Source organism: Mesorhizobium sp. 2RAF21 (genome assembly GCF_052115345.1).
GTDB classification, from domain to species: Bacteria; Pseudomonadota; Alphaproteobacteria; order Rhizobiales; family Rhizobiaceae; genus Mesorhizobium; species Mesorhizobium terrae.
Genome location: NZ_JBFRGM010000003.1, coordinates 230687 through 422276 on the forward strand (window position 1 = coordinate 230687; position 191590 = coordinate 422276).

216 protein-coding genes, 1 tRNA gene, 8 pseudogenes and 1 riboswitch (1 of these 226 only partly in view) are annotated in these 191590 nt (G+C 62.0%); of the genes and pseudogenes, 137 read left to right on the forward strand and 88 right to left on the reverse strand.

What is annotated here, in order from left to right:
- Window positions 1–198 carry the 5' end (the start) of an Rrf2 family transcriptional regulator gene (locus tag AB4136_RS06260; protein WP_441930607.1) on the reverse strand. It extends 231 nt beyond the left edge of the window, so the window shows 198 of its 429 coding nt (coding positions 1–198); the start codon lies at window positions 196–198; its stop codon lies beyond the left edge, outside the window.
- A 238-nt stretch (window positions 199–436) separates the two neighbouring features.
- Between AB4136_RS06260 and AB4136_RS06265 the strand changes: the two genes are divergently transcribed.
- The 5 genes from AB4136_RS06265 to AB4136_RS06285 all read left to right on the forward strand — a co-directional run bounded on the left by AB4136_RS06265 (window position 437) and on the right by AB4136_RS06285 (window position 1857).
- Entirely contained in the window at window positions 437–688 is a 252-nt protein-coding gene (locus tag AB4136_RS06265) for a DUF2249 domain-containing protein (protein WP_441930609.1), read from the forward strand.
- Between the two features lie 60 nt (window positions 689–748).
- Window positions 749–1087, forward strand: coding sequence for a metal-sulfur cluster assembly factor (locus AB4136_RS06270; RefSeq protein WP_441930611.1), 339 nt, complete (start codon window positions 749–751; stop codon window positions 1085–1087).
- Window position 1088: 1 nt separating this feature from the next.
- Complete coding sequence (locus AB4136_RS06275) at window positions 1089–1340, forward strand: hypothetical protein (protein WP_441930613.1); 252 nt, start codon at window positions 1089–1091, stop codon at window positions 1338–1340.
- A gap of 58 nt (window positions 1341–1398) precedes the next feature.
- Entirely contained in the window at window positions 1399–1521 is a 123-nt protein-coding gene (locus tag AB4136_RS06280) for a hypothetical protein (protein ID WP_441930615.1), read from the forward strand.
- 108 nt (window positions 1522–1629) lie between these two features.
- Window positions 1630–1857, forward strand: coding sequence for a DUF6522 family protein (locus tag AB4136_RS06285; RefSeq protein ID WP_441930617.1), 228 nt, complete (start codon window positions 1630–1632; stop codon window positions 1855–1857).
- Between the two features lie 226 nt (window positions 1858–2083).
- On the opposite strand, the gene AB4136_RS06290 is transcribed toward AB4136_RS06285, so the two are convergent.
- Together AB4136_RS06290 and ric are read right to left on the reverse strand one after the other, a co-directional pair.
- On the reverse strand, window positions 2084–2617 hold the full coding sequence (locus tag AB4136_RS06290; RefSeq protein WP_441930618.1) for a pyridoxamine 5'-phosphate oxidase family protein: 534 nt from the start codon (window positions 2615–2617) through the stop codon (window positions 2084–2086).
- Window positions 2618–2932: 315 nt separating this feature from the next.
- Window positions 2933–3628 carry an iron-sulfur cluster repair di-iron protein gene (gene ric / locus AB4136_RS06295; protein WP_441930620.1) on the reverse strand — a complete coding sequence of 232 codons (696 nt, stop codon included), beginning with the start codon at window positions 3626–3628 and terminating at the stop codon, window positions 2933–2935.
- A gap of 472 nt (window positions 3629–4100) precedes the next feature.
- Between ric and AB4136_RS06300 the strand changes: the two genes are divergently transcribed.
- A complete protein-coding gene (locus AB4136_RS06300) occupies window positions 4101–4700 on the forward strand; it encodes a YitT family protein (RefSeq protein ID WP_441930621.1) in 600 nt (199 codons plus the stop codon).
- A 134-nt stretch (window positions 4701–4834) separates the two neighbouring features.
- Here the strand turns inward: AB4136_RS06300 and AB4136_RS06305 are convergent, their stop codons facing one another.
- The 8 genes from AB4136_RS06305 to AB4136_RS06340 form a co-directional block, all read right to left on the reverse strand.
- Complete coding sequence (locus AB4136_RS06305; RefSeq protein WP_441930623.1) at window positions 4835–5566, reverse strand: radical SAM protein; 732 nt, start codon at window positions 5564–5566, stop codon at window positions 4835–4837.
- A 67-nt stretch (window positions 5567–5633) separates the two neighbouring features.
- Window positions 5634–6683 carry an FAD:protein FMN transferase gene (locus AB4136_RS06310; protein WP_441930625.1) on the reverse strand — a complete coding sequence of 350 codons (1050 nt, stop codon included), beginning with the start codon at window positions 6681–6683 and terminating at the stop codon, window positions 5634–5636.
- Complete coding sequence (locus AB4136_RS06315) at window positions 6680–7258, reverse strand: nitrous oxide reductase accessory protein NosL (RefSeq protein WP_441930627.1); 579 nt, start codon at window positions 7256–7258, stop codon at window positions 6680–6682. The genes AB4136_RS06310 and AB4136_RS06315 overlap by 4 nt, the downstream gene beginning before the upstream one ends.
- Entirely contained in the window at window positions 7255–8085 is an 831-nt protein-coding gene (locus tag AB4136_RS06320) for an ABC transporter permease subunit (protein WP_441930628.1), read from the reverse strand. The genes AB4136_RS06315 and AB4136_RS06320 overlap by 4 nt, the downstream gene beginning before the upstream one ends.
- The gene (locus tag AB4136_RS06325) at window positions 8082–8990 is read right to left on the reverse strand and encodes an ABC transporter ATP-binding protein (protein ID WP_441930629.1); all 909 of its coding nucleotides are present in this window, start codon (window positions 8988–8990) and stop codon (window positions 8082–8084) included. Before AB4136_RS06325 ends, AB4136_RS06320 begins: the two co-directional genes overlap by 4 nt.
- Window positions 8987–10261 carry a nitrous oxide reductase family maturation protein NosD gene (locus AB4136_RS06330; protein ID WP_441930630.1) on the reverse strand — a complete coding sequence of 425 codons (1275 nt, stop codon included), beginning with the start codon at window positions 10259–10261 and terminating at the stop codon, window positions 8987–8989. The genes AB4136_RS06325 and AB4136_RS06330 overlap by 4 nt, the downstream gene beginning before the upstream one ends.
- Window positions 10258–12180, reverse strand: a complete 1923-nt coding sequence (nosZ, locus tag AB4136_RS06335) for a TAT-dependent nitrous-oxide reductase (protein WP_441930631.1) — start codon at window positions 12178–12180, stop codon at window positions 10258–10260. Before nosZ ends, AB4136_RS06330 begins: the two co-directional genes overlap by 4 nt.
- Window positions 12177–14486, reverse strand: a complete 2310-nt coding sequence (locus tag AB4136_RS06340) for a 4Fe-4S binding protein (protein ID WP_441930632.1) — start codon at window positions 14484–14486, stop codon at window positions 12177–12179. Before AB4136_RS06340 ends, nosZ begins: the two co-directional genes overlap by 4 nt.
- Window positions 14487–14813: 327 nt before the next feature.
- Between AB4136_RS06340 and AB4136_RS06345 the strand changes: the two genes are divergently transcribed.
- Window positions 14814–14978 carry a hypothetical protein gene (locus AB4136_RS06345; protein WP_441930633.1) on the forward strand — a complete coding sequence of 55 codons (165 nt, stop codon included), beginning with the start codon at window positions 14814–14816 and terminating at the stop codon, window positions 14976–14978.
- Between the two features lie 340 nt (window positions 14979–15318).
- Here the strand turns inward: AB4136_RS06345 and AB4136_RS06350 are convergent, their stop codons facing one another.
- Window positions 15319–15753, reverse strand: a complete 435-nt coding sequence (locus tag AB4136_RS06350) for a pseudoazurin (RefSeq protein ID WP_441930635.1) — start codon at window positions 15751–15753, stop codon at window positions 15319–15321.
- Window positions 15754–16970: 1217 nt separating this feature from the next.
- On the opposite strand from AB4136_RS06350, the pseudogene AB4136_RS06355 reads away from it, so the two are divergent.
- Window positions 16971–17706: pseudogene (locus tag AB4136_RS06355) on the forward strand (AAA family ATPase); the annotation flags it as partial.
- Window positions 17698–18372 (forward strand): hypothetical protein, encoded by a 675-nt coding sequence (locus AB4136_RS06360; protein ID WP_441930955.1) that lies wholly within the window; start codon window positions 17698–17700, stop codon window positions 18370–18372. The pseudogene AB4136_RS06355 and the gene AB4136_RS06360, both read left to right, overlap by 9 nt.
- A gap of 850 nt (window positions 18373–19222) precedes the next feature.
- Here AB4136_RS06360 and AB4136_RS06365 read toward each other — a convergent pair.
- Entirely contained in the window at window positions 19223–22198 is a 2976-nt protein-coding gene (locus AB4136_RS06365) for an NAD(P)-dependent oxidoreductase (protein WP_441930636.1), read from the reverse strand.
- A 263-nt stretch (window positions 22199–22461) separates the two neighbouring features.
- Complete coding sequence (locus tag AB4136_RS06370) at window positions 22462–23538, reverse strand: substrate-binding domain-containing protein (RefSeq protein ID WP_441930638.1); 1077 nt, start codon at window positions 23536–23538, stop codon at window positions 22462–22464.
- Between the two features lie 284 nt (window positions 23539–23822).
- Between AB4136_RS06370 and AB4136_RS06375 the strand changes: the two genes are divergently transcribed.
- Complete coding sequence (locus AB4136_RS06375) at window positions 23823–25214, forward strand: aldehyde dehydrogenase family protein (protein WP_441930957.1); 1392 nt, start codon at window positions 23823–23825, stop codon at window positions 25212–25214.
- A 117-nt stretch (window positions 25215–25331) separates the two neighbouring features.
- Entirely contained in the window at window positions 25332–26297 is a 966-nt protein-coding gene (locus AB4136_RS06380; protein ID WP_441930640.1) for a methionyl-tRNA formyltransferase, read from the forward strand.
- 23 nt (window positions 26298–26320) lie between these two features.
- Here the strand turns inward: AB4136_RS06380 and AB4136_RS06385 are convergent, their stop codons facing one another.
- From AB4136_RS06385 to AB4136_RS06405, 5 genes are all read right to left on the reverse strand, one after another.
- Window positions 26321–26869 (reverse strand): DUF2478 domain-containing protein, encoded by a 549-nt coding sequence (locus AB4136_RS06385; RefSeq protein ID WP_441930642.1) that lies wholly within the window; start codon window positions 26867–26869, stop codon window positions 26321–26323.
- A gap of 150 nt (window positions 26870–27019) precedes the next feature.
- Window positions 27020–28081, reverse strand: coding sequence for a quaternary amine ABC transporter ATP-binding protein (locus tag AB4136_RS06390; protein ID WP_441930644.1), 1062 nt, complete (start codon window positions 28079–28081; stop codon window positions 27020–27022).
- A complete protein-coding gene (locus AB4136_RS06395) occupies window positions 28074–28961 on the reverse strand; it encodes an ABC transporter permease (protein ID WP_441930646.1) in 888 nt (295 codons plus the stop codon). The genes AB4136_RS06390 and AB4136_RS06395 overlap by 8 nt, the downstream gene beginning before the upstream one ends.
- A 173-nt stretch (window positions 28962–29134) precedes the next feature.
- A complete protein-coding gene (locus AB4136_RS06400; protein ID WP_441930648.1) occupies window positions 29135–30136 on the reverse strand; it encodes an ABC transporter substrate-binding protein in 1002 nt (333 codons plus the stop codon).
- A 129-nt stretch (window positions 30137–30265) separates the two neighbouring features.
- Window positions 30266–31333 carry a GlxA family transcriptional regulator gene (locus AB4136_RS06405; RefSeq protein ID WP_441930650.1) on the reverse strand — a complete coding sequence of 356 codons (1068 nt, stop codon included), beginning with the start codon at window positions 31331–31333 and terminating at the stop codon, window positions 30266–30268.
- A gap of 154 nt (window positions 31334–31487) precedes the next feature.
- On the opposite strand from AB4136_RS06405, the gene AB4136_RS06410 reads away from it, so the two are divergent.
- From AB4136_RS06410 to AB4136_RS06435, 6 genes and pseudogenes are all read left to right on the forward strand, one after another.
- Entirely contained in the window at window positions 31488–32522 is a 1035-nt protein-coding gene (locus AB4136_RS06410; RefSeq protein WP_441930652.1) for a GlxA family transcriptional regulator, read from the forward strand.
- A 758-nt stretch (window positions 32523–33280) separates the two neighbouring features.
- A complete protein-coding gene (gene cysK, locus AB4136_RS06415) occupies window positions 33281–34258 on the forward strand; it encodes a cysteine synthase A (protein ID WP_441930654.1) in 978 nt (325 codons plus the stop codon).
- A 204-nt stretch (window positions 34259–34462) separates the two neighbouring features.
- Window positions 34463–34651: pseudogene (locus tag AB4136_RS06420) on the forward strand (DUF2478 domain-containing protein); the annotation flags it as partial.
- An 85-nt stretch (window positions 34652–34736) separates the two neighbouring features.
- A pseudogene (locus AB4136_RS06425) lies at window positions 34737–35028 on the forward strand (FAD:protein FMN transferase); the annotation flags it as partial.
- 32 nt (window positions 35029–35060) lie between these two features.
- A complete protein-coding gene (locus AB4136_RS06430) occupies window positions 35061–36965 on the forward strand; it encodes a heavy metal translocating P-type ATPase (RefSeq protein ID WP_441930655.1) in 1905 nt (634 codons plus the stop codon).
- Window positions 36962–37662 (forward strand): annotated as a pseudogene (locus tag AB4136_RS06435) (VIT1/CCC1 transporter family protein). Before AB4136_RS06430 ends, AB4136_RS06435 begins: the two are co-directional and overlap by 4 nt.
- Window positions 37663–37970: 308 nt before the next feature.
- On the opposite strand, the gene AB4136_RS06440 reads toward AB4136_RS06435, so the two are convergent.
- From AB4136_RS06440 to AB4136_RS06470, 7 genes are all read right to left on the reverse strand, one after another.
- Window positions 37971–38240: a hypothetical protein gene (locus AB4136_RS06440; protein WP_441930657.1), complete on the reverse strand. Its 270-nt coding sequence runs from the start codon at window positions 38238–38240 to the stop codon at window positions 37971–37973.
- A 125-nt stretch (window positions 38241–38365) separates the two neighbouring features.
- Complete coding sequence (locus tag AB4136_RS06445; protein ID WP_441930659.1) at window positions 38366–39085, reverse strand: peptidylprolyl isomerase; 720 nt, start codon at window positions 39083–39085, stop codon at window positions 38366–38368.
- Entirely contained in the window at window positions 39082–39801 is a 720-nt protein-coding gene (gene narI / locus AB4136_RS06450; RefSeq protein WP_441930661.1) for a respiratory nitrate reductase subunit gamma, read from the reverse strand. The genes AB4136_RS06445 and narI overlap by 4 nt, the downstream gene beginning before the upstream one ends.
- 18 nt (window positions 39802–39819) lie before the next feature.
- On the reverse strand, window positions 39820–40440 hold the full coding sequence (gene narJ / locus AB4136_RS06455; RefSeq protein ID WP_441930663.1) for a nitrate reductase molybdenum cofactor assembly chaperone: 621 nt from the start codon (window positions 40438–40440) through the stop codon (window positions 39820–39822).
- Window positions 40441–40450: 10 nt separating this feature from the next.
- The gene (narH, locus tag AB4136_RS06460) at window positions 40451–41983 is read right to left on the reverse strand and encodes a nitrate reductase subunit beta (RefSeq protein ID WP_441930665.1); all 1533 of its coding nucleotides are present in this window, start codon (window positions 41981–41983) and stop codon (window positions 40451–40453) included.
- Window positions 41980–45753 (reverse strand): nitrate reductase subunit alpha, encoded by a 3774-nt coding sequence (locus tag AB4136_RS06465; RefSeq protein WP_441930667.1) that lies wholly within the window; start codon window positions 45751–45753, stop codon window positions 41980–41982. Before AB4136_RS06465 ends, narH begins: the two co-directional genes overlap by 4 nt.
- A gap of 16 nt (window positions 45754–45769) precedes the next feature.
- Window positions 45770–47023 (reverse strand): MFS transporter, encoded by a 1254-nt coding sequence (locus AB4136_RS06470; RefSeq protein WP_441930669.1) that lies wholly within the window; start codon window positions 47021–47023, stop codon window positions 45770–45772.
- A 680-nt stretch (window positions 47024–47703) separates the two neighbouring features.
- Between AB4136_RS06470 and metB the strand changes: the two genes are divergently transcribed.
- The 3 genes from metB to AB4136_RS06485 all read left to right on the forward strand — a co-directional run bounded on the left by metB (window position 47704) and on the right by AB4136_RS06485 (window position 51553).
- Complete coding sequence (gene metB / locus AB4136_RS06475) at window positions 47704–48885, forward strand: cystathionine gamma-synthase (RefSeq protein ID WP_441930671.1); 1182 nt, start codon at window positions 47704–47706, stop codon at window positions 48883–48885.
- Window positions 48886–49168: 283 nt separating this feature from the next.
- Entirely contained in the window at window positions 49169–50332 is a 1164-nt protein-coding gene (locus AB4136_RS06480) for a cytochrome P450 (RefSeq protein WP_441930674.1), read from the forward strand.
- Window positions 50333–50443: 111 nt separating this feature from the next.
- Window positions 50444–51553 carry a tellurite resistance/C4-dicarboxylate transporter family protein gene (locus AB4136_RS06485; RefSeq protein WP_441930676.1) on the forward strand — a complete coding sequence of 370 codons (1110 nt, stop codon included), beginning with the start codon at window positions 50444–50446 and terminating at the stop codon, window positions 51551–51553.
- Window positions 51554–52113: 560 nt separating this feature from the next.
- On the opposite strand, the gene AB4136_RS06490 is transcribed toward AB4136_RS06485, so the two are convergent.
- From AB4136_RS06490 to AB4136_RS06520, 7 genes and pseudogenes are all read right to left on the reverse strand, one after another.
- The gene (locus tag AB4136_RS06490) at window positions 52114–52494 is read right to left on the reverse strand and encodes a hypothetical protein (RefSeq protein WP_441930677.1); all 381 of its coding nucleotides are present in this window, start codon (window positions 52492–52494) and stop codon (window positions 52114–52116) included.
- A gap of 364 nt (window positions 52495–52858) precedes the next feature.
- Window positions 52859–54211, reverse strand: a complete 1353-nt coding sequence (gene hemN / locus AB4136_RS06495; protein WP_441930679.1) for an oxygen-independent coproporphyrinogen III oxidase — start codon at window positions 54209–54211, stop codon at window positions 52859–52861.
- 249 nt (window positions 54212–54460) lie between these two features.
- Entirely contained in the window at window positions 54461–54802 is a 342-nt protein-coding gene (gene fdxA / locus AB4136_RS06500) for a ferredoxin FdxA (RefSeq protein ID WP_441930681.1), read from the reverse strand.
- A gap of 105 nt (window positions 54803–54907) precedes the next feature.
- Window positions 54908–55144 (reverse strand): hypothetical protein, encoded by a 237-nt coding sequence (locus AB4136_RS06505; RefSeq protein ID WP_441930683.1) that lies wholly within the window; start codon window positions 55142–55144, stop codon window positions 54908–54910.
- A gap of 16 nt (window positions 55145–55160) precedes the next feature.
- Window positions 55161–55370 carry a hypothetical protein gene (locus AB4136_RS06510; protein WP_441930685.1) on the reverse strand — a complete coding sequence of 70 codons (210 nt, stop codon included), beginning with the start codon at window positions 55368–55370 and terminating at the stop codon, window positions 55161–55163.
- Window positions 55371–55475: 105 nt separating this feature from the next.
- Window positions 55476–55904: an Rrf2 family transcriptional regulator gene (locus AB4136_RS06515; RefSeq protein WP_441930687.1), complete on the reverse strand. Its 429-nt coding sequence runs from the start codon at window positions 55902–55904 to the stop codon at window positions 55476–55478.
- Window positions 55905–56017: 113 nt separating this feature from the next.
- Window positions 56018–57165 (reverse strand): annotated as a pseudogene (locus tag AB4136_RS06520) (ISAs1 family transposase).
- Between the two features lie 228 nt (window positions 57166–57393).
- On the opposite strand from AB4136_RS06520, the gene AB4136_RS06525 reads away from it, so the two are divergent.
- The 4 genes and pseudogenes from AB4136_RS06525 to AB4136_RS06540 all read left to right on the forward strand — a co-directional run bounded on the left by AB4136_RS06525 (window position 57394) and on the right by AB4136_RS06540 (window position 59378).
- Window positions 57394–57531 carry a hypothetical protein gene (locus AB4136_RS06525; protein ID WP_441930689.1) on the forward strand — a complete coding sequence of 46 codons (138 nt, stop codon included), beginning with the start codon at window positions 57394–57396 and terminating at the stop codon, window positions 57529–57531.
- An 82-nt stretch (window positions 57532–57613) separates the two neighbouring features.
- Window positions 57614–57736, forward strand: coding sequence for a hypothetical protein (locus AB4136_RS06530; RefSeq protein ID WP_441930691.1), 123 nt, complete (start codon window positions 57614–57616; stop codon window positions 57734–57736).
- 920 nt (window positions 57737–58656) lie between these two features.
- Window positions 58657–58791, forward strand: a pseudogene (locus AB4136_RS06535) (DUF6522 family protein); the annotation flags it as partial.
- Window positions 58792–58931: 140 nt separating this feature from the next.
- Window positions 58932–59378 (forward strand): CBS domain-containing protein, encoded by a 447-nt coding sequence (locus AB4136_RS06540; protein WP_441930693.1) that lies wholly within the window; start codon window positions 58932–58934, stop codon window positions 59376–59378.
- 12 nt (window positions 59379–59390) lie between these two features.
- On the opposite strand, the gene sdhD is transcribed toward AB4136_RS06540, so the two are convergent.
- From sdhD to AB4136_RS06555, 3 genes and pseudogenes are all read right to left on the reverse strand, one after another.
- Window positions 59391–59774 (reverse strand): succinate dehydrogenase, hydrophobic membrane anchor protein, encoded by a 384-nt coding sequence (gene sdhD, locus AB4136_RS06545; RefSeq protein ID WP_441930695.1) that lies wholly within the window; start codon window positions 59772–59774, stop codon window positions 59391–59393.
- Complete coding sequence (gene sdhC, locus AB4136_RS06550; RefSeq protein ID WP_441930697.1) at window positions 59771–60184, reverse strand: succinate dehydrogenase, cytochrome b556 subunit; 414 nt, start codon at window positions 60182–60184, stop codon at window positions 59771–59773. Before sdhC ends, sdhD begins: the two co-directional genes overlap by 4 nt.
- Window positions 60185–60194: 10 nt before the next feature.
- A pseudogene (locus AB4136_RS06555) lies at window positions 60195–60963 on the reverse strand (succinate dehydrogenase iron-sulfur subunit).
- On the opposite strand from AB4136_RS06555, the gene AB4136_RS06560 reads away from it, so the two are divergent.
- Entirely contained in the window at window positions 60917–61666 is a 750-nt protein-coding gene (locus tag AB4136_RS06560; RefSeq protein ID WP_441930699.1) for a dihydroxy-acid dehydratase domain-containing protein, read from the forward strand. The pseudogene AB4136_RS06555 and the gene AB4136_RS06560 sit on opposite strands and share 47 nt — an antisense overlap.
- Here the strand turns inward: AB4136_RS06560 and AB4136_RS06565 are convergent.
- Both AB4136_RS06565 and AB4136_RS06570 read right to left on the reverse strand, forming a co-directional pair.
- Entirely contained in the window at window positions 61624–61911 is a 288-nt protein-coding gene (locus AB4136_RS06565) for a DUF2249 domain-containing protein (protein WP_441930959.1), read from the reverse strand. The genes AB4136_RS06560 and AB4136_RS06565 overlap by 43 nt on opposite strands.
- A gap of 13 nt (window positions 61912–61924) precedes the next feature.
- Window positions 61925–62476, reverse strand: a complete 552-nt coding sequence (locus tag AB4136_RS06570; protein ID WP_441930701.1) for a hypothetical protein — start codon at window positions 62474–62476, stop codon at window positions 61925–61927.
- 379 nt (window positions 62477–62855) lie between these two features.
- Between AB4136_RS06570 and AB4136_RS06575 the strand changes: the two genes are divergently transcribed.
- The 14 genes from AB4136_RS06575 (at window position 62856) to AB4136_RS06640 (ending at window position 72159) form a co-directional block, all read left to right on the forward strand.
- Window positions 62856–63119: a DUF2249 domain-containing protein gene (locus AB4136_RS06575; protein WP_441930703.1), complete on the forward strand. Its 264-nt coding sequence runs from the start codon at window positions 62856–62858 to the stop codon at window positions 63117–63119.
- Between the two features lie 213 nt (window positions 63120–63332).
- On the forward strand, window positions 63333–64538 hold the full coding sequence (locus AB4136_RS06580; protein WP_441930705.1) for a hypothetical protein: 1206 nt from the start codon (window positions 63333–63335) through the stop codon (window positions 64536–64538).
- A gap of 21 nt (window positions 64539–64559) precedes the next feature.
- Window positions 64560–65096, forward strand: a complete 537-nt coding sequence (locus AB4136_RS06585; RefSeq protein ID WP_441930707.1) for a DUF2249 domain-containing protein — start codon at window positions 64560–64562, stop codon at window positions 65094–65096.
- Window positions 65097–65166: 70 nt separating this feature from the next.
- Window positions 65167–65817, forward strand: a complete 651-nt coding sequence (locus AB4136_RS06590; RefSeq protein ID WP_441930709.1) for a NifU N-terminal domain-containing protein — start codon at window positions 65167–65169, stop codon at window positions 65815–65817.
- A 253-nt stretch (window positions 65818–66070) separates the two neighbouring features.
- The gene (locus AB4136_RS06595) at window positions 66071–66496 is read left to right on the forward strand and encodes a DUF6522 family protein (protein ID WP_441930711.1); all 426 of its coding nucleotides are present in this window, start codon (window positions 66071–66073) and stop codon (window positions 66494–66496) included.
- Complete coding sequence (gene ytfE / locus AB4136_RS06600; RefSeq protein ID WP_441930713.1) at window positions 66474–67148, forward strand: iron-sulfur cluster repair protein YtfE; 675 nt, start codon at window positions 66474–66476, stop codon at window positions 67146–67148. The genes AB4136_RS06595 and ytfE overlap by 23 nt, the downstream gene beginning before the upstream one ends.
- Window positions 67149–67317: 169 nt before the next feature.
- Window positions 67318–67656, forward strand: a complete 339-nt coding sequence (locus AB4136_RS06605; RefSeq protein WP_441930715.1) for a carboxymuconolactone decarboxylase family protein — start codon at window positions 67318–67320, stop codon at window positions 67654–67656.
- A gap of 50 nt (window positions 67657–67706) precedes the next feature.
- Complete coding sequence (locus AB4136_RS06610; protein WP_441930717.1) at window positions 67707–67886, forward strand: hypothetical protein; 180 nt, start codon at window positions 67707–67709, stop codon at window positions 67884–67886.
- A 265-nt stretch (window positions 67887–68151) separates the two neighbouring features.
- Window positions 68152–68559 (forward strand): c-type cytochrome, encoded by a 408-nt coding sequence (locus AB4136_RS06615; RefSeq protein ID WP_441930719.1) that lies wholly within the window; start codon window positions 68152–68154, stop codon window positions 68557–68559.
- A 41-nt stretch (window positions 68560–68600) separates the two neighbouring features.
- Window positions 68601–68822 carry a hypothetical protein gene (locus AB4136_RS06620; protein WP_441930721.1) on the forward strand — a complete coding sequence of 74 codons (222 nt, stop codon included), beginning with the start codon at window positions 68601–68603 and terminating at the stop codon, window positions 68820–68822.
- Complete coding sequence (locus tag AB4136_RS06625) at window positions 68819–69190, forward strand: DUF488 domain-containing protein (RefSeq protein WP_441930723.1); 372 nt, start codon at window positions 68819–68821, stop codon at window positions 69188–69190. The genes AB4136_RS06620 and AB4136_RS06625 overlap by 4 nt, the downstream gene beginning before the upstream one ends.
- Before the next feature lie 139 nt (window positions 69191–69329).
- Complete coding sequence (gene fsa / locus AB4136_RS06630; RefSeq protein WP_441930961.1) at window positions 69330–69986, forward strand: fructose-6-phosphate aldolase; 657 nt, start codon at window positions 69330–69332, stop codon at window positions 69984–69986.
- 266 nt (window positions 69987–70252) lie between these two features.
- A complete protein-coding gene (locus AB4136_RS06635) occupies window positions 70253–71788 on the forward strand; it encodes an FAD-dependent oxidoreductase (RefSeq protein ID WP_441930725.1) in 1536 nt (511 codons plus the stop codon).
- A 74-nt stretch (window positions 71789–71862) separates the two neighbouring features.
- Window positions 71863–72159, forward strand: coding sequence for a hypothetical protein (locus AB4136_RS06640; protein ID WP_441930727.1), 297 nt, complete (start codon window positions 71863–71865; stop codon window positions 72157–72159).
- Between the two features lie 263 nt (window positions 72160–72422).
- Here the strand turns inward: AB4136_RS06640 and AB4136_RS06645 are convergent, their stop codons facing one another.
- From AB4136_RS06645 to AB4136_RS06655, 3 genes are all read right to left on the reverse strand, one after another.
- The gene (locus AB4136_RS06645) at window positions 72423–73040 is read right to left on the reverse strand and encodes a Tim44/TimA family putative adaptor protein (RefSeq protein ID WP_441930729.1); all 618 of its coding nucleotides are present in this window, start codon (window positions 73038–73040) and stop codon (window positions 72423–72425) included.
- A 45-nt stretch (window positions 73041–73085) separates the two neighbouring features.
- Window positions 73086–74681, reverse strand: a complete 1596-nt coding sequence (gene ctaD / locus AB4136_RS06650; protein WP_441930731.1) for a cytochrome c oxidase subunit I — start codon at window positions 74679–74681, stop codon at window positions 73086–73088.
- 102 nt (window positions 74682–74783) lie between these two features.
- Window positions 74784–75446 (reverse strand): 5-formyltetrahydrofolate cyclo-ligase, encoded by a 663-nt coding sequence (locus tag AB4136_RS06655; protein ID WP_441930733.1) that lies wholly within the window; start codon window positions 75444–75446, stop codon window positions 74784–74786.
- 118 nt (window positions 75447–75564) lie between these two features.
- On the opposite strand from AB4136_RS06655, the gene AB4136_RS06660 reads away from it, so the two are divergent.
- Both AB4136_RS06660 and AB4136_RS06665 read left to right on the forward strand, forming a co-directional pair.
- Window positions 75565–76404 (forward strand): LysR family transcriptional regulator, encoded by an 840-nt coding sequence (locus AB4136_RS06660; protein ID WP_441930735.1) that lies wholly within the window; start codon window positions 75565–75567, stop codon window positions 76402–76404.
- 61 nt (window positions 76405–76465) lie between these two features.
- Complete coding sequence (locus AB4136_RS06665) at window positions 76466–77011, forward strand: DUF488 domain-containing protein (protein WP_441930737.1); 546 nt, start codon at window positions 76466–76468, stop codon at window positions 77009–77011.
- 8 nt (window positions 77012–77019) lie between these two features.
- On the opposite strand, the gene AB4136_RS06670 is transcribed toward AB4136_RS06665, so the two are convergent.
- The 3 genes from AB4136_RS06670 to AB4136_RS06680 all read right to left on the reverse strand — a co-directional run bounded on the left by AB4136_RS06670 (window position 77020) and on the right by AB4136_RS06680 (window position 79122).
- Complete coding sequence (locus AB4136_RS06670; RefSeq protein WP_441930740.1) at window positions 77020–77583, reverse strand: nucleoside-diphosphate kinase; 564 nt, start codon at window positions 77581–77583, stop codon at window positions 77020–77022.
- 161 nt (window positions 77584–77744) lie between these two features.
- Window positions 77745–78209 (reverse strand): nucleoside diphosphate kinase regulator, encoded by a 465-nt coding sequence (gene rnk, locus AB4136_RS06675; RefSeq protein ID WP_441930742.1) that lies wholly within the window; start codon window positions 78207–78209, stop codon window positions 77745–77747.
- Window positions 78210–78819: 610 nt separating this feature from the next.
- Window positions 78820–79122, reverse strand: a complete 303-nt coding sequence (locus AB4136_RS06680; protein ID WP_441930744.1) for an XRE family transcriptional regulator — start codon at window positions 79120–79122, stop codon at window positions 78820–78822.
- Window positions 79123–79425: 303 nt separating this feature from the next.
- Between AB4136_RS06680 and AB4136_RS06685 the strand changes: the two genes are divergently transcribed.
- From AB4136_RS06685 to AB4136_RS06720, 8 genes are all read left to right on the forward strand, one after another.
- Window positions 79426–80202: a CBS domain-containing protein gene (locus tag AB4136_RS06685; protein ID WP_441930746.1), complete on the forward strand. Its 777-nt coding sequence runs from the start codon at window positions 79426–79428 to the stop codon at window positions 80200–80202.
- Window positions 80203–80225: 23 nt separating this feature from the next.
- Window positions 80226–80636, forward strand: a complete 411-nt coding sequence (locus AB4136_RS06690; RefSeq protein ID WP_441930748.1) for a group III truncated hemoglobin — start codon at window positions 80226–80228, stop codon at window positions 80634–80636.
- The gene (gene fdxA, locus AB4136_RS06695) at window positions 80633–80974 is read left to right on the forward strand and encodes a ferredoxin FdxA (RefSeq protein ID WP_441930750.1); all 342 of its coding nucleotides are present in this window, start codon (window positions 80633–80635) and stop codon (window positions 80972–80974) included. Before AB4136_RS06690 ends, fdxA (AB4136_RS06695) begins: the two co-directional genes overlap by 4 nt.
- Window positions 80971–82989: a hydantoinase/oxoprolinase N-terminal domain-containing protein gene (locus AB4136_RS06700; protein ID WP_441930752.1), complete on the forward strand. Its 2019-nt coding sequence runs from the start codon at window positions 80971–80973 to the stop codon at window positions 82987–82989. The genes fdxA (AB4136_RS06695) and AB4136_RS06700 overlap by 4 nt, the downstream gene beginning before the upstream one ends.
- A gap of 603 nt (window positions 82990–83592) precedes the next feature.
- Complete coding sequence (locus tag AB4136_RS06705; RefSeq protein ID WP_441930754.1) at window positions 83593–84336, forward strand: ATP-binding cassette domain-containing protein; 744 nt, start codon at window positions 83593–83595, stop codon at window positions 84334–84336.
- Window positions 84337–84364: 28 nt separating this feature from the next.
- Window positions 84365–85363: an ABC transporter substrate-binding protein gene (locus tag AB4136_RS06710; protein ID WP_441930756.1), complete on the forward strand. Its 999-nt coding sequence runs from the start codon at window positions 84365–84367 to the stop codon at window positions 85361–85363.
- A gap of 103 nt (window positions 85364–85466) precedes the next feature.
- Window positions 85467–86414, forward strand: coding sequence for an ABC transporter permease (locus AB4136_RS06715; protein ID WP_441930758.1), 948 nt, complete (start codon window positions 85467–85469; stop codon window positions 86412–86414).
- The gene (locus AB4136_RS06720) at window positions 86415–86744 is read left to right on the forward strand and encodes a hypothetical protein (protein ID WP_441930760.1); all 330 of its coding nucleotides are present in this window, start codon (window positions 86415–86417) and stop codon (window positions 86742–86744) included.
- Between the two features lie 163 nt (window positions 86745–86907).
- Here the strand turns inward: AB4136_RS06720 and AB4136_RS06725 are convergent, their stop codons facing one another.
- The 4 genes from AB4136_RS06725 to AB4136_RS06740 form a co-directional block, all read right to left on the reverse strand.
- Window positions 86908–87030, reverse strand: a complete 123-nt coding sequence (locus AB4136_RS06725) for a hypothetical protein (RefSeq protein WP_441930762.1) — start codon at window positions 87028–87030, stop codon at window positions 86908–86910.
- 2 nt (window positions 87031–87032) lie between these two features.
- Window positions 87033–87557 carry a nucleoside-diphosphate kinase gene (locus AB4136_RS06730; RefSeq protein ID WP_441930764.1) on the reverse strand — a complete coding sequence of 175 codons (525 nt, stop codon included), beginning with the start codon at window positions 87555–87557 and terminating at the stop codon, window positions 87033–87035.
- 148 nt (window positions 87558–87705) lie between these two features.
- Complete coding sequence (locus AB4136_RS06735; protein WP_441930766.1) at window positions 87706–88104, reverse strand: nucleoside diphosphate kinase regulator; 399 nt, start codon at window positions 88102–88104, stop codon at window positions 87706–87708.
- A 765-nt stretch (window positions 88105–88869) separates the two neighbouring features.
- Entirely contained in the window at window positions 88870–89208 is a 339-nt protein-coding gene (locus AB4136_RS06740) for a DUF1127 domain-containing protein (protein ID WP_441930768.1), read from the reverse strand.
- A 562-nt stretch (window positions 89209–89770) separates the two neighbouring features.
- Between AB4136_RS06740 and AB4136_RS06745 the strand changes: the two genes are divergently transcribed.
- From AB4136_RS06745 to AB4136_RS06755, 3 genes are all read left to right on the forward strand, one after another.
- Entirely contained in the window at window positions 89771–89896 is a 126-nt protein-coding gene (locus tag AB4136_RS06745) for a hypothetical protein (RefSeq protein ID WP_280177797.1), read from the forward strand.
- Between the two features lie 183 nt (window positions 89897–90079).
- Window positions 90080–91150: a hypothetical protein gene (locus tag AB4136_RS06750; protein WP_441930771.1), complete on the forward strand. Its 1071-nt coding sequence runs from the start codon at window positions 90080–90082 to the stop codon at window positions 91148–91150.
- 307 nt (window positions 91151–91457) lie between these two features.
- Window positions 91458–92663: a hypothetical protein gene (locus tag AB4136_RS06755; protein WP_441930773.1), complete on the forward strand. Its 1206-nt coding sequence runs from the start codon at window positions 91458–91460 to the stop codon at window positions 92661–92663.
- A gap of 263 nt (window positions 92664–92926) precedes the next feature.
- Here AB4136_RS06755 and AB4136_RS06760 read toward each other — a convergent pair whose 3' ends face one another.
- Window positions 92927–93334: a very short patch repair endonuclease gene (locus tag AB4136_RS06760; RefSeq protein WP_441930775.1), complete on the reverse strand. Its 408-nt coding sequence runs from the start codon at window positions 93332–93334 to the stop codon at window positions 92927–92929.
- A 382-nt stretch (window positions 93335–93716) separates the two neighbouring features.
- Between AB4136_RS06760 and AB4136_RS06765 the strand changes: the two genes are divergently transcribed.
- Window positions 93717–94265 (forward strand): cold-shock protein, encoded by a 549-nt coding sequence (locus AB4136_RS06765; protein WP_441930777.1) that lies wholly within the window; start codon window positions 93717–93719, stop codon window positions 94263–94265.
- Window positions 94266–94284: 19 nt separating this feature from the next.
- Here the strand turns inward: AB4136_RS06765 and AB4136_RS06770 are convergent, their stop codons facing one another.
- Window positions 94285–95511 carry a molybdopterin molybdotransferase MoeA gene (locus AB4136_RS06770; RefSeq protein WP_441930779.1) on the reverse strand — a complete coding sequence of 409 codons (1227 nt, stop codon included), beginning with the start codon at window positions 95509–95511 and terminating at the stop codon, window positions 94285–94287.
- Between the two features lie 175 nt (window positions 95512–95686).
- Here AB4136_RS06770 and AB4136_RS06775 point away from each other — a divergent pair, with 175 nt between their 5' ends.
- Complete coding sequence (locus tag AB4136_RS06775; RefSeq protein WP_441930781.1) at window positions 95687–96211, forward strand: DUF2478 domain-containing protein; 525 nt, start codon at window positions 95687–95689, stop codon at window positions 96209–96211.
- Window positions 96212–96355: 144 nt separating this feature from the next.
- Window positions 96356–96568 carry a hypothetical protein gene (locus AB4136_RS06780; RefSeq protein WP_441930970.1) on the forward strand — a complete coding sequence of 71 codons (213 nt, stop codon included), beginning with the start codon at window positions 96356–96358 and terminating at the stop codon, window positions 96566–96568.
- A 169-nt stretch (window positions 96569–96737) separates the two neighbouring features.
- On the opposite strand, the gene AB4136_RS06785 is transcribed toward AB4136_RS06780, so the two are convergent.
- The 3 genes from AB4136_RS06785 to AB4136_RS06795 all read right to left on the reverse strand — a co-directional run bounded on the left by AB4136_RS06785 (window position 96738) and on the right by AB4136_RS06795 (window position 98530).
- A complete protein-coding gene (locus tag AB4136_RS06785) occupies window positions 96738–97259 on the reverse strand; it encodes a YcnI family copper-binding membrane protein (RefSeq protein ID WP_441930783.1) in 522 nt (173 codons plus the stop codon).
- A gap of 274 nt (window positions 97260–97533) precedes the next feature.
- Window positions 97534–98079 carry a DUF2946 family protein gene (locus AB4136_RS06790; protein ID WP_441930785.1) on the reverse strand — a complete coding sequence of 182 codons (546 nt, stop codon included), beginning with the start codon at window positions 98077–98079 and terminating at the stop codon, window positions 97534–97536.
- Window positions 98080–98161: 82 nt separating this feature from the next.
- Window positions 98162–98530, reverse strand: coding sequence for a hypothetical protein (locus AB4136_RS06795; protein ID WP_441930787.1), 369 nt, complete (start codon window positions 98528–98530; stop codon window positions 98162–98164).
- 576 nt (window positions 98531–99106) lie between these two features.
- Between AB4136_RS06795 and AB4136_RS06800 the strand changes: the two genes are divergently transcribed.
- Window positions 99107–99376: a hypothetical protein gene (locus AB4136_RS06800; protein WP_441930789.1), complete on the forward strand. Its 270-nt coding sequence runs from the start codon at window positions 99107–99109 to the stop codon at window positions 99374–99376.
- Window positions 99377–99396: 20 nt separating this feature from the next.
- On the opposite strand, the gene AB4136_RS06805 is transcribed toward AB4136_RS06800, so the two are convergent.
- Window positions 99397–99684 (reverse strand): type II toxin-antitoxin system RelE/ParE family toxin, encoded by a 288-nt coding sequence (locus AB4136_RS06805; RefSeq protein ID WP_441930791.1) that lies wholly within the window; start codon window positions 99682–99684, stop codon window positions 99397–99399.
- A gap of 543 nt (window positions 99685–100227) precedes the next feature.
- Between AB4136_RS06805 and AB4136_RS06810 the strand changes: the two genes are divergently transcribed.
- The 7 genes from AB4136_RS06810 to AB4136_RS06840 all read left to right on the forward strand — a co-directional run bounded on the left by AB4136_RS06810 (window position 100228) and on the right by AB4136_RS06840 (window position 104462).
- Entirely contained in the window at window positions 100228–100671 is a 444-nt protein-coding gene (locus AB4136_RS06810) for a hypothetical protein (protein ID WP_441930793.1), read from the forward strand.
- A gap of 92 nt (window positions 100672–100763) precedes the next feature.
- Entirely contained in the window at window positions 100764–101054 is a 291-nt protein-coding gene (locus AB4136_RS06815; protein ID WP_441930795.1) for a hypothetical protein, read from the forward strand.
- A 540-nt stretch (window positions 101055–101594) separates the two neighbouring features.
- Window positions 101595–101948, forward strand: a complete 354-nt coding sequence (locus AB4136_RS06820) for an ArsR/SmtB family transcription factor (RefSeq protein WP_441930797.1) — start codon at window positions 101595–101597, stop codon at window positions 101946–101948.
- Window positions 101948–102646: an aquaporin gene (locus AB4136_RS06825; protein ID WP_441930800.1), complete on the forward strand. Its 699-nt coding sequence runs from the start codon at window positions 101948–101950 to the stop codon at window positions 102644–102646. Before AB4136_RS06820 ends, AB4136_RS06825 begins: the two co-directional genes overlap by 1 nt.
- Window positions 102643–103071: an arsenate reductase (glutaredoxin) gene (gene arsC, locus AB4136_RS06830; protein WP_441930802.1), complete on the forward strand. Its 429-nt coding sequence runs from the start codon at window positions 102643–102645 to the stop codon at window positions 103069–103071. The genes AB4136_RS06825 and arsC overlap by 4 nt, the downstream gene beginning before the upstream one ends.
- 139 nt (window positions 103072–103210) lie before the next feature.
- Window positions 103211–103429 (forward strand): DUF6074 family protein, encoded by a 219-nt coding sequence (locus AB4136_RS06835; protein ID WP_441930804.1) that lies wholly within the window; start codon window positions 103211–103213, stop codon window positions 103427–103429.
- A 541-nt stretch (window positions 103430–103970) separates the two neighbouring features.
- The gene (locus tag AB4136_RS06840; protein ID WP_441930963.1) at window positions 103971–104462 is read left to right on the forward strand and encodes a cold-shock protein; all 492 of its coding nucleotides are present in this window, start codon (window positions 103971–103973) and stop codon (window positions 104460–104462) included.
- Window positions 104463–104935: 473 nt separating this feature from the next.
- Here AB4136_RS06840 and AB4136_RS06845 read toward each other — a convergent pair whose 3' ends face one another.
- On the reverse strand, window positions 104936–105685 hold the full coding sequence (locus tag AB4136_RS06845) for a hypothetical protein (protein ID WP_441930806.1): 750 nt from the start codon (window positions 105683–105685) through the stop codon (window positions 104936–104938).
- Between the two features lie 67 nt (window positions 105686–105752).
- Between AB4136_RS06845 and AB4136_RS06850 the strand changes: the two genes are divergently transcribed.
- On the forward strand, window positions 105753–106031 hold the full coding sequence (locus tag AB4136_RS06850) for a hypothetical protein (protein WP_441930808.1): 279 nt from the start codon (window positions 105753–105755) through the stop codon (window positions 106029–106031).
- Between the two features lie 405 nt (window positions 106032–106436).
- On the opposite strand, the gene AB4136_RS06855 is transcribed toward AB4136_RS06850, so the two are convergent.
- From AB4136_RS06855 to AB4136_RS06865, 3 genes are read right to left on the reverse strand one after another with little or no spacing between them, the layout of a single operon-like run.
- Window positions 106437–106733, reverse strand: a complete 297-nt coding sequence (locus AB4136_RS06855; protein WP_441930810.1) for a hypothetical protein — start codon at window positions 106731–106733, stop codon at window positions 106437–106439.
- Between the two features lie 15 nt (window positions 106734–106748).
- Window positions 106749–106964, reverse strand: a complete 216-nt coding sequence (locus AB4136_RS06860) for a hypothetical protein (protein ID WP_441930812.1) — start codon at window positions 106962–106964, stop codon at window positions 106749–106751.
- Window positions 106961–107257, reverse strand: a complete 297-nt coding sequence (locus AB4136_RS06865; protein ID WP_441930814.1) for a hypothetical protein — start codon at window positions 107255–107257, stop codon at window positions 106961–106963. Before AB4136_RS06865 ends, AB4136_RS06860 begins: the two co-directional genes overlap by 4 nt.
- Window positions 107258–107381: 124 nt before the next feature.
- Between AB4136_RS06865 and AB4136_RS06870 the strand changes: the two genes are divergently transcribed.
- Window positions 107382–108566: a PcfJ domain-containing protein gene (locus AB4136_RS06870; RefSeq protein ID WP_441930815.1), complete on the forward strand. Its 1185-nt coding sequence runs from the start codon at window positions 107382–107384 to the stop codon at window positions 108564–108566.
- Between the two features lie 29 nt (window positions 108567–108595).
- On the forward strand, window positions 108596–109033 hold the full coding sequence (locus AB4136_RS06875) for a hypothetical protein (protein WP_441930817.1): 438 nt from the start codon (window positions 108596–108598) through the stop codon (window positions 109031–109033).
- A gap of 915 nt (window positions 109034–109948) precedes the next feature.
- Here AB4136_RS06875 and AB4136_RS06880 read toward each other — a convergent pair.
- A complete protein-coding gene (locus AB4136_RS06880; protein ID WP_441930819.1) occupies window positions 109949–110551 on the reverse strand; it encodes a helix-turn-helix domain-containing protein in 603 nt (200 codons plus the stop codon).
- A gap of 161 nt (window positions 110552–110712) precedes the next feature.
- On the opposite strand from AB4136_RS06880, the gene AB4136_RS06885 reads away from it, so the two are divergent.
- From AB4136_RS06885 to AB4136_RS06955, 15 genes are all read left to right on the forward strand, one after another.
- Window positions 110713–111003, forward strand: coding sequence for a helix-turn-helix domain-containing protein (locus tag AB4136_RS06885; protein WP_441930965.1), 291 nt, complete (start codon window positions 110713–110715; stop codon window positions 111001–111003).
- The gene (locus AB4136_RS06890) at window positions 111003–111323 is read left to right on the forward strand and encodes a hypothetical protein (protein WP_441930821.1); all 321 of its coding nucleotides are present in this window, start codon (window positions 111003–111005) and stop codon (window positions 111321–111323) included. Before AB4136_RS06885 ends, AB4136_RS06890 begins: the two co-directional genes overlap by 1 nt.
- A 4-nt stretch (window positions 111324–111327) precedes the next feature.
- Window positions 111328–111684, forward strand: coding sequence for a hypothetical protein (locus tag AB4136_RS06895; RefSeq protein WP_441930823.1), 357 nt, complete (start codon window positions 111328–111330; stop codon window positions 111682–111684).
- Window positions 111684–112529 (forward strand): ParB/RepB/Spo0J family partition protein, encoded by an 846-nt coding sequence (locus AB4136_RS06900; RefSeq protein WP_441930825.1) that lies wholly within the window; start codon window positions 111684–111686, stop codon window positions 112527–112529. The genes AB4136_RS06895 and AB4136_RS06900 overlap by 1 nt, the downstream gene beginning before the upstream one ends.
- On the forward strand, window positions 112526–112987 hold the full coding sequence (locus tag AB4136_RS06905; RefSeq protein WP_441930827.1) for a hypothetical protein: 462 nt from the start codon (window positions 112526–112528) through the stop codon (window positions 112985–112987). The genes AB4136_RS06900 and AB4136_RS06905 overlap by 4 nt, the downstream gene beginning before the upstream one ends.
- Complete coding sequence (locus AB4136_RS06910; RefSeq protein ID WP_441930829.1) at window positions 112987–114993, forward strand: transposase domain-containing protein; 2007 nt, start codon at window positions 112987–112989, stop codon at window positions 114991–114993. Before AB4136_RS06905 ends, AB4136_RS06910 begins: the two co-directional genes overlap by 1 nt.
- Window positions 114994–115047: 54 nt before the next feature.
- Entirely contained in the window at window positions 115048–116100 is a 1053-nt protein-coding gene (locus AB4136_RS06915; protein ID WP_441930831.1) for an AAA family ATPase, read from the forward strand.
- Window positions 116097–116387 carry a hypothetical protein gene (locus tag AB4136_RS06920; RefSeq protein WP_441930833.1) on the forward strand — a complete coding sequence of 97 codons (291 nt, stop codon included), beginning with the start codon at window positions 116097–116099 and terminating at the stop codon, window positions 116385–116387. Before AB4136_RS06915 ends, AB4136_RS06920 begins: the two co-directional genes overlap by 4 nt.
- Window positions 116384–116704 carry a hypothetical protein gene (locus AB4136_RS06925; protein ID WP_441930835.1) on the forward strand — a complete coding sequence of 107 codons (321 nt, stop codon included), beginning with the start codon at window positions 116384–116386 and terminating at the stop codon, window positions 116702–116704. Before AB4136_RS06920 ends, AB4136_RS06925 begins: the two co-directional genes overlap by 4 nt.
- Entirely contained in the window at window positions 116701–117009 is a 309-nt protein-coding gene (locus AB4136_RS06930) for a hypothetical protein (RefSeq protein ID WP_441930837.1), read from the forward strand. Before AB4136_RS06925 ends, AB4136_RS06930 begins: the two co-directional genes overlap by 4 nt.
- Window positions 117010–117015: 6 nt before the next feature.
- Window positions 117016–117531, forward strand: coding sequence for a host-nuclease inhibitor Gam family protein (locus tag AB4136_RS06935; protein ID WP_441930839.1), 516 nt, complete (start codon window positions 117016–117018; stop codon window positions 117529–117531).
- Window positions 117528–117887, forward strand: coding sequence for a hypothetical protein (locus AB4136_RS06940; protein ID WP_441930841.1), 360 nt, complete (start codon window positions 117528–117530; stop codon window positions 117885–117887). Before AB4136_RS06935 ends, AB4136_RS06940 begins: the two co-directional genes overlap by 4 nt.
- 3 nt (window positions 117888–117890) lie before the next feature.
- Complete coding sequence (locus AB4136_RS06945) at window positions 117891–118571, forward strand: DUF7168 domain-containing protein (RefSeq protein WP_441930843.1); 681 nt, start codon at window positions 117891–117893, stop codon at window positions 118569–118571.
- Complete coding sequence (locus AB4136_RS06950; protein ID WP_024923219.1) at window positions 118568–118777, forward strand: hypothetical protein; 210 nt, start codon at window positions 118568–118570, stop codon at window positions 118775–118777. Before AB4136_RS06945 ends, AB4136_RS06950 begins: the two co-directional genes overlap by 4 nt.
- 211 nt (window positions 118778–118988) lie before the next feature.
- A complete protein-coding gene (locus AB4136_RS06955) occupies window positions 118989–119381 on the forward strand; it encodes a hypothetical protein (RefSeq protein WP_441930845.1) in 393 nt (130 codons plus the stop codon).
- On the opposite strand, the gene AB4136_RS06960 is transcribed toward AB4136_RS06955, so the two are convergent.
- Entirely contained in the window at window positions 119378–119587 is a 210-nt protein-coding gene (locus tag AB4136_RS06960) for a hypothetical protein (protein WP_441930847.1), read from the reverse strand. The two genes, AB4136_RS06955 and AB4136_RS06960, sit on opposite strands and share 4 nt — an antisense overlap.
- Window positions 119588–119736: 149 nt before the next feature.
- On the opposite strand from AB4136_RS06960, the gene AB4136_RS06965 reads away from it, so the two are divergent.
- From AB4136_RS06965 to AB4136_RS06980, 4 genes are read left to right on the forward strand one after another with little or no spacing between them, the layout of a single operon-like run.
- On the forward strand, window positions 119737–120366 hold the full coding sequence (locus AB4136_RS06965; protein WP_441930849.1) for a regulatory protein GemA: 630 nt from the start codon (window positions 119737–119739) through the stop codon (window positions 120364–120366).
- Entirely contained in the window at window positions 120363–120536 is a 174-nt protein-coding gene (locus AB4136_RS06970) for a hypothetical protein (RefSeq protein ID WP_441930851.1), read from the forward strand. Before AB4136_RS06965 ends, AB4136_RS06970 begins: the two co-directional genes overlap by 4 nt.
- Window positions 120533–120772: a hypothetical protein gene (locus AB4136_RS06975; protein WP_441930853.1), complete on the forward strand. Its 240-nt coding sequence runs from the start codon at window positions 120533–120535 to the stop codon at window positions 120770–120772. The genes AB4136_RS06970 and AB4136_RS06975 overlap by 4 nt, the downstream gene beginning before the upstream one ends.
- A gap of 2 nt (window positions 120773–120774) precedes the next feature.
- Complete coding sequence (locus tag AB4136_RS06980; RefSeq protein ID WP_441930855.1) at window positions 120775–120993, forward strand: hypothetical protein; 219 nt, start codon at window positions 120775–120777, stop codon at window positions 120991–120993.
- 41 nt (window positions 120994–121034) lie between these two features.
- On the opposite strand, the gene AB4136_RS06985 is transcribed toward AB4136_RS06980, so the two are convergent.
- The gene (locus AB4136_RS06985) at window positions 121035–121379 is read right to left on the reverse strand and encodes a hypothetical protein (protein WP_441930857.1); all 345 of its coding nucleotides are present in this window, start codon (window positions 121377–121379) and stop codon (window positions 121035–121037) included.
- A gap of 71 nt (window positions 121380–121450) precedes the next feature.
- Here AB4136_RS06985 and AB4136_RS06990 point away from each other — a divergent pair, with 71 nt between their 5' ends.
- The 34 genes from AB4136_RS06990 to AB4136_RS07155 all read left to right on the forward strand — a co-directional run bounded on the left by AB4136_RS06990 (window position 121451) and on the right by AB4136_RS07155 (window position 146982).
- Window positions 121451–121819, forward strand: a complete 369-nt coding sequence (locus AB4136_RS06990; protein ID WP_441930859.1) for a hypothetical protein — start codon at window positions 121451–121453, stop codon at window positions 121817–121819.
- A gap of 105 nt (window positions 121820–121924) precedes the next feature.
- A complete protein-coding gene (locus AB4136_RS06995) occupies window positions 121925–122677 on the forward strand; it encodes a glycoside hydrolase family 108 protein (RefSeq protein WP_441930861.1) in 753 nt (250 codons plus the stop codon).
- Entirely contained in the window at window positions 122677–123207 is a 531-nt protein-coding gene (locus AB4136_RS07000; protein WP_441930863.1) for a hypothetical protein, read from the forward strand. The genes AB4136_RS06995 and AB4136_RS07000 overlap by 1 nt, the downstream gene beginning before the upstream one ends.
- On the forward strand, window positions 123204–123428 hold the full coding sequence (locus AB4136_RS07005; protein ID WP_441930865.1) for a TraR/DksA C4-type zinc finger protein: 225 nt from the start codon (window positions 123204–123206) through the stop codon (window positions 123426–123428). Before AB4136_RS07000 ends, AB4136_RS07005 begins: the two co-directional genes overlap by 4 nt.
- Window positions 123428–123784 (forward strand): DUF2730 family protein, encoded by a 357-nt coding sequence (locus tag AB4136_RS07010; RefSeq protein WP_441930967.1) that lies wholly within the window; start codon window positions 123428–123430, stop codon window positions 123782–123784. Before AB4136_RS07005 ends, AB4136_RS07010 begins: the two co-directional genes overlap by 1 nt.
- Window positions 123781–124080: a VpaChn25_0724 family phage protein gene (locus AB4136_RS07015; RefSeq protein WP_441930867.1), complete on the forward strand. Its 300-nt coding sequence runs from the start codon at window positions 123781–123783 to the stop codon at window positions 124078–124080. Before AB4136_RS07010 ends, AB4136_RS07015 begins: the two co-directional genes overlap by 4 nt.
- Window position 124081: 1 nt before the next feature.
- Window positions 124082–124651: a DUF3486 family protein gene (locus AB4136_RS07020; RefSeq protein ID WP_441930868.1), complete on the forward strand. Its 570-nt coding sequence runs from the start codon at window positions 124082–124084 to the stop codon at window positions 124649–124651.
- On the forward strand, window positions 124651–126072 hold the full coding sequence (locus AB4136_RS07025) for a phage terminase large subunit family protein (RefSeq protein ID WP_441930870.1): 1422 nt from the start codon (window positions 124651–124653) through the stop codon (window positions 126070–126072). The genes AB4136_RS07020 and AB4136_RS07025 overlap by 1 nt, the downstream gene beginning before the upstream one ends.
- Window positions 126069–127661 (forward strand): DUF935 domain-containing protein, encoded by a 1593-nt coding sequence (locus AB4136_RS07030; protein WP_441930872.1) that lies wholly within the window; start codon window positions 126069–126071, stop codon window positions 127659–127661. The genes AB4136_RS07025 and AB4136_RS07030 overlap by 4 nt, the downstream gene beginning before the upstream one ends.
- A 122-nt stretch (window positions 127662–127783) precedes the next feature.
- A complete protein-coding gene (locus AB4136_RS07035) occupies window positions 127784–128914 on the forward strand; it encodes a phage head morphogenesis protein (protein ID WP_441930874.1) in 1131 nt (376 codons plus the stop codon).
- A gap of 100 nt (window positions 128915–129014) precedes the next feature.
- On the forward strand, window positions 129015–129512 hold the full coding sequence (locus AB4136_RS07040) for a phage virion morphogenesis protein (protein ID WP_441930876.1): 498 nt from the start codon (window positions 129015–129017) through the stop codon (window positions 129510–129512).
- 68 nt (window positions 129513–129580) lie between these two features.
- Entirely contained in the window at window positions 129581–130636 is a 1056-nt protein-coding gene (locus AB4136_RS07045) for a phage protease (protein WP_441930878.1), read from the forward strand.
- Window positions 130636–131046 (forward strand): hypothetical protein, encoded by a 411-nt coding sequence (locus AB4136_RS07050; RefSeq protein WP_441930880.1) that lies wholly within the window; start codon window positions 130636–130638, stop codon window positions 131044–131046. Before AB4136_RS07045 ends, AB4136_RS07050 begins: the two co-directional genes overlap by 1 nt.
- A gap of 9 nt (window positions 131047–131055) precedes the next feature.
- On the forward strand, window positions 131056–131952 hold the full coding sequence (locus AB4136_RS07055) for a Mu-like prophage major head subunit gpT family protein (protein ID WP_441930882.1): 897 nt from the start codon (window positions 131056–131058) through the stop codon (window positions 131950–131952).
- A 132-nt stretch (window positions 131953–132084) separates the two neighbouring features.
- On the forward strand, window positions 132085–132606 hold the full coding sequence (locus AB4136_RS07060; protein WP_441930883.1) for a hypothetical protein: 522 nt from the start codon (window positions 132085–132087) through the stop codon (window positions 132604–132606).
- Between the two features lie 44 nt (window positions 132607–132650).
- Window positions 132651–132896: an Acb2/Tad1 domain-containing protein gene (locus AB4136_RS07065; RefSeq protein WP_441930885.1), complete on the forward strand. Its 246-nt coding sequence runs from the start codon at window positions 132651–132653 to the stop codon at window positions 132894–132896.
- Entirely contained in the window at window positions 132893–133318 is a 426-nt protein-coding gene (locus tag AB4136_RS07070) for a gp436 family protein (protein WP_441930887.1), read from the forward strand. Before AB4136_RS07065 ends, AB4136_RS07070 begins: the two co-directional genes overlap by 4 nt.
- 2 nt (window positions 133319–133320) lie before the next feature.
- Window positions 133321–133905 (forward strand): hypothetical protein, encoded by a 585-nt coding sequence (locus tag AB4136_RS07075; RefSeq protein WP_441930889.1) that lies wholly within the window; start codon window positions 133321–133323, stop codon window positions 133903–133905.
- 11 nt (window positions 133906–133916) lie between these two features.
- Window positions 133917–134159: a DUF2635 domain-containing protein gene (locus tag AB4136_RS07080; RefSeq protein WP_441930891.1), complete on the forward strand. Its 243-nt coding sequence runs from the start codon at window positions 133917–133919 to the stop codon at window positions 134157–134159.
- On the forward strand, window positions 134156–135658 hold the full coding sequence (locus AB4136_RS07085; RefSeq protein ID WP_441930893.1) for a phage tail protein: 1503 nt from the start codon (window positions 134156–134158) through the stop codon (window positions 135656–135658). Before AB4136_RS07080 ends, AB4136_RS07085 begins: the two co-directional genes overlap by 4 nt.
- 13 nt (window positions 135659–135671) lie before the next feature.
- Window positions 135672–136031, forward strand: coding sequence for a phage tail tube protein (locus AB4136_RS07090; protein WP_441930895.1), 360 nt, complete (start codon window positions 135672–135674; stop codon window positions 136029–136031).
- Entirely contained in the window at window positions 136028–136510 is a 483-nt protein-coding gene (locus AB4136_RS07095; RefSeq protein WP_441930897.1) for a hypothetical protein, read from the forward strand. The genes AB4136_RS07090 and AB4136_RS07095 overlap by 4 nt, the downstream gene beginning before the upstream one ends.
- Window positions 136507–136638, forward strand: a complete 132-nt coding sequence (locus AB4136_RS07100; protein ID WP_441930899.1) for a hypothetical protein — start codon at window positions 136507–136509, stop codon at window positions 136636–136638. The genes AB4136_RS07095 and AB4136_RS07100 overlap by 4 nt, the downstream gene beginning before the upstream one ends.
- A 3-nt stretch (window positions 136639–136641) precedes the next feature.
- Window positions 136642–139011 (forward strand): phage tail tape measure protein, encoded by a 2370-nt coding sequence (locus AB4136_RS07105; protein ID WP_441930901.1) that lies wholly within the window; start codon window positions 136642–136644, stop codon window positions 139009–139011.
- Complete coding sequence (locus tag AB4136_RS07110; RefSeq protein WP_441930903.1) at window positions 139008–140258, forward strand: DNA circularization N-terminal domain-containing protein; 1251 nt, start codon at window positions 139008–139010, stop codon at window positions 140256–140258. The genes AB4136_RS07105 and AB4136_RS07110 overlap by 4 nt, the downstream gene beginning before the upstream one ends.
- The gene (locus AB4136_RS07115; RefSeq protein WP_441930905.1) at window positions 140255–141451 is read left to right on the forward strand and encodes a phage baseplate assembly protein; all 1197 of its coding nucleotides are present in this window, start codon (window positions 140255–140257) and stop codon (window positions 141449–141451) included. The genes AB4136_RS07110 and AB4136_RS07115 overlap by 4 nt, the downstream gene beginning before the upstream one ends.
- On the forward strand, window positions 141451–141843 hold the full coding sequence (locus tag AB4136_RS07120; RefSeq protein WP_441930907.1) for a phage baseplate assembly protein domain-containing protein: 393 nt from the start codon (window positions 141451–141453) through the stop codon (window positions 141841–141843). Before AB4136_RS07115 ends, AB4136_RS07120 begins: the two co-directional genes overlap by 1 nt.
- A complete protein-coding gene (locus AB4136_RS07125) occupies window positions 141843–142106 on the forward strand; it encodes a PAAR domain-containing protein (RefSeq protein WP_441930909.1) in 264 nt (87 codons plus the stop codon). The genes AB4136_RS07120 and AB4136_RS07125 overlap by 1 nt, the downstream gene beginning before the upstream one ends.
- A gap of 68 nt (window positions 142107–142174) precedes the next feature.
- A complete protein-coding gene (locus tag AB4136_RS07130; protein ID WP_441930911.1) occupies window positions 142175–142627 on the forward strand; it encodes a phage GP46 family protein in 453 nt (150 codons plus the stop codon).
- The gene (locus AB4136_RS07135) at window positions 142627–143769 is read left to right on the forward strand and encodes a baseplate J/gp47 family protein (protein WP_441930913.1); all 1143 of its coding nucleotides are present in this window, start codon (window positions 142627–142629) and stop codon (window positions 143767–143769) included. Before AB4136_RS07130 ends, AB4136_RS07135 begins: the two co-directional genes overlap by 1 nt.
- Window positions 143766–144359 (forward strand): YmfQ family protein, encoded by a 594-nt coding sequence (locus AB4136_RS07140; RefSeq protein ID WP_441930915.1) that lies wholly within the window; start codon window positions 143766–143768, stop codon window positions 144357–144359. The genes AB4136_RS07135 and AB4136_RS07140 overlap by 4 nt, the downstream gene beginning before the upstream one ends.
- A 3-nt stretch (window positions 144360–144362) precedes the next feature.
- A complete protein-coding gene (locus tag AB4136_RS07145; RefSeq protein WP_441930917.1) occupies window positions 144363–145331 on the forward strand; it encodes a DUF2793 domain-containing protein in 969 nt (322 codons plus the stop codon).
- Window positions 145332–145343: 12 nt separating this feature from the next.
- Entirely contained in the window at window positions 145344–146015 is a 672-nt protein-coding gene (locus AB4136_RS07150; RefSeq protein ID WP_441930919.1) for a hypothetical protein, read from the forward strand.
- 139 nt (window positions 146016–146154) lie between these two features.
- Window positions 146155–146982: a DNA adenine methylase gene (locus AB4136_RS07155; protein WP_441930921.1), complete on the forward strand. Its 828-nt coding sequence runs from the start codon at window positions 146155–146157 to the stop codon at window positions 146980–146982.
- A gap of 513 nt (window positions 146983–147495) precedes the next feature.
- Here the strand turns inward: AB4136_RS07155 and AB4136_RS07160 are convergent.
- Window positions 147496–147572, reverse strand: a tRNA-Met gene (locus AB4136_RS07160).
- Window positions 147573–147886: 314 nt separating this feature from the next.
- Between AB4136_RS07160 and AB4136_RS07165 the strand changes: the two genes are divergently transcribed.
- On the forward strand, window positions 147887–148852 hold the full coding sequence (locus tag AB4136_RS07165; RefSeq protein WP_024925598.1) for a Gfo/Idh/MocA family protein: 966 nt from the start codon (window positions 147887–147889) through the stop codon (window positions 148850–148852).
- Between the two features lie 28 nt (window positions 148853–148880).
- Here the strand turns inward: AB4136_RS07165 and mnmA are convergent, their stop codons facing one another.
- Window positions 148881–150071, reverse strand: coding sequence for a tRNA 2-thiouridine(34) synthase MnmA (gene mnmA, locus AB4136_RS07170; protein ID WP_024925597.1), 1191 nt, complete (start codon window positions 150069–150071; stop codon window positions 148881–148883).
- Between the two features lie 257 nt (window positions 150072–150328).
- Here mnmA and sciP point away from each other — a divergent pair, with 257 nt between their 5' ends.
- Complete coding sequence (gene sciP, locus AB4136_RS07175) at window positions 150329–150604, forward strand: CtrA inhibitor SciP (protein ID WP_013529904.1); 276 nt, start codon at window positions 150329–150331, stop codon at window positions 150602–150604.
- Window positions 150605–150673: 69 nt separating this feature from the next.
- Here the strand turns inward: sciP and AB4136_RS07180 are convergent, their stop codons facing one another.
- Window positions 150674–151600 carry an NADP-dependent oxidoreductase gene (locus tag AB4136_RS07180; protein WP_441930925.1) on the reverse strand — a complete coding sequence of 309 codons (927 nt, stop codon included), beginning with the start codon at window positions 151598–151600 and terminating at the stop codon, window positions 150674–150676.
- Window positions 151601–151689: 89 nt separating this feature from the next.
- On the opposite strand from AB4136_RS07180, the gene AB4136_RS07185 reads away from it, so the two are divergent.
- On the forward strand, window positions 151690–152076 hold the full coding sequence (locus AB4136_RS07185; RefSeq protein ID WP_024925595.1) for a winged helix-turn-helix transcriptional regulator: 387 nt from the start codon (window positions 151690–151692) through the stop codon (window positions 152074–152076).
- 43 nt (window positions 152077–152119) lie between these two features.
- Here AB4136_RS07185 and AB4136_RS07190 read toward each other — a convergent pair whose 3' ends face one another.
- Window positions 152120–152497, reverse strand: coding sequence for a flagellar export protein FliJ (locus AB4136_RS07190; protein ID WP_024925594.1), 378 nt, complete (start codon window positions 152495–152497; stop codon window positions 152120–152122).
- Between the two features lie 448 nt (window positions 152498–152945).
- Here AB4136_RS07190 and ctrA point away from each other — a divergent pair, with 448 nt between their 5' ends.
- Window positions 152946–153641, forward strand: a complete 696-nt coding sequence (ctrA, locus tag AB4136_RS07195) for a response regulator transcription factor CtrA (protein WP_024925593.1) — start codon at window positions 152946–152948, stop codon at window positions 153639–153641.
- A 74-nt stretch (window positions 153642–153715) separates the two neighbouring features.
- Here the strand turns inward: ctrA and AB4136_RS07200 are convergent.
- A pseudogene (locus tag AB4136_RS07200) lies at window positions 153716–154072 on the reverse strand (response regulator); the annotation flags it as partial.
- Between the two features lie 194 nt (window positions 154073–154266).
- Window positions 154267–154896 carry a histidine phosphotransferase ChpT gene (gene chpT / locus AB4136_RS07205; RefSeq protein WP_024925591.1) on the reverse strand — a complete coding sequence of 210 codons (630 nt, stop codon included), beginning with the start codon at window positions 154894–154896 and terminating at the stop codon, window positions 154267–154269.
- 384 nt (window positions 154897–155280) lie between these two features.
- Here chpT and AB4136_RS07210 point away from each other — a divergent pair, with 384 nt between their 5' ends.
- Entirely contained in the window at window positions 155281–155802 is a 522-nt protein-coding gene (locus AB4136_RS07210; RefSeq protein WP_244431141.1) for a DUF1134 domain-containing protein, read from the forward strand.
- A 137-nt stretch (window positions 155803–155939) separates the two neighbouring features.
- On the forward strand, window positions 155940–157178 hold the full coding sequence (locus AB4136_RS07215) for a hypothetical protein (RefSeq protein ID WP_024925589.1): 1239 nt from the start codon (window positions 155940–155942) through the stop codon (window positions 157176–157178).
- A gap of 55 nt (window positions 157179–157233) precedes the next feature.
- Here the strand turns inward: AB4136_RS07215 and AB4136_RS07220 are convergent, their stop codons facing one another.
- The 6 genes from AB4136_RS07220 to AB4136_RS07245 all read right to left on the reverse strand — a co-directional run bounded on the left by AB4136_RS07220 (window position 157234) and on the right by AB4136_RS07245 (window position 162085).
- Window positions 157234–158037, reverse strand: coding sequence for a TrmH family RNA methyltransferase (locus tag AB4136_RS07220; protein WP_024925588.1), 804 nt, complete (start codon window positions 158035–158037; stop codon window positions 157234–157236).
- Between the two features lie 189 nt (window positions 158038–158226).
- Window positions 158227–158565, reverse strand: coding sequence for an ArsR/SmtB family transcription factor (locus AB4136_RS07225; protein ID WP_024925587.1), 339 nt, complete (start codon window positions 158563–158565; stop codon window positions 158227–158229).
- A 154-nt stretch (window positions 158566–158719) separates the two neighbouring features.
- Entirely contained in the window at window positions 158720–159493 is a 774-nt protein-coding gene (locus AB4136_RS07230) for a HugZ family pyridoxamine 5'-phosphate oxidase (RefSeq protein WP_024925586.1), read from the reverse strand.
- A gap of 36 nt (window positions 159494–159529) precedes the next feature.
- A complete protein-coding gene (locus AB4136_RS07235) occupies window positions 159530–160705 on the reverse strand; it encodes a CaiB/BaiF CoA transferase family protein (RefSeq protein WP_024925585.1) in 1176 nt (391 codons plus the stop codon).
- A gap of 8 nt (window positions 160706–160713) precedes the next feature.
- Window positions 160714–161475, reverse strand: a complete 762-nt coding sequence (locus tag AB4136_RS07240) for a 3-hydroxyacyl-CoA dehydrogenase (protein ID WP_024925584.1) — start codon at window positions 161473–161475, stop codon at window positions 160714–160716.
- A gap of 85 nt (window positions 161476–161560) precedes the next feature.
- On the reverse strand, window positions 161561–162085 hold the full coding sequence (locus tag AB4136_RS07245; RefSeq protein WP_024925583.1) for a GNAT family N-acetyltransferase: 525 nt from the start codon (window positions 162083–162085) through the stop codon (window positions 161561–161563).
- Between the two features lie 277 nt (window positions 162086–162362).
- Between AB4136_RS07245 and AB4136_RS07250 the strand changes: the two genes are divergently transcribed.
- On the forward strand, window positions 162363–163352 hold the full coding sequence (locus AB4136_RS07250) for a glutathione S-transferase family protein (protein WP_024925582.1): 990 nt from the start codon (window positions 162363–162365) through the stop codon (window positions 163350–163352).
- Between the two features lies 1 nt (window position 163353).
- On the opposite strand, the gene AB4136_RS07255 is transcribed toward AB4136_RS07250, so the two are convergent.
- Window positions 163354–163854: an NUDIX domain-containing protein gene (locus tag AB4136_RS07255; protein ID WP_024925581.1), complete on the reverse strand. Its 501-nt coding sequence runs from the start codon at window positions 163852–163854 to the stop codon at window positions 163354–163356.
- Window positions 163855–163907: 53 nt separating this feature from the next.
- Here AB4136_RS07255 and AB4136_RS07260 point away from each other — a divergent pair, with 53 nt between their 5' ends.
- Window positions 163908–164828 carry a metallophosphoesterase family protein gene (locus AB4136_RS07260; protein WP_024925580.1) on the forward strand — a complete coding sequence of 307 codons (921 nt, stop codon included), beginning with the start codon at window positions 163908–163910 and terminating at the stop codon, window positions 164826–164828.
- On the opposite strand, the gene AB4136_RS07265 is transcribed toward AB4136_RS07260, so the two are convergent.
- The 4 genes from AB4136_RS07265 to leuA all read right to left on the reverse strand — a co-directional run bounded on the left by AB4136_RS07265 (window position 164818) and on the right by leuA (window position 172302).
- Window positions 164818–165438, reverse strand: a complete 621-nt coding sequence (locus AB4136_RS07265; protein WP_024925579.1) for a hypothetical protein — start codon at window positions 165436–165438, stop codon at window positions 164818–164820. The genes AB4136_RS07260 and AB4136_RS07265 overlap by 11 nt on opposite strands.
- An 80-nt stretch (window positions 165439–165518) precedes the next feature.
- Entirely contained in the window at window positions 165519–166280 is a 762-nt protein-coding gene (locus AB4136_RS07270; RefSeq protein ID WP_024925578.1) for an alpha/beta fold hydrolase, read from the reverse strand.
- Between the two features lie 7 nt (window positions 166281–166287).
- On the reverse strand, window positions 166288–170442 hold the full coding sequence (locus AB4136_RS07275) for a hypothetical protein (RefSeq protein WP_024925577.1): 4155 nt from the start codon (window positions 170440–170442) through the stop codon (window positions 166288–166290).
- Between the two features lie 153 nt (window positions 170443–170595).
- Window positions 170596–172302, reverse strand: coding sequence for a 2-isopropylmalate synthase (gene leuA / locus AB4136_RS07280; protein WP_051504763.1), 1707 nt, complete (start codon window positions 172300–172302; stop codon window positions 170596–170598).
- A gap of 416 nt (window positions 172303–172718) precedes the next feature.
- On the opposite strand from leuA, the gene AB4136_RS07285 reads away from it, so the two are divergent.
- The 3 genes from AB4136_RS07285 to AB4136_RS07295 all read left to right on the forward strand — a co-directional run bounded on the left by AB4136_RS07285 (window position 172719) and on the right by AB4136_RS07295 (window position 175829).
- Complete coding sequence (locus AB4136_RS07285; protein ID WP_024925575.1) at window positions 172719–173885, forward strand: ATP-grasp domain-containing protein; 1167 nt, start codon at window positions 172719–172721, stop codon at window positions 173883–173885.
- Between the two features lie 3 nt (window positions 173886–173888).
- Window positions 173889–174665 carry an esterase family protein gene (locus AB4136_RS07290; RefSeq protein ID WP_024925574.1) on the forward strand — a complete coding sequence of 259 codons (777 nt, stop codon included), beginning with the start codon at window positions 173889–173891 and terminating at the stop codon, window positions 174663–174665.
- Window positions 174666–174836: 171 nt separating this feature from the next.
- Window positions 174837–175829 carry a Bug family tripartite tricarboxylate transporter substrate binding protein gene (locus AB4136_RS07295; protein WP_024925573.1) on the forward strand — a complete coding sequence of 331 codons (993 nt, stop codon included), beginning with the start codon at window positions 174837–174839 and terminating at the stop codon, window positions 175827–175829.
- Between the two features lie 50 nt (window positions 175830–175879).
- On the opposite strand, the gene AB4136_RS07300 is transcribed toward AB4136_RS07295, so the two are convergent.
- Both AB4136_RS07300 and AB4136_RS07305 read right to left on the reverse strand, forming a co-directional pair.
- Window positions 175880–176179: a putative quinol monooxygenase gene (locus AB4136_RS07300; protein ID WP_024925572.1), complete on the reverse strand. Its 300-nt coding sequence runs from the start codon at window positions 176177–176179 to the stop codon at window positions 175880–175882.
- Between the two features lie 60 nt (window positions 176180–176239).
- Window positions 176240–176677, reverse strand: a complete 438-nt coding sequence (locus AB4136_RS07305; RefSeq protein WP_137902112.1) for a DsrE family protein — start codon at window positions 176675–176677, stop codon at window positions 176240–176242.
- 91 nt (window positions 176678–176768) lie between these two features.
- Between AB4136_RS07305 and AB4136_RS07310 the strand changes: the two genes are divergently transcribed.
- The gene (locus AB4136_RS07310) at window positions 176769–177866 is read left to right on the forward strand and encodes a hypothetical protein (protein ID WP_137902111.1); all 1098 of its coding nucleotides are present in this window, start codon (window positions 176769–176771) and stop codon (window positions 177864–177866) included.
- A gap of 2 nt (window positions 177867–177868) precedes the next feature.
- Here the strand turns inward: AB4136_RS07310 and AB4136_RS07315 are convergent, their stop codons facing one another.
- Both AB4136_RS07315 and AB4136_RS07320 read right to left on the reverse strand, forming a co-directional pair.
- Complete coding sequence (locus AB4136_RS07315) at window positions 177869–178798, reverse strand: cation diffusion facilitator family transporter (RefSeq protein WP_137902110.1); 930 nt, start codon at window positions 178796–178798, stop codon at window positions 177869–177871.
- 6 nt (window positions 178799–178804) lie between these two features.
- The gene (locus AB4136_RS07320; RefSeq protein ID WP_137902109.1) at window positions 178805–180994 is read right to left on the reverse strand and encodes an anthranilate synthase; all 2190 of its coding nucleotides are present in this window, start codon (window positions 180992–180994) and stop codon (window positions 178805–178807) included.
- Between the two features lie 268 nt (window positions 180995–181262).
- Between AB4136_RS07320 and AB4136_RS07325 the strand changes: the two genes are divergently transcribed.
- Window positions 181263–182045 carry a MerR family transcriptional regulator gene (locus tag AB4136_RS07325; RefSeq protein ID WP_137902108.1) on the forward strand — a complete coding sequence of 261 codons (783 nt, stop codon included), beginning with the start codon at window positions 181263–181265 and terminating at the stop codon, window positions 182043–182045.
- A gap of 15 nt (window positions 182046–182060) precedes the next feature.
- On the opposite strand, the gene AB4136_RS07330 is transcribed toward AB4136_RS07325, so the two are convergent.
- Window positions 182061–182921, reverse strand: a complete 861-nt coding sequence (locus AB4136_RS07330; protein WP_024925566.1) for a LysR substrate-binding domain-containing protein — start codon at window positions 182919–182921, stop codon at window positions 182061–182063.
- Between the two features lie 101 nt (window positions 182922–183022).
- Here AB4136_RS07330 and AB4136_RS07335 point away from each other — a divergent pair, with 101 nt between their 5' ends.
- A complete protein-coding gene (locus AB4136_RS07335) occupies window positions 183023–183937 on the forward strand; it encodes a DMT family transporter (protein WP_024925565.1) in 915 nt (304 codons plus the stop codon).
- 75 nt (window positions 183938–184012) lie between these two features.
- Complete coding sequence (locus AB4136_RS07340; RefSeq protein WP_024925564.1) at window positions 184013–184726, forward strand: DUF1868 domain-containing protein; 714 nt, start codon at window positions 184013–184015, stop codon at window positions 184724–184726.
- Window positions 184727–184768: 42 nt separating this feature from the next.
- Here AB4136_RS07340 and AB4136_RS07345 read toward each other — a convergent pair whose 3' ends face one another.
- The 3 genes from AB4136_RS07345 to AB4136_RS07355 all read right to left on the reverse strand — a co-directional run bounded on the left by AB4136_RS07345 (window position 184769) and on the right by AB4136_RS07355 (window position 187779).
- Window positions 184769–185821 (reverse strand): succinylglutamate desuccinylase/aspartoacylase domain-containing protein, encoded by a 1053-nt coding sequence (locus AB4136_RS07345; RefSeq protein ID WP_024925563.1) that lies wholly within the window; start codon window positions 185819–185821, stop codon window positions 184769–184771.
- A gap of 117 nt (window positions 185822–185938) precedes the next feature.
- On the reverse strand, window positions 185939–187321 hold the full coding sequence (locus AB4136_RS07350) for an FAD-containing oxidoreductase (protein WP_024925562.1): 1383 nt from the start codon (window positions 187319–187321) through the stop codon (window positions 185939–185941).
- Window positions 187318–187779 (reverse strand): membrane protein, encoded by a 462-nt coding sequence (locus AB4136_RS07355; protein ID WP_024925561.1) that lies wholly within the window; start codon window positions 187777–187779, stop codon window positions 187318–187320. The genes AB4136_RS07350 and AB4136_RS07355 overlap by 4 nt, the downstream gene beginning before the upstream one ends.
- Before the next feature lie 139 nt (window positions 187780–187918).
- Between AB4136_RS07355 and AB4136_RS07360 the strand changes: the two genes are divergently transcribed.
- Window positions 187919–188464, forward strand: coding sequence for a sugar O-acetyltransferase (locus AB4136_RS07360; protein ID WP_036254427.1), 546 nt, complete (start codon window positions 187919–187921; stop codon window positions 188462–188464).
- A 56-nt stretch (window positions 188465–188520) separates the two neighbouring features.
- A riboswitch (FMN riboswitch) is annotated at window positions 188521–188667 on the forward strand.
- Between the two features lie 76 nt (window positions 188668–188743).
- Complete coding sequence (locus AB4136_RS07365) at window positions 188744–189217, forward strand: 6,7-dimethyl-8-ribityllumazine synthase (RefSeq protein ID WP_024925559.1); 474 nt, start codon at window positions 188744–188746, stop codon at window positions 189215–189217.
- Window positions 189218–189327: 110 nt separating this feature from the next.
- On the opposite strand, the gene AB4136_RS07370 is transcribed toward AB4136_RS07365, so the two are convergent.
- A complete protein-coding gene (locus AB4136_RS07370) occupies window positions 189328–189498 on the reverse strand; it encodes a hypothetical protein (RefSeq protein WP_161773324.1) in 171 nt (56 codons plus the stop codon).
- A 136-nt stretch (window positions 189499–189634) separates the two neighbouring features.
- Here AB4136_RS07370 and AB4136_RS07375 point away from each other — a divergent pair, with 136 nt between their 5' ends.
- On the forward strand, window positions 189635–191284 hold the full coding sequence (locus tag AB4136_RS07375; protein ID WP_024925558.1) for a hypothetical protein: 1650 nt from the start codon (window positions 189635–189637) through the stop codon (window positions 191282–191284).
- 117 nt (window positions 191285–191401) lie between these two features.
- Here AB4136_RS07375 and AB4136_RS07380 read toward each other — a convergent pair.
- Window positions 191402–191590: formate--tetrahydrofolate ligase (locus tag AB4136_RS07380; RefSeq protein WP_441930940.1), on the reverse strand; the 189-nt coding region annotated here is incomplete at its 5' end.

A 191590-nucleotide genomic window follows, 5' to 3' on the forward strand; every position in this document is an offset into this window, starting at 1 on the left:
GAGCGCCAGGCCGCCGGAACGGCCGCGCACCGCCCTCAGGAATCCGGCGCGGGTCAGTTGATTGGCCACCTTCATGAGGTGCGCGCGCGAAATCCCATAGACTTGGGCGGTCTCTTCGATGGTGATTAACTGACCGTCCTTGGCCGCCGCGTACATGAGAACGCGAAGCGAGTAGTCGGAGAAATCCGTCAGTCTCATCCAGTACCTCTCTGGCAGTTTTCAGGAGCGATGTCGTTTACCCGCCTATCCACGGGAAAGATGCGCGTGAGATGTATGTTTTGCAAGCCCTCGCAGGTGACGCGAAAAAACATGCATTGACAATGTATCTTTTAACGCCGACTATCGCGGACCGCAGCGAACCGCGATGGCGCAACGCCGCCGTGGGCGGCGAGCGACCAAGTTGCCCGCTCGTCAACGCAAACGAAGGATTGATCCAATGACGCATACCGTCGCCCTAAACGAGATAGATGTCCGCAGTCTGGTGCCCATGCAGAGGCACCAGAAGATCTTCCAGCTTGTCGACGAACTTGCCCCGGGCGGTAAGTTCGTTCTCGTCAACGACCATGATCCCAAGCCTCTCTACTACCAGCTTGAGGCTGAACATCCCCAGCAGTTCTCGTGGACCTACCTCGAAAGGGGGCCGGAAGTCTGGCGCGTCGAGATCGGCCGTCTTTTGAAGGCGGCGTGAGTTGAAGTGCAGGAGCCGTCCGCAGACTTGCACGGGCGGCTAAGCGAAAGAGGGCGTGGCATGGGCGCTGGAACGGGATCGCAGCTAGGCGACGAGAAGGTTATGGAGGCGCTTCGCCTCGTGATCGATCCGGAACTCGGCTACAATATCGTCGACTTAGGGCTCGTCTACGCGGTCTTGGTGAACGACGGCGGCATCGTCAACATCGTGATGTCCACGACGACGCGCGGCTGCCCTGCCACCAACTACCTGAAGGAGGGGGCCCGGGACGCGGCTTGGAATGTTCCGGGCGTGAAGTCCGTCGATGTCACGATAACCTATGAACCGCCCTGGTCGCCGCAGAAGATGAGCGCGGGTGCCAAAGCCCACCTTGGCATTGCAGACGGCGACGAGCGGTGACATGAACGGACACCAGATCGAGGCATCGGAACCCGGTGCCGCGCCTTCCAGCGGCGACAAATTAGTATCAGGCCTCGCGGATCTCCTCGTCACCAGTCTGGAGGCCCTGGCGAAAGCTGGGCAAGCCGATGCCGCCTGCCGCCAGGCTGGCAAGGCTTGTGCAGCGCTCCGCGTCTCCAGCCCGGCGCAGTGGCGAAAGTTCAACGCGTTGCTGCATCGGCTCAGCAGGCAGGCGCCCTTGGGCGACTCGTGAAGTTCAGGCGCGTTCTCTAAGGGCCTACACTGAAGACCGAAATAGGAGAGTTGTTGACATGAATGGCTCCGATCAGGACAGCAATCAGAATGCCCGGAATGAAAGCTCCTTGCTGCCGATGCTTATCGGCGGCCTTGTGCTGATCGTGGTCGGGATGCTCCTGATTACCTGGCTGGTCTGATCTCCATGCGTAGCGGAAGAGTTCGGGAGACGTGAATTGCCAGGCCGTAGCCAAATCGAGTTGAGCGGAGGCGACATACTTGTCGATGCCGCACTGCTTGGAGCGCAGTTGAACCTGAAGGTGACGGAGGTTCAATCGTTGTTGAGAGACCGGACGATTACATCGATTTGCGAACGCGGGACAGGCGCCGACGAGGGTCGCTATCAATTGACCTTCTTCCACGGGAATCGCCGTGCTCGCCTGATTATCGATGCCACGGGCCGAATCCTGCGGCGCTCGACGATCGATTTCGGGAAAATCACCTTGCCGCGGCAGCTGCATCGTGTCGGCAAGTAGCTCGCCGCGGCAGGACGGCGGGATCTCGGGCGGTGGATGGCGCTATCGCCTGGCCGGGAAGCCTGTAGAAAAGCACAACTTGCGTTCTCAAGTCTTCACGAGCAGCCCTACACTCGCGTTGCCAGGCCGGCCGCCTTCGGTCGACTAAGCTCTCCAGCGGCTCACCGAGGTCGTAGATCGACATCAATCTCAATGGTTGATACCGCGGATAGTGGTTCGCCGAATATTATTTGTCGATCCAGTTATGACGCAGGCTCTCGATGTGGAGATCGAGGTCGCGTTCAGAGAAAGTGATCAGGTCGCTGTGGCCGAATCCTTTGGCGTAATCCATCACCGAAAAAATCTCAGGTGCAATGCGCAACAATGCCACCCTCTCCGAAGGTGGCTTCGGCGCTATCCGCAGTGCCGCGTCGTTGTCTGCTGCTGTCTGCGAAATAGTTGCGTATTCGGGGTAGCGCTTCAATCTCAGCGCCGAAACGTAGTCAAACTCGCCAGCATCGCTCACCACACTCGCCCTTGCGGCGAGCGAGAGCCCCTTGATCTTGAACGGGTCCGAGACATCGCTCCCGATAGCAATTGAGACTCGCGGGTCGCGTAAGACGTTTGCATACTTCTGCGAGTTACGGGCAATGAAACAGTATAGGAAGAAACCATCATTGACGTAGCCTACCAGCGTCGTCTGCGGCCAACCGTCTGACCGTATGGTGGAGATGCTCATGACGCGATTTTCATTGAGCAAATCTAAGATGGTGTCCTTCAACCTGCGACTCACAGCGGTTCCCCACGAAATGTCGATACATTTCATTTGGAAGTGGAGGCCGCCTTGATCTAAAACAATTCCAGAAAAGTGCGGCGGTTTCAGTCTGGGCTGGCGTACGGGTGCATCTGTGGTCGCATCAATCCGGTGCATGGTCGAAGGAGACGCGGGATCGGCTACCGCAAGGCCTGATCCAAAAGCGTGCGCTTCCGGATCGGGGCGCCGTGGCAACCCTGTGAAATGCCGACCACTCGCATCGCCCGGCCTTTTCGGCTCGGCGATGCGAGTGGTTCTGCGCAGTGGCCGTCAACGTTGGCATCAGGCCCCGGTCTCCGCCACTGCGAAGCGCGGGAAAAGGACGTTGTTCTCCAAGTGGATGTGCTCGATCAGATCCTCGGCGAGATGTGCGACGCCCACGTAGAGCGCCTGCCATGACCGGCAAGCCCCTTCGGGCGTGCTGAAGTTGTCGGTGAGGCTTTCGAGCAGCCGAAGCGAAACGCCCTGGTCGTCGTGCTCGTGCCGTAGTTCCGAAATGGGCATATCATACTTGCCTCCGGTCCACTGCAGCATAGCCGGGAACAGGATGGCCTCTTCCTTGGCCATATGCGGCACCAACTCACTTTGTATTTGCCGCAGCGCGTCGGAGAGCCCGGCCGGTACCTTAGGATGCTCGCGATGCACGGCCTCAACCTTTCGTGACAGCGCAATAAGCTCAGGCAAGGCACGGCGGTGGGCTTCGTGGTAGCAGGCCTGAATGTGGTCAATCAGAACCTCGTTGCTCATTGCGGTAGGCGCCGTGTCGGTTTGATCGCGAGCGTCCAGCGCAGCCAATGCCTCCTCAAGCTCTCGAGGATCTACACCTCGTCGATGGGCAGCGCTATCGAGCGTGAGATCGCCGCCGCAGCAGAAATCGATCTTGAACTTCCGGAAGACTGCGGTGGCGCCGGCCAGCGTGGCGGCTATGTCGCCGACGGTGCGCTCCCAAAGTTCTGGACGTGGGGATTGGGTGTTCATGTAGAAGCTCCTTACACAGCCTGTATAGGACCTAAACCCAGGGCGGGTTCATACCGCGCCCACGCGTAGGAACGACCGACATAGTCGGTCGCCTTCATGGATCGCCTATATTCAAGCTCAAGTCTTTGCGTTGGAACAATGAGACCGAAACTGGAGTTCGATAGGCGGATCGCTGAACCGTGCGGGCTTTTTTGGCGCGACGCATGTCTGGATCTGAGATGACTTGGTTCGTGTCTCGGAACCGTGTTTGGGCCGGGTTCCAGACTTCTCGCGAACATGAAGGGGGCGCAAAGTTCTCGAGGCATGCCGCCAACTCTCAGCGCGACCCCCAATCGCCTCTGCGTCAGACCGCTCTGCGACGGCAAAACGTTGCGGAGAAAGCTTTCGCTGCGGCATTTGCGCTTGGACAAAGACAAGCATCGGCCAGGAAGCAAATTGCGTGAAAGCACCCACGCGATGCAGAGGTACGGGGATGGAGAAGCATGGCCTGCACGAAGATGCGCTCGCCCTTGCCCTCGGTAGCCTCATGGTGGCTTTGGGCACGACTATTTATGCCAACGCCGGGCTGGTGGTCGGCGGCACGGCCGGCGTGGCGCTCTTGCTGCAGTACATAACTGGCACCCAATTCTGGCTCGGGTTCTCGCTGATCAATCTGCCCTTTTATTTGCTCGGCTGGAAACGGCTGGGCGGCGCTTTCGTGCTGCGGACATTCATTGCGGTGAGCCTCGTGTCGCTTTTTTCGCGCTTTACCGTCGAATGGGTGGCATTCGCCCAATTGAACGCGACCTATGCCGCCATCATGGCCGGAACGTTGTGTGGCACTGGCATGCTGATGCTGTTTCGCCACCGAGCAGGCGTGGGCGGCATCAACATCCTAGCCATTTTTCTCCAGGAGCGCTTTGGGTTGCGAGCAGGCTATTTTCAACTCGCCGTCGATCTGGCAATCCTAGTCGTCGCGTTCGTCGTTTTAGCGCCCGACCGTCTGCTGCTGTCGGTCCTTAGTGCGACTATCCTCAATCTCATTCTGGCTATCAACCATCGGCCCGGCCGCTATCTTGGCGTAAGTAGATAGTGCAGATGAGGCATAGGCCGTTATTGGTTCCATCGCGAGCGTCGACCATAACCGACTCTCCGGTTATAGCTCGAGACCAGTTTTCGATCGAAACGCAGGTTTGCTCTAACTAACCGCTATTCCGGTTATGCTGGTCAGTCGGAGCGACGGAGTGTTGAAAGCTGACATTGTGGGCGTTGACCACGCACAGGACATTCGTATCCACCTGATGCCGGGCTAGCCGTTCCCACCCAGAGCGCACTCGGGACGAGCTGGCCCGGGTCGCGCCTGTCACGTCGGTAGTAGTCGTGCAGATGAGGCGGCCCATCTAGACTTAAGCCGACCAGAAACTGTTCGTCATGGACGAACCGTGCCCATTCGTCATTGAGAAGGGTGCCGTTCGTCTGCAGCGCGTTGCGGATGGTGCGGCCTGGTGGACAATGCCGACGTTGCGACGCGGTAATGTTCCGAAAGCGGTCAAGCCCTAGCAGGGTAGGCTCGCCGCCCTGCCAGACGAACTGGATTTCCCTCAGCCCGGCGCGCGACAGACTTGCGATGTACTCGCGAACGAAGGTCTCGAGCACGTCAGGCGGCATCCGGAACTTGCTTTCCGCCGGATAGAGCTCGACCTTTTTCAGATAATAGCAATAGGTGCAGTCGAGATAACATCTAGGACCTAAGGGTTTGGCCATGACCCAGAACGGCGAGACCGCAAGTCTGCCCCCGACGCTACCCCGAAAGCCGGTCATTTCTGATGCCGAATCGGCTTGAACCTTTCGGATCGGTCGCCGCCGTTCAGTCCCCGGCACGAAGTCTGAGCAAAGCTCAACCTGCATGGCACTGATGACATGTCGGTTGAATTGAGGTCCTGATGTCTCTTCGCTCAACGTGCCGCCTAAACGTGCGCAGCCCAGACGACTGTCATCAAAGTCCCAAGAACCTCGAAGCCGCACGTCAGCTGCTCCGGTCGACGATGCGCCCGTCGGGAAGCACGAAATAGGCCCGCGTCGCTCCGGCGTCGGCGAGAATTGACGAAGCCCGCTCTAGGGGCAAAACGGATAGGCCCGTCGAGAGTGCGTCGGCGCAGGCAGCAGTTGACGCGACGACCGAGACGCTGAGATAGCGATTGGCGCACGAACCTGTGGCAGGATCAAAGATGTGATTGAACCGTCCTGCTGCATCGAATTGAGTCCCGTAGCCGCCGGACGTGGAGACTGCTTGGTTGTCGAGGGCGATCGCCGCAATGAGACGGTCCTCTGCTCGCGGGTTTTTTATTCCGACCGACCACGGCCGGCCCGTCGGATGAGCATCGAGCGCGCGCGTCTCTCCCATGTCCACCAGAGTATGAGTGACACCACGGGCACGCAGAAGTTCGGCGACGCGATCGGTAATGTAGCCTTGCGCGATGCCGTTTAGGGTAAGGCCCATGCCCGACCGCTCAAATGCCACTTTACTGGTGTCGACGTTCACGCGCTGGTAGCCGCATTTGGCCACGGCGCCTCCGATGTCGGCCGATGACGGACCGTTCGGGTCAGCGTCGGCCACTCCGAAATGATTCGCGTAGAGCGTCCAGAGCGGCTGCACCGTCGGGTCGAAGGCGCCGCCGGTAGCGCGAGCATAGCGCGCGCTCTCTGCCAGTAGCTCGACGAGTTCCTGCGGTGGATCGGCGAGTTCACCATCTCTATTCAACCGGGAAAGCGCGGAGGTGTTGTCGTAGAGGCTGAACACGCGCTCCAGCCGGTGCACCTCGTCGAGCGCATCTGCGATCAGGCGCTCGGCTTCCGCAGCATCTGGGTGGTATAGCTGCAGCGAGGCGTCGGCACCAAGCGCGACACCGCGCCATTCGTGGAACAGCGGCGATGCCCGGCCCGGCAGCGCAAGACCTGCCCCAAGCGCCGCAAGGCTCACGCCTGCCACGGCTCCACTGATGCGGATGAAGCGGCGTCTGGTTATCCGGTCTGCTAACGCGTCGCCCGCGTCAATTCCGTTGCTGAGGATTGTCATTGCTTTACCGCGGGTTTGGGAAACTTGGATTCGCCGGCCGAAACATCGGCTGTGTGGCCGCTGTCATCACTTTCCAGGACATAGTTCTCCGGAATCTCGTTGAAGCGCACGACGGTTCCGCCGTGAGCAACCGTGAACGTCCAGGCAGCCTTCTCATCAGAGAAGGGCACCGGCTCCTTGCCGCCCATATCGGCGTTGTAGTCGCTGCCGATGGCGTACCAGGCATCATGCGCCTCAACCCAGGTTCCTGCCTCGGGATGCTCCCAATTCTTGGCCTTCGCCATGTCGTTGACGTAGATCGCGACGACATCCTTCGGCTCCCCCGGGAGCATCGAAAAAGCGACCGCATCGCGTACGGACGAGAACCAAAGCGGCTCGGATTTGCCAGCGCGGAAGGCCTGTGCCTTCGGGCCGCCGTGTTCGAGCAGGCCCATCGAACAGAAATAGGCGACTGACGTGGCCGTCGGCTCCTGCGGTGGCGGCTTCGGCTGGCCGGCGATGTCCTCGTTACAGCCAGCGAGCAGGATGCAGAGGACGGCGGCAAGGAGTGCGCCGCGAACGGTTGGGCGGATCATGGCTCTTTCCTTGAAAAGGCGAGGGCGGCGAGCGCGAGGGGCACAGCGACCCAGGCCGTCAGGGCTGTCAGCAACACAGCGCGGCCGAATTGCATCTGCTCGGCAAGGCCCGCCATGCCGGCGAACAAGCTGGCTTTCGACAGTCCGGCAAGATTGAGGAGCCGGAAGATATCCGCTGGATCGAGGAGGAGCAGCCAATTGAACGCGGCGGCGCTGATCGTCCTGCCCTGATCGGCAACCAGAAGGCCGAGAAGCGCCATGTCATAGAGGAGGACCAGAACCAGCCAGATGCCGATGGAAAGCCCTGCCGCGGTTGCACGCTCGCGCACGGTGGCGCTGACCAGGTATCCGAGCGCGATGAAGACCGCGCCGAGAACCACCGACGAGCCGACCATCCCCGCGAAGCTGCCGAGGCTGTCTACATCGAACTCGCCCGCCGCAACGGCGAGAGCCGCTCCGGCGGCGCCGTAGCCGAGCACCGTAGCCATCGTGAGGATCGAGAGGTGGCCGAGGAACTTGCCGACGAGAATCTGCCAGCGAGAGAGCGGGTATGAGAGGAGAAGAAGCAGTGTCCCGCGATCCCGCTCTCCGACGATCGCGTCGTGAGAAAGGAGGAGCGCGATGAGCGGGACCAAGAAGATGGTCAAGCTCGACAGGCTGACGATCGTGACCTCGAGCGGGCTTGCGCCGACCACGCCCGTCGGAGCGCTGCCGAGAAACGCAAGCGTCAGCGACAGGCCAGCCAGCAGCAGGACGGCCCCAACGGCCCAGCGGTTGCGCAGGCCGTCGCGGATCTCGCGGCCGGCAATGGTTGCTATGGCGTTCATTCGGCGGCCTCCCGTGTAAGCTCGTCGCATAGATCAACCAATGTTGGCGGCATCACTTCGATGTCCGACACGCCGTCCAGCAGCGAGATGCCGCGGATTGCCTCGATCTTGCTGTCGTCGGCGCAGGTGAGCTCGAAATACGCATCGTCGAGCCACTGGACAGAGCGTCGAGTGGCGAATTCCCGCGCTGCATCCGCATCGGAGACACGCACCCGTATCCGAAGGGGCAAGTCCGCCAGGCGACGGAGTTCCGGAAGCGCGCCGCATGCGACCATGCGGCCGGCCTTCATGATGGCGATGCGATCGGCCTGCTCGATGTCGCTGAGCGCGTGCGAGGAAAGCAGCAGCGTGGCTCCGGCGTCGCGCAACTCCGCCATCACGTCGTAAAACATCTGCCGAGACTCGATGTCGAGGCCGGTCGTCGGCTCGTCGAGGAATAGGACGCGCGGCTCGCCGAGAAGCGCCTGCGCCAATCCGAGCCGCTGGCGCATGCCCTTCGAATAGGTGCCGACTCGGCGGCGCGCAGCGGCAGCGAGTCCCACACGTTCTAGGAGCCGATCGGTGACCGCAAGCGGTACTTGCTTCAGACGCGCGTAGAAACGCAGCACCTCCCGGCCTGTCATGGCCGGTGAGAAAGCGACGTTCTCAGGAAGGAAGCCGATCCTGCGCCGGAATGCCATTGCCTGGCGCCCGGCCGGGTTCTCTCCGAGCAGCGTAATGCGCCCTGCGGTCGGCGTGAGCAGGCCGAGGGCCATCTTGACCAGCGTGCTCTTGCCGGCTCCGTTGTGCCCGACTATGGCGACGCACTCGCCGGGCGCAACCGATAGGTCCACGTCGCGCACGACGTAACTGTCCCCGTATCGCTTCGACACGCCTTCCATGAAGATTGTCGGCAAAATGGTCATGGCTTCACCTCCAGCGCGGGCGGGATGGGCGCCATCAGCGGCGCGCTGTCGATGATGCCGCCCGGATGGAGCGCGGGGAATTCCGCTTGAGCCCAGCGTATGACCTGCACGGCCGGGCTGTTGATGAGGAGTTTGGCCATCGGATAAGTCCACACGACCTTGTCGAAGATGTCGTTCGGGCGATAGGCGGTATCGGCGATGCCGTCGCCATTCAGGTCGAACGCCGGATTGTCGCTCCAGTAGTTGCCGCGTCCGTCCGCGGACCAATCGAGCGAACGCGTTCCTACGTAGACGACCTGCGAGCGGTTATGGATGAAGGCATTGCCCGTCAGCCGGTTGCGCTCGGAGCCCGCAGTGAAATGGATGCCGACGGCGCAATCCTCGAACCAGTTGCCAGCGAAAATGTTCTTGTTGGCGTTGTAGATGAAGACGCACTGGTCGCTTCGCCGCACGACATTGTCTTCGATATCCGCATCGTTGGCGTAGTTGAGCAGGAGGCCGTGATCGCCATCGCCTTCCGACAGGTTGCGGCGAATCGCGAGGCGGCTCGAATACATGATGACGTAGCCATCGTGGTTGCCGCGCGAGACGTTGTCGCTGACCTCGCTGTCGTTCGTGTACATGTAGTGAATGGCAAAGCGGACGTTCTCGATGCGGTTACCGCGGAAGATGTTGTTGCGGCTGGCATTGGTGAAGATGCCGTCTCGTCCGCCGGTAATGTAGTTGCCGATCACCTGCGCTCCCGGCGCGTTCCAGACATAGACGCCGTTGCCGCGCTCGTTGGTCCTGAGATCGGTCCGTCCGACGATGCGGTTGTTCCTCACGATCGCGTTGGCGGCGCCGTGAACATAGATGCCGACCAGGCTGTTCTCGATCCGGCTGTCCTCAACGATCGCGCCCGCGGCGCTGTCTTCGAGGAAAACCGCCGCGTCCATGGGATCGTCGATGCCCGAATTGCGTATCGTGAGGCCGCGCATGACGACATCCGGAGCAACCACTTCGATAGTTCGGCCCTTGCCTTGCCCGTCGAGCACGGCACCTGGCTCGGCCTCGATTGTAAGTGCGTGGTCGATCCGGATCGGGCCCTGGTGCGTGCCGGCGGCGAGACGCAGCGTGTCGCCGGCATGCGACATGACGATCGCATGCCGAAGACCGTCACCCCCCGCAGGGACGGCAAGGGTTTCTGCCCGTCCCGCCCCTGGGAAGAGGAAGGCGCAGGCGGCGACGAGGGCCGCCGCGACTGCGCTCCCGCTATGCCGGTTCCGGTTCATGCCGGCTGCGGCTCCACGATCATGCGCCCGGCCATTTCCATGTGCAGGGCATGGCAGAACCACTGACAATAGTACCAGTGGACGCCGGGGCGGTCCGCGATGAAGGTCACGGACGCTGTCTGCTGTGGCGAGATCTCCATCGCAATCCCGTGGCGCACTATGGTGAATCCGTGGGTCAGATCCTCGACGTCGTCCATGTTGGTCACGGTGATGGTGACCTCGTCACCCTGCTTCACCGTGAACTTGTCCAGGCTGTAGGTCGGCGCGACGGAGTGCATGTAGACGCGCACCTTGTTGCCGTCGCGGATGACGTCGGCGGCTTCCTCGAGCTTGACGCCGTCCTTCGCCGCCTGCTGGCGCGCTTCCTCCCACATCGGGTCGTCGCGCTTCCACACGATTATCGGCTTGACCTTCGAGCGATGGACCAGGCAGATGTCGTGCGGCTCCGCGAAGCTCGGCCCGTCATGGACCAGGCGCATCTCCTCGCCGGAGATATCTATCAACTGGTCGTTCTCCGGATGCAGCGGTCCCACCGGCAGGAAGCGATCCTTGGAGAACTTGTTGAGCGACATCAGCCACTTGCCGTCCGCCTCCTTGGTCTCGCCCATCGAAGTGTGGTTGTGGCCCGGCTGATAGTGGACGTCGAGCTTCTGGACGATCGGGTCGACCTTGGCGCCGCCGTAGGCCTGGATCGCCTTGTCGATGTTCCACTTGACGACCTGGCTGTCGAGGAACAGCGTGGTGTAGGCGTTGCCTTTCCCATCGAAAGCCGTGTGGAGCGGTCCGAGACCCAGCTCAGGCTCGGCGACGACGACGTCGCGCGGCTGGATCTTGTCGTCGAACAGGTCGTCGAAGCGGCGCACGTCCAGAAGCGTGACGGTCGGCGAGAGCTTTCCGGCGATCGCGACATGGATGCCGTCGGGTGCCGTGTTGCAGCCGTGAGGGTTGTTGCCGGCCGGAACATAGCGCGTGTAGCGCGAGCCGTGCCGCCCGTCGACCACGGGCACGCCGTTGATCTCCTTGTAGTCGCCTTTCTTGACCGCATCCTCGATGCGCTTGAGGTTGAAGAGCACCACCCAGTCGCGGTCCGCCGACGTCATCTCGGCGAGCGTCACGCCGCGCTCGGAGTTGTAGCAGGTCGAGAACGCGTATTTGCCCTGGTAGTCGGCGTCGGTGTTGTCGAGATTGCCGTCGACCAGCACCTGCCAGGCGATCTTCATGGTATCGCCGTCGATGGCCGTGAAGACCGACCAGTACTGCTTGGGATCGTCGAGGACCTTGCCGTCGTTCGGGATCGGGATGATGTGCTCGCTGTTGGCGAACACGTAGCCGGTCCGCGGATACTTCTGGAGACGCAGTCCGTGAATGTCCGATGCGTTCGGGATTTCGATGATCTTGTCGCATTTCATCACGTCGCAACGGATTCGCGCGACGCGACAATTGGCCTTGTCGTTGACGAACAGATAACGCCCGTCATACGTGCCGTCCGTGTACGACATATGGGGGTGGTGCAGGTCGCCGTTGTGGTAGACGCTGCCGCGCGTGGCAAGGACTGCCTGCGTGGTCGGCATCAACCCTTCCGTCAGGACCTTACGGCTCTCATTGGTGATCCCCCAGCCTGTGGCACTGCACCGGTTGAACACCGGAATGCGCATAAGTTCACGCATCGAAGGCAGACCGAAGACACGCACCTCGCCGCACTGGCCGCTCGAGTTGAAACCGTAATATTCGTCGAGATCGCCGGGGCGGATCTCGTTGGTCGCCTCCTTGGCGTGGGCGGGCCTCGTGAGCCCGGCAACGCCGACGGCTCCCCCGCCGGCCGCGCTGGCCAGGCCAGCCAGTACGGCGGCCTTGCCGCTTCCGGTCAGAAGCTTCCGGCGGCTTACTCCAGCTTCCTCCGGTCTGTCGTCATCTCTCATTGGTTCTCTCCTTCTGTCGGCGCGGCCTGGCTGGCCGCAGGCTTCCGTTCCACGGATTGTTCGCGACCGTTGACGGTCACCAGGACCCTCGGCTTGCGCTTGGGCTCTGGGATCATCGACGGTGACTGCAGCGCCAGGAACTTCTCACGCTTGATGCGCTTCTGGATCATCACCGGACAGCGCTGGTCGTCGTGGTAGAGCACCTGGCAGTTGAGGCACTGGATGCATTCGTTGGGATTGATCGCGCCTTCCGGATGGATCGCCTGGACGGGACAGTCATTGGCGCAGCGCTGGCAGGGCGAGCCGCATTCCTTGTAGCGCTTCAGCCAGTCGAACATGCGCACGCGGGCTGGGATAGCCAGCGCGCCACCGAGCGGGCACACGTAGCGGCAGTAGAAGCGTTCGATGAAGAGGCCGGGCGCGAGGCAGCCAACCGCGAACAGGACGAACCACCACTCTCGCGCGAAATGCAGGATGATCGCGGTCTTGAACGGCTCCACCTCGGCCGCCTCCTCTGCGAGGCCGAGCGAGCCGAAGGACAGGCCGAAAAGCGCGAGGAAGATCATGTATTTGAAGGGCCACAGGCGCTGGTGTAGCCAGAACGGCACGCGGACCTGCGGAATGTGCGCCCAACGCGCCAGCCGGTTTGTCCACTCCTGCAGCGCGCCGAAGGGGCAGAGCCAGCCGCAATAGGCGCCGCGACCCCAGAACAGCAGCGCGGCCGCGATCGCCGACCACAGGATGAAGATCAGCGGGTCACGAAGGAAATAGTCCCACCGGAAATCGCCGCGCAGCGAGTTGAAGAACGTGAGGATGTTAACGACCGACAGTTGCGCATGCTCGTACCAGCCCAGCCAGACGAGCGTGAACGCCAGGTAGCCGAGCCGGATGCGTTCGAAAGCGCGAGGCCACTTTACGAGGAAATCCTGGAAGAAGAAGATGGCGGTGAGCACGCCGATGGCGGCGAGCATGATAGCGATGTCCAACTTCCTCGCCTGCCACATCCGCTGCCACAGCGGCGGCTCATCGTCGGTGATCGCCGTCGGTTGCGCGGCAGGTGAAGTCGGCGCGGCCGCCGCCTGCGGCACGACCGATGTCGGCGGCGAAACAGGTGCGGCGAGGAACTGGTCGGGGGTCGAGTAGTCCAGTCCCGTCGTGACAAACGCCTTGTCAAGCGCTCCGGTGGCGCGCTGCACCAAGAGCTGAAACCGCCATGGTACGCCGGGGTCTAGATTCGAACCATCGGGCGTGACGAAGATCCCAATCTCGGGAAAGTCCGGCGCGCCTTCGGCCGCCACCGCGCCGAGCCGCCGATAGTTGCGGTCGCGAAATCGTATGCTGCTCTCGCTCTGGATCACCTCGATGCGATCGAAGATGCCGCCGCGCACATAGCCGGAGCCGCGAAAGGAGTATGGTCCGTCGCCCGCAACGAGGATCGCTTGTTGGCCGGGCTTCAGATCCCGGCGAAGGCGATCATATTCGGCATCGCCGAGCAGCGATCGGCCGACGGTCGGCACGCTGGCCAGCGCGACATAGATGTCGACGAAGGAGGCATTCGGGTCCCCTGCCTGCGGGCGGGCGATCGCCGCGGCATTGCCCGTCTGCTGAAACAGTTCGTCGAGTTCCTTGTTGGTGATCGCAAGCCTGCGGACGGATCCGTCGCCGAGCAAGGCTTGCCAGGTTTCGACGGCGCTCTTGGCCTGATCGATCGCGCGGTGGGCCGGCTGGGGGGCGACGCTCGCAGCTGCCGCTCCCAGGTAGCGCGATCGCGCGATCTTGACCGCCGACTGGGTCATGCTGTCGGCGATGACCATCATGGTGACCGTCGCGCCGCTGACGATGTCGACCGGCATTCGCTTCTCGTCGCCCGGATCAAGGACGCGTCGGCCGACGAAGCCGTTTATATAATGCTCGATCTTGGCTTGAGGGATGCCGACAAGAACGATCGGTTCGTGATGCTCGACGAGCTTTGCGCCGGTGATCTTGCCGTCGAGGTCGATGCCGACAACGATGTTGATCGGCTTGCCGGAATAGCCGGTCGCATCGACGACATCGTTCGTGAGGAAGGCGTAGCCGACGAGCTGGCCCCCCTTGAGCAGCTTCGCCGCAGGCGGGTTGCCCTCGACCCCGCCGAAGCTGTCAGCGGACGTGTCAATGTCGGATGCTTTGATCCGTCCGAGGAACTCACCTAGCCGCCCGGACGCGCTGGCCTCGGCTTGTGACGACAGAAGAACAAGCAGGAGAAAGAAAGAGGCCAGGAACCTCCGGCCCGCCGATCTCCATCCGAATTCGAAACCTGATTTCATTCTCGTGGCCGGCCATCTACATCAAAGGCCCGATCGCCTATTGATCGGACGCGCGCTACCCTTAGACGATCGCGCCGGCGGCTCTTTGATCTAAGACAAACTCAAATGGTGCCAGTCGATGTCGTATTGGGGCTCATTCTCCAGGTGGCGCGCTCATGTTGAGGCCCTCATGGAAAAGGCATCATGAGCGTGAGGTTGCCGGAAGATTCAGCGCGCTTATCGAGGAGCAGCGCGACCATGTCGAAGAAATCGTCCTGCGATCAGGGGACGCGGCGGAGATGAGCGTGCCAGCCCGCATCAGGCCTTGGCATTGTGGTGGAAAGTGAGATGCTGGCTTTCGCCTTCTATTTCTTTGTATGTCTTGTATGTCGCGGCGACGCCGGGGAAGAGCAGCATCGCGCCTACCTGCGCGAAGTCGCCACGGTCGCTCGCGACGAAAGGCCAATGGCGGATGCTTCGTCACTGCCGGAGTCTGTGTGGCAGGGCCGATGACTGGAGTCGCATGCATCGGCCCTGCAGTAACGGCAGGCTTTACGGCTTGCCGCCCTGGGGCGAGGCATCCAAAATGATCCTGGAGGTCGCCGAGCGGGATCGCGTGGGCGGGCCTTGAAGCCGCTGCCGAGACTGTCGAAGCATCGAAAGCGGTGCTTGCTTGGTTAGTCAGTACCGCTGCACCGTGCCTATCTCGATCCCGTCGACCACAGGCCTGACGAACAGGTGCTGGCCGCGGCCAAACAGGCAGCGACCAGCACCATGGAAAGACCAGTGGCAATCGCGAGCTACGCCTGGTCACTGCCTGATCGGTGCGCAGGGCGAAGGGCCTTCCCGCCCGTCATTGACCGACCTGTTTGAAGAGCTCGTCGAACACCTTCTTGGCCTTGCCCGGCTGGTTGACCGACTCGGCGGCCTTGAGGTTGCTGCTTGGGTCGCCGACCACGACAAGCGCGACCATGCCCATGCCATAGTGGGGATTGCACTTGACGCCGTATACGCCGGGCTTCGTGAATGTGACCGAGACATCCTTGTTCATCTCGCCTTTGAACGGCTGGGCACCGTCCGGCAGCATGCCGGGAATGGATTCAACGTCGTGGCCCTTGTCCTTGGCGACGAAATGGACGGTGTCACCGGGCGCTACCTTGAGAAAGGACGGTTCGAGCTGAAACATCCCATGCTTGCCCATATTCATCATGTTGATTTCAAACTCGGCGGCACAAGCGGTGCCGGCCGTTATCAGAGTGGCCGCCGCAATGGACAGCACAAGTTTCATAGAATGCATTTTCTTCTAGTCCTTATTTGTCTGGAATGAGATCGCCGAGGATCGATCCGCTTCGAATATCGGGCGCTGCTTGCAGGAGGACGTTGCGCTAGATCAAACTCGGGGCCGATTGCGGGCGGAAAGCCTGTTCAGCTTACGTGCAAGTGAGTCATCCACCGGTAGCGTTCCTATTCCCACTACCGGAGACATCCCCCGCTACTCGGTAGTAACTGTTGCTACCGAATAGGGGAGATTAGGGTAGATCAGCTCGCTCAGGAGATCTGGTGGTTTTTGCTACCTAACGCCGGAAATTCGTCAACAGGTTTGCTGATTGTCAGGATTTGGGAAGGCACCCGGATCGCCCGATCATCTCTGATGCGCGATGGCGGAGGCCACCGAGGTCTTGAAGACGAACCGGGATGCGCTGAATGCTGTCGCGGAAGTACTCGAGCGGTCAAGCTATCTGTCTGCTGCCGAAGTCTCTGACCTGGTTGGTGCCGCCAAGGGCGCCAAGCCGCAACACGGAATCGCAATAGCTCGCGACGCTCCCACGAACACTGTGCGGGAGGAATAGGTGCGTATCCGGCACGGGAACAGCCCGCCCGATCCGACCCCTTTGACGGACTTCGACAGCCGTGGGGGCCGATCTTGGGGGGCAGCTTGCCGGCTTCGAAGGAATCCGGCTGCTTACAGCCATTTCCCACGAAGGTAGGGGTCGAATGCGGAGACTTGAACAGGCCAAGCGCGTCGCGGGAACGGTGATAGGGGTGACAATCCTAGGCGGCATGGGGTTTGGATTCGCGACCCTCATGGTCGGCCCGGCCCACCTCTTGGAAACGCTGGGTATGTTGGCGCTTTCAGCTGCCGGGCTCGGGGGCCTCGGGCTAATCATCGTGCTCTTGGCTGCCGCCCTGAGCGCCTTCGACAGTTCTTCTTTTTCGAACTTGGACCGGTCTTCGGTGTGCGTCAGCAACAATGAGGCGCCGCGTGGTCCTGGTTGCCAACACGGCGAGCAATGTGCCGGACAGCTTCCGCATCGCCGCGGACGGAGTGGTAGAGGTCGGACCCGCGCTGCCTCGGCACATCGTCGCGGCGGCGAAGCTGTGCCTGAAGGTCCACGTCACCCCGAACAGGCGCAGTTCATCGCGACCGTCCCGCTCCCGATCGTCGCATCGACCCTCCGCCGCGGCCGTCCGGTTTCGACGGCAATCTCGCTGATGAAGAAGGCCATGGCGGCCGCCTCGAAGCCGAAGGAAACGGAAGTGACCGGCCCGACGCTCGACGACCTTCACGGACTCGGAGAAGCCGGCGAGTGGGGCCGCGAATTGGCGAGGGACCTCGCAGACTGGCGCGTCGGGAAGATCGGTTGGGCGGACGTCGACCGCGGCATTCTTGTTTCCGGCCCGACGGGAACCGGAAAGACCACCTTCGCTCGAGCGCTTGCGCGCACTTGCGGCATCCATCTCGTCCTCGGCTCGATCGCGCGCTTGGCAGGCCAAGGGCCATCTCGGCGACATGCTGAAGGCGATGCGCGCGGCTTTCGACGAAGCCCGGAAGAAAGCGCCGTCGATCATCTTCATCGACGAGATCGACGCCGTCGGCGACAGGGAGAGATTCAACGACCATAACTCGCAGTACTGCACGGAGGTCGTGGCGGCGCTGCTCGAATGCATCGACGGTGCCGAGGGCAGGGAAGGGGTCATCGTTGTCGGTGCCTGCAATCATCCCTGGAGGATCGATGCCGCTCTCGTTCGTGCCGGCAGGCTGGACAGGCACGTCAGGATCCCACTTCCCGATCGGAAAGGGCGCGAGGGAATCCTTCGGTGGCACCTGCAGGGTCGGCTTAACGATGCCGACCTATCAGGCGTCGCCGAACGGACGGAGGGCTGGAACGGAGCCTCGCTTGAGCAACTCGTCCGCCAAGCCGGGCGCCGCGCTCGTCGCGCCCGGCGGGAGATGGCGCTAGCCGATCTTGAGGCTGAACTCCCGCCTAAGGTGCCGATTCCCGAGCCGTTGCGGAGGAGGGCCGCGGTCCACGAGGCAGGCCACGCTATCGTCGGCCTTGTTCTTGGCGCGGGCGAGCTCCTTGCCGTATCGATCGTCGACGCGATCGACCCTTCGAAGGGGGAGGTGCAGGACGGCGGCGGGGCCTTCTTCAGGGCCGCGAAGCTGCCGGAAAGAACCCGTGCCGACTTTCTCGATCGCATTGCTGTCGCCCTTGCGGGCTTGGCAGCTGAAGAGCTGCTGCTCGGCAGCCGTGCTGCGGGAAGCGGTGGGTCACCAGGTTCGGACCTTCACAGCGCCACGCTCTCGGCGCTCATGTTCGAGGCCTCCTACGGGCTGGGCGAGAGCCTTGCCTACCTGGCTTCTGCCGAGGAGGCCGATTTGTTCTCCGCGATGCGCTTCGACCGTTACCTCCAGCAGCGCGTCGACAAGGTGCTCTCGGAACAGTTCGACCGGGCCAAGCGCATCCTGGAGCAGCAGCGTCAGGAGACCGAGCGCGTCGCAGAGGCCCTTCTCAACAGGGGCAGGCTTTCGGCCGACGAGATGAAGGAGATCGTCGCTCAGCAGCCGCGGCTCAAACTAGTAGTCGGTGACGACGAGAAGGCAGATAGGAAGACGAGGGCATGATGCGTTTCCGCTTCACGCCGAGGGCGTTTCCGAGGATCGGCGGAATGGCCGGGCGCGCTGAGATGCCCAGAAAGACGAAGCCCTCACGTGGAGGCGTTCGCTTACATGGCAGGAACGGTTCTAGCGGAAAGTCGAAAGGTGGCGGCCGATTGTGCTTGGCACAACCGCAGCAGCGTTCGGGCTTCTGCACGCCCCAAATTGAGCGCGTGCCCGGTATCGGTCGAAGCGGGGGCCTCCTCATACGTCTGGCCGTCGAGCCGTCCAGCGCTTCACGTCCAGTGAAGGCGTCCGCCTGATTCAACCGCCCAAGCAATCCAGTGACCCAGCGACGGCCGAGGACAATTCACGCGTCGCTGTTAGGAGGAACTAGGGTGACGATCATCAATGACCGCAGGACCGTTCCGGAGCTCGAGAGGGAATGCCCGGCGCGGAACCTGTTGGCTACTTCCCTGGCGCTGTCACAAGAAATGAGGCTGTAGGAATCCAGGATCTCGTAGCCGCCCAGGCGCACGATCCATCGGTCGAACATTCTCTCGTGCCGAGGCAAGTACCTCGCGTTTGGCAGATGCTGCTCTCAACCGATGGGCGGCAGGATGACAGCAGGCGCCTGAAATTGTCATTTGGTTGCCGAATGCGGGTTCGCTATGTTTCTATCGGCCGCCGCCATCGCTGACTTCCGGAGCATGCAGAGCCTCCGCCGCTCCCTGGCCCTTCGGGGCAGCAGGAGCGAGAGCCAATCCCTCGTAGCCAAAACCGCATATCCTTTATGCGGGGATCATCAAGGAAGGGCAGGGTGGAGGGTTTGAGCCCACCACCTGGGAGCTGTCAGCCACTGCTCAGAAGCCCACCGTCATGATACGGCTGGAGTGAAGAGGCCAGCTTCCTCAAGGATGCGCCGGTGCTTGAGGAGATCGAGTGCGAGGCTGCTATGATATCGGGCGATCAAGCTCGCGCGCCGCTCGGGATCCGACGTCGCATCGATCCCGCCAATTACCGCCGCAATTCTCTCGGAGAGCTGACGGAGGACCTTCAACTCCTCGGCTTGATCCGCGAGGGCGCGAAGGTTGGCTGAGGTCGATTTGCCGATGCCTACCGGGACGGTTGAGCCCAGGTCGACGTAGCCTTCAGGCAAGGCACCCTTCAAGTTTCGCACCGCCTTGAACTGGATAGCGTCGTAGATCTGGTCAATCGCCTGCTTGGCGCCGGCGACACGAGTTGGATGATCGGTGTCAGCCGCGACGTGCGGAAGAAGCTCAAGCTTGCCAGGGTACCGTTCGCTCAGCGGCAGATAGGGAACAAGAGGCCCGCGCAGTGTGCCGCTGTCCGCATCGCTGAAGATGTCCGCATCTATCGATGCATAGCTCACCTTGCCCGCCAGCAGCGCCGCATCGAGGGCATCGATATCCACGAGCTCGCCGCGATCGTAGTTGATGAGCACCGCCCCGTCGGCGAGCCCGGAGAGCACTTCATGGTTGACGAGACCGGCATTGCTGAACTTGCCTGTCGACGCATCGAGGCGGCCAAGGCCGACATGCACCGAGAGGACGTTGGCATCGATCGCTATCTTCACCGGACTGTCGGCGTATTCGAAACCTTCCGCTTCGATCCAGTCTCTGTGAGCTTCGCGAGCATATACGCAAACGCGCATGCCGAATGCTTTCGCCAGCTTGGCCACTTCCCTGCCGATGTTGCCGTATCCGAGGACGGCGAGCTTCTGCCCTTCCAATTTTGCCGTCGGGAAATCCTTCAGGTCGCGCCCGGTGTCGAAATTCCCGGCCACCGTCCTCCTGTGCAGCTCATCAACTGGAAGATTGGGAACGACCTTGATAAGGGCCTTCATGACCATCTGGGCCGTGGCGCGGCTGTTGATGCCCGGCGTGTTCATCAGCGGCGCGACGCCGCCGACACCGTCAGGACCTCCCCACGAGGCGGAACCCATGTTTCCCGTCCCGGCGCCAATCCTCACGCCGCCGAGCGGAAACACCGACTGCTTGGGAATGAAAGTGGCCGCCGTGATCAGGGCATCGTACTCTCCCTGGCTGGTGCACCCCAGAAGCTCGGCTTCGGTGCTCAGTCCCGGCTGATAGAAGAAGTGGATATTCCCTCCTTCCAGCGCGTTGCGATCTTGCAGCGGACCGAGGTGGAATTCGCCTCCCTTCTCACGGATATAGGCGGCGATCTCACTGCTATCCGGCGAGCCGTTCTTCCCCTTTCGCAGGCCGAGCAAGTCGGCGATCAGGACCGTGTAGGCGCGCTTCGGGTCGTCTTTCCTGGCCAAGCCCTCGGCGGAAGCGGCGCGCTCGAACCGCGCGCCTTGCGCCGACAGTTCCTCTTCGAGGACGGCAATCTTCGCTCTGCGGTAGGCATAGGCGAGGTTGTCGAGAAGAAGGCGGACATCCTCGGGGTCGCGGATGCCCCCGATCCAGGCCCGGTAGTCGCCGGGCATACCGGGGAACGCGTTCACGTACCGGGCAGCGTCCAGGCCTTTCTCGTGCTCGCCATTCACATGCGTGATGCCCTCGTAGCCAAGGAGCTGCTTCGAGCGCGCAATGATCCGCGCGTGCATCTGCTTGTCGGCGATATCTGAGTCGTTGACTTTCAGAAGAACGACAGCCGCTCCACGCTTTTCGGGTTCTTTGACGGTGAAGCTCAAGAGGGAGTTGTTGTCGATCCAATCGGAGATCACTCGGCGGTTTTCCACCGAGCGGCGGTTCAAGTCGCCAACCGGGCCGACGCGTCGGGCAGTCTGGAGGAGGCCGAACGTGGTCTCGGCGAACGCAAGCGCGCTGTACGTGTTGATGACCCCGCCAATCATGCGCTGCTGAGCCGCGTCGTAGAAGGGTCCGATCGCCAGCGACCTCTTTCCGCTGATCGGAAGCTTCGCGTCGACGGGCGGTGCCAGCTTGAGCTGGCGGGGGATGGCCCATGCAGGGTCGTTCTGGTTGGTCTCGACGAGCTTCAACGCCTGGGGGGTGAACGAAACGACGAAGTATCCTGAGATGCCGCCGATCGCCTTCTGGAACGGCATGAACACGCAGCACTTCGCGAGAACCTCCCGCACAAGATCTTCGCCCCAAGGCATCGCCCCCAGCATGGACGTTGCGTCGAAGACGGCGTGACGGTTCGCGGGATCGCCATCGAGCCACTTCAGAAGCTCCTCGACCTCGGATCGGCTATAGGAGTTCGCGCCCGTGGTCTCGTGCCCGACGCCGACGAAGAGGGTCGTCCCGAGAGCCTCGAGCTCGGCCGCGGTAGGGATCGACCCTTCGACGGTCGCGAGCTGAATTCTGTCGGCGCTGCCGTTCTTCGCAAACTTCTGGAGTTCGAGAAGCTGGGTCGCCCAGGACTGCCTGAAAAATCCGGCGCCGTCGGACTCGGCGGCTTCCGGCTTCGTCGTGTCGACGTATACGCGCTGATGAGCGTTGTTCGGGTTCATAAGATGCAAGACCGCGACCGTAAAGCCGCTGTGCCCTCCACCAAGTCCCACGGCCATCAAGTTCTGCTTCGGAAATTCGAAGTACTGATGGATGGAGCGCATCATGTCGGTCAGAATCTTGTCTGCGGGGTAGCCCCGATGCATGCTGCGACCGATCTCAGCCGTCGTGAACGGACCGAGGTCGTTGCCTTTGTCGTCGAGCTTGCGGTAGTTGGCTTCCAGCCAGGCATCGAATTCGGCCCGACGCAGCCTTCCGGCAACCTCGTCGATGGTCGCGTCCGTGATGGGACCCACTCCGAAGAAGGGATTCGACGGGGCCTTTGGGGGGCCTGAGCGAGTGATGTTCTTCTCGCGGTCGAGTTGTTCCTTCATTTCTGAAATCGTGGCCATTGCGGAGTTGTCCTCTCTTTAGACTGTTCCTGCGCGCGAGTGCGTAACCCGTGTGCTCGTGCGAGACTGCACGGGTCCTGAATCCGGCCCTTGGTGTGGAACTTGATCGACCGTGATCCTAGACGTTCGTATGTGCGCGGCTGCGATGCTTGCGACAGTCGCACATCGATTTGAGACATCGGGTCCGGAATCGCGCGCGGCGCAGTCGGAACCGCCTCCGGTGAGAGGAACTTGAATCTGCCAACGCCGGGTTGGGCTACCGGCTAGTCCGACTTGCGGAACACCTCGCCGATGGTCCTGATGATGCCCGGATCCTTCACCCGGTAGCCCGGCACCCGTGAGATCGCGGCATGGAATTCCTTTCCCTGCATGACCTTCAGGATTCGTTTCACGGCATCCATCTCAAGGATATCCTTGCGGCAGACAAAGAAGTAGTCCTCGGTGAGCAGCCGCACGAAATCCAGATCGAACTGCCGCGCCGCCGCTTCCACCCCGAAGGCGACGTCAGCCATGCCCGAAGCCACGTAGGCCGCCACCGCGGCATGGGTGTGTTCGACCTGCTCGTAGCCGTTGATGCGCGGCCCATCGAGACGATGCTGGGCAAGCAGGTGCTCGAACAGTTGCCGCGTACCGGAATCCGGATCGCGGTTGACGAAGCGTATCTGTGGGTCGAGCAGCCGCTCGACCGTCGCGACGCCATGCGGATTCCCGCGCGCCACGATCAGGCCGACCTCGCGCGTGACGAGGCCGATGACGCGATGGACGCTGGGGGTCAGCCAGCCCTTGCTGGCGGCGATCGCGCGCTTGCGCAACTCGCCCTGCGGCAGATGCATCCCGGCAAAGTCGCAGCCGTCGTGCGCCAGGGAGACGAGGGAATTCTGATTGGTCACGTAGCGGAAATCGACATCGATGTCCGCCTCGCGATTGAGCAGTTCGCGCAGCTTCGGCACCGCGAAGCCGTGGCTGGCGTGGACGCGCAGGACGAGCGGCCCATGCGGCAGCATCTGGTTGATCTCCGTCTCCAGCTCCTGCGACAGGTTTTGCAGGAACGGCCGCAAACGCGCCTCCAGTCTCTGGCCGGCCCAGACCAGCTTGTCGCCGAAGGGCGTCAGGCTGGTGCCGCTGCCCTGTTTGCGGACCACCAGAGGCATATCGAAAAACTCGGACCATTTCTCGATCAGGTTCCAGGCATGCCGGTAGGAAACCTCCGCTCGATCAGCGGCTGCGGTGATCTTGCCGGTCGCTCGGATCTCGGCGAGGAAGTCCAGCATGATGCGCAACGAACGTTTGTCGTCACGCTGCTTGAAGCGCCAGACTGGCTCGATCTCGACCTGGATCATGTCACGTCGTCCGTTCCGTTAATATGAACTGTCGATCATATCTTGATGGTGGCAACATAAGTTCGCATGTTCATATGTTGCGCCCGGTCTATTGGCATAAGATTTCATATTCCCAAGGTTTTACGGCGAAACTAGCTTAGCAGCCATCCCGTAACCGACCGCACCAGTCGCGATCGCGTGGCGGAGATATGAAATCTCCTTCATATAATTGGAGTTGCGCGGTGCTTGACCGGATTGCCTATGAAACAAACAAGCTGCTGATCGATGGGTGCCGCGTTGCGGCCATGTCCGGCCGCTGGTTCGAGACGCTGAACCCAGCCACAGGCGAGGTTTTGGCCAAGGTGGCGGAAGCGGGCGCGGATGACGTGGATGCCGCAGTGCGTTCGTCGCGCGCGGCCTTCGAGGGCGCCTGGAGCCACATGAAGGCATCCGAGCGCGGTGCTCTGCTCTTGAAGTTGGCCGATCTCATTCGCCGCGACGAGGACGAGTTGGTTCGGCTCGAGAGCCTCGATTCCGGCAAACCAGTCTCGGCCATCCGCCGCCAGGACCTGCCGGCCGTGCTCGACACGCTTACCTACTATGCCGGCATGGCCGACAAGATAAACGGCCAGGTCATTCCTGCCCGGGCGGATGCTCTGACCTATACGGTCCGCGAGCCGTTGGGCGTCGTCGGTGCCATCATCCCATGGAACTTCCCGCTGATGATCGGCATGTGGAAGATCGCGCCGGCGCTTGCCTGCGGTTGCACGGTGGTATTGAAGCCGGCCGAAGTCACACCGCTTACGGCGCTGAAGATCGGCGACCTGGCGCTCGAAGCTGGCTTCCCGACCGGGGTGCTGAATGTCGTGCCCGGCTTCGGCAAGGTCGCGGGGCAGGCGCTGGTCGACCATCCTGATGTCGACAAAGTAACTTTTACTGGCTCGCCCGTTGTCGGACGCCAGATCCTCCAAGGCGCGGCCGGGAATCTGAAGCGCGTGACATTGGAGCTGGGCGGCAAGTCCGCCAACATCGTCTTTCCGGACGCAGATATCGATGCCGCGGTGAAGGCCGCCGGATCCGGCATCTTCTTCAACACCGGACAGGTCTGCTCGGCCGGCTCGCGCATCCTGGCGCATGAAAGCGTCTATGACGAGGTCGTGGAACGGCTCGCGGCACGCGCAAGGTCGATCCGCATCGGCGATCCGCTCGAAACGTCGACCGCGATGGGACCAGTCGTCTCGGAAGCGCAGATGAAACGCGTGCTGAACTATATCGACATCGGCCGCGGCGAGGGTGCCTCCATCATAACGGGCGGAGCCCGGCGCGGCGACACGGGCTACTTCATCGAACCCACGGTTTTTGCCGCCGTGCGCCACGAAATGCGCATCTCGCAGGAGGAGATTTTTGGCCCGGTTGCAGCGGTCCTCCCCTTCAAGGACGACGAGGACGCCATTCGCACCGCCAACGGCACCGTCTATAGCCTGGCGGCCGGCGTGTGGACCGACGATATCGGCAGGGCTCATCGCTTCACGAAGAGGCTGAAAGCCGGAACGGTGTGGATCAACACCTACGGTCCGACCGACATCCGGCTGCCTTGGGGCGGCGCTCGTGATTCCGGCTTCGGCCGCGAGCACGGCGACGCGGCAATCGACAATTTCACCGAGCCAAAGGCCGTCTGGATCAACACGGGACGCTGACTCCGCGGCGACCCGGCCAAGCCAGGGATAGCCGCGTTTCCATCAACCATCATCGGCCGACCCGCCGCCTTCGGTGTGCGGGAGAGGGACTGTCTTTGCCAGCATTGGAGGAATAGCATGCGCATCGCAATCATCGGCCAGCAGGCCTTCGGCTGGAGCGTTCTGAGGGCATTCCTGGCTCGCGGCGACGAAGTCGCCGCCGTGTTCTGTGCGCCGGAGAAGCCCGGCTCCCGCCCCGATCCCCTACGGCTTGGGGCTGAAGAACGCGGATTGCGCCTCTTCCAACTGCCAAACCTAAAAAGTCTGGCGGCGGAAGGCGCGTTGCGGGCGCTCGATGTCGATCTGGCGGTTATGGCCTATGTACTGCAGTTCGCGCCGCAGGAGTTCGTCAACATCCCCAGGCACGGCACGATCCAATACCATCCCTCGCTGCTGCCAAAGTATCGCGGGCCGAGTTCGATCAATTGGCCGATCATCAAGGGCGAAACCGAAACCGGGCTGACCATCTTCCGGCCGACCGACGGTCTCGACGAGGGACCTGTGATCCTGCAAAAGCGCGTTGCGATCGGGCCGGACGACACGCTTGGGACCGTCTATTTCGACCGACTGTTCCCGCTCGGCGTCGAAGCCATGCTGGAAGCCGCTGACCTTGTGGTGGCGGGACGGCACGGCGAGATTGTGCAGGACGAGGATGCCGCTTCATATGAGGGCTGGTGCCGAGACGCTGACGCCAGGATCAACTGGAACATGCATCTCGATTTCCTTCACAATCTCGTCCGCGGATGCGATCCGGCACCCGGAGCCTGGACAACCGTCCTGGGCCAAAAGGTGCGTCTGTTCGAGAGTCGCAAACATCCAGCGCGCCGCTTCGGCGATGTTCAGGGAAAACCTGGCACGATCGTCGCCATCGGCGACCAGACCATGAGCGTCGCCGCGCAAGGCGGAGCCGTCGAGATTGGCAGAGTTCGTACCGAGGCCGGCCAGAAGATGACGGCTGCGGCCTTCGCCAGGTCGCACGGCCTGTCGGTCGGCGACCGACTGGAATCCGGGTCGGAAGAGAATCTGGCGGCAGCGGCGGGCTGAGCGCCCTCGGGCGACGGCTGGCCTTAGGCATGCTTGTGCTGACAGGCCTGCCGACTCGCGCCCTGCCACCATCGCTCGATCGAAGGGTCGTCCGCATCGAGCCATGCCGCCGCAGGGGCGAACCGAGTCCAGGCTTCCACATGCCTGGACGAAACCGTCGTCAGCAGCGGCCTGCCAGCGGCGACAGCGGCTGTGAATGCCACCCAAAGGCCCTGCTGCATCGCCTCCAGCTTGCCGAACTTGCTGATGACAACGACATCTGCCGAGGCAATCTGGGTAAGCAGCCCCGAGCAGGCATCATCCATTCCCGCGGCATCGAGATGGCATGTGGTGCCGGTCGGCAGCGTATCGAGACGGACCGAATAGCTCGTGCCCGAGGCGATGTCGCGCAAAAAACCAGCGCTGCACACGCCTCCGGCATCGTTGTTTTCTGCCAACACACCGACCACTCTGATGCCTGCTGTGCGCCAGTCTTCAGCCACCTTGGCAAGGAGCGCTTGGGAATCCTGGCCTTCGCGATTGGCGATGGCGGCTACTGTGCCCTCTTGTGTCATGATGCCAGCTGATAGCATGAAGCGCCCTCGGGCAGAACGGAAATCGACAGCGGTGATATGACCACGGAATCACGTGCAGGACAGAAACACGATCCTGTCAGTCTAAAGAGAGCGGCATTCAAAAAAGATGACCTGTCTGACCGGCCGCCCAATTTGAGATGTACGGCTTCATGCCTTGGTGCTTACGGGTGTGACGACCGCAGCGACGACCTTGTCCATGGTCAGTTCGCCGATCGGCCGACTCTGACCGTCGACGATGTGAGCTGTGCGTGCGCCAGCGTTTGTCATCTGCCGCAAGGCCTCCTCGAGCGTGGCGCTTTCGGCGATGGCCGGACCTTCCAGGGAACTCACTGGGCCGTTGCTTGCTGAGAACGACGTCATCACGGAAGTGGCCATAAGGACGCGACCTCGGTTCACTTCCCTGACGAACTTTGCGATGTAATCGTCGGCCGGATCGAGCACGATTTCCTGCCCCGTACCCTGCTGGATAATCTCGCCGTCGCGCAGGATCGCGATGCGGTCGCCAAGCCTGAGCGCCTCATCGAGATCATGGGTGATGAAGACGATGGTTTTGCGAATTTCCTTTTGCAGATCGAGCAACACGGTCTGCATGTCCATCCGGATCAGCGGGTCGAGGGCGGAGAAGGCTTCGTCCATGAGCAGGATCGGTGCATCGTTGGTAAGCGCGCGGGCGAGTCCCACGCGCTGCTGCATGCCGCCCGAAAGTTGGTTGGGATAGCGGTTCTCGAAGCCCTTAAGTCCAACCCGCTCGATCCAGCGCATGGCCTCCTCCACCTGCCGGGCCCGGGGAAGGCCGCGAACTTCCAACCCGTAAACGGTGTTGTCCAGTACGGTGCGATGCGGCAGCAGGGCGAATTTCTGAAACACCATCGCTGTCTTGTGGCGGCGGAATTCACGGAGGTCCCTTTCGTTCATTCGCACGACGTCGGTGCCGCCGACCAGAATCTCTCCTGCGGTGGGATCAATAAGACGGTTGATGTGGCGGATTAGGGTCGACTTGCCGGACCCCGACAGTCCCATGATGACCTGGATCGATCCGCCGGGCATCGTGAGATTGATGTCCTTGAGACCAAGCACGAGGCCGTACCTGGCGTTCAGTTCCGTCTTGCTGACTCCTTCCCGGATCAACTTAACGGCAGCATCAGCAGCCGGTTTCTGGCCAAAGATCTTGTAGAGCGAGCGGACTTCGATCACGGTGCCTTCAGCCATGGATCACCTGCAGGTGGCGTTGCAGCCGCTTTCCATATGCTTGGCTGATACGGTCGAAGATGATGGCTATGCCGACGATGGCGAGACCGTTGAATACACCGAGCGTGAAATATTGGTTGTTGATCGCCTTGAGCACCGGCTGGCCGAGCCCCTGCACGCCGATCATGGAGGCGATGACTACCATGGCCAGGGCCATCATGATGGTCTGGTTGACGCCCGCCATGATAGTGGGCAGGGCGAGCGGCATTTGCACGTTCTTGAGCTTCTGCCAATTGGAAGAGCCGTAGGCGTCCGCTGCTTCCAGAACGTCCCTGTCGACCAGCCTGATGCCGAGATTGGTCAGCCGGATCATCGGCGGGATGGCGTAGATGACCACGGCGATGAGTCCCGGTACCTTGCCGATGCCGAGCAGCATGACCACCGGGATCAGATAGACGAAGCTCGGCATTGTTTGCATGATATCGAGGATCGGGTTGATCGTGTTCTGCAACCGATCAGAGCGGGACATGGCGATCCCGATCGGAATGCCGATCACGATCGAGAGGACCGTGCACACGAAGATCATGGAGATGGTCTTCATGGTATCATCCCACATGTCGAATAGGCCGATCGCCAGTAGCGTGACGACGGAACCGACAACGATCTTCCAACTGCGCGAGGCCAACCAGGCGATTGCCGCGACCGCCAACAGAATGACCGGCCATGGCGTGCTGGTCATGATCCGCTCGGAGTGGATGAGGAAATACCGCAATGGGTCGAAGAAGGCTTCGATGGAGTCGCCAGAGGCGCGCGTGAAGGCGCGGAAGCCTTCATCGATGCTCTTCTTCAGGTTGCGCAGGAGATCGTCGTTGAGATGCGGGAAGCTAAGAAGCCAGTCCATCGCTCTTCATCTGTTTGGCTGTTCACGGTTGCCGATCCGCTTGGGAACTGCAGGCGCTGAGCGACTTGGATGTCAGCATCGCCGCGCCTGCAAGCAAAGGCCGGAAAGGAAAAGGGAAAGGAAGCGGCGAGAAGTCCGCCGCTTCCTGAGAAGGTCGATCAAGCCGGTAGCAGCTATTCGACGGCCTTCTTGATCTTCTCCGCCACGTCCTCGGGCACCCACTTGGTCCAGATTTCAGGCTGTTCCTTGAGGAAATGCTTGGCGCCCTGCTCGCCGGTGGCCTGGTTGTCGGTCATCCACGAAAGCAGCTTGTTGACCGTGTCGTTCGTCCAGGAGCGCTTCTTGAAGTAATCCATCGCGGGCCCGGCCCGGTCGGCGAAGCCGGTCGTCACCAGAGTTTCGACGTGATCCTTCGGCCACTCGTTCGGCTTCGGGTCTGGGCAGTCCGCCACAGTATTGCAGCGCTTCCATTCCGCCCCGTCATAGGGCACGCCGTAATCCAGCTTGACCATCTCGTATTTGCCCAGGATGGCCGTGGGCGCCCAGTAATAGCCAACCCAGCCCTGCTTGCGCTCGTAGGCCTTGGCGATCGAACCGTCTAGGCCGGCGGCGGAGCCGGTATCGACCAGCACGAAGCCGTGTTTTTCGGCTTCATAGGCCTTGAAATATTGAGCGGTCACCCGTGTTCCACCCCAGCCCTGCGGTCCGTTGAAGACGGCGCCCTTGGACGAATCTTCGGGAGCTGGGAATAATTCGGGATGCTTGAGCGCGTCGGCGATCGTCTTGATGTCGGGATGTGCGTCGGCAACGTATTTGGGAATCCACCATCCCTGGACCGCTCCGTCCGACAGCGCCTCGACGGTCGAGACAAGTTTCTTGTCCGCAATGCCGCGATGCACGACATCCGGCAGGAGATCCACCCAGCCCTCAGGCGCGACGTCCGGTTGTCCCTTTTCGGTCATGGAAGTGAGCGTCGGCACCGTGTCGCCTGTGACGAGATCGGCATTACACCCGTATCCTTTGTTGAGGATGATCTTGTCGATATTGGCCAACACCTCGGCCGACTGCCAGTTCATGTTGGCTATGGTGACATCCCCGCATTCGGCCGCTGAGGCGGTAGCGCCCATGGCGCCAAGCCCGAACACGAGACACGTAGTGGCAAGCAGATATTTCATCCTATTAGTCCTCCCCAAGCGGTGCAAAATGAAAGCTGTCGGCGACACCGCGCCCGCAGTCAGCCCCTACCAACATTCTCGATCGGGCACATGAACCATCGCCCTGCCGGACCCCGACCTCTCTTGTTCCTAAGCCGCTCTTTCCAGCATGCTGCCGTAATGTCTCGTGCCGCGCGCGTTGGGCACGCTCTCATCTAGCCAAGGTGCGGTCGTCACCAGTTGCAGGCTCCGTTTCGCCTGCGGTGAACAGGCATACATCTCGCGAAAGCATTTGGAGAAATGCGAGGCCGATACAAAGCCGCACGCGACGGCTACCTCGACGACAGGCATTGCCGTTTGCAGCAGCAAAAGCCTGGCGCGTTCCAGGCGCAGTTTCATATAATAGCGAGCGGGAGAACAATCCATTTCGCTGTGGAACAGCCGCTCCACCTGCCGCCGGGAAAGTCTCACTCTCTCGGCCAACCGACCCATATCGATTGGCTCGCTCAGATTATCCTCCATCGTCTCAATGACTTTGGCCACCGCTGGGTTGATCCATCCCATCCGCGCTACGAAGGGGCGGCGCTGGCGATCCGTCGGTTGGCGTACGCGATCAACCAGTGCTTGCTCGCAAATCGACGCGACCACAGCCTCCCCGCAATCATGCCCGACGACATCGAGCATCATGTCGATTGACGCCGTGCCACCGGCGCAGGTGTGGACACCACCGTCGACATCGTACAGCCCCATGCTCACCGACGTGGTTCGAAACCGCTCGGCAAAGCCGGGATAGTTTTCCCAGTGAATGGTGCACCGTCGGTCCTTGAGCAACCCGGCACGGGCGAGGACATGCGCACCATTGCACAGACTGGCGACGGCAACGCCCCGTTGCCTGCATTCACGCAACCATGCCTCCGCAGCCTTGTCGGCATGCTCCTCGATATGAAGTCCGCCGCAAACCAGCGCCATGAATGGCCTTTGCGCACTGGATAGATGCCGACGCTCAGCAGCGATCGAACTGTCGACATCGAGCGCAAGGCCGCAACTCGCCCTGACCTTGCTGCCATCGGTGGAGACCAGTCGCCATGAGTAGACACTGCCTCCCACTGCGGCATTAGCCAACCGCAAGACCTCGATCGCCGAGGAAAAAGCGAGCATCGTGAAGTCGGGCACAAGATAGAAAACAAACAGACGGCGCGGGATGTCTATTCTGTCCATGCGACCCGTTCCCCCCTGACGGTGGCATCCGCGTGCCCTCCCATCATTGGATCGGCGGCACCACTTGTCTCGCGATTTGCGCGAAGTATTGACTTTCGCACTCAGCTTGGAAAGAACGAATGCGACATTGATCCGGTAAAATTGAGACGATCCGATGGGGACAGTTCATCCGCTTCGCGTGCGACGGGATTCAGATCGAGAGTCCAGTATTCGTCTAACCGTCGGTATCGTGCTCTCCCGCCGCTTCACCCTGTGCGCCTTTGCGAATTTCGTAGATGTGTTGCGCCTTGCCGCTGACGAGGGAGACCGCAGTCGGCCTATGCGATGCAAATGGAGCGTCATCGCCCCCGACATGAGGCCGATCCCGTCGAGCAGCGGCGTTACTCTTCAGCCGCAAGAAACGTTCGGTGATCCGGCCCGGTTCGATTACATCGTCGTGGTCGGCGGCCTGATAGAGGAAATGGAGCGCGACGACGGCCAGATCGATGCCTTCCTGCGCAAGGCCGCCGCAGCCCAAGTGCCCCTTGTCGGACTGTGCACCGGGACGTTCGTGCTTTATCGCGCCGGATTGATGAAGGGCTACCGCGGTTGCGTGAGCTGGTTCCATCATGAGGACTTCCTGTCTCGCTTCGATGGGCTGAAGCCGGTGTCGGACCAGATCTTCGTGGTCGACCGAGACCGTCTCACCTGTTCTGGCGGTGCGAGTACGGCTCATCTGGCGGCGTTTCTGGTCGAAAGGCATATCGGCAAGGCGGAGGCGACCAAAAGCCTGCATATCATGATGATTCCCGAGGCCGAGGAAGGAGAGACGCCTCAGCCGGGCTTCGCGCTCGATTTTCAGACGAGCGATCCGATCGTGCACAAAGCGTTGCTACTGATGCAGCAGTGCCTGGACGTGCCCCTTTCCATCGCTCAGATCGCGCGCCAGCTTAGTGTTGGCAAGCGTCGTCTCGAGCGCCGCTTCCGAGAAGCGCTTGGCAGGTCCCCTCTTGCCGCATTCACGGAACTTCGGCTTGCGCTCGCGCGTCACCTTCTCGAAAACACAGACAAATCGATCGCTGCCATCGCCATTGATAGCGGGTTTTGCGATTCCTCGCATCTGAGCCGAATGTTTCGACGCAGTTTCGCGGTCACGCCCTGGGAATTCCGTAGGGTAGTGAATGCGAAACCTTGCCATAATCCGCATTAGCGGCTCTGCGCCACCTGCAACTCGATGCCAGTTTTTCCTGTTACCGCTGTCTCGCCGGAAAGTGCATCGGCATCGCCTTTTGGGAGCATATAACTGAAACTTCAGCGCAGCCGTTTCTGCATAGCGCCATCACCCGAACAGTCCTCATCCGATCGACATGCAGTTAGACCGCGCAAGTAGTGACCAACTTGCTGCCCATATCGGGGAGTGCTCGAGCATAACCGCTTCTCCGGTTATGCGGCCGAGAGATCGTTATCGAGGGTGGGTGACTCGTGACTTACCTTCCAGGCATCCGCCGCGATGAGGCGGCGATGCTGGATCGTTTCGACCGACGCCCTATTGGCCCTTGAGAACTCGGCGACCACGCGAGGGCTTTTAGGAACGCCGCAGAGCTCGAATGAGCGGGCGGTTGGACTATGAGGTGGCCTTAATGCTGGCAATCAGGCCTCGCTGACCGATGATGTGCATCGCCGAGCAAGATTTTGTGCACGAACGCATGCAGGGCGTCTCCGCGGCGGCGCGGTCTCCTTTTTGATTTTGTGAGATCGCCATTCCGGGCAACAGGGTGGGCGTGAATTCGATGCAGTTTGCGCCAGCGCAAAGAACCATCGTCTGCGCCCCGCATAAACGAATGCTATTCAAGACGTACCGAGTTTGTGGTCCTCGTCTGCGCCGACGTTGTTGAATGCCAGCCACGCGCATGGCGCAATGTCCGGCCCAAAGCCTTTGAAATTTGCGATGTCGGATAGAGCACATTGATGAACAAACCCGTCACCACGCGCGCGCCCGGACGAGGCCGCATCTACAATTCGATCACCGAGACGATCGGCGACACGCCGCTGGTGCGCCTCGACAAGTTCGCGAAGGAAAATGGCATAGTCGCCAACCTCATGGCGAAGCTGGAATTCTTCAACCCGATCGCTTCGGTGAAAGACCGCATTGGCGTTGCCATGATCGAGGCGCTGGAGGCGGTCGGCCGTATCACTCCGGGCAAGACCACTCTGATTGAGCCGACCTCGGGCAACACCGGCATCGCGCTCGCTTTCGCGGCCGCCGCCAAGGGCTACAGGCTCATCCTCACCATGCCTGAAACCATGTCGGTTGAGCGCCGCAAGATGCCTGTGCTGCTGGGGGCCGAACTGGTGCTGACGGATGGTGCAAAGGGCATAAAGGGCGCCATTGCCAAGGCCAACGAACTTGCAGCGACGCTGCCGGACGCAGTCATTCCGCAGCAGTTCGAGAATCCGGCCAATCCGGAGATTCATCGGCGCACCACCGCAGAGGAAATCTGGAACGACACGCAAGGGCAGGTCGACATCCTTGTCGCAGGTGTCGGCACCGGAGGCACCGTCACCGGTGTCGGTCAGGTGCTGAAGCAGCGCAAGCCTTCGGTGCGTGTCGTAGCGGTGGAGCCGGATGCGTCGGCAGTGCTTTCGGGCGGCCAGCCTGGTCCGCACAAGATTCAGGGTCTCGGCGCGGGTTTCGCGCCGAAGACCCTCGACACATCGATTTATGACGAGGTGATCCCGGTTTCGAACGAGGATGCCATGGCCAATGCGCGCCTCGTCGCGCGACTGGAGGGCGTGCCAGTCGGCATCTCCTCGGGCGCGGCCCTGAAGGCGGCATCCGTTATCGGCGCGCGGGCTGAAAATGCGGGCAAGAATCTCGTGGTGATCATCCCCTCCTTCGCCGAGCGCTATCTGTCGACCGCCCTATTCGAAGAAGCAGAGAGTTAAGAGATGGTGAATGCACCAGATTCTCCGTAGTGGGACCGCCACAACCCGGTCGGCAGCGTCTGGCGACACGAGCGGCAGAAACTGACCTTCAAACCACTCTAAGTCGATCGTCGACGCTGAATGAGGGCGCTGATGCGCGCGGCTGTCGGCTGGCTGCCGGGGCGCTGGAGCAATCGGTGCTGTGGGTGGCGAGCGCGCTTGAGAATGCCAAAACTCTTAGTGGTCAACAAGTTCGGCAAGCAGGAATCAGAAGGCAAGGGAATGGCCGGATCGATAGCGGATGCAATAGGTCGTGGCATTCCGGTACTGGTGGGGGTGAACGGACTGAACCTTCCAGCATTCCTTGAGTTCACCGACGGGGTGACGCAGGAACTGACGCCCGATGCTGCGCGGATCGCGGACTGGTGCCTTGCCGCAATGGCAGAGACTGGCGCGCACCAAAGCCCGGCTCGACAACCCGGTAGTCCGCCTGCGTCTAGTCGCCACATCCGGCGACTACCGCCATTGGGTCGAGGTGCAGGGCCGGCGTTTGTCCCGCACCATGGATCCGACCCGCGGCGCGCCGCTTATGAAACCTCCGGCGTCGGTCACGGTGCTCGCGTCCCACCTGCGCGCAGGCCGACGCCTGGGCGACCGCGTTGATGGTGCTCGGCCCTGACAGGGGCGGCGAACTCGTCCTCCGGCTGAGGCTCGATGCGTTGCTCCTGCTTCGCGATGAAGTGGATAGCATCCGCTCCTGCCGGATCGGCCGCTTGTTCGGGGGCGAATAGATGTTGTTTCTGGCGGAAGGGGCCTGAGAGGAATGGAGCATCCGAACGGAGACAGGCTGAAAACAGCCTTGCTGCTGGTCGCTATAAGCGGCCTCGGCCTAGGCCTCGTCTTCTACTTCACGGCCCGGGGCGACCTCGCGCAGATCATCTGGTTCGCCAGCGTGGTCCCTGTCCTTGCGGCTCTGCTTGTGGAAATCCTGCGCAGCCTGTGGCGAGGCGAAGTAGGCCTCGACATCGTGGCGGCGCTGTCAATGTCCGCTGCCCTGGTCTTTGGTGAGATGCTGGCCGCGGCGGTCGTCGCTGTCATGTATTCCGGTGGCACCTTCCTCGAAAGCTTCGCGGAAGGACGTGCGCGTCGGGAGATGTGGGACTTGCTTGCCCGCGTGCCGCGAAGCGCAACACGGCATCGCGATGGGGGACTGGAGGAGGTTCCGCTCGACGATATCGTGCCGGGCGACTGCCTTCTCATCCGCCAGGGCGACGTCGTCCCGGTCGACGGCAAAGTGGCGTCCGCTTCTGCCTTCCTCGACACCTCCGCGCTGACAGGCGAATCGCTTCCGGTCCGCGTCGACAATGGCGGCGACGCGATGAGCGGTTCCACCAACGCAAGCGAGGCCTTCGACCTCGTCGCCGCGCGTCCGGCGAAAGACAGCACTTACGCCGGTATAGTCCGGCTAGTGGAGGAGGCGCAAAGGTCAAAGGCTCCGATGTCGCGGCTGGCCGACCGCTGGTCGTTAGGTTTTCTCGCCGCCACCGTCTGTCTCGCCTTCGCCGCCTGGTGGTTCACCGCAGACCCTATCCGTGCGGTCGCCGTCCTTGTCGTCGCCACGCCATGCCCGCTGATCCTCGCTGTTCCGGTAGCACTGGTGGCGGGCCTTTCACGTGCGGCGCATTTCGGGGTGCTGATCAAGGGAGCGGGCCCGCTCGAAGCGATGGCTCGGACGCGGACCCTCGTCCTGGACAAGACGGGCACATTGACTGACGGACGGCCGCAGATCGTCTCGATCGACAGCCATGACGTAATGGCCTCCGGCGAAATCCTTCGCCTGGCGGCGGCGCTCGACCAGGCCACGAAGCACCCGGTCGCGCAGGCCATCGTCGCGGCGGCCAAGGCGCGCGGCCTTTCGCTTCCCGTGCCCATGCAGGTGACGGAGACCCCCGGCGAAGGTCTGACGGGACAGGTGCAGGACCGCTCGGTGGTCGTCGGCGAACATCGCTTCGTCGTCGGCCACGTCGGCGGCGCGGAAGCGGAGCATCCGGCGCTTGCCGCCGGTTCGGTATTGGTCGCCGTGGGCATCGACGGGCGGCTTGCGGGACATCTGGTCATGGCCGACCCGCTTCGCGAGGGGACGCACCGCATGCTGTCGGGGTTGCGCGACCAGGGAGTCGAACGGATCCTGTTGGCGACGGGCGACCGTCAGGAGGTCGCGGAGCGGGTGAGCCAAGGCCTGGGGCTCGACGGCATTCGCGCTGGTCTCACGCCCGACCAGAAGGTGCTGCTTGTGCTCACCGAACGCAAGCACGGACCGGTCATGATGGTAGGCGACGGCGTGAACGACGCGCCCGCACTTGCTGCTGCCGACGTGGGTGTCGCTATGGGGGCCCGCGGCGCGGCCGCCTCCGCGGAGGCTGCCGACGTCGTCTTGCTCGTCGATCGCGTGGACAGGCTGGGACCTGGCATCGAAATCGCCCGCAGCGCGCGGCGCATCGCGCTCGAAAGTGTGGTCGCTGGTATCGGCTTGTCCGTGCTGGGAATGGTTGCGGCCGCGCTGGGTTACCTCACACCCGTGCAAGGCGCGCTTATCCAGGAGGTGATCGATGTCGCTGTCATCCTCAACGCGCTCCGCGCGCTTCGCGTCGCTCCGGCTGAGGCGTGGGCACCGGAACTACCTGCGTCCGGGACCAATACGAACCCTTTGCAAGGAAACCAGGCATGAGCCGTCTCTCGCATTCCGAAATTCACATGGTCCACCGGATCGGCTGGCTCCGCGCTGCGGTACTTGGTGCCAACGACGGGATCGTTTCCACGTCGAGCCTGGTGGTCGGCGTCGCCGCAGCCGGATCGGGATCGACCGAGATCCTGATCGCGGGATTGGCCGGACTTTTGGCGGGCGCGATGTCGATGGCTGCCGGGGAGTATGTCTCGGTCAGTTCCCAGACGGATGCCGAGAACGCCGACCTTGCGCGCGAGAAACGGGAACTCGCCGAAACGCTGGAGGCGGATCTGGAAGAACTGACGCAGATTTACATCAATAGGGGCCTCGATCGCGAGCTAGCGGAGCGGGTTGCGATCCAGCTGACCGAGCGCGATGCTTTGGGACCCATGCGCGTGACGAACTAGGCATTTCCGAGACGGTCGCCGCCCGCCCAGTGCAGGCGGCGCTGGTCTCGGCCCTTACCTTCGCATCAGGAGCGGTCGTGCCGGTGCTTGTCGCGCTCGTAGCGCCTGCGAACGAGACAAGCGTCATCGTCGCGGCATCTACGATCGTCGCATTGGCCATCCTGGGCGGCTTGAGTGCCACCGCCGGAGGAGCAGGCGTGGTGCGCGGGGCTGCGCGCGTAACCCTCTGGGGCGCGCTCGCGATGGGCGTCACCGCCGCAGTCGGGACGATGTTCGGGGTCAGCGCCGGATGAGTAAGCACTCCCTTCGGAGAGCAGATGCCCCTGCGTCCATTCAAAGTTCCGATGCGAATGGACGGGTATCGGCCGTCTGTCCGAAAGCGTCGCAGGCTGCAAACTTGACGAAGGTCAAAGCGACCAATTCTGGCGCCTGTACGCACTCTCCTGCGTCAGGGAACCGAAGGCCCGCATGCAAGCTCGCGAGCGAGAGGCGGAAAGTGTCGCAACCCTGCCGTCGGTCACCGAAGGGTCGGCCGCCGCCAGAACATTCGCCATCGGCTCGCGTACCGAGGAACGGGCCGACCACCGGAGTAAGACGATATCTACACGTCTACGACCCATCTCAAGATCGTTTGGACAGCCGAAAGACCGGGATCTTCCGATTTCCGGATCACTGTCAGTAACTGGAACCAAAGATCATCGTAAGCTTCGTCGAGAAACGCCCGCACGGCGCCGGCTGAAAAGTCAGCCACGGACATCGACGTCTGGGCCGCGCGTTCGGCAATCTTTACCGCGAGTTCCGGGTCGAGGGTCGACAGGACATCGGCAACCACCTCCGGCTGGTCCATTGCAGCGATCAGATCCCCAAGCATGTCTCACCCGCCCTCGCTTCTTCCGTAGCTTCAGCAACATCAGAGGAACCTAGCCTGGTCAGCAGGCCCAAGCGCAGACTTGCTCAGTGCGAAGCATTTCCCCATTTCGACGCAGAAGGCCGAACCTACTGCACCAAAGGCGACGGGCTCGCTTCCAGGTGAACGCCATCGACCTCCGCCTGTCCGGCCAGGATGCTGACATACTGGCGCAGCGCCCTTTCCTCCACTCGCGACCGAAGCCGTTCGGCGATCCGCTCCTGGACGGCTTCGAACGGAAGCTTTTGGCCAGGGATGCGCTGGTCCACGGCCACGATGTGAAAGCCGTAACGCGTCCTGACGAGTTCGCGCAGAATTCCCGAGGCTCCGAACTTGAAGAGAGCCTTTTCGAATTCCGGCACTATGTCGCCGCGCCCGACCTGGCCGAGATTGCCGCCCTGCTGGCCCGAAGGACAGTTGGAAAGCTCCGCCGCCGTCGTGGCGAAGCGGTCCGGCTCGGCAAGCAATGTGTTCAGGGCCTGCTCGGCGCGGGCCCGCATCTGCGGCACGTTCACATGCGGTGTCACCTGGAACAGGATGTGCCGCGCATGGACGAGGTCGCCGCTCTCGAATTCGGCCGGGTTCTGCTCGTAGTAGCGGCGACACTCGGCCTCGGTGGGAGCCGGCATCACCACCTCCTTTTCCAGCAGCGCCTCGATCGCGGACTCGACAGCCGCCTCGTCTTCAACGGACGGATCGAGCAGACCGACCGCAACCGCGCGCTGGCGCAGAAGCTCCCGCGCTGCGGCCAACTCGGCGGGGCGGTCGGCTTCGACCGCCACGGCGATGCCATTCACCGACAGGATCATGGCCTGGTCGGCTCCTGGGCGCGGGTCTTGGGCGTGCGCACGATCTGATAGGGCCTGAACAGATAGGAAAGCGCCCCAGCCCCGCTCCAGATATGAATCATGCGGGTGAACGGCGAAACCAGGAACAGCGTGAAGCCGAGCAGTATGTGCAGCTTGTAGGTGAGCGGCACGTCAACCATGAGCGCGGCAGCCCCGCCGTCGAGCGTCACGATGCCTTTCACGTAGCTTGTCAGCGTCTCGAACAGGCCTCCGTCCATATGGAAGGCCGACAGCGGCACCGTGAGCAGGCCGAGCGCAAGCTGCAACCACAGCATGAAGGTGATGGCGATGTCCCATTTGCGGCTGTTCAGCCGGATGCGCGGATCGGCCAGCCGACGGTGAATCAGGATCGTCAATCCGACGATGGCGACGAAGCCGGCGATGCCGCCCACCACCATGGCAAGAAGCTGGTGCGCCACCGGCGTCAGCGCCCAGTCGACCATCCAGTGCGGGGCGAGAAAACCGGCGAAATGGCCGAGGATGACGGTGATGACGCCGTAGTGGAAGAAGTTGGAGCCAAGCTTGAGCTCGCGCTGGCGCAGCATCTGCGAGGAATCGCTCTTCCATGTATAGGGCTCGCGGTCGAAGCGGATCAGGCTGCCGATCAGGAGCACCACGAGACAGATATAGGGATAGACGCCGAAGAGCAGCGTGTTGACGTAGGAATTGGCGAGCATGAAGAGCCTCCTTCCTTCTCAAACCGTGGAGCCGCCGGGCGGGGCGGCATCGGCAAAGGCGGGCCTCTCGGCCCAGTCGCTGTCAAGCGTTTGCGTCTGCTCGCGGACCGGCTTCACCTTGGCCGCGTCGACCGGCTTCTCGCCGGCGATGACCAGCAGCGCCTGGATGACAGCGGCATATCGGCTTTGCCGGGCGAGCAACGAACGGCTGATCGAAGCGAGGATGGCCGCGCAGTCGGCCAGCAGTTCGCGCGCTTCCGCCATGTCGCGCAGGCTCAGATACTCCAGCACGACAGGCAGATAGTCGGGCAGTTCCGAGGCGGTGAGCTCGAAGCCGGCGGCGCCATAGAGGGCCTTCAACTCCACCATGGCGGCACCCCGGTCGCGGCCGTCGCCGTGCAGGTGCTCGAACAGATGCAGGGACAGAGCCCGGCCGCGGTCGAACAGGTCGACATAGCGCTCCTCAGTGGCGAGCAGGCTGCCTCGTCCGATCTCGTCGATCAGGGCGAGGAGGGCATCCCGCTCGCGGGCGGCCACTATCGGCGAGGTGCACACGACCTCGGCGATCTCGGGCAGCGCCTGGCGCATCTCTTCGCTCGGATAGGACAAAAGCGCGCTGAAGGCCTTGAAGATCAACATGGGACCACCCTCACGTATCGAGCGGTCGCACGGGATTGAGCTTGCGGCGACCCATCTTGCCGCCGAAAAGCGTCGAATGCGGCGGCCCGAAATCGCAGCCATTGCCAAAGGTGAAGCCGCAGGAGCCCTTCAGCCCGTATGCGTCCTCGGCGTCCTCGCGGTGGCTGGTCGGGATGACGAAGCGGTCCTCGTAGTTGGCGATGGCGAGATAGCGGTGCATGTCCTCGACCTGCGCCATGCTGAGCCCGGCCTGCGCCAGCACGGCGGCGCCGTCGCCCTCGCCGAGCTGGCGCTGGCGGAAGTAGATGCGCATGGCCAGCATCCGCTCCAGCGCCGCGACGACCGGCGCCTCGGCGCCAGCGGTGAGCAGGTTGGCAAGGTAGCGCACCGGGATGCGCAGCGAGCGCACGTCCGGAATCTCTCCCACCGTCTCGATCGCGCCGGCATTGGCATGCGACTGGATGGGAGAAAGCGGCGGCACGTACCAGACCATGGGCAGCGTGCGGTATTCGGGATGCAGCGGAAAGGCGATCTTCCAGTCCACCGCCATCTTATAGGCGGGCGAGCGCCTTGCCGCCTCGATCCAATTGTCGGCGATGCCGTCGGCACGGGCCTGCTCGACGACCGCCGGATCGTTCGGATCGAGAAAGAGCTTGAGCTGCGCCTCGTAGAGGTCCTGCTCATCCTCCACGGAGGCCGCGCGCTCGATGCCGTCGGCGTCGTAGAGGAGCACGCCGAGATAGCGGATGCGGCCGACGCAGGTCTCCGAGCAGACGGTCGGCTGGCCGGCCTCGATGCGCGGATAGCAGAAGATGCACTTCTCCGCCTTTCCCGAGGTCCAGTTGTAATAGATCTTCTTATAGGGACAACCGGACACGCACATGCGCCAGCCGCGGCACTTGTCCTGGTCGATGAGGACGATGCCGTCCTCCTCGCGCTTGTAGATCGAGCCGGAGGGGCAGGAGGCGACGCAGCTCGGGTTGAGGCAGTGCTCGCACAGGCGCGGCAGGTACATCATGAAGGTGTTCTCGAACTGGCCGTAGATGTCCTTCTGCACCGCCTCGAAATTGTAGTCCTGCGAGCGCTTGTCGAACTCGCCGCCGAGGATCTCCTCCCAGTTCGGCCCCCATTCGATCTTCTCCATCGGCCGGCCGGTGATCAGCGACAAGGGCCGGGCGACCGGTGCGGTCGGGAGCTCGGGTGCCTTCTGCAGATGTTCGTAGTCGAAGGTGAAAGGCTCGTAATAGTCGTCGATCTCCGGCATGTTCGGATTGGCGAAGATCTTCGCCAGCACGGCCAGCCTGCCGCCCTGCTTCGGCACGATCTTCCCGTTCTTCTTCCGCTTCCAGCCGCCGTTCCAGCGTTCCTGGTTCTCCCAATCCTTGGGATAGCCGATGCCGGGCTTTGTCTCGACATTGTTGAACCAGGCGTATTCCATGCCTTGGCGCGAGGTCCACACCTGCTTGCAGGTAACGGAGCAGGTGTGGCAGCCGATGCATTTGTCGAGGTTCAGCACCATCGCGATCTGTGCGCGGATCTTCATGACGCGGTCTCCTCGGCAACCGGATCGACGGGATTGGAATGGTCGAGCCATTCGACCTTGACGAGCTTGCGCACGACCACGAACTCGTCGCGATTTGAACCGACCGTGCCGTAGTAGTTGAAGCCATAGGAAAGCTGCGCGTAGCCGCCGACCATATGGGTCGGCTTCAGCACCGTGCGCGTCACCGAATTGTGGATGCCGCCGCGCTGGCCGGTGATCTGGGAACCCGGCACGTTCACGATCTTCTCCTGCGCGTGGTACATCATGCACATGCCTTCCTGCACGCGCTGGCTGACCACGGCGCGCGCGGCGATCGCACCGTTCACGTTGAACAGTTCGATCCAATCGTTGTCGACAATGCCGGCTTTCTTGGCATCCGTCTCCGAAAGCCACACGATCGGCCCGCCGCGCGACAGCGTCAGCATGATCAGGTTGTCGGTATAGGTGGAGTGGATGCCCCATTTCTGGTGCGGGGTGATGAAGTTGAGCACGATCTCCTTCTCGCCGTTCGCCTTCTTGCCGAGCATGGCGGCGGCTGTTCGCGTGTCGATGGGCGGGCGGTAGACGGCAAAACCCTCGCCGAAGTCGCGGAACCAGCGATGGTCCTGGTAAAATTGCTGGCGGCCGCTGATGGTACGCCACGGGATCAGCTCGTTCACGTTCGTGTAGCCAGCCGTGTAGGAGACATGCTCGCTCTCGATGCCGGACCAGGTCGGCGAGGAAATGATCTTGCGCGGCTGCGCCTGGATATCGCGGAAGCGGATCTTCTCGTCCTCGCGCGTCTCGGCAAGGTGGGCGTGGTCGCGCCCGGTGACTCTGCCGAGCGCCTCCCAGGCCTTCACCGCCACCTCGCCGTTGGTCTCGGGCGCGAGATACATGACGGTTTCGGCCGCATCGATGTCGGTGTCGATGCGCGGCCGCCCATCGGTCGGCCCGCCGTCGTTGACGCGATGGTTGAGCGCGCCGAGCCCTTTGACCTCGGCCTCGGTGTTCCACGAAATGCCCTTGCCGCCGTTGCCGAGCTTGTCGGCGAGGGGCCCAAGCGCGGTGAAGCGGCGGTACGTGTTGGGATAGTCCCGCTCGACCACGGCGATCTGCGGCGCCGTGATGCCGGGGACCAGCTCGCATTCGCCCTTCTTCCAGTCCTGCACCTCGAAGGGCTGGGCAAGCTCGGCCGGGGTATCGTGCTGGATTGGGGTGAGCACCACGTCGCGTTCGATGCCGAGATGGCCTTCGGCCAGTTCTGAGAAGCGCTTGGCGATCGCCTTGTAGGTCTCCCAGTCGCTCTTCGCCTCCCACACCGGATCCACCGCGGCCGAGAGCGGGTGGATGAACGGGTGCATGTCGGAGGTGTTGAGGTCGTTCTTCTCGTACCAGGTGGCCGTCGGCAGCACGATGTCGGAATAGAGGCAGCTCGTCGACATGCGGAAGTCGAGCGTCACCACCAGGTCGAGCTTGCCTTCTGGCGCCGCCTCGTGCCACTCGACCTCGGTTGGCTTTTCGCGGCCTTCCTCGCCGAGGTCCTTGCCCTGCAGGCCATGCCGCGTGCCGAGGAAATGGCGCAGGAAGTATTCGTGTCCCTTCCCGGACGAGCCGAACAGGTTGGAGCGCCAGATGAACAGGTTGCGCGGGAAGTTGACCGGATTGTCCGGATCCTCGCAGGCCATGGCGATCTTGCCGGATTTCAGGCCGGCGACGACATGGTCCTTCGCCTCGATGCCTGCCTTCTCAGCCGCCGCTGCGAGCGTCAGCGGGTTCACGTTGAGCTGCGGGGCCGATGGCAGCCAGCCCATGCGCTCGGCCTTGACATTGAGGTCGATCATGCTGCCGCGATAGGGCGCCGGATCGGCGAGCGGCGACAGCAACTCGGCCACGTCGAGCTTCTCGTAACGCCACTGGTCGGAATGCGCGTAGAAGAAGGAGGTGCCGTTCATGTGCCGCGGCGGCCGCACCCAGTCGAGCGCGAAGGCGAGCATGGTCCAGCCGGTCTGCGGCCTGAGCTTCTCCTGCCCGACATAGTGCGCCCAGCCGCCACCGGACACGCCCACCGTGCCGCACATCATCAGCATGTTGATGATCGAGCGGTATCCCATGTCCTGGTGGTACCAGTGGTTCATGCCCGCCCCGATGATGACCATCGAGCGGCCCTTGGTCTTCTCGGCATTGGCGGCGAAGCCGCGCGCCACGTCGACTGCGTGCGCGGCCGAAACGCCGGTGATCTTCTCCTGCCAGGCCGGCGTATAGGGCACATTGTCGTCGAAGCTCTTGGCGCAGTTCCCGCCAAGGCCGCGGTCGAGTCCGTAGTTGGCGCAGAGCAGGTCGAAGACAGTCGTGACTTGGGCCTCTCCGTCGGCGAGCTTGACGCGCCGCACCGGCACGTTGCGGACGAGCACATCGCCGCCCTGGTCGTTGCCGGAGAAATGCGGATGCGGCATGCCGCCGAAATACGGGAAGGCGACCGCAACCACATCGTCGCGCCTGTCGATCGCGCTCAGGCCCAGCCGCACCTCGGCTCCCGTCTCGCCGTCCTTCTCCTCGAGGTTCCAGCGGCCCTTTTCCTCGTCGTCCGCTGGCCAGCGGTAGCCGATGGAGCCCTGCGGCACCACGATGTCGCCGCTCTCCTCGGCAAACGCCACCGTCTTCCAGGCGGCGCGGTCGGATTTCTTGCGACGTGACTTCGGCCCGCTGGCGAGGTCGCTCTGGCGGACATAGCGGTCCGGCACGAAGCGGTCGCCGTCCTTCCTCAGCCGGACCAGCATCGGCATGTCGGTCAGGCGGCGGCAATAGTCCTCGAAGTACGGTGTCTTGCGATCGAGGAAGAATTCTTTCAGGACGACGTGGCCCATCGCCATGGCGAGCGCGGCGTCCGTGCCCTGCTTGGGATGCAGCCACAGGTCCGACAGCTTTGCCACTTCGGAATAGTCGGGCGTGACGGCCACCACCCTGGTGCCGTTGTAGCGCGCCTCGACGAAGAAATGCGCGTCGGGCGTGCGCGTCTGCGGCACGTTGGAGCCCCAGGCGATGATGTAGGCGGAATTGTACCAGTCGGCCGATTCCGGTACGTCCGTCTGCTCGCCCCAGGTCTGCGGGGAGGACGGCGGCAGGTCGCAATACCAGTCGTAGAAGGACAGCAGCGTGCCGCCGATCAGGCTCAAATAGCGTGCGCCCGACGCGTAGGACACCATCGACATCGCGGGGATCGGCGAGAAGCCGACGACGCGGTCCGGTCCCCAGGTCTTGATCGTATGGACGTTGGCGGCGGCGATGATCTCGGCCGCTTCCGCCCAGGTCGAGCGCACGAAGCCGCCGCGCCCGCGCATCGCCTTGTAGGACTTTGCGACCTTGTCATCGCCGACGATCGAGGCCCACGCCTCGACGGGTCCGAGCGTCTTGCGTGCCTCGCGCCAGGCGCTCACGAGGCGGCCGCGCACCATCGGATACTTGATGCGGCTCGCGCTGTAGAGATACCAGCTGTAGGAAGCTCCGCGCGAGCAGCCGCGCGGCTCGTGGTTCGGCATGCCGGGCCGCGTGCGCGGATAGTCCGTCTGCTGCGTCTCCCAGGTGACCACGCCGCTCTTGACGTAGATCTTCCATGAACAGGAGCCGGTGCAGTTCACGCCGTGGGTGGAGCGCACGATCTTGTCGTGCTGCCAGCGCTGCCGGTAGCCTTCCTCCCACATCCGGTCTTCGTCGCGCAGCTCGCCATGGCCGTCCGCGAAGGGTTCACGGGGTCGGCTGAGGTAGGTGAGACGTTCCAGGAAGTGGCTCATATGGCTGTTCCTCGTGTCAGGTTTGCGCAGGATCTGGTTGAGCGGCATCTTCGCCCATGACCGGGGCGCGCCGCACCTCGGTCATGTAGATCAGGATCAACGATACCCAGACGATCCCGTAAAGGAGCATGAAGCAGCTCGAGTTGACTCCAAGCAGGTCGAGGATGGCGCCGAACATGATTGGAAGCAGGAAGCCCCCAAGGCCGCCTGCCATGCCGACGATGCCCGACACCGCGCCTATCGAGTCAGGGAAATCGTCGCCGATGTATTTGAAGGTCGAGGCCATGCCGCAGGCGAAGGCGATGCCGAGCCCGAACAGCAGAGGCGTGAACAGCCATGGAACAAGCCAGATCGCAAAACTCACCGGCCCCCTGACGGTGAACACGGTCAGCTGCGTTCTCGGATAGGACAGCAGAAACAGGCAAATCCAGGCAAGCCACAGAACCCACCAGGTGACGGCATGGGCTCCGAAGCGATCGGCTAGCCAGCCCCCCAGCGCCCTGAAGGCTCCGCCTGGCAGCGAGAAGCTCGCGGCGAGCAGCGAGGCCTGGGCGATGGAGAAGCCATACTCGCTGCGGAAATACTGAGGCATCCACACCGAAAGCGCCGTGAACCCTCCGAACACGATCGAGTAATACTGGCAGTATTTCCAGACACGAGGATCGCGCAGCACCGCCAGTTGTTGGAATATTGAAAAGGCAGCTTTGCCAGCGCCAGGGTCGGGCGCCGAGAAGACCCAGAAAACCGCTGCGGTCGCGAGGAGGCAAACGGCATAGGTCCTTGGCACCGCCTGCCACCCATAGCTATCGATCAAGACGGGTGCCACGAACATGTTGAGGGCCGCGCCGATGGTGCCGGCGCCAAAGAAGCCCATGGCGAAGCCGCGGCGCTCCTTCGGGAAGAAGCGCGCCACATAGGGCGTGCCTACGGAAAAGGAAGCGCCGACGAGACCAAGCGCAAGGCCGAGCAATAGTAACTGCCAGAGCGCGGTTGCATAGGAGGACAGCCACAATGGAACAGCGCAGCCGACCAGCAGGATGAGCATGATGAGCCGCCCGCCGAAGCGGTCGGTCCAGATGCCGAGCGGCAGGCGGAAGAGCGCGCCGGTCAGAACCGGGGTCGCCGTAAGAAGCCCAAATTGCGTGGCGTCGAGCCCGAGTTCCTCGCGGATCGGGATTCCGGTCACGCCGAACATCATCCAGACGGCGAAGCAGACCGTGAAGGCCCACGTGCTGACGAGCAATACAGCGAGGCTCCGGGTTTGCGGCATGCTAGCGCTCGGTGCTCCTCCCGCCACGGACAATTCGGTCGGTCACCGCACCCTTCCTGGACGTTGCGACGTGACGCACCCACGATAGGCCATTGAAGACGTGCTCCGCTGCCGCGGTCGACCGATGGCCGTGCGTTGGGCGCTCGAACGGAAATGACACGGGCCCGCCGTCAATGCCGATTGCAGGCAGGAGGGATCGGCCGCGTTTGACGAGCCTCGAGCAAAGCAGCGCCTCCTGAAAGACATCGCAGGTGCGGCTGGAGGATGTTGGGCGAATTGGGTGCCAGAGGGCCGCGCCTAGCTCGGATACTCCTCGGAGGCTAGCCGCCAAGGATGAAAATCCAGCAACCAGAAACGACACGATCGCAGATCGGAGCACGGCTGCCTCCCTCAACGTGACAATTGCTTCCCACGTCTTCCGACCATATTGATAACGAGTGAATGACGAAACGCAACCCAACAACTTTGGTTGCGCCCGGCGAGACGGGCAGGCGCCGTGACGAGATCTTTCAGACGCTCTTTGTCACTACCCGGGAACAGTTATTTTCTGTCCCATTAAGTACAAAATTTTTACGCTAAGCTAGCAATATCATTCGTTTGTCATTGTCCAACATAACCGCCAAAAGTTGCCGCTGGCCAAGGGGAGCACCAAGGGATGCTAGAAGGGGGTGGACAGAAGAATGCGAGAGCGAGATCCCCAGACCGTTGCGGCAGCTAACGGCATCGCTTCGGATGCGAACTATGGAGCGGTGACACCGCCGCTCTATCTCAGCAGCACCTTTGCCTTTTCCGGCTTCGAGAAGCACCGCGGCTACGAGTACAGCCGCACCGCCAATCCTGGCCGGGACGTTCTCGCCGACACGCTGGCCAAGCTCGAGGGCGGCATCGGCGCGGTCATCACGTCTTCGGGCATGGCGGCGGTTGATCTCGTTCTGTCGCTTGCCGGTCGTGACGATCTGGTGGTCGCGCCCCATGATTGCTATGGTGGCACGTACAAACTGCTTTCGGCACGACGCGACAAGGGGCATTTCGATGTCGTGTTCGTAAATCAGTCCGACGCTGCGGCGCTGGCCAAGGCTCTCTCCCGCAGGCCCTCTCTGGTCCTTATGGAGACGCCGTCCAACCCGTTGATGCGCGTCGTCGACATTGGTGAGATCGCGCGGCAGGCGAAGGCTGTCGGTGCGAAAGTGGCCGTCGACAACACGTTTCTCTCGCCTGCGCTCCAGCGACCGCTCCGGTTGGGCGCGGACTTCGTCATCCACTCCACCACGAAATACCTGAATGGTCATTCCGACATCGTGGGCGGCGCAGTCGTCTGCGGTGCCGCCGATGACGCGGAGCAGCTTCGCGCGTGGGCCAACCTCACCGGAGTGACCGGCTCGCCATTCGATGCCTATCTGACGCTGCGCGGCCTGCGGACGCTGTTTCCGCGCATCGAGCGCCAGCAGGCGAACGCAGCCGCGATCGCTGGCTTCCTCGAAAAGAGCGAGGCAGTGAGCACGGTGCATTATCCTGGGCTTCCGACTCATCCCGGTCATGCCCGGGCGAAGGCCCAGCAGGACGGCTTTGGCGCGATGCTCAGTTTCGAACTCGTCGGCGGCTTGGAGGCCGTGCGTCGCTTTGTGGAGACCGTAAGGATATTCACGCTCGCCGAGTCGCTCGGCGGTGTCGAAAGCCTCGTGGCACATCCGGCAACCATGACCCACGCCAGCATGGGAGCGGAAGCGCGTCAGTCGGCAGGCATAGCTGACGGATTGCTGCGCCTCTCAGTTGGACTTGAGGCCGAGGCCGATCTCCTTGCCGATCTGGAGCGTGGTCTTGCCGCCGCGGGATCACGGGCTGCGTCAGATCGGCCTTTGTGAGGCCGCAGCACATATAGCCTGGCTACCTGGTTGCTCGCACTTGAGGCTCATAGAGGCATTCCCCCGAGTAGAGGCGACAGCCTACCAATGATCGCAGCGGCGATCCGATAGACGGGGAGTCGGAAGAGGATCCGATGCGGGGTCCCGCAACGTTCATCGCAAGATAGACGCATCGGCAATGCCGATGTTTGAGCTTGCGCAAAGTTCTCCTGTGCATGTCGGGCTAACGGGGGGCTGAAAGTTCCATGGCCGCCGCCGCGGCATCGGGATGTTGCCAGGAGGCATGAGGCTGATGCCAGACAAGCCGCAACCGGATTGGGATTCCAGATCCGATACGGTCCTTTCCGACCAGATCGCGGCCTATGACAAGATGCGCAGCCGCTGCCCGGTTGCATATAGCGATTATCTGGGATGGTCGCTGTTCGGGCATGAGGACGTGGTGCGTGCGTTGGACGATCACCGGACGTTCAGCAGCGAGGTCTCCCGCCACCTATCCGTTCCGAGCGGCATGGATCCGCCCCGGCATACAGCATACCGGCGGCTGATCGAGCGCCATTTCGAACCTGAGCGCGTCGAAGCCTTCGAGCCGCTTTGCCGTGCGATTTCGGTCGATCTCGTGTCCAGCCTGGAAAGAGGCGTGGAGATCGACCTTGTCACGCAGCTTGCCCAGCGCTTCGCGGTACAAATTCAGTGTGCCTTTCTCGGCTGGCCGGACAGCCTGCATCAACCGCTGCTTCAGTGGGTTCAGAAAAACCATGAGGCCACCTTGGCCAGGGACACCAGCGCGATGGCGGCTATCGCGCTCGAGTTCGACGGCTATATCAACCAGCTGCTGGCGGCGCGGCGCGAGGCTGGCGCGGCAGCGCCGGAAGACATCACCTCGGATCTGCTGCGGGAAAGGGTGAACGACAGACCGCTAAACCACGAGGAGATCGTCAGCATCCTGCGCAACTGGACCGTTGGCGAACTGGGCACCATCACTGCTTGCGTCGGGATCCTGGGCCATTACCTTGCGGAGAACCCGCAGCTTCAGCGGCGGCTTCGGGAAGGTCCGCATCAGCTGCCCGCAGCGATCGACGAGATATTGCGGATGCATGCACCGCTCATCTCCAACCGGCGGGTGGCGACGAGGCCGGTGGAAATCGGAGGGCGCAAGATCGCCGCTGGCGAGCGGGTCACGCTTATGTGGGCGTCGGCGAACCGCGACGAGGCGATCTTCGGCGACCCGGACGATTTTCGCCTCGATCGCGACCCGGCGCAGAACCTTCTCTATGGCAGGGGCATCCATGTCTGCCCGGGTGCTCAGTTGGCGCGGCTCGAGCTGCGCGTCGTTATGGAGGAACTGCTGAAGCGGACCCGCAAGTTCACGCTGGTACCCGGTCGGCAACCAACGATCGCCATCTATCCGGCAAGCGGGTTCTCCGGTCTGCCCATGCTGGTCGCATAGTTTGTGGAGGCGGCGCGCTTTGTCCAAACGGGCACTTGCAACTCATTTCCGACATGCCCCGGCGGGGAGGGCAATACCGGGCGCGGCGGGGCCACAACGGGCGAGGAAGCCATGACAGCCGGCGGCCGACCCCGGAAGGCGGGGGAATTTTGTTCGGGTCTTGCCGCAATGTCGCCCGCCTATTTCGGACTGGTCATGGCCACCGGCATCGTCTCGCTGGCGGCCTTCATGATGGAGCACTACACTATTGCTCTCGGCCTGTTCTATCTCAATATCGGGCAATATGCCGTGCTATGCGTATTGTACGCCTTGCGGGCCTGGCGCTATCCGCGGCGGTTCTTCGGCGACATGGTCGCTCATCTTACCGGACCGGGTTATTTCACGACGGTGGCCGGCACCGGCATCCTGGCCAGCCAGTTCATGATCCTGCGTGAAAACATCGCAGCGGGCGCGGCCTTGTGGGTGTTGGCCGTTGTTCTGTGGGTCTGCCTGACCTACACGATCTTCACGGCTTTCACCGTCAAGCGCGAGAAGCCCACACTCGACAAGGGTATCAACGGCGGCTGGCTGCTGGCGGTGGTGGCCACGCAGGCGCTATCTGTATCCAGTGCGCTGCTTGCCGCGCGCATTGACCAACCCTATCGGCTCGAGCTCAACCTCGTCGCCCTGTCGATGTGGCTGTGGGGCGGCATGCTCTACATCTGGATGATGTCGCTGATCTTCTACCGCTATGCGTTCTTTCGCTTTTCGCCCGGCGATCTGGCGCCGCCCTATTGGATCAACATGGGTGCGATGGCGATTTCGACGCTGGCCGGATCCTTGCTGATACTGAACGCGCCGCACGCGCCGTACCTGATGTCCCTGCTGCCCTTCCTGAAGGGTTTTACGGTCTTCTACTGGGCGACCGGAACCTGGTGGATTCCTATGCTGCTTCTGCTGGGGATCTGGCGCTATGGCTACGAGCGTTTCCCGTTCCAGTATGACCCATTGTATTGGGGAGCTGTATTCCCGCTCGGCATGTATGCCGCCTGCACCTGGCAGATGGATCGCGCCATGGAATTCGGCTTTCTGTCGGCCTTGCCCCATACGTTCCTGTACATAGCCCTGTCGGCTTGGGCCGTCACCTTCCTCGGTATGCTGCGCGGGCTATTCCGCGTTCTGAACGGCAAAGAAGATTATTCCCCAAGCTTGCAGGGCAATGACGACACGGCGAAGAAATGAGCCACGACTTTCTCGGAAAGCGGTTATGTTCGGGCTTGGGAGGGGGATCCATTTAGTGGGCTTGTGACGCGGCCCGCCCAACGTTTCTGAAGCATCTTGCCGTATCTGAAGTGCTACGCTCGACAGCAATTTCAATTGGAGCCGACTATGGGCCCGGGGAACAGATGGCGCCTAGGGTTGGAGACCATGAGTCATCGGGCGACGAGCGTGGCTTTTCTCGGTCAGGGCGCGCCTCGGCCGTCTCGTAGTCCAGGCACGACGGACACCAGTACGCGTAGGGCTTGACCAGGACCAGCGCGACTGAATGCTTGCCGCATCGGGCGCAAACTGCGGATGAGGGACGTTCGGATTGCACGGAAGGTGATGGCATCGCTACAGTTGAAGAAACCCTTGCAGAAGCTGCGGCCGACCCACGCACCTTTTGCGCCGCGGCCCAGAGAACTATGTCCGGCGTATCGGGAGGTTCCATCCCGCAGCGGCCATCGACGGCAGGCTCGCGGCTCCAAGGATATCCGTTGGGTTACAGAAACCAACTCCACGTGTCGTATCAGAAGCCGGGATTACGCGTCGTTCGGTGAGCAGAGTTGGCGCATCGCCCAGGCCCCTTCCAAGGCAGCGGTTGCGATATCCTCAAATAGGAACGCAATGTCGTTGTATACGCTGTGGTCCGCTTCCGTCGCTTTCAAATCGTCCAGGTCCTGCAGGAAAAGCAGGATCGCTTCGATCTTCCGGCGTTGGCCGCAGGCGTTGGAAAGGTTGCCGAGTTTGGCGCGCCTACGCTCCAACGCCGCAAATCGGTCCAGCGCTTCGTCCAGTCGAGAACGGCATTCGCAGTCCAACCGCACATTCTTCGTCACCGCTGTAAGCCTGGCGATGACGTCCCCGTCGGCGCCGGTTCCACGACGCCGTATCGTCATACTGGAAGCAGCGATCTTCATCATTTGCCTGTTGGTCCCAAGCCAATTCCCATTCGGCCAGACAGCTTGCTTCGGGCTGCGGGCCTATCATAGGCAAATGCGCCTTGGGCAGAGGCCATGACGATGACGATAGCATTGCCGTGGAAACGAACGTAACGGCTCACTCCGCCGCAAGTTTGCGCTGGCGCAAACAACTCGTTCGCGCCCTGAAGTTATGTGCTCGACTTCGCGCCCGGGATCGCTTCGGAGTTTCATGATTCCACTAGGCGGATCCGCACCAGACGAACGTCCAGAACACGTCAACTTGCATCAATGGCCTGGCACTCGCCGGCCTGGTCGTTTCGCTTCGGCTGTGTCAGCCAAGCCCGGATTCTTGCCAAGCCAATCGTTAGGCGGCTTGGCCGTGGCTGCGGACTGACCGATGCAGATAGGCATCGAAGGCCGCCGCCGCCGCGCGAACCAGGAACCGATGGTCACGCCGAACCCGGATGATGCCTTCGGCCAGATCGACCACGCCATCCTCGGCAAGTTCGAAAAGTCTCCTGTTGCCCGCGAGCAGCCCAGCCGGGTCGAACCCGTGTCGCCGGCAGATCGCCGGCACGTCGGCCTTGAATTCGCACATCAGGCGCTCGATGATCTCTGCGCGCAGGCGGTCCTCGGCAGTCAGCTGGCAGCCCCTGGCGGTCGCCAGCCGCTCGGAAGTGATCGAGTCGGCATAGAGGCCGAGGCCGACTTGGTTCTGCACGTAGCCGTGATGGGTGCGACCTATGGCAGAAGCGCCGAATCCGATCAGCGTTTCGCAATTGTCGGTGGTGTAGCCTTGGAAGTTGCGCCGCAGCTTTCCCATCGCCTCTGACTGGGCAAGATCGTCGTCAGGGAGCGCAAAATGGTCCAGTCCGATCTGGACGTAGCCCGCGGCAACCAGCGCTTCGGCTATAGCCAGCGCCTGTTCGATGCGAGCGATGCCGTCGGGCAGGGCCGTTTCATCGATCATGCGCTGGTGTTTCTTGAAGGACGGCACATGCGCGTAGCCGAACACCGCGACCCGGTCGGGTCGCATGGCTGCCGCCATGCTGGCCGTGTCGATGCAGGAACGGACGGTCTGATGCGGAAGGCCGTAGATCAAGTCGAAATTGATGCTGCCTACGCCCGACAGGCGCAGCCGGTCGACCGCCTCGATCGTCGTCTCCTCGCTCTGGACGCGGTTTACCGCCCTCTGGACGACAGGGTCGAAGCTCTGCACGCCCAGGCTGGCGCGGCTGACCCCGGCGCCTCCCAGGGCACCTGCCATCTCGATCGTCAGCGTGCGCGGATCGATCTCGACAGCGATTTCCGCTGCGTCGGCGAACCCGAAGCGATTACGAAGGAGATCCGCCAGGGCGATGAAATCCGATGGCGCGACGATGGTGGGCTTGCCGCCGCCGAAATGCACCCTGTCGACCTGAAGCGGCTGCGGCGCTAGGGTGGCGACCATGTCGACCTCCTTGCGCAGCAGGTTCAGATACTCGACGACAGGCTGATCCTTGGCGGTTATCGTGGTGTGGCAACCGCAATACCAGCACATCGAGCGGCAGAACGGGATGTGTAGATAGAGCGAAGCGGGGGCCGCCGACGGTAGGCTTGATAGCCATCCGGCATAGGCGTCGGAGCTGACCGAAGGCGAGAACTCAGGCGATGGCGGGTAGCTAGTGTAGCGTGGCAGACGCGCCTCGCCATATTTTTGCAGAACGGATGGTTGCATGGCCCTTTTCACCTCCGATGCAGCGCCGAATCATGGTCGAGTCTCCGCTCGGCTTCTTTGCGGAAGACCAAATGCCTTGCGGCCGGGAGGCGATGCCGCGAGGCGGTTGCATTTACTAAGTCGAGAGCAACGGCATCCATTCGACACGAGTGTCGAAATCGGCCCGGCAGGCCGTTCCTGATGCCGTCGCTCGATTGGACGGTGCCGATTTGTCTCGATCGGAGCCGTGGTAACGGAAAGACCGCGATATCATTCGCTCTCGCCGGCCTTGCCGCTGAAATGGGCATCGAACTTTTCCGGCACCCCGTTCCAGGCGTCAGCGTCGGCGGGCGGTGTCTTCCTGCGCGTTATGTTGGGCCAGGACGACGCATATTGATGATTGAGCGCGAGCCATGCCTGCGCGACCGAGGAATCCGTGTCGGGGAAGATGGCTTCCGCCGGACACTCGGGTTCGCAAACGCCGCAATCGATGCACTCGTCCGGATGGATGACGAGCATGTTCTCGCCCTCGTAGAAGCAGTCCACTGGACACACTTCGACGCAGTCCATGTACTTGCATTTGATGCAGTTGTCGGTAACGACGTAAGTCATTCTGTCTGTCTCTTCGAAGCACCGCCGTGTCGGATGACCGCGCCTGGGAGCGAGCGCCGTCCTCTGGACGCATCGACTAAAAGGGATCGCTCGATTGCGAGTATCTCAGGCGGCAATCGGCATTGCCTCGGCAGCCTGCGTGGCCTCGGCGCGTGCCGCGGCAAGGGCGATCCAGTCGCGATAGAGGCCCTGGTCCTCTCTGGAAAAGGATACGCGGCGCTTCATGTCGTCGAAGGTTTCGCCGGGGTGGCTCTTGTCGTAATCCGCGCGAACCAGGGATTCGAGGTACGCGCGCTCGGATGCATCCGCAGGTCGGATGAAATCGTGCGAATTGGTCGGCATGATTGCTTCCTTTCGTTCAGCTTCGATCCAATGCCGCATGCCATCTGTCCTGCTCCAGCGCCCAGATCGCGCAGGCGGGGCAATCGGCGCCGCAGCGCTCGATGGCCGAGAAGATCAGGCCGAGCCGCTCCTGGCGTGACAGGCCGAGCGCCGGCTCCCATGGCGTGAAGGCTGGCAGCAAACCATGGAAGGTGCGCAATGCTTGAGCGAGCAACAGGGGCAGCAAGGCGATCACCATCGAATGAAAGATACATTTACAATATATCTTTTTTAAGCGGTTCCGGCAAGGGCAGGCGATGCGACCAGGTGAAGCGGCGCGGGCTGTAGGCGCTTACGCTGCCGGCTTGATTCCGAAATCCTCGGGGCGGAGCAGAAGATCGGCCAGTGTGTAGCGGTCGAGCGTCCCCGCGAAGGCCGCGAGCGCCTCCTTCAGCATTCCGCGCAAGCGGCAGCGTGGGGTGATCAGGCAGCTGTTGTCGCTCCTGAAGCATTCGACCAGCGCAAAGTCGGGCTCCGTCACCCGCAACACGTCGCCGAGCCGGATCTGGCCCGGCGTCTTGGCAAGCGCCAGACCGCCGGAACGGCCGCGCACCGCCCTCAGGAACCCGGCGCGGGTCAGTTGGTTGGCCACCTTCATCAGGTGCGCGCGCGAGATTCCGTAGACCTGAGCGGTTTCCTCAATGGTGATCAGCTGACCGTCCCTGGCCGCCGCGTACATGAGCACGCGAAGCGAGTAGTCGGAGAAATCCGTCAGTCTCATCCAAAATCCTTTTGCCGGTCACCAGCGCAGTTTAGCCCATCCAACGGAAAGATGCGCTGGAGATGTATGTTTTGCAAGGCCGTGGGCGCAGTGATCGATACAGGGGAATCGCTTCAGGTTAACGCTGTTTTGTGACGGACGATGGTTTCGAGGTAGTCTGGATCGAGATTGGCGAGTTTTCGGCGGACCTTGAGGCTGTGTTTGTCCTTTGGGTTTCGCACGAGGTTCATGGCCATGTGCTTGACGACGGCCATGTTTTGCGGCCCGTGGCCTGTTCTGAGCCGGGCGAGGTCGTCATGGAAGACGACGTCGAGAACCCAGTGGAGCCTATTCTCGACATGCCAGTGGGCGCGTACGGCATGGGCGAAGGTGTGGGTGTCGAGCTTGGCGGAGGAGAGATAGTAGCGCCGCTCGTGCTCGGTCTTGCCATTGCGCTCGACATTGGTCTCGACCATGCCGATCATGGCCAGATGGGGAAAGCGCGGCTCGCCGGGATAGCGGCGGTCTGAGAACAGCCAGCCGATGTCGTGGCAGACGCGGTGGCGGCGGCGTTCGAGGCGGCCATGATCGTTGTCGACGGTTTCGAAGGGGTCCTGGAGCAGGTCCGTCCGGGATCGGCAAAGAAGCGTTCGACCTCGGCCAAGGTGGCTGGCCGGTTGGCCTTGAGCGCCAGGAGATAGTCGCCGCCGCGCCTGACTATGGTCTCGGCGATCCCTGTCTGGGTTCCCATGGCGTCGATGGTGACCAGTGCGCCGGTCAGTTCCAAGCGTTCGAGCAGCAGCGGAATGGCGGTGATCTCGTTGGATTTGACGTCGGTTGCCTCCTGTCCCAGCACGAGGCGCTGGCGCGCGGCCCAGGCCGAGACCATGTGCAGCGGCTCGCGGCCCTTGCTCCGCGCATGGCTGCGTCGCGAGGTCTTGCCGTCGATGGCGACGATGTCGGGCGCGGCCTCCCGCAAGGTCTCGACCCAGCTTGTGAAGCAGGCCTTGAACAGTTCCGCATCGAGTGCGTTGATCACGTCGTTGAGCGTGTCGTGGGCCGGAATGCCGCGCTCATAGGGCAGGAAGCGGCGCAGAAAATCGAGCCGCTGCTTGCCCCACAGCCGGGTCTCCACGAAGTCATCCATGCCGCACAGGGTTGCGCACAGCACCAGAAGCAGGATCTCCGGCAAGGGATAGACCACCCGCCATCGCTGGCGCGGATCCGACAGCGCCGAAAAATGATCCAGGATCGGACACGAACGGGAAGCATGGTGTGACATCGAGCGCTCCGCAAATCACGAAGCACCTCATGAATCATATTCGCAACCAACGCGCACCAGCCGTTAACCTGAAGCGATTGCCCTGGTGATCGATAGAACATATATTGACAATGTATGTTTTGTCGCCGACTATCGCCGACCGGAGCGAAACGCGATGGGTGCAGCGCCGCCGAGGGCGGCGAGCAATCGGGTTGCCTCCCGCTCATCAACGCAATTAGGGATGACCCAATGACCGTTCCAAACGAGATAGATGTCCGCAGCCTGGTGCCCATGCAGAGGCACCAGAAGACAAGGCAGGCCGATGCCGCCTGCCGCCAGGCAGGAAACGCCCGTGCCGCGTCGCGCATCTCCAACCCCGCCCAATGACGGAAATTCAACGTGTTGCTGCATCGGTTGAGCAGGCGAGTGCAGTAGCGCCGACATTGAGACGAACACGGGAAGAATTGACATGAGCGGCTTCGACCAGGACGACCAGCAGGATGGCCAGCGCGAAAGCTCTTTGCTGCCTATGCTGGTCGGCGGCCTTGTGCTGATCGTGGTCGGGATGCTCCTGGTTGCCTGGCTGGTTTGAGCAGATATGTCGGTTGGTCTCGACGTGGGACAGTTGAACCTGACCATGCGGTGCCGACAAGGAGTTCCTGGGCTCACCAATACTGATATCAGGAAGGGCGGCTCAGCCTACAATTGCGGCTTGACGGGCATTGGTCTGGAGCTGACGATAAAGATCACTTCCATGCCTTGGGTCTATCATCCCGGCCTTGAAAGCTTTGGTTCCAGTTAAACAGGGCTACATTCTCGAAATTGATGCCGGGACCACGAACTCAACGGGCAGAGGCGCAAGATGCTCGGAGATTTGATCGCCTCGTTGGAGCGGCCGGAGGTGGTTGCCGATGTCCTGTCGACCCTCCGTCCCGATCTCGCAGCAAAGGTCGCTGAACGTGCGGCGCAGGCCTCTCGATGTCCGTGGGCGACTTTTCCGGTGCCGTACGGGCATTTCTCGACGAGGCTGACGACGATCTCTGGTTCCAGCCTCTGACGCTGATCCGGAAATCGGAATATCCCGGCCTTTCGGCTGTGCAAACGATCTTGCGATGGGTCGTGGCCGCATAGCCCCTCTTGCCATTCGGGGGGTCTCGGGCCTCATCGCCGAGACGGCAACAAGCCAGTGGCAAAAATGCACGCGTGGCCGGCGACAGGTTCTTTATCTTTGCCGGATTCCTTGCAGCCGTGACATTAAGATGTATATATAATGTATCTTTATAGGCGACTAGGAGACTGACGATGCCGCATGATCATAAGGCTCTACCGGAAAATGGGTCGCACCAGCCGCCAAAACCTCGGTCAACCTCCAGCGACGCTGAAATCGAGTGGGACGAGGTGGCGCAGGCTTCATGGGAATCTTTCCCTGCCAGCGATCCCCCGGCTTGGATCGGGTGCGGCGCCGGCCCCACTTCATCGAAAGCTCTCTGATTCGCGGTAGATGAGGGCGAATATCGATTGAGCTTCTTCTATGGCACCTACAGGGCGCGTCTGAATATCGATTGCACGGGAAACGTTACAAGGCGCTCAACAATCGACTTTTGGCAAGCCGTCTTGCCGGGCCAACAGCGTCGCACAGGCGGATAGCCTGTCGGGTCAAATGAACGCGTGATGTCACTAATTGTTGTACGCTGGCCATGACTGATATCGGCGGATCGCGAGCGCCTTACGCTGTATAGTCCGGCGAGTTTCGGTGGTTGCTTGGATATCAATTGGACGGCGATGACATGATACGGATCGACAACTTGCTGGCGAAAATTCGCGACCGCCTGCTTCTGATCGGTGACGACCGGCAGCTTACGGAAGCCGCATCGCTTCTTTCCGACGATACCAAGCATATGGTCGTCGTGTGCGATGCCGCCGGCGCGATGGCCGGCATCATCACCCGAACGGATATCGTGCGTCAGATACGCCATTGCCAGGGATGCGCGTGCACGACGGCCTGCACGGCCGTCATGACCAGGAACGTGGTCTCCTGCGAGCCGAAGGACTGGCTGCACGAGGTCTGGTCGACCATGAAGGAAAGAGGCCTGCGCAGCGTCCCGGTCGTGGACGCGGAGCGCAAGCCGATCGGTTTGCTGTTCGCCAGGGACGCCTTGGAGATGCTCTTGTCAGAAGTCGAATATGAGGAAGAGCTTCTCAGGGACTACGTCATGTGCGTCGGCTATCGCTAAGCGGCAGCCATTTCAGCCGAAAGCGGAGAGTTTAACCAGCGCCAGGATAGCGACGGTCGCTGCGCCGTAGGCAATTCCAATGTTTGCCATCAGCAGGAACGGCTTGAGGACAGGCCTGTGGATGTAGTCCTCGATGATGACCTGCGCACCCAACCGCATATGGACGGCAAAGTTGAGGAGGGCCAACGCGACAACGACCGCCACGATCGGGTTTCCAACCAAACGGCGCGCGGACGAATAGTCGGCGCCCGCTAGGAGCCAGAAGGCCGCCATCAGCCCGATAACGATCGGAAGGCCGAGCACGGAGGTGACGCGCTGCCGCCAGAATTCCTCGGTTCCTCCCTTGGCCGAGCCCAAGCCCCTAGCGCGGGCCAGTCCTGAACGCATCGGCTTCATGGCGAACCTGTATGAAACAGCGCCAAGCTGAGCCAGAACAGAACCGTGCAGGCCAACGAGGCGAACAGTGTGGCCCTGGTCAGATATTCGCGCCAAGGGTAGGTGTGTGCAACGCCGAGGTCCCACACAAGATGCCGGATGCCGCCGAACGCATGGTGAAGAAGCGCCCAGGTGAAGCCGAACAGGACCACCAGACCAACCGGCGATCCAAGCGCTTTTCTGGCCAGTCCATAGGCTTCCGGGCCGCTGGCCAAAGCCAGGAGCCATGCGGCCATCGCGATAAAGCCGACGTAAAGGACCGCGCCGGTGGCCCGGTGCACGATCGACATGACCATAGTCAGCGTCGGCCTGTAGGTCTGCAGATCCGGCGCTAGCGGTCTTTCCCTAGGTGGGGTATTGCTTTGCTTCATATCCAGCCATTCACTGTCGGCGCGTGACGAGCATCGCCTTGATTTCGGCGATCGCCTTGGCGGGCTCAAGCCCCTTCGGGCACGTCTTCGTGCAGTTCATGATGGTATGGCAGCGATAGAGCCGGAACGGATCCTCGAGCTCGTCAAGCCGTTCCCCGGTCGCCTCGTCGCGGCTGTCGATCAGCCACCGATACGCCTGCAGGAGGACGGCAGGGCCCAGATAGCGATCGCCGTTCCACCAATAGCTCGGACATCCACCAGTGCAAGAAAAACACAGGATGCATTCGTAATAGCCGTCGAGCTTGGCGCGTTCCTCCGGCGATTGCAGACGCTCGCGTTCAGGCGGCGGTCCGTCCGCGCGCAACCACGGCTGTATGAGCTTGTGCTGCTCGAAGAGATGCGTCTGGTCGACCACCAGATCCTTGATCACGCGCATATGGCTGAGTGGAAACAGACCCCTCGATGTCATCGATCGCCTGCGTGCAGGCAAGCCAGTTCCTGCCGTCGATGTTCATGCTGCACGAGCCGCAGACGCCTTCGCGGCAGGAGCGGCGAAACGTCAAGGTCGGGTCCACCTCGTTCTTGATCTTGACCAGGGCATCCAGGACCATCGGGCCGCAGTCATCGCGGTCGACGTCGTAGACGTCGATTCGCGGACCGCTTCCCGGTTCCGGATCGTAGCGATAGATCTCGAAGCTGCGTGTCCTGGCTCGCGCTCCGGCTGTAGGCCACTTGCGGCCGCGCGCGACCTTCGAGCCGGGCGCGACTCCCCAATTCATAGGTAGGAATGACTTCATCGCCGTTTCCTCGCAAAACGATTGCGGCCTCAACGGCCATAAGATACACCGGAAATATCTGTTTTTGAAGCGCTTGTGCTTCGATGCGTGGCCCGCCGTCACCCACGGCCTTTGGCCATTTGCTATCGAGGTTCCCGCCGTGCCTTTCAACGAACGCTCAAGACATATCGCGCAAGGGGTTGCTCGCTCCCCTAACCGGGCCATGTACTACGCGCTGGGTTACGAGAAGAGCGATTTCGACAAGCCGATGATCGGGATCGCCAACGGCCATTCCACCATCACGCCCTGCAACCCCGGTCCTCAGCCACTGTCCGATGCCGCCGCCGTCGCCATCAAGGCCGCTGGAGCCAACCCGCAGATGTTCGGCACGCCCACCATCTCCGACGGCATGTCGATGGGTACGGAAGGCATGAAGTATTCGCTGGTTTCGCGCGAGGTGATCGCCGATTGCGTGGAGATGTCGGTTCAGGGCCAGTGGATGGACGGCGTGCTGGTGCTGGGCGGCTGCGACAAGAACATGCCGGGCGGCATGATGGGTATCCTCGGGCCGCGAGGTTGCTCTACGTTCCGCTTCCTGGCGGCGCGGCGGCGATGGTGTTCGGGGCCCGCTGCGAGCAGGCAGGTGACCCGGCAAATGTGGCATCAAACCGCGCGGCAAGATGTGCGAATACAGCAGCGTAGGTGACGACGGTGCAGCCGGACCCGCCAGACGTCGGGACCTTGTTCGAGATAGGTCCACAGGCAACGCTCGCCATGCCTCGCTTCAAGCTGAAGGCGCAGCGGCCGCGCATCATGATCGGCGATGAGCTGAAGCGAACTCGTCTCGTCGAGGTGCCCGAAGAGCTGGAAGATCACCGTATGTCGGAGGCGCGGGCTGATCTCACGCACGTCGATCACGCGCTCGTCCCTGATCCGGCTCGTCGTTTCCATCACTTGCACCCCCCTAATGCGACTGCACAAGCGCGGCGTTCGATGGTGCCAGCCCCCGGTGCGCAATGCCGGCTTGTGGCGCTCCGCAGAGGCCGGCGATCTGACCCAACAGGTGATCGGCAACGGGCCTTGGCAGAATGCTGACAAACTGTTCGTGCAGATAGGGCTTGAGGATCCGCCCGGCGACACCGCGCTCGGCCCACATCAGTTCGACAATGTTTTGAGCGAGCGGCGAAAGATCCTCCCGTATGCCGGCCGGACCGAGGATGGCGCGGAGAGCCTGGGCGATGCGCCCCCATCGCGCGCCGCTAATATGGGTCTTCACGTTGCTGACGTGCGGGTGCCTGCGGAAAACCGCGACCAACCGTTCCACAAGGTCGTCCAAATCGAATTCAGGTGTATGGTCCACGGCTGACATGAGAGCACGGCTCATATGGCTCGCGATCACCGTAGCCGCATCCGCCGAGGCAGCCTCCCGCTTGTCGTGACTCTTTGTCCGCCGGTCGAATGCATGAATATCGTCGCGATCCGGCGAGTCTCTGGCTTCGAACAGCTGAAGCAGCATCGCGTTCTCCTTCCCGTTGCTCCGGGCATCGTAAAAGATACATATGAAATATATCTTTAAGCGTCAAGAAGGTGGATGTTGACGCGATGCCGGCCACGCCGCGTCATCTCGAACCTGATGCCGGCAACATGGGAGCGTCGACACATCGGCGTACGAAAAAGATATATTGACAATATATGTTTTTGGCGAAACATTAGCGGACAACCCGGGTCACACCAGGACGCGAGGGCGGTGGCAATGAACAAGGCAAATCCAGCGATGCCGCCGAGACCTATTGCAAGGGCCAGCATTCCAGAGCTGGCTTCACCTTGAAACGGCCGGCGAAAGAGGTCGCCATCGTCAGGCCGCTCAGACCAATCCAGCGACCAAGGAGCTTTTCATGACGAACCCCACCACAGCATCGGACCCCAACAACGTGGTCGACGTGCGCACCCTCGTGCCCGCGCAGCGGCACGCAAAAATCTTCCAACTGGTCAACCAGCTGGCGCCTGGCGGCTCATTCATCCTCGTCAACGATCACGACCCGAAGCCGCTCTACTATCAGCTCGAAGCGGAATATCCGAAGCAGTTTTCTTGGACGTATCTCGAACGTGGACCAGCGGTGTGGCGGGTCGAGATCGGCAAGCTCGCAAAGGCCGCTTGAGTTCGACCCTGGAGCCTCGCGTCGGTTCATTGTGCCGGCGCGAGGCTCCAGAAAGAGGTGACTATGATCGGTGCTTCGCTCTCCAGATGGACGATGTCCTATTTTGCAGCAGCGCTCCTTTTCCTTGTCGCGGCAGAAGCCCTGATGACGCTCGGGTACGGCTTCCCCCGTGCCGAACTGCAGGCGCCCGAAACACTGATCCTCGTCCATCTTGTGGCGATCGGCTGGCTCAGCCTTCTGATGTGTGGAGCGCTGTTCCAGTTCGTCCCCGTTCTCGTTGCGCAGCCACTTCACAACGACATGCTGCCGCTGCCGGCGCTCGTCTCGCTTATCGCAGGCCTCGCAGCATTGATCCTCGGTTTTCTGCAGCTTGCTGGCCGCGTCAGTCCTGCACCACCGTTCTTCGCGCTAGCCGGCGCGCTGTTGGGTTTAGGTTTCGCGCTCGTCTTGTGGAATCTGGCGCGCACGCTCTGGGCCGCGCAGACGCGATCCTTGCCGGCACTGTTCGTCATCGTCGGCCTCGCGAGCGTCGCAGCGACAGCGACATTGGGGATCATCTTCGCGCTGGTGCTCGGCGGGTTGACGGCCTATGAGCCGTTCGTCGCTCTGACCGCGACCGGCTTGCCTCTTCATGTGATCGCAGGGCTCGGCGGCTGGCTCACGTTCGCCGCCATGGGCGTCAGCTACCGGTTGCTCGCGATGTTCATGCTGGCTCCGGAACTCGAGCGCCGAAGCACGAAGACCGCGCTCTATCTCGGTTCTACGGCCCTCGCCGTTGCGGTCATAGGTGGCGTGCTGGCGATCCTTCTCCGCGGAAACCTCGCACTCGTTTTGCTGGCCGCCGGCGGCCTGGGCCTCGTGGCTCTCGCCCTCTATGGGGCCGACGTGGTTCATCTCTACAGGCGACGCAAGCGTGCGCATATCGAGCTCAACGGCCGGATGGCGGCGTTCGCGCTCGCCTCCCTTGCGGCGTCCGTCGTGCTGATATGCGCCCTGCTTGCGCTCGGGCGACTGGCGGACCACATCGGCGCCGTCGTCTTCCTGATCGCCTTCGGCTGGCTATCCGGTCTTGGACTCGCCCAACTTTACAAGATCGTCGCGTTTCTGACCTGGCTCGAGTGCTACGGCCCGGTGCTCGGCAAGGTTCGGACGCCGCGCGTCCAGGACCTCGTCGTCGAGCCGCGCGCGGTCAAGTGGTTCTGGCTTTATTTCCTCTCGGTCTGGGCTGGCACCGCGGCGCTCATCGTCGGCTATCCACCCGTGTTCCAGGCCTGCGCCGCGGCCTTGCTGATCGCGACGGCCGGAATTGTCGCGCACCTGGTGCGGACACGGCGTCTCGTCGATGTCGAAACCGCCCTGCGGCTTCCGCAGGGGGTGCGCAGACCGAGACTTCTGTTCTCGCTTTCCCATCAAACCTGACTGAAAAAAGAGGCAAGTGCCATGCAAGCGGCTTTTCTGGATCTCGACCTTCGCCCGGTCCTGCGGGCGGGCGGCGAGCCGTTTCAACAGATCATGGAGGCCGTGGCCACGCTCGCCCCCGGACAGGGGCTTCGGCTCCTTGTGACGTTCAAGCCGGTTCCGCTCTTCGGCGTGCTTGGCTCGAAGGGCTTCAGCCATGAAGAGAGGGAGCTCGAGGACGGTGACTGGGAGGTGCTGTTCCGGCCGACGCGATCCGCCTCCGCCGCGGAAACCGAGCCATTCGCCGCGCCAACTTCCGATGCTGCGACCTGGCCCGAGCCCGTGCGGCATCTCGACAATCGTGAACTCGATCCTCCGGAGCCGATGGTGCGGATCCTGGCTGCTACGGAAACCATGGAGGAGGGTGAGGTCCTCTCGGCGCTGTTGTGCCGCGAGCCGACCTTCCTCCTTCCCGAACTCGCTAAACGCGGACACGCCTGGCGCGGCGGCTTCGAGCCTGACGGCCAGAGCTACAAGATCCTGGTGCGGGTCGGCGCGACCCGGCAGGCAGCGGCATGATCGCCGTGCGCCTGCCATCTCGGGGCCTGCGGCAGCGTCCCGCCCAGCATTCCTAAGGAGCGCGCGAGCCATGTTCATTCAGACCGAGGCGACAGCGGATCCAGCTCGACTGAAATTTCTGCCGGGCTGCGAGGTCTTGGCGGAAGGCACGCTTGATCTGCGCGACAAGGCGGAGGCGGCCATCTCGCCGCTCGCCGAGCGGCTCTTCGCAATAGCGGGCGTCTCGGGCGTGTCCTTCGCGAGGGATTCGATCATCGTCACCAAGGCGAACGGCGACTGGCAGCACCTCAAGCCGGCGATCCTCGGCACGATCATGGAGCATCTCATGTCGGGCGCGCCGGTTCTGCGCCAAAGCCCTGTAGCAGGGGGGCAGCCCCGCGCATCATCGCCAACCGACGGAAAGGCCGATGCTGTCGAGCCTGTCAGGGAAGCGCTGCGCCGGGTGATCGATCCGGAGCTCGGCTGGAACATCGTCGACCTCGGCCTCGTCTATGAGGTCGCCGTGGAAGAGGGCGGCGTCGTCCACATCATCATGACCACGACAACGCCCGGTTGCCCGGCCACGAACTACCTGAAGCAAGGAGCAGGCGAGGCGGTGGGCGATGTGCCAGGGATCGAGTTCGTCGATGTGAAGCTCACGTATGAGCCGCGCTGGGTGCCGGAGATGATGAGCCCCGAAGCCAAAGCCCATTTCGGGATACGGGACGGGGAAAGATGGTGAGGCGAGGCGCAAGTGACTTGGCGGAAGCTAGCGCGACCGATTGTTCCGCGTCGGAAGGGCGACTTTCCACGATCCTCTTGGAAAGCGTTACCGCGCTTGCGGGAGCAGGCGAGGTGGAGACCGCCTGCCGACTTGCCGGACAAGCCTGCGTGGCCTTGAGAGCAAGCGATCCGACGGCTGCGCGTCGCTTCGAGGTACTGCTGCATCGGCTGACCCCGAAGCTGAGTTGGTAGGACGCGCGAAGAGGCGACCGATGAAGCTGGAGCGACAGGAGGGGATGTTCACGATCGAGGCTTCGCTGCTCAGCGAGCTTCTGGACGTACAGCCATATGACATTCAGGCCCTGATGCGCAGCAACGAAATCACCAGCCTCTGCGAGCGCGGCGAGGGGGAGCATGAAGGGCAATTCCGGCTCACATTCTTCTGCAAGGGCCGTCGCGCGCGCCTGAATGTCGACGAAGCAGGAAGGATCGTGCGCCGCTCGATCGTGGACTACGGCGAACGGCCGCTGGCCGCAGCCGATCGCTCCATGGAACGTGCCGGGCGCATCGCCGATAGCCTGGAGCTCGGAATTGCCAGCCAACAATCGTTGTCCGCGGCAAGCGGCAGCGCTTTCCTCCAGACCTCAGATTCCCACGTTACGAAGGATGACAAGAATGACTACCGAGAACCTGCTTAGAGACCGCGCCATCGGCGAAATCGCCGCGACGTTGCCCGGGGCAACCGCTGTGTTCCGCAAATTCAAGCTCGACTTCTGCTGCGGCGGCGACGCGATCTTGGCCGAAGCGGTCCGCAAGCGCGGCGTGGATGTGGCTGCCGTAGAGGAGGCGCTTGCCGCGCTCGACCCGAGCAAATCCATTCCTGCGCCGGCCGCAACCGACGCGCTGATCGACCACATTGTGAGCCGCTATCACGAGGCGCATCGGCGCGAGCTGCCCGAGCTCATTCGTCTGGCGCGGAAGGTCGAGGTTGTCCATGCCGGCCATCCGGAGGCGCCGCGGGGCCTTGCCGACGCGCTCGCGGCGATACAGGGCGAACTTGAGGAGCATATGCAGACCGAGGAGACGACGCTCTTCCCATCCATGCGGCAACGGGACGACGCCGGAAGCACGCGCCCGATCGCACAGATGCGTCACGACCATGATCGGCATGGCGAGCACCTGCGCCACCTGGAAGCGATCGCCAGGAGCTTCGTCCTGCCTGACGGCGCTTGTCGGTCCTGGGAGGCTCTCTATCTTGGGACGGCCAAGCTGGTTGACGACGTGATGGAGCACATCCACCTTGAGAACAACGTGCTGTTCCCGAGATTCGAGGCTCACAAAGCGGCCTGAGCGGATGATCTCGTTGGGAGCAAGCTGGCTCGTCTCCGGTCCGGTCTCGGATGGACTTCGTTCAGGGGCTCGAGCCTCATCACCCCTCGCTGCTACGTCATGACGGCCGGGCAGTGTCCCGGCTGGCAGGCGGCCCGCTTGAATCCATGGACTACACGGAGAAGACGTCATGAGTGAAGAGCTTTATCCCAGGCTGACAAAGGCGTTGGCGGAGAAACGACGCAGCCTCGCGCCCGAAGCCGAATCGGCTTTCCGTCAGTTTAGCCAGACTTTTTTTCAAGAAGGCGCGCTGCCACGAAAAATGAAACAGCTGATCGCCGTAGCGGTCGCACATGTCACGCAATGCCCCTACTGCATTGAGGGTCACACTAAGGCGGCGACAAGAGAAGGCGCGACGCCGGAAGAGATCATGGAAGCGATCTGGGTGGCTGCAGAGATGCGCGCAGGCGCGGCATACGCGCACGCGACCATCGCCCTGAACAAGCTTGAGAACAAGCCCACCGAGTAGGTCTAGCCTCGACGGTGATCATCTGCTGCGAGGGACGAAAATGGCGACAGATGGACAAGACCGAAACGAAAGCTGCGGCACATAGCTTTGACCACCCTGCTTCGCGCATCGAGGCTGACCAAGAACTGCTCGCCGATCGGGGTGAGCTAGCCTCCGCCCTTGTGACGAACGAAAAGTGCCCGGCCTGGTTGCTTCTCAAGGTTGCGATTCGTGCGCTCGCGGTCGTCTGAGCCACATCCAGCGGCCCGAATGAAATTCCCTGTTCTGACGATCTCGAAAAAAGTGCAGGCGAGTTCCATGTCGATACCAGAATATAGCAAAAAAATTGCGCTTAAGGCCCAATGAATTTCGTTTGCCGCATTACAAGCGCGAGCACTATGCTTCGGGAAATCCACCGAGGTTGGCTTTGGATGCTGCGTAGCGCCGATCGGAGCGGGCGCGTGTCCTCTCCATCCCTGCCCATCGTTTTGCCTGCGGTGTCACAGGAGCAAAACCATGAAATCGTCCATGCTTGGATTGGCGGCCGCGATTCTCACCGCAGCCGGCTCGGCGCATGCGCAGGACCCATCCCCTGGCGACCCAGAAGTAGGCGCCGCCGTCTTCAAGAGGTGCATGGCCTGCCACCAGGCCGGCCCTGATGCAAAGAACGGGGTGGGTCCGGTCTTGAACGGGGTCGTCGGCCGGGCGGCAGGCACGTATCCGGGCTACAGCTATTCCGCGGCGAACAAGAATTCGGGTCTGACCTGGGACGAGCCGACGCTGACGACCTATCTGCGCGCGCCGCGCAAGCTCGTGCCTGGCACGAAGATGACGTTTGCCGGCCTCAGCAAAGACCAGGATATCGCCGACGTTATCGCCTACGTGAAACAGTTCAACGCCCAGGGGCAGAAGGTCGCCCCCTGAGTCAGGAGGCTAGCTGTCCAAGCTTTTAAAAGCACAACCTTATGAAGTTCGTCCTGCATCCGGGTCTAGGCTATTCCACGGTCCATCATATCGGCGACTACCTGCGCAACCATGGCACCGGGCATCACTGGATCGAGCGATATCGCGGCGACATCTTTGTGTTCGTGCCGGATGGGGTCGACGAGGCAATCCTTAAAAACGAATTCTCTGACCTCCTTGATCCTGTCGACGACACGGTGACGGACAGGACACCACGTCGATGAGCGGGAAATTCTTCGACGACAGAATTAAGTTGAAGCGGGCATACGAGAGCCCTGTTGCCGACGATGGCACACGGGTGTTGGTTGACCGGCTTTGGCCGCGCGGGGTCAAGAAGGCCGAGGCCGCCATCGACCATTGGATGAAGGAACTCGCGCCAAGCACCGAGCTTCGGAAATGGTTCGGACACGATCCGGCCCGCTGGGAGGAATTCCGCCTGCGATACGCGGCGGAAATCCACGGGCATCGCGATGAACTCGACAGGCTGCGCGACCTCGTGCGGCAGGGCGCCGTCACGCTCGTCTACTCGGCTCATGACGAGGCCCACAACGATGCCGTCGTCCTCAGGGACGTTTTGCTGAGACATCGATAGGGACGGCGCGTCTCGCTGCCATTGCCTTCAAAGACGTAGGGTGTGCGATCGCGGTAGCGAGACCGAAGTCACCTTTCTGGAACCAAGCCAAAGAAAACCCATCAAGGCGCTGATGGACATGTTCATCGAGGAGAAAACAATGAAATTCTTTGTCGATACCGCAGACATTTCTGAAATCCGCGAGCTTGCTGCCGTCGGCATTCTCGATGGGGTTACCACAAACCCATCCCTTATCGCGAAGACCGGACGACCGATCAGGGATGTGATCAAGGAGATTTGTCAGATCGTCGGGGGCCCGGTTTCGGCGGAAGTCACGGCGACCGACTTCGATGGGATGGTCGCCGAAGGAGAGCGTCTGGCCAGGATCGCCGCCAACGTGGCCGTCAAGGTGCCTTCGACCTGGGATGGTTTCAGGGCTTGCCGGGCGCTCCGTCAGCTCGGGCACAATGTCAACGTCACGCTGTGCTTTTCGGCCAACCAGGCGCTCCTCGCGGCCAAGGCGGGCGCGACCTTCATTTCGCCGCTCATCGGCAGGCTCGATGACCTCGGCCTGGACGGCATGGAAGTGATCAGGGAAATCCGCACGATCTACGACAACGACAAATCCTTCACGACGGAGATCCTTGCGTCTTCAATTCGCGGTCCGCTCCATGTCAAACAGGCAGCGATCGCCGGCGCCGATATCGCCACAGTGCCGCCAGCTGTGCTCAAAAACCTCGCCAAGCACCCACTTACCGACAAGGGGCTCGAATCCTTTCTCAGCGACTGGGGCAAGACGGGGCAAACGATCCTATGACCCGCCAGCGTTGAGATCGCTGAGCCAACACAAAAATTGCACGTAATTGCCGATTAAATTCGTTTGCGTGACACCGGAAATGGCAGGAAACTCGCGCCTGAGCGTTGCTCAACCTCGCGACAGTGACCAGGCGGCGCGCCTGGCGCGAGCGGCGCGACGAGGGCAAATCCAGCCAGGCACGATGCGATCCGAGGCTGCGCGGTGGAAGATTTGCCGCTTCTCGGCCGTACGAGCGATTTGACACAGGATCGCCAAGGGAGAAGAACGTGGCTGAAGGCCCTACCAAGCTAGCCGGACCGGATCTGGTCCAAGGCATCGCGCTGTCCGACCTTTCCGATGGCGGAAAGCTTGTGGGCCATTGCGGCGGCGAGCAGGTGCTGCTCGTGCGCCGGGGGAGCGAGGTCTTCGCCACAGGAGCAACGTGCACGCACTACGGCGGTCCGCTCGTCGAGGGTCTTGTAGTGGGAAATACCGTCCGGTGTCCGTGGCATCACGCCTGCTTCGATTTGCGGACAGGCGAGGCATTGCACGCCCCTGCCTTCAACCCACTCGCCTGTTGGTCTGTGGAACAGCGCGACGATCGGATATTCGTGCGCGAAAAGCGCGAACGGAGGGCGCCGGAGCCGCGCCGCGGAAGCTCGGGCCGAATTCCTGGCAAGATCGTCATCGTCGGCGGCGGCGCGGCTGGCTTTGCGGCCGCCGAGACACTGCGGCGCAAGCAATATCAGGGCAGCATCGTCATGGTCAGCGATGACCAAGAGCTGCCCGTCGACCGACCGAACCTCTCCAAGGACTACCTCGCTGGAAAGGCTCCGGAGGATTGGGTTCCGCTCCGCGGGGAGAAGTTCTATTCGAAAAACGGCATCGACCTACATCTCAATACGAAGGCTGACCGCATCGACCTGCATTCCCGTGAGGTCGTCCTCGCGGGTGGCGGCAGGATTCCTTACGACAGTCTGTTGCTTGCCACGGGGGCCGAACCGGTTCGCCTTGCCATCCCCGGTGCTGAGCAATCTCGTGTCCACACGCTGCGCTCGATCGCGGACTGCAAAGCGATCATCGAGCGGGCCGCGAACGCGCGGCGCTGCGTCGTGCTCGGCGCCAGTTTCATCGGCTTGGAGGTTGCGGCGGCCCTGCGCTCGCGCGGCATCGACGTCCATGTCGTGGCGCCAGACAAACGGCCAATGGAGCGTGTCCTGGGTCGGCAGATGGGCGATTTCATCCGCACCCTCCATGAGGAGAATGGTGTCGTATTCCATCTCCAGGATACTGCGGCCAGCCTCGACGGCAGCAAGCTGAAGCTCAACAGTGGCGGGACGTTGGCGGCGGATTTCGTCGTGGCCGGGGTCGGCGTGCGACCGCGGATCGGGCTCGCCGAAAAGGCCGGGCTTAGCGTCGATCGCGGTGTGGTGGTGAACTCATTTCTGGAAACGAGTGCGCCTGGCATATTCGCGGCGGGCGACATTGCCCGGTGGCCCGATCCCCACAGTGGCGAGAACATCCGGGTCGAGCATTGGGTGGTTGCAGAGAGACAGGGGCGAACTGCGGCGCTCAACATGCTCGGCCATCGCGAGAGATTCACCGCCGTGCCGTTCTTCTGGAGCCAGCACTACGATGTCCCCATCAACTATGTCGGCCATGCCGAACAATGGGATGACATCGCGGTTGATGGAGACATCGCAGCCAAGGATTGCCTGCTCCGCTTCAAACGGGGAGGGCGCACGCTGGCTGTCGCTTCGATCTTCCGCGATATCGAAAGTCTGGAGGCCGAGGTCGCGATGGAGCGGCAAATGGCAACCTAGAAGGCGCACGTGGGTAACCGGGAGTACAACCGGGATGAACGGGTGTTTTATCGTGACAGAAAGGAGTTCGACCTATGTCCATACTGCTGCAGGAATTTAATGCAGTCGCCGGTTTGCCCGCCACTGCGCCCGCTCAGCACTGTTCAAGGATCGTCGAGTTCGCCGAGGAGATTGCCAAGGAAGAGTCCGGCGAAATGCCAACCTCGGTTGAAATCTTCGCAGACAGCGGCCGCTGGTACTGCCTGGTGCGTCGCGGCAATAAAAAGACGCGGCCGATGGGTCCCTATACCAAACAACAGGCCCAGCGGATTCAGGAAGTCCGGAGAGTGTTGATCGCCAAAAGAGGTACCGCTCGGATCATGTTCGAGTAGGGTGGCACCGTTACGATCACGCCCGGCCGGAGCGCTTCTCTGATCGTTCTTCATAATATAAGATTTTGGAGCGTTGCGGGGCAGCTTCCGGCATTGCCGCGGTCACGTGTCCTTGCAGGATGCCTGCTGACGTTTGGAGGTACTTCGCGCCGGGTTATAGGGGCCATGTTGACGCGGCGGCGGTCTTCTATGGGGCGCGACTCTGGCCGACCCGATCCGATTGAGATAGCCGCCCGCCTACCGTGATCGGAAGATCGCAAGCGCTATTCGCCTTCCGTGGCTATCAGCATCCAATTCCGCTTCGTCGACTGACTTTCACACGCGAACGTCCAATAGTCGATCACCTGAACGATCTGCCGGGGATCGCCTGCGACGACCGCATCGTCGGCGGACCGTGTGACGCTGACAACGTCGGAAACGTACCGGACGACGATCTCAGCGGTGCCGTCCTCCTCGAGGGCATCGACGATCTTTGCCTGACGCGTACCGATGAAGGTGAGCTGCAGCGTCTCCTCCCGATCGCGGCGGCCGGAGACTTCTCGCTCAAGCGCATCAAGCACTTCAGGCCCGACGAGGCGTTTCAACGTCGGCATGTCCTCGTCCACATAGGCCCGCAGGATAGCTTCATAGGCGCTCTTGGCACCGAATAGGAATGCGGGGAGGTCGAAGTCCGGATCGATCTCTCGAAGTGCGTCCAGGGGCGTGTCTACAGAGGACGCAAGCTCAATGCTGCCGTTCCGCCGCGTCGACGCATCGTTCCGCTTGGCCATCTCCTCGATCCAGCGCGACAGAAGCTGGGTCCAACTGCCTAGCATTGCCCACCAAAAGGCGAAGATCGCAACAAGCAAGATTTGGCTGGTCGGGTCTATGGTCTCGTTCATGACATTCACCAGACAGCTTGCCGAAGCATCCAGTGATCCGGTCGTTCAACGGATGCGGGGCAGTTGGTCCCACTGATGGAATGGCGGCGGCGAGGGCAGCTGCCATTCGAGGGTGGTCGCTCCTGCGCCCCACGGGTTGGCGCTGGCCGTGCGCTTGCGGCTGAAAGCTTCGGCAACGGCCACGAAGAAGATGATCAGCCCCACGGTCGAGATGTAGGATCCGATCGACGCGACGAAATTCCAGCCGGCGAAAGCGTCGGGGTAGTCGGCGGTGCGGCGCGGCATGCCGGCCATGCCGAGGAAGTGCTGCGGGAAGAAGACGAGATTGACGCCTATGAACATCGTCCAGAAATGCAGTTTTCCCAGCGTCTCGCTGTACATGTAGCCTGTCATCTTCGGGAACCAGTAGTACCAGCCAGCGAAGATGGCGAAGACCGCGCCCAAGGACAGCACGTAGTGGAAGTGGGCGATCACGAAATAGGTGTCGTGCAGGGAGCGGTCGATCCCGGGACTGGCGACCATGATCCCGGTGACGCCGCCGATGGTGAAAAGGAGGACGAAGCCGACGGCAAACAGCATCGGTGTCTTGAACTCGATCGACCCGCCCCACATCGTGGCGAGCCAGGAAAACACCTTCACGCCAGTCGGAACGGCGATCACCATCGAGGCGAAGGCGAAGTAGCGCTGGCTGTCGACCGAGATGCCGGTCGTATACATATGATGCGCCCAGACGATGAAGCCGATCATGCCGATCGCCACCATCGCATAGGCCATGCCGATATAGCCGAAGATAGGCTTCTTGGCGAAGGTCGAGATGACGTGGCTGATGATGCCGAAGCCGGGCAGGATCATGATGTAGACCTCAGGATGGCCGAAGAACCAGAACAGGTGCTGAAAGAGGATCGGGTCGCCGCCGCCGTCAGGCACGAAGAAGGTCGTGCCGAAATTGCGGTCCGTGAGCAGCATCGTGATCGCGCCGGCCAGCACCGGCAGCGACATCAGCAGCATGAAGGCGGTCACCAGCATCGCCCAGGCAAAGAGCGGCATCTTGTGCATCGTCATTCCCGGCGCGCGCATGTTGAAGATGGTGGTGATGAAGTTGATCGCGCCAAGGATCGATGACGCTCCCGCAAGGTGGATCGAAAGAATGACGAGGTCGACCGCGGGGCCTGGCTGGCCGGAGGTCGAAAGTGGCGGGTAGAGCGTCCAGCCGCCGCCGTGGCCAAGCGTGCCTGGCGCTCCCGGCATGAACATCGAGGTGATGAAGAGGATAAACGCGGCTACCAGCAGCCAGAACGAGATGTTGTTCATGCGCGGGAACGCCATATCGGGCGCGCCGATCATGATCGGCACCATCCAGTTGCCGAAGCCGCCGATCAGCGCCGGCATCAGCACGAAGAAGATCATGACCAGGCCGTGGGAACTGACGACGACATTGTAGGTCATCGGGTCGCTGAATATCTGCAGCCCGGGCTCCTGGAGCTCCATCCGGATCAGCACCGAAAGCGCGGTGCCGAAGATCCCAGTCATGATCGAGAACAGCAGATAGAGTGTCCCGATATCCTTGTGGTTGGTCGAGAACAGCCACCTGACGAGAAACCGGGGCTTGTGGTCATCGAACGTTGTTGCTGGATTCGACATGGTGCTCTCCTGCCTTTCATTCAGGCATGCAGGACGGTTGCCGGGACGGGCGACATTCAGCCGTCGGCGCGATCGGGGAACCAGGCGCTGTCTGCTTCGTGTTCAGTCGTCCGTGACGATTGCGTCCATAGGAATGTCGTGAGGCTGCGGATAGATCGTTCGGAGCCTGCTTCCTGCGTAACCCACGCCGACGACCAGCGGCCGCCGGTGCATCGCGGCGAGTGTCCTGTCAAAGAAGCCGCCGCCATATCCCAAGCGGTAGTTCGCTTCGTCGAAGCCGACCACCGGCGCGATCACGACGTCCGGCAGAACCGAGGGGCCGCGTGAGGGAACCAGGATATTCCAGACGCCACGCTCAAGCGGGTCGCCCGGCCTCCAGACGCGAAACTCCAGCGGCCAGCCTTTTCTGATGACGACGGGAAGCGCGATCCTGCCACCGCGCTCGATGATCTTAATTGCCCAGTTGCGAAGGTCGGGTTCGCCGCGGAACGGCCAATACCCGCTTACGATGCGCCCGCTGACCTTGCCGATGGCGAGATCGAGACGCGAAGCGATGCGGGCGGACCTTTCCTTCCTCTCGTCGGCGTCGATGGCGAGGCGCTCCTCGATCAGCCTCTGCCGTTCAGCCTTGCGCCAGCGCAGGACGCAGCTCCAGGAATCTCCCGGCTCCGATTGTCCGCCATATTCGGATGAAAGTTCGTGCGCGAAGCAGGGCGGAGATGCGTATTCCCGGATTTCAGGATCGATGTGTGTCTTCACGGCCATCGCCATCTCCGTATATTGGCCCCATGCGTTGATGGGAACGTGCTCCGCACGAAACGGGAAGGCAAACGGAATTAAATGCTGTATAAGTGCAAAATTATTGCACGCAAACGAGGGGCCGATGGATATCGATCGCGCGCGGACATTCCTTGAAATCGTCCATTCAGGCAGTTTCCTCAGGGCTGCCGACCGTCTCCATGTAACCCAGACCACCGTTAGCGCTCGCATCCGCACGCTGGAGGAGGAGCTCGGCCGTCAGCTCTTCATCAGGAACCGCAATGGCGCGCAATTGACGCCGTCCGGTCGAGAGTTCGAGCGCTTTGCCCAGTCTTTCGTTCAGATCTGGGAACGCGCTCGCCACCAACTCGCCATCCCGTCGGGACGGACAAGCGTCGTTGCCTTGGGCGGCGAGCTCAGCCTGTGGAATCCGCTGCTGCTCGACTGGCTGGTATGGATGAAGAAAGCCAAGCCCGAAATCGCCATCCATGCTCAGGTCGGCGTGCCCGACCAGCTTCTCGAACAGCTCAGGACCGGGGTCCTGGATATCGCGGTGCTCTATGCGCCGAAGCTGTTGCCAGGTTTCAAGGTGGAGTTGCTAGTCGAAGAGCAACTTGTTCTCGTGAGGGCCAAGAGCGAAGACCCGGCTGGTGCGAAAGACTATGTCTATGTGGATTGGGGACCGCTGTTCGCGGCGCAGCACGACGCAAGTTCGACCGCGTTCGGAGAGCCTGGATTGCTGGTTGGCCTAGGGCCGTTGGGTCTCAGCTATATTCTGCGGGCGGGCGGCATGGGCTATTTCCGCCGGGGCGCTGCGGCTCCTCATATCGAGGCGGGGCAGCTGGAGGTCGTGGAGGGCGCGCCGGAATTCACCTATCCGGCCTATGCGGTCTATCCGGAAGCAAGCGAGGCGCGAACCGACGTGCATGAGGCGCTACGCGGCCTGAAGCAAGTTGTGAAATGATCGTTCCCCCAGGCGAAAGCCAAAGGTTAGGCCAGGATGATCGTCACGGGATTGACCGGACATGCCTTATCCGTTCTACACCATCGGTCACTCAACCCGGTCGATTGCCGAATTCGTTGCCCTGCTGCGAGTTGGAGACATCACCCTGGTGGTCGACATAAGGACCATCAGGCGATCGCGAGCGAACCCGCAGTTCAACAGCGAGGTGCTTCCGGAAAGCCTGGCAACGTTCGGGGTCGGATATGAATGCATCGCCGAGCTTGGCGGGCTGCGTGGCAAGGCGCACGGCATTCCAGCTACGCTCAATGCATTCTGGATAAACCAGAGCTTTCACAACTACGCCGACTACGCGCTCTCGGCGGAATTCCATCGCGGTTTGGACCGACTCGTGTCGCTCGGCAGGGAGCGGCGGTGTGCAGTCATGTGTTCGGAAGCGCTCTGGTGGCGCTGTCACAGGAGAATCGTGGCTGACTATCTGATCAGCCACGGAGAAGCCGTTTTTCATCTAACGGGCCACGACAATGTCGAGCCGGCGAAACTCACCGACGGCGCGAGGGAGAGGGTCGACGGAACGCTTGTCTACCCGCCTTCACTGCCTACGGGATAGTCGAGTTCTCAGGCGGCCGACGGACCCGGGTCGTCGAACCCGGTGTCGAAGGCCGCCGCAACCTTGTTCTGAGCTTGGCCGTGGGGTTCATCGGAACGGTGGACGACGCGCAGATCCGGTCCGCCCAGCCGATACGAGTCCGGCGCAGCAGTTCCCGCCAGCTTCAGCCGCTCGCGCCTTGCCGCTTCTGGTTGATAAACCACTTCGTGCACGGTCAGCGTTTCAAGGCCGCCGTCGGCTGCCGGAATGGAGATGGACTGACCCTCGGCCAGACCGAGCAACGCCAGGCCGCGCAGATTGGTGATAGGCAAAAGCATCCCGATCAAACCGCGCATGTGGTCATGGGAGACGATGCGGGTTTCGGCAGGGCCGTCGTTCACGCGATAAGCCACGCGGCTGCTGAGTGTCACGACGTTTGCCGGAATGTCTTCCCGAAACATTACAACCGCGCTCGAAATCTTCAGTTGAAGAATATTCGAGAAGGTTTCGTCCTGGATTGGATGGCGCTCCCGTATCACCTCAAGGATTGTGTAGTCCTTGGTGGTCAGTTGGCAGCTATCGATAGTGGGCATGACACGCCTCCAGCCGGCCCGTCCAGGGGGATCCGGCATCAAGCAGTTGATCGGATGGTGGAAGCTACCCCTGCGCCGGACCAGGATAGGCCGGCCCAGGGGTCAGACTCCCGCGATCAGGCTGCCTGCATGATTGAGGAGCCGGAAGGAGATGCCCATGTCTAGAGGCTCGCAACGATCGCGGGAGACGCAGGTGCGAGGCGGTCGGCACTATCGCCTTCCGGGGCTGGATGGCTCACACCAAGCACCAACAGTTCGTGCCGACGCCCGTCTCGGGCGGTCCACATGATCGACTGTCCAGCCGAGAGGCCGATCAAAGCCGTGCCGATCGGCGTCAGGATTGAAACCTTGCCCTCAGAGATATCGGCATCGCCCGGATAGACCAGCGTGACTGTTTTCCGATCGCCTGTGTCGGGCTTGAACGTCACGGTCGAGCCCATCCGGACAGTGGCGGCGGAGACCCAGCCATCGGCGACGACGCGCGCACGCTCGATTTCGGCAAGCAGTTCATCGGACGCATCCGGGTTTCGTGCGGCCATAGTGCTCGCGAGCGCCGATAAACGCGCATAGTCCGACTGCGAAATACGGATATTGGGCTTACGGCGGGTTTTCGTGTTTTGTTGCATTTTGAATTCTCATAATTTTAGCGAGCCAGCAGCCATGAGGTGGCGGAAATTGGCCAATTCGGGGAGATTTTTTGCTTGAAGCGGCGACACCTGGGGGCATGCCACCCGCGGATCATCCCATGTCGATAAAAGTCATGCCCCTCGGCTCGGGGCACATGGCGGCCGAGCCGGGGGTTACGATCCCGCGATGGGGCAAACCCGGAAAAGAGAATCAAAAAGAATTCTAGCGGCGGCGTTCATAGGACCATAGTTGGGGAAGCAATCCAGGAAGTCAAGGCAGCTGCCCCGGGGGCGCCAGTCTTGAGCTATTTTGGGCGAACGCCGAGCAACGTATTTATCACCAGTTCTCTTCCAGTCCTGTTTATCCCGGTCCCACTCGGCCTTTCTTCCGCCAATCCGAGGAAGACAAGCCGTTCGGCCATGGTTTTTGATAGTGAAGGGTAAGGCCCGCGGTTCATCCGCTTGAGAGCCGTTCGTTCCTCATTGGTGAGATCGTCCCATGTAACCGTCATGAGATTGACTTCCGTTGTTTGCGCTGTCTGGCCGAGTCGGTTCCAGTCTACCCGCGAAGGTTTTGACCACGAATCGATCGATCCTCGATGCCTTGGGCCTACGGGACGGCATCTATGCCAACGATGCCGCCTTCATTTTCCAGCACGCCGATCCGCTTGACTTCCGAGCGATTGAGTTTCAGGCGGACGCCGATACCGCCGCCGTTCTCGGCGATGAAAACAGCGCCGGCGTTTTCGAGCGTGGTTTGCAGCGTGTCGCAGACATCCTGGCTGGGAAGGGTGATCCGACGCTCGAATTCTTCGATGACCGAGGCATCCACGTCGGAATTGCTGGCGAGCTTTTCACGAGTCCATTCGACCAGCGCGCGAGCGGCGCGGCATTGGGCACCAGTGATACTCATAGACATCTCCCTCCAGACCGTTCATTCATGATCGAAATCACCGCCTGCTGAGGCGAGACGCTCCGGACGCAGCGGCTGCATCCATCAAAAAATGCATACTGATTCCGAAAAGGAAAGGGCTGCGTCACTCGTTCGGAAGCGAGATTTCGATGCAAGATATTTGCGCCAGTACGGCAATAAATTTCGTTTGCCTCGCATGCAAAGAGAGCTGAATCTCCAATTGCGAATTGGCAGCATTGATATCGTCGCCGAGCCCGGGTGTTGGGGTGTCAGCCCCTGGGAAAGGCGCGGCGAGGCCGGCAGATGATGGACAGGTCCAAACGCGATAACCACAAGATGCTTCCGTGGCCAGGCATTCGGCCGCTCGACAGAGCGCGGGCGCTGATCGCATTGGATATCATGACGTCACCGGTCGTCGGGGTAGGCCCGGACAGCACATTGGACGAAGTGTGCGACCTCCTTGTCACGCGCGATTTGAGCGCGGTTGCGGTGATCGACCAGGGTGTGCTGCTCGGCATCGTAAGCGAGGAGGACCTGATCCACAGGGCGGAAATCGGGACAGCCACACGGCGGCGTTCCTGGTGGTTTCAGCTCTTCGGCAACAACAACGCGCTCGCGTCGGACTATCTAAAGTCGCACTCCGTCCATGTGACGGACGTCATGACCAGAAAAGTGGTCACCGTTTCGTTGAGCACCCCGATCGACGAAATCGCGGCACTGCTGGAGGTCAATCGCACCCGGCGCGTCTTCGTCGTCAATGGCGAACGCGTCGTGGGGATCGTCGCCCGGGCGGACCTGGTGCGCGCACTGATTTGCGCCAGGGAGAGCCTGCCTCGCCCGGTCTCATTCCATGATGATGCCAGTATCAGGCGGGAAATTATTGGTGCCCTGCGCTCCGAGGCATGGCCGTCGATCGGAGAAGCCGATGTGGTTGTGACCAACGGGGTGGTCGCCTTCTGGGGCGGTTACCTGTCGGAACAGGAACGCAAGGCATCGCTCGTTCTGGCCGAGAACACTGCCGGCGTTCGGGCGGTCGACGATCACCGCGTTCCGCTCGACATCGCCTATACGATGGTTTGAAGGCGCGACGGGACACCGAACCAGTGAGCATCGGCGTGAGGGACAAGGCCCCGGTTTCCGAACAGCAGATCCGCCAGCTCGTGGACTTGTTCTACGACAAGGTTCGCGCCGATCCCGATCTCGGCCCGATCTTCGAGCGCGTTATCCAGGATGAATGGGGACCGCATCTCAAGAAGATGTACGACTTCTGGTCGTCGGTGATGCTGACAACGGGGCGCTACAAGGGCGAGCCCGTCATGATCCACAAACGCATCGAAGGGCTGGAGATCGGCCTGTTCGACCGTTGGCTCGCTCTGTTCGGCGAGAGTTGCGCCGAATTGCTGGACGGCGAGACAGCGGGCCTGTTCTGGCGCAAGGCGGTCCGCATCGCCGAAAGCCTCAAGCTCGCTCTGTTCTACCGCCCGGATCAACCATGGCCGATAGGTACCGCATGACGTTCGTGGTCACCGACAACTGCATCAAGTGCAAATACATGGACTGCGTCGAGGTCTGCCCCGTCGACTGTTTCTACGAGGGCGAGAACATGCTCGTCATTCATCCGGACGAATGCATCGATTGCGGCGTCTGCGAGCCAGAGTGTCCCGCCAAGGCGATCTTTCCCGACACCGTGCCCGGCCTTCAGGATTGGCTGGTGCTGAACGCCGAATACGCGTCGACCTGGCCAAACATCACGATCAAGCGCGATCCGCCCGCGGACGCAAAGGCGTTCGACGGCGAAGCGGACAAGTTCCCCCGGTACTTCTCTCCCAATCCAGGCCAGGGGGATGTATGAACGCGGCCATAGGCCAGGCTTTCCCGCTGTATCTCGGTATCGACACAGGCGGCACCTACACCGATGCCGTCCTGTGGTCGGAGGCCGCGGGCATCGTCGCCAAGGCAAAGTCGCTGACGACCCGGCACGACCTTGCCCAGGGTATCGCCGGCGCCGTCGACGCGGTCCTTGGCCAGGCGGCCATCTCTCCCGCCGCGATCAAGCTGGTGTCGATGTCGACCACGCTCGCCACCAACGCGCTGATCGAAGGGCAGGGCGGCCGGGTCGCCATGGTGATGATCGGCTTCGCCGAAGACGATCTTGCCCGCAGCGGTTTGTCCAAGGCACTGGGCTCCGATCCCGTTTTCTTTTGCCCTGGCGGGCATGATGTCCACGGCGATCCGCGTCCCCTTGTGCTGGATGCTCTGGCCGAGGCGTTGCCCGCTCTTGCCGATACCGTTTCGGGCGTCGCCGTGGCTTCCTATTTCGCGGTTCGCAATCCCGAACACGAGATCGCGGCGCGCGATCTCGTCCGCGAGCGCAGCGGGCTTCCGGTAACCTGTTCGCATGAACTGTCGTCGAAGCTCGGTGGGCCGCGCCGCGCGCTGACGACGCTTCTCAACGCGCGCCTCATCTCGATGATCGCCCGCCTCGTCGATGCCACGGAAGGCTTTCTCGAAAAGCGCGGCATAGCGGCGCCACTGATGATGGTGCGCGGCGACGGCACGTTGGTCACCACAAAATTTGCCCGGGCCCGGCCGATCGAGACCATTCTGTCCGGCCCGGCAGCCAGCCTTGTCGGCGCCCGCTATCTGACGGATATCGAAGACGCGGTGATTTCCGACATTGGGGGCACGACAACCGACATTGCGGTTCTGGAGGCCGGCCGCCTGCGGCTTGATCCCGACGGCGCGACCGTCGGCGGCCAGCGCACCATGGTCGAGGCTGTCGCCATGCGCACCTTCGGCCTCGGGGGAGACTCGGAGGTTTCGCTTCAGGAGCGGTCGCTTGCCTCGGCGATCGTGCTCGGGCCACGCCGGCTCGTGCCGCTGGCGCTCGCCGCCGTGGAGCATGGCGATGCCGTCGCCAAGGATCTGCAGCGCCAATTGCTCAAGCCCACCACCAGCCGGCTGGACGGCCGCTTTGCCTTGCGCACGGGAGTTCCCCACCGTCTCGCGGCCGGCCTGACAACTACTGAGGGGCGACTCTATGCCAATATCTCGGCAATTCCGGCCGCGCTCGATGACCTGCTGATGTCGACCTCACAGGTAGCGACACTCAATCGCCTGGTCGCGCGCGGCCTGGTGCACATCGTCGGCTTTACGCCGTCCGACGCGGCTCACGTGCTTGGCCGGCAGGCCAACTGGAATCCTGTCGCCGCGCGGCTGGGCGCCGAGCTGTTCGCACGCCGGCGCGATGGCCAGGGGCATCCTATCGCGAAAGACGCGGATGCGTTTTGCGAGATGGTTCTCGCTTCCGTTACCCAGCGTTCGGCCGAGGCCATTCTGGAAACGGTGTTCGCCGAGGACGGGCTGGACGGCGGTGTCTCCGTTGCCAATCCGCTGGTCCAGAGAGCCGTCGGCCGGCGAGGCGGAATGGCGCGGCTGTCGATCGTGCTCGACCGGCCGGTGATCGGCCTCGGGGCTTCCGCCTCGCTCCACTATGCCGGTCTGCCGCCCATGCTTGGCAATGACTGCCATATTGCCGAGCATGCGGACGTGGCCAACGCGCTGGGTGCGGTCGTCGGACAGGTTCGCATGTCGGCGGAAGCACGCGTGAGCCAGCCGGAGATAGGCCTTTTTCGCCTGAATTCGGGCGAGCGTCTGGATGACTTCGATACCGAGGATGAAGCGATGGACGCCGCCGAAGCGCACGTCCGTGTCCTGGCGGCAAGTCTCGCCGAGCGCGCCGGGACCGATCGGGCTCGGATCGAGGCCGCGCGGCAGGTCAAAGCAGCGACGATCGAGGGTAAGCGCAGCTTCGTCGAAGCCACTGTCGTTGCGACAGCTATCGGAAGGCCACGTATCGCATCGTAACACTGCCGGGCCGGATCGCAGTTTGCCAGATCGCCGATCGGCACGGCTTGTCAGCACCCAGTATCACTAAAAGCGGCTTCGCTCGGAAAATGACGTAGTTGGTTTTTTGCTCTCGTCCACAGAAGCTTGACGGGCCCGATTGAAGAATTCGTAGACCGCCACTTCCGCGCTCAAAGCGCAAGGACAACGGCGGGATCTATCCGAGCGCCGTCGCCAAAGTTTCCGGCACCTCGATCATCGCAGTTGGCCTCTGGCCTGTTCGGCGCGAACCATCCGGCGAAGTAGACCGGATTTTGCAGCGGGCACCGCGTGGGCCCGGCTTCAATTCGGGCGGCAGTATCGCAGCAACCGATGAAGCCCGCCCGTCGAGCGCAACATTCATGAGGATGCCTCTTGAAAGTATAACATTGAGACATAATTCGTGAATTGAACGACAGTTGTACCCCGGATTTGCCCCAGCCCCGCCAGTCTCCGACTTGGACCGCCGCTGCATTGCGGCATTGTCCTTTTCGGTTCGCTTCCAGCGCGACCAATATTCGGTAACCGTCAAATGCCGTCCGCAAGCGTGAGGCCCAGAACGGCCGTGCCTGAAGGAGGAAGAGCTTGCTGCCGCTGCTTGAGGTAAAGCGATTGACTAAGAGCTTCGGGCCGGTCGCGGCACTGCGCGGCGTCGACCTGAGCCTGCAAGCCGGCGAGGTGCTGGCCGTGGTCGGCGACAACGGCGCCGGCAAGTCCACCCTGATCAAGCATATTTCGGGCGTTTACAAAGCGGATTTCGGCGAGATCCTGCTCGATGGAAAGCCGGTCGTGATCGACAATCCGCGCGAGGGTCGCAGGATCGGCATTGAGACCGTGTACCAGGATCTGGCGCTCGCGGACGACCTCTCGGTCGGCGCCAACATCTTTCTTGGCCGGGAGCCGGTATGGCGTTTGTTCGGCATTCTTCCTTTTGTCGACGATGCCAGGATCCGCGCCGAAACCGAGGCGCTTCTTGCCCGAATCGAAAGCCGGATACCGTCGACTACCAGCTCTGTACTTGGTCTCTCGGGCGGACAAAGGCAGGCGGTCGCGATCGCGCGAGCACTCTATTGGAAAGCCAAGGTGGTGATTCTTGACGAACCGACTGCGGCTCTCGCTGTCATGGAGCGCGAGCACGTCATTGCTATGGCGCGCCGGCTCGCCTCGGAGGGGGTGGGGGTCATCTATATCGGCCACAACCTCATCGAGATCCTCCAGGTGGCCGATCGCATCGCCGTCATGTTCCGCGGCCGCGTCGTCCACACGGCCAAGGCCAAAGACGCCAGCCAGGAGGAACTCATCAAGTACATGACCGGATTCATCCAATAAGGAACCCGGTCATACCGAGGAGAAGATCATGAAAAAGAAGCAGTTGTTGAGCCTAGCCACCGCCGTGGCCTTAAGTTCGGTGCCCTTTGGTGCCCAAGCCGCCAATTTCTCGGATTCCCGCATCGAAGTGATCGTCAAAGCATCGACGTCCCAATACTGGGCGACGGTCTTCGACGGCGCCCGCGCAGCAGCCAAGGCGCTGGGCATAAAGATCGACACGCTGGGCGCGCCCGCCGAAACCGATGTCGCGCAGGAAGTGACTATCACCGAGAATGCCATTGCCAAGCATCCGACTGCCATCGTGATCGCGGCGACGAACGCGGTAGCCCTGGCCGCGCCGATCGAGAAAGCGACCGCAGCAGGCATCCCGGTCATCATGATCGACTCTTCGGCGCAGACGGACAAATACGTCACATTCCTTGCAACCAACAATGTCACGGGAGGCGAGAAGGCCGCTGACGAGATCGCGTCATGCGTCAAGGCCCGTACGGGCAAAGCGGCGGGCACCGTCGCTTATCTGACTGCGCTGGCCGGGGCCCAATCGCTGAACGACCGCGACAAGGGCTTTGTCGAGCAGCTGAAGAAATATCCCGACATGAAGATCGTCGACCACCGTGTCGGCAACAACGATGCAAGTAAGGCTCTCGCCGATTCAGAGGATATCCTCACCAAGAATCCCGATATCGTCGGCATTTTCGCCGACAACGAACTCGAAGGCGACGGCGCCGGGACGGCAGTGAACGAGAAGGGCAAGGCAAGCAAGGTATGCCTGGTGTCGTTCGATACTTCGTCCCAGGAACTGAACTTCCTGAGGAGCGGGGTCACGGACGGCTTGATCGTGCAGGACCCGTACATGATGGGCTACGCCGGCGTATGGTATGCGCTTGAAGCAGCGCACGGCGTGGCTCTGCCGAAATATGTCGACTCCGGTGTGCATGTGGTGACCAAGGCGAACATCGACAGCTCCGCCATGGCCGGACTGCTGGATCCGTCCAAGTACAAACTCACGCCGTTCCTAGGCATGTAAAGTCTGCGGCGATCCGCTCGCAGCGGATCGCCGTCCAATGGCCTCGGTTAGAAGAGGTGCTGAGTTGTCATCGCAAAGCGGTGCCAAGGAAATGACGCGGTCGTTGGCCGGACTGCGCCGTCACTTGCCGGTTGAAACCTATGTCGCTGGGCTGGTGGCGATGGCGTGGGTGGTCCTGGCTGTGTTCTCTCCCTATTTCTGGACGTCCGACAACATCACTAACATTCTGCGGCAGGTCTCCATCGCCGCGATCGTGGCCTTCGGGGAATTGTTCACGATAGTTATGGCGGGCATCGATCTCTCGGTGGGGTCGGTCGCTGGTCTAACGGGAATCGCTTTTGCCATGATGCTTTCGGGTGGCGAACCGATCCTGGTCTCAATGGCGCTTGCCCTGCTTCTAGGAATCGTCGTCGGCACTATCAACGCGCTGGCCTCGGACCGTATGGGAATTCCGCCCTTCATCGTAACGCTCGCTGGCCTACAGGCGTTTCGCGGCCTTGCCCTGCTGCTGTCGGGCGGCATGACTATTGCCGGAATCCCCAATTCGGTCTCGGAGGTCGCCAACGCCTCGGCCTTCGGGATGCCAACTCTGTTCCTAATCATGGTGGGGATCGGCCTGTGCTCGCACATAATGCTGCGCTACACACGTCTTGGTCGCTACATGTATGCCATCGGCAGCAACATCGAGTCGGCACGACGCGTCGGCATCAACGTCACAGCTGTCACCATTGTCGCCTACTGCCTTTCGGCGATGTTCGCGGCGATTGGCGGCATTCTGCTCGTGTCGCGGCTATCGATGGGCACCCCCACCGCGGCGACCGGCTATGAGTTGGAAGCGATCGCGGCGGTGGTTGTCGGCGGCGGCAGCCTGTTTGGCGGGCGCGGTACGGTCCTTGGCACCTTCATCGGCGCCCTTCTGTTTACAACCATCGGAAACGGCGCCAACCTGCTGGGCATCGATCCTTTTTGGGAAATGGTCGTAGAGGGCATCCTGATAGCAGTTGTTGTCTATATCGATAACGGACAAAAGCGTAGGCGCATCGGCGGCTGATTGGCGGCGGTGATCCTCAACACCCTGGCCCGCAGCCGCGACCCCATGCCGGGCACGATCCTTTCCATCCCCTTGGCGCTGAGGCTGTCTCGCAAGCCGATCGCCGCCTGCGCTCGCTATGAACGCACCCGAAGTGCTGGAACTTATGGGAATGTCGAAGCTCTACGGCGCTCGGCCTATCACGCGGTGTCCCCTGGCGATGCCAGCTTTCTCCGGACGCTGTTCCGCTATCGCTGCCATGAGGATGGCGTGGTCCACGCGAGGGTAAAGCGAGCTGGCCCTGCCATTGACAGCATGGAACGCCTCCATCAACGTTTCCTTGTTGTTTAGGCGGATCCGCGAACCCCGATCTCGTCATCTAGACTAACCAATCGCCTGCGTTGGCTCCCGCTTCGCCTTCTTCACGCCAGGGAATTGAGGGGTTCATCACGATTGCCCGGCTCCCTCAATGGCTCGCTCCAGAAGAGGCGAGCCATTTTTTGCGGGCCCGATCTCACATTTCGACGAGAGCGTAAGCCACGCCAAAGATAGCAGTCATCAGAACGAAGAAAAATGCCCAGCCCCTCAAGGCGTGGCGGATGTCCTCTGGCGAAGCGCCTTTCTCCTTGCCGTCCATGGTCAGGCCCCCGGCTTCATCGGGGCTTTGGGTGCCATTTCGGGCGGCGGTTCGCGGAAGGCGCGGAGGATGACGTTCAGCATCGATCTTCCCTTGGACGAGACTGGCGGCTTCTCCGTCAGGGCCATTTTGCGGCTGGCGGCCTCCGGTTGGTAAAGCACCCTGACAAGCCGGACCCGCTCTTGGTATCCGTCGACCCCCAGGAACGAGAATTCCTGGCCTTCCGAGAGTCCGAGGAGCGCCAGCCCGCGCAAAGTTGTGATCGGCAAGAGCGTCCCCATGGCCGAGGTCATCCGGTCCTGGGAAAGGATCTGCCTTTCAGGGGTTTGTCCGTCGACCATGAAATCGACCCGGCTGCCCAGGGTGGCGACATTGTCGGGGATATCGTCGCGGAACATGACGTGCGCGGAATCGATCTTTCTCTTGAGGATCGGCGCAATCCTGTCGTCGCGTGCGAGGCCGCTGTCGTGCATCGCCTGGATGATCGTGAAGTCTTTGGTCGTGAGTGTGCAGGTCTCGTAGGACATCGCAGTTCTCCCTTGGTCCGCGCGCAGGCGGATAATTGAGTTCAATCAGAGAGGACCCCTGGCCGCGCTGGGCGGCGCAGGGGCTACGATCCTGCGAGGAGGCAGCCTCCCATGCTTCTTGAGAGGCGACCGTATCGCGCGTGCATGATCATGCTGGCTGCAGTTCGACAGGGATTGCTGCCGGGCGAGGCTGCAGTGGCACGCCTACGCTTTGGACGGTCAGCCGATGCACGCGTCCGTCGCGCGCGGTCCATTGAATCGACTGCACGGCTCGAAGGCCGATCGGCGCTGCGCCGACAGGCGTCAGGACCGAGATTTTCCCTTCCGCGATGTCCGCCAGGGAATACAAGTACTGCGCGCCTGTCTTCGCCGAGGTGGGTCGTGAAACGCAGGCTGGCCCCATGCGGACGACATCGTCCGCGATCCTGTCGTCCGCCACGATCCGCGCGCGGTCGAGTTCAGCCAGCAGATCGTCGGCGGCATCGGGATTTCTCGCCGAACAGGTTTCCGCCAGCCGGGTCAGCCGTTCATGTGCGGAGCGAGCCATGGTGATAGCCGGCTTGTTATGTCTCTTCGTTTCGGAGGCCATTCTGGTTGTCCTTATGATCCTGAACCCAGCGCGCACTTTCGGCATCGCTATGTGCCGCAAGAACCGTGTGATTCATCGACGGCAACGGAGCCACCAAGATGGACGGCCGTCCCGGGACACAAAAGCCGGCGTGGGAATCGCGTCCGGGCTGATGAGCGGCAGTCCGGACGGATGCGATGCTCGCCGCGGCGGGGCGTTGAAACGGCAAGTTCAACACGGGGTTCATAGCATCACCTGACGCGACGCGGGCGGCGGGCGAGCGGCGCGGCGGCGGGTGATCCGCCAGCCCGGCCGGCACGACTACGGAGGCGATGCACCAAGGGCACCGGGTGGCTGCTCTTGGCAATGACCGGCCGCAGGAAAGGCATATGCGCCTCGAACGGGAAACTCTCATGTAACGCTCCATCGATGCGGGCCCGCCAAGGGCCGCAGAATGAACCGCAGGTTTTGGGAGGTCCCGGAGCAGGATTACGTGCGGAATCGAGGGATCGAGGGTCTGCTCCGGGAAAGGATCCGTCCTTGCCCTGCAAGCCTCGAAATTCTGACGAAAGTCTCCATGCACATGATACCTACCTAGCCGATCAAGCCTCGTCTCTGAAAGCGACGCCGGTCCCCTCCAAGCCGAACGCGAGGTTCAGATCGCCAGGAAAGCGACGAGCATCAGGGCGAAAAGACCCACCGCGACAATTGTTCGTGTTGTCGTGTCCATAGCTGCTGCCCTTGCTAGACATGTCGCTGAAATTGACGATCGATTGGCGGATGGCCTGCGACGGAGCTCCATCTTCCATGTTCCGACGGCCTAAAGAAGCTTTCCGCCAACTGCGGGATTTCGTTTCGCGCTACCCCGATATCTTCAAGGATCCTATCGTCCAGGCCCTCAAGCGCGGCCATGGCACGGTTGCGTTGCCAGCGTTGAATCGCCCTCAGGAACAGTAGCGCGACGGTGGCTCGCGGTTGCCGAAGCGCAGAAGCCTGCCGTCGAACCGTATTCGAGGAATGCTTGGATATGGACATGTCGTCCTCCTTTCGTTTGCCAGGCCCGTTCCACGCGGCGTTCCACATGGCCGTCGGTGAATGGACTTGACGGAAGGCACCGGGCGCGCTTCTTCGACGCTCGCCGCATCGCTAGGAAGCAGCGCCGTGCCGGTCTGTCTGATTGTTGGTGAAGGTTCCCGAGACGGCGAACGAAGCGTTCGAGCCGCTCGGGCTACGAATGCGTCAGGAGGGACGCCAAGACGACCAGGTATTTCTTGCGACTGCCCGGGATAACCATGCTCCGGATATGGCCATTCGACGCAGTCCATTCAACGGGTTGGGACCGGGTGCGGCCTTCGGACGCTGGCAGTGCCATGCGCTGGCGATACTCGGGCGCAACGCAGCAAGCGACCACGCGGCACCGTGCGGCATTCCATCCATTTGACTTCGAGAGCAGCCTGGCCATGATGTGTCTGTGAACAGGATTCCAACACACGGACTTCCCTTCCGGAAGCGGCCCAAGACAGGCCGCTAGCCCTGGCCTCGCGGATCAATTCCGTCAGGCCAGGGAGCTTCCTATCGACTCAAATTCTGAGCGTTGCGTGTCCGCTTCGGCGGACTGCTCAACCATGCACGAAGGAAACCGGAAATGGCCAAGAGAAACGGCAATCGAGAAGCCCGCAAGCCGAAGCAGGACAAGGACAGGAAAATTCAGGAAGCGGCCACGGTGTCGGAACTTGGCGCCAAGGCGGCTGGAGCCGGACGACGGCGCTAGCCCTTCCACAATCGTGGCGGCGGTTCCAGGTTCTATTGACTGCCGCCACTTTCCACCTGCTGGTTTCGGCCATGCGGCGGCCCCAGGATCGATCTGGCAGGCACGCCTGGTTTCCCTCCGTCCGGTCGCGATAAAGGGCTGCGCGAGCGGGCAGCAGCCTCGGCATCGCTCCACTATGCCGGTTTGCCGCCCCTGATCGTCATTGACTGCCGCATCGCCGAGCACGCCGACGTGGCGAATGCGCTCGGCGCGGTCGTCGGGCAGGTGCGGATGTCGGTGGAAGCGCGCGTCGGCCTGCCGGAGATCGGGCTTTTCCGCCTGAATTCCGGCGAGCGGCTGGATGATTTCGACACTGGGGACGAAGCAATGACCGCCGCCTGGCAGCCTTCGACGAAGGGTTGGCTGTCCCTGACGCGAGCGTTCCTAGTGCACCGCGGAACCGTCTATCCCGATGACGAAGCTTTCGAGCAGATACCGGAACTGCTTGCGGAAGAAGCGCTTGCGGTCATGACCGATACCGCTCGGCTCAAGACGGAAGATGCCAATAAGCTTGTTGCAGAAATGGCTGACGGCTTCAAACTCACGCTGGATTGGACCGCGAAGCCTAATAAGGTCAAGCCGGCGGCAGGCGTGTTCGCGACCCGCTTCCTGAAGGAGGGCGGCGGCGGCGTAAGGGACGACGTCAAGATCGAGAAGAAACAGATCGACCAACTTCACGATGCTGTCGATCAGACCAAAACGGCCCACCTCAAGCTCGCGAGCCTCTACAACACCCGAACGCAATACGGAACGCGTCGCGACCTGTGTTTTGGAACGATCGTACGGAGCACGGTGGGGCAGGAAATCGAATATTCAGTATGTCTGATGCCGCTGTGCGACGGCATCCGTCTCAACGGCGCTGCAGGTGCGACCTTCCGTTTCCCGTTCTGGCGATTGCGAACCGAGCCTGTAAAAGGCTCGAAAGGCATAGTCGTGGAGTTGCCAGGAACCGAAGGTCATCTGGAACTCTACAGTCACGGAAAGCCGCGCGACCGAATGTGGATCGGTGACTTCAAGGCTTCCGCGACGAAGACGGTCGCGGCAGCCTTGAAGAACGGTCGATACTACTACCGGAGAAAAGACAAGGACGTTTCGCTGGAGTGGATTGCGCAGCTGAAACCCAGCCACGCACAGCGCATCGCTCACGACATCGGCGTGGCATTCTCCCGAGTGGGGGTTCTCGAAGCCGAATGGCTTAGATGGCGGACGATCTGACCTGAATGGAATATCGAACCGTTCCGGGTCCCGGGATGGTTTCTGAACTCGGGCGCGCGTAACCGGATTTTCGGTTAGCCGATCAGCACGGTTTTCGCTGTAAGCGCGGGCGTCGTGCTGTACACGACAGCAATCGCCCCATGCCTGATCACTGATACTCGAAGGGCAAACTGATGCCCGTGACGCAGCCGTGTCACCACTTCGGCGAGGGATGGCCGCTGTAGGTATCGCGCCATGACCGTAGGTAAGGAGCCAGCTCTTCCGGGAGATCGTCCTCGAATGCCTGATCGAGGGGATAGTGCGGCATGTGGGCGGCTACGCCCGCGTTCGCCAAGTCCCTATCGAGGGCTATCGATCTCACGTCAGGGCGCTGCTTGATTCCCCAGAGGCGATTTGGCGATATGCGTTCGAGCACCAAATCTCCGATGCCGCCCGATCGCTCTTGCTGACGCTCGCCTCGCTCGGCCGACACGTCGACGCGCTGGATCTTCGACCGGCTTGGGACGGCATCCACGGTCACAATTCACGCAAGTACAACTTCAGGACAGGGGCGCACGAGTTTCGTCGGTCGATCCAGGAACTGGAGGGTTCGTTCATTTCCATCGGACCCTACGGGATCGATTTCCTGAACCCGTCGATACGGGATTTCATGAATCTCGTATTGTCGGGGGACGATGACTACGCTGACGACGTCATCGCGGGTGCAATCCGCTTTCGTCAGCTTCAAGAACTCCGCGACTTCGCTGTCGAGCGGAACGCGCCCGTATTGCTCGCGAAGGTCTCTTCCGAGAACAAAAGGTATCTCGCTGCCTTAAGCCGAACGATCCCGGGCCAACATCTCCGATGGACGAAAACTGTTGTTGGCCGACAAGGTACGCTTGTCGATTTGACGCCTGAGCATCGCCTGAGCTGGTTGCTCAGATGGGCGGACGAGAGCCGCAGTGCGAAGGTATGGCAGTTGGCCGCTTCAGCTTTCCAGTTTCTCCAGAGCGAGCAGTACGGCGTCACCGACATCAATGCGATCATCGGCGTGATCGAGGTCCTGGACGGGGCGCCCTGGGCTCGTGCCCAAGGGGGAGAGGGAATGCATCGGGCGTTGTTGGACAGAATTCTGGAATGCCTCCAGTTCGCGCGCCACTACGAATGGGATCGCCTTCTCGGATACGCCGAGAAGTCTACTGCATGGGCCGGTCCAGATGAGGCAGCCGTGTCCGCGGCCCTGGTGCAATACCGTGACAATGGGGCTTTCGACGAAGTTTCCGATTGCTCAGGCGAGACTGAACTGTCGGAACTCAAAGACGGACTTGAAGATTTGTCGAAGAAATACGGCTTGTCGTTTTACGCGCCGTTGTCGCAAATCAACGAGCTGCTCGCCGAGTTCGATCGACCGGACGATGAAAGCGATGATCGCGGCTTCGGCTTCAACGGAGGCTCGTCCCTAAACGAACTCTGGGAATTCCCGGCAACCGATGACGAGTTGCGAGACATGTTCCGGTCGCTGCCCTTGATCTAGCGCTACAGCGCCTGCGTGTGCTGGCTTGCGGTCGATCCGGATCCAGATGAGCGTCAATATCGAGCCCCGCCTAGGGAATCCGGCGAATGTGGAATGCTGGGCCAAGCCGAGCAGGGCCTGTCGCAGAGAAGCACGGATACCGGGTAGTCACGGATCGATCTGGGTCGGCTGACGACGTCCGCGGGCGGCGACGATTGCGCAAGGATTCCAAATTGCAATCAGCGACGGAACTGTATTCACACTCGAGTCCTCGATACGCCCCGCTATCCGAGAAAGGATCGCAATCGGGCGGACAGGGCCTCCGCGTCGCGTTTGAGCGACTCGCATTCCCATATTACCAGCACGTCCCAGCCGTCCGCCCGGAGCCTCTCGATCCGGTCGAGGTCTCGCGCGACGTTGCAGCCGATCTTCGCGTCCCAGTATTCCTTTCGGCTGGCAGGGCGATGTCCTTTGGCGCAATCGTGGCCGTGCCAGAAACAGCCGTGAACGAAGAGCGCCTTCCGTCGCCTCCGGAAGACGATGTCGGGCTTGCCGGGCAGTTCGGCCGCATGAAGACGGTACCGATAGCCCATCGCGTGGAGGAGTCGGCGCACCGCCATCTCCGGCTTGGTGTTCTTCTGCCGCACGGCGCTCATGATCCGACTGCGCTGCTCGGGCGTAAACGTGTCCATGTCCTTTAGATACATCTATACGATGTATGAGCAAATTTCGGGCTGCAGTAATTCCGCGTGACCAGTCGACGTGACCCGCCCGCGGAAGCTATCTTTGTCGCTACACAACTGCTGCAGGCGGTCGGAAGATCACTGTCATCGTCCAGCAGCGGGGCGATGCCATACTTGGCGGTGCTCTCGGGGCTCGTCCGGCATAGGCTGCCCTGGCGGGGTTCTAGTGCACCTGCGGATCATTCGAGAAGACCATGGCCAAATATAAAGACCATCGCGATCAGAGTCGGCGTCGGAGTAACGACGAAACCGACCGCTTTCCAGAAGGGAGTTCTGAACCGAGCTATTTCAGCGCCCGCCCGTCGTCGCGGTGGATCCCGTCGACGCTGAGGTGATCTGGTTCAACGCCAGCAAGGGTTTTGGCTTCGTCAAGCTCGAGGATGGCGCCGAAGTCTACCTGCACGTGCGCGTTCTGGAAGCCGCCGGCAGCCGCGACGTCTCCGAAGGAACGCGCCTCAAGGTCAGGGTTGAAGAAACCCCTAGAGGAAGCCAGATCGCGCAGGTGCTGGAAATCGGCGAGGCCGTTCCGGGAGTTCCCCCACACCGCGGCGGCAGCAGAGCGGCTGTCGCCGGAAGCGGTCAACAACTGGAAAGCGAGGGAACGGTCAAATGGTACAACCCCGACAAAGGGTTTGGCTTTATCGCGCCCGTTAACGGCGACAGGGACATCTTCGTTCATGCGACCGCGCTGGCCCGATCGGCCTCAGCGGCCTTGCCGAGGGACAAAAGGTTCTTGTCGAATGTCGGCAGAGCAAGAAAGGCCTCGAAGTCCAGAGCATTCGCCTTGCCTGATCCGTTACATCCGACAGTCGCGGGGATCTCGTGCAGGCGATACCTGGGCCGCAATGCGGGCGGCTGCCGTCGTCTGCCTGCTCGCTGACAACGTGACTGTGTTCGGTTCACAAAGCGACGAACTCCACAGGCTCACCGATCTCAAACTGCCGCTGATGTTCGGGGAAAAGGATCAAACCGTCGGCGCTACCAATCGCCAGCATGCTCGCTGAACCTTGTTGCTTGAGTGGCTCGACGGTAGTCATCCCTGCATCTGCGGTGGCTAATTTTCCAGCGAGCACTTGGAGATGGCTGCCTTCTTTGGAAACCGCGCGTGCCAGCGGCAGAGTAAGGGACGGAGTTTCCGTGCCGCCCGCAAGGCGGCTGATAAGGAAGCGCCCGAGGATCGTGAAGGCGGCTGCAGCGGCGAACGGATTGCCAGGAAGTGCAAGGATGGGGCAATCGTCGATATCGCCAAAGCCCACCGGCTTACCCGGTCGCATGTTGAGCTTCCAGAATTCAAGAAAACCGCGAGTGACGATCAATCGTGCGAGGTAGTCGGCCGGCCCGACCGAAGCTCCGCCACTCGTGATGATAAGATCCGAGGTCGCGGCAGCATCGACCAAGGCTTGAAGAAGCAAGCCGGAGGCGTCCGAAATTATTCCGAGGTCAACCACTTCGCATCCGAGCTGCTCCAGCCAACCCCGGAGCATGGGGCGATTGCTGTCGACGATGCCACCGTGTTTGACAGAGCTGCTGGTTTCGGCCAGTTCGTCCCCCACCGACAGCAGCGCCACACGAAGGCGGCGCTGCACGATCACATCCTCAAACCTTAGCGCTGTCAGCAGTGAGATCTGGCCTGGACCGAGTTTCGTGCCGGCTTTGAGCACTGTTTGTCCCGAGACTATGTCTTCGCCGCTCAATCGGATGTGGGGCTTTCCTCCAACGCGTGCGCTGACAGCCACATGTGTGGAGCGCCGAACGCAATGTTCCTGGGGAATGATCCGATCGACCCCGGGAGGGATCACAGCGCCGGTATAGATATGCGCCGCTTCGCCTGTGCCGATCTCTCGATAGCTAGGATGGCCCGCTGCGATCTCTCCAATGACGCGGAGGTCAGCCCGCCCTTCTGCGTCAAGGTCGGCGGACCGCACCGCATAGCCGTCCATGGCCGCCACGTCGTAAGGAGGAATATCGATGGAAGCGACCACATCTTGGGTCAGGCAACGGCCGGAGCAAGCCTGCAAGGGGAGCGTTTCCACGCTTGTGACGCGCTGATGTATTGAGGCGATGTGGTCCTTGGCTTCGGCGAGCGTCTTCGGACGGCTGGGCGGGTGCGCCGAAGGAGGCAGCATGGGAGAACTCCGAGTGAAGAGAATGCGCGTCGGTATCGCCGACGCACGAGATCCGAACTGCGCGTCGCTATATCCCAAAGGATATTACGAATCGGATTTCCCTTACGCAAGGAACCGATCGCACCTTACGGCCAAGGCGTTTCGATCTTAGCGGCAACGTGCTAAAATCCACTGCATGACCAGGCAAGGCAGCATAGCCGTCGTTTCCAACACCCAAGGGACGGATACCCAATCCCTACTTGCCGGCGCTGCGGCACGTTGGCACGAGAAGGGCGTCAAGGTCGTTGGCGTTTTGGCGGAGGACGGTGACGTTCCCGGAAAATGCAGCGCCGGGTTCCTGCGCGACATTGCATCGGGCAGGCGGTACGTGATCGCGCTCGAAGCGCCACCGACCGGCACTACCTGCCATCTTGACGCCAGCGGCGTGAAGAACGCCTGTGCGGGAGTGATCGACGATATCGAGCATGCCGACCTTGTTCTGCTCAGCAAGTTCGGCAAGCTTGAAGCGATGCGGGAAGGCTTATGGCCAGTATTCTCGGTGGCAGTCGAGGCTGGAAAACCGCTCCTGACGACGGTTTCAGCCAGGCACTTCGATGCATGGAAAGCCTTCGCACCTGAAACGCTCTGGCTGGAACCGAACGGCCAGTCGATCGCGGCTTGGTGGCAGGCTGCGACGGCCCACCACAGCAAGCGACTTTGAACCTGCGCGTGTGCCTCGCCAAGTGACAGCTCCCTTAGCTCGCCACCGCCGCGAGATTTTCCTCGGCCTCGGATTCAGACACGCGTCAGTTGTTCGAGCTGTTGCTTGCCCAGCATCAACTCGACGGCGCAGGCATCAACGGATATGAGCAGATCGAGCATACGCACGCCGCCGTGGCGGGCCTATGTGACTTCCGACATGGCCGATGTTGCCTTCGGCATGGAAGCCGTAAGGCGCATTCTAAAGATATTGCAGGGCCAGGAGTTCTACGAGGCAATCTCGCGAATTCCCGGCTACCGGGTAAAGGATGCGGGTGTCATCAAGACCATCGGCGAGGTCTTTCGTCGGTCGGAATAGGCAGAAACGATCAGCCAAGCATGGGTGATCGTCGGCAAGCGCGTGAAGCTGACTAGAGATATTCGCAATCGCAACGCCGCACCCCTGATTGTCCGCAATGGCTGAGGAAGGCCTGCCGGGAAAAAGATCAAGTGGCAGGCGCGCTCGGGAAGAGCGCGCCTGCTTTGGCTCATTCCTTAGGCAGGAGCTTCAGGCTAGGCGCCGGCGTCTCGTAGTCATCGGCGCTCTTTCCGGCTTCTGGTATCTCGATCCAGCGCTCGGCGGTGCCGCCCGCGCACTCCTGCACAACCGGGAAATAGAGCGTCGCGCCGGGCTTGAGGTCGTCGGTCAGGTAGACGCGCGCGACGAACTCGTCGTATTCGTCGTCCGGCAGACTGCCGCTCCATGAGATTTCCTTCACGCCTTCGCTCGTAGGCGTGCCGTAGTAGTCGTAAGACTTGCCGTATTCGCCCTTCGCCTTGTCGAGCGCCCAACCGGCCTTTGGCTGCGGCTTGACCGCGATGACACCATCCGGAATCTGGACGCGGAACTTGACGGTGGCCTTGCCCGCGCAGCCATGCGGCACGCGGAAGACCGCCTTGTAGATCGAGGCCACCGGCGCCTCGTTGGTCTCCAGCGTGACATGGGCGAATGCCGGGACCGCTCCGAACGCGAGAGCTGCAGCGGGAATGAGGGATTTGAGAATATGCATGCGACTTGTCCTTGAGTTTGAGTTGGTGGAAGGGTCGGCGCCCGATGCGCAGGCCGTGGTTCTATGGTGGCAAGCGGCGGATCGCTCGGAGGAACGGATTCTCCGAGATAGCGCGAAAGCCGTGGATGTCTGGTCGGTAGCGTCGGCGCTCGTCGATCCCTGCTCGCAGCGGTTCGACCGATCGCGCGTGACCGCAGCCAGCGCGTGTGGACGCAACGATCAGGATCATGGGACCTGACCTCGAAGCCGAGCGTGCGCCCGCATTCGCGACTGGCTACACGGCGAGCGGGGGCGCGCGGGGATTGCTCGGAGTGCCCTTGCGGCTCGGCGCGGGGCGCTCGGATTCCGCGCGAAGGATCGTGTCCTTGTGTTTCGCGAACGGGACGAACAGTCCGGCCGTGTATGCCTGCACAGGAACGGCATGTGCGGACATGCAGCATCCAGCGTTGCAGCAGTCCGGGAGATGAGATTGTTTGGAAGGATCGCCGCCGTCCGGCTCCGTCTCGGCACCGTGAGAAGTACAGATCACGTTGCCGAACGCATCTAACTGAACGGACGACGCGCGAGCATCGATCAAGACCGCGCCGAACAGAACCTGGAAGACAAGCGCACAGCCTGCGACAAACGCAATCCAAGACCTTCTTGTCCGTCGGTTCAAACGCAGCTCAAATCCACCTTTTCGTGCCTTGCCTAACATTTTGATAGCGCTGATAGAATCCGACATCCAGATGCGGCTAAATGCAGTCTGATCGGCTGCCGATAACCACCGCGCAAGCCAAATAGCATGCTGCTGTGCACGTCTTTGCTCCAGATCAAACACTGGATAGAGGAGTCGAGTTTGCCGTCTCGCTGCTGCTCACTTCTCCTGCAATGCTTGGATGGACGGGCCCGGTTCCTAGCCGTCAATCGACACGAGGTTTGTCGAAGTCGATGCACCTGCCGATCGAGCGAAGATATTCGACGATATCGCGCTTTAGATGGTCACGCTCGCCGTATGATCTGGCGATCGCGCGCGCCCTTGTCCTGGCCGCCTCGCTGCCAAGATCGGCATCGCCGAACACATATCCGCGATGTCCAATTGCCGTGATCTCACATCCAATCGCCATCAACTCGCTAACGAAGTCCCGGATCTGGTCCTTGCGCATGACCCTGGAAAGATCGCCTGCTGTATCGGAAACGCCACTTGCTGCTCCGCTGGCGCTCCCCACCTCATAGGCAGCGTCATCGAAGCAAAGCGGACAGACATACTCGTACCGCTTCGTCAGCACCATGACCGAGAAGGGCCGATGGCAACGGGCGCAGGCAAGCGCGACTGGCATCTTGCCTGACGCAGGCCTGATTGTGAGTTTCCTGACTGGGATGCCAGTTCGCCGTCGCATGCTCACTTCCTGCTCGCCACCCTACAACTGAGCTTGCGGCCATGACAATCCCTGATTGAGCCTGATTGCCGACATGGTCCGACACTCTGTGGGATGCAGTCGCGATCCGGTAGAGAGCGCTCGCGCAGGAGGTTTGCCCTATTCTCGTTGTCGGTCTCGGACATAACCGGGTTTGCGGTTAAAGAACGGCGGTCGTTGGAGGGGCCTTTGCTAAGATCGTGACCTTAGCCACTGGCATATGCGACGACCCTGATGGACCTTCGCGCCGACGCTCGCCCCCAGGTATCTCGCTTTTTGTCGGGACTTCCAGTGCGACGATTCCTGACTTCATGCGCTCTTCGCCAACGGATGCGAACCTGTCGCCCAAAGGCCGCTAAATTTCAGATTCGTCGCAGGAGTGGGGAACCAATTTTTCGCATCGAAGTTTAGGCTGGTGCTGGTTACGGGGACTCGGGGATGCTCCTTGCCTTGGACGATTCGGTCTCGTCGGCTGTTTTGGCCGGAAGAGGGGTGGCTGCGGAAATCTACGGAGTAATCGATCTGACCAGCAAAATCGAAACCCGGATCGGTGCCATCGGCTTGGGACAGGCCATCCAGTTCGTCGCGAACGCGTCGGTGCTTGGATACGACGTTCGCGGTGCAATCGTCCTGTACGGCGAACCAGGGACGCCACGCTTGAGAAGCTGGGACTGCGAGCGCCTGTGGGCGCAATACGGTGGCGCTCTGCTCCAGCCATAGTGAACTGCTGCATTTCTGGTTTATGCGTCTGGCTCGCGAACCAACGCATCCCAGTTCTCCCGTTCGTGATAGACAGCATAAACGACTACATGGTCTTCCGCTTCCACGAAAAAGACGATGTATCCGTCGTCGCTTTTCAGGCCAGTCCGCCCTCTGAAATCCGCGCCCGTTCCAGTTCGTATACGATCTGCGAAATCGTAAAGCCCGTCTTCGATCTCGATCGCTCTATCATGTGACTTCAGCTTTGCATTGTGTAGATAGATGCGGGCCAAGTCATTGACGACACCGTTCTGAAGGCGGTTCGTCATGGTTTAATTGGCCCTCGCGAGAACTCGGGAAAAAGTTCTGGGTGTTCTTCCCTCCAAACGTTGAGCAACTCTCTGTGTTCGGAAATCGATAGATGCCTCCCCTTTCTCACAGCTTCAATCCGAGCGTCGAGTATATCAGCCACCTCTGGCGGACATGGGGGCAGTACTGACCGCGAGAAATCGGACTTCATCGTTGACCTCCAGAAACGTTCGCGAATCCACATAAGCGTTGCTAGCGCCGTTAGCCATTCGATTTTTACAGTCACGATCAGATCCCTTCTTCGCCTGCTGATCGCGCGCGCCGGGATAGCATGTGTCAATGAGCTTTACTCCGGCATGCCTTCGGACAGCTCGAGCTACCGACAATGCCGACGCAGCGGACTAGGCCCCTGACAGCCCTTCGGTGTAAGGCACCGCCTCCCTGCAAATACCCATGGTCACCTCGGCCGATAACCGGAAAAACGGTTAATGGGCCGAAGCGATCGCGCTATGATTGGCGATTGCAAGGACGCGCATTTCGATGGCCACTAAATTCGAGATGACTTGCGCCGCGTCATTCGCATGTCGAGGGGATTGCGGCAGGCTGCGATCGAGAAGAGCATCGAAATCGAACCGGCGCAGAGGAGGAACCGACCGATGTTAGAGTGCCGGGATGACGCGGAGCAGAAGCCAGCCGCAGAGAAGCATACATGTCGGTCCTCGCTGATAGCGACCATGCTCGAAGATGCTGGATTGCAAGTCTCCGACGCGGAAGGCAAGGCACTGGAGGCCGTTCTGTGGTCGACGGCGACCCCCGAGAGCTCCGTCGTGCACCTATTCCTGGCGTTGAACTCCGTGACATCGGAGCAGATAGCGAAATCCGGGCGGGATCGCTTCTTCGTTCTTCGGGAGGCCCTGGCCAGAAAGTCAGTCCATCATCCTGGACTGGTGGGCTATCTGGCGGAGCATCAGTTCGCCGCCCGGTCGAGCGTTCAGCCGTCATCGTGACAGGGAGCCAACCCCTGACCACGATCGACCCGGGACGAGCCGCCTAGGCACAAGCCGCAAACTTCGCCATCGTCGTGGACATCCGCGCCACGATGCTGCAAGTGAAGATCATGAAGTGGACGATCGAATTTGAAGGCCGCCAAATGCCGCTTGCCGAGGCATGGGACGGCCATATCGCCCGGATAATAGCGCCTTATAAAGATCGTATAGAGCGGGCATTCGCAACTGCGCGAGATCAAGAGATCCTGTCCGATATCGAGATCGTATTCTTCGTTGATGACGAGCGGACGTGGGGAGTCCGCTTTTGCGGGGAGCCGCTCGCTGTCCAGTATGCAACCGATCTTGTGAGGCCTTTCATCGATGCGAGGCCGAAACCAGATTAAGGCCCGTTCGGCCGGGAAGGACAGCCTTCGGGGCTTGCTGACGTCGTCCGGATCATCCGGCATCGGCCTGGCAGCACCGTTTCCAGCTGGCGACCGCCTTAAGGCAATCGCTCCCGCTTGCGACTGTGAGGACTAGCGAGCCAGCTGGTTCGCTCAAGCTCGTCGGAAAGCCGGATTGGATCGCAGAAACCTCGGCCGAAGAGCCTCAGCACCCTGAGCGCTATACGCTCTCGGTCATCGTCTCGCGAGATGCCGTGCTTCGCGCAGTACTCGTCGAAGGTCCTTCCGAGAACCGAGAGTTCGCTGGCATCCGCGACACCGAACCTACTCGTCGCCATGCTTGCCTCCTACAAGGGGCGAAAGCATGCTGCTCGCTTTCAACCGTCCGCCTGCCTCGAACACTCTGCGGACGACCCGTCAACCGTACGCCTCAAATGTGACGACTACGAGTCGGCTCGTGGCGAAGGAGCCTGCCGCAACAGTTGTCAGGGGCGAGCATGTTCGTTATTGTCACTTCAATATTTTTAGGATTGTTGAAATATGGATGAACGTCAAGCACTGATCGCGTTCGGCGCCCTGTCGCAGGAAACCCGGCTGCGACTGCTGCGCCTGCTCGTCACGAAGGGGCCCGAAGGGATCGCAGCCGGCACGCTCGCCGAAAAGGTGGAGGTGTCGCCTTCCAACGTGAGCTTCCATCTGAAGGAACTGGAGCGGGCTGGTCTCGTCACGACGCGCCGGGATTCGCGCTCGATCGTCTACAGCGCCGAATTCGACGCGCTGTCGGGACTCCTCCGGTTTTTGATGGAGGATTGCTGCTCGGGTCGCCCGGAGATCTGCGCGTCGGCGCTGGCCGCCTCGTGCTGCGCGCCTGTCAAAGGCATAGGGGCAAGCTGATGACTGCCTATGATTTGCCACGGCGAGTAGCCGCCGAATTCCTAGGAACGGCCCTTCTCGTGGCGACTGTCGTGGGCTCAGGCATCATGGCTGACAGCCTGACGCACGACACCGCTCTCGCCCTGCTCGGCAACACGATCGCCACTGGGGCAATCCTGATCGTGCTGATCACGACCCTTGGCCCGATCTCCGGCGCCCATTTCAACCCGGCGGTTTCGATGGTGTTCTTCCTGAACAGGACGCTCCCGGCCCGTGACCTTCCGGCCTACCTCGGCGGCCAGTTCGTCGGCGGCATCGTAGGCACGATGGTCGCGCACACGATGTTTACGCTCCCCATCCTCGAGATCGCGGGAAAGCAACGCAGCGGGCCGGCTCAATGGCTTTCTGAAACCGTCGCGACGTTCGGCCTGGTCGCCGTCATTCTCGCTGGTGTCCGGTTCGAACGGAAGGCCGTTCCCTGGCTGGTCGGCCTCTACATTACGGCCGCCTACTGGTTCACGGCGTCGACCTCGTTCGCTAACCCGGCCGTGGCCCTCGCCCGCAGCCTTACAAACACGTTCTCCGGCATACGGCCGCTTGACCTGCCGGCCTTCGTCATCGCCGAACTCCTTGGCGCGGCGCTCGCCGCGTCGCTCATGGGTTGGCTGCTGAAGCCAGAACCTGTCGGCGGCATTCTCTCAACGGAAGCCACGCCATGACGGTCACGATCTACCACAACCCCGACTGCGGGACATCGCGCAACACGCTCGCCATGATCCGCGCGAGCGGAGAGGAACCGACCGTCATCGAGTACCTCAAGACCCCGCCGAGCCGCAATCGCCTGAAAGAGTTGATCGCCGCAATGGGGATTTCCGTGCGCAACCTCCTTCGGGAGAAAGGCACGCCCTACGCCGACCTTGATCTCGGAAACCCGAAATGGTCGGATGACGATCTGCTGGACTTCATGATGGCTCACCCGATCCTCATCAACCGACCGATCGTCGTCACCCCGAAGGGCGTGAAGCTGTGCCGCCCATCGGAGGCTGTCCTCGAAATACTGCCCAATCCTGCAATCGGCCGCTTCTTGAAAGAAGACGGCGAGGTGATCGACGCGTCAGCGACGTTGCCTCCTGGCAAGCGCTAGCCGCCACCCTAGGCTGATCTGAATGCGCATTCGTCTGCTTTTTGGGGCTCACCCGAGGCCTCGCGTCTGGTGCGGTGCTTAAACGTCTGTTTCCTTTCGAGCGGTAGGTTGACGCGAAACATTTCGGGTCACCCCTTTCATGTCAGTGCATGCCTTCCCAATTAGCCGCGAGCTTCCAGCCATTCGAACCGTGGCAAACGCGATCGCTCGACTCCCCAGCGACAAGGCGGCTAAGCTCTGGCGGGAGACGGCTACGCATCTGCTTTCCGTCGCGATCGAACGTGGCCAGAGCGCCAACGATGCGCGCACTGAAGTCCGTCGCTTTTTCGACGCTGTTCAAGCGGCCCTGGCGGCTTAGCCGGACGGAGAGGAAAAAGCCCGTCAGCCGAAGCCGACGGGCTTTTCTGTGCGCCCCTTTCCCAGATGGTCCGCCCGACCCAGGAACCCCACACAAGCATTTCCTAATGCACCCTCGACCGAACGGCTGTAGCGCAGCCGCAACATTCGGACGGTTTCACAGTAGCTGTGCGCTTGCGTGCCGGTGGAGCGGGCGAGCGTTCCGTTGTGCCTCATCTTCGCTGCGGTTGCGGCGGATGTCGCGTCCTATAACCGGAGTGGCGGTTATGCGCGTGAGGCCAGCGCACGCGATCATCAGGCAATCGTGCGAGTGACGTCAGGGCTGGCAAAATGCGCCGGATAGTGGCACTTCAAGTTGGCGCAAACCCGTCCCGGAAGGAACCGATGCTGGCGGGTGGCCGAACGCATCCGGCCGATCAATCGAGAAGACCATGAGCAAGTACAGGGACCATCGCGACCAACGCCGGCATCGGCATCATGATGAAGACGGTGGCTTTTCAGAACGAACGCCTGAACCGAGCTACTTCCAGCGCCCGCCTCCTATCGTCGCTGAGCCCGCCGATGCCGAGGTCCTTTGGTTCAATTCCACCAAAGGCTTTGGCTTCGTCAAACTCGCTGACGGTTCCGAGGCGTATATGCACATGCGCGCGCTGGAGGCTGCCGGAAGCCGCGAGGTCGCCGAGGGTACGCGCCTCAAGGTGACGATCGAAGAGATGCCGAAGGGGCGTCAGGTCGCGCAGGTGCTGGAGATCGGCGAGGCCGTTTTGAAGTCTCCTTCGCATGGGGGCCGACGCGGAGCGATTGCCGCCGGGACCGACCCGGAGTTGAAAACCGAGGGGACCGTCAAATGGTACAATTCCGAAAAGGGGTTCGGCTTCATCGCGCCGTCTAACGGCGACCCGGACATTTTCGTTCACGCGACCGCGTTGACCCGTTCAGGGCTCCGTGGACTTGTGGACGGGCAAAAGGTGGTCGTCGAATGCGGGCAGGGCAAGAAGGATCTCGAAGTCCGAACCATACGACTCGACGGATGAACGGCTGCCGCCCTTGACATATCGATCGGGCGAGAAGCAGGCCAACTCCTATCAAGGCCTGCAAGAAATCTGCAAGGCGCAGCTGACGCAGTTTGGCACCATTCCCCGAAAGACAGATCCGCGCGAAACAACGGCCTTGCCATATCGTTCATCAGCTCCGAATGGCCACTCCCGGCCAGGGTATCTTGACGTGCCTAGCTTGTGTTCCATCGCGCCCAAGCCGGCTAGAAGTGGCAGAATGTGGCTATAGGCCGTACTCCTTCCTGAGAGCCGCTTCCTCCGGCGACCCCTCGAGCACGCTGCCGGGCCGGAAAGGACCATTTGGATTCGTCAGCGTGAATCCCGGAATTCGTATTATCTGAATGCTGCCATCCGCGCGCTCCCGGAATTGCAGCACGTCGGAGGAGCGGCGTTCCAAGGTTGGCCGCTCCCCGGTCATCGGAAGCGACTTCGTTCGGGGCTGGGAGGGCGTTCTACGCATTGCGGCCCTCCCGCCGATGGTGGATGTCCCGAAGTGCTGCGACCTGGTACGCGGTCGGAACAATGCGCCAAGGAATCCCCTCGCAACCGACGCGGCCCTCCAAGTACTGGTCAACCCCAGCGACGTGCACAGCTTCGCTTTTGGCGATGTGACCGGCGTGCCGCCACCGCAGCCATTCGACGCAGAGTTCGTCTTCGTCCGAAAGCTGGGCATTCGGCTTAGCATTGCAATCGTGCGGCACGCAAACGCCACCTAGCCGGGCAGCTTGGGATTCGCCGTACAGACGACTGAAAGTCTCGAGCTCCAAGTTCATCCCCACGAACACCTGCCAGGTCCGCATTTCCGCAGTCACCCCCGGCGCGAAGGTAGTCTTCAGGTCTTCGTAAATTGCCGCCGTCGCGGCATCCCGCAGCTTGTCCAACTTATCGCCCGGGATCACGCGGGCGCCGCGAGCGGTCGGCTGGAAACCGTATTGATACGACGTCTGCCGGCTGACCCCGATATAGTCCGCAATGCGATGGGAATCCCAGCGAGCGTACCGTTTCAACACGCTTACGACATCGACGTAGTGATCCCTGATTTCTTGACGCGTTGAGAAGCGGACGGCCGGACGGAAATCCTCGGCAAACTTTGGAATATCCAAATCGCCGAAGGCCTCGTCGAATTCCCAAACAGCGACTTGCCGGGCAAGCTTATTAGTGCGTCGGCAGATCGCCGGGTTTCTTGCTTTATCCAACATCATCGTTCTCCCTCACTTTCGACGCTCATTACGGCGCGAGGTCCTCCAGGACGTCACAGACGTCCTTGTAGTGCCCGATGCGGCGCACACCCTTCGGAAGGTCGATCCAGTCGATGTGGATGCTGAATTCGGCATCTTTAGCTGCCGCATCGACCTCAAAAACGATAAAATCGGCCTGCTGGGCGGCATCGACCTATTCAAGGATGTTGTTGTCGCCGGCGATCCCGATGTGTTCGTCGAGAATGCCTTGAAAGCTGTTCGCCTCGTAAAAGAGGTTGCCGCCGTGCCTGCTGTATGCGCGGAAAATGGTGCTCACTGTCTTTCTCCTGTCCGTCGGACAGCCGCTTGATTGCGCTGTCCGATGCAAGGAGTATTTGTTGTCATGACGATCATTACAAGAGCGATTTCAAAGATTCTTCCAAATGACTTTTCTGGATGACGCAAATATGTCCGCCGCTCATACAATGGTAAACAAATTTCGTGCGAAAATATTTTTGATGGAAGCTTGCTAGCGGCCGTGAGACCATTGTCAACAATTTGAATATGGCCGTTCTTTGGCCTTCGCAATTGTTGACAGCAGTATCAGGAGGGGGCGATGCGCAGGATTCTTACACTGGTTTTGATGGCGGTACGGGCTGCCATGTCGGGTGTCGCAACGATGTTGGACCGGATCGCCCGTCTTTTCGGCAGGGGCGGTCCGTCTATGCCAATGCCTCCGCAGGCGCTGCCTCCGGATGAGGTCAGAGAGGAGTACTCAGATGCATATGAGCGCGAAGCCGCAGCTGACGCAGCCGTCTCTTCTGACCTCGGTCATGCCGTTCATCAATATGCTGCCGCCGAGGACCCGGGTGTCCGGTGCGCGGTAGACCTCGGCGGCCTGAATTCTGCTCAGATTGACTGGCTGCTCGGACTGAACGATGAGGATCTGAGGCGCCTTGCGCAGGCGGGTCCCCGGGTTTGCGAGCGGGCGGTGTCGGGACGGCGGTCGGGCATCATTGGCCTGCCCTTTCCCGCAATAGAAAATGCGGCCCCGCAAGTAGAGGGGCCGCATCCAGTTCGAGATTTTCTAACCGACAGAGTCCGGCTTGCCCGCGCTCGCAACGCGGAGCTGTTGGCGTAGTCCTGCGAGAGCGTCGTCCAGCACCCGTTGACGGCGCTCCTCGTTCCGCCTCCGGATCAGGGTGAGAGCCTGCTGTTTTCGCCATGCCCGCAGCGCATCCTCGGCTTCGGGCATCTCATGTAGAATGTCCGTAAACTGCAGGTACAAGGGGTCGCGCTTCATGCGGCCCTCCGCTGCCTGTCGATAAACGCCTGCCTTTGCGCCAGAGCGCGCCGCAGCCGTTCGACTTCCGCCTGTGCTTCGCCGAGGTCGCGCAGCGCAGCGCGGGCGATGCCTTCCAGGCGAGCGACGTTGCCGGCAACCGCGGCATGGTATGCTGCTTGCTCGCGTGCTTCCCGATTTGCTCTGACGGCTTCCATTGCCCGGGCGTGCCCCGTGTAAATTGCGGCGCCGATGCCGACGCCGATAGCCGTGGCTTGAAGCCCAATCGCCGTTCCCTGATCCATCCTGCGCATGTCTGCCTCCTCTGTTGTCGCGATGATGTCCTGGCAGGATCCAGGGGACAGTTAAAGAGAAGCGATCGATTTGTTCTATGCGGCCGCCCGCGAAATCCTCGCTTGGGGAACGAGGGAGGGTGCCATGAATCTGAAGGGGTTGCTGCCGCAGGATGTCGATGGCCTGCGGGACTGGCTCGAGAACGTGCGCGTTACTATGGGCCTCAACCTTGCGGAGACGTTCCTGATACGGGTCTCCGTCGGACGGATCGCCGCGAACCAGATTCGGGCGCAGGCAAACCGCAAAATGGCGGAGGGCTGGTGGGACCCGATGCCCAGCGCCGGGCAGCTGTCGCACATTATTGACTGGCTTGTCGCAGACTTCGATGCCGGCGCACCGTGGCTGGCAAACCTGGACGAACGTGGCAGGCCGAAGAAACTGCTGAAATGCTCGTCTTACGAGGACCTCGTGCGTGAAGCTGACAAAAGCATGGACCGTAAGAACGCCCAGGCTGTGAGGGCTCTTGGACCCGAGGACGAGCAGCACATCGCCGACCTAGGCAACGGCTATACTCTCGTCCGCATGTTCACTCCTGAGGCGCTCGATATCGAGTCCCGCCGCATGTCCCACTGTGTGGGGCACGGATCCTACGACAAAAAGTTGACCACAGATTGGTTTCGCTATCTATCGGTTCGAGATGCCAAACGTCGCCCCACTGCGACCATTGAGCTGCGTCAGGAACCCAACGCTCGATGGTCCATCAGCCAGTGCTATGGCAAGCGCAACGCCAGGCCCGACCGCGAGGTCATGGACATCCTGAGGCCTTACGCTGCTGCACAGGACTGGCAAGATCGCCACTACTGGTGGCACACCGTAGTGGATGTCGACGACGTTGAGCATGATGTCGACCGTATCCCGGCGGGATCGACGATCATTGGCGATCTTAATGCGGGCGGCGATGTTGTTGACATCCTAGGCATTTTTGATCTGCCCCGAAGCCTCACGGTGTCAGGCAATGTGACGCTATCGCCAAGGGTCCGCATCCCTGAAAACCTAACTGTCTGGGGAACGTTTGAGATCGAACCCTGCCGCATTGTCGTTGACGACGGCCACGAGGGTGTCGTCTTACCCAAAAGCCTGCATGTCGATAAAGAAATCCGGGCGTTCTACGAAGGTGACATCGCTAGGCCGATACCCGCACACCTGCACCATTTGATCCGAGTGGAGCGTAGGAAGTTGGTTGTCAGGCATGGATCGGAACCTCGCTGGGAGGAGACCGTCGAGTGTCTGCAGGATGGCGACGATGCGGAGCCATCCCTGGGCATGTAGTAGGGCTCCGTGATGCGCAGCGGCATGCTATGTTCAAGCCGCTGCGCAAGACGGCCCGACTTGCACAGTATAGTGAGCATCCGATGCACAGACTGACCGAAGACGAACGACCGCATTATGACCGCTGGCTCGATGGTCTCGCAGAAGGCGACCCGCGCTTGCGCGACCTGCTGGCCGCCGCCATCGGCCGGATCGCCGCGGGGAACCTGAGGCGCATCCTTGAGGAGCGCGGACCGGGATCGACCATGAAGATGGGCGACCTGCCCATGTCGAAGCCGCTGCCGCCGGACTCGATGGCCATCGTTTTGTGGCTCAAGGATGCCATCGCACACGCTGACGACTGGCTACTCGATGTCGACGAATTCGGCATCCCGAAGCGCCTGTCGGCATGCGAATCTGAGGAAGACCTGCTGGACACGGCAGCCGAGGACTACCGTGTCAGGAAGTGGCGGCTGCCGGGCCCATAACGCTCCTGTTTGCTATTGCTTTGTTCTCGGTCGAGGTCTGTGACTCCGGTCTTTGGAAGACCAAGAGATCAAACTGCGCTTTCGATGGAGAAAACCTGTGTAGTTTGACACCGGGTCTTGCAGAAACCGGGATTAACTGGGAACAACCGGGAACAGCTGCGGATGCCTTACTACATAAGGGTTTGCGCGGCTAAGCGAGCCAACCTACGAGAGGTCGGCTTTGACACGACGGACGGGCCGATACCCTCGAAAGTGCAGTGGCATCACCCGATATTGCACAGACTTCAAATCGCGCCTCGGAAATCCTCAATTCGACTTTTAAGGGGCTTCAAACCGCCGCAAACGTTGATTTTCGGGGTGACCGGTTCCTCCGCTGGTGCCAAGAAAAGGATGGCCATCACGACGGAAAGTCAATTTGGGGTTTGCCCATTTAGGCAAACCAGCGCGGGACGCGACGTTTATCTAAATAAATCAAACGGATGGCTGTTGCACAACGCTGATACTGTGGTTTGCCCGTTAGGCTACGCCCCGATCCAGCTTGAAACCCCAAAACGCCGAAAACCCAAATTGAATAGGGCCACTTTAGTCCTATTCATGACGGGCTGCTAAATTTGCAACAATTTCAATCGTCTAGTGCAGCGCTGGGCGTGATGGAGATAAGTCCAACTCCATGGTCTTCCCAGGGCGGCTAACCGCGCGTTTCAAAGCCAGGCGGGGGCCTATGGAATTGCATCTTCACGAGCGATGGCAAAGCCTTACCGTTGGCAGCCGTCTGCGTCCAGATCGCGACGCTATTGCGCCACCTCCTCGTTGGCCAGTCTGACGCCTCCAAAGAGCTTTCTCCCTCCTGTCCAATTGAGAACGGGGCGCCTGAAGCCATGAAGAGCGGCGCCCAAAGCAGGATGCGCACAATCATCAGGCCGAGCGTTTGCCGGTACCGGGTTCGGCGGTTGCTTGCTCCAGACGCTTTCTTAGGAAATGGCGGAGTTGAGGTAAGATCGCTTCGATCTCTTCCGCATCGCTTTGGTTGAACAGACGAGCCATCAGCTCATTGTAGAGCACACCAGCTTCGGCCGATATTTTTGCAGGTGTGATCCTAATACCTACATCTTTGTGCACTTCTTCCACCAAGCGCGCCATCCTTTCGAGCAACACGACGTCCACTCTTGGCGCTCGCGCTCGGATCTCCATGTCATAGAGAGGATCGAGTTCTCGCCTGTGCTGGTCTACCGCGCGCATGCCGTGGCTCAAAATGGCATCGAATTCCCTCCTCTGGCGCTCTTCCTGGGCGATGCGATCCAGTTTTTCGCGGGCGAATTTCTCCCCGAGACCGGAGATCAGCCAAGCTAGGTTCACTTCGGCTACGTCCGCTATCCCCTGCAGAACCTTCGGTTTGGGTTTGGTACCTCTCAGCCAGTTTCCGAGCGATCGCCTGGGAGCACCGATCAGTTCGGCCAGCTTGTTCAGCCCACCCACTTCATCCGCAGCTTCTTTAATGCGGTCGGCGAGTTCAGACATCCCAATTCACCCAAATAGCCAGAACTGGCCAGTTCCGACTTGACGGTATGGCCATTTATGGCTACCCCTACCTTCGTCGCCGGAAACATCGGGCGACAATTGCACAACCAACCACCAACAAAAGGCGGATGCGCCAACATCCGCCGATCGAGGAGACCCTGATGACACAATCCCAAGAATGGGACCGTCACTCGATCCTTGCCCACATGCGCCGCGAAAAGATGACGCTTGAAGGCATTGCCAAGCGGTACGGGCTTCCGCTCTCCGGAGTCAAGAATATCTGGACGCGCCCCAACGAGAAGGCTGAGCGCGCCATCGCGGATTTCATCGGCGTTCCGGTCGAGACCTTGTTCCGCGATCGCTACCCGAAAACACGCAACCGCATCCTGGACCCCAACCTCGTCTCCAAAAAGACTGCGGACAAGCTTGCGATCCAGCGGAAAGCCGCGTGATGCGTGGCGCGATCCAGAACCGGTGCTGCTCTAGCCTTTTGCGTCCGGCGGTACCGGCAGAGCGTCAACGTCTCCCCTTCGTCGAGAGCGCCGCCCCGGCTGTCAGCTCCGCGTTTCCGTTCCGCGCCACGGACACAATCTCTCCCAAGGCGGAGCGGGCCACAATGACGAAAGCACCTGCCAAAATCGCCGCCCGAAATCTCTTCATTCCTTCTCAGTCCAAGGTCTCCTGGGCGGGGGAAATCTACCTCGTCGTCACGGTTCTGCTGACGGTGAACGTCGCTTGCATATCGATCCTGGTCCGGCTGTTTGTGAGGTAAGTCGATGCCGCTGAACCCATATTCCGAGCAAGAGCGCCTGCGGGTCATGCTCGCCAGTTGTTATGCGGGCGTGCAGCTGGGCTTCAAGCACCTGCCGCTACGCTTCATTATCGATCCGCCGCACCAGTTCTTTGACGCGCATCTGGCGCGGCAGATCGCCATTCACATCTTCGCAAGCCGGTTCGATACTCCGCGCCGCCGCATCGTGGCGATGACCAGCCTTGCTCGGTCCACTGTCGCCAGCGCCATCCTGACCGTCGACAACCGGCTGGAAGAGCCGCTGTTTGAGCGCGCCTATCGGCGGATGTCCTTGCGGGCCGGCGATCTTTTCCATGATCAGTTGATGAAGGATGCCGCGTGATGGTCGACTTCCGCCGCATCAAAGTCGCCGACATCACCGTGCCAGAGCGGCTGCGTGCCGTCGAAGAGGAGCACGCAATTGCGATCGCGCAGTCGATCGTCGAGCATGGCCTCCTCAATCCCATCGCGGTGAGGTCGACGCCGGCCGCCAAGACCGGGCCGTACACGCTGGTGGCGGGCGCGCACCGGTTGCGCGCCACCGTGTTGAACGACGAAACCGAAATCGACGCCGTGGTGGTAGAGGCCGACAAGGCCGAAGCGCAACTGATGGAGATTACGGAGAACCTGTTCCGTAACGAGCTGTCGGTGATTGACCGCGCGATCTTCGTAGCAACCTACCGGGAAGTGTGGACGCAGAAGCACGGGGCGATATCGCGCGGCGGCGATCGCCGATCAAAGGCTCAAGTTGAGCCTTTGATCGGTCGCGATTGTTTCGTCGACCTCATTGCGGCTGAAGCGGAAGCCGGTTTCGCGCAACATGTTGCCGATCGGCTTGGTATCTCAAAGCCATCCGCAAAACGCCTCGACCAAATTGCCCGCCACCTCCATCCCGATATCCGCGCCGCGATGCGCGGAACGCCCTTGGCGGACAATCAATCCGCTCTTCTGAAGCTGGCGAAGATGGAGCCGGCGAAGCAGCGGCAGGTCGCCGTCGCCATGCGTGCGGAGGGGCCAAACCTACAGAAGGCTTTGACCCTGGTTGAGGGGGAGCGCCCCAAGATCGATGCGCAGACAGCGATCTTCTCTTCGCTGGTCGATGCCTGGTCCCGCGCCAACTCCGACACCCGCGCGCGCTTTCTTGCCGAGGTCTCGCTGGTCGCCACCGATCAGGAGCAAGCAGCATGAGAAAGCTCCATCCCGACCAATCCGACATGTTCGAGGAGGCGCTTTTTCCTGTTCGCGCGCCTGCGGAAAGGATCGATCTGCAGAGGTTTCGGTCCAGACTGAAAAGGGCGATGGCGGAAGCGATCCGCCAATGTCCTTACGATCGGCCAATCATCGCAGCGCGGATGGCGCAGTATCTCGGCCTGCCATCGATCAGCAAGGCGACGCTCGACGGGTTTACAGCCGAGAGCAAAGCGAACCACGACATCAGCATATCGCGCTTCAAGGCATTCGTTCGCGCCACGGGGGCTGTCTGGCTATGGGACATGGTCGTATCCGAGGACGGGTTGACCGTGCTGGAAGGTGACGAAGCCCGCCTCGCCGAAATCGCTCTGCTGCAACAAGAACAGCGCGTGCTGACGCGAAAGCTCAACACGCTCCGCTCGGTGCCGGTCAACGTGAAGCGGCGGGGGCGTTGATGCGGAAGGAGTATTTCACACTCGCTGAACTGACCGCTGCCCGGTTGCCAGGTATGCCAGCAACCGTGCACGGCTACGCGAAACTGGCTTCCAGACAGCGTTGGCGTGCCGATCCTGAGAAGGTACGTAAGCTAGGTGGAAGCGGCGGCGGTGGCGGTTGGGAGTATCACCTCTCGCACCTGCCGCCATCAGCTCAGACGCGACTGCTGATCATCTACTCGACACCCGACGTTCCTACTGGCGGTTCCGCTATACGCAAGGAACTGTGGTCGCGTTTCGAGGCGCTTTCGAACGATCACAAAGCGACCTGTGAAAACCGGCTGCGCATACTGGTGCATGCCGCCGATTTGACCCGCTCGGGCATGGCGGTAAATGCAGCGGTCGCGCTTTCGGCGCATCGCCATGATGTCAGTGTGCGGGCCATCTACAATTGGCAAGGGCTGATCCAGGGCATCGACCGGGAAGATTGGCTGGCTGCGCTGGCTCCCGCTTTTTCATCCACCAGCGAGCGTGCTGCCTGTCACCCTGCCGCCTGGGATTTTTTGACTTCGGATTTCTTACGTCCAGAGGAGCCATCCTTTTCGTCTTGCTATCGTCGGCTGACCGAAGCCGCATGCAAGGAGAAATGGGCTCCAATCCCATCCGAGCGCTCGCTGCGCCGCAGGCTCGATGCCGAAGTTGCGCAGGCGGTGCAGACGCTAGCCCGCAAGGGTAGGGACAAGGCAAAAGCGCTCTATCCTGCCCAGCGTCGCACACGCGATCATCTGCACGCCATGCAGGCCGTAAACATGGATGGCCACAAGCTCGACGTGTTCGTCCGCCTGGAAGATGACCGCATCGTCCGACTATTTTTGTTGGCTATCCAGGATTTGTACTCTGGCAAAATTCTCGCTTGGCGTCTGACCGATAGCGAAAACAAGGAGACCGTGCGACTGGTCATCGGTGACGTGGTCGAGGCGTACGGTATCCCGGAGATCATCACCCTCGACAACGGCCGGGCGTTCGCATCGAAGTGGATCAGCGGCGGCAGTGCCAATCGCTACCGCTTCAAGGTGCGCGAGGAAGAACCGGAAGGCTTGCTCACCGCGCTTGGTATCGAGCTGAGCTGGACACTGCCGTATTCAGGCCAGTCCAAGCCAATCGAGCGTGCGTGGCGAGATATCGCAGACGACATCGCCCGGCACCCGATTTGCGCCGGTGCCTACACCGGCAACAAGCCAGATGCCAAGCCCGAGAACTACGCCTCTCGCGCCGTCCCAATCGACACGATGCGGGCGCATGTCGCCAAACAGGTCGACGAACACAATCGGCGGACTGGTCGAACGGCCACCATCTGCGCTGGACGCAGTTTCGACGAAACCTTCGCGGCCGGATTGGAACACGCCATTGTGCGTCGACCGACAGCAGCGCAGCGGGCACTCTGGCTGCTTGCGGCGGAGCGCATCCGCGCCCAGCGCGGCAGCGGTGAAATCCACCTGTTCGGAAACCGCTACTGGTCGCGCGAATTGAACGCTCATGCCGGGCGCAATGTTACCGTGCGCTTCGATCCCGATCACTTGACTAGGCCGCTGCGTGTCTATGATCAAGCCAATGCGCTGATCTGCGAAGCCGAGTGCATCGTTGATGCCGGTTTCCACGATGCGGAAGCGGCCCGCCAGCACGCCAGGGCACGCAACGACTATCAGAAGGCTCTTGCGGCGGAGAAGCGCGCTCACGCCCGGTTGTCCGCCGAAGACCTTGCCGCGATCCTCACGCGCGGCGATCTGGAAGCCCCGAAACGGCCGCAGCCGAAGCCGCGCATCACTCGGCTGGTCACCGGTAATCTCGCGGTCCAGGCGGCGCCCGTCGAACAGGTGGCCCAGCAGGCAGATTTTGAACGTCATTTTTCGCGGGCGCTGCACATCATTTCCGGCGGCGCCTCGATCCACCAATTCCCTGCCGATGCGTCGGCCGGGAATGAGCCGGTAAGTGCTGAGTACGGTTCCGAAAAAAACGGGCGGGAGTGATCCCGCCCGACAAACCGCCCGCACGAACGGGCAGCAAACCGAGGAACCTTTTAGATGAACGAAATCGTAGGCACAACCCAGATCAAGGGTACGCCAGTGTGGGAACGACCGTTGAGCGGTCCCGACACCTCGCTCACCAATCGAACCGAGATCGATGTCCAGTCCTGGTGGGGCCTGATCGACAAGGTGATCGCCGTGGCCATGGCTCAGGGCTTGAGCAAGGCCGAGGTGGCGCGCCGCATCGGTATGGCCGAAGGAACCTTCAGCCAATGGTATTCGGCCAAATATGCCGGCAGGTTGGACAGCACCAACAAGCAAGTCCAGCAATGGCTCGACGCTGTCGAGGAAACGGCCGGCCTTCTCGCGGGCATCCCGACATCACCGAAATTCTTGAACACCAACGTGGCACAGGACGTCATTGCGACGCTGCATTGGGCGCAGATCGCCGCCGACATGGTGATCATCACCCTGGAAGCCGGCATGGGCAAGACAGAGGCTTGCGAGCATTTTGCAAAGACCCGGCCTCACGTTTTCATGGTGACGATGTCGCCGCATTCCAAGACAGTCCACGGCATGCTGATGGAATTGGCGGCATCACTGGACGTGATGGTGCACAATCCGGCGAAGCTCACACGCGCCATCGGCAGGCGGCTGGAGAACAAGGGAGGCGCGCCGGCTCTCCTGATCGTCGATGAAGCGCAGAACCTGACGGATGACGCGGTTAACCAGCTTCGCCACTTGGTCGATGTCTACAAATGCGGCGTGGCTCTTGTCGGTAACACAGAGATTTACGGGCGTTTCAAAAGTGGCAAGGACGGTCGACCGGATGGTCCGTCATACGCCCAGATCAAGCGCCGCATCGGCAAGCGGCTCCTGCGCAAAAAACCTGACGTTGAAGACCTGAATACCTTCATCAACGCCTGGGGCGTGACCGAACCAGAAGCCGTCAAGTTCCTTGTTGGCGTCGGCTTGAAGGGTGGCGCCCTCGGCCAGATCGACAAGACGATGAAGCTGGCGTCGATGCTGGCGACTGGCGCCGGGGAAGCCTTGTCGTTCAAGCACCTGCAGGCCGCGTGGCAGAACCGCGACGTGGAGTGGATGGCATGACCGCCACGCTCTCACGCAAGCTGCGGGAGCTGGAGCTTTACTTCCATGCCCAGCGCGGCATGTCGGTGCAGATATCGGCCAAGCAGGTGGCCGCGCTGACCGACCAGCTCGCCATCATGGCCAAGCTCGCCGACGGGATGGAGACCGAGCTGGAAGCCTTCAGGATGCTCGAAGCCAACCGTGCTGGCCGTCGGTTCATGGAAAACGAAGCTACCGAGGTGCTGGCGGCATCGAGCACTCGCGCCGCTGGCAAGATTTTGCGGCCCGATTTCAGGAGGAAGTCGTGAGCAAGAACATCTACGAGCTGAGCGATCAGCTCTTCCAGCTGCGCAGGGATTTTTTGCCCCACGAAATTGGAGGCGTGTTCCTCTCGGCCGAGCGCGTTCGGCAGTTGACTGATGGTCTCATGAACCTTGGGCAGGCTGCGCTCAAGGAAGCGCACGAGATCTCGCGACACCGCTGGAACCTGCAGGCTCAAGCCGAACGCGACCTTGACGGCGAGCGCATCGCCGAGTTGGCAAGCCAGCCGGGAACGAACGTGCGCCTATTCCCGATCGTTCCGCGGCCGTTTTCGGACGGCCGCCCGAAAGGCGGTGCGGCGTGAGCAAGACCCTGCACGAAGCCATGGTCGAGGTCGACGTCATCGACGCGGCCGGACGCATCATCGCCAATCCGAAGCGCAATGCGGTGGCCGCGTCCTCGGCCACGGTGTTGGCGCTCGCTATGGCCACCGAGCGCATGTGGGAAATCTGCATCGAGGCCGAGCTGCTCGCTCGGGCGGTGCGGCTTCCGATCACCGGCGATGACCACAACGACCACCTCCGCGACGACACCATCCAGCACCAGCTCGATCGCGTCACCGAATTGATGGCCGCCCTGCGCGGCGAACCTTCGAAATCAGGAGAATAAGCAAACATGGCCAAGGCTAAGGCAAAAGCAATGACGCGCGTTCCGCAGTCCCGCGAGGACGCCGTCTGGACCGTTGGGCGGATCGGCACGTTGCGACGCGATATCACCGCCCGCAAAGCGACCGCCGACGAGCAGATCAAAACGATCGGCGAGCAGATCGAGGCAACACTGGCACCACTGGCCGAAGAGCTGAAACAGCTTGAGGAAGGTATCCAGGCCTACAGCGAGGCGAACCGTCTGGCTCTGACTGTTGAAGGCAAGGTGAAATTCCACGACTTCGGTACCGGCCGCATCAGCTGGCGCCTGCGCCCGCCCAAGGTTGGCATTCGTGGTGTCGATGCGGTCATCGAGGGATGCAAGCGCCTGGGGCTTGTCCGGTTCCTGCGCGTCAAGGAAGAAATCAACCGCGACGCCATGCTGGCCGATCCCGATACCGCCCGCCAGATCGCAGGTGTGTCGATCTCCTCGGAAGGCGAGGACTTCGTGGTCGAGCCCGCCGAGCTGGAGGTCATCGTCCCATGACACTTTGGCAAGAGAACCTGGAGCAATTGCTTCGCCTGGTCGGCGAGCTTTTGCAAACTGCAAATGAGTATGTCGGGCCGTGCGACGCAGTGGACTATGCAAACTGGCGGACCCGGTCTTCCGCCGCCGATCAGCACATCCGCGAGCGCCTGGAGCATGAAGCGGACGCGCGGTTCACCCAGAACGGTGACGTCTACATGGTTCGAATGGCGAGCATTCGCTCAACTTCGACCGCCGGATGGAATGCCGCGCTGGCGAACTGGCGTGCAGCCGCCAGGACACGTCTTGTGCAGGCATGCGATCCCATCAACCTCCAGGGCTCCGGTCCTGCGCCGATCCTACCGAGGGAGGTTTGAGCAATGACCAGCCAAAAAGTCCGCGACCGTATCCGGGCACTTCGGGACAAGACAGCAGCGCGCGGTTGCACTGAAGCCGAAGCTCTCGCCGCCGCTGAAAAGGCCGCGCAGCTCATGCGCGACCATGGCATTTCCGAAACCGACATCGTCATGGATGAACAATCTTCGACCAGCGACCGTGGCCGCTCGATCAAGGCAAAGCTGTGGCCGGTGATCGCCTATTGCACCAATACGGCGCACGTCATCGTGAGCGCCAACGGCCGTTCCGAGGTTCAGTTTGTCGGTCATGCTCCTGGCCCGGAGATTGCGGTCTACCTGCGCCAGGTAACGGAGGGCGCAGTCAATCGAGCGGTGCGCGAGTTCAAGACAACGAAATTCTACCGCAGGCGGCGCAGCCTGAAGTCCAGGCGCGATGCTGTGGCCGACTTCACCGACGGCATGGTCACTCGCCTGCGGTACCGTCTGTTCGAGGTATTCGCCACCGTTGTTGACGACGATGCCAGAGAGCAGGCCGAAATCGCGCTCTTCGAACGCCACCCCGAAACGCAAACAGTCAATCAGAGATCCGCGCCGTTGCGGCATCATGCGGCTCGGTCAGCTGGATGGCGAGCTGGAGAGAGCGTCACGCTCGCACATGGCGTCAGCAGTTCAGAGGCGCCCTTGCAGATCGGCGGTGTGCGATGAGCACGATGATCCGCAAAATCGAAACCGCGCTTGCGGAGGCGATTAAGTACCGCCTGGCCGGTTCTGACATCATCACCGAGCCCGGTGGCGAACGCGTCGCCTGCGTTTACCACCATGGTTGCCCAAGCGAACACGGGGGCAGCGCCATCGCGGCGAAGGTCAATCTGACGGGCCTCGCGATCGACATCGAGAGGGCGCTGTCATGAGCGCGCTCACCTGGGCACAAGTCGCTGACCATGCATATTGGGAACGCGCTATTGCCGCCGCAGTTTCCTCACCGCCGGGAACTCTGGAAGCGATCCATCAGGTCTTGTGGGAAGCAATCGCCGATCAACGGTCCTTCCGCCGCCTAAGAGAAACTGTAGAAGAACGGTTCGCGCCTGACTTTGACGGCCCAGACCGACAGGCAGTTGGCCGATGACCGCAGTTCCTTTTGCTGCATGCGCGCTGCCGATCGATGCGATATCTGACGATGAGGTCCACGAACGCGCGTGTGATCTTGTCCGCCTTCTGGACGGCCTGTCGCTGATCAGCGCCGAGAAGGTCATGCTACGTTGCCGTCAACTGATTGCGCAGACACATTACGTGTCGGTCAGTCAGGCCGACGACGAAATCCCGGGCGCTCAAGGGAAACGCGCTACCGGCATGACTTCGGAGGAATTCCTCGCCACGGACCGGAGGATGCCTGGTGCCGGCGCAGTGTACGAACAAGCAAGCGCGATCGCCGAAACGCAGAAATGCTCCGGCGGGCAACATGTCTACGTGCACGGAAATGGAATGGTGTACGTGCCGACAACGAGGGCACGCTAATGCGAGATGCTTCCCTCGGGTACTTCAGCATCGATCGCTTCAGCGCCTTCGGAAATCTGCTGCCAGACGGCCTCCAGTTGTTCGTACGCGATCTGAACGTCGTCGTTGATGATCGTACCGAAGTTCATGGCAGTCTGAAATTGCCCCGAGCCGATGTTCGCCGCGACAAGGCTGACAGCCAGTTCGAACAGCTTTTCCTTTGTCATCCAATCATCTCCTCGTGCCCTCGCCACCTGGGGATGCCAGGTGCCGGCTCACGTTGCAGCATGAGCCGGCACCATCACCTTAGACTGAGTCTTCCGGTCGGAAACATGCCTGCGAACGCGGGCGCTGAAGCAAGCAAGGATCTGTGCTCATGAGCGCGACCGCAGCAATCCACGTCGCCAAGAAACAGCTTGGCCTCGACGATGACACGATCCGCGATGTCTACGAACGCGTGACGGGCAAACGCTCGCTGCGCGACATGTCGGCGGCCGAGCAGAACAACGTTGTCCAGGAGCTGCGGCGCGGTGGTTTCAAACCCGCCTCGATGGGCTCTCGAAAGCGCCTTGAAGGCAAATATGCGGCCAAGCTGCAGGCGCTGTGGATAGCCGCCTGGAACCTCGGCATCGTCAAATCCAACGACGACCGCGCCCTTGTGGCCTTTGTCGAACGGCAGACGGGCCTGTCCCATGTGCGCTTCCTGCATGATGCCGGCGACGCCGTGAAGGCGATCGAAGGGCTGAAAGGCTGGATGACGCGAGAAGCCGGCGTCGACTGGAGCGATACCATCTTCACGGCTACCTGGATGAAGCTGCTGGGCGCGAAGATCGCGGTCGCTCAGTGGAACATCCTGATTGCTAAGGGCGCGGAGGCGCCGAGCTTCCACACCTTTCGCGCTTTCGTCGCCACGGTTGCCAAGCCGGTGGATCAGATGCGCGATGGCGACTGGATGCCGGTCATGAACACCCTTGGCGACCGGGTCAGGAAGGCGGTCGGCAAATGACGGCGCGCACCATTGTCGTCTACGCGATCGTCTACACCGTGTTGATGCTTGCAGCCGTGCAGTTCGTGGACGTGCCAGGCCGCGTGGGCATCATTCTGGCTATTGCGAATGTGTGGTTCTGGATTGGCCGCATGTCGGCTTTGCCTCGTTCCGCAGGGGCGCAGGCATGAGCGCCCGTCGCCGCGTCGGCTGTGTGAAAATCGATTTCTCAGTAATCGAGCGATTTGCCGCAAGCGAGATCCATCAGCTGCCGTTGGCTGGGATCGGCGAAGGCTGGTCCCTTTCCAGGGCCTCTTCGCTTCATCGGCGCAAAGACGGCTCCTACACGCTCTGCCTGATCTGGAAATCCGTTGACGGCCTGACGCTTAATAGCACAACGCGCGGCCTGCGGCTCGGACGCTCATGATCATGGTTCGCAGCGTCACCCAGCCGAAGACTTTACCTCTGCTTGTGTGGAATGAGCAGTCGGAGATCGACCGGTTACAGGGACAGCGGCTCGAACTGTGCGAGCGCATTTCTGTTCTCCGTCCACACAGCCACAAGCGCCTGGAGCTGGAGTTCCGGCTGCGTATGGTCACGGCCCGTCAGCTAGAGCTGCAGGCAGCGATTGAGCGGGGCCTGATATGATCGGGTGCTGCAAAACTGACGCTATTCGTGGCGGGCGCGAACTAGCGCTCTCTTGTTACATGTCGAAAGGTCAATGTCGGTTTGCCGTCAATCGAGACTTCCACGGTTTCCGCATCGGATCCCGGATAAACGAGAAAGGGTGTTTTCCCGAACTTAACGACTGCGCTTTCACCGGTAATGGCAAGGGCTTCAATCGCCCCGGAATACAGTTCGGAGCCCACCATTGCCTTGATGTATCGGTCCTTGGCAACGAACTCGAAAGCGGCTGCCGTGGTCCAGCTGTCGCTGGTCGCTTGCCATTGTCCGTCGAGCTTCTTGAGCAGGTCGGCTTCGGTGAAACCGGTGAGTACCACCAGTGCCACGGAAGCTGCAGCGATCCTCAACATTCGGGCGTCCCTCTCCACCAGGGCCAGAGCCTAGCGCGGCACCGCCAACACCACAAGCAGGCGAGGTGGGCATGAGCGACGATCGCCTCACCATGGAGTTGCAGAACCTGCTCGGTGAACCGGCCTTTCTCGCACTGGTGGCGGCCTTCGGTGGCACGCGGTTGTTCATCCCCGCGACCGACCGCGAAAACCAACTTCTCCCTGTCCTCGGCCGCGTCGCCGTCGACCAGCTCGCCGGCCGCTACGGCCGGTCGTATCTGCGGGTGCCTCTTGCGCGAGAGGCTCGGGCGCGCCACTATCGCGCCGCTGGAATGTCGAATGCTGAAATCGCCCGCAAGCTCGGGCTGACCGAAACGGGCATCGACAAAATGTTCCGCAGGATGGGCGACCGCCCCGCCAAAGGCTCTGTGGATCCGCGACAGCTTTTCCTCTTCGACTGACCATGCCCGCGCTGGCGGGCATGATACGCGCGCGCGACCGCACGCATGCTGCAGGCACAATAGCCGGGCCATCACCCGGCCTTTCTGCAGCCCGGAGCGGTACCGATGCGCATCAATTTTCTTGCCTGTCTGAAAACCATTCTCCCCTTCGAGGGCCTATGGTCCGACCATCCTCGGGATCCGGGCGGCGCCACGATGAAGGGCATTATCCTCGCGACGTTCCGTCGCTTCTATCCGAACGCCACCAAGGCTGATCTTCGGGCCATCAGTGACGCTGATGTGAGCCGCATCTACCGCCTCGAATTCTGGGACAAAATCGGTGGTGATACGCTTGCGGCGGGTGTCGATCTCGCCGTCTTCGACGCGGCCGTAAACTCGGGACCGGGGCGCGCCAAAGCCTGGTTGAAGGCCTCGATCGGCGGAACGGACGACAAGACGGTCAAGCGCGTTTGCGCGAAGCGGCTCGGCTTCGTCCAGTCACTCAAGATCTGGAAAACCTTCGGCCGCGGCTGGGGCAAACGCATCGCCGCGATCGAGGCGAAGGGCGTTGCCTGGGCGCTCGCCGCCACGGCACCGGCCGCGACCGTCAAAGCCCAGCTCGTCGATGAACAGACGGCCGCCACCAAGACCGCGAAGACGGCCCGGACCAGCGGCGGAACCGCAGGCGCAGCGACTGCCGGTGGCGGTGGCGACGTGCTGGTCAATCCGCACCATGCCGAGCAGCTGGCGGGCTGGGTGATTGGCGGCCTCCTGGTCGCTGGCGCGATCGTGGCGATCGTCCTCATCAGCCGCAGCGTGATCCATCGCCAGCGCGCCGCCGCCTATGCCGCCGAGGCCGAAGCCATGGGGGTGCTGTGATGGATCCCGTCATTGGCACCATCCTGATCGAGGCAGCGACACGTGTCGGCGCGCCGCTGGTCAAATCGCTGCTGGAGCGCTTTCTGGGCGACGACGCCGCCGAGGTCGGCGGCATCGTGATCGACACGGTCGCCGGGAAGCTCGGCGTTCCCCCGGCGCAGATCCCGGACCAGCCGGCCGAGAAGATCGACGCGGCCGTCAAGGAGGTCGAAGGTCAGGCGCCGGACATCCTCGTGCAATGGAACGTCCAGCAGGCCCAGGCGATCGCCCTGCAGAAGGCCGAGATGGACAAGGTCGGTGAGCCGACCTGGACGTGGGCATGGCGGCCGGCCTGGATGTGGTTTCTCGGCTTTCTCTGGTTGTTCCGTTTCGTGGTGGTGCCGACCGTCGACGCTGGCGCCGGCTCCACGATGGCGACACAGCTGCCGTTCGATACGCTCTTCTGGCTGACCGCCACCTTCGCCGGCTTCTACATGGGCGGCCACACGCTGAAGGACACCATGACCAAGTGGCTGGGGCGTCCGCAGTGAAGCTCGGAAACTTCGCCTTTGAACTGGCCGATCTGCGCACCGAGCAGGAACGTGCAACCGGGATCCGCGCCGCCCAGGCCGCACTTGCCGGCCAGGGCTCGCCGATATGCCTGGCCTGCGAGGAAGAGATCGAGCCCGAGCGCCGCCTCGCGCTTCCATCGGCAAAACGGTGCTTGGCCTGTCAGCAGCGCCTCGAACGGTTCAAGCGGAGGCGCAGGTGATGGTGGAACTTCTCGCCCCGTGGATATCCCTGGCGCTGAGCGTGATCGCGCTCATGACCATTGTCTATCGCTGGTTCACCAGCGGCGAAAAGAAGAACGCCGAGGATCTGACCGATCATCGGGACAAGGTCTCGAAATCATTGGAGGCGGTCGGCCAATCGATCGCCGCGCACGATCGCCGGATCCAGGCTGTCGAAGCCGATCTGAAACATCTGCCCGACAAAGACAGCGTGAACGAGCTGAAGCTCACCATGGCCAAACTGGAAGGCACTGTCGGACGGCTCGACGAAAGCCTTAGCAGCGTACAGCGAACGGTGCTGCGCATCGACGACTGGCTGAGAACGGACAGAAAATGAGCGGTTACGAAGATTACATCAACGCTGATGCGCGCCTGGTCATCCTGAAGGAACTGGCGCGCCAGCCGGACGGCCGGCTCAACGAGACGCTGGTCACGGCGGCACTCGACACTTTCGGTTATCGCCGCTCCCGTGAATGGGTGCGGACCCAGCTACGCAAGCTGGAGGAACTGGGCGGCGTCAAGTGCCTGGAGGCGGGCACTGTCCTCATCGCTTCGATCACTCGCTTTGGTCTCGATCATGTCGAGCGACGCTCGGTGATCGACGGCGTCGCGCGCCCTTCGCCGGAGGCATGACATGGCGCGCGGTCGTGGGCGTCTTTCGGGCATTGAGCAGCTGCCGCCAGAAGCGGACCAGATCGTCGCGGACGCAGCCCAGGCGCTGCAGGACCGTGAGCGCACGCAGATCGACATCTACGAAGAATTCTTCAACGCGCTGAACAAGCTCAAGCGGGACCACCGCGGCGAGTTGGAGTTCGCGGTCCCTTCTTTCTCGGCATTCAATCGCTACTCGATACGCTTGTCGGCGATGACCAGGCGCCTGGAGGAGACGCGGGAGATCGCCAGCGCGATCGCGGGCCGCTTCGATGCCCAGGCGTCGGACGATCTGACCTTGATCGCGTCCGAGGCAATCAAGACGCTGGTCTACGAAACCCTCATGGATAGCGGCCGCAGTGGCGCCTCGCCGAAGGAAGCACAGCAACTCGCCAGCGCTCTTTACCGCGCCACCCAGGCGCAGGGCGTTTCCACCAACCGGCGTCTCAAGGTCGAAAAGGAATTTGCCCAGGCAGTCGATACCGTCGGCAAGGTGGCCGGGCTGTCGAAGGAGACGATGGACGAGATCAATCGGCGCCTGGGGATACTGTGATGGGCCGCGCGCTTCGTATCCCGGCGAACCCGGACGCGATTTTCTTGCCCTATCAGAGCAAGTGGATACTCGACAATTCGCGGCTGAAGCTCATGGAAAAGGGGCGGCAGATCGGCCTGTCCTGGTCCACCGCCTATGCCACGGTCTCCCGAACGGCGATGGCGGAAGCGAAGCGCGACCAGTGGGTGTCGTCGCGTGACGACATCCAGGCGCGGCTATTTCTGGAGGATTGCAAGCTCTTTACCGGCATTCTCGACATCGCTGCCCAGGATCTTGGCGAGCAGGCGATCGATCCGGACAGCAAGCACAGCGCCTATGTGCTGCGCTTCGCGAACAATCTCCGCATCCATTCCATGAGTTCCAACCCAGATGCTCAGGCGGGCAAGCGTGGCGGCCGCGTCCTGGACGAGTTCGCCCTTCACCCCGATCCGCGCAAGCTGTGGTCGATTGCCTATCCCGGTATCACCTGGGGCGGCTCGATGGAGGTCATCTCAACCCATCGTGGTTCCCACAATTTTTTCAACCAGCTCGTCCGAGAGGCACGGGAGGGAGGCAATCCGAAGAAGATCAGCTTCCATCGCGTGACGCTGCAGGATGCACTCGACGACGGCTTTCTCTACAAGCTGCAGCAATCGCTGCCGGCCGACGACGAACGCCAGGAGATGGACGAGGCCGAGTACCTTGAGTGGGTGAAGGCCGGATGCGCCGATGAGGAAAGCTTCCTCCAGGAATACATGTGCGTGCCGGCCGACGACGATGCCGCCTTTCTCGAATACGACCTCATCGCCTCCTGCGAATATCCGACCACGATCGACTGGACCCGTACCGAGGGCGGCGAGCTGTATGCGGGCGTCGATATCGGTCGCAAGCGCGACCTCACCGTCATTTGGGTGGTCGAGAGATTGGGCGATGTCCTCTACACCCGACATGTCGAAACGCTGAAAAACATGAGTAAGCCAGAACAGGAAAAGGTGCTCTGGCCGTGGCTCGAACGGTGCGCCCGGACGTGTATGGATGCGACGGGCCTTGGCATCGGTTGGGCCGATGATGCGCAAAAGCGGTTTGGCGAACACGCGGTCGAGGCAGTCACGTTCACCTCTCGCGTGAAAGAGGGCCTAGCCTATCCGGTGCGATCCGGGATGGAAGATCGCAGTTTGCGAATTCCCTTCAACAAGGAAATTCGCGCCGACCTGCGATCGGTTACGAAACAGGTTTCGGTAGGCGGCAACATTCGCTTTACCGCAGAACGAACCCCGGATGGGCATGCTGACCGGTTCTGGGCGCTCGCCCTGGCGATCGAGGCCGCAGCCACCCCGAAATTCGCTTACGGCTATGAAAGCGCGCGCCCTGGTTCAAGCAGTCGTGGCGATACTGACGGCCGCGAGCGCTCCACCGATCCTAGTTTGCGAGGCCGCCTATGAACCTCAAATCCCTGATGCGCGCCGTTGGCCAGCGCCTGGTCGATGCCAGCGGCAACAAGCTGACCGACGCCGAGGTGACAGAAGAGCGCGCCGGCCCGACGACGGTTGGCGTGCGCGACCCGATTTCCGGTCATCCTGCCGACGGCCTGACCCCGAAGCGACTGGCCGCCATCCATCTCGAAGCTGCGTCTGGCGAACCGCTGCGGTATCTGGAATTGGCCGAGGATATCGAAGAGCGCGACCTCCACTATGCCGGTGTCATGGCGACCCGGAAGCGCTCGGTCTCACAACTGCCGATCACGGTGACCGCAGCCTCCGACGCATCCGAGCATAAGAAGCATGCGGAGTATGTGCAGTCCTGGGTGAATGATGGCGTGCTGCAGGCCAGCCTCTTCGACATGCTTGATGCCATCGGCAAAGGCTTCTCGGTGCTGGAGACGGATTGGCAGTCTCATATGGGACATACCTGTCCGCGCGAGTTCGTGTATCGCCCGCAGCGCTGGTTCACGTTCGACCGCACTGATGGCGAAACGGTTCTGTTGCGCGAGGTCAGCGGAGACCAGCCGCTGGCGCCCCACAAGTTCGTGGTGCACAGGCACAAATCGAAATCAGGCCTGACCATCCGCTCCGGCATCGCCCGCGTCGCCAGCTGGGCGTGGATGTACAAGGCGTTCACGCTGAAGGACTGGGCGATCTTTGTTCAGAATTTCGGCTCGCCAATCCGTATCGGCCGCTATGGGCGCAACGCCTCAAACGAAGAGAAGGATATTTTGTGGCGGGCGGTTTCGCAGATTGCTGGTGATTGCGCGGCAATCGTGCCGCAGGACATGTCGATCGAGTTCCAGGAAGTTGCGGCGAAGAGCGCGAGCACCGACCTGTTCGAGAGCCGGGCTGACTGGATGGATCGGCAGATCTCGAAAGCCGTGCTCGGCCAAACCACGACCACGGACGCGGTCTCGGGCGGCCATGCGGTTTCGAGGGAGCATCGGCTGGTCCAGGAGGACATTGAGCGTTCCGACGCGATCGCGGCCTCGACCACGACCAATCGACAGATTGTGCCGAACCTGGTCGCCTTCGAGTTCGGCCCGCAGGACCACTATCCGACGATCGCCATCGGCCGTCCTGATGAAGTGCCCTTGAAGGAGTTTGCCGAGGCCTTCGACAAGCTCGGCAAGCACGGCCTGACCGCGCCCGCCAGTTGGGCGCGGTCGCGTCTCGGCATCCCGGCACCGAAGGAAGGCGAAGAGGTGATCGGCGGTCGTCAGCCGGATCCGGCGAAAACCACCGAGCCGCAAACCAATTCGGTCTCCAACTTGCTGCGCACGCGCCACGCCCGCGAGCAGACGGATACGATCGTCGAGCAGCTCACCCAGCGCATCGAGAACGACGCGGCCGGTGCCATGGCCGGATTGACCGACGAGATCCGCGCGATCCTGGAGAATGCCACCGACCTGGCCGACGCCGCCGAAAAACTCACCCGGCTCAACCTGTCGCCGAAAGCCCTGGCCGTTGCCATGGCGCGGGGCATGGCGCTTTCGCATCTCGCCGGACAGGCGGCCCTGGTCGACGAACTGACAGGCCGCAAATGACCGGCCGCAGAAACGGCCCAGGAACGCTTTCGGTGCTCAGGATGGCCCGAGATAGCCACGACGCCCCCAAAGCGCGCTCACGGGCTTTGAGCAGGCCTTTATTTCGAGGCTAAGGACCGGTCATGGCCGACACGAACATCAGTGCGCTCGATCTGCCCTTCGATGCGGCCATTCGGTTCTTCCGCGACAAGGCCTCGGTTACGACGCGCAGCTGGACAGATGTTTACGCGGCGGCCCATTCCCGCGCCTTCATGGTGGCCGGTGCGGCGACCAACGCCCTGGTCGACGACTTCCGCCGCGAGATCGCCAAGGCGCTGGAAAAAGGGACCACGCTGGCCGAGTTCCGCGGTGCCTTCGACGACATCGTCAAGCGCAACGGCTGGGACCACACCGGAAGCCGCAATTGGCGATCGAGACTGATCTTCGACACCAACCTTCGCACCGCGTATCAGGCCGGTCGCTATGCCCAGCAAACCGAGCCCGACACGCTGGAGGCTTTTCCCTTCTGGCAATACAACCACTCGGGCTCCCTTCATCCTCGCAAGGAACATTTGGCCTGGGATGGGCAGGTTTGGCGAGCCGACGATCCAGTCTGGACGCGGATCTACCCCGCGAACGGTTGGCATTGCGGTTGCTTCGTAACGGTCGTGTCGCGGCTCGATCTCAAGCGCCAGGGCAAGAAAGGCCCCGATCCTTCGCCGGACCTGCTGTTCCGCGCCGAAGAAGTCGGCGGCAAGCGTGTCATGGTTCCGTTCGGGGTAGACGCCGGCTTTGAGTACAATCCGGGTCAGGCCTGGTTGTCGCGGACCTTGCCCGGATCCGAAACCGTTGCCGCCGCGCCCGGCATGATCGAGCGGTTCGCCAAGATGGCGGTCGGTGGTCAATGGCCTGGTACCAGCTGGGTGCCCGCCGCGCTGACACCGCGCCGGCTGGCCGGTCCCCTGGGCGTCGATCTGGCCAGCGAGGTCCGGCTGTCGGCCGACACCATTCGATCCCACGTCAAGCATCGCCATGCGACGCCGGAATTCTACGGCACCGCGCCCGAACAGCTGGTGGAAAAGGGCGAGCTGATCGAGCGCGAGGATGGCCGGCTGTTGCTGCATGCCACGATCGACGGCGAGCCTTACGCGGCAGCGCTGAAGGTTGTGCGCCGCCAGCACGGCGATGAGGTCTACCTGCTTTCGCTGCGACGCACGAATGCTCGCCAGATCGCGCGGCTGCGCGACGAGGGAAAGGTACTGACCGGGAAATGAAAAATGCGCCGGAGTGGCCGGAAATACCACCCAAGTCCCGAAGGACCGCTTCCTGCTCGACGCAACGCGAATATAGGCCTGGCACCGGGTTGAGGCAAGCATGAGCGGCGTAACGCTGGAAACCCGGATCACCGACCATGGTGTTGGCCAGGCTTTCACCAGCCTGATCGGCCTGATGGGCAACACCACGCCGATCATGTCGGCGATCGGCACCGGCATGGTCTCGTCGACGCATCGCCGGTTCATTTCGCAAAGCAGTCCCGACGGCGAAAAGTGGAAGGCGCTGAGCGACGACTACAAGGCCATGAAACGCAATGCGCGGATCCTGACCGAGAGCGGCAGGCTGCGCGACAGCATTTCCAGCGCGCCCGGCAACGACTATGTGCGGGTCGGCACCAATGTCATCTACGGCGCCATTCACCAGTTCGGCGGCACGATCGTGCCGAAGAACGCTTCTCATCTCGTGTTCCGATTGTCCTCTGGCGTGGTGCTGGCGAAGTCTGTTACGCTGGACGCACGGCCCTATCTCGGGATCTCCGACGACGATGAGGAGATGATCGCCGACATCGTCTTCCGGTTCCTGCGCCGCTTCCAGTAGATCGCCCACATACATGCCCGTCTTGGCGGGCATGATGGCGATGCCCGCATCAGGCCAGTATCGGCCCGATGAAAACGGTCCTCAACTCCATCACCCACAGCATGCTGGCCGGCACCGCCGCTGGCGACGTTCCCGAGTTCATTCATCTGCTGCCGGCCGGCACGTTCACCGGCGTCGACGGTCGCGGCCCCTATGAGCTTGGCGATGTCGACAAGCTGATGGCGGCCTCGCTGCCGGTAGGCCGCAAGCTGCCGGTCGACATCAACCATTCGATCGACCTGCTCAACGGAACCGGCAAGGAGACGCCCGCCGTTGGCTGGATCGTAGCTCTTGAAGGTCGCGAGGACGGGGTTTGGGGCAAGGTCGAGTGGACCGCCAAGGGTGAGCAGACGCTTGCCGACAAGGCATACGGGTTCGTCTCGCCGGTGTTCACCTCACATGCCGCCAAGCCGCGCCGCGTCGTGCAGTTGCTGCGCGCCAGCCTGACCAACGACCCCAATCTTCAACTGACCGCACTTCACACCCGAGATCATTCACAAACCGACGGAGATCCAGCAATGGACGAAGAACTGCGGAAGGCTCTGGGCCTTCCCGAGACGGCCGACGAGGCGGCGATCCTTGCCGCCCTTGAAGCCGCAGTAGCCGCATCCACCGGCGCGGTGGCGACCATGTCGCGCGTTGCGACGGCGGCCGGCCTCCAGGCGGGGGCAACCGCTGACGAGGTGGTGACTGCCCTGCAGGCGCGCACTGCAACCGGCGACGACGCCGAAAAGGTCGAGCTGCGCGACCAGGTGAAAGACCTAAGCACGCGTCTGACGACGTTGGTCAACACGCACGCCAAGGCCCGCGCCGAAACGGTCGTCGACAAGGCGATCGAGGATTTGAAGATCGTGCCGACCCTGCGCGATCGCTTCATCATCCGCCACATGAAGGAGCCGGCCGATGTCGAGGCCGAGATCAAGCTGATGCCGTCGCTCAACAGCGGCGGGCTCGGCAATCGCCGCATGGTCGAGGAAGGCGGCGCCTCGCTCTCCGACGCCGACGACACCGTCTGCAACCTCATGGGCCTCGATCCGGCGAAGTACGCCGAAACCGCCAAGCAGCTGAAGAAGGAGACGCACTGATGGCCGCGCTGGGTTCCGATCGCGACACCAAGCACCGCAGCGGCGATGTCCGCGAGCTGCCCGTTAAGGCCGCCACCATCCTCTATGCCGGGGCAATGGCGGCAGTGAATGCGGCGGGTCAGGTCGTGCCGATGGCGACGGCCCTCGGCCTGCGCGGGCTTGGGCGCGTTGAGCGCCGTGCCGACAACTCGGCGGGCGCGGATGGTGCGATCCGGGCGAGGGTCGGCGCTGGCATCTACCGCTTCGCCAACTCCGCAGCTGCCGACCAGATCACCGCCGCCGATATCAACAACGATTGCTACGGCGTCGACGACCAGACGGTCGCCAAGACCAATGGCGGCAATACGCGGTCGGTCGCCGGCAAGATCTACGACGTGGACGCCCAGGGCGTCTGGGTCAAGTTTTCCTAGGAGCCCTCGATGCTGATCAATTCGACTTCTCTGCGCTCGCTCTACACCGGCTACTCGACGGCGTTCCAGGGCGGCTTTGCGGGCGTTACGCCCCTGTACCAGCGCGTCGCCACAACGGTGAATTCGACGACCCGCGAAAACGAATATGGCTGGCTTGGCCAGATGCCGCGTTTCCGCGAATGGATCGGCGATCGTCAGGTCAATTCACTGAAGACACACGGCTACACCATCAAGAACAAGCCGTTCGAAAACACGGTCGGCGTGGATCGCGACGACATCGAAGACGACAATATCGGCGTCTACACGCCGCTGTTTACGGAACTCGGCCGCGCGTCGGCGAGCTTCCCGGACGAGCTGGTGTTTCCATTCCTGAAGGCCGGGTTCACCACCACTTGCTACGACGGCCAGTATTTCTTCGACACCGACCATCCGGTTGTCGACGAGAACGGCGCTGAGGCTTCCGTGTCCAACTCGGGCGGCGGCAATGGCACGCCCTGGTTCCTGCTCGACGTGTCGCGTGCTCTCAAGCCCGTGATCTACCAGAGCCGCAAGAAGTTCGACCGCCTGGTGCGCAAGGACCAGGAGACCGACGACAACGTCTTCAATCGCAAGGAATTCGTCTACGGCACCGATGGCCGCTGCAATGTCGGCTTCGGCTTCTGGCAGATGGCATACGGCTCCAAGCAGGCACTCGACCCGGCCGCCTACGAGGCTGCCCGTGTCGCCATGGGTAACTTCAAGGGCGACAACGGTCGGCCCCTGGGCATCGTGCCCAACCTCTTGGTCGTGCCGCCGTCCCTCGAAGGTGCTGGCAAACGCATCCTGCAGTCGCTCCTCGTCAATGGCGGCGAGAGCAACCCGTGGGCCAACACCGCCGAGCTGGTGGTGGTCCCCTGGCTGGCATGACGAATTAGGCAGCGGCCGCGAGGACCGTCCGCTGTCTACGACCCGGCGCCTGGGGGGATGCCCATCGGCGCCGGGTCTCTCAAAAAGGGCCGAACCCCGACCCCTTTTGCGAGACCCGAAGCGAGGAAGAATATGTCCAGGAAAACCGACGCGGCCGATGACGCCAGCAAGGCGAAAGACCAGGCCTCAACCAATTCGACGCATACCCCCGGAGAGAGCGACCAGGGCGGGGCCGGCAATACGGCCGGCTCCGCAGGTGCGCCGACCGCTGACGAGCTGATCAAGGCGGGAGCCGAGGCGTCGCGTCACCAGATGGCGGAAGTCAATGACTTCCTGAAGGCCGAACAGGAGAAGGTCGCGGGGCCGCAAAATCTCGGCGAGGCCATGCGGGAGTGGGACGAACGGGGCTACGGCCCGAAAGGCGAGTTCCGAACATTCTTCCCTAAACTCACGGCCGCGATCGAGGCCTGGCAGGCGAGCGGCGTAGCCGAACCGCCGACCGGGTTGCGCATCGTCGCTACGGTCGACGGGTTCCGCAGGTGCGGCCTCACGCACTCCAAGTCGGGCACCAACCACCCGCTGGAAGCGTTTCCGTCGCCGGTACAGCTCGAACAGCTTTTCTCCGAGCCGAACCTGGTCGTGAGTTTCGTCTGATGGTGCTTCCTGGACCCGACCGGCCTGGATGCCGGCAGCCGACAGTGAAGAAGGTTGCTCCTGGCTTGCCGATTGCTGGCTACAGGCCGCAGTCCGCCGAGGTGATCGCGGCCGTGAATGCTCACAAGGTGACTGAGGAGATGATCCTTCGTCACCTCGATGGGCTCGACGGCGACCAGTTTGACCGTCGCTGGCTGGCTGTTGCGCGCACCCATTTCGAACTGGGGTTTATGGCGCTCAACCGCGCCGTGCTCCGACCAGAGCGTATCAAGTTGGAGGGAGACGAGTGAGCTACGCCACCGTCCAGGACATGGTCGACCGCTTCGGTGAAACCGAGATGATCCGGCTTTCGCGGCCGGAAGATCGCGACGCCACGACAGTGCTTGCCGCCAAGGTCGAGCTGGCGATCGCCGATGCGTGCGGGCTGATCGACGACTATCTGCGCGGTCGCTACCGCGTGCCGGTCGCCGCCCCGGAAAAGAGCATCGTGCGTGCCGCCTGTGTGCTGGCGCGCTACGACCTGGCGAAGGGCGAGCGGACCGAGCCGACCGAGCAGATGCGCCTGGACCGCAAGGAGGTGATCGCCTGGCTTGACGGTATCGCGGCCGGCCGCATCAACATCGAAGCGCCGCCCGCCGGTGAACTTGGCTCCACCGGCGCCCGCATCTCCGACCGCATCAACGTCTTCGATCACCAGAGATTGCGAGGCTGATCGTGGATCTGGCGCTCGCTCCAATCCGCACCATCGAACCGGCGATCGTGGCCCGGTTGCGACTGGCCTTCCCTTCGAAGGAGTTCCAGATCCAGCGGATACCGCCCGTTCTCACGGTGAAGGAGTTCGAGCGCGTGGTGCGATTGACCCCGTTCATCGGGCTGGCATGGATCGGCTTCAGGCCGGACCCGGCCTCCGGCCGACAGCTCGCGGCGGCAATGCGCTGGCGCCTGGTGATGATCGTCAAAGCGTCATCGAGCCTTGAAACCCGTTTCAAGGGCGATCGAATGGACATCGGTATGGATGCCATGATCGACGTGGCGGCAGCCCTCCTGCAGGGCGCGGTGTTCGACGGTATCGGCGCCAGCGCAGTCACGGGAGCCGAGGCGGTCTATGCCGACGGCTGGAGCGATGACGCCACAGTCGTTGCGAACCTCGACTTCGAGGTCCGTTACCAGTTCAGCCCGGCGGCCCTGCAGCTCAAGACCATCGACGATTTCCAGCAGCTCGGCGTGACCTGGCTGAACGCGGACAGCCCGGCAGCCGGTGGCGTCGATGCTCCGCAAACCGTTCAGCCCAACAGCTAGGAGCAAAAGACGTGCCCGAACAGAAACTGAAACTCGCGGAAGGCCGGTCGGTGCCGATGGAAGACGGCAGCGTCTGGCCGGCCGATGGCGCCACCGTCGAGGTGACGCTCTACATCCGCCGCCGCCTGGCGGACGGCGACCTGGTCGCGGCCGACGACGAGATCGCCGAGCCGAAAGGCAGCAAACCCGTCGATCCGCCTACACCCGAAGATCCCGACACTTCCGGCCGCAAGGGCCGCAACGGAGGCAAATGAGCATGGAACCGATGATCTTCGACGAGATCCCGTATGACTGGCTGGAGCCTGGCACCTATATCGAGGTGAAGCCGAACTATCGCACTATGGGCGTTTTGCCCTATCCGGTGCGCAATCTGATCGTCGGCCAGAAGCTCGCCGCCGGCACGCTGGCGCCCGGCCAGTTCGTCGAGGTGGTTCGCCCGGAACAGGCGGTCGCGCTGTTCGGACAGGGTTCGATCGGCGCCGAGCAGGTGATCGCCTTCCGTAAGGCCAACAAGACCCAACCCCTGTTCGTGACGGCGCTTGCCGACGATCCGGGCGCGGTCAAGGCGTCGGGTACACTCACCTTTACCGGTGCGGTTGCCGCTGCCATGGTCCTGCGTTTCAAGATCGCTGGCAGGGCCGTCCGTATCACGGCACAGGCCGGCGCCACAGTCACGACCATGGCCTCCGCGCTGAAGGATGCCATCAATGCGGATCCGGCGCTGGTAGTGACGGCCGCTTCCGCACTCGGCGTCGTGACCGTCACCGCCCGCAATGGCGGTGAGGTCGGAAACGATATCGATCTGCGCGTCGACACCAAAGCGCAGCCGCTGCCGTCCGGCCTGGCCGTCGCGATCGCGCCGATGGCCGGCGGCGCCGGCAATCCCGCCCTGCAGCCGGTGCTCGATGCCATTGCCAACACCTGGTACACGGCCGTGCAGCATCCCTGGTCGGACGCAACCAATATGGGCGCATTCGCCGCCTGGCTCGCCGACCGCTACAAGGCAATGTCGAAGCTGGACGCACATGGCTACGTGGCCAAGCGCGGCACCTTCGCGACCCTCGGCGCTTTCGGCGAGCTGACCAATTCGCCGTTCCTGACGGCCGCCGGGCTGAACAAGTCGTCGACCAGCTCGTGGATCCTGTCGGCCACTCAGATGGGCCTGTGCTCGTTCCACCTGGCCAACGATCCGGCCCGCCAGTTGCGGTCTTTGGTTCTGCCCGGCGTCGAGGCGCCGGACCCGATCGACCAGTATACCGAGACCGAGCAGGATCTGCTCCTGCGCAAGGGCATTTCCACCTTCGATTGCCTTGCCGACGGCACGGTGACGATTTCGCGCGTAGCCACGACCTACAAGGTGTCCAATCTCGGCGTGCCCGACCGCGCCTGGCTCGACATCATGGTGCCGGCCACGATGAGCCGGATCCGCTACGATTGGGCCGGCTATGTGACACTGCTCTATCCGCGCGCGAAGCTGGTCGATGACGAAAACAATGCGGCCTTCACCAGCCGCAACGACAGCGACGAAGATCCCGGCAATGCCGTGGTGACCCCGCGCCGCATGCACGGCTCCTGGGCGGCTCGCTGCCGGCTCTATGGCGATCGCGCCTGGATCGAGGACATCGAGCGCACGGTCAAGGAAAGCGTTTTCCAACGCGCCGTCGATGACAAGAACCGGCTGGAGAGCCGCCAGCAGGTCCGCATCGTCGGCAACCTGATGACGCTCGCCGGCTCGCTCGAATTCCAGGTCTAACAAGGAGGCTCACATGCAGACGCTCGGCATCGTCGACATTGTCTGGCGCGGTCGGAATATTCCGGTCGAGAAAGGCGCCAAGATCAAGGTCGGCGGCATCAAGAACAATGTCGTCACCTATGGCCGCAAGGCCGCCCGCGCCCAGGAGTTCGAGGCCACCGAGGTAACGGCCACGACGAACCTCGAACGCGGCCAGCGCTACGGGAACCTTTGGGATCCCGGCGAAGGCGAATTGCAGGTGGTGTGCGACACCGGCCAGACCTTCGTCCTCGCCGACGCCTTCCTGACCGACCACCCGGATGTGACGGGCGGCGAAGGCGGCAAGATCGAACTCAAATGGGCAGGCTCGGCGCCTGAAGAGGTGCTGGCATGAGCGGCCCGAAGAAGGAAATCAGCATCGACCTGGACGAGGACCAGGTCCAGGGCTCGGGTTCGGCCGAAGCCATTGTCGACGAGGAGGCCCCGATAGCGGTCGACGCGGAAACGGACGCCGATGTCGTCGACGAGGACATCGACCCGCTCGACCGCCTGCCGCCGCACGCGAAGAAGAACCAGGACGGCTCGGTTACCTTGCCGCTCAAGTTCCCGCGCGATCTCCAGATCCGCAAGAACGGGAAGGTCCGCACCGATCGCTATGAGCGTCTCGTCTTCCATCGGCTGAATGGTGCCGACCAGCGCGCGATCGCTGCCGCGAAAGAGGATGACATGAGCGTTGTTGCTTTCGCCCGTTCCACCCGCATCAGCCAGGCGATCATGAACGCGCTGTTTGACAAGATGGACGGCGCCGACATCGCCGCCGGTGGCCAGGTACTGAACAGTTTTTTCGCGACTGGCCGGACAACTGGCAGGTGATCCTGGGCGGGCTGGTCGACGGGACCGGCCTGTCCGCCAGTGAAGTCGATCGCTTCACCGCCACCGATGCAGTGTTCTGGTGGAACGCGATCATGGCCTACCGCGAGGAGGCCTCAAAGAAGGAGTGAGGCGTGTCCGGCAGGTCGATGGCTTTGGATGTGTTGGTGCGGCTCCGGGACCATCTCTCGGGGCCGCTGCGCTCGCTCAAGAATAACCTGTCCAGCCTGGTTGGCTTCGCCCGCAAGATCGGTGTGCTGGGCGCCGCCGTCGCCGGCATCTCCTTCATGGGACCGATCCAGGAAGCGGCGGCTTTCCAGCAGAAATTGCTAGACATAGCCGGCACCGCGGAACTGACCGGCAAGGCTGCGTTCGCCTTCGTCGACCAGGCGGAAATCCGCTACGACGCCCTTGCCATCAAGATCGGCCAGCACTCCGACACCATCGCCGACGGCGTCGGGCAGATGATCGCGGCTGGCGTGGCCCCGAAGCTGATCGACGCCACGATCGCCGATATCGGCCGCGCCACCACAGCCGCGAACGCCAGTTTCTCCGACATGTCCGGCGTCGGCGTTTCGATGCTCAACAATCTGAAGCTGCCGGCCGACCAGATGCGCGACAGCCTCGGCGCCCTGGTCGTGGCGGGTAAACTCGGTTCGTTCGAGCTGAAGGACATGGCCGCCAGCTTCCCGAACCTCACCAGCGGCGTCGCCAAGTTCGGCGTCAAGGGTCGCGAGGCCGTCAACTTCCTGGCGTCCGCTCTTCAGATTGCGCGCAAAGGTACGGCTGATCCGGCGGCGGCTGCCAACAACCTGTCGAACTTCCTCGACAAGGCGCTGGCGCCGCTGACCAAGAAGAATTTCGAAAAGCATGGCGTCGACATTGAAGCCGTGATGATGGACGCCGCCGCCAAGGGCATCAACCCGATCGAGGCGGTGATCCAGAAAATCGGCAAGCTGACCGGCGTCAACGAAACCCAGATCGCCACCTTCATGAAGAAGGCGAAACAGAACGGGCTTGAAGGCGCCGAGGCGCTCGGCTTTGTGCGCGAGCAGCTGGAGGCGATCGGCGCGGCCGGCAAGATCGGCGAGCTGTTCCAGGACAAACAGGTGCTCGACTTCCTGGTGCCGTTCCTCGCCAACATCGAGGAGTACAAGGATATCAAGTCAAAGGTGGCAGCCGCGACGGGCGCGGTCACTGACGCGGACTTCGATACCCAGATGGCCGGCATCAACCGCCAGCTGACCATATTCCGGGAAGTCGGAACACAGGCTGTGCGCTTCGTCGGCATGGCGTTCGCGCAGTGGCTGCCTTCGATGAACGAGTGGGCGATTGCTGCCCTGGGCTGGCTTCGCGAATTCGACCAGACGAGCGGCGGCATGGCCAGCCAGTTGCTGGTTTACGCCGGTGCCGGCCTCATGGTCGCGGCGGCACTTGGCGCCATCGGGTTTGTGCTGCCAATCGTGGGAGCTGGTTTCGCCGTTGTGTTCGGGCCGCTTCGTCTGTTGACGCGCGGCATGACCGGGCTCCTGCGATTGTTGCCGCGTGCTGGCCGTGCCCTTGTCGATTTCTTCCGGGGCTGGTCGTCACTGGCGCGCGGGCTTGGCTACAGCAATGTCGCCGGCCTGTTCCGCTCGGTATTTGCCGCGCTGCCGCGCGAGGCGATGAGTGCTTTGCGGCGGCTCGGCCCGGTGTTGCGCGGCTCGGTGGCTGCCGGCTGGATGATCCCGCTGGCCTTCGACTTCATCGACGACATGGGGCGTACACCCGAGCAGCGCCTTGAACAGATCGCGAAGAACCACGCTGCCTATCGCGATCTCGAAAAGCGCGTCGATCAAAGCAGCTTCGGCCAGTGGTGGCAGGGGGTGAAAGACAGCGCCAACAGCATGATGGGTCTCGAACAAGGCGAGGTTCCGGCCGAGGTATTTGCGCGAAAGACAATCGACGCGCTGAACGGTCTCAAGCAGTTTCTTACCCAGCCGATCGACTGGCAGAACGTGCTGCCGAAGAATGTAGTTGAGGCGTACAACAAGGTGATAAGCGTCGTCGAAAACTTGAAGTCTTCCCTCGAGGGCTTTGCCGAATGGCTATCGGATTTTACGCTGCCCACAATCAACCTGAACCCGTTCAGTTGGGGCAGTTCGGCGAAGTCCGGCGACATCTTGCCGAACGGAACGCCAGCTGGCGACCAGAACAAAGTTGACCCCAGCGGTATGTCGGAGGACCGCGATCGGGCGCTTCAGGATTTCCTGACGCCGCCGCGCCCGCCTGCGAACAACAACAAACAATCGTCGGTGCAACCTACTGATGGCAACCGCTCACCCCTTCGGCCGGCCACCGACAGCCGCTTCGCCGCGATTGCCGCGCCGGTGCGCCAGGATGTCAATGTTGGCGGTGCTGTGCGCATCGTGGTCGACGGGCCGGCCAAGGTCGCCAGCGTCGCTTCGGATAACGCTGCCGTGCCCGTCGAGGCCAGCAGCGGGCGCATGGTGGGCCGGGTATGATCATCGACAGCGTCGCCCACGTCCTGCCGGGCTGCCTGCCGGCGTCCTATCGCGGCATCGGCTTCTTCGTCCCGGATACGTCGACCGAGGCCGGCCGGCGTGTCGCCGAAAGCCTGTTTCCGGGTACCGATCGCGCCGCCTATGACGATCTCGGGCTGCGTCCTGCGGTCATCTCGCTTGAGGGCCTGATGGTCGGTGACGACTACGTCGCCCAGGCGCGCGATTTGCAGGCGCAATTCGAGCGGCCCGGCCCTGGCACGCTGATCCATCCATGGCTTGGCGCGATGACCGTCATCCTGGAGGAGCCGGCCGAGATCTCGTTCTCCGCGAGCGAGTTGCGCGTCGCGCGCTTCCACGTCTCCTTCAAGCGCGTTCGAGCTGGCTTCAACGGCCTGTTTCAATCCACGGCCGCTACCCTGCTCGGGGCAGCGTTGAACTTCGCCTCGGCGATCATGGCGCTGGGCAGCTCACCCGCCAGCCAGACGATTTCGCGGGTGCAGGATCTGGCGACACAGCGATCGACGCGACTGCTTAAGAGTGAGTGGCTGGCGCTCCCGGCCGGCAGCGCCGCCGCCGTTGTTCGGTCCGCCTTGCCGCAATCCGTGCCGGCTGGTCCGGTTGCCTTCACCAGCGCAGTCATGGCCGTGACCGATACGGTCGTTCGGCAATTGCCAGGCAACCAGGCCTCGGCCGTGGCGCCTGCGGCGGAGGCCCCGGTTTCGACGGCTTCGGTTACGCCTGCCCAGCTCGTCGACCTGTTCGCGGCTGCCGCGTTGCGGTTCACGGACGAGCAAGCCGATGCGCCATCGGCCGCCGATGGTGTTCTTCTGCTTACCGCAGCCGGTGATCCGCTGGGCAAGGCGGCCGCCTTGTCGGTCCAGGTCGAGCATGCCAACCGCGAGGACGCCCAGATACTGCGCGCCAGGCTTACTGGCGCCATCGACAATTTCACCGATGCGCTCGCCGCCATCGATGACATCCACTTCGCCGCCGTCACCACCGCCGCCAGCCGCGCCGCGAGCGCCTTGCGCGCCGCCGTGATTGCCGACATCAACGAGGCGATCGGCCGGCTGCCCGCATTGATCGTGCGCACCTACGACACCGAGACCGATGCTTACGCGGTTGCCAATGATCTTTATGGCGACCGGCCGGAAGCGATCGAGGCCGGCTATCGCTCACTGGTCGAGCGCAACCGGCCGAGACATCCGGCCATGTTGCCGGCCGGACGCATCGAGGCGCTTAAATGAGCCTCACGCTGCAGGTAGACGGCGTCCTCTATGAGGAGTGGACCCAGGCCGAGGTCACGAGGAACCTGAAGGACTTTTCCGGGTCGTTTTCCTTCACGCTGCGCGATGGCGTTCGCTCGATCTCCACCTTCGATTACGCATCGCCTCGGGCGATCTTCAAGGTGCGGCCCGGAATGGAGGTCAAGTGTTTCGCCGACGGCACCCTGGTCCTGCACGGCTACATCAAGAAAGTGGAGCCCGAGATTGACGAGAGCGTAGCCGAAGTCAGCATTTCGGGTGAGGACAAGGCCGGCGACCTGATCGACTGCGCTGCCGCTCCCGAAGGTCCGGGCGAGTTCACGAACATCAAACTGGAAGATGCCGTCAAACGCATCGCGGCACCGTTCGGCCTGGACGTGCGGACCGAGATTGACACCGGCAAGCCGTTCCCGCGCTATGCCCTGGATCTCGGCGAGACCGGGCACTCGGCGATCGAGAAGGGCGCGCGCCAGCGGCACGCGCTGGTGATGAGCGACGGCGTCGGCGGCATCGTCATCACACGCACCGGCGCCAGGCGCGCGCCGGCCGACCTCAGCCTGCCGGGCAATGTGAAAGCATCGCGCGCAACCTTCAGCCATGAGGGCCGTCACTCCAAGACGATCGTGCGCGGCCAGGGCGAAAAGGCCAGTGGGCAGCGGGACAGCCGCGCCGCGCCGCTGACACCGGCAACAGCTCCGGCCGAGCCGGGCAATCGGCAACCGGGCGATGGCTCGGCCTATGAACGCGAGCGGCGCGGCACCGCCACCACCGGACGCGCCGCCGATCCTGAGATCGAGCGGTATCGGCCGATCGTTCATCTTGCGCGCACTCAGGCCGACGAACAGTCCGCCAATGACGAGGCCGACTGGCGCATGCGCACCGCGCGCGCCAACGCTGAAGAGGCCAACTATCGCGTCCACGGTTTCTCGGTCGGCGGCCGCGTCTGGCGGGTCAACGAAATGGCCTTCGTCTCCGATGCCTTCCAGGGCATCGAGCGCGACATGCTGATTTCGACGGTGACGTTCCGAAAGGACGAGAACGGCGAGGAAACCGAGCTGACCGTCACTTCGCCGGAAGCCTACGACAAGAAGGCCGCCGGCTCGCGGCGCCAGAACCTGCAGAACAAGAAGAGCGCGGGCTCATCCAAGCTCGACGGAACAGCGGAGAAACTGTGATGGACAAGGAAACGGCCGACAAGACGCGCGGCATGATCCGGCGCTCGGTGCTGAAGAACGTCCGCGACGATGGCGAGACCCAACGCTGCTCGGTCGAGGTCGCCGACGGGATCTGGCGCGACGATGTCGAAATCCTGCAGCCATTCGGGTTTGCATCGTCGGTTCCCGAGGATGGCGCGCTGGCGATCGTGCTGTCGGTCGGCGGCGACGAAGGCGACCTGGTCGTCTTGCCTGTCGCCAATCCGTCGAAGCGCATGGGTGGCCTGAAGCCCGGCGAAGTCGGCATGTACAACGCCTATGGCGACAAGATGGTCATGAAGGCGGGCGGCGCGCTTGAAGTGGGCAGCGGTGCGAGCATTTCGATGAAGACCGCTGCCGGGCACCTCGAATAGTGCCGTTAATCGTCCGCCTCGGCGACAGCTCCGATCACGGCGGCGCCGTCATCTCCTCCGCATCTAAGTGGACATGCGAAGGCGTTCTGATCGCCCGCAAGGGCGACATGTTCAGCTGTCCGATCCCGGGGCATGGCGTCAACCCGATCGTCACCGGATCGGGCAAGTGGAAATGCGAAGGCATGCCGATCGCGCGCCAGGGCGACAAGACGGCATGCGGCGCCAGTTTGATTTCCGGTGCCAGCAAATGGGATTGCGTCTAGCCCGATCCAGTCCCATGCCCGCCGTGGCGGGCATGATCCGGGACACGCGCGCGCGGTAAATCCGCACCATGTTCTTCGATATCGCGCTGACCTACGATCCGTCGACGCGCCGCTGCGATCTCGCGGTCGGCGACGATGGCGATCTGGTAATCGACGAAACCTCGATCACGCCGGTGCTGCTGTCGATCGGACTGGATCGCCGCGCGGCTCCCGACGATCCGTTGCCACAGGCCCGTTCCGAATTCCTGACTTCATCTTTCGCGGAACGCCGCGGCTGGTCCGGCGACGGGCTTGACCTGCGCGGAGAACGTGTCGGCTCGCGCCTGTGGCTGCTCGACAGGGCCAAGCAAACCGAGGCCACCCGATTGCTGTTCCAGCTCTGGCTGGAAGAGGCGCTGGCTTGGGCCGAACCGGAAACCGGCAATCCGGCCGAGCTGGACGTTTCGTGGGTGCGTCCGCAAACCCTCGGCTATCGCATCCTGGTGGCCGACGCGGCCCTGTCGATCGCGGGGGCGCGCTGATGGCCTGGCTGATCCCGAAAGCCGGGGCAATCGCGGAAAGGATCGCCGGCTCCCTCGAAAGTCTCATTCTTGCGATACGGCCGGACGTTGATCCGATTGCTTTGTCGCGCGCGGTTCGTTCGCCACGTGGCATGTTCGCCATACTCGGCCGAGCTGTCGCCATGGAGGTGCGCGAGATCCACGACCACATCGCCTGGTGGAGCCGGCAATACTTTCCCGACACCGCCGAAGACGAAATGGCCGACCGCCATGCCTCGATCTGGGGCGTCGAAAAGCGTCCGGCCACCTTTGCCGTCGGCAGCGTGACGGTGGAAGGCGTGGCCGGCACGCCGCTGCCGTCCGATCTGGAGTTTGCGGCTTCCGATGGCGTCGCCGTGAAATCCACGGCCGCTGCGGTCATTGGTGTGGGCGGCACGGTTTCTATCCCCGTCATTGCCCTGGTGAGCGGGCAGGCCGGCAACATAGCCGCAGGCATCAGGCTTCGCGCGGCTACGCCTTTCCCCGCCATCAGCCGCGTGACCGTGGACGCGGCCGGCCTGGCCGGTGGCGCGCCGGAAGAAACACCGCGCGAACTCAGTGCCGCGACCATCGCCCACATTCGACAGCCGCCGCATGGTGGCGCCGGCTTCGACTATCCAGAATGGCTGCGCGCCGCCTTCGACGTGCGCGCCGTCGCTGTTGTCACCGACTGGATCGGCCGGGGATCGGTCGGCGTGATCGTGGCGATGAAAGACGGTCTCTTCGGCAGGCCGCCCACCGTCCCCGAGCAAGGCGCTATGCTCGCCTATCTCGGCCCGCCTGGTTCCGTGACCGGATTGCGTCCGGTGACCGCCAATGTGGTCGTGGTTCCCGTGGTGATCGAAGCCGTGCCGATCTCGATCCGTTTGCGGCCGGACACGCCAGCAACGCGCGCCGCGATCACCGCTGCCTACATGCGTTTCGTCGCCACGATCGGCAACGAGGAAGACGCCCAGAATGCCGGACCGATCGGGGCGCGTATCGAACCGTCGCGGATCTCGGAGGCGCTGTCGGCGGCCGCTGGCGAGTACGCACATGATCTCGTCGTCCCCGCCGCAGCCTTCACTCTCGACCGCGATCACTACCCGGTGCCCGGCGCCATCACCTTCCTGGCCGCGCCATGAGCAGGGTTGTCGCAACCATCCTTCGCAGCCTGATCGGCAAATTGCCGGTCGGCTGGGTGCTCGCCGGCCGAGGCGGCGTGCTGGACGCGCTGCTGGAGGCCTTGGCGCAACCCTTCGCGGATGCCGAGGACGAGGCCGAGGAACTGATGCGCGAGATCGATCCGCGCACGGCCGTTCGGCTGTTGCCGGATTTCGAGCGCGTGCTGGGGCCTGATCCCTGCGGCCGCGATCTTGGCAACAGGACACTGGCGCAGCGCCAGCGCCAGGCGCATCAGCGCTGGACAGCAAGGGGCGGACAGTCGATCCCGTATTTTACCACCTTTGCGGCGATGCTCGGCGTCACGATCCAGATCAACGAGTTCTGGCCGTCCAAGGCCGGATACATGCGTGCCGGCATGCGGCTCGTTCCGAATGGCGAACAGTTCACCTGGCGGGTGCGCCTGACGCTCACCGGCCAATGGTGGTTCCGCGCCGGCCAGAACCAGGCGGGCGACCGCCTCGGCGGTTTCACCCTTTCCGACATCGAATGCGAGCTGCGGCGGCTGAAGCCCGCGCATACGCAGATCGTCTTCTCTTACAATGGAGCTTGACCGATGGATCGCATCAACGGTGCCGACTGGGTCAATATTGGCGGCGGCAAGCGCGGCTTTCGCGACCAGAATGCCGCTGCCGGCCTGGAAGGCACGGCACTGGTGGCGCTGTGGCTGAACGACATCCAGGAGAACCTGTTCAAGGTCATCGAGGATGAAGGGCTGGCGCCTGCGGCCGGCGACTGGAGCCTGTTGCAGAAGGCGCTGCGGCGCATGACACGCGGCGGCCGCGCGGACCTGACCATCAACGGCTTTCAGTCGGCGCCGCCGGGCGCGCCGGCCGACAACCAGATTTACATCGTGCAGCCGACAGGAACCGGTGCCTGGGCCGGCCGCAACAATTACATTGCCCAATGGTCGGGCGGTGTCTGGTCCTTCTCGCTGCCCTTGACGGGCATGATCGTGAATTACTGGTCGGGCGGCACGAAAATTTTGCAGTTCGACGGCTCGCAATGGGTTTCGCTGCCCGGAACGGTGGCCGAGATCGAAGCCGCCACGCCCAACAAGATCGTCATGGCCGACCAGATGCGCGCGGCGCGCTCTCCCTACTTCATCCTCAGTGCGGGAGCCGCGACGCAATCCATCCCCAGCAACACCAACGCCACGTTGACGAATATGGCCAGCACCATTTCGTCCTTCCTCTCGGACCCGGCATCGACGGTCACCGGTTCGAAATTCACAGTCGGTGCAAAGGACGCAGGCGCGTGGATTTTCATGGGCTACACGGCCCTGGTGCTCGGCACGGTGGCATCGGGCGGGACGGATTTCCGTCTGTCCGTGGCTCGCAACGGCTCGACCGGCCCCTTCCAGGGCCAGCCGATCTCGGCCGTGAACACCTACGGCAACTCGATCACCCAGCCCTTTACCGTGACCGCCGGTGACGTGATCGAACTTTCGGTGTTCCACAATACCGGCGCCGCTCGCAACGCCAGCTCGACCCAGCTGGCAGGCTTCCGCATCGGCGGCGCGTAATAGGAGACCACCATGGCTGATGAAGAGCAGATCCCGGAGGAAGAAATCTGGCAGCCCGATCCGCTGCCCGAGGAAGAACCGGACTACGAGGAATTCGAGCTGTCGGCCGAGGATGCTCGTGCCGTCAAGGCGCATCCCGAAGCGTCGGAGTTCGGCTTGCCCTATATCGACGGCAAGCTGCGCGCCCGCCTCGACGTGGCGGATGCCGTTCGCGATCTGATCGACCGGTTGCCCGAGTATCGCAAACATCGGATCGCGATCGGCCTGGAGGATGTCTGCGCACTCACGAGCCATCCGAGTTTGGCCGGTGCGGACCTTGCTTATGTCGATGGCGTGCTGCTCGTGCCGCCGGAACATGTCGACCAGGTTGAGCTGCTGATGGGGCGGCTGGGCGAGCTGAGGGCCGCAGCGGCGCAGCCGCAGTTCCGGCAGGCCATCCAGGCCCATATCGACGGTCTCGCTCAGTCGCGCAACTACAACGACGGCGGCTCACTGGCGGGCTATCGCGGCAGTTCCGTACCCGCCTGGGCAGCGGAAGCCGAGGTGTTTTGCACCTGGCGGGATAATGTCTGGGTCTACGCCTATGCCGAGATGGACAAGGTGCGCGCCGGAACGCGCGAGATCCCGACCATCGACGCGTTCATCGCCGAACTGCCAGCGATCGTCTGGCCGGAACCGGCGTAGGGGACGGACGGCCCGATCTTGCGATCGGGACGGCGGGCCAGCCGGCAAGCATCAACCCGCCCAACAGCGATCAGAGATAACCGTCGCGTCCGAGCCCTTTCGGGCAAGCGGAGCGTGACTGATTCTCGAAGGCCACAACATGAGCATTGAGGCAGACTTCACAGCCGTTGAACCCGTCCACCCTCCAGCGGCCTATATCGGAGGCAAACGCAGGCTGGCCGCCCGTCTCGTCGAGCGGATTGAGGCCGTTCCCCATCGCACCTATGCCGAGGTTTTCGTGGGTATGGGCGGGGTGTTTTTCCGACGCCGCGCGCGGCCGCGTGCCGAGGTTATCAACGACCGCAATGGCGAGGTGGCCAACCTTTTTCGCATCCTGCAGCGCCACTATCCGCAGTTCATGGATACCTTGCGCTTCCAGCTCTCCGGGCGCCGTGAGTTCCAGCGCCTGCAGGCGAGCGATCCCACGACGCTGACCGACCTGGAGCGCGCAGGTCGGTTCCTCTACCTCCAAAAGACGGCGTTTGGCGGCAAGGTCGCAGGGCAGAACTTTGGCGTTTCGCCGAGTGAGACAGCGGGCTTCAATCTGACGCGGCTCGAACCGCTGCTGGCTGACATCCATGATCGCCTTGCCGGCGTCGTAATCGAATGCCTGGACTGGCACGCATTCATCGACCGCTATGATCGACCCGAGACGCTGTTCTACCTCGATCCGCCTTACCACGGCTCCGAAGGCGACTATGGCGCAGGCCTGTTCGACCGCGATCAGTTTGTGGTCATGGCCGAACGCCTGGCACGCATCCAAGGGCGGTTCATTCTCTCGATCAACGACGTCGACGAAATCCGCGCGATCTTCGCTGCGTTCCACCAGGAACGGGTCGGTCTCACGTATTCGGTGGGCGGCGGCAAGGGGCGGCCCGCGCGCGAGCTGATCGTCTCTAATTTCAAACAGGCTTCGAAGGGGATTTGAGATGACCTTGAGCGTGGCTTGAAGACCAGGGAACGAAAACCGCGTTGCTGACAGAACCGCTGCAAAAATTGACAGATCGCGCGCCGCGCTACACTGTTGCTGCAAAACCGGGTGTCAAAAATTGCAAAACCGCGCGACCGGCTACAACCTGTCCGGATCGCGAGGGCGACTACTCACTCCAGGCGGTCGGTTACCATGGCGCTATCGGCCGCTCTTCTCGTTTTCCTGCTGCGATGCACGGTATCCCCTGGCATCGCCGCCCGTCGATAAGGCACTCGAAAAGACTCGCAGATCGATGGGCCAAGGAACGGGCAGCCGTGGGTTTCAGGGATGGCACTTCCGCTTTCGACGGCTGCTTAGTCTTCAAGAAGGCCAACTTTGTTGACCGTCGTAGCTATAGCTGAGCCATTTTGAAAATGGTGTAGGAGTGGTGTGGCGCGATGAAGAGATAGGGAACTAACAAGCTCCGGCCTAGCCATCTGTCGATAACTATCTAATTTTATTTAAGAATTTTGGTAGCGGGAGAGGGACTTGAACCCCCGACCCCAGGATTATGATTCCCGTGCTCTAACCAACTGAGCTACCCCGCCACTGGGTCGGCGCCTCACCGTAGCCGCTTTCGAAGCGGATCGTCCGGCCAGCGCCAAGGTCGCGCGGATATAAGGTGGCGGTACCAATCCTGTCAAGCACGCAGACGTGCAAGTTGGCCCGGCAAATGCGGGTGCGGCGCTGACTTGTGGGAAGGCGGGATCGCCAGTGCCTCGCAAAACAGCGGAAGCATCTGAAAAGACGGCATAACAGGTCCCCGGCGTCTGCGGCGATTGGTGGTGGGGTTGAGTTCGGCGAGGTGCACCGCTATGTCTCAGTCGACGATTTTCGCGCGAAATGCTTGAGTTCCTATTTGATGAAACCGCGTATTGCAGTCCTCGGGTGCGGGTACTGGGGCAGCAACCATATCCGGACGCTGAAAGGGCTGGGCGCACTTCACGCGGTCTCGGACCTCAATCTTGCCCGTGCCGAAGGCTTTGCCAGCGAACAGGATTGCCTGGCGATCGCGCCCGACGACCTGTTTTCGCGGGATGATGTCGACGCCATCGTCATGGCGTTGCCACCGCAGTTCCATGCCAACCTGTCGATCCGCGCTGTCGAAGCCGGCAAGGACGTGCTGGTCGAAAAGCCGATCGCGCTCACCGTGCCCGACGCCGAGCGCGCGGTGCAGGCGGCGAAGGACAATCACCGCGTTTTCATGGTCGGCCATGTGTTGCGCTTCCATCCCGCCTTCGAGAAGTTGAAGGCGCTGGTCGACGAAGGCGAACTCGGCGACATCCGCTATATTCATTCGCACAGGCTTGGCCTCGGCAAATTCCATACCGAGAATGACGCTTTATGGGATCTCGCGCCGCACGACCTCTCGATGATCCTGGCGATCACCGGTACGGCACCGCTCGAGGTGCGTGGGGAAGGGGCCGCGCTTCTCGACCATCTCAGCGATTTCGCGCATGTGCACATGCGCTTTCCGAACGATCTAAGAAGCCATCTGTTCGCATCGCGGCTCAATCCTTATCGCGAACGGCGGCTTACCGTCGTCGGCACCAAGGCGATGGCGGTGTTTGACGATGTCGAGCCGTGGGAGCGAAAGCTGGCCGTCTACCGGCACTCGGTGTGGCAGGACAGCGGCCAATGGGCCTTCACCATGAACGAGCCGTCCTATGTCGAAATCGAGCAGGGCATGCCGCTGACGCGCGAGCTTGAACACTTCATCCACTGCATCGAGACCCGGTCGGAGCCGCGCACCAATGGCGAGGAAGCGATCCAGGTCCTGCGCATCCTGACCGCCGGCACCGTGGTTCACGACGGCAATGCCGGCTGAGGTCAGCTGAACCGAAAGGCCGGCGCTGCTATTCGGCGGCGATGTTGGAAGGTCTTGCGGCCAGCTTGCTCAACATGGCTTCCGCCTCGGCGCCGCGCTCCGACCGCTCGATGAAACCGCCACCGAAGACGCGCGCTTCATTGCCATCGTCGGAATAGAGCACGCAGGCCTGACCCGGCGCGATGCCGGATTCGCCGTCGGCGAGCTCGACCCAGGTGCTGCCGTTGCGGTGATGCAGGACGGCGGGGCGGGGCGGTCGTGTCGAGCGGACCTTGGCGAAGAGTTCGAGCCCACCGGCGGGAATATCGGCCAGCCCGCCGTCGCCAAGCCAATTCATCGAGCGCAGATAGATCTTGTGGGTTTCCAACGCTTCGCGCGGGCCGACGATGACGCGCGAGCGATCGGCATCGAGATGCACGACGTAAAGCGGCTCGCCGGAGGCGATGCCGATGCCGCGGCGCTGGCCGATCGTATAGCGCAGGATGCCCTCATGGCGCCCAAGCACGCGGCCGTCGATATGGACGATGTCGCCCGGATTGGCGGCCGTCGGCTTCAACTTGGCGATGATGTCGGAATATTTGCCCTGCGGCACAAAGCAGATGTCCTGGCTGTCCTGCTTGGTGGCAACCACCAGCCCCATTTCTTCGGCCATCGCCCGAACCTCGGGCTTCGGCAAGCCGCCGAGCGGGAAGCGAAGATAGTCGATCTGCGCCTGTGTGGTGGCAAACAGGAAATAGCTCTGGTCGCGATCGGCGTCGACCGGCCGGTAGAGGGAGCGGTGCGCGCCATTGGCCTTCGAACGAATATAGTGACCGGTCGCCAGCGCGTCGGCGCCGAGGTCCTGCGCGGTCGCCAAAAGGTCGGCGAACTTCACGGTCTGGTTGCAGGAGACGCAGGGGATCGGCGTTTCGCCGGCAACGTAACTCTCCGCGAAGGGATCGATCACAGCCTTGCGGAAACGTTCCTCATAATCGAGCACGTAGTGGGGGATGCCGAGCGTTTCGGAAACGCGCCGCGCATCGTCGATGTCCTGGCCGGCACAGCAGGAACCGGCGCGATGGGTTGCCGCGCCGTGGTCGTAAAGCTGCAGCGTGACGCCGACGACATCGTAGCCTTCGCGTTTCAACAATCCCGCCACCACGGAGGAATCGACGCCGCCAGACATGGCAACGACGACGCGCGTGTTTTCGGGACGTCCGGGAAGGTCCAGGCTGTTCATCATGTCTATTCCGCAAGCCAGCCGCAAAACGGGCAGTCCAGCCTATATAGGGCATGCGGTCCGGGCGCGCCAGCACAAGCCGGGAGCCCCACGCGCATCTCATCCGAAGCGTCGGGCAATTGTATCAAAAGCTTACAGAAAGCCTAACGTGACGTTCACGAACATTACTTATCCATGAGCAACCGCTTAGGCAATTTTTAAAGCTGTGGCGGTACTGTGGCAGGGATTGGTTCTGTGAGTTTTCAGTAGAGAGTACGATGACCGATCTGGTTAGACCGCGAGTCAAATATGTTATCGGGCCTGACGGCAGCCCGCTTACAATTGCCGATCTGCCGCCAACGAACACGCGTCGCTGGGTCATTCGGCGCAAGGCGGAAGTGGTTGCTGCGGTGCGGGGCGGATTGCTCAGCCTCGACGAAGCCTGTCAGCGCTACAAGCTCACCACCGAAGAATTCCTTTCCTGGCAAGCATCCATCGACGAATATGGCCTGGCCGGGCTGCGCACCACGCGCATTCAGCAATACCGGCACTGAGCAGCCGATTCTCGACATCAAAAAAGGCGCGGGTTCCGCGCCTTTTTGTCGTTTAGCCTTGCTTTGGCGTCACATGGTCAGCACGACCTTTCCTGCCGGCTTGGTACCAAGGAACGTATGGGCGGCACCCGCCTGCGCCAGTGGGAATGTCTTCGCCATCTGAACGGCGAGCTTGCCTGCCTCGATCAGGCGGGACAATTCTTCCAGCGCCTCGCGATCCGGCACGACCGAGATGTGTTCGTTGCGGATACCCAGTTCCTTCGCCGTGGCCTTGGCCTTGTCGGAGATGCCGATGAGCGAGATCAGCGTGCCATTGCYCTTCAAGGTCTTGAGCGAGCGTTCGGCGTTCTCGCCGCCGATCGTTTCCAGAACGAGATCGATGTCGTTGGCGACATCGGCAAAATCGGTGGTGGTGTAATCGATCACCTCGTCGGCGCCGAGGCTGCGAACGAAATCCACCTTGGCCGGACTTGTGGTCGCCACGACATGAGCGCCGCGTGCCTTGGCGATCTGAACCGCCAGATGGCCAACACCGCCGGCCGCGGCGTGGATCAGCACGCGTTGGCCATGCTTGATATTGCCGGCACCGACCAAGGCCTGCCATGCAGTCAGACCAGCGAGTGGCAAGCCTCCGGCGTGAGCATGGTCGATCTTCTTCGGCTTGAATGAAAGCTCGGAAGCCGGGGCGATGACGAACTCGGCATAGGCAGCCGCTTCCTTGGGAAACCGCGGCATGCCGAAGACCTCGTCGCCGATCGCGAAATCAGTCACACCGGGACCGATCTGTTCGACAATGCCGGAAATGTCCCAGCCTATGGTATAGGGCGGTTCACCGAGCAAGGGGTACCAGCCTGCGCGCACAGCAATATCGACCGGGTTGACGCCGGCGGCGCGGACCCGGACGAGAACGTCCCCGGCACCTGGAGTTGGGACCGGGCGCGTTACCAGGGTAAGGATTTCGGGACCGCCGACACTGGTCTGGCTGATGGCTTGCATGGAGTGTCTCCTTTGATTTGGATGACACTATAGAAAAGATAGTTGCTACCCATTGTCTAGTATGCACTATTTTGATATATAGGCACCTCATGGATAGTACCTGCGAACCCTATGGCTACGATGCGTTTCGGCGAACCTGTCCGTCGCATGCCGTGCTCGAAATGCTGTCCAGCAAATGGGTCTATCTGACCGTCAGCGCGTTGCGCCATGGGCGCATGCGCAACGGCGAATTGGCGCGCAAGCTGGAAGGTATCACCCCGAAGATGCTGACGCAGACGTTGCGCGTTCTCGAACGCGACGGTCTTGTGCGGCGCCAGGTGTTCCCGGTGATCCCGCCGCATGTCGAATATGAGCTGACTGCGCTGGGGCAAGATCTTGCCGGGCTGCTCGACCAGATCCGTTCCTGGTCTGAGCGGCATGTGCCGGAAATCAGGAATGCGCGTCTGATCGCCGAAAGGGGCAGGGAAGTCGCGTAGGCCTGATCGGTCTATCGACCAGGATAGTCGACGATCAGCGCTTTTAACCGATCATGGCGCTGCGGCCGCCGATTTCGGTCTCACGTGCACGCGAATCACGTGATTCCAACATCTCGGCCTTGGAAAGCTCGGTTTCCGCTTCCGAAAGCTGTGATTCGGCTGCGCTGCGCTGTTGCGCGAGATCCGCCTGCGAATTTCTCAGATTGTCGCGCCGTAGCCGCGCCGCCTTTGCGAAGGTCGGGTAAGCGAAGTGATTGATGTCGGTGATGCCGGCTTTTTTCTCTTCGGCGGTGATCTGGAATTCCAGCTCACCGGCCATGCGTTCGAACTCAGCGATCATCATGTCGAGCTGAAGAAGCTGCCGCCGTTTCTCATTCACCTGAAATTGCTTCAGTCGAACGAGGTTCTCGCGTGACTTCATGATTCGGTACTCCTACCAACGCACACTGCACTATCGCCTCGCTGGCCTTGCGAGGGTGATATCGCACCCGTATTCCCCCGGTTTTCGGACCGCTATGGAAAACAAAATCCTAAAGATTCTTCCAAACGGTAACCATTCGTTTACGGGCATTGTTAATCATACGGGTCAGGCCTTAAGGCCCGGTAAAAATTTCGGCATGGCTGCAGGACACAAGAGGTGAGTCCATAGAGTCGGTTACGGTGCTTTCTTAATGTGCCGATTCAGGATTTGGCTCGATGATTCATCATTGGATTCAAGTGTGTGTGGAAAGGGGTTAAAAAATCTGGTATCGCTTTCGGTGCGAAATTAGGTTTTGTTAACCATTCAATGGCAGCTTCGGCTTAGGCAATCACTGCTCCGGTCCCGGACGGGTCGTGAAAATGGTCCGGCAGCAGAAAAGGGGAATGAAATGCGCGTTCTGCTGATAGAAGACGACAGTGCAACCGCTCAGAGCATCGAACTGATGCTGAAGTCCGAAAGCTTCAATGTCTATACGACGGATCTCGGGGAAGAGGGCGTCGATCTTGGCAAGCTTTATGACTACGACATCATTCTCCTTGATCTGAACCTGCCAGACATGTCGGGTTACGAGGTGCTGCGCACGCTGCGCCTGTCCAAGGTCAAGACGCCGATCCTGATCCTCTCCGGCATGGCCGGTATCGAGGACAAGGTTCGCGGTCTCGGCTTCGGCGCCGACGACTACATGACCAAGCCGTTCCACAAGGACGAACTGGTCGCCCGCATTCATGCCATCGTGCGTCGCTCGAAGGGCCATGCCCAGTCGGTCATCGCAACGGGCGAACTGGTGGTCAATCTCGACGCCAAGACTGTCGAAGTCAGCAGCCAGCGCGTGCATCTGACCGGCAAGGAATATCAGATGCTGGAGCTGCTCTCGCTGCGCAAGGGCACCACGCTCACCAAGGAAATGTTCCTCAACCACCTCTATGGTGGCATGGACGAGCCTGAACTGAAGATCATCGACGTCTTCATCTGCAAGCTGCGCAAGAAGCTCGACGCTGCCTCGGGCGGCCAGAATTACATCGAAACGGTTTGGGGACGCGGCTACGTGCTGCGCGAACCGGAGGACATGCGCGAAAGCGCCTGACCTTTTTCGTAGTCGGTCATCGAAAGACCCGGCGCGCGCCGGGTTTTTTGTTGCGCGGGTGAGGCGCCCTGCGTCTGCATGGCACGAAAGCGGTCGAGCAGCTGCACGCGATTGAAGGGCTTCAGTAGATAACCGTGCGCGCCAGCGCGCTTTGCACGCATAATCGCGCCGAGATCGAGCTCAACCAGAAGCACGATGATCAGAGGCATGGCGGCAGTGCCGAACGAACGGATATGGCCGATGAATTCGGTCAGTTGCATGTCCGGCAATGACGAATCAACCACGATGATGTCGGGCATCTCGGTCGCGCACAGATCGATGGCCGCCGCCCCGGTCGCGGCTTCCGCCACGAACATGCCTTCGCCGCTGAGGATTCGCCTGGCCACCTTGCGAATGACGCTCGACTTATCGACGAACATGCAGCGTTTCATTGTATGTCCCCATTCCCGCCCGCAGGCAGGCCATCCCTAACAGCGCCGATCCTAAACGACGGCGTTTAAGAAGCCGAAAAAGCAATATTTAAAATTTGCACGACACCCGTTGCATCGCGCCGCCGGCACAAATGCCGGCAAGCCCTGTTCCGTTTTTCGGAACGGGCGATGCCGTTGCCTGCATATGGATCGGGTCAGATCGCGACCAGAGCAATCTCTTCGGCGGTAGCGCGGATGGTGATCGTCATGCCGGCCTCGCGTGCGAGAAGCAGCGTGTAATAAGGCTGGACCGAATGCGCGTCGATCGGCTCGTCCGGACGGTTACCGGAGTGGAGCTCGAGAAACTTCGGAGGCACGCGCAGCATCGGGCCGCTCACGGTCAAGGTGAAGCGCGGCTGCTCCTCGAATTCGTCGAGGATCACGGAGAGCCTGCCGCCGCGCGGAATGGCGGCATTGGCGACCAGCACGAGGTTGAGCAGAAGCTTGACCTTGTTCTTGGGCAGCAGGGCGCGGGTGCCCGACCAGGTCAGCTCCGGCTTTTCATTCTTGAGGAAGGCAATCGTCACCGCTTCCGCATCGCCGGTGTCGATCAGCATGCCGGCGGAACCGGCGGCGCCGAATGCGATGCGGGCGAATTGCAGCCGGGCCGAGGCGTTGCGCGCGCTCTGCCGGATCAGGTTCATGGCGTCTTCGTCGGCACCGCCTTCGTCCAAGAGTTCCAGGCCGTTGTTGATGGCACCGACGGGCGAGATGATGTCGTGGCAGACCTTGCTGCAAAGAAGCGCAGCGAGTTCGGCGGGGGTAAGCGTGAAAAGGTCAGCCATGGAAACCTCGAGAAATGAAGCAAGTTCGGACGGACCGTTGCCCGCCGTGCGAATCACGCTCTCCCCCAGTTCCATCTGGATATACGGCGCATTCGGTTGGAGCAACAAATCCGGGAGACAGGTCGGCGTCGAAGAGCGCGTCGCGCCGACCTCGTCGGAAGAAACGGTTCCGACCGGCCTTCGAACCGCCATCATCATGTGAGAGCTTAATGGTTGAAAAACGATTACGGCATAGTTTGCCAGGGAATGGCACCGGAAGCGGCCGATGAGAGTCGCGAGGGTGCGAGGCGTCGGCGAAGGTGCTCCCAGACGGAGATTGGAAGCATGCATTCCCGATTTCGCGATTGGCGCGTCTCCCGCGTCCTCGCTCTGACGATCGCCCTGATGGGCTTTTTCACCCTTTCGCTCCAGGCTTCGTATGCTCAGCAGTATACGTCCCAGGAAATCGTCGATTCGGGCCATAAGTTCTTTGGCGAAACGTCAGGTGGGCTGGCCACGGTCGTCGAGAAAATCTTCTCCACCTATGGCTTGCCGAATGGCTATGTGCTTGGCGAGGAAGGATCAGGTGCCTTTGTCGGCGGTCTGACCTATGGCGAAGGCAAGCTCTACACCAAGAACGCCGGCGACCATAAGGTCTACTGGCAGGGCCCATCGCTCGGCTGGGATTTCGGCGGGCAGGGCTCGCGCGTCATGGTGCTGGTCTACAACCTCGACGACGTCGGCAATCTTTACAACCGTTTCGCCGGTGTCGCCGGCTCGGCCTATGTCATTGCCGGTCTCGGCTTCAACGTGCTCAAGGCCGGGAATGTGCTCTTGGTGCCGATTCGCACCGGCGTCGGCGCGCGGCTGGGCGTCAATCTGGGCTATCTGAAACTGACCCAGCAGCCGACCTGGAACCCGTTCTGAGCTGCAAAGTTATGGTGGTTCGGTGGATTGTGGGGGGAGCAGCCCGACAATCCGCCGAAACACTGGATTTCGAATATAAGGACATGGCAATGTTCTGCTCGCGCGGCTTCGCCGCCGAACCCAACGGATAGGCCCTCTTGGTTCAGTCGATCCTGTTCTTTCTCCTAGGCTTCCTGGTAGCCGGTTTCCTGGTCGTGCTGGTTGCGCCGGCGGCTTGGCGGCGTGCCGGCGTGTTGACCAAGCGGCGCGTCGAGGCGGCGATGCCGCTCACGACCACCGAGATCCAGGCGGACAAGGACAGGTTGCGCGCCGAATTTGCGGTGACCGCGCGCCGCCTGGAGATGGAGGCCAAGGCGCTCAAGGACAAAAGCAATGTCCAGTTCATCGAAATCAATCGGGTCCGCGATGAGCTGAAGCAACTGGCTGGCGAAGGTGCGCGGAAAGATCAGACCATTTCGGCGATGGGGGCAGTTGGCGGCGACTTGCAGGACAAGCTGCAACAACGCGACGCCGAGATCGCGCGCCTTACAGCCCGGGTGACCGAGGTCGAACGGACGATCGCGCAGAAAGCCGAAGAGATCGAAAAGCTCGGACGCATGTATGAAGAGGCCAGCTTCTCTTCCTCGAACCGCCAGATCGAACTGGTGGCGCGCGAATCCGAGATCGAAAAACTGAACAACGACGTTTCCGTTCTGCGAGCGCAGCGCAAGGAAGTCGAGAAGCGGCATCAGGAAATCGCGACGGAAGGCAAGGCCGCGGTCGAGGCGCTGTCGAACGAGAAGAAGAAACTCGCCGACCGGGAAAAGAAGCTGGAGCGCCTGCTGTCGACACTCGCCGATCGCGACGAAACGCTGGATCGGCGCGATCGGGAACTAACGAGGCTTCGTGAGGACATGAAGAAGAACGGTGTGCAGCTCGAGGCTGCCAATCGGGAGCCCGGCGCTGGTGCCGGTGGTGAGCCACGCCGCGACGCGGAGCGGACAGCGGCGCAACTGTCTCCCTTGTTCACCGGTGTCGGTGGAGTTGACACCGAAAAGGTCGTTGCCAAACTCAACAACGACCGCGAACGGCTGGAAGCGCGGCTTGCGACGCTTGCTCGCGAGAACAAGAGATTGCGGGCGGGGCTCTCGGCCTTCGATGCCGGAAAGAGCGGCGGCAACGGCAAGGAACAGCGCGAAGGGGCGCAATTGCGCGAGCAGATGCAGGACCTTGCGGCCGAGGTCGTCAGCCTTGCCGCGGCGCTGGAAGGGCCGAATTCCGAAGTGGCCAAGGTGCTGGCAACCGCTGAAACCAGCTCCGGTCGTGAAGATGGCACGGCAATGCGCAGCATCGCGGAGCGCGTGCAGGCGCTGCAGAAAACGACGTCGCCCAGTTAGTCCGTTTCTGACGGGTCGGTTCGGCTGGATGTGCGGGTGCCGCAGCGGAGCCTCTTCAGAAGCGTCCTGCGGAAAAGTGGTGCAACGCCACCGCGGAGGCCGCTGCGACATTCAAACTGTCGAAATCCCTGACCATGCCGATGCGCAATGTCTGCATCCGGGCCAAAAGGGGCGGCGGCAGGCCTTCGCCTTCCGTTCCGAAAAAAAGCGCTGATCGCTTCGCCGGCCTGACATCGCGCATTTCGCTATCGCCGTTTGGCGAAAGGGCGAGACAGTCGAACCCCTTGGCCACGAGCTCGGCCATCAAATGCACTGGATCGGGAAAACTCGCAAAAGGGACCTTGAGCGCGGCGCCAACAGAAACGCGGATCGCCTTGCGGTAGAGCGGATCGCAGCAGGTTGTGTCCAGAAAAACGGCATCGGCGCCGAAGGCGGCGGCGTTGCGGAATATCGAGCCCAGATTGTCATGGTTGGAGATGCCGACGAGCACGACGATCAAGGCGCATTCCGGCAACGTGTCGAGCAGGTGTTCGGCGCCCTGCAGTTCGCGCCGGCGACCGACCGCCAGGATGCCGCGATGCATCGGAAAGCCGGCGATGCTGTCCATCACCGAGCGGCTCGCAACGTAGATCGGCAGGCCAGGCGGTGCCTTGGCGATGACAGCGTCGAGGCCAGTCAGCCGGTTTTCCAGCACCAGGATGGACTCGACCGGAAAACGCGCGGTGCTGAGCAGCACGTCGAGCACCACCTTGCCCTCGGCGATGAAGCGTCCCTGACGACCGACAAGATCGCGCTCGCGGATGTCTTGATAGGGGGCAACCCGTGGATCGTTCGGGTCGTCGATATTGACGATTTGCATGATGGCCCAGACAGGCTCCACAACGTGCCGCATCACAGGAAGCAGATTGAGCCTGCCTCGACGCACCAGACGCTATAGTCGTGGCTCGTCGTTTGCGGAAGCTGTCACCGTCGGAAGATTTTCTGCCCGGCTTTAGGCGCTGTCCAATGGCCCTGCCATGGCAGGCGTGAGGACAAGCACTGGCCGTGTTCAGCGCGTGGTGTTGTTCACACGTGTCGGCTGTTTGGGTTCCGAGCTGCCGGAGAAGATGGCGCCGAGCGTTGCCAGAAGTTGGCGAACCGCTTCAGAACGGCAGGAATAGTAGATCATCTGCCGATCGCGGCGGGTCTGCACCAGGCCAAAGGCGCGCAGCTTCGCCAGATGCTGCGAAAGGGCCGATTGGCTGAGATCGACTTTTTCGGCGATGGTCCCCACCGTCAACTCGTCATCGACGAGATGGCTCATGATGGCGAGCCTCTTCTCATTGCCCATCAGGGTGAGAAAAGCGGCGGCGGTTTCGGTGTCGCTGATCAAGTTTTCTGAAAGCATCGTTGCCCCATATCTCTTCGTCTCAGGCGCCATGGGGGCAATGGCTTAATTCATAGTACCCTAAATTTGCAGTCACTTGCAATCAGGAAGAGCATTGGAATCGCAAAGTGGTGCAGACCACTTGGCGGTCGTTCGGCGAGTTCCGTCGCGCCTGTCATTCCTGTGTCTGTCCGGCAGCCCGCCCGGCCTTGGCCATTTCCACCAGGGTCATGCGCAGGTCCTGCTGGGTTGCCAGCGGCTTCGGAAAGAAGACACGTTCCGTCAGATCACCCGAGACAAGGTCCATACCCTCGGCGTCGAAACCGGTCAGCACCCAGCCGTCGCCCGCGGCCTTGGCGTAGTGATGGGCATAGATGGCAATCGCGTCGAGATGTTCGGTGTTCATGTGGTCAAGCGCCGACTGTTCGCTGTCGGCCAAGGCTGCGTTGATCGCGTTGTCGGCGATGAGGTCCGTCCGTTCGAGCAGATAGGCCTTGCCAAAACCGCCGTTGAGCGAAGCGCGCTCCACCTCAAGCCGGAAGAAAGAGAAATCTCCCAGCCCGACATAGAGCTTGGCTTTGGGATTGCGGTTGAGATACCGCCGTTCGGCCCGGGCCTGATCTTCGGTCCCACGCTCCAGGCGCGTTGCCCGACACGCCAGCGTCATGCGCGGATGGGCGAGCGCATCGCCCTTACCGGGCTCGCCCACCAGCAGCGAGCAGCGGGGATCGGCAATGAGGGATCCGGTGTGGGCGGCCAGCATGGAAATCAGGATGATTGGCGTTCCATCCATGTCGGTGGCGACACCGACACGGCTGGCCAGTGGCGCACCGGTCGCCGGATCGAGCACGGCGAGGGCGCCGAAGCGGGCCGTGCGCAGCAATGTCTTGGCCAGACGAATCGACTGCGCGTCGGTTTCCCTGAGGACATCTTTCTTCTGTTGTTCCACGAAACTCACCACAATAAGCTGAATGTTATGGTCCAGTTATTGGCCGGCGATACCCGCTTTGACAAGAGCTTCCATCTCGTCCTGGCCGATACCGAACCGGGTCAGGATGGCGGCCGTGTCGCGATCAGCTTCGCTCGATGGCGTACTCGCCGATGACGGCGTCGTTGAAAACCGTGGCGCGGGTGCCGGCCGGCTAAAGCCGCCGATATCGACAAAGGCTCCGCGTGCGCGGTTGTGCTCGTGGTTCCTGGCCTCGGCGAACGAGAGCACCGGCGCCACGCAGGCGTCCGTCCCGGAAAAGACCAGGTCCCATTCGTCGCGTGTTTTCTCCCGCACGCGCAGGGTTATGGTCTCGCGCATCTGCGGCCAAAGCTTTCGATCGTACTGGCCGGACACGAAACGCTGGTCGAGCGGCAGCAGCCGGGCGAATTCGGCGAAGAATTGCGGTTCCAGGCACCCAATCGCGATGTGGTGCCCATCGGCGGTCTCGTAGGTGTCGTAGAAAGGGGTACCGGAATCGAGCAGGTTTGCGCCGCGCTGGTCTTGCCACAGGCCGCCCGCCATCATCGCGTGCAAAGGCGCGGTCAACAGCGACGCACCTTCGACCATTGCCGCGTCCACCACCTGTCCTTGGCCGCTTCTGGAGCGGTGGAAAAGCGCTGCGAGCACGCCTGCGATCAGCATCATCGACCCGCCGGCATAGTCGCCGACCAGATTGAGGGGCGGCACCGGCCTCCCATCTTGATGGCCTATGGCGTGAAGAATGCCGGAATAAGCGAGATAGGTAATGTCGTGGCCGGCGCGCTCGGCGAGTGGCCCATCCTGCCCAAAGCCGGTCATGCGGCCATAAATGAGCGCCGGATTGCGCGCCAGCGTCTCGGCCGGCCCAAGCCCAAGGCGTTCCATCACGCCGGGGCGAAACCCTTCCATCAGCACATCGGCCTTCTCAGCCAGGCGCAGCAGCAGTTCCGCGCATTCGCGCCGTTTCAGGTCGAGTGCGAGGATGGCGCGGCCATGGCTGTCGAGATCGTATTCCGGCGCCAGCGGAATAAACTGCCAGTTCGGCCCGCTTCTTACGATGCGAAGCACGTTCGCGCCCATTTCCGAGAGCATTAGAGCTGCGAGCGGCACCGGACCGATGCCGGCCATCTCGATTACGGTGAGGCCGGCCAGCGGCCCGCTTTTGTCGCCCTGTCGCGCGGCCTCTCCCATCGAAACGGCTATTTCGGTGCCATGCGGATGGCGCCGTCGAGGCGAATGGTCTCGCCGTTCAACATCTGGTTCTCGACGATATGCAAGGCCAGGGCCGCATATTCCGACGGCTCGCCGAGCCGCGACGGGAAGGGGACCGCCGCGCCCAGCGAATCCTGCACTTCCTGCGGCATGCCGGCCATCATCGGCGTTTTGAAGATGCCGGGCGCGATGGTGCAGACGCGGATACCGGAACGGGCGAGGTCGCGCGCAACCGGCAAGGTCATGCCGACAACGCCACCCTTGGATGCCGAATACGCGGCCTGCCCGATCTGCCCGTCATAGGCCGCGACCGAGGCTGTGTTGACGATGACGCCGCGCTCGGCACCGGTCAGCGGCTCGAGTTTGGCGGTGCGATCGGCGACAAGTCGGATCATGTTGAAGGTGCCGATCAGGTTGACTTCGATCACCTTGCGATACTGGTCGAGTGGATGCGGGCCATCCTTGCCGACCGTCTTCACGCCGATGGCGATACCGGCACAGTTGATGAGAATGCGCGGTTCGCCGAGCGTCTTCGCCACTTCAGCGACAGCTGCCGCACCGTTTTCGGCGCTGCTGACATCGCATTTGACCGCGATACCGCCGATTTCGGCTGCAACCTTGTCGGCGCGGTCGATGCCGACGTCGAAGAGCGCAACCCTGGCGCCCTTGGCCGCAAGCGCGCGAGCCGTCGCCTCACCAAGGCCCGAACCGCCGCCGGTCACGATCGCGATCTGGCCATTTGGGTTCATGAATGCTCCTCCGTGTTACAGGCATGCTACGGGGCCGGTCGCGATGCTGCAACAGGCCGGTACGATGGTTGATGTTGCAGTCGCGTCAGGCCGGTTCGGCGACGCCCACCTGATCGGCGTGCTGGACCATGCCCGTCAGCTTGGCCACCGCCCCCGGCTGGATTTCGTGCGCCAACAGCCGGTCGAGATCGACTGGTCTCGGCATCGAAAGCTGTCCGCGCGGGATACGCTTGAAGCCGAGGGGGCCGTAATAAGGCTCGTCGCCAACCAGGACCACCGAGGGCCAGCCATCCTTGGTCGCGGCTTCGAGCGCCATCGCCACCAGCTTGCGGCCGATACCCAGGTTCTTATAGGCAGGCCGCACCGCAAGCGGCCCCAAAAGCAGCGCCGAGCCGTCGCCGGCGACGATGTGTGTCATGCGCACGGAGGCGATGACGGTTCCGCCGTCGACAGCGACGAAAGACAGGCTGCGCTGGTGCGGGCCGCCTTCACGGATCTTGTAGGCGGCGCGGGTGAACCGGCCGGGTCCGAAAGCTTCTTCGTTGATGGATTCGATTTCGGCGTCGTGCGCCGGGGTTTCCGGCAGATAAATCACGTCGGCAAGGCTCATGGTCTTTGCGTTCCGGTATACGAGGAAAGAGTGCGTCAGACGGCGGCGTTCGCCAGTCCGCGCTTCATCAAGCGTGGGCGCTCTTTCGTCGTCGGTCGAACCGGATCGTTGCAAAGAAGTCGAACATGGAATTGTCCGCTAGCATCAAATGTTGCGCATCGCAATCGGCGTTTTTGCCGGTGTTGCGCCAGCATTTGACGGTGTGTTCAGCCAGGCGGCGTTTCGGAGCCGGCGCGCCTGCCCTAAATGGGAGTGAATTGAAACAAGGAAAGCCATCATGGGATTGCTGGTCGACGGCAAATGGCAGGACCGCTGGTACGACACCAAACAAAGCGGCGGCAAGTTCGAGCGCACCCAATCGCAATGGCGTGACTGGGTGACCGTCGACGGCAAGCCGGCCGAAGGGCGATCCCGCGGGTTCAAAGCGGAACCGGGACGTTACCACCTCTACGTTTCACTGGCCTGTCCGTGGGCTCACCGCACGCTCATCTTCCGCGCCTTGAAAAAGCTCGAAGGCATCATTTCAGTCTCGGTCGTGCATCATTTCATGGGCGAGAACGGCTGGACCTTCCGCGTCGCGGACGGCGCGACCGGCGACACGCTCTATGGGCTCGATTTCCTGCATCAGGTCTACACAAAGGCTGACCCAACCTATAGCGGCCGCGTCACCGTGCCGGTTTTATGGGATCGGAAGGAAGAGACCATCGTTTCCAACGAATCTTCCGAGATCATCCGCATGCTGAATTCGGCCTTTGACGAATGGGGGGACGCGACAGTCGATTTTTATCCCCAGGCGCTGCGCGCCGAGATCGATGCCGTTAACGCGGACATCTATCGGGCCGTCAACAACGGCGTCTATCGTGCCGGCTTCGCCACCACGCAGGCCGCATACGAAGAAGCGTTCGGTGAACTGTTCGCCACGCTCGACCAGCTGGAGAACAGGCTTTCGCATCAGCGCTATCTGGTCGGAGATCGTATTACCGAGGCGGATTGGCGGCTGTTCACGACACTGGTTCGCTTCGACCCCGTCTATGTCGGCCATTTCAAATGCAATCTGCGCCGCATCGCCGACTATCCAAACCTGTCGAACTATCTGCGCGAGCTCTATCAGGTGCCGGGCGTGGCCCCGACGGTCAACATGCAGCACATCAAGGCGCATTATTACGCCAGCCATCTCACCATCAATCCAACCGGCATCGTGCCGGTAGGGCCGCAGCTTGATTATCTGGCCCCACACGATCGGAGCCGCTTCCGGAAGGCTCGCTGACTTACCAGTAAGGCGAAACCGGCGCGTCGTCGAAGACTTCGGCGATGCGCTTCAGCGTCGCCGGCGTCGTGCCCTCGGGCAAACGGTCGAGCGGGAAGAAGCCGGCCTCGGCGATCTCGAAGTCGGGCCGTTTTGGTGCCGTCTGCTGGAAGGCTTCGACCAGGTAGAAGCCGACATGGTCGCGTGGGCTCGAAACGGCGTTGAGGTGGATGGATTTCAGCACCGGTGGCCCGGCAAGGGCGATGTTGCCTTCTTCGGCGAGCTCGCGTGTCAGCGCCTGTTCCATGGTTTCGCCCTTCTCCACGCCGCCGCCCGGCAACTGCCAGCCAGGCACGTAGGTATGGCGGATCAGGAAGACTGAATTGCTGGCGCGATCGTGGATCAGCCCGCGCGCGCCAAGCGTCATCGGCCGCTTCAGCAGGAAGAGCATATGGAAGAGCCTTGCCCTCACGCCCGGCCAGCCGGTCTGGCGAAACGGCATTTCCGGGTCCGTGCCGCTCATGGCATGAGAAACCACGGGTGGATTGCCGGCGGCTGCTCGCTTAAGAAGACATGATGTACAGGCTTGCGCATATTTCCGACGCTCATCTCGGACCGTTGCCCGGTGTAACCTATCGCGACCTCGCGTCCAAGCGTGTGCTGGGTTATGTCAATTGGCAGCGCAACCGCCGCCGCACCATGCACGACGCCATCATCGACACGCTGGTTACGGACATCAAGGCAAGCGATGTCGACCACATTGCCGTGACCGGCGATCTGGTCAATCTGGCGCTGGACGGCGAGATCGAGATGGCCCGGTTGTGGCTGGAAACGCTTGGCGCCCCGCATGACGTCTCCGTGGTTCCCGGCAATCACGACGCTTATGTGCCGGGCGCTTTCGACAAGGCCTGTCGGGCCTGGGCGCCATGGATGTGCGGAGACGGTGCCAATCATGCCGTCGATCGCCATAGTTTTCCCTATCTCAGGGTGCGTGGCGAGATCGCGCTGATCGGCGTGTCGACGGCGCGTGCGACGGCGCCGTTCATGGCCAACGGCTTTTTCGAAGAGCAGCAGGGTGCGCGGCTGGCGCGGCTTCTGGAGGAAACGGGCCGGCGCGATCTGTGTCGAGTGATCCTTATCCACCACCCGCCCGTGCGCGGTGCTCTCGCCCAGCACAAGCGCCTGTTCGGTATCAAGCGGTTCCAGGCCATCGTCAGGGAACACGGTGCCGATCTCGTGCTGCATGGTCATTCGCACGATCCGACGCTCTACTGGATTGGACGCGTCCACAAAGTACCGGTCGTGGGTGTGGCCGCAGCGGGGCAGGGGCTTGGTGGCCGGCACCCGGCGGCGCAATACAATCTGCTCGACATCGGCAGGGTGGACAGCGGCTGGCGGATAAAACTGTCGCGGCGTGGCTTGACCGGGCCTGCGCTGACGCCAGCGGAACTGCTGACAATGGAGTTGGGCGCGGAGCCGGAAAAATCTACGGCTTGACGCTGTCGATCAATGCTACGACGCGTTCCCAGAACAGGGCGGCGGAGATGGCGAGACCAACAACAGCTCCGGTAAGGACAAGGCCGAGCCCGCCAAGGAACGAGCGACCGCGCGAGGGGTGAACGACGGCTCGCAACGGTGGTTCGGCTTCCGCCGCTGACGGTCGGATCAACCCGCTTGCCGGCTCGACTCCACCTTCCAGCAGGCGCTGGCGCTCGACCATGCGCTCGGCGACGTAACGTGTCACCTGGTCGGCGACTGCCTTCATATCGGTGGATTCAGCCAGCACAACACGACCGACACGGGTGTCCTTCAGGAAGCGGTAGCAGCGGCGGTCCCGGCCCATCGCGACATGGCTGACGGCATCGATCCACAGCCTTGGCTGCAGACCGGAAGAGAGCGCGAAATCGAAATAATCGACGTCGGCAGGCACCTCGGCGAAGATGGGCGCCAGTTCCGCAGCCAGCAGTTCGAGCCGCATGCGGTGCGCCTCGCGCATGTCGACGACGACATCGTCACGATCGGCCAGTGCGTTCTTCACGTCGCGGACAGCGTCGGAGAGCCTGCGCGCCTGGTTCAACGGGGTCACGGTTTCGCCTGTTTCCGGCATTGCCTTGCCTCACGGTTTGGTTAATCACCGGTTAACACAAACCTTGTCGCTTTGCACTCACGGCAATCGTGTCGGCAGGATCAGACGCTGTTCCTGATTATCCCCCGCAGCAATTCGACGATGAGGCCGGGAGCCTCGTCGGGCAGCATGTGGCCGGCGACCGGCACCAGGTGCAGGTCGAAACGGTCGGGCAGGGTATCGGCCTGGCTGACGGGAAGAACGCTGTCCAGAACGCCCCAGGCGACCGCGACGGGCATGGTCAATTTCGCCAGCAGGTCGGCCGGAATGACACCTTGCCGACCGCCCTTGGCGATTGTCGCGACGATCTCTCTGAGCTTCTTCAACTGGCCGGGGCGTGCGCGCATTGCCATGGCGTCGGCAACGATCCTGTCGGAGACAATATGGCCCGGGCCTGACATAGCGGCCAGGCAGGCGCGAATTTCATCCGGGTCTTCGGCGGCCGCAAATCGGCGCAACAGGTCGGCGTCGATCTCTTCCCCGTAGCCGCCGGGCGCAAGCAGGGTCAGCGACGCGAAGCGGTCCGGGTCGGCCAGCGCGATCAGCGTGGCGATTGCACCGCCCATCGAGTGGCCGACGAGATGGGCGCGGCCGATGCCGCGTTCAACCAGATCGGCCAGGATCGCTTCCGCCATGCGTTTTGGCGAGCGCGCGCTTTCGGCCTCGAGCGAGGCGCCATGGCCGGGAAGGTCATAGGCGATCAATCCCGCCTCGGTTGCAAGCTGGGGCACGATATCGGCCCAAACGGCATGCGAACCGCCAACCCCGTGCAGCAGCACGATGGTTTCCGGTCCGGTTCCCTGGATGTTTGCGAAGAGGCTCATGGGCTCCTCAAGTAGCGCCGCTTAGTCCCGCCGTTCGAAGCCCCTGGATGAATTTTTCCACCATTCCAGGGGGATAGTTCCGCTTGGTGAATGTCGCTCGCGGGTTGGCGACAAAAGCGGGGAAGTTCGCATTCAACTGGCCGATGATGTCGTTCACCATTTGCTGGTTGCCCACCTCACTGGCTATCACCAATCGGCTGGTGAGGAAAAGCGGGTTGGGGGCCGCGGTCGCGATCGGACTGATCGCTTTCGCCGCCAGTTCCTTGTCTCCTTGCATATAGGCTCCGGCGAAAAGTCCGTAGTCCCACCAGGCTGCGTGGGCTCCATCCGCAGCGTCGATCGCCTGGATCATGGTCGAGGTGCCCTTGACGTAGTCGCCGCTGAAAATCAGCGCATAGGCATAAGATGCGATTGCCTGCGGGTCGTAGGGGTTCATCTGATAGGCCTTCGACGTCCACTGCACCGTATCGGTCCAGATGCCCAGCCGGTTGGAGATGTAAGCTTTCGCATTGTAGGCGCGTGGGCTCGACGGGTTGGCCTGGATGGCGCGTTGCGCGAACTCGCCCGCCTTGTCGAGCGAGGAATTCAGCGGGTAGGCGTAGCGCCAGATCAGGCCGGTCGTCGTCAACGTCGAGAGGCTCGAATACACCATGGACGATTTGGCGTGATTGGCGGCCAAGGCCTCGAAACAACGATATGCCTTTTCGTGAACCTTGGCATTGGCTTCCAGCTCGAAGGCGTTCTCCAGGATGAGGCAGGCGGTGAGGCCTTTGGCAAAACCGTTGCGCTCCAGAAATGTATAGATGAGGCCGGAAACTGGAGTTGTGTCCCCTAGGATCTTACCGATCTGGGGTTCGATCTGTGCGCTTGTCGTGTCCGAAACCGCGATTGTGCGGGACAATGCCACGGTGCCTGTCTGCAGGTTCTGCAGTTCCACGGTTACCCAGCCCGTGCCTGGCCCGGGCGTGATGTTGAAGACAAAACTCGTCGCGTCGGCGGCCTTGTTGCGATCGTCAGCCGGATCGCGGCCGATGAAATTGACGGTCTCGAAACGGGAAAGTCCCGCCCGCAGGGCAGCGGCAACCTGCTCGGTGGCCGGATCGGCCTTTTTTGAAACGACATAGGCGATCGGCAGGTCTTCAGGTCCGACGCCGATATTGGCATCGGAGTGCGCCGGCGGGTTCGCCGATGCAGTGGCCCGGCCGAGACCGGCATTTTCCAGCGCGCTGACGAGCTTGTCGGTCATTTCCTCCGGCACGAATTTCCATTCTTCCAGCATGCTGCGGGGATTGGCCGCAAAGTCGGGAAACTTCGTCCGTATTTGATCCAACAACGCACTGGCCTTGCGGCGGTCGTCGGATTGGGAAGCGACGATCAGCCGTGCCGCCAGGAAGCGGGCGTCCGCGCCAGCCGCGGTCAGGGAAAGCGCTGCACGCGTGGCGATCTGCTGGTCCCCCAGCATGAACGCGCCACAGAACAGCTTGTAGTCCCACCATGCCGGGTGAACTGCGCCGGAGCCATCGATTGCCCGGGTCAGCAGAGCCATGCCGTTCTTGTAGTCGCGCTTGAAAAACAGGGCCGAGCCATAGTTAGCCGCGGTTGCCAGATCGTATGGATTGAGATCGTAGGCCATCTTGGCCCATTTGACCGTGCCTTCCCGATCACCCAGCCTGCTCGCGACGAACGCCTTTGCCCCATAGGCCTGGGAACTGTCGGGGTCGATTTCCACGGCATGTTGGGCAAGCGTTGCCGCCTTTTCCACCGTTGCGTCTTCCGGGTAGCGAAAATCCCAAATCAGCGAATTCAGTATCAGATTGCTCAATTCGGCATAGACGAGGGTGGATTTGGCCCCGTTGCGCTCGATCATTTCCAAACACTGATAGGCGTTTTTGAACGATTCCAGCTGGGGGTGGACCCTGGCGGAGTTGCTAAGCAGCAGGCATCGCGTCAGCCCCCGCTGGAGCCCGACCTGCTGGAGATAGCTGTAGATCGTACCGGGCACCGACGCCGTTTCGGCCAGTATGTTGCCGACGCTGTTGTCGATCTGCGACGCCGTTGCGTCGAACGCTTCCAGTTTCCGTACCGACAGGACACGCCCGGTTGCCAGGTTCTGCAATTCGACCGTCACACTGCCCGTTGTCGGACCGGGCTGCACGTGGAAGGAAAAACTGGTTGGCGTCGGTTTCGACGGGACCTCTTTCCTGACAAATTCCAGGGTGTCGAAGCGGGACAAGCCATCACGCAGGGCTGCAATCACACGTTCCGAGGCGGTGCTGCTCTCCGTGTTCACCAGATAGACGGTCGGCAAATCCTCCAGGCCTGGCACGGGCACGGCAACGGAGGGCGTCGGCGGTACGGTGGGCGAGGCCACCATGCTGGCATATTCCAGGGAGGCCGTCTTGAAAGCCTGCACCAGCTTCTCGCTCAGATCGTCCGGATAGTGGTTCTTGACGAATGTCGCGCGTGGATCTTCCGCGAATGTGGGAAACTTGTCTTTGATCTCGGTCAGCAGGCGCGCCACTTCCGCCTTGTTGCCATTGTGCCTGGCAACGATCAGTTGCGCCAAGAGATATTCGGGCAGCGGCTCCACGGCCGCCAGCGCCAGGGCGGCCCGTCTCTGCAGCTCCGGATTGCCCGTCATGAAGGCGCCCTGGAACAGCGCGTAGTCGAGCCATTTGCCATGCGGATCGGCAAGGTCGAGGCCGCGCGCCAGAAGTGCCGTTCCTTCGCTATACGAGCCCGCCATCACAAGGGCCCAGCCATAGTGGTACATGGTCCTCAGATCGTAAGGGGCGGCGTCGTAAGCCTTCTTTGCCCAGCGAACCCGTTCCTGTGAATTCCCAAGAACCCCCTCCGCATAGGCGGCCATGCGAAACGCGCGGGAACTCGTGGGGTCGATCTGGATGGCCTTGTTCACGAAGACCATCGCCTGCTGCACGCTTGAGGTTGCTGGATATGGATAGGCCCAGACGGTTGCATCCAGCTCCAGGCCGGCAAGGAGCGCATAGATAAAGGCCGACTTTTCGCCGCGTGCGATCAGGTTCTCCAGGCAGCGGTAAGCTGCCTCATGGCTCTTGGCGCCTTGATTGGAGGCATAGGCTCTGCCGAGGAGCACGCATGCGGTGAGGTCGTTCTGCAAGCCGTTCTGCTCGATATAGCCGTAGATCGAGCCAAACTGGCCAGTCACGTCACCCAGTATCTTGGCGACGCGATCGGTCACCTGCGAGGCGGTGGTCTGGAACGAGGTCAGGGTTTCGGAAGTCAGGATGCGGCCCGTCTTCAGGTTCTGGACCTCGATCGTGACATTTCCGACCGTCGTGCCGGGTTTGACATTGAAGACAAATGACGTCGGGTTGACCTGCTGCGGCGGGTCCTGACGAGGGTCCCGATCAATGAATTGGATGGTCTCCAGATGGGCAAGGCCGGAACGCAATATCGCTTCGACGCGCTGGACCGGCGGAGTGTTTCCCTCGACGACCAGGGAAATCGCCGGGAGTTTTCCCAACGTCTCAACGATGGTGGAATCCGGGGCAGGCGTGGCGGAAGCACCCGCCGCGACCGGCGTCCGCCCGGGTTCATCGGCCTGTCGCAGCAGGAGTATGACCAGAACGACCATGACGACGAGAAAAATCGCGGCGAAGACCCAAAACGCCCGCAAATGGCGAGGCGGGATCATCAAAGTGCCGGACGATCCCGGTGTTTGACGCCTATCCGCTTCGGCCGCCGGCGCCTTGGCTGGCGCGGCAGGCGAAGGGTGTTCGCTGGCCGGAGAAATCTGTGGCTGCAGCGAGGGCGTAATCTGGTGGAACGGTACGCCTGTTTCAGTCACCTCATATTGGGGCACATAGCCGCCGCGGGGGATGGTGATGCGAATGGGGTCGTTGACCCCCTCGGTCGCCGAATATTGCTGGAGCAGCTCGCGGAGCCGGCCTGCCTGCACGCGCACCACCGCGTCGGTGGATGGGTCGAAGCCGGCATCCTTGCCGAAGACGTCTACGGCGATCGCAAAGCCCTTCAGCCGGCTGGCTTCGCCGGCCTGTTCTCGCTCTACAAGGTAACGGAGTAACTCACGCGCACGCTCTGAGCGTCCAAATGTTTGGCTCGCCAGCAATTTCTCAAGCGTTTCGCGCACTGCGGGGGCGGCAGGCGTCGTATGCTGCAAGTGTCAACCTTTCAAGTCGGCACAAGTCATTTTTTTATCACGCATTTGCGCTCTGACACAAACGCTTCCCCAAGACCCGGGTTGAATCATTACAACCCCGGCTGGAAAAATCCAGCCGGGGCAACCCGTGAAATCAAGGGAATCAGCGGTTTTTTAGCCGATGATGCGGTTTACCGCCGATACAACCGCTTCGAGCGAAGCGGCGACGATGTTGGTGTTGATGCCGGCGCCGAAAGTCTTGCCGCCCGGATGCTCCATTTCGACATAGGAAACCGCCGAGGCATTCGAGCCACGCTGCAGGGAATGTTCGGAATAGTCGAGCACCGACATCTCGACGCCGACATGGCGCGAGAGCGCATCGACGAAGCCGTCGATCGGGCCGGTTCCCGTCCCCCTGATCGTCATTTCCTTGCCCCTGTCGAGGATAACGGCCTCGACGACGCGGCGGCCCTTCACTTCCGTATCGGGGAAGGTCTGATGGTCGATGAATTTCAGCCTGGCGCCGGGTTGTTCGACATAACGGTCGATGAAGCGGTCGTAGATGCGCTTGGCCGACACTTCCTTGCCTTCGGCATCCGTGATGGACTGGATGTCCTGGCTGAACTCGACCTGCAGGCTGCGCGGGAGATTGAGACCGTGGTCGGCCTGCAGAACATAGGCGATGCCGCCCTTTCCGGACTGCGAATTGATGCGGATGATCGCTTCATAGCTGCGGCCGACATCCTGGGGGTCGATCGGCAGATAGGGCACTTCCCACAGGGGTGTGTTGGCGACCTTGATCGCCTTCATGCCCTTGTTGATGGCATCCTGATGCGAACCGGAGAAAGCCGTGTAGACGAGTTCGCCGACATAGGGGTGGCGTTCCGGGATCTTCAGCTGATTGGAATATTCGTAGACATCCTTCATCCGGTTGATGTCGGAACAATCCAGGTCGGGATCGACGCCCTGCGTGAACATGTTCAGCGCCAGCGTGACGATGTCGACATTGCCGGTGCGCTCACCGTTGCCGAACAAGGTGCCTTCGACGCGGTCCGCGCCGGCCATCAGGCCGAGTTCGGTCGTCGCAATGCCGGTGCCGCGGTCATTGTGCGGGTGCAACGAGATGATCAGGTTTTCCCGGTTGTCGAGATGCCGGATCATCCACTCGATGCGATCGGCATAGACATTGGGCGTCGACATTTCCACGGTCGACGGCAGGTTGACGATGAGCTTGTTCTCAGGCGTCGGCTTCATGATCTCCGCAACCGCGTTGCAGATTTCCAGAGCGACTTCCAATTCCGTGCCGGTAAAGCTTTCGGGCGAGTACTGGAAGCGATAGCCGCCTCCGGCTTTCGCGGCCATGTCGGAGATCATCTTGGCTGCGTCGGTCGCAATCTGCTTGATGCCCGCGACGTCCTTCTGGAAGACGACGCGGCGCTGCAATTCGCTGGTCGAATTGTAGAAGTGCACGATCGGCGTCTTGGCGCCTTCGAGCGCCTCGAAGGTGCGGGTGATCAATTCCGGCCGGCACTGCACGAGCACCTGCAGGTCGACATTGTCGGGCACATTGCCTTCCTCGATGCACCAGCGAGCGAAGTCGAAATCGGTCTGCGAGGCCGACGGGAACCCGACCTCGATTTCCCTGAAGCCCATGTCGAGCAGCAACTGGAACATACGCGCCTTGCGCTCATGCCCCATCGGGTCGATCAGGGCCTGGTTGCCGTCGCGCAAATCGACCGAGCACCAGATAGGCGCCTTGTCGATCACCTTGTTGGGCCATGTGCGGTCAGTGAGACCTACCAACGGATAGGGCTGATATTTGCGTATCGCCTGCGGCATGCCCTTGGTGGACGCGTCTCGGATTTCTTCTCGTGCGTTCATCGTCTTTTCTCCCGGCGGCTTGCGGGGCCTCATTCCATGACGGCCATCGGTGCAAGCGGCACCACTACCTGATGTTCATTCGCTGAATGTGACTTGCGAGGAGCATGCACGCCATGCGGCGGTATCGACCGCCGGGTGCTCCTTCAGCGAGCCCGGCGATCGCCGATAAGGCCGAGAAGAAGCAGGGTCGCGGAAAGCGCGCGCACGGTCTCTCCAGCCAGGCTGGCCGAACGGGAGACAGAGGATGCGGGGCGCGTCGTCATGGCCGTTCTCTTACAGGAGCCTCCCCACGGAGGCAAGGGTAACGCTGCCGCACGGGTGAAAAGGCAGGGCACGGTTTTGCTTTGCGGTTTCATCTAAATGCGTCACATTTCTCCAGGTCTCGCCGTTGGGCACGGCGACCGGGAGGGCTGTTCATGAATTTCGTGTTCTTCTCGCCGCATTTCCCGTCGAACGGTGCCGATTTCTGCGATCGGCTCAAAAAAGCCGGCGCCACCGTGCTCGGCATCGGGGACGCGCCCTATGAGGCGCTGGCGCCAAGGCTGAAGAATGCGCTCAGCGAATACTACCTCATCGCGGATATGGAGAATTACGACCTGATCTATCGGGCGATGGGCCATTTCATTCACAAATGGGGCCGCATCGATCGTTTCGAGTCGCTCAACGAGCATTGGCTGGATCTCGAGGCCGGCATCCGCACCGACTTCAACATCGATGGTATCAAGCTCGACTATGTGAAGAACATCAAACGCAAGAGCCGCATGCGGGCGTCGTTCCGCAAGGCCGGCGTCAACGTCATCGCCCAACGCAAGACCTCGGAACGCTCTGGCGCCTTGGAATTCATCCGCCGTGTCGGCTACCCGGTGGTGGTGAAGCCGGATTCCGGCGCAGGTGCTGCCCACACCTACAAGATCTCGAATGTCGGCGAACTCGACGAATTCTTCCGCATCAAGCCGGAAGGGATGAGCTTCGTCATGGAGGAATTCATCGACGGGCTGGTGGTCACCTATGACGGACTGGTCAACCGGGACGGCGAGATCGTGTTTGCCGCCAGCACCAAATACGACGACTCCATCATGGATGTCGTCAACAAGAACAAGCATATGAGCTACACCTGCCGGCCCGATATCCCGCCGGAAGTGGAGGAAGCGGGCCGCAAGATCGTCAAGGCATTCGCCCTCAAGGAGCGGTTTTTCCATATCGAGCTGTTCGAGACCCGCCAGGGCAAGATCATCGCGCTGGAAGTGAACATCCGCCCGCCGGGCGCGTGGATGCCGGACGCTATCAACTACAGCTTCGACATCGACATCTATGCCGAATGGGCCAACATGGTGGTCCAGAACACGGTTGGCGGGCCGTTCAAGGGCAAGTATTTCACCGTCTATGCCAGCCGCAAGGACCATCTCCGCTATCGCCACAGCCATGACGATGTGTTAGCCGCGCACGGCGACAAGGTCGTGCACCACCAGGCCATCGAACAGGTTTTCAGCCGCGCCATGGGCAACTACGCCTACCAGCTGCGGTCGCGAGACCGTCAGGCACTGCGCGAAGCGGTCGACTACATCCATGCCGAGGAGGCTTGAGCGATGGACATTTCCTATCACAAGCGCTGGAGCGGCAAGCTGGGCCGCGACATGGAATACAAACGCTACGGCTATGCCGGGCGCCCGGTCGTCGTTTTCCCGACGTCGCAGGGGCGCTTCTACCAGTTCGAGGATGCGGGCGGCGTCAATTCGCTAGCCGACTTCATCGACACTGGCCGCATCCAGATTTTCACTGTCGACGGCATCGACAGCGAGAGCTTCTTCGACAAGCACGGCGATCCGGCTCACCGCATCGGCCGGCACGAGGCCTATTTCCGCTATGTCCGCGACGAGGCATTGCCGGAATTTGCAGCCACGGCCGCGGAGGCCAATGGCGGCCGCGTGCTGAAGCCATTGTTTTCGGGCTGCTCGATGGGCGGCTATCACTCTTCGAACTTCGTCTTCCGCAATCCCGATCTTGCCGCCGGCGTCATCTCGCTTTCCGGCGTCTATTCGACCCGCGGTTTCCTGGGCAGCACGCTGGCGGGCGACATCTTCTACAACTCGCCGCTCGACTATCTACCAGGCATCACCGACGAGGCGCTGCTTGCGCGGCTGCGTTCGCTGCGGCTCATCTTCTGTAGCGGCCAGGGTGCCTGGGAAGAGCAGATGCTGGTCGAAACGCATGCGCTGGAACGCATCCTGCGCGAAAAGGCGATCCCCGCCTGGGTCGATTATTGGGGTGGTGACGTCGCCCACGACTGGCCGTGGTGGCACAAGCAGCTGCCTTATTTCTTCGGCCGCTGGCTGGATGAAGACCTGAAGCACAGGCTGGACTGAAAGCCGGCAAACAACGCGGTCTCACGCGGGCTATCCTCAGCGTGAAGGTGCCCGACTGGCTTGCGTGCGTATGCATGAAGCCGTCGCCGTGTCGTTGTTGTCTGCTCTTCCCGATTATCGTAACCAACTCGTGCGCCCAAGGCGCATAGGGTGGGGGAGAGGAGGAATAGGATGAACTTTTCAAAATTGTCACGACGCGCCGCTTTGGCGCTCGGCTTGTCGGCGCTGTCTTTGGCGGCTGTCGCTTCGCCGTCTTCGGCGCAGCAGTTCCCGAACCGGACGGTGACGCTGGTGGTGCCGTTCGCCGCCGGTGGCTCGACCGATCTGGTGGCGCGTATCGTCGCGCAGAAAATGTCGGATGATCTCGGCCAGCAGGTCATCGTGGAAAACGTCGCCGGCGCCGGCGGCAATATCGGTGCCGATCGCGTCGCGCGTTCCGACCCGGACGGCTACACCATCTTGATGGGCACCGTCGCCACCCATGCGCTCAACCCGCTGATCCTGAAGACCAGGCCCTACGATCCCGAAAAGGATTTTTCGCCGGTCTCGCTGTTGGTCGTCGTGCCGAACGTGCTGGTGGTCAATCCGGAGTTGCCGGTCAAGAACGTCCAGGAACTCGTCGCGCTTCTGAAGGCCGAACCCGAGAAGTACTCCTATGCCTCGTCCGGCATCGGCACGCCCCTGCATCTTTCCGGCGAGCTGTTCAAGATCATGGCTGGCGTGGATATGCAGCACATACCCTACAAGGGCGCCGGGCCGGCGTTGAACGACGTCGTCGCCAACCAGGTGCCGATCATGTTCGACAATTTGCCGTCCTCGTCCTCCCACATCAAGGGTGGCACGCTGAAGGCGCTGGGTGTGACGACGGCCAAGCGCGTCCCGTCCTTCCCCGATCTTCCGACCATCGCGGAATCCGGGGTGCCTGGCTACGAAACCTACACCTGGAATGCGCTGTTTGCGCCTCCCGGCACGCCGAAGGAGGTCATCGATCGCCTCAACGCCTCGGCGACCAAGGCGATGAAGGACCCGGCGGTGATTGCAAGGATGGGCGATTTCAGCGCCACCATCGTCGGCTCGACGCCGCAAGAACTCGGTGCCCACGTCAAGGCGGAACTCGCCAAATGGGAGCCGATCGTCAAGGAAGCCAAGATCCAGGTCGATTGACGATGGTCTGCCGGCGGGGGCTCCTTTGCTCCCGCCGCTTTTGGCCGAGATCAGGGCTGGTCGAGCCCATAACCTCCGGCCGGTTCGGTCTCGAACTGGAAGTCGAAACCGGCAATCATCGGACGGGCCTTGGCAATTGCAGCCTGAACGTCCGGCCGGTTGAGCGAAGCCTTGTGGCTCGCGGCATCGACCCAGACCTCGGTCACCCAGATCGCTGTGGTGTCGGCAGGGTCGCGGGCGACGATGTAGTTGAGACAGCCCGGCATGGAGTCGGTGGCTTCCAGCAGGAGCTGCAGCAGGTCTTCGCGCTTGCCGGGAGTTGCACGCATCTTTCCGATCAGGCCATACATCAGGGGCTCCCTTCAACCTCTGTCATTGGCGGCGATCATCGAACGAAGTCGGGGTCGATATCAAGGTCTTAGATAGACATAGCCGGCACCTTGCAGTTCGGCGAGCTTGACGACCCCGCCTTTGTCGGCGCTGACGAAGCCCGTGAACAGGTCCGGCAGTCCTATGTTCATGCCATGCATGGTATTGGCGCAGGCATGCGGCACCAGCCCCTGTTTGACCAATCCGGCAAAGCGGCCGGAGATCGCCGCCGAGGCGCTCGCGCTTCTGAAAGCCTCCAGCGCCGGGCCATGAACCACCAGGGCGATTTCGACGTTTCCGTCTGTGCCCTCATAGTGGTTCTTGATGTTGCCCAGCACGAAGGCGACCTTGTCGAGGTCGCTGAGATGATAGGCGACCTTTTGCCGGTTAGGCTTTGCTGTAGCCGCGCCGGCCGGGCCCGATACGAGCGTGACGCCGATGCTGGCGAGCAGTCCGCGAAACATATCCCTGCGAAGCATGAAGCCCTCCTGTCCGGGCTGCGCGATGCGCGTGGCCTTGTGCCGATTCCTAGCATAAAATCGACCGCGACAGGTCCTTGTGGGGGATGCGATGAAAGCGTCGAAGATTATCACGACGGCCAGTCTCGGCATTGCGTGTGCGCTCGTCCTGACCGCGGCTGTAACCGCTGACGAACTGGCGCCGTTGAAGCAACTCAGCCCGGATGGCGGCAGCGCCTGTTTTGGCCGCGTCTACGATGCCGACCATCTGAAGGCGCATCCGCGCCAGAAGGTGGCACGCATCTTCTTCTATTACGGTCCCGATCCGGTCAGCCGGCCGAGCGAGGATCCGTCCGACGGCCTGGCCTCCGCCGGCTACAACGGCTTCATGACGACGACAGTGCGCGGTGCAAGGGAACCAGAATGGGTCGGCGGCTGGTGCCGCGCTTCAGAAGAAGAGGGCGGTGCAGGCAAGATCCGCTGCGGCATGGAATGCGATCGTACCATGGCCGAACTGTCCCTCGACGCGGAGGGAAGACTGGTGGTCGGCGGTGTCGCTCGCGATATCTATCTGGGTGGCGGGTCCGAGGACGAACTCGGCAAGGCCGAATACGACCGGCAGGCGCTCGGCGCGGACGACGACGGCTTCCGGCTGGAGCGCAAGCCGGCGGCCGACTGCAAGGCGGAATTCGCCCGTATCGATCCCGTCGATCCGGCGCTCGGCGATCCGCTGCGTGTCAGGCTGAAGCCGGACCAGCCCTTTTGCTACGGCCGCGACTATTCGGTCGAGCATCTTGCCTCGCACCCGAACCAGCTGACGCAAACGATCCGCGTCTTTCGCAGCGGTGCTGAAGTCGCGGCCTTCGCGGCCAAAGGCAAAGCCGCGAGCTGGCCGAATGGCGCCGACCTCGTGGTTGCCGTCACCACCCGCCAGAAGGCGACAAGAAGCGTGCAGACCTATTCCTGCGAGGGCGAGGCGGATCAATGGCGTTGCGTGGCGACCGCGCCGGCGGGCGACGGTCCGTCATGCGATCTTTCGCAAAAGGAAATCTATCTGCGTCGCGGCGCCAACGGCACGATGATGCTGGCCAATCCCAAGGCAAGCCTGCCATTCGCCCCGCTATGCCAGGCGGATGCAGCAACCGAGACGAAATCCGACGACAGGGTTTTCCGCTTGCAAGCGATGCCGCAAGCCGCCTGCGCGCAATAGGCTCAGGCGAACGGAACGGCGACGGTGCCCTTGGGCAGCTTCGCCTCGTCGTCGGGCTCCACGTGGATGGTGATGCGCACCGAGGGGATCTCGGCCTTCAGCGCGTCTTCTATGCGGTCGCAGATGGCGTGGCTTTCGGCGACCGTCATGTCTGCCTCCACGACCATATGGAACTCGATGAAGGTGGCGCGGCCGGCGATGCGGGTCTTGAGGTCGTGGACCTCCAGCGCACCCTTCGAGTTGGACGAGATGATGTCGCGGATGCGCAGGTGTTCCTCATTGTCGACGGCGCGATCCATGAGGCCGCTCAAGGATTCGCCCATGACCCGCCAGCCCTGGTAGAGGATGTTCAGCGCCACGATCAGCGCAAGCAGCGGGTCGAGCACATGCCAGCCGGTGAAGATGGCGCCGATCAGGCCGATCAGGACGCCGGCGGAGGTCACCACGTCGGTCATCACGTGCCGGCCATCGGCGATCAGTGCCGGCGACTTCTCGGCGCGCCCGACGCGGATCAGGATGAAGGCCCAGACCGCGTTGACGATCGCAGCGCTGGTGTTGATGCCGAGACCCATCCAGGGCTGTTCCAGCGGTGTGGGATTGCGCAGCGAATCCCACACTTTGGCGATGATGAGCAGCGCCGCCACTACGATCAGCACGCCTTCAAGCACCGCTGAAAAATACTCGGCCTTGTGGTGGCCAAACGGATGGTCGCTGTCGGCTGGCATGTGGCTGATCTTGATCGCCCATAAAGCGGCGATCGCGGTCACCACATTGGCGATCGATTCCAGCGCGTCGGAATAGAGCGCCACCGAGCCAGTCATGCGCCATGCGATGATCTTCAGTCCCGTCACCGCGAAGGCGACGATGATCGACCAGAAGGCGAGCGTGACCACTCTCTGCTTGGAGGCACTCTTGGCTGCGGCGACTGTCATTTCAGGCTAGGCTGCCTTTTCCTTGGCTTTGCGCGGCATATGCGCCACGACATTTTCGATCATGCGCATGCCGGCATTGTGACCGAGGGTCATGATCGATTCGGGATGGAACTGCACGGCCGCGATCGGTTCCTTCTTGTGTTCGAAGGCCATGATGACGCCATCCTCGGTCTCCGCGGTGACGATAAAATCGTCGGGCAGGCGGACCGGATCGGCGAAGATCGAATGGTAGCGGCCGACCGTCACTTCCTTCGGCAGACCAGAGAAAATGACCCCCGGTTTCGAGACCCGAATGCGCGATGGCTTGCCGTGCATGGGAATGGCGAGCTGCCTCAGTTCGCCGCCATAGGCTTCGGCCAGCGCCTGCAGGCCGAGGCAGACGCCGAAGATCGGCAAGTCGCGCTGCCTGGCTTTCTTGATGGTGGCGGCGCAGTCGAAATCCTTCGGCGTGCCGGGCCCGGGCGAAAGCACGACGAGGTCCGGCTTCAGGCGGTCGAAGATTTCGTCGGGAACCGGCGTGCGCACCGTCGAGACATTGGCGCCGGTCTGGCGGAAGTAGTTCGCCAAAGTGTGGACGAAGCTGTCTTCATGGTCGACCAAAAGAATGTTCACGCCCTCGCCGACGCGGGCCGTGGTGCGTTCGACGCCGGTCGAGTTTCCGGTCTTGGCGTCGCGAATGGCGGAAAGCATGGCGGAGGCCTTCAGTTCGGTTTCGGCTTCTTCTTCCTCGGGAATGCTGTCGAACAGCAGCGTCGCACCGGCGCGCACTTCGGCGATGCCATCCTTGATGCGAATGGTGCGCAGCGTCAGGCCGGTATTCATGTCGCCGTTGAAATGCACCATGCCGATGGCGCCGCCATACCAGGCGCGCGGGCTTTTTTCGTTCTGTTCGATGAAGCGCATCGCCCACAGCTTTGGCGCTCCGGTCACCGTCACCGCCCAGGCGTGGGAGAGGAAAGCGTCGAAGGCATCCATGCCTTCGCGCAGACGGCCCTCGATGTGGTCGACCGTGTGGATCAGGCGTGAATACATCTCGATCTGGCGGCGGCCGATGACACGCACCGAACCCGGCTCGCAGACGCGGCTCTTGTCGTTGCGGTCGACGTCCGAGCACATGGTGAGCTCGGACTCGTCCTTCTTGGAATTGAGCAGTTTGAGAATCTGCTCGCTGTCGGAGATGGCATCGTCGCCGCGCTTGATGGTGCCGGAGATCGGGCAGGTCTCGACGCGGCGGCCGTTGACGCGCACGAACATCTCCGGCGACGCGCCAATCAGATATTCGCCTTCGCCGAGATTGATGAAGAAGGAATAGGGCGAGGGGTTGATGGTCTTCAGCCGCCGCGCGATTTCGGAAGGCGCGGTCTCGCAGCGTTCGAAGAACATCTGGCCGGGCACCACTTCGAACAGGTCGCCGCGCTTGAAGCTGTCCATGGCGTTGCGCACCAGCTTGGCGTATTCGCCGGGCTCATGATCGCCGCGCGGCGGAATGCGGTCCGCCGGCTTGAACGGCTCGACGACGCGGTCGCGCGGCAGGCCCTCGGTGGAGAACCCGTCGGCGGCGAATTCATAGCGGTCGACCCAGGCCTTGGCCGAATAGTGGTCGACGACCAGGATCTCGTCGGGAAGGAACAGGACGAGATCGCGCTGGCTTTCCTTGCGCTCCAGCTTGAGCTCAACCGGGTCGAACTGAAAAGCGAGGTCGTAGCCGAAGGCGCCGTAGAGGCCGAGATTGGCGTCTTCGGCGGTCTTGAACAGCGCCGTGAAGGCGCGTAGCACCGTGAAGACCGACGGAACCCGCGAGCGCTCCTCCTCGGTGAAGACGCGGCCGGGCTCGGCGATCTTCAGCGCCAGCCGCCGCTTCGTCGTCTGGGTGACGGCAACGTCCTCAAGGTCGGAGAGATGGCGTGCGACAACCATCAGCATCATCTCGCCGCGTGCGTTCAGCGCCTCGATGCGCATCGCGCGGCCGCGCGCCGAGATCATCAGCGGCGGGTCGATGATGGCGGTATCCCAGCGGGTATAGCGGCCGGGATATTCGTAGTTGGAGGAAAACACCGCGCCTGGGCGCGAATTCAGTCCGTCGATATAGGATTCGATCGCGCCCGCATAAGCAACGTCATGGCGTTCCCGCGTAATCGCCACGCCACCCGCCGTTACGAACCGCTCGGCGCCGTTCTCCAGAATTTCCACCGTCATTGCCATCTCCCTGTTCCGCCGCGGCGAGGTCTGGAGGCATCTCTGGAAAACAAAAGGCCGCCGGACTTCTCCTGCGGCCATCTCGATTGTTCACGCGCACGCGCTTCGACAGGCCGCTGTTAGCTGGCCCACCACCAAATGCTCTTGATCGACTTCGTGCACATGGCAAATTCCATAGCCGCGAACGGTTTCCCGCGCAACCGGATTTCCACGCTTGACCCTCACGCCGCGTCAGAGCCTATCTCGGTCAGGTCACGAGGTGTGGTGGATGAATACCTACACGGTCAGCGAACTGGCGGAACTCGCCGGCATATCGGTGCGGACGTTGCATCATTACGACGAGATCGGGCTGTTGAGACCCGCGCGCGTCGGCGACAACCGCTACCGGTACTATGGCGAGGAGGAATTGCTGCGGTTGCAGCAGATCCTGATCCAGCGCGAGCTCGGCCTGTCGCTTGGCGAAATTGGCGCCGCGCTCGACGATCCGGGCTTCGACCGGCTTCAGTCGCTGGTCAAACAGCGCGAGCGGCTGGAAGCCGAGGCCAAACGCTACCGACGCATGCTGAAAACCATCGACCGCACCATCGCCAAACTGAAAGGAGAAAAGGCGATGAAGGATCAAGACCTCTACAGCGGCGTGGTGTCGCTGCAAAAACAGGCCGAATACGAGGCCTGGCTGATCGAGCGCCATGGTGAGAATGTTCACGCCGAGATCGACGCGAACAAGGTGAAGACGCAGTCGATGCCTTCGGATGAACTCGCTGGCCTGATGCAGGAACTGAAGCAGATCGAGGATGCCTTGGCCGAGGCCATGCGGGAAGGCGCGCCGCCGCAGGCCCGCTCGCTCGATCCGCTGGTCGGCCGGCACCGCGACTGGGTCGCCACGACATGGAGCAAGCCCTGCACACCGGACGCCTATGCGAACCTCGCCGATCTCTACGAATCGCATGCCGATTTCGTCGCGCGCTACGAGACCATCGCCAAGGGTTTCGGCGCGTGGCTGCCGGCCGCGATGCGTGCGTGGGCCAGGCGGCAGGGGGAGGGCTGCTGACGATCCTGCGCCGACCTATGACGATCTTTCCGCCAGGTCGCGGCGGAGGAATTCGTCCAGGCGCTCGACCGCGGGCGTCGCCGACAAGGGATTGCGCATGATGCCGATTTCTAGATCGGGAAGCGGCGGCAATCCTTCGTTTTCGCCAATGATGCGCAGCGACGGCGGCACGCTGAGCTGCGCCAGTCCGGCAACCGCCAGCCCCGCCTGCACGACCGCGACGAGGCCGAGCAGGCTGGCGCTGGAATAGGTGCAGTGGAAGGCGCGGTCGGTCTTGGCCAGCACGTCCAGCATGTTCAGCCGCGCCGCGCAGCCCGGTTCGAACAACGCCACCGGCAACGGGTCCTTCTCCCAGGCGACATGATGGGGCGAGGCCACCCATACGCAACGCTCCAGCCGCAGCACCTCCAGCGGCTGGTCGGGCAGGCGGGTGATGATCGCAAGATCGAGCCGGCCTTCCGCCATCGTCTTCACCAGCGCGGTCGATTGCTCGCAGACGAGTTCGACCGTCACCAGCGGGTGTGCGGCCGAGAACCGCGACAGCACCGGCGGCAGCAGATAGGCCGCATAATCGTCCGGCACGCCGAGACGGACGCTGCCTGCCTCTTCCGGTCGCGTCACGCTCGCCCAGGCCTCGTCCGAGAGCTTGAGCAAACGGCGGGCATAGACCAGGAACTCCTCGCCGGCGGCGTTGGCCGTCACCGCCTTCGGCGTGCGTATCAACAGCTGCTTTCCGAGCGTCTGTTCGAGCCGCTGCATCTGCATGCTGACGGCAGACTGGCTACGCCCAACGCGCGGGGCGGCGCTGGAGAAGCTGCCGCTCTCGATGATGGCGACGAATGTCTTCAAAAGATCGAGGTCGAGAAGCGGTGTCATAGCGCTATCAGCATATCGAATAGCTAATACCAAATCTATTCGTTTGCGTGAAAGAGCGGAGACTGGCTTGCTGCTCGTCGGCATCCTCTGGAAGACGCTGCATGACCCAGGCATCGAGCCCTCGCTTTCCCGCGCTGAACCTGTCCGTTGCCATGATGATCGCTGGCACGGTCGGCGCCTTTGTCACCGAAGCCGGGCTCGACCCCATCACCACCGTGTTCTGGCGCTGCGCTTTCGGAACGGTCTTCCTCGGCGCCTGGTGCCTGTTGCGCGGCTACCTGCCCGATCCGGGTCTCTCGCCGGCGCGGCTCGCGCGGGCGGCGCTGTGCGGTGTCTGCATGGTGCTGAGCTGGACGGCATTCTTCGCCGGTTTCGCCAAGACCTCGATCGCCGTCATGACGATCATCTATCACATCCAGCCGTTCTTCGTGGTTCTGATCGGCGTGGTCTTTCTTAAGGAACGGGTGAGTGCCGACCAGGTCATCTGGATGGTCTCGGCATTTGTCGGCGTCGTGCTGGCCAGCGGCCTCGTCGCTTCCAACACGGTTGTGACCGCGACATGGGCGTTCGGCATCCTGATGGCGCTCGGCGGCGCGCTGCTCTATGCGATCGTCACTGTGCTGGCCAAAGGGCTCGGCCAACAACGTCCGGAAATCACCGTGCTCTGCCAGACCGTCGTCGGAACGATCATGCTGGCGCCGCTCGCCAATTTTTCCGAGCATATCCCGGCAGCGTCCTGGGGCTGGCTGGTCGGCATCGGCGTGCTCCACACCGGCATCGCCTATGTCATGATGTTCTCGGCCTATCCATGGTTGTCGACGCCGGTGATCGGCGTGCTCACCTTCATCTATCCCGTCATTGCCATCATCATCGACTGGGCGATCTACAATCACCCCATCGGCCTGCCGCAGGCAATCGGCATGGCGATGATCGCGGCCGCGACGCTGGGCGTTCGGCTGGGCTGGCGTTTCCCGGGCCGGCGCGCGTCGGCGCGGCTGGCCCCGCCAGCCGAGTAACGACGAATCCTGTCACACAGCCTTCAAGCCGCGAAACTACAGACGGGCTCCGACACCGGTCTTGCAGGAGCCACAGTGCCTTACCAACGAAACGATGCCTTTGCCGAAAACTTCACGGAGATCGGCAAGAGCGAGCCTCCCTATTATCTCAATCGGCGGTTCGACGCGGCCGGCAATTTCCTGCCACAGCCCGGCAACACCATCGTCAGCCACGTGCTCGATGGGTCGAAAACGCAGCAGGCGCTGGTGCGTGTGCGCGAAGCGATGATGGCGTTGCCGCATGGCGATCGCTTTGCCTATACGCCGGTTTCAAGCCTGCACATGACCGTTTTCCAGGGCACCATCGAAGGACGCCGGCAGCCGGTCTACTGGCCGCGAGACGTGGCTTGCGACGTGCCGATCGATGAGACCACGACGCTGTTTGTCGACCGGCTGGAAGGCTTTCCCTCGGCGCCAGAGCTGCGCATGCGGCCGGTCGAGATCACGCCGCTCGGCCTGGTCGCGACCGGCGCCACGCTGGCGGACGAAATGACCATCCGCGCCCTGCGCGACCGGCTGGTCGAACCTTTCGGTTACCGCCATCCCGACCATGACCGCTATACCTTCCACGTCACGCTCGCTTATCTGAAAGCGTGGCTGCCGGTCGGTGCCGAAACGGTCTATCTGCCGGCCCTTGCCGAGCTTGAGCGGAGCTTCCTGGCCGAGATCGACGTGCTCGAACTCGGCCCACCGGCCTTCTGTACTTTCAACGACATGACGGAGTTCAAGCCGGTGCACGACCTCGCTTGAGAACCCGATATCGTGCTCGCGAACGATGCGCCGGAGCGCCTCTCAGGCCTCCAGCGTGCCGGAACGGGCGTCTTCGCTGCGCTTGGCGCCGATCAGCTTGACCAGGTCGTCGCCCTTGCGGGTGATGCGATGCGAGCGGCGGGTGAGGATGTAGCCATCCTGCGGGGCGAATATCTCGACGCGGCCGCCTTGTTCGCCAGGCGCATGCACGATCGTGGCCAGCCTGTCGCCCTTCTTCACGCGGTCGCCGGGTTTCACATCGTAGAGCACGGGGCCAGCCTTCGGCGCCGGCATCATGTCGATGTTCTCGAGCGGAGAGACGACCCCCTCGAAACGCCCGGGCTTCGGCATCGAGGGATCGGCGATGACGCCGCGCGCGACGAGCACGCGGTAGAGGCCGGCCGCGTCCGCCTCGGCCATGGCCGGATCGACATCGGCGATGCCCCGATATTCGACGGTGGTGGCCACGAAACGTTCGAGCCGTTCCTTGCCGGCGGAAAGGTGCGGATGTAGCGAGGCCTCCTCGAAGGCAGCTCCGCTCTCGCCTTCCCACAAAAGCACGGCTTCGACGCCCATCGCGGCGGCGCAGTCCTGCATGGCCGGCCACAGCACGGCCGGCACGTAGAGGTAGGCGACGCTTTCGTCGTCGCAATGCAGGTCGAGCACGATGTCATGGCCGACCGACAGCTTGAGCAGTCGGGCCTTCAGCCGTTGGTCGACGGTCGGCAGTCTGTCTTCCGCCGGCAGCAGCGCGGTGTCCGGCTTGTCGATCAGCGGGAAGTCGCGATTGAAATTGACGCGGTTGGGCAGATGGAAGCGGCCTTCCAGCTCGCCGAACATATATTGGGCGCGACCGACCGGATTGGCCCAGGGCACCACGGTGATCGAGCCTTTGACGCGGCCTTCGGCTTCCGCTTTCGCCAGCATCGGCATCAGCGCGTCGATGGCCACCGTGCCCGGCAGCTCGCCCGCATGCAGCGCCGCCTGCAGATAGGCGGTCGGTGCTGCGGCATCGCTCCCCTTGAAGCGGAAGACCGGGAATTCATAGGCAACGCCCTCGCTGTCGCCAGCCAGCCGCTCGATCGATTTTTCCATGGTCTTCTCCGTCGGGTGCCTGTCGTTCATGCCGTGCCGGCAGGGCCATGTCGAGTGGTCCAGTGCCGCTGATGATGAGCGCAGCGAGGTCCCGCAGCGTCCGGGATGTGCGCCGGCTCAGACCAGTGGCGTCAGTTCCTGTGCGATCGTCGGCAGGATTTCGGCGACATTGGGGTGGATATGCGTGGCGCGCTGAAGCGTCCTTACCGGAGCCTTGGCGTACATCAGGTCGAGCACGCAGTGCACAGCCTCGTCGCCGCCAGGCCCGAGCACCGAGCAGCCGAGGATTTCGCCGCTGTCGGCATCGACCAGGATCTTCATGAACCCTTGCGTCTCGCCTTTCTCGATCGCCCGGCCAATCCGTGTCATCGGGCGCTGCCCCACCAGCGCGCGGCGGCCGGATCGGCGCACGGCGGTCTCGGTCATGCCGGCGCGGCCAAGCGGCGGGTCGGTGTAGAGCGCATAGGCCTCAATTCGGTCGCCCACCCTGCGCGTATCGTTGTCGAGCAGGTTGGCCGCGACGATCTCGAAGTCGTTGTAGGAGGTGTGGGTGAAGGCGCCTTTGCCGTTGCAGTCGCCCATCGCCCAGATGTGCGGCACGCTGGTGCGCAACTGGTCGTCGACCTCGATGTAACCGCGTTTGTCCAGCGCGACCCCGGCCCTGTCGAGGCCGAGGTCGTCGGTGTTGGGAATACGGCCGAGCGCCAGCAGCACATGCGAGCCGACCACCGGCGGCTGGCCGCGCGAAAAGGTGACCGCCACGTCCTTGCTCTGCCTGGCGAAAGCGATGTCGTCGGCGCCGAGATGCACGGCGATGTCCTCGTTCTCAAATATCGACAGGATGGCGGCGGAGACATCCTCGTCCTCGCGGCCGATCAGCCGCGGGCCTTTCTCGATGACCGTCACCCTGGAGCCGAAGCGGCGGAACATCTGCGCGAACTCCAGCGAGATGTAGCTGCCGCCGACCACCACCAGGTGATCCGGCAGCACGTCGAGGTCCATGATCGAGGAGTTGGTCAGGAAAGCGACATCGCCGATGCCCGGCAAGTCCGGCACCGAGGCGCGGCCGCCGACATTCAGGAATATCTTGCCGGCGCGCAAAAGCTCGTTGCCGACGCGCACGGTGTTCGCATCCTCGAACCGGGCGTGACCGCGAAACAGCGTGCAGCCGGGCATGCCGGCGATCCATTCCTCCAGCCTGTGGCGGGCATCGTCGGAAACCTTGTCCTTGCGCGCCTTGACCGTCTTCATGTCGATGCCGACCGGGCCGGAAAGCGTCACGCCGTAATCGGCGGCGCGGCGGGCGAGATGCGCTGCATAGGCGCTGGCGACCATCGTCTTGGTGGGCATGCAGCCGGTGTTGACGCAGGTGCCGCCCACCAGCTTGCGCTCGACGAGCGCCACCGTCATGCCGGCGCCGCTCAGCCGTCCGGCCAGGAACGGGCCAGCCTGGCCACAGCCGACGACGATGGCGTCGAAGGCCTTTGCCTCGCCCGTCATGCGACGGCGGCCACGATCAGCAGGGCGGCGACGATTGCGACAACATCTTCGATCAGCGCGGCGGGCAAGTCACGGCCGAGAGCGGCGGCGAGACGCGCCCGCGCTTCGGCGCCGCCATACGTGCCGATCGCCGCGCCAATCGCGCCAGCGATCAATCCGCCGATCGTGGCACCGCCGGTCGCGCCGATGACCGCGCCGGACAGCGCGCCGGTGACCAGCCGGGCGCCGAATTGCTGCGGCACCTTGCGGCTGGGCGTCGAGGGCAGCTGGTCGGTGACCAGTTCGACGAGGGCGAGGATCGAGAAGAGGGCGACGGCGATCCAGTGGCCCATGAAGCTTGCCCATGTGCCGGCAACCGGCAGCCAGCCGAGATGGGCGCCCCAGGCGACGGCGGCGGGCGCCATCATCGCCCTCAAGCCCGCGACAACCCCGATCAGCAGTGCAAGCAGATAAAGCATGACAGGTCCCCCAGCTTGGAACGGCCTTTGATAAGCAGCCTAGCATATGCCCTGCATTTGACCATCGTTCGGATCTGGGCGACGAAATCCGCGAGGGAGGCGACGAGATTCGTGGGCCTTCCAAGCAAGGACGCTGCAGATGACCGAACGCGACAAGATGAAGGCTGGCGAATGGTACAATTGCGTCGATCCCGAGCTTGACGCCTTGCGGCTCGTTGCCAGCCAGGCCGTGTTCGAACATCGTTCGCTGCCGCCGCTTGAGCGGGGCGACATCGCGCCGTTGTTGCGCGCGCTGCTCGGGCAGGCGGGCGAGGGCGCCCGCATCGAAGCGCCGTTCCATTGCGCCTATGGCTTCAACATCTTCCTCGGCGCGGGCGTCTTCCTCAATACCGGCTGCGTCATTCTCGACACCGCTCCGGTCCGCATCGGCAAGGGCACCATGCTCGGGCCAACCGTGCAGATCTATTGCCCTGAACATCACAAGGACCCGGAAAAACGCCTGGCAGGGCTGGAGATCGCCCGGCCGGTGACGATCGGCGAGAATGTCTGGATCGGTGGTGGCGCCATCATCCTCGGTGGCATCACCATCGGCGACAATGCCATCATCGGCGCGGGTTCGGTGGTCACCCGAAATGTGGCCGCTGGCTCGACCGTTGTCGGCAATCCGGCTCGGCCAGTTGGCTGAAATGATTGTTCCTGCGGGTTGACAGGGCGACGGGCCGTCTCCTTAACTCGCGGCGTTAATGTTCTCAGGGCGGGGTGAAAGTCCCCACCGGCGGTAAGGGTGTTCGCACCCGAGCCCGCGAGCGCCTTCCGGCAACGGAAGGGTCAGCAGATCCGGTGTAATTCCGGAGCCGACGGTCACAGTCCGGATGGAAGAGAACGAACGGAATAGCGGTGGCGCAAGCTGCCGGGATTCCGCGTCGTGCGTCCTGATTCTGGTTCGAAACGGAAGGAAGGACCCATGAATCAGCAATCCCCAAAACAGTTCGAAATCCGCCGCGTCGCCGTTATCCGTGCCCGCTGGCACGCCGACATCGTCGACCAGTGTGTCGAGGTCTTCGCCAAGGAGATCGAGACACTGAGCGGGGGCAGCCTGGCCGTCGATATCTTCGACGTGCCTGGTGCCTACGAAATCCCGCTGCATGCCAAGACGCTGGCGGACAATGGTCGCCATGCAGCCATCCTCGGCGTGGCGTTCGTCGTCAATGGCGGCATCTACCGCCATGAATTCGTGGCCCAGGCGGTGCTCGACGGCATGATGAGCGTTCAGCTCGCAACCGGCGTGCCGGTGCTGTCAGCGGTGCTGACGCCGCACAATTTCCACGACAGTGCCGAGCATCATCGTTTCTTCTTCGATCATTTCAGGGTCAAGGGCAGGGAGGCGGCCGGCGCCTGCGTGGAGATCCTGAAAGCGCGCGACCTGATCGCCGCCTGATCTTGCCGCACGAGAACGTCGGGTAGGCCCGGCGTTCTCTCCTCCTTTAGCCTACAGGTTGTATTTTTGGCGATAATACATCTTTAAGTTGATTTGCCGAGGCGATGCCCCTATAAATCGGCCAATTGTCCCGCAAGGGCGAAGCGTGGCTTGGGGGCACGCATGGCGTTGTCGAAAAGATCGAAGGCAATTCTTGCATTGGCCGCTGCCGGCCTTGCGTTTCTGGCACATTCGGCCTTCGCGCAGGTGCCCCCGCACCAGCCGGGCACGATCTGCTTCACAGCCACTTTCTGGTGCTGGGCCAATCCCCCCGGACCGCCGGGCAATCCGTGCGGCTGCCCGTCACCCTATGGATATGTGTCGGGTTATCTGAACTAGAGGTGCCGGCGTGCCGGCCTCTTGATGGGGGAGGTTTGGGTGGCGGAGGAAACATTCGTCGATCGTCTGATCAGCGATGCCTATCGTATCGCCGAATATGCGCGCACAAACCGTACCATCGACGACGCGGAACTGTGGGCCGCGATCAAGGCGGTCGAACAACTGCCCGAGGCCGAGCGCAAGATCCAGGACGATAAGGTGAAGGCGCTTCAGGAGGCCTTCCGCAAATGCACCGCCAATATCGAACCGCAGGCGCTGGTCGCCATCAGGAACGGCTGGAATCCATTCAAAAATTCATGGCGCAACAGGGCAAGGATCGCGTTCCTGGTCCTGATATCGCTGGCCTCCATGGCCATGGTCGGGCAGCTCACCCAGATCTACAATTCGGGCAGGCTGCTTTCCACCGATCTCATAGCACTGCAAAAAAGCAATTCGCTGGAACGTTTCGGCCTGCTGGAACGTGAACTCAACGAAGCGCAAAGGCGCCTGTCCGATAAGAAAGATGGAGAGGGTCAAGGCGATCCCGCCGGACAGGGCGCGATCCCGGCGGTTGCCGGCGGCACGGCCGGAGATGCATCCGGCGAGGCTGGATTGCAGTCGGGAGATACGCGCGAACGCTATCTGCTGGCCCGCGAGGCGGCCTATTCGAAACAGGATGAGCTGATCAAACTCGACCAGCAGATACGTGCGCTGGAAATCCGGGCCGAGACTTTCCAGAAATTGGCGAAGAACCCCATCGCGGGCATGGAAACCGCCCGTAAGGTCGGCGACAAGATATCAAACTGGTTCGCCTGTCTTCTACTGAATGATCTCAGCGCCGGGGAGGCGCTCAAGAAGGCTGCGGAATCTCCCCGGTCAATGAGCAGCGGCAATGTCGGTGTTCCCGAAAGTGCCGGCGCGCAGCCTGCCATCGCGATATGCCCACCAGGCTTCCGCGGCGCCACCCCTGGCATGACATCGGACGGCGGGGGGCCGGGTGGTGGCGGTCTCTCGGCGGCGAGCGACGCTGCTACCGACCCCAGCCCGCCTCCCCCATCTGGTGGCTATGGCCACGAGCCGCGCAGTGTGGTGATGCGGGGAGCTTTCTGCTCGCATCTGGACTATCTCGCCCCGGAAGGCCAGACATCCGCGGCGACTGCGGACCCCGCAAGGCAGTATATCGCCGCCATCGCCTATACGATCGACAATCAGTTCGGCGTCAGGGTTGCCGACATCATCAGCCAGAACTGCAAGATCGGCCTTTATTATTATTCCGGCTCGATCCCGGATATGGCTTCGCTCGAGGCTCAGGTCCGTGACACCAACACCTTTTATTCCTTCATCATTCTGCCGGCGGCTTATGGCGCGCTCGGCGCGCTGATGTTCTACATGCGCCGGATTCTCGATCCGCTTCTGCCGGACCCGACCTTCCTCAGGACCGTTCACCGTGTCGCGCTGGGCGCGCTTGCCGGAGTACTACTGGCCTGGCTGTGGGTCGGTATCTTCGACAGCAGCGAGGATTTCAAGGCGGTTGGGCTCGGACTGTTCGCGCTCGCCTTCGTGTTCGGCTTCAGCATCGAGGTCTTCTTCGACTTCCTCGACAGCCTGGTGAACGCGGCAAAGCGCCAAGTTAGCAAGTTTGACGACCCGGCTAGCCCAGCCACCACTGCCAACCCGGCGACGCCTACCCCCGCCAAGCAAGGCTCTTAAAAACTCCGGGGACTAGGGCGACAGCGCGATCAGGGCCGTAAGGCCTCATGTGATGAGGGCAGTAGGCAGTCGGGTGAACTCCTGTTCCGACTGCCGACTGCCGATTGCCCTTTGTGCCTAGAACAGCCCCTCGATCTGGCCCTGGTCGTTGAGGAAGATCTTCTCCGACGAGGGTTTTGAGGGGAGGCCCGGCATGGTCATGACCTCGCCGCAGATGATGACGACGAAGCCGGCGCCGGCGGCAAGCCGCACCTCGCGCACCGGCACGGTGTGGCCGGTCGGCGCGCCGCGCAGGTTCGGATCGGT

Excerpts from the sequence above, each read along its gene's own strand:
- AB4136_RS06265 (WP_441930609.1), top strand. The coding sequence starts at position 437 with ATGACGCATACCGTCGCCCTAAACGAGATAGATGTCCGCAGTCTGGTG.
- AB4136_RS06270 (WP_441930611.1), top strand. The coding sequence starts at position 749 with ATGGGCGCTGGAACGGGATCGCAGCTAGGCGACGAGAAGGTTATGGAG.
- AB4136_RS06275 (WP_441930613.1), top strand. The coding sequence starts at position 1,089 with ATGAACGGACACCAGATCGAGGCATCGGAACCCGGTGCCGCGCCTTCC.
- AB4136_RS06280 (WP_441930615.1), top strand. The coding sequence starts at position 1,399 with ATGAATGGCTCCGATCAGGACAGCAATCAGAATGCCCGGAATGAAAGC.
- ric (WP_441930620.1), bottom strand. The coding sequence starts at position 3,628 with ATGAACACCCAATCCCCACGTCCAGAACTTTGGGAGCGCACCGTCGGC.
- AB4136_RS06300 (WP_441930621.1), top strand. The coding sequence starts at position 4,101 with ATGGAGAAGCATGGCCTGCACGAAGATGCGCTCGCCCTTGCCCTCGGT.
- AB4136_RS06310 (WP_441930625.1), bottom strand. The coding sequence starts at position 6,683 with ATGACAATCCTCAGCAACGGAATTGACGCGGGCGACGCGTTAGCAGAC.
- AB4136_RS06315 (WP_441930627.1), bottom strand. The coding sequence starts at position 7,258 with ATGATCCGCCCAACCGTTCGCGGCGCACTCCTTGCCGCCGTCCTCTGC.
- AB4136_RS06320 (WP_441930628.1), bottom strand. The coding sequence starts at position 8,085 with ATGAACGCCATAGCAACCATTGCCGGCCGCGAGATCCGCGACGGCCTG.
- AB4136_RS06325 (WP_441930629.1), bottom strand. The coding sequence starts at position 8,990 with ATGACCATTTTGCCGACAATCTTCATGGAAGGCGTGTCGAAGCGATAC.
- AB4136_RS06330 (WP_441930630.1), bottom strand. The coding sequence starts at position 10,261 with ATGAACCGGAACCGGCATAGCGGGAGCGCAGTCGCGGCGGCCCTCGTC.
- nosZ (WP_441930631.1), bottom strand. The coding sequence starts at position 12,180 with ATGAGAGATGACGACAGACCGGAGGAAGCTGGAGTAAGCCGCCGGAAG.
- AB4136_RS06340 (WP_441930632.1), bottom strand. The coding sequence starts at position 14,486 with ATGAAATCAGGTTTCGAATTCGGATGGAGATCGGCGGGCCGGAGGTTC.
- AB4136_RS06345 (WP_441930633.1), top strand. The coding sequence starts at position 14,814 with ATGCTGGCTTTCGCCTTCTATTTCTTTGTATGTCTTGTATGTCGCGGC.
- AB4136_RS06350 (WP_441930635.1), bottom strand. The coding sequence starts at position 15,753 with ATGAAACTTGTGCTGTCCATTGCGGCGGCCACTCTGATAACGGCCGGC.
- AB4136_RS06360 (WP_441930955.1), top strand. The coding sequence starts at position 17,698 with ATGGCGCTAGCCGATCTTGAGGCTGAACTCCCGCCTAAGGTGCCGATT.
- AB4136_RS06365 (WP_441930636.1), bottom strand. The coding sequence starts at position 22,198 with ATGGCCACGATTTCAGAAATGAAGGAACAACTCGACCGCGAGAAGAAC.
- AB4136_RS06370 (WP_441930638.1), bottom strand. The coding sequence starts at position 23,538 with ATGATCCAGGTCGAGATCGAGCCAGTCTGGCGCTTCAAGCAGCGTGAC.
- AB4136_RS06375 (WP_441930957.1), top strand. The coding sequence starts at position 23,823 with ATGTCCGGCCGCTGGTTCGAGACGCTGAACCCAGCCACAGGCGAGGTT.
- AB4136_RS06380 (WP_441930640.1), top strand. The coding sequence starts at position 25,332 with ATGCGCATCGCAATCATCGGCCAGCAGGCCTTCGGCTGGAGCGTTCTG.
- AB4136_RS06385 (WP_441930642.1), bottom strand. The coding sequence starts at position 26,869 with ATGCTATCAGCTGGCATCATGACACAAGAGGGCACAGTAGCCGCCATC.
- AB4136_RS06390 (WP_441930644.1), bottom strand. The coding sequence starts at position 28,081 with ATGGCTGAAGGCACCGTGATCGAAGTCCGCTCGCTCTACAAGATCTTT.
- AB4136_RS06395 (WP_441930646.1), bottom strand. The coding sequence starts at position 28,961 with ATGGACTGGCTTCTTAGCTTCCCGCATCTCAACGACGATCTCCTGCGC.
- AB4136_RS06400 (WP_441930648.1), bottom strand. The coding sequence starts at position 30,136 with ATGAAATATCTGCTTGCCACTACGTGTCTCGTGTTCGGGCTTGGCGCC.
- AB4136_RS06405 (WP_441930650.1), bottom strand. The coding sequence starts at position 31,333 with ATGGACAGAATAGACATCCCGCGCCGTCTGTTTGTTTTCTATCTTGTG.
- AB4136_RS06410 (WP_441930652.1), top strand. The coding sequence starts at position 31,488 with ATGGGGACAGTTCATCCGCTTCGCGTGCGACGGGATTCAGATCGAGAG.
- cysK (WP_441930654.1), top strand. The coding sequence starts at position 33,281 with ATGAACAAACCCGTCACCACGCGCGCGCCCGGACGAGGCCGCATCTAC.
- AB4136_RS06430 (WP_441930655.1), top strand. The coding sequence starts at position 35,061 with ATGGAGCATCCGAACGGAGACAGGCTGAAAACAGCCTTGCTGCTGGTC.
- AB4136_RS06440 (WP_441930657.1), bottom strand. The coding sequence starts at position 38,240 with ATGCTTGGGGATCTGATCGCTGCAATGGACCAGCCGGAGGTGGTTGCC.
- AB4136_RS06445 (WP_441930659.1), bottom strand. The coding sequence starts at position 39,085 with ATGATCCTGTCGGTGAATGGCATCGCCGTGGCGGTCGAAGCCGACCGC.
- narI (WP_441930661.1), bottom strand. The coding sequence starts at position 39,801 with ATGCTCGCCAATTCCTACGTCAACACGCTGCTCTTCGGCGTCTATCCC.
- narJ (WP_441930663.1), bottom strand. The coding sequence starts at position 40,440 with ATGTTGATCTTCAAGGCCTTCAGCGCGCTTTTGTCCTATCCGAGCGAA.
- narH (WP_441930665.1), bottom strand. The coding sequence starts at position 41,983 with ATGAAGATCCGCGCACAGATCGCGATGGTGCTGAACCTCGACAAATGC.
- AB4136_RS06465 (WP_441930667.1), bottom strand. The coding sequence starts at position 45,753 with ATGAGCCACTTCCTGGAACGTCTCACCTACCTCAGCCGACCCCGTGAA.
- AB4136_RS06470 (WP_441930669.1), bottom strand. The coding sequence starts at position 47,023 with ATGCCGCAAACCCGGAGCCTCGCTGTATTGCTCGTCAGCACGTGGGCC.
- metB (WP_441930671.1), top strand. The coding sequence starts at position 47,704 with ATGCGAGAGCGAGATCCCCAGACCGTTGCGGCAGCTAACGGCATCGCT.
- AB4136_RS06480 (WP_441930674.1), top strand. The coding sequence starts at position 49,169 with ATGAGGCTGATGCCAGACAAGCCGCAACCGGATTGGGATTCCAGATCC.
- AB4136_RS06485 (WP_441930676.1), top strand. The coding sequence starts at position 50,444 with ATGACAGCCGGCGGCCGACCCCGGAAGGCGGGGGAATTTTGTTCGGGT.
- AB4136_RS06490 (WP_441930677.1), bottom strand. The coding sequence starts at position 52,494 with ATGATGAAGATCGCTGCTTCCAGTATGACGATACGGCGTCGTGGAACC.
- hemN (WP_441930679.1), bottom strand. The coding sequence starts at position 54,211 with ATGCAACCATCCGTTCTGCAAAAATATGGCGAGGCGCGTCTGCCACGC.
- fdxA (WP_441930681.1), bottom strand. The coding sequence starts at position 54,802 with ATGACTTACGTCGTTACCGACAACTGCATCAAATGCAAGTACATGGAC.
- AB4136_RS06505 (WP_441930683.1), bottom strand. The coding sequence starts at position 55,144 with ATGCCGACCAATTCGCACGATTTCATCCGACCTGCGGATGCATCCGAG.
- AB4136_RS06515 (WP_441930687.1), bottom strand. The coding sequence starts at position 55,904 with ATGAGACTGACGGATTTCTCCGACTACTCGCTTCGCGTGCTCATGTAC.
- AB4136_RS06525 (WP_441930689.1), top strand. The coding sequence starts at position 57,394 with ATGACCGTTCCAAACGAGATAGATGTCCGCAGCCTGGTGCCCATGCAG.
- AB4136_RS06530 (WP_441930691.1), top strand. The coding sequence starts at position 57,614 with ATGAGCGGCTTCGACCAGGACGACCAGCAGGATGGCCAGCGCGAAAGC.
- AB4136_RS06540 (WP_441930693.1), top strand. The coding sequence starts at position 58,932 with ATGATACGGATCGACAACTTGCTGGCGAAAATTCGCGACCGCCTGCTT.
- sdhD (WP_441930695.1), bottom strand. The coding sequence starts at position 59,774 with ATGAAGCCGATGCGTTCAGGACTGGCCCGCGCTAGGGGCTTGGGCTCG.
- sdhC (WP_441930697.1), bottom strand. The coding sequence starts at position 60,184 with ATGAAGCAAAGCAATACCCCACCTAGGGAAAGACCGCTAGCGCCGGAT.
- AB4136_RS06565 (WP_441930959.1), bottom strand. The coding sequence starts at position 61,911 with ATGGAAACGACGAGCCGGATCAGGGACGAGCGCGTGATCGACGTGCGT.
- AB4136_RS06570 (WP_441930701.1), bottom strand. The coding sequence starts at position 62,476 with ATGCTGCTTCAGCTGTTCGAAGCCAGAGACTCGCCGGATCGCGACGAT.
- AB4136_RS06575 (WP_441930703.1), top strand. The coding sequence starts at position 62,856 with ATGACGAACCCCACCACAGCATCGGACCCCAACAACGTGGTCGACGTG.
- AB4136_RS06585 (WP_441930707.1), top strand. The coding sequence starts at position 64,560 with ATGCAAGCGGCTTTTCTGGATCTCGACCTTCGCCCGGTCCTGCGGGCG.
- AB4136_RS06590 (WP_441930709.1), top strand. The coding sequence starts at position 65,167 with ATGTTCATTCAGACCGAGGCGACAGCGGATCCAGCTCGACTGAAATTT.
- AB4136_RS06595 (WP_441930711.1), top strand. The coding sequence starts at position 66,071 with ATGAAGCTGGAGCGACAGGAGGGGATGTTCACGATCGAGGCTTCGCTG.
- ytfE (WP_441930713.1), top strand. The coding sequence starts at position 66,474 with ATGACTACCGAGAACCTGCTTAGAGACCGCGCCATCGGCGAAATCGCC.
- AB4136_RS06605 (WP_441930715.1), top strand. The coding sequence starts at position 67,318 with ATGAGTGAAGAGCTTTATCCCAGGCTGACAAAGGCGTTGGCGGAGAAA.
- AB4136_RS06610 (WP_441930717.1), top strand. The coding sequence starts at position 67,707 with ATGGACAAGACCGAAACGAAAGCTGCGGCACATAGCTTTGACCACCCT.
- AB4136_RS06615 (WP_441930719.1), top strand. The coding sequence starts at position 68,152 with ATGAAATCGTCCATGCTTGGATTGGCGGCCGCGATTCTCACCGCAGCC.
- AB4136_RS06620 (WP_441930721.1), top strand. The coding sequence starts at position 68,601 with ATGAAGTTCGTCCTGCATCCGGGTCTAGGCTATTCCACGGTCCATCAT.
- AB4136_RS06625 (WP_441930723.1), top strand. The coding sequence starts at position 68,819 with ATGAGCGGGAAATTCTTCGACGACAGAATTAAGTTGAAGCGGGCATAC.
- fsa (WP_441930961.1), top strand. The coding sequence starts at position 69,330 with ATGAAATTCTTTGTCGATACCGCAGACATTTCTGAAATCCGCGAGCTT.
- AB4136_RS06640 (WP_441930727.1), top strand. The coding sequence starts at position 71,863 with ATGTCCATACTGCTGCAGGAATTTAATGCAGTCGCCGGTTTGCCCGCC.
- AB4136_RS06645 (WP_441930729.1), bottom strand. The coding sequence starts at position 73,040 with ATGAACGAGACCATAGACCCGACCAGCCAAATCTTGCTTGTTGCGATC.
- ctaD (WP_441930731.1), bottom strand. The coding sequence starts at position 74,681 with ATGTCGAATCCAGCAACAACGTTCGATGACCACAAGCCCCGGTTTCTC.
- AB4136_RS06655 (WP_441930733.1), bottom strand. The coding sequence starts at position 75,446 with ATGGCCGTGAAGACACACATCGATCCTGAAATCCGGGAATACGCATCT.
- AB4136_RS06660 (WP_441930735.1), top strand. The coding sequence starts at position 75,565 with ATGGATATCGATCGCGCGCGGACATTCCTTGAAATCGTCCATTCAGGC.
- AB4136_RS06665 (WP_441930737.1), top strand. The coding sequence starts at position 76,466 with ATGCCTTATCCGTTCTACACCATCGGTCACTCAACCCGGTCGATTGCC.
- AB4136_RS06670 (WP_441930740.1), bottom strand. The coding sequence starts at position 77,583 with ATGCCCACTATCGATAGCTGCCAACTGACCACCAAGGACTACACAATC.
- rnk (WP_441930742.1), bottom strand. The coding sequence starts at position 78,209 with ATGCAACAAAACACGAAAACCCGCCGTAAGCCCAATATCCGTATTTCG.
- AB4136_RS06680 (WP_441930744.1), bottom strand. The coding sequence starts at position 79,122 with ATGAGTATCACTGGTGCCCAATGCCGCGCCGCTCGCGCGCTGGTCGAA.
- AB4136_RS06685 (WP_441930746.1), top strand. The coding sequence starts at position 79,426 with ATGATGGACAGGTCCAAACGCGATAACCACAAGATGCTTCCGTGGCCA.
- fdxA (WP_441930750.1), top strand. The coding sequence starts at position 80,633 with ATGACGTTCGTGGTCACCGACAACTGCATCAAGTGCAAATACATGGAC.
- AB4136_RS06700 (WP_441930752.1), top strand. The coding sequence starts at position 80,971 with ATGAACGCGGCCATAGGCCAGGCTTTCCCGCTGTATCTCGGTATCGAC.
- AB4136_RS06710 (WP_441930756.1), top strand. The coding sequence starts at position 84,365 with ATGAAAAAGAAGCAGTTGTTGAGCCTAGCCACCGCCGTGGCCTTAAGT.
- AB4136_RS06725 (WP_441930762.1), bottom strand. The coding sequence starts at position 87,030 with ATGGACGGCAAGGAGAAAGGCGCTTCGCCAGAGGACATCCGCCACGCC.
- AB4136_RS06730 (WP_441930764.1), bottom strand. The coding sequence starts at position 87,557 with ATGTCCTACGAGACCTGCACACTCACGACCAAAGACTTCACGATCATC.
- AB4136_RS06735 (WP_441930766.1), bottom strand. The coding sequence starts at position 88,104 with ATGGCTCGCTCCGCACATGAACGGCTGACCCGGCTGGCGGAAACCTGT.
- AB4136_RS06740 (WP_441930768.1), bottom strand. The coding sequence starts at position 89,208 with ATGTGGAACGCCGCGTGGAACGGGCCTGGCAAACGAAAGGAGGACGAC.
- AB4136_RS06745 (WP_280177797.1), top strand. The coding sequence starts at position 89,771 with ATGGCCAAGAGAAACGGCAATCGAGAAGCCCGCAAGCCGAAGCAGGAC.
- AB4136_RS06760 (WP_441930775.1), bottom strand. The coding sequence starts at position 93,334 with ATGGACACGTTTACGCCCGAGCAGCGCAGTCGGATCATGAGCGCCGTG.
- AB4136_RS06770 (WP_441930779.1), bottom strand. The coding sequence starts at position 95,511 with ATGCTGCCTCCTTCGGCGCACCCGCCCAGCCGTCCGAAGACGCTCGCC.
- AB4136_RS06775 (WP_441930781.1), top strand. The coding sequence starts at position 95,687 with ATGACCAGGCAAGGCAGCATAGCCGTCGTTTCCAACACCCAAGGGACG.
- AB4136_RS06780 (WP_441930970.1), top strand. The coding sequence starts at position 96,356 with ATGAGCAGATCGAGCATACGCACGCCGCCGTGGCGGGCCTATGTGACT.
- AB4136_RS06785 (WP_441930783.1), bottom strand. The coding sequence starts at position 97,259 with ATGCATATTCTCAAATCCCTCATTCCCGCTGCAGCTCTCGCGTTCGGA.
- AB4136_RS06795 (WP_441930787.1), bottom strand. The coding sequence starts at position 98,530 with ATGGTGCTGACGAAGCGGTACGAGTATGTCTGTCCGCTTTGCTTCGAT.
- AB4136_RS06805 (WP_441930791.1), bottom strand. The coding sequence starts at position 99,684 with ATGACGAACCGCCTTCAGAACGGTGTCGTCAATGACTTGGCCCGCATC.
- AB4136_RS06815 (WP_441930795.1), top strand. The coding sequence starts at position 100,764 with ATGCTGCAAGTGAAGATCATGAAGTGGACGATCGAATTTGAAGGCCGC.
- AB4136_RS06820 (WP_441930797.1), top strand. The coding sequence starts at position 101,595 with ATGGATGAACGTCAAGCACTGATCGCGTTCGGCGCCCTGTCGCAGGAA.
- AB4136_RS06825 (WP_441930800.1), top strand. The coding sequence starts at position 101,948 with ATGACTGCCTATGATTTGCCACGGCGAGTAGCCGCCGAATTCCTAGGA.
- arsC (WP_441930802.1), top strand. The coding sequence starts at position 102,643 with ATGACGGTCACGATCTACCACAACCCCGACTGCGGGACATCGCGCAAC.
- AB4136_RS06835 (WP_441930804.1), top strand. The coding sequence starts at position 103,211 with ATGTCAGTGCATGCCTTCCCAATTAGCCGCGAGCTTCCAGCCATTCGA.
- AB4136_RS06845 (WP_441930806.1), bottom strand. The coding sequence starts at position 105,685 with ATGATGTTGGATAAAGCAAGAAACCCGGCGATCTGCCGACGCACTAAT.
- AB4136_RS06855 (WP_441930810.1), bottom strand. The coding sequence starts at position 106,733 with ATGCGGCCCCTCTACTTGCGGGGCCGCATTTTCTATTGCGGGAAAGGG.
- AB4136_RS06860 (WP_441930812.1), bottom strand. The coding sequence starts at position 106,964 with ATGAAGCGCGACCCCTTGTACCTGCAGTTTACGGACATTCTACATGAG.
- AB4136_RS06865 (WP_441930814.1), bottom strand. The coding sequence starts at position 107,257 with ATGCGCAGGATGGATCAGGGAACGGCGATTGGGCTTCAAGCCACGGCT.
- AB4136_RS06870 (WP_441930815.1), top strand. The coding sequence starts at position 107,382 with ATGAATCTGAAGGGGTTGCTGCCGCAGGATGTCGATGGCCTGCGGGAC.
- AB4136_RS06875 (WP_441930817.1), top strand. The coding sequence starts at position 108,596 with ATGTTCAAGCCGCTGCGCAAGACGGCCCGACTTGCACAGTATAGTGAG.
- AB4136_RS06880 (WP_441930819.1), bottom strand. The coding sequence starts at position 110,551 with ATGTCTGAACTCGCCGACCGCATTAAAGAAGCTGCGGATGAAGTGGGT.
- AB4136_RS06885 (WP_441930965.1), top strand. The coding sequence starts at position 110,713 with ATGACACAATCCCAAGAATGGGACCGTCACTCGATCCTTGCCCACATG.
- AB4136_RS06890 (WP_441930821.1), top strand. The coding sequence starts at position 111,003 with ATGCGTGGCGCGATCCAGAACCGGTGCTGCTCTAGCCTTTTGCGTCCG.
- AB4136_RS06895 (WP_441930823.1), top strand. The coding sequence starts at position 111,328 with ATGCCGCTGAACCCATATTCCGAGCAAGAGCGCCTGCGGGTCATGCTC.
- AB4136_RS06900 (WP_441930825.1), top strand. The coding sequence starts at position 111,684 with ATGGTCGACTTCCGCCGCATCAAAGTCGCCGACATCACCGTGCCAGAG.
- AB4136_RS06905 (WP_441930827.1), top strand. The coding sequence starts at position 112,526 with ATGAGAAAGCTCCATCCCGACCAATCCGACATGTTCGAGGAGGCGCTT.
- AB4136_RS06910 (WP_441930829.1), top strand. The coding sequence starts at position 112,987 with ATGCGGAAGGAGTATTTCACACTCGCTGAACTGACCGCTGCCCGGTTG.
- AB4136_RS06915 (WP_441930831.1), top strand. The coding sequence starts at position 115,048 with ATGAACGAAATCGTAGGCACAACCCAGATCAAGGGTACGCCAGTGTGG.
- AB4136_RS06920 (WP_441930833.1), top strand. The coding sequence starts at position 116,097 with ATGACCGCCACGCTCTCACGCAAGCTGCGGGAGCTGGAGCTTTACTTC.
- AB4136_RS06935 (WP_441930839.1), top strand. The coding sequence starts at position 117,016 with ATGGCCAAGGCTAAGGCAAAAGCAATGACGCGCGTTCCGCAGTCCCGC.
- AB4136_RS06940 (WP_441930841.1), top strand. The coding sequence starts at position 117,528 with ATGACACTTTGGCAAGAGAACCTGGAGCAATTGCTTCGCCTGGTCGGC.
- AB4136_RS06945 (WP_441930843.1), top strand. The coding sequence starts at position 117,891 with ATGACCAGCCAAAAAGTCCGCGACCGTATCCGGGCACTTCGGGACAAG.
- AB4136_RS06950 (WP_024923219.1), top strand. The coding sequence starts at position 118,568 with ATGAGCACGATGATCCGCAAAATCGAAACCGCGCTTGCGGAGGCGATT.
- AB4136_RS06955 (WP_441930845.1), top strand. The coding sequence starts at position 118,989 with ATGACCGCAGTTCCTTTTGCTGCATGCGCGCTGCCGATCGATGCGATA.
- AB4136_RS06960 (WP_441930847.1), bottom strand. The coding sequence starts at position 119,587 with ATGACAAAGGAAAAGCTGTTCGAACTGGCTGTCAGCCTTGTCGCGGCG.
- AB4136_RS06965 (WP_441930849.1), top strand. The coding sequence starts at position 119,737 with ATGAGCGCGACCGCAGCAATCCACGTCGCCAAGAAACAGCTTGGCCTC.
- AB4136_RS06970 (WP_441930851.1), top strand. The coding sequence starts at position 120,363 with ATGACGGCGCGCACCATTGTCGTCTACGCGATCGTCTACACCGTGTTG.
- AB4136_RS06975 (WP_441930853.1), top strand. The coding sequence starts at position 120,533 with ATGAGCGCCCGTCGCCGCGTCGGCTGTGTGAAAATCGATTTCTCAGTA.
- AB4136_RS06980 (WP_441930855.1), top strand. The coding sequence starts at position 120,775 with ATGGTTCGCAGCGTCACCCAGCCGAAGACTTTACCTCTGCTTGTGTGG.
- AB4136_RS06985 (WP_441930857.1), bottom strand. The coding sequence starts at position 121,379 with ATGTTGAGGATCGCTGCAGCTTCCGTGGCACTGGTGGTACTCACCGGT.
- AB4136_RS06990 (WP_441930859.1), top strand. The coding sequence starts at position 121,451 with ATGAGCGACGATCGCCTCACCATGGAGTTGCAGAACCTGCTCGGTGAA.
- AB4136_RS06995 (WP_441930861.1), top strand. The coding sequence starts at position 121,925 with ATGCGCATCAATTTTCTTGCCTGTCTGAAAACCATTCTCCCCTTCGAG.
- AB4136_RS07000 (WP_441930863.1), top strand. The coding sequence starts at position 122,677 with ATGGATCCCGTCATTGGCACCATCCTGATCGAGGCAGCGACACGTGTC.
- AB4136_RS07010 (WP_441930967.1), top strand. The coding sequence starts at position 123,428 with ATGGTGGAACTTCTCGCCCCGTGGATATCCCTGGCGCTGAGCGTGATC.
- AB4136_RS07015 (WP_441930867.1), top strand. The coding sequence starts at position 123,781 with ATGAGCGGTTACGAAGATTACATCAACGCTGATGCGCGCCTGGTCATC.
- AB4136_RS07020 (WP_441930868.1), top strand. The coding sequence starts at position 124,082 with ATGGCGCGCGGTCGTGGGCGTCTTTCGGGCATTGAGCAGCTGCCGCCA.
- AB4136_RS07025 (WP_441930870.1), top strand. The coding sequence starts at position 124,651 with ATGGGCCGCGCGCTTCGTATCCCGGCGAACCCGGACGCGATTTTCTTG.
- AB4136_RS07030 (WP_441930872.1), top strand. The coding sequence starts at position 126,069 with ATGAACCTCAAATCCCTGATGCGCGCCGTTGGCCAGCGCCTGGTCGAT.
- AB4136_RS07035 (WP_441930874.1), top strand. The coding sequence starts at position 127,784 with ATGGCCGACACGAACATCAGTGCGCTCGATCTGCCCTTCGATGCGGCC.
- AB4136_RS07040 (WP_441930876.1), top strand. The coding sequence starts at position 129,015 with ATGAGCGGCGTAACGCTGGAAACCCGGATCACCGACCATGGTGTTGGC.
- AB4136_RS07045 (WP_441930878.1), top strand. The coding sequence starts at position 129,581 with ATGAAAACGGTCCTCAACTCCATCACCCACAGCATGCTGGCCGGCACC.
- AB4136_RS07050 (WP_441930880.1), top strand. The coding sequence starts at position 130,636 with ATGGCCGCGCTGGGTTCCGATCGCGACACCAAGCACCGCAGCGGCGAT.
- AB4136_RS07055 (WP_441930882.1), top strand. The coding sequence starts at position 131,056 with ATGCTGATCAATTCGACTTCTCTGCGCTCGCTCTACACCGGCTACTCG.
- AB4136_RS07060 (WP_441930883.1), top strand. The coding sequence starts at position 132,085 with ATGTCCAGGAAAACCGACGCGGCCGATGACGCCAGCAAGGCGAAAGAC.
- AB4136_RS07085 (WP_441930893.1), top strand. The coding sequence starts at position 134,156 with ATGAGCATGGAACCGATGATCTTCGACGAGATCCCGTATGACTGGCTG.
- AB4136_RS07090 (WP_441930895.1), top strand. The coding sequence starts at position 135,672 with ATGCAGACGCTCGGCATCGTCGACATTGTCTGGCGCGGTCGGAATATT.
- AB4136_RS07095 (WP_441930897.1), top strand. The coding sequence starts at position 136,028 with ATGAGCGGCCCGAAGAAGGAAATCAGCATCGACCTGGACGAGGACCAG.
- AB4136_RS07110 (WP_441930903.1), top strand. The coding sequence starts at position 139,008 with ATGATCATCGACAGCGTCGCCCACGTCCTGCCGGGCTGCCTGCCGGCG.
- AB4136_RS07115 (WP_441930905.1), top strand. The coding sequence starts at position 140,255 with ATGAGCCTCACGCTGCAGGTAGACGGCGTCCTCTATGAGGAGTGGACC.
- AB4136_RS07120 (WP_441930907.1), top strand. The coding sequence starts at position 141,451 with ATGGACAAGGAAACGGCCGACAAGACGCGCGGCATGATCCGGCGCTCG.
- AB4136_RS07130 (WP_441930911.1), top strand. The coding sequence starts at position 142,175 with ATGTTCTTCGATATCGCGCTGACCTACGATCCGTCGACGCGCCGCTGC.
- AB4136_RS07135 (WP_441930913.1), top strand. The coding sequence starts at position 142,627 with ATGGCCTGGCTGATCCCGAAAGCCGGGGCAATCGCGGAAAGGATCGCC.
- AB4136_RS07140 (WP_441930915.1), top strand. The coding sequence starts at position 143,766 with ATGAGCAGGGTTGTCGCAACCATCCTTCGCAGCCTGATCGGCAAATTG.
- AB4136_RS07145 (WP_441930917.1), top strand. The coding sequence starts at position 144,363 with ATGGATCGCATCAACGGTGCCGACTGGGTCAATATTGGCGGCGGCAAG.
- AB4136_RS07150 (WP_441930919.1), top strand. The coding sequence starts at position 145,344 with ATGGCTGATGAAGAGCAGATCCCGGAGGAAGAAATCTGGCAGCCCGAT.
- AB4136_RS07155 (WP_441930921.1), top strand. The coding sequence starts at position 146,155 with ATGAGCATTGAGGCAGACTTCACAGCCGTTGAACCCGTCCACCCTCCA.
- AB4136_RS07165 (WP_024925598.1), top strand. The coding sequence starts at position 147,887 with ATGAAACCGCGTATTGCAGTCCTCGGGTGCGGGTACTGGGGCAGCAAC.
- mnmA (WP_024925597.1), bottom strand. The coding sequence starts at position 150,071 with ATGAACAGCCTGGACCTTCCCGGACGTCCCGAAAACACGCGCGTCGTC.
- sciP (WP_013529904.1), top strand. The coding sequence starts at position 150,329 with ATGACCGATCTGGTTAGACCGCGAGTCAAATATGTTATCGGGCCTGAC.
- AB4136_RS07185 (WP_024925595.1), top strand. The coding sequence starts at position 151,690 with ATGGATAGTACCTGCGAACCCTATGGCTACGATGCGTTTCGGCGAACC.
- AB4136_RS07190 (WP_024925594.1), bottom strand. The coding sequence starts at position 152,497 with ATGAAGTCACGCGAGAACCTCGTTCGACTGAAGCAATTTCAGGTGAAT.
- ctrA (WP_024925593.1), top strand. The coding sequence starts at position 152,946 with ATGCGCGTTCTGCTGATAGAAGACGACAGTGCAACCGCTCAGAGCATC.
- chpT (WP_024925591.1), bottom strand. The coding sequence starts at position 154,896 with ATGGCTGACCTTTTCACGCTTACCCCCGCCGAACTCGCTGCGCTTCTT.
- AB4136_RS07210 (WP_244431141.1), top strand. The coding sequence starts at position 155,281 with ATGGGCTTTTTCACCCTTTCGCTCCAGGCTTCGTATGCTCAGCAGTAT.
- AB4136_RS07220 (WP_024925588.1), bottom strand. The coding sequence starts at position 158,037 with ATGCAAATCGTCAATATCGACGACCCGAACGATCCACGGGTTGCCCCC.
- AB4136_RS07225 (WP_024925587.1), bottom strand. The coding sequence starts at position 158,565 with ATGCTTTCAGAAAACTTGATCAGCGACACCGAAACCGCCGCCGCTTTT.
- AB4136_RS07235 (WP_024925585.1), bottom strand. The coding sequence starts at position 160,705 with ATGGGAGAGGCCGCGCGACAGGGCGACAAAAGCGGGCCGCTGGCCGGC.
- AB4136_RS07240 (WP_024925584.1), bottom strand. The coding sequence starts at position 161,475 with ATGAACCCAAATGGCCAGATCGCGATCGTGACCGGCGGCGGTTCGGGC.
- AB4136_RS07245 (WP_024925583.1), bottom strand. The coding sequence starts at position 162,085 with ATGAGCCTTGCCGACGTGATTTATCTGCCGGAAACCCCGGCGCACGAC.
- AB4136_RS07250 (WP_024925582.1), top strand. The coding sequence starts at position 162,363 with ATGGGATTGCTGGTCGACGGCAAATGGCAGGACCGCTGGTACGACACC.
- AB4136_RS07255 (WP_024925581.1), bottom strand. The coding sequence starts at position 163,854 with ATGAGCGGCACGGACCCGGAAATGCCGTTTCGCCAGACCGGCTGGCCG.
- AB4136_RS07260 (WP_024925580.1), top strand. The coding sequence starts at position 163,908 with ATGTACAGGCTTGCGCATATTTCCGACGCTCATCTCGGACCGTTGCCC.
- AB4136_RS07265 (WP_024925579.1), bottom strand. The coding sequence starts at position 165,438 with ATGCCGGAAACAGGCGAAACCGTGACCCCGTTGAACCAGGCGCGCAGG.
- AB4136_RS07270 (WP_024925578.1), bottom strand. The coding sequence starts at position 166,280 with ATGAGCCTCTTCGCAAACATCCAGGGAACCGGACCGGAAACCATCGTG.
- leuA (WP_051504763.1), bottom strand. The coding sequence starts at position 172,302 with ATGAACGCACGAGAAGAAATCCGAGACGCGTCCACCAAGGGCATGCCG.
- AB4136_RS07285 (WP_024925575.1), top strand. The coding sequence starts at position 172,719 with ATGAATTTCGTGTTCTTCTCGCCGCATTTCCCGTCGAACGGTGCCGAT.
- AB4136_RS07290 (WP_024925574.1), top strand. The coding sequence starts at position 173,889 with ATGGACATTTCCTATCACAAGCGCTGGAGCGGCAAGCTGGGCCGCGAC.
- AB4136_RS07295 (WP_024925573.1), top strand. The coding sequence starts at position 174,837 with ATGAACTTTTCAAAATTGTCACGACGCGCCGCTTTGGCGCTCGGCTTG.
- AB4136_RS07300 (WP_024925572.1), bottom strand. The coding sequence starts at position 176,179 with ATGTATGGCCTGATCGGAAAGATGCGTGCAACTCCCGGCAAGCGCGAA.
- AB4136_RS07305 (WP_137902112.1), bottom strand. The coding sequence starts at position 176,677 with ATGCTTCGCAGGGATATGTTTCGCGGACTGCTCGCCAGCATCGGCGTC.
- AB4136_RS07310 (WP_137902111.1), top strand. The coding sequence starts at position 176,769 with ATGAAAGCGTCGAAGATTATCACGACGGCCAGTCTCGGCATTGCGTGT.
- AB4136_RS07315 (WP_137902110.1), bottom strand. The coding sequence starts at position 178,798 with ATGACAGTCGCCGCAGCCAAGAGTGCCTCCAAGCAGAGAGTGGTCACG.
- AB4136_RS07320 (WP_137902109.1), bottom strand. The coding sequence starts at position 180,994 with ATGACGGTGGAAATTCTGGAGAACGGCGCCGAGCGGTTCGTAACGGCG.
- AB4136_RS07325 (WP_137902108.1), top strand. The coding sequence starts at position 181,263 with ATGAATACCTACACGGTCAGCGAACTGGCGGAACTCGCCGGCATATCG.
- AB4136_RS07330 (WP_024925566.1), bottom strand. The coding sequence starts at position 182,921 with ATGACACCGCTTCTCGACCTCGATCTTTTGAAGACATTCGTCGCCATC.
- AB4136_RS07335 (WP_024925565.1), top strand. The coding sequence starts at position 183,023 with ATGACCCAGGCATCGAGCCCTCGCTTTCCCGCGCTGAACCTGTCCGTT.
- AB4136_RS07345 (WP_024925563.1), bottom strand. The coding sequence starts at position 185,821 with ATGGAAAAATCGATCGAGCGGCTGGCTGGCGACAGCGAGGGCGTTGCC.
- AB4136_RS07350 (WP_024925562.1), bottom strand. The coding sequence starts at position 187,321 with ATGACGGGCGAGGCAAAGGCCTTCGACGCCATCGTCGTCGGCTGTGGC.
- AB4136_RS07355 (WP_024925561.1), bottom strand. The coding sequence starts at position 187,779 with ATGCTTTATCTGCTTGCACTGCTGATCGGGGTTGTCGCGGGCTTGAGG.
- AB4136_RS07360 (WP_036254427.1), top strand. The coding sequence starts at position 187,919 with ATGACCGAACGCGACAAGATGAAGGCTGGCGAATGGTACAATTGCGTC.
- AB4136_RS07365 (WP_024925559.1), top strand. The coding sequence starts at position 188,744 with ATGAATCAGCAATCCCCAAAACAGTTCGAAATCCGCCGCGTCGCCGTT.